The sequence below is a fragment of the Serratia sp. JSRIV004 genome (assembly GCF_019968705.1).
Taxonomy (GTDB): Bacteria; Pseudomonadota; Gammaproteobacteria; order Enterobacterales; family Enterobacteriaceae; genus Chania; species Chania fonticola_B.
In genome coordinates, this window is the sequence record NZ_CP074140.1 from 3,332,901 (window position 1) to 3,561,605 (window position 228,705).

At 51.7% G+C, this 228,705-nt stretch carries 231 protein-coding genes, 4 tRNA genes and 4 pseudogenes (1 of these 239 cut by a window edge); 83 read left to right on the plus strand and 156 right to left on the minus strand.

All coding sequences use genetic code 11. The features are described from left to right. Nucleotides 1-21: 21 nt before the first annotated feature. The 7 genes from KGP21_RS15880 to cspA all read right to left on the minus strand — a co-directional run bounded on the left by KGP21_RS15880 (nt 22) and on the right by cspA (nt 4,339). Nucleotides 22-330 (minus strand): hypothetical protein, encoded by a 309-nt coding sequence (locus tag KGP21_RS15880; protein ID WP_223535630.1) that lies wholly within the window; start codon nt 328-330, stop codon nt 22-24. A gap of 518 nt (nt 331-848) precedes the next feature. After that, complete coding sequence (locus KGP21_RS15885) at nt 849-1,283, minus strand: DUF2570 family protein (RefSeq protein ID WP_223535631.1); 435 nt, start codon at nt 1,281-1,283, stop codon at nt 849-851. A 247-nt stretch (nt 1,284-1,530) separates the two neighbouring features. Then, nucleotides 1,531-1,782, minus strand: a complete 252-nt coding sequence (locus KGP21_RS15890; RefSeq protein ID WP_223535633.1) for a hypothetical protein — start codon at nt 1,780-1,782, stop codon at nt 1,531-1,533. 97 nt (nt 1,783-1,879) lie between these two features. After that, on the minus strand, nt 1,880-2,542 hold the full coding sequence (locus tag KGP21_RS15895; protein ID WP_223535635.1) for an anti-sigma factor domain-containing protein: 663 nt from the start codon (nt 2,540-2,542) through the stop codon (nt 1,880-1,882). Next, entirely contained in the window at nt 2,539-3,093 is a 555-nt protein-coding gene (locus KGP21_RS15900) for a sigma-70 family RNA polymerase sigma factor (RefSeq protein WP_021181195.1), read from the minus strand. Before KGP21_RS15900 ends, KGP21_RS15895 begins: the two co-directional genes overlap by 4 nt. A gap of 60 nt (nt 3,094-3,153) precedes the next feature. After that, on the minus strand, nt 3,154-3,714 hold the full coding sequence (locus KGP21_RS15905) for a fasciclin domain-containing protein (RefSeq protein WP_021181194.1): 561 nt from the start codon (nt 3,712-3,714) through the stop codon (nt 3,154-3,156). Nucleotides 3,715-4,126: 412 nt separating this feature from the next. Continuing rightward, the gene (gene cspA / locus KGP21_RS15910; protein ID WP_024485401.1) at nt 4,127-4,339 is read right to left on the minus strand and encodes an RNA chaperone/antiterminator CspA; all 213 of its coding nucleotides are present in this window, start codon (nt 4,337-4,339) and stop codon (nt 4,127-4,129) included. A 358-nt stretch (nt 4,340-4,697) separates the two neighbouring features. Between cspA and KGP21_RS15915 the strand changes: the two genes are divergently transcribed. Next, the gene (locus tag KGP21_RS15915) at nt 4,698-4,874 is read left to right on the plus strand and encodes a GhoT/OrtT family toxin (RefSeq protein WP_021181193.1); all 177 of its coding nucleotides are present in this window, start codon (nt 4,698-4,700) and stop codon (nt 4,872-4,874) included. A gap of 45 nt (nt 4,875-4,919) precedes the next feature. Here the strand turns inward: KGP21_RS15915 and KGP21_RS15920 are convergent, their stop codons facing one another. Next, nucleotides 4,920-7,037 (minus strand): TonB-dependent siderophore receptor, encoded by a 2,118-nt coding sequence (locus tag KGP21_RS15920; protein WP_223535637.1) that lies wholly within the window; start codon nt 7,035-7,037, stop codon nt 4,920-4,922. A 325-nt stretch (nt 7,038-7,362) separates the two neighbouring features. Here KGP21_RS15920 and KGP21_RS15925 point away from each other — a divergent pair, with 325 nt between their 5' ends. The 3 genes from KGP21_RS15925 to KGP21_RS15935 all read left to right on the plus strand — a co-directional run bounded on the left by KGP21_RS15925 (nt 7,363) and on the right by KGP21_RS15935 (nt 10,017). Beyond that, the gene (locus tag KGP21_RS15925) at nt 7,363-7,845 is read left to right on the plus strand and encodes a hypothetical protein (RefSeq protein ID WP_037375999.1); all 483 of its coding nucleotides are present in this window, start codon (nt 7,363-7,365) and stop codon (nt 7,843-7,845) included. Between the two features lie 295 nt (nt 7,846-8,140). Next, nucleotides 8,141-8,701, plus strand: coding sequence for a 3'-5' exonuclease (locus tag KGP21_RS15930; protein ID WP_021181189.1), 561 nt, complete (start codon nt 8,141-8,143; stop codon nt 8,699-8,701). Between the two features lie 122 nt (nt 8,702-8,823). Beyond that, on the plus strand, nt 8,824-10,017 hold the full coding sequence (locus KGP21_RS15935; protein ID WP_021806629.1) for a multidrug effflux MFS transporter: 1,194 nt from the start codon (nt 8,824-8,826) through the stop codon (nt 10,015-10,017). A gap of 2 nt (nt 10,018-10,019) precedes the next feature. Here the strand turns inward: KGP21_RS15935 and dadX are convergent, their stop codons facing one another. Together dadX and KGP21_RS15945 are read right to left on the minus strand one after the other, a co-directional pair. Next, nucleotides 10,020-11,096, minus strand: a complete 1,077-nt coding sequence (gene dadX / locus KGP21_RS15940) for a catabolic alanine racemase DadX (protein WP_223535638.1) — start codon at nt 11,094-11,096, stop codon at nt 10,020-10,022. 23 nt (nt 11,097-11,119) lie between these two features. After that, the gene (locus KGP21_RS15945; RefSeq protein WP_223535640.1) at nt 11,120-12,424 is read right to left on the minus strand and encodes a D-amino acid dehydrogenase; all 1,305 of its coding nucleotides are present in this window, start codon (nt 12,422-12,424) and stop codon (nt 11,120-11,122) included. Between the two features lie 526 nt (nt 12,425-12,950). On the opposite strand from KGP21_RS15945, the gene KGP21_RS15950 reads away from it, so the two are divergent. Further along, nucleotides 12,951-14,486 (plus strand): SpoVR family protein, encoded by a 1,536-nt coding sequence (locus KGP21_RS15950; RefSeq protein WP_021806633.1) that lies wholly within the window; start codon nt 12,951-12,953, stop codon nt 14,484-14,486. Nucleotides 14,487-14,553: 67 nt separating this feature from the next. Here KGP21_RS15950 and fadR read toward each other — a convergent pair whose 3' ends face one another. Continuing rightward, nucleotides 14,554-15,273 (minus strand): fatty acid metabolism transcriptional regulator FadR, encoded by a 720-nt coding sequence (gene fadR, locus KGP21_RS15955; protein ID WP_021181184.1) that lies wholly within the window; start codon nt 15,271-15,273, stop codon nt 14,554-14,556. Between the two features lie 243 nt (nt 15,274-15,516). On the opposite strand from fadR, the gene nhaB reads away from it, so the two are divergent. The 4 genes from nhaB to KGP21_RS15975 all read left to right on the plus strand — a co-directional run bounded on the left by nhaB (nt 15,517) and on the right by KGP21_RS15975 (nt 19,891). Further along, nucleotides 15,517-17,091 (plus strand): sodium/proton antiporter NhaB, encoded by a 1,575-nt coding sequence (gene nhaB / locus KGP21_RS15960; RefSeq protein ID WP_021806634.1) that lies wholly within the window; start codon nt 15,517-15,519, stop codon nt 17,089-17,091. Between the two features lie 122 nt (nt 17,092-17,213). Further along, nucleotides 17,214-17,744, plus strand: coding sequence for a disulfide bond formation protein DsbB (dsbB, locus tag KGP21_RS15965; protein ID WP_021181182.1), 531 nt, complete (start codon nt 17,214-17,216; stop codon nt 17,742-17,744). A gap of 669 nt (nt 17,745-18,413) precedes the next feature. Next, the gene (locus tag KGP21_RS15970; protein ID WP_021806635.1) at nt 18,414-19,313 is read left to right on the plus strand and encodes a Kdo hydroxylase family protein; all 900 of its coding nucleotides are present in this window, start codon (nt 18,414-18,416) and stop codon (nt 19,311-19,313) included. A gap of 140 nt (nt 19,314-19,453) precedes the next feature. Continuing rightward, nucleotides 19,454-19,891 carry a universal stress protein gene (locus KGP21_RS15975; RefSeq protein ID WP_094981347.1) on the plus strand — a complete coding sequence of 146 codons (438 nt, stop codon included), beginning with the start codon at nt 19,454-19,456 and terminating at the stop codon, nt 19,889-19,891. A 232-nt stretch (nt 19,892-20,123) separates the two neighbouring features. Here the strand turns inward: KGP21_RS15975 and KGP21_RS15980 are convergent, their stop codons facing one another. The 4 genes from KGP21_RS15980 to KGP21_RS15995 all read right to left on the minus strand — a co-directional run bounded on the left by KGP21_RS15980 (nt 20,124) and on the right by KGP21_RS15995 (nt 22,923). Continuing rightward, on the minus strand, nt 20,124-20,570 hold the full coding sequence (locus tag KGP21_RS15980; RefSeq protein WP_021181179.1) for a YcgN family cysteine cluster protein: 447 nt from the start codon (nt 20,568-20,570) through the stop codon (nt 20,124-20,126). 212 nt (nt 20,571-20,782) lie between these two features. Continuing rightward, a complete protein-coding gene (locus KGP21_RS15985; RefSeq protein ID WP_223497790.1) occupies nt 20,783-21,439 on the minus strand; it encodes a fumarylacetoacetate hydrolase family protein in 657 nt (218 codons plus the stop codon). Nucleotides 21,440-21,528: 89 nt separating this feature from the next. Continuing rightward, entirely contained in the window at nt 21,529-22,563 is a 1,035-nt protein-coding gene (locus KGP21_RS15990) for a lytic transglycosylase domain-containing protein (protein ID WP_371822023.1), read from the minus strand. A gap of 87 nt (nt 22,564-22,650) precedes the next feature. Further along, complete coding sequence (locus tag KGP21_RS15995; protein WP_021806638.1) at nt 22,651-22,923, minus strand: YcgL domain-containing protein; 273 nt, start codon at nt 22,921-22,923, stop codon at nt 22,651-22,653. 135 nt (nt 22,924-23,058) lie between these two features. On the opposite strand from KGP21_RS15995, the gene minC reads away from it, so the two are divergent. From minC to minE, 3 genes are read left to right on the plus strand one after another with little or no spacing between them, the layout of a single operon-like run. Next, nucleotides 23,059-23,751 carry a septum site-determining protein MinC gene (minC, locus tag KGP21_RS16000; protein ID WP_021806639.1) on the plus strand — a complete coding sequence of 231 codons (693 nt, stop codon included), beginning with the start codon at nt 23,059-23,061 and terminating at the stop codon, nt 23,749-23,751. Nucleotides 23,752-23,776: 25 nt separating this feature from the next. Next, complete coding sequence (gene minD / locus KGP21_RS16005; RefSeq protein ID WP_021806640.1) at nt 23,777-24,589, plus strand: septum site-determining protein MinD; 813 nt, start codon at nt 23,777-23,779, stop codon at nt 24,587-24,589. A gap of 3 nt (nt 24,590-24,592) precedes the next feature. Beyond that, nucleotides 24,593-24,862: a cell division topological specificity factor MinE gene (gene minE, locus KGP21_RS16010; RefSeq protein ID WP_021181173.1), complete on the plus strand. Its 270-nt coding sequence runs from the start codon at nt 24,593-24,595 to the stop codon at nt 24,860-24,862. A 234-nt stretch (nt 24,863-25,096) separates the two neighbouring features. Here minE and rnd read toward each other — a convergent pair whose 3' ends face one another. The 5 genes from rnd to KGP21_RS16035 form a co-directional block, all read right to left on the minus strand. Further along, nucleotides 25,097-26,218: a ribonuclease D gene (gene rnd, locus KGP21_RS16015; protein ID WP_039996064.1), complete on the minus strand. Its 1,122-nt coding sequence runs from the start codon at nt 26,216-26,218 to the stop codon at nt 25,097-25,099. Between the two features lie 89 nt (nt 26,219-26,307). Beyond that, nucleotides 26,308-27,996, minus strand: a complete 1,689-nt coding sequence (gene fadD, locus KGP21_RS16020) for a long-chain-fatty-acid--CoA ligase FadD (RefSeq protein WP_021806642.1) — start codon at nt 27,994-27,996, stop codon at nt 26,308-26,310. 230 nt (nt 27,997-28,226) lie between these two features. Beyond that, a complete protein-coding gene (locus KGP21_RS16025) occupies nt 28,227-28,817 on the minus strand; it encodes a Slp family lipoprotein (RefSeq protein WP_046808505.1) in 591 nt (196 codons plus the stop codon). A 105-nt stretch (nt 28,818-28,922) separates the two neighbouring features. Next, nucleotides 28,923-29,624, minus strand: a complete 702-nt coding sequence (tsaB, locus tag KGP21_RS16030; protein ID WP_059202039.1) for a tRNA (adenosine(37)-N6)-threonylcarbamoyltransferase complex dimerization subunit type 1 TsaB — start codon at nt 29,622-29,624, stop codon at nt 28,923-28,925. Nucleotides 29,625-29,696: 72 nt separating this feature from the next. Beyond that, nucleotides 29,697-31,598 carry an ATP-dependent DNA helicase gene (locus KGP21_RS16035; protein ID WP_223535641.1) on the minus strand — a complete coding sequence of 634 codons (1,902 nt, stop codon included), beginning with the start codon at nt 31,596-31,598 and terminating at the stop codon, nt 29,697-29,699. 133 nt (nt 31,599-31,731) lie between these two features. Here KGP21_RS16035 and KGP21_RS16040 point away from each other — a divergent pair, with 133 nt between their 5' ends. Continuing rightward, complete coding sequence (locus tag KGP21_RS16040; RefSeq protein WP_021806645.1) at nt 31,732-32,076, plus strand: RidA family protein; 345 nt, start codon at nt 31,732-31,734, stop codon at nt 32,074-32,076. A 63-nt stretch (nt 32,077-32,139) separates the two neighbouring features. On the opposite strand, the gene mdtI is transcribed toward KGP21_RS16040, so the two are convergent. The 9 genes from mdtI to KGP21_RS16085 all read right to left on the minus strand — a co-directional run bounded on the left by mdtI (nt 32,140) and on the right by KGP21_RS16085 (nt 40,740). Beyond that, a complete protein-coding gene (mdtI, locus tag KGP21_RS16045) occupies nt 32,140-32,469 on the minus strand; it encodes a multidrug/spermidine efflux SMR transporter subunit MdtI (protein ID WP_021181166.1) in 330 nt (109 codons plus the stop codon). Continuing rightward, the gene (gene mdtJ, locus KGP21_RS16050) at nt 32,456-32,824 is read right to left on the minus strand and encodes a multidrug/spermidine efflux SMR transporter subunit MdtJ (protein ID WP_021181165.1); all 369 of its coding nucleotides are present in this window, start codon (nt 32,822-32,824) and stop codon (nt 32,456-32,458) included. Before mdtJ ends, mdtI begins: the two co-directional genes overlap by 14 nt. Before the next feature lie 553 nt (nt 32,825-33,377). Continuing rightward, nucleotides 33,378-34,124 (minus strand): KDGP aldolase, encoded by a 747-nt coding sequence (locus KGP21_RS16055; protein ID WP_223535643.1) that lies wholly within the window; start codon nt 34,122-34,124, stop codon nt 33,378-33,380. Beyond that, nucleotides 34,111-35,235, minus strand: a complete 1,125-nt coding sequence (locus tag KGP21_RS16060) for a DgaE family pyridoxal phosphate-dependent ammonia lyase (RefSeq protein WP_223535645.1) — start codon at nt 35,233-35,235, stop codon at nt 34,111-34,113. Before KGP21_RS16060 ends, KGP21_RS16055 begins: the two co-directional genes overlap by 14 nt. Nucleotides 35,236-35,245: 10 nt before the next feature. Beyond that, nucleotides 35,246-36,106, minus strand: a complete 861-nt coding sequence (locus KGP21_RS16065) for a PTS system mannose/fructose/sorbose family transporter subunit IID (protein ID WP_161629439.1) — start codon at nt 36,104-36,106, stop codon at nt 35,246-35,248. After that, nucleotides 36,106-36,852: a PTS sugar transporter subunit IIC gene (locus KGP21_RS16070; protein WP_223535647.1), complete on the minus strand. Its 747-nt coding sequence runs from the start codon at nt 36,850-36,852 to the stop codon at nt 36,106-36,108. The genes KGP21_RS16065 and KGP21_RS16070 overlap by 1 nt, the downstream gene beginning before the upstream one ends. A gap of 32 nt (nt 36,853-36,884) precedes the next feature. Beyond that, a complete protein-coding gene (locus tag KGP21_RS16075; RefSeq protein WP_021806650.1) occupies nt 36,885-37,370 on the minus strand; it encodes a PTS sugar transporter subunit IIB in 486 nt (161 codons plus the stop codon). A gap of 5 nt (nt 37,371-37,375) precedes the next feature. Continuing rightward, a complete protein-coding gene (locus KGP21_RS16080; protein WP_371822638.1) occupies nt 37,376-37,792 on the minus strand; it encodes a PTS sugar transporter subunit IIA in 417 nt (138 codons plus the stop codon). A 137-nt stretch (nt 37,793-37,929) separates the two neighbouring features. Beyond that, nucleotides 37,930-40,740: a sigma 54-interacting transcriptional regulator gene (locus KGP21_RS16085; protein ID WP_223499898.1), complete on the minus strand. Its 2,811-nt coding sequence runs from the start codon at nt 40,738-40,740 to the stop codon at nt 37,930-37,932. Nucleotides 40,741-41,560: 820 nt separating this feature from the next. On the opposite strand from KGP21_RS16085, the gene KGP21_RS16090 reads away from it, so the two are divergent. The 6 genes from KGP21_RS16090 (at nt 41,561) to KGP21_RS16115 (ending at nt 53,626) form a co-directional block, all read left to right on the plus strand. After that, entirely contained in the window at nt 41,561-43,090 is a 1,530-nt protein-coding gene (locus tag KGP21_RS16090; RefSeq protein ID WP_179247580.1) for a hypothetical protein, read from the plus strand. Nucleotides 43,091-43,110: 20 nt separating this feature from the next. Further along, nucleotides 43,111-43,581 (plus strand): toxin-activating lysine-acyltransferase, encoded by a 471-nt coding sequence (locus KGP21_RS16095; protein ID WP_209523624.1) that lies wholly within the window; start codon nt 43,111-43,113, stop codon nt 43,579-43,581. Further along, nucleotides 43,578-47,393, plus strand: coding sequence for an AMP-binding protein (locus KGP21_RS16100; RefSeq protein ID WP_223535649.1), 3,816 nt, complete (start codon nt 43,578-43,580; stop codon nt 47,391-47,393). Before KGP21_RS16095 ends, KGP21_RS16100 begins: the two co-directional genes overlap by 4 nt. Before the next feature lie 4 nt (nt 47,394-47,397). Then, a complete protein-coding gene (locus tag KGP21_RS16105; RefSeq protein ID WP_223535652.1) occupies nt 47,398-51,540 on the plus strand; it encodes a non-ribosomal peptide synthetase in 4,143 nt (1,380 codons plus the stop codon). A 286-nt stretch (nt 51,541-51,826) separates the two neighbouring features. Beyond that, nucleotides 51,827-52,003 (plus strand): hypothetical protein, encoded by a 177-nt coding sequence (locus KGP21_RS16110; protein WP_173409193.1) that lies wholly within the window; start codon nt 51,827-51,829, stop codon nt 52,001-52,003. Nucleotides 52,004-52,051: 48 nt separating this feature from the next. Then, nucleotides 52,052-53,626: a TcdA/TcdB catalytic glycosyltransferase domain-containing protein gene (locus tag KGP21_RS16115; RefSeq protein WP_223535655.1), complete on the plus strand. Its 1,575-nt coding sequence runs from the start codon at nt 52,052-52,054 to the stop codon at nt 53,624-53,626. 445 nt (nt 53,627-54,071) lie between these two features. Here KGP21_RS16115 and KGP21_RS16120 read toward each other — a convergent pair whose 3' ends face one another. The 4 genes from KGP21_RS16120 to zwf all read right to left on the minus strand — a co-directional run bounded on the left by KGP21_RS16120 (nt 54,072) and on the right by zwf (nt 60,233). Beyond that, on the minus strand, nt 54,072-56,171 hold the full coding sequence (locus tag KGP21_RS16120) for a peptidase domain-containing ABC transporter (protein WP_223499904.1): 2,100 nt from the start codon (nt 56,169-56,171) through the stop codon (nt 54,072-54,074). Continuing rightward, complete coding sequence (locus KGP21_RS16125) at nt 56,164-57,450, minus strand: HlyD family secretion protein (protein WP_223499905.1); 1,287 nt, start codon at nt 57,448-57,450, stop codon at nt 56,164-56,166. The genes KGP21_RS16120 and KGP21_RS16125 overlap by 8 nt, the downstream gene beginning before the upstream one ends. Before the next feature lie 322 nt (nt 57,451-57,772). Next, nucleotides 57,773-58,414: a bifunctional 4-hydroxy-2-oxoglutarate aldolase/2-dehydro-3-deoxy-phosphogluconate aldolase gene (locus tag KGP21_RS16130; protein WP_021181159.1), complete on the minus strand. Its 642-nt coding sequence runs from the start codon at nt 58,412-58,414 to the stop codon at nt 57,773-57,775. Between the two features lie 343 nt (nt 58,415-58,757). After that, nucleotides 58,758-60,233 (minus strand): glucose-6-phosphate dehydrogenase, encoded by a 1,476-nt coding sequence (gene zwf, locus KGP21_RS16135; protein WP_021181158.1) that lies wholly within the window; start codon nt 60,231-60,233, stop codon nt 58,758-58,760. A gap of 392 nt (nt 60,234-60,625) precedes the next feature. On the opposite strand from zwf, the gene KGP21_RS16140 reads away from it, so the two are divergent. The 4 genes from KGP21_RS16140 to KGP21_RS16155 all read left to right on the plus strand — a co-directional run bounded on the left by KGP21_RS16140 (nt 60,626) and on the right by KGP21_RS16155 (nt 64,527). Then, nucleotides 60,626-61,492 (plus strand): MurR/RpiR family transcriptional regulator, encoded by an 867-nt coding sequence (locus KGP21_RS16140; RefSeq protein ID WP_037376120.1) that lies wholly within the window; start codon nt 60,626-60,628, stop codon nt 61,490-61,492. A 190-nt stretch (nt 61,493-61,682) separates the two neighbouring features. Further along, nucleotides 61,683-63,125: a pyruvate kinase gene (gene pyk / locus KGP21_RS16145; RefSeq protein ID WP_021181157.1), complete on the plus strand. Its 1,443-nt coding sequence runs from the start codon at nt 61,683-61,685 to the stop codon at nt 63,123-63,125. A gap of 75 nt (nt 63,126-63,200) precedes the next feature. Next, nucleotides 63,201-64,082, plus strand: a complete 882-nt coding sequence (locus KGP21_RS16150; RefSeq protein WP_094981358.1) for a leucine-rich repeat domain-containing protein — start codon at nt 63,201-63,203, stop codon at nt 64,080-64,082. A gap of 292 nt (nt 64,083-64,374) precedes the next feature. Continuing rightward, complete coding sequence (locus KGP21_RS16155; protein ID WP_059200994.1) at nt 64,375-64,527, plus strand: Hok/Gef family protein; 153 nt, start codon at nt 64,375-64,377, stop codon at nt 64,525-64,527. Between the two features lie 221 nt (nt 64,528-64,748). Here KGP21_RS16155 and lpxM read toward each other — a convergent pair whose 3' ends face one another. The 3 genes from lpxM to znuA form a co-directional block, all read right to left on the minus strand. Beyond that, a complete protein-coding gene (gene lpxM, locus KGP21_RS16160) occupies nt 64,749-65,717 on the minus strand; it encodes a lauroyl-Kdo(2)-lipid IV(A) myristoyltransferase (RefSeq protein WP_037376004.1) in 969 nt (322 codons plus the stop codon). A gap of 192 nt (nt 65,718-65,909) precedes the next feature. Further along, nucleotides 65,910-67,232, minus strand: coding sequence for a murein DD-endopeptidase MepM (gene mepM / locus KGP21_RS16165; RefSeq protein WP_037376005.1), 1,323 nt, complete (start codon nt 67,230-67,232; stop codon nt 65,910-65,912). A 21-nt stretch (nt 67,233-67,253) separates the two neighbouring features. After that, entirely contained in the window at nt 67,254-68,195 is a 942-nt protein-coding gene (gene znuA, locus KGP21_RS16170; protein WP_059202041.1) for a zinc ABC transporter substrate-binding protein ZnuA, read from the minus strand. 78 nt (nt 68,196-68,273) lie between these two features. Here znuA and znuC point away from each other — a divergent pair, with 78 nt between their 5' ends. Beyond that, nucleotides 68,274-69,032, plus strand: coding sequence for a zinc ABC transporter ATP-binding protein ZnuC (gene znuC / locus KGP21_RS16175; RefSeq protein WP_021181151.1), 759 nt, complete (start codon nt 68,274-68,276; stop codon nt 69,030-69,032). Further along, nucleotides 69,029-69,814, plus strand: coding sequence for a zinc ABC transporter permease subunit ZnuB (gene znuB, locus KGP21_RS16180; RefSeq protein WP_021181150.1), 786 nt, complete (start codon nt 69,029-69,031; stop codon nt 69,812-69,814). Before znuC ends, znuB begins: the two co-directional genes overlap by 4 nt. A gap of 42 nt (nt 69,815-69,856) precedes the next feature. On the opposite strand, the gene ruvB is transcribed toward znuB, so the two are convergent. From ruvB to KGP21_RS16215, 7 genes are all read right to left on the minus strand, one after another. Next, nucleotides 69,857-70,864, minus strand: coding sequence for a Holliday junction branch migration DNA helicase RuvB (ruvB, locus tag KGP21_RS16185; RefSeq protein WP_021806657.1), 1,008 nt, complete (start codon nt 70,862-70,864; stop codon nt 69,857-69,859). 18 nt (nt 70,865-70,882) lie between these two features. Beyond that, entirely contained in the window at nt 70,883-71,497 is a 615-nt protein-coding gene (gene ruvA / locus KGP21_RS16190) for a Holliday junction branch migration protein RuvA (RefSeq protein WP_094981360.1), read from the minus strand. A gap of 156 nt (nt 71,498-71,653) precedes the next feature. Continuing rightward, nucleotides 71,654-72,175, minus strand: a complete 522-nt coding sequence (gene ruvC, locus KGP21_RS16195) for a crossover junction endodeoxyribonuclease RuvC (protein WP_021181146.1) — start codon at nt 72,173-72,175, stop codon at nt 71,654-71,656. A gap of 67 nt (nt 72,176-72,242) precedes the next feature. Further along, nucleotides 72,243-72,986 carry a YebC/PmpR family DNA-binding transcriptional regulator gene (locus KGP21_RS16200; protein ID WP_021181145.1) on the minus strand — a complete coding sequence of 248 codons (744 nt, stop codon included), beginning with the start codon at nt 72,984-72,986 and terminating at the stop codon, nt 72,243-72,245. Between the two features lie 21 nt (nt 72,987-73,007). Continuing rightward, nucleotides 73,008-73,454: a dihydroneopterin triphosphate diphosphatase gene (gene nudB / locus KGP21_RS16205; protein WP_021181144.1), complete on the minus strand. Its 447-nt coding sequence runs from the start codon at nt 73,452-73,454 to the stop codon at nt 73,008-73,010. After that, entirely contained in the window at nt 73,454-75,238 is a 1,785-nt protein-coding gene (gene aspS, locus KGP21_RS16210) for an aspartate--tRNA ligase (RefSeq protein ID WP_021181143.1), read from the minus strand. Before aspS ends, nudB begins: the two co-directional genes overlap by 1 nt. An 82-nt stretch (nt 75,239-75,320) precedes the next feature. Further along, on the minus strand, nt 75,321-75,551 hold the full coding sequence (locus KGP21_RS16215) for an FmdB family zinc ribbon protein (protein ID WP_021181142.1): 231 nt from the start codon (nt 75,549-75,551) through the stop codon (nt 75,321-75,323). A 201-nt stretch (nt 75,552-75,752) separates the two neighbouring features. On the opposite strand from KGP21_RS16215, the gene KGP21_RS16220 reads away from it, so the two are divergent. The 5 genes from KGP21_RS16220 to cmoB all read left to right on the plus strand — a co-directional run bounded on the left by KGP21_RS16220 (nt 75,753) and on the right by cmoB (nt 79,691). Then, a complete protein-coding gene (locus KGP21_RS16220; RefSeq protein ID WP_094981361.1) occupies nt 75,753-76,325 on the plus strand; it encodes a hydrolase in 573 nt (190 codons plus the stop codon). A 246-nt stretch (nt 76,326-76,571) separates the two neighbouring features. Further along, the gene (locus KGP21_RS16225; RefSeq protein WP_021806662.1) at nt 76,572-77,387 is read left to right on the plus strand and encodes a DUF72 domain-containing protein; all 816 of its coding nucleotides are present in this window, start codon (nt 76,572-76,574) and stop codon (nt 77,385-77,387) included. 101 nt (nt 77,388-77,488) lie between these two features. Beyond that, complete coding sequence (locus KGP21_RS16230) at nt 77,489-77,884, plus strand: MAPEG family protein (protein WP_021806663.1); 396 nt, start codon at nt 77,489-77,491, stop codon at nt 77,882-77,884. A 95-nt stretch (nt 77,885-77,979) separates the two neighbouring features. Further along, nucleotides 77,980-78,723 carry a carboxy-S-adenosyl-L-methionine synthase CmoA gene (gene cmoA / locus KGP21_RS16235; protein ID WP_021806664.1) on the plus strand — a complete coding sequence of 248 codons (744 nt, stop codon included), beginning with the start codon at nt 77,980-77,982 and terminating at the stop codon, nt 78,721-78,723. Continuing rightward, nucleotides 78,720-79,691: a tRNA 5-methoxyuridine(34)/uridine 5-oxyacetic acid(34) synthase CmoB gene (cmoB, locus tag KGP21_RS16240; RefSeq protein WP_209523614.1), complete on the plus strand. Its 972-nt coding sequence runs from the start codon at nt 78,720-78,722 to the stop codon at nt 79,689-79,691. The genes cmoA and cmoB overlap by 4 nt, the downstream gene beginning before the upstream one ends. 59 nt (nt 79,692-79,750) lie before the next feature. Here cmoB and KGP21_RS16245 read toward each other — a convergent pair whose 3' ends face one another. The 3 genes from KGP21_RS16245 to KGP21_RS16255 form a co-directional block, all read right to left on the minus strand. Beyond that, on the minus strand, nt 79,751-80,248 hold the full coding sequence (locus KGP21_RS16245; RefSeq protein ID WP_223535658.1) for a hypothetical protein: 498 nt from the start codon (nt 80,246-80,248) through the stop codon (nt 79,751-79,753). Between the two features lie 745 nt (nt 80,249-80,993). Continuing rightward, nucleotides 80,994-81,743, minus strand: coding sequence for a copper homeostasis protein CutC (gene cutC / locus KGP21_RS16250; RefSeq protein WP_037376006.1), 750 nt, complete (start codon nt 81,741-81,743; stop codon nt 80,994-80,996). A gap of 233 nt (nt 81,744-81,976) precedes the next feature. Next, the gene (locus KGP21_RS16255) at nt 81,977-82,546 is read right to left on the minus strand and encodes a VOC family protein (RefSeq protein WP_021806670.1); all 570 of its coding nucleotides are present in this window, start codon (nt 82,544-82,546) and stop codon (nt 81,977-81,979) included. An 847-nt stretch (nt 82,547-83,393) separates the two neighbouring features. Between KGP21_RS16255 and argS the strand changes: the two genes are divergently transcribed. After that, entirely contained in the window at nt 83,394-85,124 is a 1,731-nt protein-coding gene (gene argS, locus KGP21_RS16260; RefSeq protein ID WP_059200999.1) for an arginine--tRNA ligase, read from the plus strand. Nucleotides 85,125-85,191: 67 nt separating this feature from the next. Here argS and murJ read toward each other — a convergent pair whose 3' ends face one another. The 4 genes from murJ to rimJ all read right to left on the minus strand — a co-directional run bounded on the left by murJ (nt 85,192) and on the right by rimJ (nt 88,996). Beyond that, entirely contained in the window at nt 85,192-86,727 is a 1,536-nt protein-coding gene (murJ, locus tag KGP21_RS16265; RefSeq protein ID WP_037376007.1) for a murein biosynthesis integral membrane protein MurJ, read from the minus strand. Between the two features lie 119 nt (nt 86,728-86,846). Further along, a complete protein-coding gene (locus KGP21_RS16270; protein ID WP_059201002.1) occupies nt 86,847-87,764 on the minus strand; it encodes a Gfo/Idh/MocA family protein in 918 nt (305 codons plus the stop codon). Further along, nucleotides 87,757-88,401 (minus strand): YceH family protein, encoded by a 645-nt coding sequence (locus tag KGP21_RS16275; protein WP_024486701.1) that lies wholly within the window; start codon nt 88,399-88,401, stop codon nt 87,757-87,759. The genes KGP21_RS16270 and KGP21_RS16275 overlap by 8 nt, the downstream gene beginning before the upstream one ends. 10 nt (nt 88,402-88,411) lie before the next feature. Continuing rightward, nucleotides 88,412-88,996, minus strand: a complete 585-nt coding sequence (gene rimJ / locus KGP21_RS16280; RefSeq protein WP_021181129.1) for a ribosomal protein S5-alanine N-acetyltransferase — start codon at nt 88,994-88,996, stop codon at nt 88,412-88,414. A gap of 334 nt (nt 88,997-89,330) precedes the next feature. On the opposite strand from rimJ, the gene mdtH reads away from it, so the two are divergent. From mdtH to KGP21_RS16300, 4 genes are all read left to right on the plus strand, one after another. Then, entirely contained in the window at nt 89,331-90,536 is a 1,206-nt protein-coding gene (mdtH, locus tag KGP21_RS16285) for a multidrug efflux MFS transporter MdtH (RefSeq protein WP_223535661.1), read from the plus strand. A 169-nt stretch (nt 90,537-90,705) separates the two neighbouring features. Continuing rightward, nucleotides 90,706-91,353 carry a glutaredoxin 2 gene (gene grxB, locus KGP21_RS16290; RefSeq protein WP_223535664.1) on the plus strand — a complete coding sequence of 216 codons (648 nt, stop codon included), beginning with the start codon at nt 90,706-90,708 and terminating at the stop codon, nt 91,351-91,353. A gap of 31 nt (nt 91,354-91,384) precedes the next feature. After that, entirely contained in the window at nt 91,385-93,025 is a 1,641-nt protein-coding gene (locus tag KGP21_RS16295) for an AarF/ABC1/UbiB kinase family protein (protein ID WP_059201004.1), read from the plus strand. Nucleotides 93,026-93,169: 144 nt separating this feature from the next. Then, the gene (locus KGP21_RS16300) at nt 93,170-93,733 is read left to right on the plus strand and encodes a lipoprotein (protein ID WP_024486936.1); all 564 of its coding nucleotides are present in this window, start codon (nt 93,170-93,172) and stop codon (nt 93,731-93,733) included. Nucleotides 93,734-93,773: 40 nt separating this feature from the next. On the opposite strand, the gene KGP21_RS16305 is transcribed toward KGP21_RS16300, so the two are convergent. The 3 genes from KGP21_RS16305 to ghrA all read right to left on the minus strand — a co-directional run bounded on the left by KGP21_RS16305 (nt 93,774) and on the right by ghrA (nt 96,176). Beyond that, entirely contained in the window at nt 93,774-94,352 is a 579-nt protein-coding gene (locus KGP21_RS16305; RefSeq protein WP_021806676.1) for a molecular chaperone, read from the minus strand. A 38-nt stretch (nt 94,353-94,390) separates the two neighbouring features. Next, the gene (locus KGP21_RS16310) at nt 94,391-95,128 is read right to left on the minus strand and encodes a phosphatase (RefSeq protein ID WP_021806677.1); all 738 of its coding nucleotides are present in this window, start codon (nt 95,126-95,128) and stop codon (nt 94,391-94,393) included. 106 nt (nt 95,129-95,234) lie between these two features. Further along, nucleotides 95,235-96,176, minus strand: coding sequence for a glyoxylate/hydroxypyruvate reductase GhrA (gene ghrA / locus KGP21_RS16315; protein ID WP_021806678.1), 942 nt, complete (start codon nt 96,174-96,176; stop codon nt 95,235-95,237). Between the two features lie 223 nt (nt 96,177-96,399). Here ghrA and KGP21_RS16320 point away from each other — a divergent pair. Beyond that, nucleotides 96,400-96,489 (plus strand) — tRNA-Ser (locus tag KGP21_RS16320). A 273-nt stretch (nt 96,490-96,762) separates the two neighbouring features. On the opposite strand, the gene KGP21_RS16325 is transcribed toward KGP21_RS16320, so the two are convergent. The 4 genes from KGP21_RS16325 to lsrR all read right to left on the minus strand — a co-directional run bounded on the left by KGP21_RS16325 (nt 96,763) and on the right by lsrR (nt 100,876). Continuing rightward, nucleotides 96,763-97,773, minus strand: coding sequence for an AI-2E family transporter (locus tag KGP21_RS16325; protein ID WP_094981369.1), 1,011 nt, complete (start codon nt 97,771-97,773; stop codon nt 96,763-96,765). Between the two features lie 131 nt (nt 97,774-97,904). Beyond that, nucleotides 97,905-98,255: a cupin domain-containing protein gene (locus KGP21_RS16330; RefSeq protein ID WP_115158819.1), complete on the minus strand. Its 351-nt coding sequence runs from the start codon at nt 98,253-98,255 to the stop codon at nt 97,905-97,907. Nucleotides 98,256-98,265: 10 nt separating this feature from the next. After that, entirely contained in the window at nt 98,266-99,858 is a 1,593-nt protein-coding gene (gene lsrK / locus KGP21_RS16335) for an autoinducer-2 kinase (protein ID WP_223535667.1), read from the minus strand. 52 nt (nt 99,859-99,910) lie between these two features. Next, nucleotides 99,911-100,876 carry a transcriptional regulator LsrR gene (gene lsrR / locus KGP21_RS16340; protein WP_223535671.1) on the minus strand — a complete coding sequence of 322 codons (966 nt, stop codon included), beginning with the start codon at nt 100,874-100,876 and terminating at the stop codon, nt 99,911-99,913. Between the two features lie 249 nt (nt 100,877-101,125). Between lsrR and lsrA the strand changes: the two genes are divergently transcribed. From lsrA to lsrG, 6 genes are read left to right on the plus strand one after another with little or no spacing between them, the layout of a single operon-like run. Then, nucleotides 101,126-102,694 carry an autoinducer 2 ABC transporter ATP-binding protein LsrA gene (gene lsrA, locus KGP21_RS16345; RefSeq protein WP_223535674.1) on the plus strand — a complete coding sequence of 523 codons (1,569 nt, stop codon included), beginning with the start codon at nt 101,126-101,128 and terminating at the stop codon, nt 102,692-102,694. Beyond that, nucleotides 102,688-103,737: an autoinducer 2 ABC transporter permease LsrC gene (gene lsrC, locus KGP21_RS16350; RefSeq protein ID WP_223535677.1), complete on the plus strand. Its 1,050-nt coding sequence runs from the start codon at nt 102,688-102,690 to the stop codon at nt 103,735-103,737. The genes lsrA and lsrC overlap by 7 nt, the downstream gene beginning before the upstream one ends. Then, complete coding sequence (gene lsrD, locus KGP21_RS16355; RefSeq protein WP_021806687.1) at nt 103,734-104,735, plus strand: autoinducer 2 ABC transporter permease LsrD; 1,002 nt, start codon at nt 103,734-103,736, stop codon at nt 104,733-104,735. The genes lsrC and lsrD overlap by 4 nt, the downstream gene beginning before the upstream one ends. A 44-nt stretch (nt 104,736-104,779) precedes the next feature. Further along, complete coding sequence (gene lsrB, locus KGP21_RS16360; RefSeq protein WP_223535680.1) at nt 104,780-105,802, plus strand: autoinducer 2 ABC transporter substrate-binding protein LsrB; 1,023 nt, start codon at nt 104,780-104,782, stop codon at nt 105,800-105,802. A gap of 34 nt (nt 105,803-105,836) precedes the next feature. Further along, the gene (lsrF, locus tag KGP21_RS16365; RefSeq protein ID WP_179253899.1) at nt 105,837-106,712 is read left to right on the plus strand and encodes a 3-hydroxy-5-phosphonooxypentane-2,4-dione thiolase; all 876 of its coding nucleotides are present in this window, start codon (nt 105,837-105,839) and stop codon (nt 106,710-106,712) included. Between the two features lie 53 nt (nt 106,713-106,765). Then, the gene (lsrG, locus tag KGP21_RS16370) at nt 106,766-107,077 is read left to right on the plus strand and encodes a (4S)-4-hydroxy-5-phosphonooxypentane-2,3-dione isomerase (protein ID WP_021806690.1); all 312 of its coding nucleotides are present in this window, start codon (nt 106,766-106,768) and stop codon (nt 107,075-107,077) included. Between the two features lie 49 nt (nt 107,078-107,126). On the opposite strand, the pseudogene KGP21_RS16375 reads toward lsrG, so the two are convergent. After that, nucleotides 107,127-107,359 (minus strand): annotated as a pseudogene (locus tag KGP21_RS16375) (glycoside hydrolase family 88 protein); the annotation flags it as partial. A 166-nt stretch (nt 107,360-107,525) separates the two neighbouring features. Here KGP21_RS16375 and KGP21_RS16380 point away from each other — a divergent pair. The 3 genes from KGP21_RS16380 (at nt 107,526) to KGP21_RS16390 (ending at nt 108,889) form a co-directional block, all read left to right on the plus strand. Further along, a tRNA-Ser gene (locus KGP21_RS16380) sits at nt 107,526-107,615 on the plus strand. A gap of 582 nt (nt 107,616-108,197) precedes the next feature. Beyond that, nucleotides 108,198-108,407, plus strand: a complete 210-nt coding sequence (locus tag KGP21_RS16385; protein ID WP_021806691.1) for a hypothetical protein — start codon at nt 108,198-108,200, stop codon at nt 108,405-108,407. A gap of 101 nt (nt 108,408-108,508) precedes the next feature. Next, nucleotides 108,509-108,889, plus strand: coding sequence for a DUF1622 domain-containing protein (locus KGP21_RS16390; RefSeq protein WP_037376011.1), 381 nt, complete (start codon nt 108,509-108,511; stop codon nt 108,887-108,889). A 37-nt stretch (nt 108,890-108,926) separates the two neighbouring features. On the opposite strand, the gene KGP21_RS16395 is transcribed toward KGP21_RS16390, so the two are convergent. Next, nucleotides 108,927-110,042: a GGDEF domain-containing protein gene (locus KGP21_RS16395; protein ID WP_021806693.1), complete on the minus strand. Its 1,116-nt coding sequence runs from the start codon at nt 110,040-110,042 to the stop codon at nt 108,927-108,929. A 201-nt stretch (nt 110,043-110,243) separates the two neighbouring features. Here KGP21_RS16395 and KGP21_RS16400 point away from each other — a divergent pair, with 201 nt between their 5' ends. Both KGP21_RS16400 and dauA read left to right on the plus strand, forming a co-directional pair. Then, the gene (locus KGP21_RS16400) at nt 110,244-110,729 is read left to right on the plus strand and encodes a heme-degrading domain-containing protein (protein WP_179247600.1); all 486 of its coding nucleotides are present in this window, start codon (nt 110,244-110,246) and stop codon (nt 110,727-110,729) included. Nucleotides 110,730-110,957: 228 nt separating this feature from the next. Further along, nucleotides 110,958-112,649, plus strand: coding sequence for a C4-dicarboxylic acid transporter DauA (gene dauA / locus KGP21_RS16405; protein ID WP_223535682.1), 1,692 nt, complete (start codon nt 110,958-110,960; stop codon nt 112,647-112,649). An 86-nt stretch (nt 112,650-112,735) separates the two neighbouring features. Here the strand turns inward: dauA and kdsA are convergent, their stop codons facing one another. From kdsA to hemA, 6 genes are read right to left on the minus strand one after another with little or no spacing between them, the layout of a single operon-like run. Beyond that, entirely contained in the window at nt 112,736-113,590 is an 855-nt protein-coding gene (gene kdsA, locus KGP21_RS16410) for a 3-deoxy-8-phosphooctulonate synthase (protein ID WP_021181107.1), read from the minus strand. Between the two features lie 38 nt (nt 113,591-113,628). Beyond that, nucleotides 113,629-114,438, minus strand: a complete 810-nt coding sequence (gene sirB1, locus KGP21_RS16415) for an invasion regulator SirB1 (protein WP_021806696.1) — start codon at nt 114,436-114,438, stop codon at nt 113,629-113,631. After that, complete coding sequence (locus KGP21_RS16420; RefSeq protein WP_021181105.1) at nt 114,435-114,833, minus strand: SirB2 family protein; 399 nt, start codon at nt 114,831-114,833, stop codon at nt 114,435-114,437. Before KGP21_RS16420 ends, sirB1 begins: the two co-directional genes overlap by 4 nt. Nucleotides 114,834-114,851: 18 nt before the next feature. Then, nucleotides 114,852-115,685, minus strand: coding sequence for a peptide chain release factor N(5)-glutamine methyltransferase (gene prmC, locus KGP21_RS16425; protein WP_021806697.1), 834 nt, complete (start codon nt 115,683-115,685; stop codon nt 114,852-114,854). Beyond that, nucleotides 115,685-116,770, minus strand: a complete 1,086-nt coding sequence (gene prfA / locus KGP21_RS16430; RefSeq protein ID WP_021181103.1) for a peptide chain release factor 1 — start codon at nt 116,768-116,770, stop codon at nt 115,685-115,687. The genes prmC and prfA overlap by 1 nt, the downstream gene beginning before the upstream one ends. A gap of 32 nt (nt 116,771-116,802) precedes the next feature. Next, a complete protein-coding gene (gene hemA, locus KGP21_RS16435) occupies nt 116,803-118,065 on the minus strand; it encodes a glutamyl-tRNA reductase (protein WP_021806698.1) in 1,263 nt (420 codons plus the stop codon). A 491-nt stretch (nt 118,066-118,556) separates the two neighbouring features. Between hemA and KGP21_RS16440 the strand changes: the two genes are divergently transcribed. The 4 genes from KGP21_RS16440 (at nt 118,557) to prs (ending at nt 122,561) form a co-directional block, all read left to right on the plus strand. After that, complete coding sequence (locus KGP21_RS16440; RefSeq protein WP_115158810.1) at nt 118,557-119,702, plus strand: porin; 1,146 nt, start codon at nt 118,557-118,559, stop codon at nt 119,700-119,702. A 253-nt stretch (nt 119,703-119,955) separates the two neighbouring features. Further along, complete coding sequence (lolB, locus tag KGP21_RS16445) at nt 119,956-120,576, plus strand: lipoprotein insertase outer membrane protein LolB (RefSeq protein ID WP_021181100.1); 621 nt, start codon at nt 119,956-119,958, stop codon at nt 120,574-120,576. Beyond that, a complete protein-coding gene (gene ispE / locus KGP21_RS16450; protein WP_223535685.1) occupies nt 120,576-121,442 on the plus strand; it encodes a 4-(cytidine 5'-diphospho)-2-C-methyl-D-erythritol kinase in 867 nt (288 codons plus the stop codon). Before lolB ends, ispE begins: the two co-directional genes overlap by 1 nt. Before the next feature lie 171 nt (nt 121,443-121,613). Continuing rightward, nucleotides 121,614-122,561: a ribose-phosphate diphosphokinase gene (prs, locus tag KGP21_RS16455; protein WP_002211240.1), complete on the plus strand. Its 948-nt coding sequence runs from the start codon at nt 121,614-121,616 to the stop codon at nt 122,559-122,561. A 181-nt stretch (nt 122,562-122,742) separates the two neighbouring features. Here the strand turns inward: prs and ychH are convergent, their stop codons facing one another. After that, nucleotides 122,743-123,021 carry a stress-induced protein YchH gene (ychH, locus tag KGP21_RS16460; RefSeq protein WP_021806701.1) on the minus strand — a complete coding sequence of 93 codons (279 nt, stop codon included), beginning with the start codon at nt 123,019-123,021 and terminating at the stop codon, nt 122,743-122,745. A 365-nt stretch (nt 123,022-123,386) separates the two neighbouring features. Here ychH and pth point away from each other — a divergent pair, with 365 nt between their 5' ends. Then, nucleotides 123,387-123,977: an aminoacyl-tRNA hydrolase gene (gene pth, locus KGP21_RS16465; RefSeq protein WP_021181097.1), complete on the plus strand. Its 591-nt coding sequence runs from the start codon at nt 123,387-123,389 to the stop codon at nt 123,975-123,977. Between the two features lie 25 nt (nt 123,978-124,002). On the opposite strand, the gene KGP21_RS16470 is transcribed toward pth, so the two are convergent. After that, nucleotides 124,003-124,248, minus strand: coding sequence for a hypothetical protein (locus tag KGP21_RS16470; RefSeq protein WP_021806703.1), 246 nt, complete (start codon nt 124,246-124,248; stop codon nt 124,003-124,005). A 914-nt stretch (nt 124,249-125,162) separates the two neighbouring features. Here KGP21_RS16470 and ychF point away from each other — a divergent pair. The 3 genes from ychF (at nt 125,163) to KGP21_RS16485 (ending at nt 129,333) form a co-directional block, all read left to right on the plus strand. After that, entirely contained in the window at nt 125,163-126,254 is a 1,092-nt protein-coding gene (gene ychF / locus KGP21_RS16475) for a redox-regulated ATPase YchF (protein WP_021181096.1), read from the plus strand. Nucleotides 126,255-126,572: 318 nt separating this feature from the next. Beyond that, nucleotides 126,573-127,028, plus strand: coding sequence for a Globin (locus KGP21_RS16480; protein WP_209526919.1), 456 nt, complete (start codon nt 126,573-126,575; stop codon nt 127,026-127,028). After that, the gene (locus tag KGP21_RS16485; protein WP_223535688.1) at nt 127,015-129,333 is read left to right on the plus strand and encodes a PAS domain-containing hybrid sensor histidine kinase/response regulator; all 2,319 of its coding nucleotides are present in this window, start codon (nt 127,015-127,017) and stop codon (nt 129,331-129,333) included. The genes KGP21_RS16480 and KGP21_RS16485 overlap by 14 nt, the downstream gene beginning before the upstream one ends. A gap of 10 nt (nt 129,334-129,343) precedes the next feature. Here the strand turns inward: KGP21_RS16485 and KGP21_RS16490 are convergent, their stop codons facing one another. The 8 genes from KGP21_RS16490 to KGP21_RS16525 all read right to left on the minus strand — a co-directional run bounded on the left by KGP21_RS16490 (nt 129,344) and on the right by KGP21_RS16525 (nt 138,242). Beyond that, nucleotides 129,344-129,784 (minus strand): ATP-binding protein, encoded by a 441-nt coding sequence (locus KGP21_RS16490; RefSeq protein WP_059201022.1) that lies wholly within the window; start codon nt 129,782-129,784, stop codon nt 129,344-129,346. Between the two features lie 28 nt (nt 129,785-129,812). Further along, the gene (locus tag KGP21_RS16495; protein ID WP_021806707.1) at nt 129,813-130,151 is read right to left on the minus strand and encodes an STAS domain-containing protein; all 339 of its coding nucleotides are present in this window, start codon (nt 130,149-130,151) and stop codon (nt 129,813-129,815) included. A 21-nt stretch (nt 130,152-130,172) separates the two neighbouring features. Beyond that, nucleotides 130,173-131,468, minus strand: coding sequence for a PP2C family protein-serine/threonine phosphatase (locus tag KGP21_RS16500; protein ID WP_059201023.1), 1,296 nt, complete (start codon nt 131,466-131,468; stop codon nt 130,173-130,175). Nucleotides 131,469-131,536: 68 nt separating this feature from the next. After that, nucleotides 131,537-133,978 carry a glycogen/starch/alpha-glucan phosphorylase gene (locus KGP21_RS16505; protein WP_223535690.1) on the minus strand — a complete coding sequence of 814 codons (2,442 nt, stop codon included), beginning with the start codon at nt 133,976-133,978 and terminating at the stop codon, nt 131,537-131,539. Between the two features lie 357 nt (nt 133,979-134,335). Beyond that, nucleotides 134,336-134,626, minus strand: coding sequence for a heavy-metal-associated domain-containing protein (locus tag KGP21_RS16510; protein WP_021181095.1), 291 nt, complete (start codon nt 134,624-134,626; stop codon nt 134,336-134,338). After that, a complete protein-coding gene (locus KGP21_RS16515) occupies nt 134,623-134,985 on the minus strand; it encodes a mercuric transporter MerT family protein (RefSeq protein WP_223497808.1) in 363 nt (120 codons plus the stop codon). Before KGP21_RS16515 ends, KGP21_RS16510 begins: the two co-directional genes overlap by 4 nt. Next, on the minus strand, nt 134,957-136,102 hold the full coding sequence (locus tag KGP21_RS16520; protein ID WP_371824829.1) for a transglutaminase-like domain-containing protein: 1,146 nt from the start codon (nt 136,100-136,102) through the stop codon (nt 134,957-134,959). Before KGP21_RS16520 ends, KGP21_RS16515 begins: the two co-directional genes overlap by 29 nt. Nucleotides 136,103-136,337: 235 nt before the next feature. Next, nucleotides 136,338-138,242 carry a methyl-accepting chemotaxis protein gene (locus KGP21_RS16525; RefSeq protein WP_223535692.1) on the minus strand — a complete coding sequence of 635 codons (1,905 nt, stop codon included), beginning with the start codon at nt 138,240-138,242 and terminating at the stop codon, nt 136,338-136,340. Between the two features lie 278 nt (nt 138,243-138,520). Between KGP21_RS16525 and KGP21_RS16530 the strand changes: the two genes are divergently transcribed. Further along, entirely contained in the window at nt 138,521-139,099 is a 579-nt protein-coding gene (locus tag KGP21_RS16530; RefSeq protein WP_371824868.1) for a YiiX family permuted papain-like enzyme, read from the plus strand. 81 nt (nt 139,100-139,180) lie between these two features. Here KGP21_RS16530 and KGP21_RS16535 read toward each other — a convergent pair whose 3' ends face one another. The 4 genes and pseudogenes from KGP21_RS16535 to KGP21_RS16550 form a co-directional block, all read right to left on the minus strand. Next, a complete protein-coding gene (locus KGP21_RS16535; RefSeq protein ID WP_223535696.1) occupies nt 139,181-140,296 on the minus strand; it encodes an AAA family ATPase in 1,116 nt (371 codons plus the stop codon). Beyond that, nucleotides 140,284-140,997, minus strand: coding sequence for an RNA ligase family protein (locus tag KGP21_RS16540; RefSeq protein ID WP_037376015.1), 714 nt, complete (start codon nt 140,995-140,997; stop codon nt 140,284-140,286). Before KGP21_RS16540 ends, KGP21_RS16535 begins: the two co-directional genes overlap by 13 nt. A 50-nt stretch (nt 140,998-141,047) precedes the next feature. Then, complete coding sequence (gene prfH / locus KGP21_RS16545; protein ID WP_115157997.1) at nt 141,048-141,665, minus strand: peptide chain release factor H; 618 nt, start codon at nt 141,663-141,665, stop codon at nt 141,048-141,050. Next, nucleotides 141,665-142,777: pseudogene (locus tag KGP21_RS16550) on the minus strand (RNA ligase RtcB family protein). The gene prfH and the pseudogene KGP21_RS16550 overlap by 1 nt, the downstream one beginning before the upstream one ends. Nucleotides 142,778-143,203: 426 nt before the next feature. Here KGP21_RS16550 and hutW point away from each other — a divergent pair. Beyond that, nucleotides 143,204-144,541, plus strand: coding sequence for a heme anaerobic degradation radical SAM methyltransferase ChuW/HutW (gene hutW, locus KGP21_RS16555; protein WP_223535698.1), 1,338 nt, complete (start codon nt 143,204-143,206; stop codon nt 144,539-144,541). A gap of 12 nt (nt 144,542-144,553) precedes the next feature. Continuing rightward, a complete protein-coding gene (gene chuY / locus KGP21_RS16560; RefSeq protein WP_223535700.1) occupies nt 144,554-145,177 on the plus strand; it encodes an anaerobilin reductase in 624 nt (207 codons plus the stop codon). Nucleotides 145,178-145,548: 371 nt separating this feature from the next. On the opposite strand, the gene KGP21_RS16565 is transcribed toward chuY, so the two are convergent. The 3 genes from KGP21_RS16565 to aegA all read right to left on the minus strand — a co-directional run bounded on the left by KGP21_RS16565 (nt 145,549) and on the right by aegA (nt 149,945). Next, the gene (locus tag KGP21_RS16565) at nt 145,549-147,180 is read right to left on the minus strand and encodes a DUF4139 domain-containing protein (protein WP_223535703.1); all 1,632 of its coding nucleotides are present in this window, start codon (nt 147,178-147,180) and stop codon (nt 145,549-145,551) included. 206 nt (nt 147,181-147,386) lie between these two features. Continuing rightward, the gene (locus KGP21_RS16570; RefSeq protein ID WP_059201033.1) at nt 147,387-147,914 is read right to left on the minus strand and encodes a 4Fe-4S dicluster domain-containing protein; all 528 of its coding nucleotides are present in this window, start codon (nt 147,912-147,914) and stop codon (nt 147,387-147,389) included. A gap of 21 nt (nt 147,915-147,935) precedes the next feature. Beyond that, the gene (gene aegA, locus KGP21_RS16575; RefSeq protein ID WP_223535706.1) at nt 147,936-149,945 is read right to left on the minus strand and encodes a formate-dependent uric acid utilization protein AegA; all 2,010 of its coding nucleotides are present in this window, start codon (nt 149,943-149,945) and stop codon (nt 147,936-147,938) included. Between the two features lie 356 nt (nt 149,946-150,301). Here aegA and KGP21_RS16580 point away from each other — a divergent pair, with 356 nt between their 5' ends. The 5 genes from KGP21_RS16580 (at nt 150,302) to KGP21_RS16600 (ending at nt 157,885) form a co-directional block, all read left to right on the plus strand. After that, entirely contained in the window at nt 150,302-152,326 is a 2,025-nt protein-coding gene (locus KGP21_RS16580) for a type VI secretion system Vgr family protein (protein WP_223535708.1), read from the plus strand. A gap of 30 nt (nt 152,327-152,356) precedes the next feature. Continuing rightward, on the plus strand, nt 152,357-153,622 hold the full coding sequence (locus KGP21_RS16585) for a DUF4123 domain-containing protein (RefSeq protein ID WP_223535710.1): 1,266 nt from the start codon (nt 152,357-152,359) through the stop codon (nt 153,620-153,622). Continuing rightward, complete coding sequence (locus KGP21_RS16590) at nt 153,622-154,308, plus strand: hypothetical protein (RefSeq protein ID WP_179253756.1); 687 nt, start codon at nt 153,622-153,624, stop codon at nt 154,306-154,308. The genes KGP21_RS16585 and KGP21_RS16590 overlap by 1 nt, the downstream gene beginning before the upstream one ends. Next, nucleotides 154,295-154,747: a hypothetical protein gene (locus KGP21_RS16595; RefSeq protein WP_179253757.1), complete on the plus strand. Its 453-nt coding sequence runs from the start codon at nt 154,295-154,297 to the stop codon at nt 154,745-154,747. The genes KGP21_RS16590 and KGP21_RS16595 overlap by 14 nt, the downstream gene beginning before the upstream one ends. Before the next feature lie 225 nt (nt 154,748-154,972). Beyond that, complete coding sequence (locus KGP21_RS16600; RefSeq protein ID WP_223535711.1) at nt 154,973-157,885, plus strand: HD domain-containing phosphohydrolase; 2,913 nt, start codon at nt 154,973-154,975, stop codon at nt 157,883-157,885. 57 nt (nt 157,886-157,942) lie between these two features. On the opposite strand, the gene KGP21_RS16605 is transcribed toward KGP21_RS16600, so the two are convergent. From KGP21_RS16605 to KGP21_RS16615, 3 genes and pseudogenes are all read right to left on the minus strand, one after another. Next, nucleotides 157,943-158,464: a hypothetical protein gene (locus KGP21_RS16605; RefSeq protein WP_209523821.1), complete on the minus strand. Its 522-nt coding sequence runs from the start codon at nt 158,462-158,464 to the stop codon at nt 157,943-157,945. Between the two features lie 93 nt (nt 158,465-158,557). Continuing rightward, entirely contained in the window at nt 158,558-159,385 is an 828-nt protein-coding gene (locus tag KGP21_RS16610; RefSeq protein WP_223535713.1) for a carbon-nitrogen hydrolase family protein, read from the minus strand. Nucleotides 159,386-159,493: 108 nt separating this feature from the next. Continuing rightward, nucleotides 159,494-160,834 (minus strand): annotated as a pseudogene (locus KGP21_RS16615) (nucleobase:cation symporter-2 family protein); the annotation flags it as partial. 657 nt (nt 160,835-161,491) lie between these two features. On the opposite strand from KGP21_RS16615, the gene KGP21_RS16620 reads away from it, so the two are divergent. Then, complete coding sequence (locus KGP21_RS16620; protein ID WP_021806740.1) at nt 161,492-161,911, plus strand: NlpC/P60 family protein; 420 nt, start codon at nt 161,492-161,494, stop codon at nt 161,909-161,911. A 53-nt stretch (nt 161,912-161,964) separates the two neighbouring features. On the opposite strand, the gene KGP21_RS16625 is transcribed toward KGP21_RS16620, so the two are convergent. The 4 genes from KGP21_RS16625 to KGP21_RS16640 form a co-directional block, all read right to left on the minus strand. Beyond that, nucleotides 161,965-162,990, minus strand: a complete 1,026-nt coding sequence (locus tag KGP21_RS16625) for an ABC transporter permease (RefSeq protein ID WP_071683305.1) — start codon at nt 162,988-162,990, stop codon at nt 161,965-161,967. Nucleotides 162,991-163,007: 17 nt separating this feature from the next. Then, on the minus strand, nt 163,008-164,492 hold the full coding sequence (locus KGP21_RS16630; protein WP_021806742.1) for a sugar ABC transporter ATP-binding protein: 1,485 nt from the start codon (nt 164,490-164,492) through the stop codon (nt 163,008-163,010). 77 nt (nt 164,493-164,569) lie between these two features. Continuing rightward, nucleotides 164,570-165,499 (minus strand): sugar ABC transporter substrate-binding protein, encoded by a 930-nt coding sequence (locus KGP21_RS16635; RefSeq protein ID WP_021181075.1) that lies wholly within the window; start codon nt 165,497-165,499, stop codon nt 164,570-164,572. A gap of 486 nt (nt 165,500-165,985) precedes the next feature. After that, nucleotides 165,986-166,534, minus strand: a complete 549-nt coding sequence (locus KGP21_RS16640) for a helix-turn-helix domain-containing protein (protein WP_021181074.1) — start codon at nt 166,532-166,534, stop codon at nt 165,986-165,988. Between the two features lie 113 nt (nt 166,535-166,647). Between KGP21_RS16640 and KGP21_RS16645 the strand changes: the two genes are divergently transcribed. From KGP21_RS16645 to KGP21_RS16655, 3 genes are all read left to right on the plus strand, one after another. Then, on the plus strand, nt 166,648-167,316 hold the full coding sequence (locus tag KGP21_RS16645) for an AzlC family ABC transporter permease (RefSeq protein WP_021806743.1): 669 nt from the start codon (nt 166,648-166,650) through the stop codon (nt 167,314-167,316). Beyond that, complete coding sequence (locus tag KGP21_RS16650; RefSeq protein ID WP_021806744.1) at nt 167,316-167,636, plus strand: AzlD domain-containing protein; 321 nt, start codon at nt 167,316-167,318, stop codon at nt 167,634-167,636. The genes KGP21_RS16645 and KGP21_RS16650 overlap by 1 nt, the downstream gene beginning before the upstream one ends. A 64-nt stretch (nt 167,637-167,700) precedes the next feature. Next, nucleotides 167,701-168,684: a hypothetical protein gene (locus KGP21_RS16655; RefSeq protein ID WP_223497824.1), complete on the plus strand. Its 984-nt coding sequence runs from the start codon at nt 167,701-167,703 to the stop codon at nt 168,682-168,684. Between the two features lie 106 nt (nt 168,685-168,790). Here KGP21_RS16655 and KGP21_RS16660 read toward each other — a convergent pair whose 3' ends face one another. The 6 genes from KGP21_RS16660 to KGP21_RS16685 form a co-directional block, all read right to left on the minus strand. After that, complete coding sequence (locus tag KGP21_RS16660; protein WP_223535715.1) at nt 168,791-169,333, minus strand: fimbrial protein; 543 nt, start codon at nt 169,331-169,333, stop codon at nt 168,791-168,793. A 427-nt stretch (nt 169,334-169,760) separates the two neighbouring features. Further along, nucleotides 169,761-171,032, minus strand: coding sequence for a translesion error-prone DNA polymerase V subunit UmuC (gene umuC / locus KGP21_RS16665; protein WP_223535716.1), 1,272 nt, complete (start codon nt 171,030-171,032; stop codon nt 169,761-169,763). Next, on the minus strand, nt 171,032-171,454 hold the full coding sequence (gene umuD / locus KGP21_RS16670; RefSeq protein ID WP_021806749.1) for a translesion error-prone DNA polymerase V autoproteolytic subunit: 423 nt from the start codon (nt 171,452-171,454) through the stop codon (nt 171,032-171,034). The genes umuC and umuD overlap by 1 nt, the downstream gene beginning before the upstream one ends. 220 nt (nt 171,455-171,674) lie before the next feature. Then, the gene (locus tag KGP21_RS16675; protein ID WP_218519232.1) at nt 171,675-172,148 is read right to left on the minus strand and encodes an anti-virulence regulator CigR family protein; all 474 of its coding nucleotides are present in this window, start codon (nt 172,146-172,148) and stop codon (nt 171,675-171,677) included. Nucleotides 172,149-172,459: 311 nt separating this feature from the next. Continuing rightward, the gene (gene cho, locus KGP21_RS16680; RefSeq protein ID WP_223535717.1) at nt 172,460-173,332 is read right to left on the minus strand and encodes an excinuclease Cho; all 873 of its coding nucleotides are present in this window, start codon (nt 173,330-173,332) and stop codon (nt 172,460-172,462) included. A gap of 560 nt (nt 173,333-173,892) precedes the next feature. Further along, entirely contained in the window at nt 173,893-174,090 is a 198-nt protein-coding gene (locus KGP21_RS16685; protein WP_223535719.1) for a hypothetical protein, read from the minus strand. Nucleotides 174,091-174,334: 244 nt separating this feature from the next. Here KGP21_RS16685 and KGP21_RS16690 point away from each other — a divergent pair, with 244 nt between their 5' ends. Further along, entirely contained in the window at nt 174,335-174,571 is a 237-nt protein-coding gene (locus KGP21_RS16690) for a DinI-like family protein (RefSeq protein ID WP_223538503.1), read from the plus strand. 301 nt (nt 174,572-174,872) lie between these two features. Here the strand turns inward: KGP21_RS16690 and KGP21_RS16695 are convergent, their stop codons facing one another. The 12 genes from KGP21_RS16695 to KGP21_RS16750 all read right to left on the minus strand — a co-directional run bounded on the left by KGP21_RS16695 (nt 174,873) and on the right by KGP21_RS16750 (nt 188,663). Further along, complete coding sequence (locus KGP21_RS16695) at nt 174,873-175,136, minus strand: hypothetical protein (protein ID WP_223535721.1); 264 nt, start codon at nt 175,134-175,136, stop codon at nt 174,873-174,875. Nucleotides 175,137-175,366: 230 nt separating this feature from the next. After that, nucleotides 175,367-176,689 carry a DUF3430 domain-containing protein gene (locus KGP21_RS16700; RefSeq protein ID WP_223535723.1) on the minus strand — a complete coding sequence of 441 codons (1,323 nt, stop codon included), beginning with the start codon at nt 176,687-176,689 and terminating at the stop codon, nt 175,367-175,369. A gap of 14 nt (nt 176,690-176,703) precedes the next feature. Then, nucleotides 176,704-177,729: a DUF6453 family protein gene (locus KGP21_RS16705; protein WP_223535725.1), complete on the minus strand. Its 1,026-nt coding sequence runs from the start codon at nt 177,727-177,729 to the stop codon at nt 176,704-176,706. Further along, nucleotides 177,726-180,941 carry a host specificity protein J gene (locus KGP21_RS16710; protein WP_223535730.1) on the minus strand — a complete coding sequence of 1,072 codons (3,216 nt, stop codon included), beginning with the start codon at nt 180,939-180,941 and terminating at the stop codon, nt 177,726-177,728. The genes KGP21_RS16705 and KGP21_RS16710 overlap by 4 nt, the downstream gene beginning before the upstream one ends. Before the next feature lie 44 nt (nt 180,942-180,985). Further along, nucleotides 180,986-181,570: a tail assembly protein gene (locus KGP21_RS16715; RefSeq protein ID WP_223497851.1), complete on the minus strand. Its 585-nt coding sequence runs from the start codon at nt 181,568-181,570 to the stop codon at nt 180,986-180,988. Further along, nucleotides 181,567-182,280 (minus strand): C40 family peptidase, encoded by a 714-nt coding sequence (locus KGP21_RS16720; RefSeq protein WP_223535732.1) that lies wholly within the window; start codon nt 182,278-182,280, stop codon nt 181,567-181,569. The genes KGP21_RS16715 and KGP21_RS16720 overlap by 4 nt, the downstream gene beginning before the upstream one ends. A gap of 1 nt (nt 182,281) precedes the next feature. Continuing rightward, nucleotides 182,282-183,037, minus strand: coding sequence for a phage minor tail protein L (locus KGP21_RS16725; protein WP_223535734.1), 756 nt, complete (start codon nt 183,035-183,037; stop codon nt 182,282-182,284). A 9-nt stretch (nt 183,038-183,046) separates the two neighbouring features. Then, a complete protein-coding gene (locus KGP21_RS16730) occupies nt 183,047-183,388 on the minus strand; it encodes a phage tail protein (RefSeq protein WP_223535736.1) in 342 nt (113 codons plus the stop codon). Nucleotides 183,389-183,466: 78 nt separating this feature from the next. Next, entirely contained in the window at nt 183,467-184,030 is a 564-nt protein-coding gene (locus KGP21_RS16735) for a zinc ribbon domain-containing protein (RefSeq protein WP_223535738.1), read from the minus strand. A 261-nt stretch (nt 184,031-184,291) separates the two neighbouring features. Then, on the minus strand, nt 184,292-184,672 hold the full coding sequence (locus KGP21_RS16740) for a hypothetical protein (protein ID WP_371824869.1): 381 nt from the start codon (nt 184,670-184,672) through the stop codon (nt 184,292-184,294). A 244-nt stretch (nt 184,673-184,916) separates the two neighbouring features. Continuing rightward, nucleotides 184,917-185,150 (minus strand): hypothetical protein, encoded by a 234-nt coding sequence (locus KGP21_RS16745; protein WP_223535742.1) that lies wholly within the window; start codon nt 185,148-185,150, stop codon nt 184,917-184,919. Nucleotides 185,151-185,156: 6 nt separating this feature from the next. Continuing rightward, on the minus strand, nt 185,157-188,663 hold the full coding sequence (locus KGP21_RS16750; protein ID WP_223535745.1) for a phage tail tape measure protein: 3,507 nt from the start codon (nt 188,661-188,663) through the stop codon (nt 185,157-185,159). Nucleotides 188,664-188,827: 164 nt separating this feature from the next. On the opposite strand from KGP21_RS16750, the gene KGP21_RS16755 reads away from it, so the two are divergent. Then, nucleotides 188,828-189,103 carry a hypothetical protein gene (locus tag KGP21_RS16755; protein ID WP_223535748.1) on the plus strand — a complete coding sequence of 92 codons (276 nt, stop codon included), beginning with the start codon at nt 188,828-188,830 and terminating at the stop codon, nt 189,101-189,103. 24 nt (nt 189,104-189,127) lie between these two features. Here KGP21_RS16755 and KGP21_RS16760 read toward each other — a convergent pair whose 3' ends face one another. From KGP21_RS16760 to KGP21_RS16975, 44 genes and pseudogenes are all read right to left on the minus strand, one after another. Next, nucleotides 189,128-189,346 carry a DUF1327 domain-containing protein gene (locus tag KGP21_RS16760; RefSeq protein WP_223535750.1) on the minus strand — a complete coding sequence of 73 codons (219 nt, stop codon included), beginning with the start codon at nt 189,344-189,346 and terminating at the stop codon, nt 189,128-189,130. A 20-nt stretch (nt 189,347-189,366) separates the two neighbouring features. Continuing rightward, on the minus strand, nt 189,367-189,591 hold the full coding sequence (locus KGP21_RS16765; RefSeq protein WP_245398476.1) for a DUF1799 domain-containing protein: 225 nt from the start codon (nt 189,589-189,591) through the stop codon (nt 189,367-189,369). 77 nt (nt 189,592-189,668) lie between these two features. Beyond that, complete coding sequence (locus KGP21_RS16770) at nt 189,669-190,022, minus strand: phage tail assembly chaperone (RefSeq protein WP_223538533.1); 354 nt, start codon at nt 190,020-190,022, stop codon at nt 189,669-189,671. Nucleotides 190,023-190,060: 38 nt separating this feature from the next. Beyond that, entirely contained in the window at nt 190,061-190,717 is a 657-nt protein-coding gene (locus KGP21_RS16775) for a phage tail protein (protein ID WP_223497858.1), read from the minus strand. A 41-nt stretch (nt 190,718-190,758) separates the two neighbouring features. Further along, nucleotides 190,759-191,172, minus strand: a complete 414-nt coding sequence (locus KGP21_RS16780; protein WP_223535754.1) for a DUF4128 domain-containing protein — start codon at nt 191,170-191,172, stop codon at nt 190,759-190,761. Further along, entirely contained in the window at nt 191,169-191,753 is a 585-nt protein-coding gene (locus KGP21_RS16785; protein WP_223535756.1) for a hypothetical protein, read from the minus strand. Before KGP21_RS16785 ends, KGP21_RS16780 begins: the two co-directional genes overlap by 4 nt. 1 nt (nt 191,754) lies before the next feature. Beyond that, complete coding sequence (locus KGP21_RS16790; protein WP_223535757.1) at nt 191,755-192,105, minus strand: hypothetical protein; 351 nt, start codon at nt 192,103-192,105, stop codon at nt 191,755-191,757. A gap of 2 nt (nt 192,106-192,107) precedes the next feature. Continuing rightward, nucleotides 192,108-192,362 carry a hypothetical protein gene (locus tag KGP21_RS16795; protein ID WP_223497862.1) on the minus strand — a complete coding sequence of 85 codons (255 nt, stop codon included), beginning with the start codon at nt 192,360-192,362 and terminating at the stop codon, nt 192,108-192,110. Between the two features lies 1 nt (nt 192,363). Beyond that, entirely contained in the window at nt 192,364-192,846 is a 483-nt protein-coding gene (locus KGP21_RS16800) for a DnaT-like ssDNA-binding protein (RefSeq protein WP_223535758.1), read from the minus strand. Between the two features lie 11 nt (nt 192,847-192,857). Further along, nucleotides 192,858-193,064: a hypothetical protein gene (locus KGP21_RS16805; RefSeq protein ID WP_223535759.1), complete on the minus strand. Its 207-nt coding sequence runs from the start codon at nt 193,062-193,064 to the stop codon at nt 192,858-192,860. A gap of 43 nt (nt 193,065-193,107) precedes the next feature. Continuing rightward, nucleotides 193,108-194,250 carry a P22 phage major capsid protein family protein gene (locus KGP21_RS16810; protein ID WP_223535761.1) on the minus strand — a complete coding sequence of 381 codons (1,143 nt, stop codon included), beginning with the start codon at nt 194,248-194,250 and terminating at the stop codon, nt 193,108-193,110. A 95-nt stretch (nt 194,251-194,345) separates the two neighbouring features. Continuing rightward, entirely contained in the window at nt 194,346-195,107 is a 762-nt protein-coding gene (locus tag KGP21_RS16815) for a DUF6651 domain-containing protein (protein WP_223535763.1), read from the minus strand. A gap of 101 nt (nt 195,108-195,208) precedes the next feature. After that, nucleotides 195,209-196,321 carry a phage head morphogenesis protein gene (locus KGP21_RS16820; protein WP_223535765.1) on the minus strand — a complete coding sequence of 371 codons (1,113 nt, stop codon included), beginning with the start codon at nt 196,319-196,321 and terminating at the stop codon, nt 195,209-195,211. 2 nt (nt 196,322-196,323) lie between these two features. After that, complete coding sequence (locus KGP21_RS16825; protein ID WP_223535767.1) at nt 196,324-197,700, minus strand: DUF4055 domain-containing protein; 1,377 nt, start codon at nt 197,698-197,700, stop codon at nt 196,324-196,326. 3 nt (nt 197,701-197,703) lie between these two features. Next, nucleotides 197,704-199,011, minus strand: coding sequence for a terminase large subunit domain-containing protein (locus tag KGP21_RS16830; protein ID WP_223538534.1), 1,308 nt, complete (start codon nt 199,009-199,011; stop codon nt 197,704-197,706). Next, the gene (locus KGP21_RS16835; protein ID WP_223535770.1) at nt 198,989-200,077 is read right to left on the minus strand and encodes a terminase small subunit; all 1,089 of its coding nucleotides are present in this window, start codon (nt 200,075-200,077) and stop codon (nt 198,989-198,991) included. The genes KGP21_RS16830 and KGP21_RS16835 overlap by 23 nt, the downstream gene beginning before the upstream one ends. A 5-nt stretch (nt 200,078-200,082) precedes the next feature. Further along, nucleotides 200,083-200,340 (minus strand): hypothetical protein, encoded by a 258-nt coding sequence (locus KGP21_RS16840; protein ID WP_223535773.1) that lies wholly within the window; start codon nt 200,338-200,340, stop codon nt 200,083-200,085. After that, nucleotides 200,276-201,206 (minus strand): annotated as a pseudogene (locus KGP21_RS16845) (hypothetical protein). Before KGP21_RS16845 ends, KGP21_RS16840 begins: the two are co-directional and overlap by 65 nt. Next, nucleotides 201,199-202,002 carry a ParB/Srx family N-terminal domain-containing protein gene (locus KGP21_RS16850; protein WP_223535776.1) on the minus strand — a complete coding sequence of 268 codons (804 nt, stop codon included), beginning with the start codon at nt 202,000-202,002 and terminating at the stop codon, nt 201,199-201,201. Before KGP21_RS16850 ends, KGP21_RS16845 begins: the two are co-directional and overlap by 8 nt. A 351-nt stretch (nt 202,003-202,353) precedes the next feature. Next, a complete protein-coding gene (locus KGP21_RS16855; RefSeq protein WP_223538558.1) occupies nt 202,354-202,644 on the minus strand; it encodes a hypothetical protein in 291 nt (96 codons plus the stop codon). Further along, complete coding sequence (locus tag KGP21_RS16860; RefSeq protein WP_223535779.1) at nt 202,553-202,873, minus strand: DUF2570 family protein; 321 nt, start codon at nt 202,871-202,873, stop codon at nt 202,553-202,555. The genes KGP21_RS16855 and KGP21_RS16860 overlap by 92 nt, the downstream gene beginning before the upstream one ends. Then, entirely contained in the window at nt 202,873-203,238 is a 366-nt protein-coding gene (locus KGP21_RS16865; protein ID WP_223535782.1) for a D-Ala-D-Ala carboxypeptidase family metallohydrolase, read from the minus strand. Before KGP21_RS16865 ends, KGP21_RS16860 begins: the two co-directional genes overlap by 1 nt. Next, on the minus strand, nt 203,228-203,581 hold the full coding sequence (locus KGP21_RS16870) for a phage holin family protein (RefSeq protein WP_223535785.1): 354 nt from the start codon (nt 203,579-203,581) through the stop codon (nt 203,228-203,230). The genes KGP21_RS16865 and KGP21_RS16870 overlap by 11 nt, the downstream gene beginning before the upstream one ends. Before the next feature lie 439 nt (nt 203,582-204,020). Next, nucleotides 204,021-204,095, minus strand: a tRNA-Gly gene (locus KGP21_RS16875). 2 nt (nt 204,096-204,097) lie between these two features. Continuing rightward, nucleotides 204,098-204,174 (minus strand) — tRNA-Ile (locus tag KGP21_RS16880). 55 nt (nt 204,175-204,229) lie between these two features. After that, nucleotides 204,230-204,508: a hypothetical protein gene (locus KGP21_RS16885; protein ID WP_223535788.1), complete on the minus strand. Its 279-nt coding sequence runs from the start codon at nt 204,506-204,508 to the stop codon at nt 204,230-204,232. Between the two features lie 113 nt (nt 204,509-204,621). Further along, nucleotides 204,622-205,182: a DUF1133 family protein gene (locus KGP21_RS16890; protein WP_223535791.1), complete on the minus strand. Its 561-nt coding sequence runs from the start codon at nt 205,180-205,182 to the stop codon at nt 204,622-204,624. Beyond that, the gene (locus KGP21_RS16895) at nt 205,179-205,475 is read right to left on the minus strand and encodes a DUF1364 domain-containing protein (RefSeq protein WP_223535793.1); all 297 of its coding nucleotides are present in this window, start codon (nt 205,473-205,475) and stop codon (nt 205,179-205,181) included. The genes KGP21_RS16890 and KGP21_RS16895 overlap by 4 nt, the downstream gene beginning before the upstream one ends. Beyond that, on the minus strand, nt 205,460-205,852 hold the full coding sequence (locus tag KGP21_RS16900) for a hypothetical protein (protein ID WP_223535794.1): 393 nt from the start codon (nt 205,850-205,852) through the stop codon (nt 205,460-205,462). Before KGP21_RS16900 ends, KGP21_RS16895 begins: the two co-directional genes overlap by 16 nt. Then, a complete protein-coding gene (locus tag KGP21_RS16905) occupies nt 205,849-206,502 on the minus strand; it encodes a phage N-6-adenine-methyltransferase (RefSeq protein WP_223535796.1) in 654 nt (217 codons plus the stop codon). The genes KGP21_RS16900 and KGP21_RS16905 overlap by 4 nt, the downstream gene beginning before the upstream one ends. After that, nucleotides 206,499-207,101, minus strand: a complete 603-nt coding sequence (locus KGP21_RS16910; protein ID WP_223535798.1) for a DUF1367 family protein — start codon at nt 207,099-207,101, stop codon at nt 206,499-206,501. The genes KGP21_RS16905 and KGP21_RS16910 overlap by 4 nt, the downstream gene beginning before the upstream one ends. A gap of 57 nt (nt 207,102-207,158) precedes the next feature. Then, nucleotides 207,159-207,356: a hypothetical protein gene (locus KGP21_RS16915; RefSeq protein ID WP_223499660.1), complete on the minus strand. Its 198-nt coding sequence runs from the start codon at nt 207,354-207,356 to the stop codon at nt 207,159-207,161. Between the two features lie 338 nt (nt 207,357-207,694). Then, nucleotides 207,695-207,874 carry a Hok/Gef family protein gene (locus tag KGP21_RS16920; RefSeq protein ID WP_223497880.1) on the minus strand — a complete coding sequence of 60 codons (180 nt, stop codon included), beginning with the start codon at nt 207,872-207,874 and terminating at the stop codon, nt 207,695-207,697. A 305-nt stretch (nt 207,875-208,179) separates the two neighbouring features. Then, a complete protein-coding gene (locus KGP21_RS16925) occupies nt 208,180-208,458 on the minus strand; it encodes a hypothetical protein (protein WP_223535800.1) in 279 nt (92 codons plus the stop codon). Nucleotides 208,459-208,493: 35 nt separating this feature from the next. Continuing rightward, complete coding sequence (locus KGP21_RS16930) at nt 208,494-208,883, minus strand: hypothetical protein (protein ID WP_223535803.1); 390 nt, start codon at nt 208,881-208,883, stop codon at nt 208,494-208,496. After that, on the minus strand, nt 208,880-209,506 hold the full coding sequence (locus KGP21_RS16935; protein WP_223535805.1) for an HNH endonuclease: 627 nt from the start codon (nt 209,504-209,506) through the stop codon (nt 208,880-208,882). Before KGP21_RS16935 ends, KGP21_RS16930 begins: the two co-directional genes overlap by 4 nt. Further along, nucleotides 209,503-209,733: a hypothetical protein gene (locus KGP21_RS16940; protein ID WP_179252718.1), complete on the minus strand. Its 231-nt coding sequence runs from the start codon at nt 209,731-209,733 to the stop codon at nt 209,503-209,505. Before KGP21_RS16940 ends, KGP21_RS16935 begins: the two co-directional genes overlap by 4 nt. 52 nt (nt 209,734-209,785) lie before the next feature. Beyond that, a complete protein-coding gene (locus KGP21_RS16945) occupies nt 209,786-210,337 on the minus strand; it encodes a hypothetical protein (protein WP_223535806.1) in 552 nt (183 codons plus the stop codon). 9 nt (nt 210,338-210,346) lie between these two features. After that, nucleotides 210,347-211,072: a DUF1627 domain-containing protein gene (locus KGP21_RS16950; RefSeq protein WP_223535807.1), complete on the minus strand. Its 726-nt coding sequence runs from the start codon at nt 211,070-211,072 to the stop codon at nt 210,347-210,349. Next, nucleotides 211,072-211,503 (minus strand): hypothetical protein, encoded by a 432-nt coding sequence (locus tag KGP21_RS16955; protein WP_223535808.1) that lies wholly within the window; start codon nt 211,501-211,503, stop codon nt 211,072-211,074. The genes KGP21_RS16950 and KGP21_RS16955 overlap by 1 nt, the downstream gene beginning before the upstream one ends. A 4-nt stretch (nt 211,504-211,507) precedes the next feature. Beyond that, entirely contained in the window at nt 211,508-211,963 is a 456-nt protein-coding gene (locus KGP21_RS16960) for a replication protein P (RefSeq protein ID WP_223535809.1), read from the minus strand. Then, on the minus strand, nt 211,953-213,017 hold the full coding sequence (locus tag KGP21_RS16965; protein WP_223535810.1) for a DNA-binding protein: 1,065 nt from the start codon (nt 213,015-213,017) through the stop codon (nt 211,953-211,955). The genes KGP21_RS16960 and KGP21_RS16965 overlap by 11 nt, the downstream gene beginning before the upstream one ends. Next, a complete protein-coding gene (locus tag KGP21_RS16970; RefSeq protein WP_223535811.1) occupies nt 213,010-213,498 on the minus strand; it encodes a toxin YdaT family protein in 489 nt (162 codons plus the stop codon). The genes KGP21_RS16965 and KGP21_RS16970 overlap by 8 nt, the downstream gene beginning before the upstream one ends. Further along, a complete protein-coding gene (locus KGP21_RS16975; RefSeq protein WP_223497891.1) occupies nt 213,476-213,712 on the minus strand; it encodes a Cro/CI family transcriptional regulator in 237 nt (78 codons plus the stop codon). Before KGP21_RS16975 ends, KGP21_RS16970 begins: the two co-directional genes overlap by 23 nt. A gap of 82 nt (nt 213,713-213,794) precedes the next feature. Between KGP21_RS16975 and KGP21_RS16980 the strand changes: the two genes are divergently transcribed. From KGP21_RS16980 to KGP21_RS17040, 13 genes are all read left to right on the plus strand, one after another. Continuing rightward, nucleotides 213,795-214,247, plus strand: a complete 453-nt coding sequence (locus KGP21_RS16980) for a helix-turn-helix domain-containing protein (RefSeq protein ID WP_305801187.1) — start codon at nt 213,795-213,797, stop codon at nt 214,245-214,247. Nucleotides 214,248-214,497: 250 nt separating this feature from the next. Beyond that, nucleotides 214,498-215,157, plus strand: a complete 660-nt coding sequence (locus KGP21_RS16985; RefSeq protein ID WP_223535813.1) for a hypothetical protein — start codon at nt 214,498-214,500, stop codon at nt 215,155-215,157. Nucleotides 215,158-215,312: 155 nt separating this feature from the next. After that, nucleotides 215,313-215,462: a hypothetical protein gene (locus KGP21_RS16990; protein WP_223535816.1), complete on the plus strand. Its 150-nt coding sequence runs from the start codon at nt 215,313-215,315 to the stop codon at nt 215,460-215,462. A gap of 417 nt (nt 215,463-215,879) precedes the next feature. Beyond that, entirely contained in the window at nt 215,880-216,212 is a 333-nt protein-coding gene (locus tag KGP21_RS16995; protein WP_223535819.1) for a hypothetical protein, read from the plus strand. 80 nt (nt 216,213-216,292) lie between these two features. Next, entirely contained in the window at nt 216,293-216,556 is a 264-nt protein-coding gene (locus tag KGP21_RS17000; protein WP_223535822.1) for a hypothetical protein, read from the plus strand. Next, nucleotides 216,549-218,936, plus strand: a complete 2,388-nt coding sequence (locus KGP21_RS17005) for an exodeoxyribonuclease VIII (RefSeq protein WP_223535825.1) — start codon at nt 216,549-216,551, stop codon at nt 218,934-218,936. The genes KGP21_RS17000 and KGP21_RS17005 overlap by 8 nt, the downstream gene beginning before the upstream one ends. Beyond that, entirely contained in the window at nt 218,933-219,496 is a 564-nt protein-coding gene (locus KGP21_RS17010) for a siphovirus Gp157 family protein (RefSeq protein WP_223535828.1), read from the plus strand. The genes KGP21_RS17005 and KGP21_RS17010 overlap by 4 nt, the downstream gene beginning before the upstream one ends. Before the next feature lie 221 nt (nt 219,497-219,717). Then, nucleotides 219,718-220,176 carry a hypothetical protein gene (locus KGP21_RS17015; protein WP_223535831.1) on the plus strand — a complete coding sequence of 153 codons (459 nt, stop codon included), beginning with the start codon at nt 219,718-219,720 and terminating at the stop codon, nt 220,174-220,176. Continuing rightward, nucleotides 220,169-220,501 carry a hypothetical protein gene (locus tag KGP21_RS17020; RefSeq protein ID WP_223535834.1) on the plus strand — a complete coding sequence of 111 codons (333 nt, stop codon included), beginning with the start codon at nt 220,169-220,171 and terminating at the stop codon, nt 220,499-220,501. The genes KGP21_RS17015 and KGP21_RS17020 overlap by 8 nt, the downstream gene beginning before the upstream one ends. Further along, nucleotides 220,501-221,331, plus strand: a complete 831-nt coding sequence (locus tag KGP21_RS17025; RefSeq protein WP_223497901.1) for a chromosome partitioning protein ParB — start codon at nt 220,501-220,503, stop codon at nt 221,329-221,331. Before KGP21_RS17020 ends, KGP21_RS17025 begins: the two co-directional genes overlap by 1 nt. Next, nucleotides 221,324-222,964, plus strand: a complete 1,641-nt coding sequence (locus KGP21_RS17030) for a class I SAM-dependent methyltransferase (protein ID WP_223497902.1) — start codon at nt 221,324-221,326, stop codon at nt 222,962-222,964. The genes KGP21_RS17025 and KGP21_RS17030 overlap by 8 nt, the downstream gene beginning before the upstream one ends. 62 nt (nt 222,965-223,026) lie before the next feature. Beyond that, nucleotides 223,027-223,299, plus strand: a complete 273-nt coding sequence (locus KGP21_RS17035) for an excisionase (protein ID WP_223497903.1) — start codon at nt 223,027-223,029, stop codon at nt 223,297-223,299. After that, entirely contained in the window at nt 223,271-224,353 is a 1,083-nt protein-coding gene (locus tag KGP21_RS17040; protein ID WP_223535836.1) for a tyrosine-type recombinase/integrase, read from the plus strand. The genes KGP21_RS17035 and KGP21_RS17040 overlap by 29 nt, the downstream gene beginning before the upstream one ends. Nucleotides 224,354-224,676: 323 nt before the next feature. Here the strand turns inward: KGP21_RS17040 and KGP21_RS17045 are convergent, their stop codons facing one another. The 4 genes from KGP21_RS17045 to ftnA form a co-directional block, all read right to left on the minus strand. Continuing rightward, entirely contained in the window at nt 224,677-225,018 is a 342-nt protein-coding gene (locus KGP21_RS17045) for a YebY family protein (RefSeq protein WP_223535838.1), read from the minus strand. A gap of 69 nt (nt 225,019-225,087) precedes the next feature. Then, nucleotides 225,088-225,969: a copper homeostasis membrane protein CopD gene (copD, locus tag KGP21_RS17050; protein WP_223535841.1), complete on the minus strand. Its 882-nt coding sequence runs from the start codon at nt 225,967-225,969 to the stop codon at nt 225,088-225,090. 3 nt (nt 225,970-225,972) lie between these two features. Next, on the minus strand, nt 225,973-226,356 hold the full coding sequence (yobA, locus tag KGP21_RS17055; RefSeq protein ID WP_024485865.1) for a CopC domain-containing protein YobA: 384 nt from the start codon (nt 226,354-226,356) through the stop codon (nt 225,973-225,975). A gap of 322 nt (nt 226,357-226,678) precedes the next feature. After that, entirely contained in the window at nt 226,679-227,197 is a 519-nt protein-coding gene (gene ftnA / locus KGP21_RS17060) for a non-heme ferritin (protein ID WP_021806759.1), read from the minus strand. Nucleotides 227,198-227,584: 387 nt separating this feature from the next. Between ftnA and KGP21_RS17065 the strand changes: the two genes are divergently transcribed. After that, complete coding sequence (locus KGP21_RS17065) at nt 227,585-227,815, plus strand: DNA polymerase III subunit theta (protein WP_021181054.1); 231 nt, start codon at nt 227,585-227,587, stop codon at nt 227,813-227,815. Between the two features lie 325 nt (nt 227,816-228,140). Here KGP21_RS17065 and pip read toward each other — a convergent pair whose 3' ends face one another. Beyond that, nucleotides 228,141-228,705, minus strand: the 3' portion of a protein-coding gene (gene pip / locus KGP21_RS17070; RefSeq protein ID WP_051363733.1) for a prolyl aminopeptidase. 425 nt of this gene lie beyond the right edge of the window; only the last 565 of its 990 coding nucleotides appear in the window; the start codon falls outside the window, past its right edge; the stop codon is at nt 228,141-228,143.

Genomic DNA, 228,705 nt, shown 5'->3' on the forward strand with positions numbered 1-228,705 from the left:
ATGCATAAAGCGTATTTCTATTTAGCTCCCTGCTCCTACAGCGCTTGATGCACTACCGTGACCACCGGAACCTGGGCCGTTAAATGCCCCACCTCCCAGCATCCCTCCAAGAGCTGCACCACCAATGGTTCCCATTGGTCCAAGCAAGGAGCCAGCCCCTGCTATAAGAGCCCCACCAATAGTATTGGACAGAGGGTCTTTCCCCAAGCCCATCCCATTATCACCTGCTGATATATTAGGTTGGAATCCATTGGCTTGTGCCCCATATCCTGGCTCTGGATTTAATCCACCTGAAACCACATTAAGTTGTTCTATTGTTAATGCTCTCATAACCGTTCCTTTTTAATAGTAATAGAGATCACCAATCCAGTTTGAAAAATTTCCTTATGACAAACCTGACAACCACACAGAGACCAATAATAAAAAATAGCAAGACAATAAAACTAGGGACGTCTGTAACTGCAAAGCGGCCCTTATACTTGCTGGAAAGGAAATAAGACAAGGCATAGATCAAGATGCCAACACATATTGATATAGTGAATTTTTTATTCTTAATCATAACCACTCCCTATGGTTAAGACCCGACGGGTTGTTAAATCATCCTACGCTATATCAAGAATCATCAATAGGTAATGATAGGCATTATCATTAACGTCAAGTTAATTTAAGTCAAGCTTTTTCTCTGAGGCAGGAATACCAAACCAGCACATTATCCGCCGACCGATAACCGCTCGGCCTGCCATGTGATCAACGCTTCGATCCGTGAGGCGCAGATATCAAGCTCACTCTGGCTCACTTGTAAGGCCATGACGGCATCCCCGAAAGTCTCCCCGGTAAACGGTGTCTTCTCACACTGCTGTAGCAATACCGCTGGCGGATATACGTAGATCAGTTGCGGAGCCGGTGGCACCGGTTTTGGTCGCTTCGCGCAGGATATCGAGAGCATCAGCAGGCAACCGCTGATGACCGCAGTCGTTATCCTCCAGCGCTTTGCGTAACGTTCTATTTTCAGCATCGGCCTTTACTCTCTTTTGCTGTTCAATCTTGAGCTGTTGTTCGGTAGCACGACGATCGGCATCCGCCGCACCTTTCAGCGCCTGAATGGTTTCATCCCTGCCGATTAATGCGAAGCCCAACGCCTCGTTATCTTTTTGAGACTGGTCGATGTCCCTATTCAAATCTTCGATGCGTTGACGCATGCTGAACAACAGGGCTGCAAGCAAGCAGACCAACAATAGTTGCCAATGACCTTTGGAAAACTGAATTAACCCCGCCAGGCTCATGACAGCAACACCTCGCGATCGGTAACACCTTGTCTATTTGTCTGCATTTGAATTCCTCCGTTGAAGCCAAAACACGGCTTTAGATAAGCAGTATCTCAAAGCAGAAGGATGAGGTGTATTCGCGAGGGTTGTACTAGCCATGCCACAACTAATCGTTAGGACTCAAATGGCAAAAATCTCACCGAGGCGAGATTTTTGGTGATTCACAAAATGGTTCAGGCAGCCATAAGGTGACTATGTTTCGAAGTCACAACAAATACCTAAAATCGTGGATATCAGGAAACAGGCCCACCGTCCTAAGATGGCGGTTGCAGATAAACCAGATCTCATCGCGATCGTTCGAGAGGATGAAATAAGCATCGGCGGTTTCCGAAGGATTATACATCCCCAATGCACGATAGGCCGTATACAGGCTGAATCCGCTATCCAACGGATAAGGCTTGGGTGCATTGTCCATCTGCACCACTCTCAAGTACAACCCTTGCTCGATCCATATCATAAAGTCACCTGTAACGATGGTTGATAACTTTAGTATGGTCGTAAATGAGATTATCGTCGCCTTCAGCGAAAAACCATCGGCAAGAATATCAATCAGATCATAGTGATGTGAACTGGCCGCTGTACAGTACCGGACCGGTCGGAAGCCCTGTAGGTGACCCACCCGCTGGCTCCAGGCTGATGGCAATGGTCATGCCCTGCGCCAGCGCCATCGAGTTCACTGCCAGCTCGGTCGGCTTCTCTGCAGCAACCAACCCTAAGGAACGTGGTTTTTCACCGGGCGAGATCGCCCACAGTTGCAGGCTATTGGCTACGGCTAACGTTTGCGGGTTAAGCGGGGTTAGTCTCAGATGGCGTTTGCCACTGTCCATGCTGACAATCCATTGCCCACTGCCCTGCTGACCTGCATTGAGCACCACCGCCGGAGCAAAATCCTGCGGCTGGGTGATAAAACGCGGCACCAGCAACAACGCGGCCAAACCGGCAGCCAGTGCCCAGCCAAGGTAGTCCCAGCGTTTACGTCGTTGCGCGACCTCAATGGGCAAACCAAGTTTGATCTTTTTCCACACGCGTTCCGGTGGCAATACTGGGCTCAGTGCCAGATCCAACGGAGCCAGCAGCGTTTGCCAACGTGCAACCAAGGCGGCCAGCGTCGGCTCCCGCTGGATACGCTGTTCAAAGTTCAACCGCGCAGGCCCGCGCAACGTGCCCAAGGCATATTCTGCGGCTAACGCCGAGTCATACTCACCTTTGCTTTTCATAGGCCCACACAGTTTTTCAAATGATCCAGTGCCCGGCGGATCCAGCTTTTGATCGTGCCAAGCGGTTGTTGCAGATGTGCCGAAACCTCGCCATGAGACATGCCTTGGTAGTAAGCCAACACAATGCTCTGACGTTGTTCAACGTTCAGATGATTCAGGCATTCGGCCAGCTTTCCAGCCTCCTCACCCAGCAGCAACTGACTAGCGGGTTCTTCCGTGCTCGCCCCCAGGTCATCCAGCCACTCCTCTTCCGTTTGCCCCGCCCGGCCTCCAGCACTGCGCAACCAATCAATAGCCTTGTTGCGCACAATGTGCGTCAGCCAGGTCAAGGGGGAACTGAGATTGGGGTCATAGCTGGCAGCGCGATTCCACACGCTGATAAAGCTTTCGTGCAGCACCTCTTCGGCCCAGGATTGACGGCGCAGTAAACGCAGAGCAACGGCAAACAAGCGCGGCGAGGTCTGCCGATAAAGTTGTTCAAATGCGTTGCGGTCGCCAAGCGCAACGGCCTGCATCAATTCGACATGCTGTTCGGGAAGTGCTTTGGTCATGTCCTGTCCTATCAAGGTGCGGGCAGCCTTTTGGCAGCCTGCACCTAGTATAGACGGGATTTATTTTGGCAACAGAACGCTATCGATAACGTTGATCACGCCATTTTTCTGATAGACATCATAGGTGCTGATGTTGGCAATATGACCTTGGCCATCTTTGAGCTGAATATTGTGGGGGCCATTATTCATAATCCACAGCGGTTGGCCATTGACCGTTTTCAGCTCGGCCGTGCCGTGCCCTTCCTTGATTTTCTTCTCCAACTGTTTCATATCATAGCGGCCGGCAACCACATGGTAGGTCAACACGCCGGTCAGCGCCGCCTTATTCTCAGGTTTGAGCAAGGTATCGACCGTCCCGGCAGGCAGTTTGGCAAAGGCTTCATTAGTCGGAGCAAACACCGTAAACGGACCTGCGCCTTGCAGAGTGTCAACCAGGCCAGCCGCCTTCACCGCAGCAACCAGCGTGGTGTGATCTTTGGAATTAAGGGCATTCTCGACAATATTTTTGCTGGGGTACATGGCGGCACCACCTACCATTACCGTATCGGACATCATGGCAGCCATTGAGACGCTACTGAACAACAGTGATGAACACAGGGCAGTACAGAGAAGCTTTTTCATGGTTATATCCTCGAAGGGTGATGTGGGAAGATGTCCTCACATAGCCATATACGTAGTGAACGAGAATATTGGATGCAGTAATCTGAAAATATTTTTCGAGCGGGGAAACTGGATGTAAAAAACCCCGGCGTAAACGCCAGGGTTAAAAGTAGTGCCGGTCGCTTTCCCGGCTGTCATGATGCGGCGCAAGCGTCCATCGAACACTCCAGCATTGCACAGCCTAAGCACGGCTTTTTCACAACAGAAAAGCAAACTTTGGTGAAATTGGCTTTTCTGTCTACCCTCATGGCTAGGAGGATATATTCAATCCCGGCACCAGGCCGGGATTGATGTGGTAGTGTCGATATCGCTTGTCTGCTCCGGTCTACACCATCATCGCTATTGCAAGTTTCAACCACACTACCGAGTCACATTACATTGCTGTAACGTTGACTGCTGATGGGCCTTTGGCGCCATTTTCGATGCTGAATTCAACCTGCTGGCCTTCATCAAGCGTCTTGTAATCATTACCCTGGATTGCAGAGAAGTGTACGAACACGTCTTTGCTGCCATCAGCAGGAGAAATGAAACCAAAACCTTTACCAGCGTCAAACCATTTTACTAAACCAGTCATTTTATTAGACATAGATACTTCCTTCATTATTTTTTAGGCCGCCATAATGGCGAATGAGGTCTGCAATTCAGTGGAAACTTATGGGGGCACTAGAAGGAAATTCGCGGAAGAAGAGGTATCTGTCGGATATCGCTAATACTGAGAACTACTTTACTAAAACTGCTTTCATAAGGTCTGTACTTCAAACCGATGACGCTATTTACTCATAACCCAGAGTTATTAGCAAGGGCTATTTATAATTAATTTCGATAAGGCGCTCTTTCACCTGTGCGACAAGACACCCCCTCCACCCTTTTACACCGCATTAACACATTGATTACTTGCGGGGAGCCGCCTAAAATGAGCGGTAAAAATTACCGGGATGGTTTTCATGTTATCGCTGTGGGAAGTCACGCAATACGTTTATTTTATTGGCCTGTTGGTTTCGATGATTGTCACTTTTCTGGTCAGCCGCGATACCCTCCCCATCCGCCTGCTTAGCGCGCTGATCATCGGCCTGACCTGGCCACTCAGCCTGCCCGTGGTGCTGTTGTTTTCGCTGTTTTAGCACCTCATCCCGCTAACGTTCAGCGGGATGAGTACGGTTTAGCCGTTAAAAGTCATACCCCACGGTAGCGATAACTGAACGCCCCGCTCCCCAATAGCAGTAGCCAGTGCCATAGCAACCAGCAACATATTCCCGGTCCGTAAGGTTATTGGCGTTCAGCTGCACGTAAGCCCCTTTCAACGACGGTTTTACGCTGTCCAGATCCATGCGCACCGAAGCATCCAGCAGCGTGACCGAAGGAATACGCAGAGTATTCTCATTATCCGCCCACTGTTTGCCAATATAACGCACGCCAGCCCCCAGATTGATACCCAGCCCAGCCTTGTACTGCCCCCATAAAGAAGCCATCTGATTAGGCGCCAGGTATGGCGTATTGCCATCGTTACCGTCAACGGCGTCTTTGAATTTCACTTTGTTGTAGCTGTAACCGGCAATGATATTCAGGCGCTCGCTCACCTGACTACGGGCCTCCAGTTCAATCCCTTGTGAATGTACCTTACCGGCAGGCACATAGTAGCTGTCCTTCACCACGCGGTTGGCTACGTCATTCTGCGTCAGATCGTAGAGGGCAATGCTGTAGATCGAGCTGCTACCAGGAGGCTGATACTTCAGCCCGGCCTCATATTGCTCGCTGGTGGTCGGTTTGAGCAGATGCCCCTCTTTATCGGCCAGGACCGCAGGTGTCACCGCGGAGCTGTAACTCATATACGGCGAGAAACCGCTGTCAAAGTGGTACAGCAAAGAGGCTCGGCCCGTAAAGTGGTCGTCAGTACGGGCATCGGTAGAATCGGTATTCAGCACGGTATTCTTGGTTTCCAAACGGTCAACGCGCCCGGAAAGATTGAGATACCAGTTATAGAGGCTGACTTCGTCCTGCAGATAGACGCCGGTCTGCTCATAACGCCGTTTAGAATCGGTATGGCTGAGAATAGTGATATCTGGCCCGCCGGAAACGCCGGTGAACGGGTTCAACGGCGTGGCCGAACCAGACTCTTCCCACAGGTTATTGGTAAAACGTTGATAATCCAGCCCCAGCATCACCTTATGTTCCAACGCACCCGTCGCGAACTCCGCCGCCAGTTGGTTATCCACGGCATAAGCATCCAACGACGTATTGGAGCCGCTGTACCAACGGTTCAACTCGCTGCGGTCGGCGTTCCAGCCAATCTGGTAAACCTGCTCCAGCTCAACGTTGGAGTGGGTGTAGCTGGCGTTTTGACGGAATGACCAGACGTCGTTAAAACTATGCGAGAAGTCATAACTGTAGATTTGCTGCCAACGTTTAAACACATTGCGGCTGCTTTCCCCGTCAAAAAATCCCCGGCCCAGCTTGTCCCCACTGGTGGTATATATGCTGCCGTCCGACGGCACCGCGCTGTGGTAGCCACCGGAAGGATCTTTTTGCAGATTGGCCTGCAACAATAATGAGGTATTTTCATCCGGTTGCCACAGCAACGAAGGCGAAATCGCATAGCGCTCTTCACGCTGATGGTCATACATGGTGTCACTGGTGCGGGTAATGCCGGTCAAACGGTATGCCCACCGATCGTTCAGTGCCCCCGTCGAATCAAATGCACCGCCTTTGGTATTGTTGTTACCCGCCATCACATTGACGTGGTTTTCACTGGCAAACTGCGGCCGTTTGCTGGTCATCGCCACCAACCCACCAGGGATGCTTTGCCCATACATCACGGAGGACGGGCCCTTAATCACGTCAATGCGTTCCAGGAACCAAGGGTCGACCTGCAAAGCGTTATAACTGCCGCCGTCGCTAAGCAGTCGTAGGCCGTTCAGGAAGGTGTTATTGACGTCGCCACCGTGGAAACCGCGCAGAGCGATAGTTTCGTAACGCGTCGCGCCACCAGAGAAGTTAGTGAATACGCCTGGGGTATATTTCAGCGCATCGTTAACCGTCAAAGCCCCTTGGTCGCTCATCTGTTGGCGTGTTACTACGGAGACGGATTGCGCAGTGAGTATCAGGGGCCGATCCGTTTTAGTGGCCCCCTGGCTGGTGCTGGCCTCATAGCCATGCGTTGCCGTTTCCGCCGTATCGGCGGGTTTTGCCGTTACCACGAGGGTATCTTCAGCAAATGAGGTCAGTGGCAGGAAAATCGCTAACGAGCAGTAAAGATAAGAACGACTGGCAGGAAAAAACGCAGGCATACCTGTATTCCCCATGGGATCTATTGAAATTGCACCGAAAACGAACCGCGCTGGCAACGCTGGCCAGTTTGGCGAACAGAAGTCACGGTGCTCAGATGTTGTTAGATAACAAATACTAATAACAATGATAATTATTATCTTTACCATCAATGAATTCAAGTAGCAAAATACACTCTGGTGCTGGGCGTTTCAGGCGGGTTTATTGCCTTATGATTGGTACGTCATCTTGAAAAAAAACCTTTTTCTCAGCAGGTTATGCTGCTGAGCCGTTTAGTTTTCATTTAGCTTTTAAATGCTATAAATCTGGATAACTCAAGGAGAGTGCATGACTCAAACAGCAAATCCCATCTCAGCCCCCTCCAGAAGACTGAAAGTGGTCTATGGCTGGTATGTTTATACGGTGTATGCGTTACTGGTCTTTAATCTCTATCTGGCGGTATACAACACTTGCGTTCGCCACCCCTTTGAATCACCGTTAATCTCCATGGCTCATAGCCTGTTTATCGCTTTTCTGCTCAGCCAGATCCTGAAGAAACGAAGAGGGTTCAGTTGGGTATTGCTGATCTACTTTATGTCCATGCGCCTGTATTACGCCAATATCTTGCACACTGAGTTCTCCGCCGCCAGCCTGAGCCTGGTTTGGGTCGTCATGACAATGTTACTGGCTGGTACCCTAACCGTTAGGCAATTCAACGCTAACCAGGTGCAACAGGAATGGTTGGCGCGCTTTGGATGGCGCCAATGGGCCGTGTTAATCGGGATAACGGCGATATTGACGCTATTAGTCACCCGCGACTATCTGGGGTGACGGATGACGGTGGGATGTGAGGTTCAGAGATATCCACCACACGGCAAAGTTTACTTAAGTTTTGCGCGTTTTCGCAGATTTTATCGGTAACGTAAACGCCAAAATAGCCTAATACCAGCAGATAGCCGATCATACATAGAATAAAAATAAGTGTTCTCAACGCTAGCTACCAACTCTGCAACATGACTAAAGTCATCATACCGTGATCAGACCGTTTTCGCCTATTTCAAAGTCACTGGATATTCTGCCAGACTGTATGCAGTACCATCACTAGCTTGTTCAGCCTGGAGACCCCATGAACCATTTGATGCTAGATATTGAAACGCTGGATATTACCCCGAGCGCGGTGATCCTGGTGGTTGCCGGGGTGTTTTTTAACCCCAAGACCGGTGAGTTAGGAGCAGAATTTGAAGCGGCAGTGAACAGCCAGCAGGAACAACCGGGTCGGACAATCAGCCTGGATACCGTTGCCTGGTGGGCAAAACAGTCAGACGAAGCTCGTAAACTGGCCTTCGGGGGCAGCGAAAGTCTCAAGCGGGTCTTGACCAACCTGAGCCGTTTTATTCATATGCACAGCACCGATACGGTGAAAGTCTGGGGCAATGGCAAAGAGTTTGACTGCTCGATCCTGGAACATGCCTACCACCAGTTGGCAATGCCCTGCCCCTGGAAGTTCTGGGATACCCAAGACGCCCGCACTATCATTACGCTGGCAGAGTTGCATGGTTTCAACCCCAAGAAACAGCGTCCGTTTGAAGGCACACCACACCGGGCGCTGGATGATGCCAAACACCAGGCGCGCTACGTTGCAGATACCATTTCAGCGCTTTATTACCGCCAGCCCGCGGCAAAATGATCGCGCCAGGTAAAATCAAGCGCAAACGGTTTCCTGTCTTTCATCAATACGTTATCGCTTCCCATTTGCGGTTGGGATCTCTACTCTAGTTCTCTTTGTCATTCGGATGTGCCATTTTTGTTATGCAAAAATTTCTCTTTCTCCTGCTTAGCCTGGTGTTGCTCGGCCCTCTGGGAATCGATCTCTATCTGCCCACCATTCCTGCCATTGCCCTGGGCCTTAACAGCAGCGAAGCCTTGATCCAATCCACCATTTCGCTGTTTATTCTGGTGTTGGGTCTTGGCCAAGTGATCGCCGGTCCGCTGGTGGATAATTACGGTCGTAAGCCTGTGGCTATCGCCGGGATCCTGATTTATATGGTGGGCGCAGCCATGGCTGCGCTGGCGACAACGGCAGATATCTTTGTCGCTTCACGCCTGATGCAAGGCGTGGCCGTTTGCTGTACCGCCGTTGTAGCATTCAGTGGCGTGCGCGATCGGATGAATGGCGATGACGCCGCACGCGCTTTCGGTTTTCTCAACGGCACGCTGAATATCATTCCTGCACTGGCCCCGCTGCTCGGTGGTTTGTTGGCAGAAGCCTTCGGCTGGCGCGCCCCATTCTGGTTCCTGGTCGGTTATGCCGCGGTGGTATTATTGCTGGTCATCTTCTTCCTGCCGGAAACCCGCCCCGCTACTACCGTTGCCGTCAAAGGGCTGCCGGTACGCCAGTATCTGCGCATTCTTGGCGATCGCCGTTTTATCTCCTTTGCAGTGGTCAACGCCGGGGCGATGGGGATGGCGCTAACTTATGTTTCATTGGCACCTAACGTGCTGATGGGCACCGCCGGGCTATCACCGCTGCAGTTCTCTTTGGTATTTGGTGCCAACGGTTTCTGGATCATGCTGGTCAGCTTTGTCGCCAACCGCATCATTCACAAGATTGGCCGCCCTTTCTGCCTGGCGACCGGCGGCATACTGATGGGGTTAGGCTGTCTCGCTTTAGTGTTGGGGGTGGCACTACTGGGTGAAGCTGCACAAAGCCATTGGTTGGCTTATATCCTGCCCGTGGCCTGCGCCTGTGCCGGATTGGCTTTTGTCATGGGGCCGTCAACCAGCTATGCGTTGGAGCCTTACTCTAACGAAGCGGGCGTGGCTTCAGCACTGGTAGGTTTTATTCAGATGGCCGGAGGGGCCGCGCTGGGCCTGATCGCGATGGCGTTGCCGCTGCAGCCGAAACTGTCGCTGGCGTTGGTGATGTTGGTAGGTTGCCTGCTGGCGCTACACGCACGGCAGCGCAGCAAGCAAATCAAAGGGCAGTTGAAAAAAATCGGCTGAACTTATTTCTCAATAACAATAGGCACCCGTGCCGCCAAGGCTGTCAGCAGCTCGTAACCCAAGGTTCCGGCTGCGGCAGCCACATCATCGACGTGCAGATGCCTCCCCCACAGTTCGACGTCAGTACCAATAGTTGCCTGCGGGCACGGTGTCAGATCCACCGTCATCATATCCATGGAAACCGAACCTACGGTATGTGTCAGAACACCGTCCACCCAGACCGGAGTGCCGGTGGGCGCATGGCGAGGGTAGCCGTCCGCATAACCACAGGCCACGACGCCGATACGCTGCGCCCCACCAGCGGCATAACGCCAGCCATACCCCACCCGATCTCCCGCTTGCAACTGTTGGATGCCAATGATTTTGCTGCTCAGCGTCATCGCCGGTTGCAAACCGGTATCGGCGATGTCCTGCCAGTGGCCGCTGGGTGATGCGCCATAAAGTATAACCCCCGGCCTCACCCATTCCGCCTGCGTCTGCGGGTGCCACAAGGTGGCCGCCGAGTTGGCCAGACAACGCGGCAGATCAATCGCAGCAGTGGCGCGGTCAATCACGGCCATCTGTTCCGTTACGCCTTCAGGACCGTCGGCGGTGGCAAAGTGGCTCATTAGCGTTATCGAACCAATATTGTGCAACTCCTTTGCAGTTAACCAAGCACTGTGCAACCGCTCCGGGGCAAACCCTAGGCGGTTCATCCCACTGTTCAACTTGAGATAAACATCCAAAGGGGCCTGTAAACGCGCTTCGGCAATCGCCTGTAGTTGCCAGTCGCTGTTCACCGCCGCGGTTAACCGGTAACGATCGATCAGCATAAGGTCTGAGGGCTGGAAAAAGCCCTCCAGCAACAGAATCGGCCCCTGCCAACCAGATTCGCGTAGTAACACTGCCTCGTTCAGATCGAGCAAGGCAAAACCATCGCTATTCTCGGCCAGGCTGCGCCAGACGTGCTGCAAACCATGGCCATAAGCGTTGGCCTTAACCACGGCCCAGATTTTAGCCGAGGGTGCAAAACGACGAACTACCTGCAGGTTATTGGTCAACGCGGCCAAATGCAGCGTAGCGGTAATCGGGCGAGGCATGGGCTCTCCTATCAGATTGGGTTTCAGCGTGCCGGGTGCACGTCATTCAATGGAACAACAGGCCCCTGCCGAAAGTCTGCGCGGTAACGCGCCACCGCCAGATCGTCTGAAGCAATGGCCGGGGTAACCCCAGAGATCAAGTCGGCAAGCAACTGGCCGGAGCCGCAGGCCATCGTCCAACCCAAGGTGCCATGGCCGGTATTCAAATAGAGATTTTTCAGCGGGGTGCGCCCCACAATCGGCGTGCCATCTGGCGTCATCGGGCGCAGCCCCGTCCAGAATGTGGCCTCTTCAACTCGCCCACCGTTCGGGTATAGATCGCGTACCACCATTTCCAGCGTTTCACGCCGCTTCTGCTCCAACTGGGTATTGAAGCCAACAATCTCCGCCATACCGCCCACGCGGATGCGCTTATCGAAGCGAGTAATGGCAATTTTATAGGTTTCGTCCAGCACGGTAGAGAACGGCGCTGACGCTTCATCGGTTATCGGGATGGTTAATGAGTAACCTTTCAACGGATAAACCGGAATGGACACCAGATCGCGCAGTAGTGCGGTAGAATAGGCACCGAACGCCACAACATAGCTATCGGCAGTCATGATTTCACCATCACACTGCACGCCGGTAATTTTATCTCCTTCCACCAGCAAACGTTCAACGTTGCGGTTAAACAGGAAGTTGACTCCGGCCTGCTGCGCCAGCTTGGCCAACTGCTGGGTGAACAGTTGGCAGTCCCCGGTTTCATCATTCGGCAGCTGTAATCCGCCGGTAAGCTTGTGAGCAACCTGCGACAACGCCGGTTCGACCGTCGCCAACTGGCTGGCCTCCAGCAGTTTGTAAGGCACCCCGGCATCCTCCAGCACGGCAATGTCCTTGGCAGCGCTGTCAAACTGCTGCTGGGTGCGGAACAGTTGCAGCGTGCCGCCTTGACGGCCTTCGTACTGGATGCCGGTTTCCTGGCGCAGGGCTTTAATGCAGTCACGGCTGTATTCCGCCAGACGCACCATACGGCCTTTGTTAGTCATATAGTGGGCAGTATCGCAGTTTTTCAGCATCTGCCACATCCAGCGCAGTTGGAAACTGCTGCCGTCGAGGCGGACTGCCAACGGCGCGTGACGCTGGAACATCCATTTAATCGCCTTCAACGGTACCCCAGGAGCTGCCCAAGGTGCGGCGTAACCCGGAGATATTTGCCCAGCATTGGCCGCACTGGTTTCCAAGGCTGGCCCGGGTTGACGATCGATCACCGTCACCTCATGACCCGCTTTTGCCAAGTACCAGGCACTGGCAACCCCTACCACTCCGCTACCTAAAATAACCACTCTCATCGCTGACTCCAGCCCAAGGATCGATAAAGCACAATCTACCAATAACAGGAAATTAACTCAGTGGAAAAAACTACTCAACAAATCGTTTATTAATCGTGACAGTATTCACAATTATTTTATCGTTGATGCGCCCGGCTTTGGCAATAGCGGACATAAAATAACGATAAGATACTGTTAAAGCGCATTTTGCCGATAAAACAGGCTATTCGGCCCCCAAACACATCAGCGAAAATCGCCAGTGGCACCGGGATTGACAACCCACCCAATTTGGAACATAAATCTGTTTAATTAAATATTGCAGGTTAATAATTCCAACCATCCCCATTGGGCATCAGTTTCCTCTGCCTCGCGGTTCGAATGCCTGGTTGAGTGCCACCACAGGCCGCAAAGCTGGTTTACGCGTAGCAACCGCAAGTGGTTATCAGTACTCAGCACGGATGATTTCAAACGATTTATTACGACTTGGACTATCATTGTTAAAGGGTCTGCCAAAAGAGCCGACGCCGTTCATAACGAGGGTGCGCTGATGACTACTTCGACACAGAAAAAGGTTAAGGAAGATAAACGTCTGAGCGATGGACCGGACTGGACATTCGACCTGTTGCAGGTGTATCTGGAACAGATCGACCGGGTTGCCAAACATTACCGGCTCGACACCTATCCGCATCAGATCGAGGTCATTACCTCCGAGCAGATGATGGATGCCTATTCCAGCGTCGGGATGCCGATCAACTATACCCACTGGTCATTCGGTAAAAAGTTCATCGAAACCGAGCAGCGCTATAAGCATGGCCAGCAGGGGTTGGCCTATGAGATCGTGATCAACTCCAACCCGTGTATTGCCTATCTGATGGAAGAAAACACCATCACCATGCAGGCACTGGTTATGGCTCATGCCTGCTATGGGCACAACTCGTTTTTCAAAAATAACTATCTATTCCGCAGTTGGACCGACGCCAGTTCGATTGTCGATTATCTGCTGTTTGCCCGCCATTACATCAGCGAGTGTGAGGAACGCTATGGCGTGGAAGAGGTAGAAAAGCTGTTGGACTCCTGCCATGCGCTGATGAATTACGGGGTCGATCGCTACAAACGGCCACAAAAAATCTCGCTGGTGGAAGAAAAAGCCCGCCAAAAGAGTCGTGAGGAGTATCTGCAAAGCCAGGTCAACTCGCTGTGGAAAACCTTGCCGCGAGTCGATCGCGAAGCCCTGCCGGAACAGGCCGTGCGTTTTCCGCGGGAGCCGCAGGAAAACATTCTCTACTTTATGGAGAAAAACGCCCCGTTGCTGGAATCCTGGCAGCGTGAAGTACTGCGCATCGTGCGTAAAGTAAGCCAGTATTTCTACCCGCAAAAACAGACGCAGGTGATGAACGAGGGCTGGGCCACCTTCTGGCACTACAGCATCCTTAACCACCTGTACGACGAAGGGCGCGTGACGGATCGCTTTATGCTCGAGTTCTTGCACAGCCATACCAATGTGGTCTACCAGCCACCTTACAACAGCCAATACTACAGCGGCATCAACCCGTACGCGCTTGGCTTTGCCATGTTCCAGGACATCAAACGGATCTGCCAGTCGCCGACCGAGGAAGATCGCTACTGGTTCCCGGATTTCGCCGGCAAAGACTGGTTGGATACCCTGCACTTCGCCATGCGTGACTTCAAGGATGAGAGCTTTATCAGCCAGTTCCTGTCACCGAAGGTGATGCGTGATTTCCGCTTGTTTACCGTGCTGGATGACGATCGCAACAATTACCTGGAGATTTCAGCTATCCATAACGAAGCGGGCTACCGGGCGATACGTCAGGAGCTGTCGGCTCAGTACAACCTGAGTAACCACGAGCCCAATATTCAGGTCTGGAATGTGGACCTGCGTGGCGACCGTTCATTAACGCTGCGCTATATTCCGCAGGACCGTGCGCCATTGGATAAAAGCCGCCGTGAGGTGATGAAGCATCTGCATCGTCTGTGGGGGTTCGACATTATTCTGGAGCAGCAAAACGAAGATGGCAGCGTTGAGTTGCTGGACCGCTGCCCACCAAGGCCCAACGCGTTATAAGGCTGCAATATGACAAAGGGGCGCATACAGCGCCCCTTCAACTAACTGATTACGGGAATGACGCGAATTAACGACGCGCTTCTGTCAGATCGCTTGGCATAGTGCCCTGCATACTCTGCCAAATAGCCCCGCTCTCTTTACCGTAGTTACGCACGCAATCCATCACCTGATCGTACATCTTCTCATGACACAGGCTAGACAGTTTGTTGTAGAAGGTCAGTGCGAGTTTGCGCGCTTCCGGGTTGGAGAAGTAATAACGGCCAACGCGGGTATACAGCCCTTTCAAACCATTGAGGATCAGGCCGTAAATCGGGTTGCCTGAGGCAAAGGCCAAGCCACGGAAAATTTCATAGTCGAGCTGGTTGAAAGCATCCGCCTGATCGTCAACCAGCGCCGCTTTCGCCAACACTTCCTGCGCCTGCTCCGGGTGGTTACGCACCGCCGCACGGATAAAGATCGAGGCAATATTGGTCCGCACCGACAGCAGATTGTCGATCAGCTGCGGTACGCTGTTGTGATCGAGCCGGGCCAGGGTTTCCAGAATATTAAGGCCGGAAGTTTCCCAAAAATTGTTCACTTTGGTCGGTTTGCCGTGCTGAATAGTCAGCCAGCCATCACGGGCCAGTCGCTGCAGAACCTCACGTAATGTGGTGCGCGTGACGCCAATCAGTTCTGAAAGCTCACGTTCCGCGGGCAAAATAGAGCCGGGAGGGAAGCGGTTATTCCAAATACTTTCAATAATATACTCTTCCGCGAAACCGGCAGGACTCTGCGCCTTTATAACCATGTGTTTGATGTTCCGTAACGACGATAATCAGTAATTGTAATCGGCAGATCATACCAGATCGCCGGGGTATCACATAGCGCGAGCCAAAAACATTAAACGAAAGTGTGCATAAGCTGGCAAAAAGATGAAAAAAACCACTTCGCCGAAATTTCAGTCTATTAGGACTTCCTTATTTGCATCAGGCCCACTGCCGTTGTTAGGGTATGACGAGCCAACTCACTTTGAGGTTTCGCAAAAACAAGCATGGATATGACAATACGCTCGGCATTGGTAAAGAACTTTCTCGGGGCGTCCCCCGATTGGTACAAACTGGCTATCATCAGTTTTCTGGTGATCAATCCCTTGGTGTTTTTCCTGGTCAGCCCTTTCGTGGCGGGCTGGTTACTGGTTATCGAGTTCATCTTTACGCTGGCTATGGCGCTGAAATGCTACCCGTTACAGCCCGGTGGACTACTGGCCATTGAGGCAGTGTTGATCGGCATGACCAGCCCCGCACACGTCAGCGCGGAAATTGCCAGTAATCTTGAGGTGTTATTGCTGCTGGTGTTTATGGTGGCAGGCATCTACTTTATGAAGCAGTTGCTGCTGTTTGTATTTACCAAACTGCTCCTGAACATCCGCTCAAAGATGCTGCTATCGCTGTCCTTCTGCGTTGCCGCGGCACTGCTTTCTGCCTTCCTGGATGCCCTGACCGTGGTAGCGGTGGTGATTAGCGTCGGCACAGGTTTTTATTCTATCTACCATAACGTCGCCTCCAATCAGAAGACCGATATTAGTGACGATAGCCGCCTGGAAGATGCCGACCATAAACAGACGCTGGAACAGTTCCGTGGCTTTCTGCGCAGCCTGCTGATGCATGCCGGCGTGGGCACCGCTCTCGGGGGCGTGATGACCATGGTGGGCGAGCCGCAGAACCTGATCATCGCCAAAAGCGCCGGGTGGGGCTTTGGCGAATTTTTCCTGCGTATGACCCCCGTCACGCTGCCGGTGTTTATTTGCGGTCTGTTGGTTTGCCTGCTGGTTGAACGTTTTGCAGTTTTTGGCTACGGCACCAAACTGCCGGATCAGGTGCGTAGCGTACTGAAAGAGTTCGATCGCCAGGCAACGGCCAAGCGTAGCCGCCAGGAAAAAATGAAGTTGGTGGTACAGGCGTTAATCGGCCTCTGGTTGGTGATTGCCTTGGCCTTCCACCTGGCGGAAGTGGGGCTGATTGGCCTCTCGGTGATCATTTTGGCGACCTCACTGTGCGGCGTAACCGATGAGCATGCGATCGGCAAGGCTTTCCAGGAAGCCCTGCCCTTTACCGCGCTGCTGACGGTGTTCTTCACCGTTGTGGCAGTGATCATTGAACAGCAGCTGTTTACTCCAGTGATCCACTATGTGCTACAGGCACCGCCGAGCTCACAGCTTTCCCTGTTTTATCTGTTCAACGGTCTGCTCTCTTCCGTTTCTGATAACGTTTTTGTCGGTACGGTTTACATTAACGAAGCTCGGGCAGCATTGGCGGAAGGAGCAATTTCTCTGCAACAGTTCGAACTGTTGGCGGTAGCGATTAATACCGGCACCAATCTGCCTTCGGTAGCTACACCCAACGGGCAGGCTGCTTTCCTGTTCCTGCTGACCTCTGCTCTGGCACCGTTGGTACGTCTGTCTTATGGCCGCATGGTCTGGATGGCATTGCCTTACACGGTGGTGCTGACTCTGGTTGGCCTGCTGTGTGTGCAGCATACTCTGGCACCGGTAACGGACCTGTTTACCCAATGGCAGTGGCTAATGCCGCTACCGCTTGACGCAACGGCCCCAATCGCTGCACATTAGCCGCCATAACCGTCCCCGCAAACGACGATATTTTTCACTGAATCGTCGTTAGATAGCTGGCAGCGGGGATGAATTGGTTTACACTGCCGGTTCAATTGCTTACTGCATGGAAGAATATAGATATGTTGCAATTCTTTAACCGCTGCTCGCAGGGGCGCGGTGCTTGGCTGTTGTTGGCTCTGACTGCATTGGTACTGGAGTTGGCCGCCCTCTATTTTCAGCACGTGATGCTGTTACAGCCTTGCGTAATGTGTATCTACGAACGCGTCGCGCTATTCGGGATTTTGGGAGCGTCGCTGCTTGGTGCATTGGCACCGAAGTCGCCGCTACGCTATGTGGCGATCCTGTTGTGGATATACAGCGCCTGGGAAGGCCTGCAGTTAGCCTGGAAACACACTATGATCCAGCTGCATCCATCGCCGTTTAATACCTGTGATTTCTTTGTCAGCTTCCCTTCCTGGCTGCCACTAGACAAATGGGCGCCAGCGGTGTTCCACGCGTCCGGTGACTGCTCGGTGCGTCAGTGGCAGTTCCTGTCGTTGGAAATGCCACAATGGCTGGTGGGGATTTTTGCTGCCTATTTGCTGATCGGGATTGTGGTTCTGCTCAGCCAATTTGTCCGCCAACGTAAACGCGATCTGTTTGGCCGCTAACGCTAGAACATCGCAAAAACGGCGCCTAAGGGCGCCGTTTTTTGTTGCTACTGACACCCTATCACCAGGCTTACCGAGTAGGACCGCTGCATGCTGCGGCCGTTTGGATAATCAATGGCATCGTGTGTGGTGGGTAAGCAACATCAAGTATGGGTAAAGTAATACACGAGCACGATCAGTACTCCGGCCACGGCAAACAGGCGTACCATCTTCATCATCACATTCTCATCATAGGCGGAGGTGCCGACAAGCTACCTAAGATTTTGTTTAAAAAGAAGCGTACACCAGGCGATTACCTCGTAATTTACATAACATTAAGTTTTGTTGCGATTCCCCGCTGATATACCGTCCAACCTTTGGTAATTCATCCCTTTCAAACACAGATATATTGGCTACACTTAATCACTGATTGGCCGTTTTTCATTCACCGTATTAATACTTTAGGGCGGGTACTAATAAAATGATGACATATATAAGCCACTCCCCTCATCCACCCTGATTTATTTCCTCTCTCGTTTAACTTTTGTTTAACCTGACCGCCCGGTTAGCACACGATTTCGGCTATGCTCTACATGATAAAACGCCTACGTCTACCAGGGCAGCAGGCGCTCAAACACTGAACAGTCGCAGCCAAAAAGATAGACAGAGTATTTTGAGCAAGGGATCACTATGTTAGAAAATAAAATCAATCCGCAATCGGCCATCACGACGCTGCCCTATTTAGACTGGAATGCCACCTATTCTGCTACTTTGGATGCCGTAGCCGAGTTGGAAAGCGGCAAGGTACTCTATTTCCCTCATCTGGCCTTTAATCTGACCGACGCGGAAAAAACCTTACTCACTCCAGAGTTGGTCGATCCCAAACGCAAGAATATTAGCTATCAGCCTGAACAGCAAAAGCTGACAGGGGTTGCCCTTGAGGCCAAACGCGAAGCGGTACATAAATTAATGGCTCGGCACTATCAAGCCTGCCAGCATTTGATCAATTCCGTCCTGCCCGAATATCGGCACGCAGTGCAAATGCCCACCAATAGCCTGCGTCTGCACCCGATCTCTGCATGGACAGCCTCGACTTCATGGCGCAAGGACGACCGCCGCCTGCATGTCGATGCGTTCCCTTCGCGCCCCAATTATGGCAACCGTATTTTACGCATCTTCACCAATATCAACCCTCATGGTGAAAGCCGCCAGTGGCGCGTCGGGGAGCCGTTCCCTGAGCTGGCGCAACGTTTTCTGCCACGCCTGAAGCGTTATTCGCCCTTTGCCAGTTGGTTGCAGGATAAAGTGGGTATTACCAAAACGCGCCGTAGTCACTACGATCATCTGATGCTGCAAATGCATGATGCGATGAAGGCAGATAAAGACTATCAGGAAAGCGGCCCCCAGCAGGCGGTTGAATTCCCCCCAGGAAGCAGCTGGATCTGTTTTTCCGATCAAACTCCCCATGCCGCCATGGCCGGGCAGTATATGCTGGAACAGACCTTTATTTTACCGGTGAGCGCCATGAAAACCCCGCAGCATGCGCCGCTGAACGTCTTGCAAGCGTTGTTACACAAGCCATTGATATAGAAAGCCTGTCTTTTCAGCCGATCCGCGGGTTATTCGCTGGATCGGCCATAACTTCGATCTGTGTCACCCCATTTGGGCAGCAAATTTGGTATATTAATCACGCAGTAGTATGCACATCACCTACTCATTATGGAGGTTGTATGTACAAGACTATATTAGCGCCCATTGATTTGGCTGAAATCGAGTTAACACAGAAAGTCATTCCCACGATTAATTCACTGGCAAACATCGACTACCCGCATATCCATTTTTTCGCCGTCCTCTCCCCTATGCTCTCTTATTATGAATATGGGCTATCGCACCCCGAGCGGTTGCTGCCCAGCGATGATGAGCGGATACAGATTGCACTGGCGGAGTTAAAGAAAGCCGTTACTGCTTTTGATATTCCGGAAGGCCGAGTGCACTGTTCGGTAGAGATCGGCGCGCCACGGGATCGGATTTTGAATTTTGCCGATGAGATCAACGCCGATTTGATCGTTGTCGGTTCGCGAAGGCCTAGTATCACTACCTTCTTGCTTGGCACAACGGCATCATCAGTCGTCAGATATGCCAAAACCTCGGTCCTGGTGGTGCGATAAGGCCGCAGACTACGTTCTAAAAAGCGCTAGTAATACGTAGCTGTACGTAATAGTGCTACAGGAGGGAGCCATGCAGAACGCCGACACGCCGTGAATCCATCCCTGGAGGCTCGTATCGCGCGTCCATGCGCTCAACGGTCGGCTAACCTGCATGGCTCCCTCCTGACTTAGCTTACGGTGTTGCGGTGACAAGCGTAATTATTTGGCCACAGTTTCTGGTTATAGCAGCCACTTACCTGGCCCAGCTAGGTTTGTTGAGGATATGGTCCTGCCAATCCACGACTTCGCTTTCACGCACCGCGATATGACGTACGGTAATACGCTCACCGTGCATTGCCGCTTTTGATCCGCTGACCAACGGGTGCCAGTCGAACAAGGGTTTGCCCTCGCCGATCAGGCGATAGGCGCAGGTTGGCGGTAGCCAGTCGAACGTGGTGAGGTTTTCGCGCGTCAGCTTGATGCAGTCTTCTTCCAGCTCAAAGCGGCGCTCGTAGTTGCGGCACTGGCAGGATTTGATATTGAGCTGATCGCAGGCCACGTTGGTGAAGTAAATCTCATCGGTATCTTCATCGATCAGCTTGTTCAAACAGCATTGCCCACATCCGTCGCACAGCGATTCCCACTCTGCCTCAGACATTTCGTCCAGCGTCTTCTGTTGCCAAAAAGGGAGTTGTGACATATCGACTTCCGAAAATAGGTAAATGAACAAACCACCTGCAAGCAGGTTCAAGGGGGCACACTATATAGACACTCAGCGCAAAAGGAAACGTTTCCCCGGCTGCCCCTGCCTGCCGCAACGACATCCAACGTGGATAATAACAGTGTAAGTGACCAAAGAGGTTTCTGCCTGCAACACCCGGAAGGCCCGGCAGGCAGAAAAATAAAGCGGGATTAAATCACTCGGGTGCTGAGGGTCTTACCGTTAAGCGAGATTTTCAGCATATCGCCAGAAACCATTGGCCCGACTCCTTGAGGAGTCCCGGTCAGAATGATGTCGCCCGCACGCAGCGTGAAGAAACGGCTCATATAGGCGATCAGCGGCAAAATGGGATTGATCATATCACGGGTATTGCCCTGCTGACGCAGTTCGTCATTGATCGACAAAGACAGCTCGGCATTTTGCGGATCGCCAAATTCAGCCACCGGAATAAAACCGGAGATCGGGCAGGAGCCATCAAATGCCTTGGCTTTTTCCCAAGGTTGACCCGCCTTCTTGAACCCGGCCTGCAGATCGCGCAAGGTCAAGTCCAGCGCCACGCCATACCCCGCAATGGCACGGGCCACGCGATCTTCATTGGCCTGCTTTAACGGGGTGCCAATCAGCACCGCCAACTCGACTTCATGATGGATCGACCCCAGCCCCTTGGGGATCGCTACCGGTTGACGAATATCACACAATGCCGTTTCAGGTTTGATAAACAACACCGGCTCAGACGGGGTTGCACTCCCCATCTCCTTGATGTGATCGCTGTAGTTGCTGCCTACGCAAACCACTTTGCTTACCGGGAAATCAAGCAACGCTCCTTGCCAGTCTCTATGTTGATACATACCGCCTCTCCAACCACAGTGTAGGGGCCAGATAACCTCAGCCCATGATACATACGGGGTGCCATTCCAGGCACCGGGTAGTTACCGACCTATTGACCGATACCGTCGGCCATCATTCCCACGCTGATCGCGAAATAATACGAACGATTCCAATGCATGAGAGTACGGAAGTTATCATAAACCAAGAATGCGCGTCCTTGCATATCATCTGGAGCGATCACCCAACTACGCAGGCCAGAGACTGGCAAGGGTGAACCCTCTGCTAACACCACCCCTTTGGCCGCCCACTTCTCTTCGCTATGCCCCTGGGAGTCTTTCAACCCTAGTTGTTCAGCGTTGAATTGCGCGGGCAGTTTGACTTCACGACCCCAACCAACCCCAGGTTGCCAGCCTTCGGTAGCCAGGTAGTTGGCGGTAGAGGCAAACACATCGTCGAGATTATTCCAGATATCGATTTTACCGTCGTCATCCCCATCTGCGGCATAGGTCAAAAACGAGGTTGGCATAAACTGGCTCTGCCCCATCGCTCCCGCCCAGGATCCCTTCAGGTTGCCCGCATCAACGTGGCCCTGGTCAATAATCTTTAAGGCCGCCATCAGCTGTTTGGTAAAGAACGCTTCGCGCCGGCCTTCAAACGCCAGCGTCGCCAGGGCAGAAACAACGTCTTCCTTACCCTGTATCTTGCCAAAGGCGCTTTCCATACCCCATAGCGCGACAATATATTGCTCCGGGACGCCATAGCGCGCAGTCACTCGCGCCAACCGTGGCTGATATTGCTGGCGCATCTCGCGGCCCCGCTGGATTTTCCAAGCAGGCAGCACCCGGCTGAGGTAATCATCCAGCGTGATTTTCTTTTCCAACTGATTGCGATCGGCATTAATCACCCTATCGACAAAATGCGCGTTGGCAAAGGCAGCCTCAACGGTAGCCGCAGGGATACCCTGCTTGATGGCCCGCCGCTTCAGTTGTTCCACATAGGCCGGGAACTCCGCGGGATCACGCCCGGTTTCGGCCAGCGTACTCCCGGCAGGCGGTGCAACAGGTGCAGACGCAGGAGCCGCCCCCACCTGTTTAACGCAGCCAGCCAAAAGGAGCAGCGTTAGCATCATCGACATCTTCTTCATGATTTTCCCTACCCGTGACGACCTGCCGCCAGATGCAGATGGTGCTTAAAAGCTGGCGTTAACACAGGGTTGAAAATCGACGCCCGGTTATTTGTTGGCGTCAGACAAATGAAGGTTTAATAGGTTTTCCACCGGCGGTGGGAACTGCAGATAAAACCCTTCCTGCTTTAGGGCTTCTTTCACCTTCTCGATATCCGCTGAAGCCAATTTCTTACGCCCGTCAAGCGACAGCATCATGGCATACTGCGGCGTGCCAAAACTTTTCATCAGATCTTCCGGCACCCGAGAGAAATCGTCTTTTTTTTCGACATAAAGATAAGTCTGATCGCGCTTGGCGCTTCTATAGATGACACAAAACATTTTTAAAACTCTATTTAATTGAGGCAGCGTCTTGCCTGGATATAACTCTGACTATAACATGCTTATAGTACTTCGGAATATCGCACCCCGAGTGGTATTCCGGGGATTTAAGTTGCTGAGACTGAGTCAGGATAGATGTCACAATCGCCAATTGAGCTAAAAGGCAGCAGTTTTACCCTATCGGTGGTTCATTTACATAATTGCGAACCCGAGGTAATACGCCAGGCACTGCAAGAAAAGGTGGAACAAGCGCCCGCTTTTCTCAAAAATGCCCCTGTTGTTATTAATGTTGCTACGCTTAACGGCGACGCAGACTGGAAAGAAATTCAACGGGCGGTCACTGCGGCTGGGCTGCGCGTGGTCGGCATCAGCGGTTGCAAAGATGAGCGGCAGAAGCGGTCCATCGCCCGCGCCGGTTTGCCACTGCTCAATGAAGGCAAAGGCCAGAAGGCGGCCCCGCAGGCTCCGGTGATTGCGCCGGTCCCTGATAATGCCCCAGCCAAAACGCGCATCATCAGTACTCCAGTCCGTTCAGGCCAACAGATTTACGCCCGTAACAGCGATTTGATCGTCACCAGCAGCGTCAGCGCCGGTGCAGAACTGATTGCCGACGGCAATATTCATATTTACGGTAGCATGCGTGGCCGCGCACTGGCTGGCGCCTCTGGCGATACCCAGTGTCAGATTTTTTGCACGCACCTGGGTGCTGAGCTAGTCTCTATCGCAGGGCAGTACTGGTTGAGCGATCAGATCCCGTCCGAGTACCTCGGGCAGGCAGCAAGGCTCAGCCTGTTGGATAATGCTTTAACCATACAACCTTTAAATTAAGCCCTTTTGACAAGGAATCCATTTCATGGCACGCATTATTGTTGTTACATCGGGTAAAGGGGGCGTTGGCAAGACCACATCAAGTGCGGCCATTGCGACCGGCTTGGCCCAGAAAGGCAAGAAAACCGTGGTGATCGACTTTGATATCGGTCTGCGTAATCTTGACCTCATCATGGGGTGTGAACGCCGGGTCGTTTACGATTTCGTGAACGTTATCCAAGGTGACGCCACGCTGAACCAGGCGTTAATCAAAGACAAGCGCACCGACAACCTCTACATTCTGCCCGCTTCGCAAACCCGTGACAAAGACGCCCTGACCCGTGAAGGCGTGGAAAAAATACTCAGCGATCTCGACGAGATGGCCTTCGAATTTGTGGTTTGCGACTCACCTGCAGGGATCGAATCCGGTGCCTTGATGGCGCTGTACTTTGCCGATGAAGCCATCATCACCACCAACCCGGAAGTGTCTTCAGTACGTGACTCCGACCGTATCCTGGGCATTCTGGCTTCCAAATCGCGCCGTGCCGAGAGAGGGGAATCCCCGATCAAGGAACATCTGCTGCTAACCCGTTACAACCCGGGCCGCGTCAGCCGTGGCGACATGTTGAGCATGGAAGACGTGCTGGAAATCCTGCGTATCCCGCTGCTTGGCGTGATCCCGGAAGATCAGTCGGTATTACGTGCCTCTAACCAGGGTGAACCTGTTATTCTTGATAGTGAGTCCGATGCCGGTAAGGCCTATGACGATACCGTTCACCGCCTGTTAGGGGAAGAACGCCCGTTCCGCTTCATCGAAGAAGAGAAAAAGGGCTTCCTGAAACGCCTTTTTGGGGGATAAACCATGGCTCTGTTAGACTTCTTTCTGTCCCGCAAAAAATCGACAGCCAGTGTAGCCAAGGAACGGCTACAGATTATCGTCGCAGAACGTCGTCGTGGGGACAGCGAACCCCACTATCTGCCTGATTTAAAGCGCGATATTCTAGCGGTAATTTGTAAATACATTCAGATCGACCCCGAAATGCTGCACGTGCAATTCGAGCAGAAAGGGGACGATATTTCGGTACTTGAACTTAACGTGACGCTACCGGAATCGGAAGAAACACCTAAATGATTGCGATGCAATGAGTGCCCCCTGTATATTTTTATACAGGGGGTAACTGTATATTCGTCCAGTTATAAACGCGCGTGCAAAAATAAAAACTCCGCACTATTGAGACGACTCTCAGTTCTTTTTGACACCACTTTCTTTATGGTGAAGGCTGGCGATTAATATTTTCTTCGCCTTATTTTTAGCGAGATAAAACGGAACAGTTTGATTTAAACTGCCCCGCCCGATCTTTAACGATTAATAATCCTGTAGGATCGCCTGCAACGGCGCGGCCAATAGCTCACCACGCCAACCACTGATTAACTCAGGCTGTGACTCGCTCTCTTTCAATTTCCAGTGCCAATTCAGCAACTGGTTAATCTGCCGCCGCGAAGCTAGCAGTTCGACGCTAAGGCCACTCTGCTCACTTACCAACGTAATGGCAGCCTTAATCTCCTTGAACACTTTCTTATAGCCAGGATGATCGACCAGGTTACTCAACGGTGCCGGCAAGGCTGATTCTTCGAGAGCGTTAGCCTCCGCCACCAGCGCCACCAGGGTTTTACCATGATAGCGGATCTCCGGACCACTCAGCCCCAGCGCCTCCAGTTCACCCAGCGAACCCGGCATATAGCGCGCCACGGCCCATAGGTTCTCTTCACGCACGACAAAGTTCACCGCCAGATCGCGTTCACGCGCCTGACGTAAACGCCACTCGGCCAGTTTTTGCAGGCAAGCCAACTGACGCGGACGTAACTGCCAGGCATTGGTGATTTCGCGATAGGCCAATTCCGGCGCCAGCGCTTCACTGCGCCGTTGGCAGAGCAAACGGCACTCGTTATCGGCTGCAGCGGTCCAACCCGCCTCCTCGGTCTCCTGCACCAGTTGCTTGGCCATCGGCAACAGGTAGAACACATCAGCTGCGGCATAAACGCATTGGCGCTCGGTCAATGGCCGCGCCAACCAGTCGGTACGCGATTCACTCTTATCGAGATCGACCTTCATGTACTCCGTCACCAGCTTGGCAAAGCCACAGGACAGCGTATGGCCGCTGAAGGCCGCCAGGATTTGGGTATCGACCATCGGTGTCGGCAGCGTCTTGAAGGCGTTCAGAAACACCTCAAGATCTTCACTACCAGCGTGCAGGAATTTCACGACGGCGGTATCGGCCAGCAGGTCGATAAAGGGTTGCCACTGCTTGATGGGGAGAGGATCGATCAGGGAAAGTTGTTCACCATCATATAACTGGATCAGGCCTAACTGCGGATAATAGGTACGCGTGCGGACGAACTCGGTATCCAGCGCCACCTGGGCGTAGTTTCTTGCCTGCTCGCAGACCTGCTGCAATCCGGCGTCGGTAGTGATCAACTGATAATTCAAAACATCATTCTCTTGGTCATTTTTAGGATTCAAACACAACAACGCCGGCTTATTCACCGGCGCTGTTGAAAAGGGGAGCAACGATTGGCCTAGGCGGCATCGTCAGCCTTGGGCTTTTTCTGTTCGTCACGCAGTTCCCGTCGTAAGATTTTGCCGACGTTCGACTTCGGCAACTCGTCACGGAACTCAACAATTTTTGGCACTTTATACCCTGTCAGGTGCCGACGGCAATGGGTTAGCAACTCTTCTTTGGTGAGTGTCTGATCTTTCTTCACCACACAAATCTTCACCGCTTCACCCGAAGCATCGCTGGGTACCCCAATGGCCGCACATTCCAGCACTTTAGGGTGCTGGCTAACGATCTCTTCGATCTCGTTCGGGTAGACGTTAAAACCAGAAACCAGGATCATATCTTTCTTACGGTCAACGATGCGGATAAAGCCCTCATCATCCACGGTAACCACATCCCCAGTCGCCAGCCAGCCATCGCGCAACACTTCGTCCGTCGCGTCAGGGCGTTGCCAATAGCCTAACATAACTTGCGGCCCTTTAACCCAAAGTTCACCGGGTTGACCGACCGGCACATCTTTGCCTTCATCATCCACCAAACGGATATCGGTAGATGGCACCGGCAGGCCGATGCTGCCGCTGTAGTGTTTCAAATCATGCGGGTTGCCAGAGACTAGCGGAGAGCACTCCGTCAGCCCATAGCCTTCCAGCAAATGATGGCCGGTCAGCTTTTCCCACTTTTCCGCCACCGATTTCTGCACCGACATCCCTCCGCCAACGGAAAGCCGCAGCGTGGAGAAGTCCAGCTTCTGGAAATCTTCATTGTTCAATAACGCATTAAACAGGGTATTTACCCCGGTCATGGCGCTAAACGGGTATTTTGCCAGCTCCTTCACCAGCCCCGGAATATCACGTGGGTTGGTGATCAGCAGGCTACGGCCGCCCAACTCGATAAACAGTAGGCAGTTCACCGTCAACGCAAAGATGTGATACAGCGGCAAGGCGGTAACCACCAACTCCTGCCCTTCACGCAGTAACGGCACATAAGCCGCTTTGGCCTGTACCAGATTGGCCTGCATGTTGCGGTGGGTCAGCATAGCCCCTTTCGCCACGCCGGTAGTGCCGCCGGTATACTGCAGGAAGGCCAGATCGGTATTGATAATATCTGGCTTCACGTATTGCAGGCGGCGGCCACGCTGCAACGCGCTGCGAAACGAGATGGCATCCGGCAGGTCGTATTTGGGCACCAGCCGCTTGATGTACTTCACCACAAAGTTGACCAACGTGCCTTTGGCTGCAGAAAGCTGGTCGCCCATGCGGGTCAGAATGACGTGTTTAACCTGGGTTTTGAACACCACCTTTTCCAAGGTGTGGGCGAAATTGGAAACGATGACAATCGCGCTGGCACCGCTGTCGTTCAGTTGATGTTCCAACTCACGAGGGGTATACAGCGGGTTGACGTTAACCACCACCATCCCCGCCCGCAAAATACCGAACAGAGCGATCGGGTATTGCAACAGGTTGGGCATCATCAGCGCCACACGGTCGCCCTTCTTCAGCCCCAACTCGTTTTGCAGGTAGGCGGCAAATGCTCGGCTGCGCTCTTCCAGCTTGCGGAAGGTCATCACCTCACCCATGTTGATAAAGGCGGGTTGATCCGCGTAACGGGCAACCGCATTCTCAAACATTTCGATCAGGGATGAGTATTGATCGGCATCGATTTCTGCCGGAACATCCGCCGGGTAACGTTTTAACCAGACCTTTTCCAAGCTATTACTCCTGAAATCATTACTAATTATCATCGTAGCCCCCAAAATTGCAGCCAAACTTTAACAATATTTTAACTCAGCGTACCAGTTTGGGTTTTAAACAATATTCAGGTTGCGATGTGCGTCACTAATTGCCGACGCAACCGCACAACAAAAAAAGTTAAGGCGGCCATTAAGCCGCCCTAAAGTATAAAAACTATCCTACTTGCCGAAGCCTCAGATCTGCGTCCTTACTCCGTAACGAAAGTTTGCACCTGCGCCGGACCTGGATTATACCAGCCATAACCCCCGCCCCAACCTGGGCCCCATGGGCCATTATGCCAGCCCCACGGCCCCATTGGCTGTGGCGGCATCACAATCTGCTGAGCGATGCGCCAACGCTTGAAACCGGTCGCATCCATGGTGACAAAGCGGTAAGGCGTCATGCCAATCTTACCGTCCCGTAGGCCGGTGATCGGCCCAACCACGGTGACCAGTTGCCCTCTGAAGTCGACCGGGTCGAGGAAGCCGTTAACCGAAGCCAGCAAACGGCCTTGCGAAGGTTCCCCCAATATCGGGCGAGCGCCAGAATCCAGCGGCACCGCCGCAATCTCCAGGATGGTACGCCCACGTTCATTAGCCACCGCAACCACGGTACCGCCGAAGCGTGCCTCCGCGCCGGTAAACTGTTTCGGTGCGTTTTGCACCACTGACAGTCGATCGACCGGCGTAGGGCTGGTGCCTTGGATGGCATCCGGAATGGTCACACAGCCAGAGAGCGCCAACACGCTGCTTGCGATTGCCAGCGTTAACAGCTTTTTACTCACAGTACGGGTTAAGATCATCGCAATCTCCTGAATTAGCTGTAACTTCGACAACGTTCATCAGTGCAAGTTGCAAGCGGAGCTGTTTTCTATCGGCGGCAACTTTAGATTAACTATAGGAAACTATTCGCGTCCCGGTAGCTTCTTCCAGGTGACTTCGTTACGCAAATAGGTCGGTTCGGCATTCTCCACGCTAACCGCCAGGCCTTGTTGCCAAGCCTGTAGCGCCAGAGGCAGCATATCTTCGGCCTGCGGCAACAGCATTTGCCCGTCGGTAACGTGCAGCGAGGAACCTGCAACCAAATCTGGGTAGGTTTGCCAACCGGTCCCCACATGGGCCCAATCGCCTTGCAAATGTTGCGCTCGCTCCAGAGCCTGCTGTGGAGACAGCACCGCTTCCCCCGCGCTTTCCAGCCACTGGCCATCAGGCTGGCGTTCAAACTGGCCCCAATAGACTTCGCCCATGCGGGCATCGATCGCCGCCAACACTCGTTGCGCGCCAGTCATGCGCCAGGCACCTTGCGCCATGGTTTGCAACGTGGAAATCCCGAGCATCGGCAGTTCGGCGCCGAGCGCCAACCCTTGGGCAATACCAATGCCGATACGCACGCCGGTAAAGCTCCCAGGGCCACGACCAAAGGCCAAGGCATCGAGTTGTGAAAGGGATAATCCGGTGTCGGCCAGCACCTGCTGCACCAGCGGCAAAATGCGCTGGGTATGCTCGCGTGGGCACAGTTCAAACAGGGCGTGAACTTCGCCTTGATTCCAGATAGCGACAGAACATGCTTCCGTCGCCGTATCGATCGCTAAAATTCGCGTGGACATGCCAAACCTCAGGCGGGAAATATCAGTGGTTTCATACAGGGCGCGCATTGTAGCACACCCCAGAAGTCGCGCCTATTCACCCTTGAGGAAGGCAATAGCCTGTGCCAGATCGCGGGTACGTGGCGTTGGTGGCAGGCTGTTGAGAAACACTTCACCATAAGGACGCATCACCAGGCGGTTATCACAAATCACCAGCACGCCCCGATCGTCGGTATCGCGGATCAGACGGCCAACTCCCTGCTTGAGCGTAATCACAGCATCGGGCAGTTGCACATCATTGAACGGGTCACCGCCGCGTAAACGGCAATCTTCAATGCGCGCCTTCAGCAACGGATCGTCCGGCGAGGTAAACGGCAGCTTATCGATAATCACGCAAGAGAGCGCATCACCGCGCACGTCGACCCCTTCCCAGAAGCTGCTGGTTGCCACCAGTAACGCATTGCCCGCTTCGACAAACTGCGCCAACAGTTGACCCTTGCTGGTTTCCCCTTGCAACAGCACCGGCAGCGTCAAGGTGGCGCGGAACTCTTCGGCCAGCTCACGCATCACCTGATGCGAAGTGCACAGGAAGAAACAGCGGCCCTGGTTAGCCTCAATCATTGGCCGCAGCATTCGGGCCAACTGACGTGCGCCACCGGGTTGATTCGGCGAAGGCAGGAAACGCGGGACGCATAGCAGCGCCTGATTGGCATAGTCAAACGGGCTGGGTAGCAGCAGGGTTTTGGCCTTATTCAGCCCCAAGCGATCGGTAAAGTGACCCATTTGCTCATTCACCGACAGCGTTGCCGAGGTGAAAATCCAACTGCCCGGTTTTTCATCCAGCATTTCGCGGAAGCGGTCTGATACCGTCAATGGCGTGAGCGCCAATACAAAACTGCGTGAGTTGCATTCATACCAATAGCTGAAGCCGGGTTCGTTGACCTCTTTGAGCCGCTTAAGGCGGGCGCGGAACTGCGTCGCACGCTCGAAGGCGGCATCCAGCAACGCCGAACGGCCAAGGGAAAGCTTGACCACGTCGTAACACAGTTCCAAAGCATCATCGAGCAACAGCAAGGCGCGCTGGACGTTAGGCTGAGTTAGCACCTCACGAAGGTTACCGCGAAAACCCGGTTCCCCCAGCGCTAAACGGAAATCCTGCGTGCTCTGGCTGAGGCGATCGGCGCTCTTTTGCAACTGTGCGCTATCGCGCACCTCGGTACGGTAGGCAATAGTGATATCTTTGGCCAGATCCATCAGTTGGCGGCTGGTGAGCTGCTTGCCGAAATATTGGCTGGCGATATCAGGGATCTGATGCGCTTCGTCGAAGATCATCACGTCCGCTTCCGGGATCAGTTCGGCAAAACCGCCCTCCTTGACCACCATATCCGCCAGAAACAGATGATGGTTAACCACCACCACGTCGGCATCCATTGCCCGGCGTCGAGCCTTGACGACGAAGCACTCTTTATACAGCGGGCAATCACTGCCCAGACAGTTATCGTTGGTGCTGGTCACCAATGGCCAGACAAAGCTGTCTTCCGCCACATCGCTGCAGGAGCTGATATCCCCTTCTTCCGTCAGGGTTGACCAGCTGCGCAGCCGCACCAGATCGATCAGCGTCTGGCCAGCCAAATCGCCACCGGCCATGGATTGCTGCTCCAGACGTTCCAGGCACAGATAGTTGGAACGCCCCTTCAGCAGCGCCAGCTTGCCTTTATATTTTAATGCCTTGGCCACGGTGGGCAGATCTCGGGCGTAAAGCTGATCCTGCAAGGCTTTGGAGCCGGTGGAAATAATCACCTTGCGCTTTGAACGCAGCGCCGGTGCCAGATAGGCGTAGGTTTTACCGGTGCCGGTTCCTGCCTCGACGACCAGTTCCTGTTTGAAATTGATGGCTTCCGTTACCGCTTCTGCCATCAATCTTTGCGGTTCACGGGGTTTGAACCCTTTAATTGCCTGCGCCAATGCGCCTTCTGGTGCGAAATCGTCTGCCACGCTATCTCTCTGCCGGTTTCATTCAGCGGTGATTATGCCAAGCCTGCTACGCCGCTACCACCGACTTTATCCACACACACATCCATTGCTGGCTGTGATACGCTTATGACGTTGATGATAAGGAGATAATTGCATGAATATCGAACGAATTGATCCGGCACAGCGCTGGTCAGAAGCGGTGATCCACAATGACACCGTTTATTACACCAGCGTCCCGGAAAATCTGGACGATGACGCTACGGCGCAAACCGCCAACGCCTTGGCCGCTATCGATGTGCTGTTGGAGCGAGTGGGTTCGGACAAGAGCCGGATTTTAGACGCCACCATTTTCCTGGCCAACGGCGATGATTTTGCCGCCATGAATGCCGCCTGGGATGCCTGGGTAGTTGCAGGCAGCGCGCCGGTACGTTGTACCGTAGAAGCGCGTCTAATGAATCCTAAATACAAAGTTGAAATCAAGATCATCGCGGCGCTGTAAAACAAAAAACCGCAGGTCATTCCCTTAATCCAAGAGTAGCTACCTGCGGTTTTTATTTGGCCGTTAAGCCAGTTTGATGATGACCATACCCGTCAATAACAGGGCCAGCCCCATCCAGCCTTTGGCATTGAGCCGTTGACCGAACAGGATCCAACCGGCAGCGATGGTGGCGGCAATACCGAAACCGCCCCACAGCGCATAAGCGACCGAAAGATCGATCCCCTTCACCGCCTGCGCCAGCGCGCTGAACGCCCCTAATACCGATACCAGGGACAGCAGCCCCAGCCAAACCCTGCTAAAACCATTAGACATCTTCAGAAAGATGTTGGCCACGATCTCCAGTACGATGGCCAAGGCCAGAAACCCAATGTGGTACAACTCAAGCTGTTGCATGGTTGTTACCTCGCGGGCTGACCTGTTTTCGTGGCTTGCGGGTGCCGGATTTCACCAGCAGGATCCCGGCAATCAACGCCACCAGACCCAGCACTTTCAGCGCCGAGATTGGCTCATCAAACAGCATCACGCTAAACAGGGTAATAAACAGGATGCCGATCCCTTCCCATAAGGCGTAAGCAACGCCCAAGGCCACGCGTTTTACCGCTAATGACAGCATGATGTAAGACAGGGTGATCATCACATACATGACGATATGTCCGGTCATACCGCCGCTGACGCTAGCGTATTTCATGGACAGAGTGCCGATTATTTCGGCGGTAATGGCAAAGCCTAAAAAGATCCAATAAATCATAATTTTTCTCCCAAACGGCGAATCACGCACGCTAAGGCGTATTTATCCCAATCTATCTCATCAAACAGGCGCACGGCGGCGCTTGAGATATAGAAATCTCTGGGGATAAACCTACCCAAACGTATTAAAGAAGTTTGCCCGGCAACGCCAAAAGACGGGAAGTGAACCCAGTCATCAGCACCGGTAAAGGGAGAAAGACGCTATAGCTCGCTGCACCAGTGATGCTCACTGGCAAGAATGGCAGAAAGGAAAAGTTGGCAACAAGATGTTCTGAGAGGCATTCCATTAAGTTTCATCATAATTATTCTCTATCTTCAGCCGCACACCGTGCGATTTGCCCAATATCCTCATGAATGTAAAATTTTCAACTGCATTAGTTTTACCATAGCGAAAATCAGAAAGCAAACCGCCGTTTTCACATTTAGCGAAAAAAAATGAGTTATAAATAAGAGCCTTAATGTTTTTAAAAATTAAAAAAAGGCTCGAATTTATTCCTGAGCCTTGTGAGAATTTCGCTAGCCGGTAAGTGCGGCAAATTCAGGCGCCACGCGCCTTAGCGCAGGATATGTTTGATGCCTTCCAGCAGCAACGCGACCTCTTCGGCTCGGGTCTCTCCGCTGTGTGGATCGATGATGGAACTGTAAACGTGTGGCATCACCTTTGCGACTCCTGCGTCAAGGCAGGTTTCCAGTATTGGCAGGAAGTTTCGCGTATCGATCCCGCCGGTGGGTTCGATCATGGTCATGCCATTGCGCACGCAACTTTCCGCCAATGCGCGCAGTTCTGCCAGCGACGATACCCCCCCCATCGGGAAGAATTTGGCCGCATGACCACCCAGATCGAGGATCATACGCACAGCGCTGTCACAGCTCACCACGGCAGGCTCGCCCTGGCTGCTGTGAACTCCGGTGGAAATGATCACCTTCCCTGGCGTGCCGGTTGGCGAGATCAAGGCATTGATGCAGGTATTGCTGATGCCACGGGCCGCCAATGCACCCGCGGCAAAACCACAGCCTGTGAAGGTTTGGTTGACGTGTGCAGGCGCGGTGGCCGCCGCAATCATTGCCGCCTTATAAAACTGTGCCGCCGACCCTGCCCCCAAGCCAACGGAAATAGCCGGGATGTGCTCCATCCAGCGCTTCACCTCGGCCACACCCTGTTCGACGTTGGTGAACTGCGCCGAGATCACGCCAATAGCGGCATGTCCTTCAGCGGCATGGTGTACCTGTAATGCGTTAGGGATATCTTTGGCCAGCACGTTGATAGCCACTCGCCCCTGGTAAAAATCAAGCTGTTGCATGTTGCCCCCTGGCCTGTTGCACAATTTCCGTCAACCTCTCCACAATCAACGCAAAGTCGTCGTCGCGCAGCGCCCGTGGATCGAAGCTGAAGACGCCCTGATTCAGCCAGTAATGGCGGGTGTAAATCGCCACCTCGCCAGTGCGCAGTTGCTCTTCCACCTGATAGGCGGTTAATCCTAGCCTGGAGGTGTCTACGCTTACCCGCACCCGATAAATCGCTCGCCCGGCTTCATCCTGTTCGATCTCCGCCTGTAGGCCCGGCAGCGCGGAAATCTGCTGTGCCAATTCGCGCAATGCCGGTAATTGGCGGCTCCAGTCCGGTTGATGTTGCTGATAATGATCCAGCGCCATCACCAGCCCCACCATGTTCTCCTTGCCGATCTTCATCGCACGCGCAATGCCGTTATGCTGGGCCTTGCAACAGGCGACCCATTGCCGATCGCCAGTGACAAAACCGGAGGTCGGTGCGTCCAGCGCTTTGGCCCCGCTATACACCACCATGTTGGCCCCGGCTGCAACATAGGCCCGCAAATCTTCCTCTGCGGCCGCATCCACAATCAGCGGCAGCCCGGCATCACGGGCCACGGAGACAAAATCGCTCAGCGCAACCATGCCCTTTTGCACACAGTGATGCGACTTGACGTAAAACAGCGCCGCCGTCTGCGCCGTGATGGCCTTTGCCAGTTGCCAGCGGGCCGCCAGATTGCTTTGCCCCACCTCAACCACCTTACCGCCGCCCAGCCGGATAGCGGTGGTGATCGGCGCACCGTAGTCAATATTGTGGCCACGTAGCATGACGATTTCATTCGCCAAACCTTTACTACATGGCATCAGTGCCACCCGCTCCGGCTCCCCCCGGGTAATGGCTGCCGCGACCGCAATAGCCACCCCGGCGGAGGCGCAGGAGGTCACATAGCTGTCTTGCGCACCGGTATGCTGAGAGATCAGTTCGCCAACGCGATCCACCAGCGCATCAATTTCCACAAAGGCCGACGCCGCCTCGGCCGTGGCCGCCATCACTTCTTTCGGCACCGAAGAAACACCAAGGAGGGTCATCTTGCCGCTGGCGTTGATCACCCGTTTCAGCCCGAGCCGTTGATAAATATTCATCGCTGCTCCATTACAAAATGCCTAACAGGGAACACACCACGCTCAGTACCACTACCGAAAGCAGAATGGTGGTATAGCGCGGCCCTTTTTTGACCAGATAGAAGTAGATCGAGAACACCGCAGCCAGCGGCAACAGGCCGGGGGCGATGGAGTCCAGGATCTGTTGCACTACCACCTCGGAACCTTCCAACGCGCTGATTTTCAGCGGCGAGGTGATCTTGACGTAGCTGGCAGACAGCGCTCCCATCATGATCAGCCCGAGCACGTTGGCCCCGTAGATCAGCTCTTTTATCTTGCCCCCTTGCAGCAGCCCGATGATCGATTCCCGCCCTAGCGTGTAGCCTTTGTGGGCCAAGCCGTAGCTGATCGCCATGGTGATAACGGTATACAACACCACCGGCATGATGCCACCCATGGCGCTGCCGTTGGCCGCGAAGGGTATGAAGATGGCGATCAACAGCGGCATGATCGCCGCCCAGACCACCGAGTCACCAATTCCGGCCAGCGGCCCCATCAGGCCGGTTTTAATCCCGGTGATGGACGAATCGGAAATCGGCTCGCCACGGGTCTTCTGTTCTTCCATGGCGATGGCAACGCCCTGGATCACCGCACCAAAGGTCTGTTCACTGTTGAAGAAGTTCAGGTGGCGTTTCAGCGCCTCAACCTGCTCTTCTTTCTGCGGATAGAGCTTTTTAATAATCGGCGTCATTGAGGCGCAGAAAATCAGGCTCTGTAAACGTTCATAAGAGTTGGAGACTTCGGCTCCCAACCAGTAAATAAACCAGGCTTTGGTAATGTCCCGCTTGGTCAGCACGTTGGTTTGGCGTGCTCTTTCCACCAGCTCGTGTTGCATGATGTCGCTGCTCATGATCAGGCTCCCTCACCTTTGGCCATGTTTTTAACCAGGAATGCCGCGCAGGTACCGAAGATGGCCATCGCCATGATGTCGACCTTGAGATACAACACCGCGAAGAACCCGGCAATGAAGTAAGGCAGCAGGCTTTTCTTGCCGATAACCATGATGGTGATCGCAAAGCCCAGCGCAGGCAGGATGCCGCCCATGATTTCGAACGAGTGGGTCAGCCAATGTGGCATCAACGCCAGGAACTTCTCGACCACGCCCTGGCCGAAATAGTTGGCGGCAAACACCACCGGGAAGCGGATCACCAGCCCAAGCAGTGCCGGATACAGGAAGGCACAGCGCATGATCCCGCTGATATTGGCCTCTTCCGCGTGCTTATCGGCCATATGTACCCAAACGGCGTTCACGGTACGGCGTAACTGGTCAACGAACACGCCAATCACCCCAAACGGGATTGCCAACGCGATCGCCAGGTTAGGATCCATCCCCGCTTTCACGGCGATCGGCAGCGCGATACAGGCCGCCAGCGCCGGATCTGAAGGGACGTTCCCACCCGGCGTAGAGGTGACGCCCAGATACACCAACTGCATCCCGGCGCCGATAATCATCGCCGTTTTCATATCCCCCAGCAGGAAGCCGACGAATACCGCGATGGCGATGGGTTGCACCAACATCCCCGAGAGGGTGTAGCCCAAGCGCAGGCGGGCAAACCAGTAATACAGCCCCATACAAATGGCAATGGTCAAGTTATCCATGGTATTGCTCCTAATCGATCAGATGCCGAATATCAGAACTTCTTCAAAATATCTGCCAGTGCCTGCGGCTTGTCTTCCGGGATGGTCTGGAAGAACACCGTCACACCGCGTTGCTGTAAGTCACGCAGGATCGCCACATCTGCCTCATCCAGCGTAATGTTCTGGAATACCGCTTTACGGTTCGGCCCACCACCCAGGCCACCCACCTGGATATTTTTGACGTCAAACCCGTCGACCACCGCCTGTTGCACCGTAACCAGGTTCGGGAACAAGACCAATACGTTGCCCTCCCCCAGTTGATTCTCCCGCCAAGCCGCCGCAAAACTCTGGTTGCCATAGCAATCCACTTTCACATTCGGCGGAGCGGCCATCAGATAGATGCTTTTCATAAACGGATCGGCTTCCAGCTCATCACTCACTACCGCGATACGGTTGGCCTGCGACTGCCCAACCCACTTGGTAACGACCTGACCGTGGATCAAACGGCTGTCAATGCGGCATAAAACGATGTTGGCCATAATGATTATTCCCCTGATGTTATTGATTTAATTTGTTTAACTACGTCGAGGCAGCTGTTGCGCCCCAGTTCAACCAACTCGTCGAGATGGTTGAGAAAATTGCCCTGCTCACGTAAATCGATGGCAGCCAGCAGCAAGGTGGCATTCAGGCCGGAAATCACACCGATGGCGTAGTCACGGCTCAAGCGAGCCGCCACGTTGGAGGTAGTGCCGCCGATAAAGTCGGTGAGGATCAATGAACCCTCCGGCATGGTTTTCACCTGTTGTTCAACGCGTTTATGGAACTCCGCCAGCGTGTCGACCGGCATCAGCGCGATATCGAATATCCCGCTGGTTTCGCCAATCACCATGCGGACGCTTTCACGCAGTTGTTGGCCCCAGCCGCCGTGGGTCAGTAGTAAAATCTGTGGTAATGCAGCCAAAATGGCCTCCTGGCAATCTATTGAAAGTCATTGAAAATTTCCGTTCCCTAGAGATATAGCAATGCCTGTGCCAATTTTGTGGCACACCGGAGGGAGGTCAGTGGTGAGCGGGCCGTGAAGGCCCGCTATGGCAGGGTCTAGCGGTAGAGAAGCTCGTAGATATAAAAATATTCCGCATCGGACAGGCGGATAGAATAGGCACGTTCAATCGGCGAAAACGCGTCTTTGATGACAGAAAACGCCTGTTGGTCGATATCCTGCTGGGCATCCAGGGCAATCTGTAACGGTTTGTGGCTTAAAACGATACGCTCCACCATGCAACAGCAGTGGATCAGGAAGCGAAGTGTCACTTGCCTTGATGGCTGTAAATCCAGCGTGCGACAAATCTGATGCAACACCGCTTCGATCTCTTGCAGGATACGTTGAGGATTGAGCACGGAAATATGGTTGATGATGCTCTCCAGCGTCAGCGCGCTGATAAAACGCATTGAACAGCGCTCGACCTGCAACTGGCGTTCGGCGCTGCCAAGGTCCGGGTTCAACAGGCTGAGCACCAGTTCCGGCCCCTGTTCGGAGAACAGCTCTTCCAACGCGATAAACGGGATATCCGGCAAGCCGGGCTGGAAGGTCCCCACGATACCCACCAGACGTTCGTTACCGCCTATCGCATGACGCAATCGCTCCAGGCTGCGCACTTCGTTGTAATCCACCAATACCATGCGGGTGTCTTCCGCCATCAGCTCACCGAAGCTTTCCTCCAGCACTTTCTTGATCTTCACCGCCGTGCCCATCCCGGTAATACAGGAGATTGCCAACACCTTGCCGATCTCATCTTCACGCTGGTCGTAAAGCTGATGGGCAATCCCTTTGCTGGCCATCAGTTCCATCAAGGGGGCGAAATCACTGGTTTCATAGGTCAGATCCAGCCCAATCTCCAGCAACGCCCCCATGGTGATGTTCTGGATCAGCAGCACATCAATGTGGAACAGTTTGCTGACGGTGCTGGCAAAGTGCACCAACGAGCCGATATCCACAATCAGGATCAAGCGCTGATAGCGCTTTTCCCGCAGTGTGGCGATCAGTAATTCCAATGTGTCATGCACCGACTGCTCGAACGGCATATCGATGGCGGTAAACAGCTCACATTCCAGTACCCGATTGACATAGTGCGCCATGCTGCTGGCCGTGGTGGTGCCGTGGCCGATCAACATGGCACCGCAGTCAGGGCTAACCTCCTTGCGCTGGCGGAAACTGCGGCACTCCTTCAAAAACAGACACAGGTAGACGATTTCCGTCGATGGGCATTGGATATGGAAGATTTCATTGATTTTGCGGCATAGCTGGTTGGCGTTATCGTACTCATCCTTGCAGTAATCCAGGATCAGGCTAGAGGAGTACAGGTTGGGGATCAGGCCTTTCTGCACATAGGAAAGCAGCGCCAGCAGGTGTTTACGCAGATGACCGGCCATATTCTGTGGCAGTGGGAAACCCAACACCTGTTCAATGCAGCCAATCAACAACGTAATGCGTTGCTCGACCTGACCGCCATAATAGCGCTCCTCACTTTCCCCACCGTTGCGGCTGTACAGCCCATATTCAAAAATGGTGCGTAGCTTGTTCTTCAGGATCGACAGGGTTTCCTGCGGCGGCACGTTGCTATTGCGCAGGTTGACGTATTCGCGCGTCAGATAGGTGTAAAACAGATCGCTGTCCTGCTCGCTGCTCAAGGCGCTCAGATGCTGCTTAAGCTGCTCAAGAGGCTGTGAACTGATATCCAGATACTCCTGCTGACCAAATAGCGCATCAACCAGCAGGCGACTGCTTGCGCTAGCAGAGTGCGGGACATCCATCAGCCGCTTATCCAGCAACAGCCTCGGGCTACTGTGCCCCATACCGCTGGCCCAGGCCTGGGCACAGAGAAACTGGATATCGCTTTTAAGTTGGCCGATATTGCCGCTCAGCGGCTTCTCCAGCAGATAGAGCAGCAACCCCTTATCCAAACGGATAATGCGGCCAATCTTGCGGCTCTCGAGCTGTAAGAAACCGGTAATGATTTCTACCTGTTCCTCCAATGAGCGCTCCCGCAACGCCGGTATGGCAATCGATACCTGAATACGCCGCAGGAAAGTGCGTAGCAGTGTTGAGTCTGGGCTTTCGGTGGTAGCGCAGATCAGCCGTACGCTGATGGGTCGGGCTTTCTCGCTTGAACCCAGTGGCCGATATTCACCTTTATCCAGGATCGAAAACAGTTTCTCCTGCCCTTCGTAGGGCAAGCGGTGGACTTCATCGAGTAACAGAAAGCCACCGTCCGCCTGTTCGATCAGGCCACGTTTGCTTTCAATCGCGCCGGTAAACGCGCCCTGTTTGTGACCAAACAGATGGGATGAAAGCAGCTCCGGGTTATGGGCGTACTCGGCACAGTTGAAATACACCAACGGGATTTGGCGCTGGGGCTGTTGCACCATGGCGAATTGGTGCATCACCTCGGCAAAGAAGGTTTTCCCCACCCCGGAAGGCCCAGTAAGCAACACATGCAATCCACCGGGATAAAGCACCGCCGCCTTACCCTTCTCTACCGACAACCGCAGGCTGCGGTCATAGCCAATCACCGTATGAAAAGGATCATCACTGGCTGGCTGCGGCAAGGCTTTGGCGGGTAATAGCGCCAGTAAATCTTTGGCTTCCAGCCTGTCATCTGGCAAAGATTGCTCAATCAACTGCTCACAGACTGCCCGGTGCAAAAACAGCACCGGACGGGATTTAATCTTGATGACCAATCGCTCAGCGTGTAGCTCGTTAAGTTCTTTACTGACAGAGTTACGTGCCAATCCCAGGTTAAAAGCGATGGTTTCCGCGGCAAAACCGCCAGCGCTTTGTTCAAGCGTTTCCCGGTTAAGCGTAAGGGTAAGACGTTCCAGCTCCTGGCGAACCGCATCTTTACGTTTCATTTTAACCTGTTGTTATTATTAGTTATAAAGAAGAAATAGACGGTAATTGGCAAGCTGACGAGCCATCTCGCCACAGGTCATCCTAATACAGGGTTGTGGAAGACGGCCACCGCGAAATGGTGGTGTTGTGGCATTTACAGGCAATAAAGTTCAGATTTTTGTCCGAGCCTTCGGACAACTTCAGCAGCCTTAAAATGCGAAAAATTCAGGTCACACGCGCTTCCCTTGAGGGAACGTTATCACCATTACTCCTTTCATCAAGACCCCAATCGCTAGTAATTATAGATACCAGTTATAGTTATAAGTATTACCCCTCCCTTCAGCAATATATATCCCAGTATTGATTTTATGAGGAAGCCCAGGTTGCTGGATATTCCGTTTTCCAAACGGACCTTGGAAACAATAATGAGAATACCCTATTGACTTTTCAGATTAAGCGCTGTAACTTTTATACGTAAATGAGCATGATTATCATTCCCATACTCATTATCGAAAGATCTTTGTTTTACTATTGCAGAAACAGAAAACGCTTAAATACGTGATTGCAGTTATGACATCGAAAATTTATGGCTTTTCAATATGGCATTTTCTTTTGTATGTCACCTCTCACAAGAAAGGAGTCTACATGTGAACATTAACCAGGGATTGAACTGTCGTTTCCCCATGGTTCTGATGGCGATAAATCATATCTTTGATTGACGGCACGTAAGCACAATAACAAAGTGAACTTCGTCAATTTCATTAGCTGCCGAGTTGCAACAGTAACAGGTTACTAAGCGAAGTCCTCAGATGCTGGAAAAATGATAATAAGGAAATTAAAATGATCAGCCTCTCTGCACTTAATGAGTGTCTAGTTCCCTTTACGGCAAAAAAGATAGATACCCAACTCCTTTGGAGCAATGTTTTAGACGATGATGAATTGGCAGAACTGAAAACGGCAGCCAGTTATCTTATCAAAGATAATAAACAGCATTCTCTTTTCGATCCCTGCACCCCGCTTTTAGCAGATGAAAAATTATTTTATGCCGAACGCTATGGCGGAGGAGCTATCTCACGCAACGGCGGCGGTGCTCGCTGCGGTTTCGATGGCCGCTGGCAGGTTAAAGGCATCGGTGCCAATGCATTGGTCGGTAGAGGGTCCAAACAGGTCAATGGTGAACTAACGTTGACGGGGGCAGTGCTAGAAGCGCTATGGGGAAACTTAATGGCCAAGTTGCTTCCATATGGTGCTGTACCCAATAAAGCGATATTACTGGCTGACAATATCAGTGTTAAAAATGCGCCATCGGTGTCGTCAACGGTGCATGAACGTCGGGCTTTATTGGTGCGCGAACCCGTGATTCGCCCCGCCCATTTTTGCCGCGCTCCGTACTACCAACCCCATGCAGCAATGCTCTCGCAGCCAGCGGATGCTATCCGAGTGGAGAAATTGATCACGGTCGTTCCCTCTCTATTACCGCGCCCTTTGACGCTAGATGAAGAACAATGGCTTACGTTGCCGCAAGAAGAACGGGCCTTATATGGCCTTTGTGAACTGGCCCAACGTCTTGCTACCCAGATCGCCTATTGTCGCAGTCGTCATCTGGTGATGATGACATCGCCATCCAATTGCGATATGCAAGGTCGACTGCTCGATTTTCATGGCATGCGCAGCGTGTTTCCCGGTGAACGACAAGAGGCTGGCCGCAGCTATATTCAGCACAAAAAGCTGAACGAGGATGCGCCGTTACTGCTGCAAGGCGTACTGGATCTTGGCTTTTATCTGGCCAAGTACCGGTTCGGCCCAGAATTTCTTGCTGCAACACAACAGGGTATTAATGCTTCTTTCAACTTCACCTATGGGCAGACTTGTTTGCTAGAGAATCTCGCAATAGCGGGTTTTGATAAAACGTTTTTACAAACTTTGATACTTACCGATGACTTGATAGCGTTCGGCGTGCGCCTGCAAAACATATTTGACTTGTCCGCTGGCATCTTCACCCAGCGGCAAGGTCTGGGCCAGGGAAATACGCATCCGGCTATCACCCTGCTACACCAGTTGGTCGACGCTTCCGCAAACGGCGTTTCTACACAAAATTCTGCGACAGCGGAGGAGCGATTCTCGCAAACTTTCCATCTACTATGTGAGAAATATCTCCACGAATCGCGGTCAAAGGGCAAAAGCAGAACTGAACTGCATAAAGAGATGAAAGATACCGTCAGCAGGAGGCTGGGTTCTCGTGCCTTCATGAACCGTGAAACCATCTATCAGGAAATAGCAGGTTGGCACGGTGAAATAGATAAGATCACCGAACAATTGCAGACATACCAAATGCGCTTCGAGCGCCAGGCGATAAATGTGTTGCAATAATAAGTCTAAGGAGAGATTTAGTGAGCTTTGTCAAAGAAAACTGCCACGGTAGAAGTGAATTCAACCAATATGAAAACTTGGGTTTTGCCCTTAGTTGCATGCTAATGAATAGCAATTACAGTTTGTATCATGTCAAAACACTGCAACTATGGACTCAACAAGCCATCAATCAGAACCAGTTCAAGATCCTGTTCGATCATCTGGACAACCCTTTAGGATATATTACCTGGGCCTATTTTAGAGAAGACACATTGGCACGTTTCATCAGCGAACCCTCATTCATCCCCCATAGCTCCGAATGGAACGAAGGAGGTGCGCTATGCATTTTGGACTTTTGTTGCCAACCTGGTAGTGCCCGACTGTGCATGGACTATCTTGCAGGCATAGCACCGATAATAGATAACGACACCGTTTTTTGGCGTGCAAAAAGATCCGGAAAGCTGATGGTTGTGAAAAAAATAACAACGACAAAGTCGGGGGATGAGACATGATCAAAAATAAATTACTGGATCCGCAGGTTGGGTTTTATTACGGCAACAAGATCAGCAACGACAAGTCTATTTATAACATCGCTGAATATGTTGAAATAAGTCACCCGCTAGATATCGCGCGAATGAAGGACGCCATTGATTGGGTGTTCAGCCAAACGCCAACGCTTTATACAATGTTTGCAGAAGATAATGGGGTTCCTTATCAATGCACCACAGTGTGTAAAGCTGCGGTGGAGTTAGTGGACCTATCGCATCATGACGATAGCATGGCCGTTGCTCTTGCGCTAATGGAGGAAGATGCCGGGCAGTCATTTTTGTTGAATACACCACCACTATTCAGACAAAAAATCCTGTCGCTGGGTGAAAACCATTTTCTATGGTATTTCTGCAGTCATCATCTGCTGCTTGATGGCTATAGCGCCTATCTGCTGATTCATCAAGTCGCTGAAACCTACAGAAATTTGCCCTTGCAGCCACAGAGGTTATCCGAAACTCCAACACTCAATGAACTGCTCAAAGCAGAGTCCGAATACAAATTTTCAGCGGGCTATCAGGCGGACAAACAATTTTGGCATAAGACCTGTTCCCAGCTACCAGTCCCAACGACACTAGCACGTACCAACATGCCGTCGGGGCGGGTTATCCGTCACACAGAGTCTTTTCTGTGCTCGGCTAGTCTCTTCTCACTGCAAACCAACCAGCCTTCCTGGATGGCGAAGATCCTGGCTGCTGTGATGGTCCATCTGTATTTTTGCACTGGCGAAAGCGCACCGGTGATCGGCATCCCCATGATGGCGCGCAAGGGGCATCTTGCACGCCAAGCATTAACCTGCCAAACCAACGTACTCCCGCTGGCCATAGACATTAAAGAAACCGCTACCGGGCTACAGTTGGCGCATGAAGTAGAGCGCAAACTTAAACAGATCAAAAAACATCAGGCATTTCGCTATGAAGAGATAAAAAGCATGCGGGGCAACGCCAGCCACTTGCCGTTGTTCAATATAGTGGTCAATATCATTCCCTTCGAGGCATCGGCTTCGTTTTCTCCCACGCAGCGCAGCGTAGTACGCAACATACGCTCGGGAGGCGCTCAGGATCTGGTATTCAATTTACGTCCCGATATCAATAGCCAGACACTTCGCTTGGAAATCGACGCCGACTCGGGTCTTTATGATCGAGCTAGCCTGGCACGACACAGCCTGGCGGTACAAAAGCTGTGCTCATTGCTGCACAGCGAACAAGAAAACGCCTCTGTTCGACAACTAAGGCAGCATTTCCCACTTTCTTTGTACGGTAAAGAACACGATAGCGATGTCGTTGATGTCATGCAACGCATTGAACGCACGGCTACTCATGCACCACAGAACCTCGCTATTTGTACGCCGGAACATCCTTCAAAGTCTCTTAGGGAACTGTCTTACGCGCTTTTGCAGCAGCAAGTGAGCATCTGGTCCAATTTGCTGGCCCCTGTCCGCGCAACAAATACGGCTCTGTTGATCGACCTGCCCAAAGGGCCAGAGGCAGTGATCTTTATGCTGGCCTCACTGCAATTGAATATGCCGTTCGTTAATCTGAACTCGAACGCCGATGACGCAGAATATCGTCGTTTGCTAGAGCAATTTGACGATGCCATTTTGGTAACCGAGCGCACGTTGAATCGCCATTCACTGCTCCGCGCCTCGTGCCACTGGCAAAGTTTGGCGCTGGCTGTACCAAAGGATTTCACGCATTGCGCCTTTTTCCATCGTCGGATGCCTGCCAACAATACCGAGTTTCCCGCCGGGATCGGCTATATCATGTTTACATCCGGCACCACCGGGGTACCCAAAGGTGTTATCTGCGGCAGATGGGCGCTTAACGTTTTCACCGCCGCTGCAATCGAACGCTACAACATTGAAGCGCACGATCGCGTCTTGCAATTTGCTCCTCTGCATTTTGACGCCAGCATAGAAGAAATTTTTATGACGTTAGCAGTTGGCGCCAGTCTGTATATAGCTCCCGACGCCTCGGCGCACAGTTTTCCTGACTTGTTAGAATTCTGCGCAACGCATCGCCTTAGCCTGTTGGATCTCCCCACCGCCTATTTTAACGAGTTACTGTTTGCACTCGGAGGAGAACTGCAATTGCCGGCATCGGTCAAAACAGTGATCGTCGGAGGGGAAAGCCTTTCGGCACGCGCCAAGGAGCTCTGGTTCTTACAGCCTCCCTGCGGTAGGCGGTTAATCAATACCTATGGCCCGACCGAGGCAACAGTGGTGGCTACAGCCGCAGAGGTCAAAAACGATGATGCCGCCATTACAATCGGCTCCCCGCTCAGCGGCGTATTCGTAGCGATCGTCGGCGAGAATCTCGCAACGGTTCCACTGGGGTGCAGCGGCGAACTGTTAATCGCCGGGGCTACTGTCTGCTTGGGGTACCTAAATCAGCCAGCACTGAGCGCGGAAAAATTCGTGACGATTGAGATGGGCGATCGACAAATACTCGCCTATCGCACCGGTGATATCGCCTGCTTGGATCAGGACCGGCAGTTATTATTCCTTGGGCGCAAAGTTCACGAAACAAAAATCGCAGGCAAGCGAGTCAACATGCGCGAAATAGAAGCTTGCATCGGCAGACTCCCAGGCGTTGTCGAAGTCGCCGTGTTGGCAAAAAGTGGGGACACTGGCGCGGTGCTTTACGCGCATTATCACAGCCCGCAACCGCTGGATGAGCTTGGCCGACGCACGCTGTTCGGGATGCTGCCCAACTCGCACATTCCCAAAAGCTTCATACACCATCAAACGCCACTGGTAAAACTACCTAACGGCAAGATCGATTATCGCACGCTTGAACGGCACTCCGTGGAATCAACGCTGAAAGATGAGTTGCACTCAACGACGTTCAACACATTAGTCCAGGAAATTTGGCTGAGGACGTTGGGCAGTGAAGATGGCGATTTTTTCACTCTCGGCGGTGAGTCCTTGCAAGCGATAAAAATCATTAATGCACTTAACGCTTACTGTCAGTTCGATTTGAACCTGCGGGATATCTTTGAACACCCGAGCCTCGCAGAATTTTGCCAACATATTACACAGCTGGCACTCTCACGTTATGGGCTAAGTCAACACCATCTGGATATTCGCTGCGCCATCAGCCGCTGTCTATCCGTCAATGCGAACTCGTCGACAAGCCCCGTGCTGTTTTTCCAACAGCCCGAAGGCTTAGACGAACGCCGTTTGCTGGAGACCCTCCCCTCCGAACATAACGCGCGCATTCTCACGTCGCAGGAAGATGCTCATTGCTACACAGGTCAACTGCTGGCCGCCGCAGTATTTAACGTGCCGGAAGCACCTTTGCAATATGCAAGCTGGCTCAACACCCTACCTCTATTGTTGCACGCACTGGCGGGGAAAGTGCAAAAAATGATCTTTCTGTGCAACGCTTCAAGCAGTACCAAGATCACGCAAGATCTATTGAACGGATACCGGCACGAAAAGCTGCTGTTGCTGCGCAAAGCCGATCACAGTCTTAGGTTCATCGATGATGGCTTAATCGAACTGATCGCCCTTTCAGCACAGTTGGGATACTTTCCCCATATTCGATTTGATACCACCAATGAGAGGCTGCGAGGTTGCGTACTTAAGAGTCTCGGCATCGACGATAGAGAGAGTACCGATCACCAAACCGCTTTCGCTGCGGTACAACAAAGGAACCCTGGGGTACAACTTTGCGACTTGTCTTACTGGCTCAATTTAATTGCCGCGAACAGCAAGCAGCAGCCATGTCATGGACGCAGTGACAAGCAAGACGTACCCCCCTTAGGGAAGGAGTGAGTTTATGAGCGTAGCAGGCCTGATACATCTGATGGAAATGGCAAAAAAAGGTGCCAACTTCGGCAAGCTATCGCCACAGCATCTGGAAATCAGCAATATCACCGATACCGAAATCAATGCCGCGCAACCAGACATAGCAGCATTTCTTTCTACATGCACAGCGGCTAAATCCGCGCAGGACGAAGGGAAAAAACCGAAATATCTCGTCAACCGTTATGCGGGACAATACCTCTGGCTATACGAAAACTTCACGAAAAATAGCCCCATGTATAATATCCCGATAGCCAAGGAGATCATCGGAACCTTTGAGCCCGCACGCTTGATTTCCGCGTTGAAAAAAATGCTTAAACGTCATGCTGCGCTATGCGGTCGCTATCAGCTTGACGGTGAAAACATCGCCGTCGATATCGTTTCCCCCGATACGACCATTTTTGAACGTTGCCTGGAAGATATCAACACGCTTGATGAAGAGGCGCAGCAAAACAGCGTGATGTCCGCTCTGGAAGCACAATGCAGCGTTCCGTTCAATCTTGGCGCAGAACTCCCACTGCGTTGCCGTATCCTGAGAAAAAACGCGCAGCACCACTATCTGTTTTTGACCTTCCACCATTGCATAGTGGATGGCTGGACTGCCAACTTACTGGTTGACGAACTCAGCCGTGACTACTGTTCTGATGAAGAACATCGTCCTCAGTATGACGACAGCCATGCTTTTTTCCGCTTCCTTGAAGATCCTTTTCTAACCGTCGCAAACGTCAATGATAGCCTTGAGTTTTGGCTTGATGAGCTGCGCTATGCTCCTGAAAAACACACATTGGACTATGACATTGCCATTACTGCAACGGATAAAGCGCAAAACATCGTCAGAGAAACGCTGGCTGGCGATTTGCAGCAAGCCTTGACGCAACAGGCTAAACGCGCCGGTACGTCACTATTTGCATTGCTGCACACAGCCTTCGCTCTGCTCATCGCCAGGGAGTCGGCTTCGGAACGAGTGGTCATCGGCAGCCCGGTCGCCAACAGAAACGAACCGGCATTAAACTCTGCCGTTGGAAGTTTCGTTAACACTGTAGCTCACCAATTTCATATCAACACAGACGACAAATTCAGTACTTTATTGCAAAAAAGCGCCGATAAATTTGCCCGCGCGTTTAAGCATCAGGGACTGCCTTTCTCCTATTTGGTTGAACAATTGAAACCTGCACGCGGCAAATTTCATCCCATTTTCCAGATCATGTTCGTTTGCCAACATCGCAAAAGCAACGAACTGATTTTTGGTTCAGCGCAGGTTGATACGCTGCCGAGAAATTATGCCCCGCCTAAATTTGATCTGGTGCTGGAAGTCATCTCCACCATGGACGGCATTCAATTTGAATGGCAATACAACGCCAAGCTGTTCGCACCTCAACGCATCAAAGCATTGTCGCAAGCTTATGCGCTTCTGCTGGAGCAAATTTCACACGATCCCATGCAAACCGTCGGCCGTTACTCCCTAACGCCAACTAACGATATCGCGCAATTGCGCAAGCTTTCTATGGGCGCGGAGATGCCGGAGTTTCTTCACCAAAACCTTTCGCAGCAGCTGTGGCGCGCCGGTAACGAACATGCAGCCCTGCCAGCATTGATCGAAGGTGAGCGCGTGTGGACCTACGATGAACTGCTTCATCATGCTAGTACAGTCGCATATTGGCTGGAAACTCATACTGTTCAGGAAGCACTGATCGCTATCGATCTCCCTCGCGGTGCGCTGCAAGCCATCGTGGCGCTCGGTATCCTTCTGTCAGGCCGCGCTTATTTGCCTCTCGCAGAGGGACTGCCGGACGCACGCGTCGCTGACGTTATCCGATTGTCGGGCTGCAATTGGGTTATCAATAACGCATCACATGGGCACTCTCGCTATCCGTTGGATACCCATTGTCAGGATCTGGATACGATATTTTCCACATTCCGCTTGCATGATGAATTTCATTTCACTCCAGGGAAAGCGCATGATCTCGCTTATGTCATTTACACCTCGGGGACAACAGGAACTCCGAAAGGCGTGGCAATCGAGCATGGTGCCGTCACCAACACCCTGTTAACTATGAACTGGCTGTTCCATGTTTCTCCTCGGGACAACATATTAGCCATCGCGGATTTGGCTTTCGACCTGTCGGTTTATGACCTATTCGGCAGTTGGTTAGCGGGTGCCACGGTCATCAGTTTGTCGGCGCAAGACGCCAAAGAACCAGCCTCATGGCTGTTTGCAATACGGCAAAACCAGATTAGCATCTGGAACTCTGTCCCCGCCATATTGCAAATGCTGATGCAATATTGTGAGCAGGAAAACATCGCTTCCTTGCCTGAATTGCGACAAATCTGGTTGAGCGGAGATCGCATTTCGCCACGGTTGATCGCACAAGCGCACAGACTATGCCCTAACGCGTGCATCACCAGCTTGGGCGGTGCGACTGAAGGGGCGATCTGGTCGATTTATCATCCTCTTACGCGAGATACACAATACAGAAAAGCAATACCTTATGGTGTAGCTCTGCCCAACCAGAACATGTGGGTATTGGATGAAAATCATAAGCCGTGCGGCTATGGCGCAACGGGTGATATCTATATCGGTGGCACTGGGGTAGCACGCGAATATTGGCGCGATCGGCAAACCACCTCCGACAGTTTTATTGCGTGCTCAGAGCTCGGTGGCCGTCTGTACCGCACAGGCGATCGCGGTCGTTGGAATCGCTGCGGCTATATCGAATTTCTTGGCCGCGAAGACCAACAGGTTAAATTACAAGGATTCCGTGTCGAACTGGGCGATATCGAGTTCGTTATTAAAAACAACGCACTGGTTTCGGAAGCATGCGTAGTATGCTGCAACGATCCAGACAGTGGCATACGTCACCTAGAAGCTTATATAGTATTGACGCCAGAGGGAAAATCGAGTGCGCAAGCGGAAGTGCAACTGCGAGAACATGTGGCCTCCGCGCTACCTGCCTATATGGCGCCAACGCGATACCACGTCATCGAACACTTCCCACTCTCGCACAATGGAAAATTGGATCGTTCATTATTATCCTCGAACGACGTTCTCTTACAGGCCCAACCAGGCCCAATCTCTCCAACAATCGCGGCTGAGTTGCAGCATCTACAGATGCTACTGGCAGAAACGCTGGGTTGCGAGCCCAATCAGATAGATCCCCACGCTAGTTTCTTCCGCAATGGCGGCAGTTCGCTGTCCGGCATTACCTTCTTGGGGAAAATTAAACGAGCCTTGAACGTCGAGTTGACGCTTGCCGAAATTCTTAGCTACCAACAGCTAACGTCTCTTGCCGAACGCATTCATCAGAATAGCCCGTTAGCGCTGTCGGTACTGTCCGAGACAGTAAACCGTCCTTCACTACCTACGCTGTATTTGGTACATGGTGCTGGCGGACAAATTCACCAATACAGCAGATTGATACGGAAGTTGTCTCCTTATGCCAACGTCAGAACGATCGCCAGTCCGGGATTGGCGGGGCCAGGAGACAGCGTCTCCGTGACCATGCAGCAGTTGGCTGCCGAACATTTAGCTAGCATTCCACAAAGCGAACGTGCATCGGCAGTGATCGCAGGTTGGTCGTTGGGCGGTCAATTAGCCATCCATATGGCGGCCTTAGCCACACAGCAAGGCGAGTCATTTGCGCATGCTGTCGTCATCGACAGCAGTTTACCGTCGTCATCCCCGTCGAAGAAACGTCACTTTAGCGTCGCACAGTGTTATCTAAACCTTTTCGACTCTCTCGGTATAGCTCGTCGTTTATACCAGCCTGGAAAAACGCCACCTCAGAGCAATACTATCGACGAAGTCAGGGGGCACTTCGTTTTGAATCAGTCTGTCCTTGCTGAAAAAATTACGCTTGAGCATGCTGAAGCCTTTTGTTTGGCGATAAAAAAAGCGTTCGAACTGACTGATAGCGCAGGTGAACTACCGAAACTCAACATTCCGTTGACGTTATGGCTTAACCAAGAACGATTACGTAAACAACCCGACCTTTCACAGAGGTGGAGAGCACAATCATCTCATAATGTTAGTATCACCTGTTGCGCAGAAACGCATTACAGCATTCTTGACAGCACATTGCTTCATAATACGTTGAAATCTCTATTGCTCAATTTGTAATGTCTGATAGGAGAAATGCGATAGAGAACATACTAAATATTTTGCAGCTATTTTTATTTGACACATTTGGTTTTTAATATTATCAAATACTATCTTATAACAGGAGGTGTACCAAAAAATCAATCCTATCCGTGTCTGATTTCGCTTGGTTTTTACTTAATTAGAGAAGATCGAACATTCGATAAATCTAATCCTTATGTAAAAAACCAATTCAGTCAGAGCATTGCAACATGCGGGTTATGCACACCAACCCACGAAATAACACACTAAATAGAGAGAGATTAACATGAAAGAATTAGATAAGGAATTTCTTGAAAACGTTTCTGGTGGTTACAGCGGTATTCTTGCTGGAGCATCTGGTTTAGGCAATAACAGCCCGAGCACAAATGCTGGAACCATTATAGGTTCAAGAGTACCTAGTAATAATGGCTCTTCAAATAACAGCCATTTTAACCAGAACTGAACATTTAACCATTGAGAATGCCCTCCTTAAAGGAGGGCATTATGACAAATGAAAAAGCTAAGCGATAAAATAGCCACACTGCGAGAAAAATTTTTTTATAGCTATAAAATTAAACCTAATGAAATAAAAGGGAAACACAGTAATGAACTATTAATCCTATTAGACATACTTGAAACTGTTTACGTTGAAATTATATCTAAGTCATCGTACAACAGTAAAGAAGCCAACATAAACTCCATCGCCGAAACATTTAGCCATGCAGCTATCGCTTATGAGTCAGAGATCACCAGCAATATTTTGAAAAGTCTTATTTTTATCGATGAGTTACTTATTTCTATAGAAAATAATTTTCATGACATTCCTATGTACATCCTGAAAAAAAAGCTATTAGTCTTATACCAACTCGCTTTTAACTCAAATACACACAAAGAATTAAACAACAAATTAATTCACTTTATTTGGATTGGTGAAATATCAAAAATTCAACTCAAGCATGTTGAGTTATGGGCAAAGTGTAATAATGACTATCGTGTTATGTTATGGATGGATCCCAAAACACTCTTAGCAGGTGAGCTATTGAAAGCAAAAAAAGCAACATTGCGTCCCGATGAAACTTCAAAGGACGAAGCATTGCGAGCACAACGCCAATGTTGGTACTTTTCACAGGAGAGAAATATATTTAATGACGAAATAATAGCAGAATATCTTACTGATGTATCAGGTAAAAAATTCTCGAGTCGTTATATAAATAAAGCACGTAAGGAATTTATTAACATCAAGTCAAGCTATCGCAACATAAAAATAATGGATATTAACACCCTAATTAGTAAATATGAAAACAGAGGGAGACTTAAAATTTACAATTTTGAAATATTCTATAGAACTAATCTCGCCGCAGCATCGGATGTGATAAGACTACTGGTTCTATCAGAGTTCGGTGGAATTTACATTGATATCGATACGCTACCTAAAATAAACATTGATTTCCCACATACTGACAGATATTTAACTGATAATAACCTGCATGATCAACACAATGAAAAAATAGAGGCAATGAAAAACACAATGACATTTGAAAAATTTTGGGAGATAGAACATAAAGAAAGAAAAATGTTTGAGAGCAATGACTGCTTCGATAGCTCAGCATTGTTCAATGCCATGAAAAAGGATTTACGCAACACTGAAAATAACAGTATATTCTGCAGTTTGAAAGAAATAAGAATCCCTTTCGACATACCTCTACTCAGCAGACATAAAAAAAAGAACAATGTGTTTTTTAGTAACGTTATAGTCGCCAACAGTAATTCAGCAGCAATAGACCTCTCGCTAAAGATTATAAATGAAAATTATAGAAAAATATTTTTGTTGGTAGAAAGCAACATCCAGAATGACTTTATTTTCAATTATGCTCTTGATGGATACAAAAACAATTCGAGGCTAACGTTGAATATCTCAGGCCCTGGGGTTCTACTAAGAGCAATTTTCTTAACAATAATTGACACCTTAGAATTACCACAAGATATACCGGAGTCTGCATTATTAGGTTTTTTAAATACTCACTTATCCTTCACCGAACAGACGATGGAAACAGAGTCAGGCCTAGCTTCATCGTGGATGAAATAGAAAGCAGAGTCGAAAAATGACGACCCTGCTTGTTTAGGTTATTTACTATTTAATTTATCTAATCTTTTTTCACAATAATCATATGCGAAAAAAGCGACAACGAACTGTAAGACCATTAGAACTAAAAACATAAAACCTCCATTTCCTATTAATGGAATAGAAAAGATAACATTTTAAAGATGATAGTTCAATAAATAAACCACCGAAAACATGTTATTTAGATCACTTACATACGTTTAAATGCATTATAAATAATAGCCAAGTTCAGCCGTTATTGGCCAAGAAGCTCAATGCCTCACCCGCACCACTGTTTAGCATAAATGATACCGCTTGTATTATCAGGATTATGTGAAATTATTAATACATAGGGTTTCATAGCTTTACGCCACCTTAAATTAATATTTACACATAGAGATAAAAGTATTTGATCACACCATCTCTATTTTCACACTAACGTAATGACTCTATCCGCTGAGGCAATCGTCGAAGGGCGATGCGCGATGATAACGCGGGTAATATTCATTTTCGCAATAGCATCATTGATATGCAGCTCGTTTTTCAGATCCAAATGGCTAGTTGCCTCGTCCATAAACAATATACTTGGCCTGCGATAAAGTGCACGCGCGATCAACAATCGCTGCTTCTGTCCACCAGATAAACTGCCCCCCAACTCCCCAATTAACGTTTCGTATCCCATTGGCATATTTTGAATATCGTCATGCATATTGCATCGGCGGGCACAAGCCTCAATTCGCTGAAAATCCCACTCAGCATCAAATCCCGAAATATTTTCAGCAATCGAACCTGCCAGCAACTTGTCATCCTGCAACACGCAGGCAATACACTGGCGATAATTATTCACACCGATATTACTGATATCCAGACCGTCAACCAGAATCGCGCCTTCATCCGGCGTCAGCAATCCGCACATCAATTTCATCAACGTGGTCTTACCCACACCGGATGGACCGACGATCGCCACACTTTCACCCGCTGCTATGCTGAGGTTTAAGTCGGCAATAATAGGCTTGGTTTGACGATCGTATTGATAACGCAGATTTCGAATCTGAAGTTCCACCGCCTGGCCTTTGGCAAATAGCTGGCGAATTGGCATTTGCTGTTCCGGCGGCGATAATACGATATCCGCTATCCTTTCATTATGCAAACTTAGCATACGCAACTGGAGCATCATGTCGATCAGGCTGCTGGCACGGTCAGAAAATTGGCCTCGATAAGCGTTGAAAGCAACAAACATCCCGAGCGTCATTTGATTGTCGATCACTAACGCAGCCCCTAACCACAGAATGATCACCTGATCGCAGGTCGCAATAAACGCGCCAAGCCCGCCAAACATCATATTCAGCTTGGTTAACTTGATGCCAGCGTTAATCGTTTCCACATTCAGGTTTAACCAAAACTGTGCCCGAGTCTCGGATAATCCCAATGCTTTTAAGGTACCAATGCTATACAACGTCTCCATAAAGTGAGAACTTGCCCGCGCGCCCTTTACCAGTTGCTCTTCCGACAGTTGCCGATGATATTGGTATGTCGATAGCCGTAAGATGATGTATACCGCCGTGAAGCCGAGCACTACCCACACTAGCCAACCGCCATAAAGCAACATCATAATAAACACGCCTACTGACATGATGCCATCGATAATGCTGCTAACGATGCTGGTGGTAAAGGTGGTTCTGATTGTATCCAGCGAACCGAAGCGGGATTGAATATCACCCAGCTTGCGCTTTTCGAAAAAAGAAAGAGGCAGTTTCAGCAGATGATCGAAAACCCCCGCTTTCCACTGTACGTCTATCAGCGCCCCCATAACAATGGAAATCCACGTTCTCAGCATGGATACGCCAGTACGGAATAAAATGAAGCACAACAATCCTATGCATATCAAAGCCAAAAGGTCATGGTCACCAGCCAGGATGACATGATCCATAACCAACTGCGTGCCAACTGGCAGCAACAGGTTGATGGCTTCAATAACTATCGAAAGACAGAAGATCTTAAACAATGCCCCCTTGAGGCCGCGCACGTTGGCCATGAGCTTGCGAAAACGTAACCTGCTCTGCTGCTTGATTGGTTGAAATTCGCTGTCAGGCCACAGTTCGAGTGCTACCCCGGTGAAGTGCCGCGAGAGCTCATGCAATTCCATCACCTTACGCCCGAAAGCCGGATCGTGGATCACCGCTCGTCCGCGGCTGATACTGACCAGCACAACGAAGTGCTTCATATCCCAATGGAGGATACAGGGCATTTTCAACACCTTAAGTTCGTCGATGTTCAGTGACAGTGCGCGCGATTGTAACCTCAGTGCATTTGCTATATCGATCAATGAGGCCATCGTTGCCCCACGTGAAGAAAAGCCGTAGCGGTTGCGCAGATTGAACAGGTCGATTTGCAACCCGTGGTAATGACACACCATCGCCAAGCTAGCCAAACCGCATTCAGATGCCTCCGCTTGCAGGATCTGCGGCACCTTTCTACCAAGTGCCAAGTTCAATCTTCCAGTCAGCGTCGCGAAATAAGAATCAGTCATTTATCGGTCCCATCAGACTTTTTTTCATATCGTAAAAAGGCGAAAACATCCATTGATATAAGGGCCTTTTCTCCAGGAAAAGCGTCGACTGGGCATACATACCGTTAGTCAACTGCAGCACTTTGCCCTGATAACTGATGTGCATTTTTTCCAGCGCGATGATGGCTTTGTAATAAGATGCGGTCTGCGCGGCCGTTTGATGCACGGGGGAACTGCTGTAAGTGGACATTTCTTGAACGGAGGCAGGAACATAAGCAATGCTTTCGATCTTGCCGGGAAATTGTCCAAATTTTTCGTAGGGAAAGGCGTCATAGCGAATGTTGATGGCATCATTCGCAGAGACATAGGGTACGCTACTGTTCGGCAACCACAGCACTAACTGATAAATCGCATCGCTACGAGGGATAATCTGCACCAAACTATCGCCACTATTGACCATTTGTCCTGGCGTAACGCTTAGAGACTCGATACGACCATCGGTTGGTGCGTTAACTATCAACGCTCCGCTGGCATCTGCTTCAGCCAATTGACGCTGTAAATCATTACGCTGAAACTGGTACTGAGAAATCTGGTTATCAAAATCCGCTGCGCGCGTAACAATATCACTCTCCAGATTAGTGATTTGCAGTGATTCCTGGATATGCTGACTATACAAATTTTGGAACAGACTTTGTTGCTGATAAAATGAATAAGTCTGCCCGTTAAGCTGATCTTTGGTTATCAGGCCGCGTCGTTGATATTCCTTATATGAGCGCATGTTATCTTGAGCAAAGCCGACCCCTTCACGTGCGTTATTCAGCAACTGTTTGGATTGCGAATGGGCCGCTTGATACTGCTGCTTTTGCTGGTGTAGATTCTCCAACGTCATACGTTTATTGTCTTGTAGCTTCAAAATAATGCTATCGACATGCTGTACCTGGTTTTCCAGCGCCAAACGCGTATTGGCGCTGACTTTACCGGTATCCGTCACACGGCTGACATCTAGTTGATATAGGCGCTGACCCTTTTTGACCACATCGCCAATGCCGACAAATCGCTCTGCGATGAATCCCTGTTGTGGCGCAAACACGTTTACCGAGCGAGGAAAGGTAGTTATTTCTCCATACACATTGATGCGGCGGGTGTAGCTACCCAATATAAGGAAGGCAAGAAAAACAAGAAGAAAGAATAGTGATAAAACGCCGAAGCACCAAGCAGGCATACCCGTTATCAATAACGCTTTGCCAGCCCATTTGGCCCGTTGATGTTCTGTGACTTCCTGTCTGAACAAATCCCGCATAAAATCTATTTACCGGAAAAATATTTCAAGCCAATCCTGACCCGAAAAGATATACGTTAAGATACTGCCAGAAATGTACCCAGCGGGTTAGATATGCTGACTCATTTTGCAAACAGCATCGTAAGGATAACCATTCTCATTATCATATATAGCGATCTGCCATAATTCAATCTTTTTCACGCCCCATAGCTTTAGGCCCGCTTCATCAGGGAATCCATTCAGTAAGTTGATAGCAACCACCGCAATATGTGAAGTTGTGGTATTTACAGGCAAAAAAAATGCCAATCACAGAGGATTGGCATCAGCAGGAGCGAACGCGGGTTTAGGCGGTAGCACCCTTGACGGCTTCACGCGCCAATTCGGTGATACGTGCATAGTCGCCGCTTTCCAGCGCATCCGCAGGCACTAACCAGGAACCACCGATGCACAGCACGCTTTTCAGTGCCAGATAGTCACGGTAATTGTTCGGCGTGATGCCTCCGGTTGGGCAGAAGCGCACCTGTGAGAACGGCCCAGCAATGGCTTGCAGCGCCTTGACGCCGCCATTGGCTTCCGCTGGGAAGAATTTAAACTCGCGCAGGCCATAATCCATCCCCAACATCAGCTCGGAAACGGTGCTGATACCCGGGATCAACGGAATGCTGCCTGCGGTAGCAGCTTTCAGCAGATCGGCGGTCAGGCCAGGGCTGATGGCAAACTGAGCGCCAGCCTCGGTCACTTCTTGCAGCTGCTGCGGATTGATCACCGTGCCCGCACCAATGATGGCATCAGGAACTTCTTTGGCGATCGCACGAATCGCGTCCATCGCACAGGCGGTACGCAGCGTCACTTCCAGCACGCGCACGCCACCTGCAACCAGTGCTTTAGCCAACGGCACAGCGTGTTCCAGTTTGTTAATCACAATCACCGGAACTACGGGGCCTGCCGTCAGGATCTGTTCTGCACTGGTTTTCCAGTTTTTCATCGTCATTCTCTCCATTACTTTCGGTTGGTGTATGGCACGCCCCTGCCACAGGGCTCCGCATCGCTGCAGATTCCGATCGCACCGCTAAAAGCCAGCAGACAGGCTGACGCCGGTCACCTAGGCTAATTCTGTTGACGTGTTACCAGCCCCTCACCCCAGCCCTCTCCCCAAGGAGAGGGAGCTGAACGGTGCTCTCAATAAGCCCCCTACCGCTCCAATAATAAATCGGTCTCAATCTACCTCTGGCCTCAGAAAGAATACCTAGGCAGCGGCGAGCTCGATCGGTTCCCTCTCCTTTTGGGAGAGGGTTAGGGTGAGGGAGAGGGAACAGGTTAATTGCTGCTTATTCGAATTCGTTCCACGAACGGCCATCACGCGTGATCATCGCGACGGAAGCCACCGGCCCCCAAGTCCCAGACTGGTAGGGCTTAGGCGCTTCGTTGTCCGCTTTCCAGGCATCCATGATTGAGTCAACCCACTTCCAGGCCTCTTCCACTTCGTCACGGCGCACAAACAGCGCCTGGATACCACGCATGGTTTCCAGCAGCAGACGCTCATAGGCATCGGCCACGTGTTCCTGGTTAAAGGTTTCCGAGAAGCTCAGATCCAACTTGGTGGTTTGCAAACGATGTTTGTGATCCAGCCCCGGCACCTTGTTCAGTACCTGGATTTCGATCCCTTCGTCCGGCTGCAGGCGAATGGTCAGCTTGTTCTGTGGCAGTTGTTGATAGGAGTCACGGAACAGGTTCAGCGGTGGGTTTTTAAAGTACACCACCACTTCTGAACATTTGGTCGGCAAACGCTTACCGGTACGCAGATAGAACGGCACCCCGGCCCATTGCCAGTTGTCGATATCGACGCGGATGGACACAAAAGTCTCGGTGTTGCTGCTCTTGTTTGCCCCTTCCTCTTCCAGGTAGCCCGGCACTTTTTTACCCTGCACAAAGCCTGCGGTGTACTGGCCGCGCACGGTGGTTTCCCGGACATTGGTCTGATCGATACGGCGTAGCGAGCGCAGCACTTTCACTTTCTCATCACGGATACGGTCAGTGGTCAGGTCTGCCGGTGGCGACATGGCGATCATGGTCAGGATCTGCAACAGGTGATTCTGGATCATGTCGCGCATCTGCCCGGCCTGATCGAAGTAACCCCAGCGCCCTTCAATACCCACCTCTTCCGCCACGGTGATCTGCACGTGATCGATAGTGCGGTTATCCCAGTTGGAAGCAAACAGGGAGTTGGCAAAGCGCAGCGCCAGCAGGTTCAGTACCGTTTCTTTGCCCAGATAGTGGTCGATACGGTAAACCTGGGATTCGTTAAAGTACTCAGCAACCTGATCGTTGATCACCCGTGAGGATGCCAGGTCAGTACCAAGTGGCTTTTCCATCACCACGCGCGCCGGCTCTTTGTTCAGCTTGGCCTCGCCCAGGCCCTTGCAGATGGCGCCAAAGGTGCTTGGCGGCATGGCGAAATAGTTGATGGTGGTACGATGTTTCTGGTCCAGCATCTTGCCCAATTCAGCGAAGTGCTTGCTGTCGTTGACGTCCAGATTGCAGAAGTCCAGGCGTGCGCTCAGCGTGGCCCAAAGCTCATCGTCCAGCTTTTCTTTCATAAAGGTGCCCAGGGCTTCCTTGACCACCTTGGTATAAGCTTCTTTATCCCACTCGGCACGGCCTACCCCGATGATACGGGTATCCGGGTGGATGTGACCGGCTTTCTCTAACTGGTACAGGGAAGGCAGCAGTTTACGACGCGCCAGATCGCCTTTCGCGCCGAAAATAACCAGGTCACAGGCCTGGGCTGTAGAGGTTACCGCCATGTTCATCTCCTCGATGCAGGATATTTGTAATTTTCTTACATTACTAATGTACTCTCTTTCGCTACGGCCAGTAAACCCGGATCAAAAGCAGAAAAAAAGGCCCAGAAACTACGGCGTTATCCCTGGTGCAGCGCGAACGCTGTTGGCAACAGGGAAAACTGTAATTTTCTGTCTTTTTTGACACTCTTTTACCATTATGAAAGTTAGACACAGGTCATGTTCTGGTGAAAAAAGCCAGCTTATCCCTTGTCGACACTGCCAACGCTTACCAGCACGTAGTATATTTTCATTAAACCGGATTGATTTCTCCTTTGATTGAAATCGACATACCCGATGGATCACCCGTGAAAGCCGGTGTCCGGCAGGTATAAACCATGAGTGACTCCCGTTATATGAATACGCTGGAAAAAATCCAGAGCCATCTGGAGCTCCTGAGCAAATCGGAAAGGAAAGTCGCCGAGGTGATCCTGGCCTCCCCACAAACCGCTATTCACTCCAGCATCGCCCGGCTGGCCAAACTGGCCGATGTCAGTGAGCCGACCGTTAATCGCTTTTGCCGCCGCCTGGAAACCAAAGGGTTCCCCGACTTCAAACTGCATCTGGCACAAAGCCTGGCTAACGGTACGCCCTATGTAAACCGCAATGTCGAAGAAAACGACACCGTTGCCGCTTACACCAGTAAGATCTTTGAGTCGGTGATGGCCAGCCTGGATACAGTAAAGGCAAATCTCGACATTACCGCAATCAATCGTGCGGTTGATCTGCTTACCCAGGCCAAAAAAATCTCGTTCTTCGGGCTCGGGGCCTCTGCCGCCGTGGCGCACGATGCCATGAACAAATTTTTCCGCTTCAATATTCCGGTGGTCTATTTTGACGATATCGTCATGCAGCGCATGAGCTGCATGAACTCCGTCGAGGGGGATGTCGTGGTACTGATCTCCCATACCGGGCGCACCAAGAATCTGGTCGAGATGGCGCATCTGGCACGAGAGAATGACGCCACGGTCATCGCCATCACCTCGAAAGATACTCCACTGGCCCAGGCTGCGACCCTCCCCCTACTGCTGGACGTGCCGGAAGATACCGATGTTTATATGCCAATGGTGTCCCGAATTGCACAGTTAACCCTGATTGACGTGCTGGCCACCGGATTTACCTTGCGTCGAGGGGCTAAATTCAGAGATAACTTGAAGCGGGTCAAGGAAGCGTTGAAAGAATCGCGCTTTGATAAAGGGATCGTCCCCAACAGTTTCGACTGAAAACGGTTTTAAAAACCGCCGGTCAGATCACAAGTTGACCCGCGGGATTATAGTTGTACCCTGATAGCTCGTTCATACAGATAACCCAGATGAAAATTGGGTAGGCGAAAAGCGTCTGCCCCCTCATCCGGTTTCGTTATCTGACGTTCAGCAACACCAATACTTGCGTCACAAGTCAACGGAGTAATACATGACCAGACGGCTCAGAAGAACCAAAATCGTTACCACACTGGGTCCGGCTACCGACCGCGACAATAATCTGGAAAAGATTATTGCTGCTGGTGCGAACGTAGTTCGGCTTAACTTTTCCCACGGCAATGCAGAAGACCATCAGGCACGGGCAGATAAAGTGCGTGAGATTGCGGCCAAGCTGGGGCGTCATGTCGCTATCCTGGGCGATCTTCAGGGGCCAAAAATCCGCGTTTCCACCTTTAAGGAAGGCAAGATTTTCCTTAACATCGGCGATAAATTCCTGCTGGATGCCAACCTGACCAAGGGTGAAGGCGATAAAGAAAAAGTCGGTATCGACTATAAAGGCCTGCCTGCGGACGTGGTGCCTGGCGATGTCCTGTTGCTGGACGATGGCCGTGTACAGCTGAAAGTGCTGGAAGTTCAGGGCATGAAAGTGTTCACCGAAGTCACCGTAGGTGGCCCGCTGTCGAACAATAAAGGCATCAACAAACTGGGCGGTGGTCTCTCTGCCGAAGCCCTGACCGAAAAAGACAAGGCCGATATCCTGATCGCCGCCAAAATTGGCGTCGACTACCTGGCCGTCTCCTTCCCGCGCACCGGCGAAGACCTGAACTATGCTCGCCGCTTGGCACGTGACGCAGGCTGCAACGCCAAAATCGTGTCGAAAGTTGAACGTGCCGAAGCTGTATGCAGCGACGAAGCGATGGATGACATCATCCTGGCCTCCGACGTGGTCATGGTTGCCCGTGGCGATCTGGGCGTCGAAATCGGCGACCCGGAGCTGGTGGGCATCCAGAAGAAACTGATCCGTCGCGCCCGTACGCTGAACCGTGCGGTGATCACCGCCACGCAGATGATGGAATCGATGATCACCAACCCGATGCCGACTCGTGCCGAAGTGATGGACGTGGCGAACGCCGTGCTGGATGGTACCGATGCGGTCATGCTGTCTGCCGAAACCGCTGCGGGCCAGTATCCAGCCGAAACGGTAGCCGCCATGGCGCGTGTTTGCCTGGGTGCAGAAAAAATCCCAAGCATCAACGTATCCAAGCACCGTCTGGACGTGCAGTTCGACAATATCGAAGAAGCCATCGCCATGTCGACCATGTATGCCGCTAACCACCTTAAAGGGGTTACCGCCATCATCGCCATGACCGAATCTGGCCGCACCGCGCTGATGATGTCACGTATCAGCTCCGGCTTGCCGATCTTCGCCATGTCTCGCCATGAGCACACGCTGAACCTGACGGCGCTGTATCGCGGTGTCACCCCGGTCTACTTTGGCAGCCACAGCGATGGCGTTGCCGCCGCTAATGACGCTATCGCCCGTCTGCGTGATAAAGGTTACCTGGTGTCTGGCGATCTGGTGCTGGTTACCCAAGGTGACGTCATGAGCACCGTGGGCACCACCAATACCAGCCGTATCCTGCGCGTAGACTGATTACCGCGCATTTAATGTTAAGGCCGGTCGGTTTACGCTGACTGGCTTTTTTATTGCTATTTGGGGAACCTCTTCATGCTGCATCAACATCATCAGCAATATACTCGTGGCTCGCTGGATCTTGATGGGCGGCAATTGGCCAATCTGGAGAGTGAAGATCTCAGCGGCACCTCCCTGCAAAAAATCAGCCTGTACAATAATTGCCTGACCCGCTTCCCCGAGCAGATTTTTCACCATCGTGACCTGAAAGTGCTCAACATTTCCTGCAACCAGATTGCCGAACTGCCGACGGAAATCGGTTTGCTCCGCCAGTTGCAAATGTTCGATTTTGGTCACAACCAGGCAACATCAATTCCCGCCGAAATCGGGGAATTGCGTGAATTAAAGTATCTGTATTTGAGTGATAACGGTTTCAGCCAGCTACCCGATTCGCTGCGCCAGCTGCAAGCGTTGTGTTATCTGAATCTGACGGATAATCAGCTAGTGGAATTCCCTACGGCACTGTGCGGCCTGACGGCGCTACAAGAGCTGCGTCTCTACAATAATGCCATCACCGCATTACCCTCGGAGATCGGTTTATTGGGCCAGTTGCGTGAATTACACCTGATGAAAAACCGTCTCACTACCCTGCCCAGCGAGATCGCTCAACTGTCAGAGTTACAGGTGATGGATTTGGAAAACAACGCCATTGCGTACTTACCCGATCAATTCTGCCAATTGCCCAAGTTAGCTACGCTCAATCTGCGTTTCAACCAATTATCCCAGTTGCCTGAAGACTTGGGTGCATTGAGTTCACTGGTTTCATTAGACTTGCGTGCCAACCGATTAAGTCAATTACCGACCAGCATGGCGCAAATGAAAAACCTACGGCGACTGGACCTGCGTTGGAATGACTTCGACCATTATCCAGCGGTGCTTGAACCGCTAATCCAGCAGGGCTGTATGGTTCATTGCTAATTGCCTGACTAAAATCTGCAACGGTGAACAGTGGGTTTTTCAGGCCGTTGCAGAGCATTGCGTAACGCTGCGCAGAGTTGGTATTTGGGAATAAAACAGACACGAGCCAGACGGGTGTGATGAATATACTACGCGTGGGTGCTCTGGATCTTTGTATCTGGAGCCAAAAGCGAAGGTGATGGATACAAAGAGAAAAGCCCCGAGTCGATAACATCAACCCGAGGCCAACTCTAACGCCAGACAACGTTAGGTTAGCTTCTTACCTGCCGAGAGGCAAGGAGAAGGAAACACAATGTTGAATCAAGGAAACATCGTTAAACTGGTCGTTATCTGTACCACCGTTATTTTGCTGGTATGGCTAACGCGCAGCAAACTTTGTGAGTTGCGTATTCGATCGGGCAACACGGAGGTTGCGGCCATTTTGGCCTACGAATCCGAACGGTAAGGCAACCCAACGGCGGGGGCCTGCTCCCGCCCGTTGGTTGTTGGCGTGTAGATCTAGGAGCACCCTTCTCCTACAAACCAAAAGGACAGGTTATAGCCCGTCGTTACAGTTTGCCAAAAGCTGCTGAAAATGTAGGAAACGAACAGGTTAGAGCGTAGGGGCGCCGCATACTGCGCTTATTTAGCAGAGTGTAACGCCCGGTAGAGAGTTGATAAGCGACATTAACGATATAAATCGTCCCGCGAGTAAGGTTCAATCTCACCTTCCTTGCGCGTTTTCAGCAGCTTCAAAATCCAGGTATATTGCTCTGGATTAGGGCCCACCAGGTTTTCCACTTCTTCGTTCATGCGGCGCGCAATGCGAACATCGTCGGCTTCGGCCAGATCATCCATCGGCTCACGGATATAAATGTCCAGCATGCTGGTTTTACCGTCATAAACCGGGAATAGCGGCACGATCGCCGCTTTGCAGACTTTCATCAAGCGGCCGACTGCAGGCAATGTGGCTTTATAGGTCGCAAAGAAATCCACGAATTCACTGTGCTCGGCACCGTGATCCTGGTCAGGCAGATAATAGCCCCAATAACCATGGCGCACCGAACTGATAAAAGGCTTGATGCCATCGTTGCGGGCATGCATACGGCCACCAAACTTGCGGCGCACGCTATTCCACAGATAGTCGACCAATGGGTTGCTCTGGTTATGGAACATCGCTGCCATGGGTTGCCCGCGCGCAGCCATCAGCATCGCTGGCACATCAACGGCCCAGCCGTGCGGCACCAGGAAAATCACGTTGCGGCCTTCCTCACGGATTTTATCCAGCACTTCTTCACCGTGCCAACGCACGCGCTTGAGTACTTTCTCCGGTTTGGTACAGGCCAGTTCCGCCATCAGGATCATCGATTGCGGCGCGGTAGCAAACATCTCATCGATAATATGCTCGCGTTGCTGTTCTGGCAGTTCCGGCATGCAATAAAGCAGATTGATACGGGCGCGGCGTCGAGCCCCTTTAGCAACCTTGCCAGCCAGTTTACCAATCGCACCCAGTAATGGGTCTCGCATTCGAGCAGGGACCAGAGAAATACCGGCCATCAGCCCGGTTCCCAACCAAACGCCCCAGTAGCGCGGATGATAGAAGGCTTTATCAAATTGTGGGATGAACTCTACGTTCGATTTCTTCTCGTTTTGCATGACCTGCTCTTTATTCAACGCACCTGCTCGGAAGATATAAACTATATACCTAGTTGCAGTCAGGCGGGTGAGTCAGGTTAAAACCAGCACCGTTCACTGACAAAATGCAGCTATCGTTATCTCGAGCAGGCATTAATAAAAAAACATCGGCCCGAAATCAGGCCGATGGGAAATCATAAGGGATAGCGATGGTTAATCCAGCTGCAACTGTGGCACCACTTCCTTCACCTGTGCCAGGTAATCGCTGCGATCTTTCCCCATCAGCCCTTCCGAGCGAGGCAACTTAGCCGTCAATGGGTTAACCGCTTGCTGGTTAGTCCACATTTCATAATGCAAATGTGGGCCGGTAGAGCGACCGGTATTACCGGAAAGCGCAATGCGATCGCCACGTTTCACCTTCTGTCCTGGCTTGACCAACAGCTTTTTCAAGTGCATATAGCGCGTGGTATATTGGCGGCCATGACGGATCGCCACATAGTTACCTGCCGCGCCACTGCGCTTGGCGATCACCACTTCACCGTCACCCACCGCCAACACTGGCGTGCCGACCGGCATGGCGAAGTCGACGCCTTTATGCGGTGCAATGCGCCCGGTCACGGGATTTACGCGGCGTGGGTTAAAGTTGGAAGAAATACGGAACTGCTTCATGGTCGGGAAACGCATAAAGCCACGCGCCAACCCGGAACCCTGACGATCGTAGAACTTGCCGTCATCGGCGCGGATGGCGAAGTAGTCTTTGCCGCTGCTGCGCATACGCACGCCCAACAGTTGGCTTTGCTCGCTCTTGCCGTCAAACTCTTCGCGCGACATCAACACCGCGAACTGATCGCCTTTGCGCAGCTTGCGAAAATCAAGCTGCCACTGCAGGGCTTTGATTACCGCATTGATCTCGGCACGGCTCAGGCCAGCCGCCGAGGCGCTGCTGACAAAGCTGCCGTTCAGCTTGCCGGTCAGCACGCTGTTGCGCCATTCACCCTTTTGGGTTTCCTTGGTTTCTTTAAAGGAATTGCCCACACGATCATAGGTGCGGGTTTCACGGCGTGAAACTTCCCAGGTCAGGCGCTTGAGATCGCCATCTTCGGTCAGCGTCCAGGAGAGTTGCTGGCCGATTTTCAGGTTACGCAAATCGCGGTTCTGCGAAGCCAGCAGCGAAACATCCGACATTTCGATGCCGTACTGGGTCAGAATACTACCGAGCGTATCACCGGTAGAAACCACATATTCATGCACACCTTCCTCTCCGGCGACCTTCTGGTCCAGCTCATCCTCAGGGATGTCATCATCGGGGGTGGGTTGGTCGGCATCAATAGGTTCACTGGCTTCGGGCTGCAATGCCCTTAACTGGTTGGCTTCCAACTCGACGCTTTTAACGATAGGGTTATGTTCTGGGTGATAAACGGAAGGCCGCCAAACAGCGACGGCCAACGTAACGACTGTCAACGACCCTAGCATTACGCGATGGGGCCGAGGCAGGTTGTTATACGCCAGAGTGATAGTTCGGACTATCTTCTGCACTCAATAATATCCTCATAATCTTTACTTCAGGCAGCTCACGTACTGGTTGGACAGCGCTGTCAGGAAGTTCCCGTAGCTGTCTTTCCCCAGTGCGATGCCGGTGCCCAGCGGGTCCAGCGTTCCAGAACGCACATTGGTCCCCTTGGCAACGGCATTAATTACGGCCGGTCTGAATTGTGGCTCAGCAAAAACGCAGACTGCTTTCTGCTCAACCAACTGTGTTCGAATTTGGTGTAAACGCTGTGCGCCAGGTTGAATTTCGGGGTTAACGGTAAAATGGCCCAGTGGGCTCAAGCCGAAGTGTTTTTCAAAGTAGCCATAAGCGTCATGAAAAACAAAATATCCCTTACCTTGCACAGGCGTTAGCATCTTAACAAGATTTTTATCAGTTTGCGCTAGCTGATCCTCGAACTGGCGCAGGTTTGCGTCTAATTTGTCCTTCTTTTGCGGCATAAGTTCCAATAATCTGTCGTGAATCGCGATCGCGGTCACTTTTGCCACCTCTGGCGACAGCCAAACGTGCATATTATAGTCACCGTGATGATGGTCATGCCCATCGTCGCCATCCGCATGACTATGCGCTTCGTCTGCATGATCATGGTCATGATCGTCATCGCCTTTCATCAGCAACGGCTGTACCGCAGGCAGTTCACCGATCGCCAATTGCTTATTGGCGGGCAGCTGCGTCAAAGATTTGGTCAGAAAAGCCTCCATATCTGGTCCTACCCACAGCACCAGGTCGGCGCTACGCAGCCGCTGAATGTCCGACGGGCGCAAGGCGAAGTCATGAGGCGAGGCACCGTCCGGTAATAAAATCTCGGTAGGCGTGACCCCATCTGCGATAGCGGATGCGATAAAGCCCAGCGGGCGGATAGAGGTCACTACGGCGGCCGTCGCATTGCCAGCCATTACCAAAGCCGTTGCCAGCAGAGTGCGTTGCAGCCATTTATTTTTCTGTACCATCATCAGTAATCCCGTCGTTTTCAGTAAAGAAGCGTGATATTATAACATTCGGTTAGTTCTGCAAAATGTAATCACGATATGTCTACACTGGCAACGCTAAAAAATATCTCTGTTTCTTTTGGTACCCGGCGGGTACTGACAAATATCTCTCTTAACCTGCAACCGGGTCGTATTCTGACGCTCCTCGGGCCTAACGGAGCCGGCAAGTCAACGCTGGTTCGCGTAGTGCTGGGCTTAATTGCCCCAACGGAAGGCACGCTGGAACGTCTGCCTGGGCTGCGCATTGGCTATGTGCCGCAAAAGCTGCATCTCGATGCCACCCTGCCCCTGACCGTCAACCGCTTTATGCGGCTCAAACCCGGGGTGAAAAAGGCCGATATCTTGCCCGCGCTCAAACGCGTGCATGCCGCGCACCTGTTGGATCAGCCCATGCAAAAGCTGTCCGGCGGCGAAAACCAGCGGGTGTTGCTGGCACGAGCGCTGTTGAATCAACCGCAGTTGCTGGTGCTGGATGAGCCCACGCAAGGGGTGGACGTTAACGGCCAGTTGGCGTTATATGACCTGATCGACCAATTGCGCAAAGAGCTGGGCTGCGCGGTGCTAATGGTTTCCCATGACCTGCACCTGGTGATGGCCAAAACCGACGACGTCCTGTGCCTGAACCAACATATCTGCTGCTCTGGCACACCGGAAGTGGTGTCAATGCACCCGGAGTTTATCGCCATGTTCGGTAATCGGGGTGCAGAGCAGTTGGCGATCTACCGCCATCACCATAATCACCGTCACGACCTGCAAGGCAGAATTGTGCTGAAAAAAACCGGGGGCCGTGAGGCATGATTGAACTGTTATTGCCCGGCTGGCTGGCCGGTGTGCTGCTGGCGGCGGCGGCGGGCCCGTTGGGTTCCTTTGTGGTCTGGCGCCGGATGTCATACTTTGGCGATACGCTGGCACATGCATCGCTGCTTGGCGTTGCCTTCGGCTTATTGCTGGACGTCAATCCGTTTTACGCCGTGATTGCCGTCACGCTGCTGTTAGCCTTAGTACTGGTTTGGCTGGAGCGCCGCCCGCAGTTGTCGATAGATACGCTGCTCGGCATTATGGCGCATAGTGCGCTATCGCTGGGTCTGGTGGTGGTCGCGCTGATGTCCAACGTGCGCGTAGATCTGATGGCTTATCTGTTTGGAGATTTGCTGTCGGTGACGATCGGCGATATCTGGATGATCGGTACTGGCGTGGTGATTGTGCTGCTGGTGCTCTGGTGGCAATGGCGCGATCTGCTGTCGATGACCATCAGCCCGGAGATGGCTCATGTCGACGGCGTTAACCTGCCCCGTGCACGCACCATTTTAATGCTGGTCACCGCCTTGACCATCGGGCTGGCCATGAAATTTGTCGGTGCGCTGATTATTACGTCGCTACTGATTATCCCAGCCGCAACCGCACGGCGTTTTGCCCGCACTCCTGAACAAATGGCCGGTTATGCGGTATTGATAGGGATAATTGCGGTCACCGGCGGGCTAACCTTCTCGGCATTCTACGATACGCCAGCTGGACCCTCGGTAGTGTTAAGCGCTGCGGTGCTGTTTGTACTGAGCCTGTCGAAAAAGCAGCAGGCTTGATCTCATTACGCCAGGGTCTCCCCTGGCGTAACTCCTGGATTGCTACTTCTCTTCTCGCTCGATACCAAAGTGCTTATAGGCATGATTGGTCGCCATTCGGCCACGCGGAGTACGCTGAATAAACCCTTGTTGGATCAGGAAGGGTTCGATCACGTCTTCTATCGTTTCACGCTCTTCACCGATTGCCGCCGCCAGGTTATCCAACCCCACCGGGCCACCGGTAAACTTGTCGATGATCGCCAGCAACAGCTTGCGGTCCATATAGTCGAAACCTTCCGCATCGACGTTCAGCATATCCAATGCCTGCATGGCCACTTCACCATTGATCACTCCGTTGGCACGGACTTCGGCAAAGTCGCGCACGCGGCGCAGCAGGCGGTTGGCAATACGCGGCGTACCGCGGGCGCGACGTGCCACTTCATGCGCCCCATCGGGAGACAGATCCAGCCCCAGGCAGTTGGCACTGCGGGAAACGATATGCTCCAGATCGGCCACCTGATAAAACTCCAGACGCTGCACGATGCCGAAGCGATCGCGTAATGGAGAGGTCAAGGAACCGGCCCGCGTGGTGGCTCCAACCAGGGTGAACGGTGGCAGGTCGAGCTTGATTGAGCGCGCCGCCGGACCTTCACCGATCATGATATCCAACTGATAGTCTTCCATCGCTGGATACAGGATCTCTTCCACTACCGGCGAAAGACGGTGGATTTCGTCGATAAACAGCACGTCATGGGGTTCCAGGTTGGTGAGCATAGCCGCCAGATCCCCCGCCTTTTCCAGCACCGGACCAGAAGTGGTACGCAGGTTAACGCCCATCTCATTAGCCACGATGTTGGCCAAGGTGGTTTTACCCAACCCAGGCGGCCCGAAGATCAACAGGTGGTCCAGTGCATCGCCGCGCTGTTTGGCAGCCTGAATAAAGATTTCCATCTGCTCACGCACGTGCGGCTGGCCAACGTACTCCGTCAGCAGCTTAGGGCGGATCGCACGATCCAGCACCTCTTCTTCATTGAACGGCTCGGCAGAGATCAGGCGGTCGGCTTCAATCATGGTCTACCCCTTTCCGGCCTACAGTGCGGCACGTAATGCTTCGCGGATTAATGCCTCGCAATCCGCACCCGGCTTGGCAACCTTGCTGACCATGCGGCTGGCTTCCTGCGGCTTATAGCCCAAGGCCACCAGTGCAGAGGCCGCTTCGGCTTCAATATCCATCTCCGCCGCTTTGGCCGCACTGGTCGGTAGAGGGATTTCGCTGCTGTTGTTGAACAGATCGCCGTTCAGGCCTTTGAAGCGGTCTTTCATTTCGACGACCAGACGCTCGGCGGTTTTCTTACCCACGCCTGGCAATTTGATCAACGTAGTGATCTCTTCACGTTCCACCGCGCTGACAAACTGCTGGGCAGACATGCCTGAAAGGATCGCTAGTGCCAGTTTTGGCCCCACGCCGTTCACTTTAATCAGCTCACGGAACAGCGCACGCTCTTGTTTATCATTGAACCCATACAGCAGCTGTGCATCTTCACGCACCACGAATTGGGTAAACACGATAGCCTCTTGCCCCAGTTCCGGCAGCTCGTAAAAGCAGGTCATCGGCATATGCACTTCATACCCGACGCCATTGGTTTCAAGTAACACCAGCGGTGGCTGCTTTTCCAGAATAATTCCTCTGAGACGACCTATCATTACCCCTCCTGAATGGATCCCTGTACGTGGCGCACTGCCACGCAGTATTAATACAGCTTATACCATAAAAAAGGCTGGATGAATATCCAGCCTCCGAACGATAACAAAATGGCCATGCCTCGGCGGGCCAGCATGCAGCCTCTACGTTACAGACCCCTAACGTAAACGCCCACGCGCCAGATTCAACCGCCCTTCACTCATACGCAGCACGTTCTGGCTGAGATGGCAGTGGGTAATGGCGATAGCCAACGCATCCGCGGCATCCGCCTGAGGATTGGCAGACAGCTTCAGCAGTGAGCGAACCATATGCTGCACCTGAGACTTTTCCGCCGCACCGGTACCGACCACCGTCTGTTTCACCTGGCGCGCCGCATACTCAAACACTTCCAGGTTTTGATTGACGGCGGCAACGATCGCCACGCCCCTCGCTTGCCCCAACTTCAGCGCCGAGTCCGGGTTCTTGGCCATAAAAACCTGTTCGATGGCGAAGAAGTCCGGTTGAAACTGGGTGATGATTTCGCTCACGCCAGCATAAATCAGCTTCAGGCGCGTTGGCATATCATCCACCACGGTACGAATACAACCGCTGGCAACATAGGTCAGTTGGCGGCCCTGCTGGCGGATCAGGCCATAGCCGGTGACGCGCGAGCCGGGATCGATACCCAGTATGATCGCCATTGCTACCACCACCCTGCATTGATTGTTGCCTGGCGTTGCCGGTTGGCAACGCCATCATTCACCTGCATTACAGCGTTGCAGCGATCTCGTCGGAGATCTCACCGTTATGGTAAACCTCCTGCACGTCGTCACAGTCTTCCAGCATGTCGATCAAGCGCAGTAACTTAGGCGCCGTTTCAGCATCCATGTCCGCTTTGGTGGACGGGATCATGGAAACCTCGGCCGAGTCTGCCTCAAAGCCTGCCGCGGTCAACGCGTCTTTCACTTCACCCAGATTTTCCCAGGCGGTGAAGACGTCAATGGCACCGTCGTCATAGGTCTGGATATCTTCAGCACCCGCTTCCAATGCGGCTTCCATCACCGTGTCTTCATCCAGACCCGGTGCATAGGTGATCACGCCTTTTTTGGTGAACAGATAGGCCACGGAACCGTCGGTACCCAGGTTGCCACCACACTTGGTGAAAGCATGGCGCACTTCTGCCACGGTACGGTTACGGTTGTCACTCAGGCATTCGATCATTACCGCAGTGCCGCCAGGGCCGTAACCTTCATAGATGATGGTTTCCATATTGGTATCATCATCGCCGCCTACGCCACGGGCGATAGCACGGTTCAGGGTATCGCGCGTCATGTTGTTGGACAGCGCTTTATCAATAGCCGCACGCAGACGCGGGTTCGAACCCGGATCGCCGCCGCCCAATTTGGCGGCAGTCACCAGCTCACGGATAATTTTAGTGAAAATCTTACCGCGTTTGGAATCTTGTGCAGCTTTGCGGTGTTTGGTGTTGGCCCATTTACTATGACCTGCCATAAAAAATATCTCCAAAAAGAACTACTGGACAGAATGGATCACAAACTCTTCAATCGCCTGCTGATTACTCCAAGACTTGGTCAGTTTGACCGCCTCGGACGCCTCAAGCCATTGGTAAGCATGATGTTCGGTCAAGACCGGATCGCGCTCATCAGGTAACGCCAGACAGAACCAGTGCTCTTTATTACGCGTGGTTCCCGGCGCATAGCGGTGTCGCAAATGGACAAAGAGTTCAAATTCCACACAGCGCTGGCAATCGAACAACGGCAGACCCTCTGCTGCGATATCGATGCCAATCTCTTCCATGACTTCGCGCTGTGCGGCATGCGGCGGCGATTCGGCGTCTTCAAGGCTGCCGGTGACCGACTGCCAGAACTCCGTATCGTCACGCCGCTGTAACATCAGCACCCGGCCACTGGATTTTGCATAAATCACCACCAGAATAGACTCGGGCCGCTTGTAATTCATCACTCGCTCTCTTGTTCGGCTGAGGCTTTCTTCACTACGCTGATCGCCAGTTCCTGCAACGAAGCCGGGTTGGCGAAGCTTGGTGCATCGGTCATCAGACAGGCTGCCGCGGTAGTTTTCGGGAAAGCGATAACATCACGGATGTTCTCGGTACCGGTTACCAACATCACCAGACGATCCAGACCGAAGGCCAAACCGGCGTGCGGAGGAGTACCGTACTTCAGCGCATCCAGCAGGAAGCCAAACTTCTCACGTTGTTCTTGTTCGTTGATGCCAAGAATACCGAAGACGGTTTGCTGCATTTCACTGCGGTGAATACGCACGGAACCACCACCCACTTCATAGCCGTTCAGCACCATATCGTAGGCATTGGCGATAGCTGAGGTAGGATCTTTTTGCAGCTCTTCCGGGCTCATATCGCGCGGGGCGGTAAACGGATGGTGCATCGCCGCCAGGCCGCCTTCGCCGTCCTCTTCGAACATTGGGAAATCGACCACCCACAGCGGTGCCCAGCTGTCGAGCTTGGTCAGGCCCAGATCGCGGCCGATTTTCAAGCGCAGCGCGCCCATGGCGTCGGTAACGATTTTAAAGCTGTCGGCACCGAAGAACAGAATGTCGCCGGTTTGCGCATTGGTGCGCGCCAGGATCGCTTCCAGCACTTCGGCACTGAGGAATTTGGCAATCGGGCTTTGCACGCCTTCCATACCCGCAGCACGATCGTTAACCTTCAGCCATGCCAAACCTTTGGCACCGTAGATATTCACGAAAGCGCCGTATTCGTCGATCTGCTTACGGGTCAGCTGCGCGCCACCCGGAACACAAATCGCGGCCACGCGGCCTTTGGCATCGTTCGCCGGGCCAGAAAACACTTTAAACTCAACGTCTTTAACCAGGTCGGCAACGTCCACCAGTTCCAGCGGGTTACGCAGGTCTGGCTTATCGGAACCGTAACGGCGCATCGCTTCGGCAAAGGTCATGATTGGGAATTTACCCAGATCGACGCCCTTCACGTCCAGCCACAGTTCATGCACCAGTTGCTCCATCACTTCACGCACCTGCTCAGCGCTCATGAAAGAGGTTTCCACGTCGATCTGGGTGAATTCCGGCTGGCGATCGGCGCGCAGGTCTTCGTCACGGAAACACTTGACGATCTGGTAGTAACGGTCGAAGCCAGACATCATCAGCAGCTGTTTGAACAACTGTGGGGACTGTGGCAACGCGTAGAATTTACCTTTATGTACGCGGCTTGGTACCAGATAGTCACGGGCACCTTCCGGCGTGGCTTTGGTCAGCATTGGGGTTTCGATATCCAGGAAACCGTGGCTGTCCATAAAGCGGCGCACAAAGCTGGTGATCTTGGCACGGGTTTTCAGGCGGTCGGCCATTTCCGGGCGACGCAGATCCAGGTAGCGATATTTCAGACGCGCTTCTTCGCTGTTGGTCTGATTCGAGTCTAACGGCAGCGGTTCAGAGCGGTTGATGATCTCAAGCTGATGAGCGAACACCTCAACTTCGCCAGTCGCCATATCCTTGTTGACCTGGCTTTCCGGGCGCGCACGCACGGTACCGACGATCTGGATGCAGAACTCGTTACGCAGTTCGAAGGCTTTGTCGAAGGCCACTTTCTGATCCGGATCGAAGAACACCTGCACGATGCCTTCGCGGTCACGCATATCAATAAAGATCAGGCCACCCAGATCGCGGCGGCGGTTGACCCAACCACACAAAGTGACTTCCTGGCCGACGTGGGCCAGATTCAACTGCCCGCAATATTCAGTACGCATACGCTATCCTTTTGACTTAAGCCGATTCGGCCGGAGGTTGGCAGCAGTTGCTGTTTCCGCACGGCTATTATCTGACGAATTGTTATTTATCACCCGGTTTGAAGTCTGTTGCATACCAGCCGGTGCCCTTTAACTGGAAACCGCTGGCAGAGATCAACTTGGTCAGTGCGGGCTGCCCACACGCCGGACATTGAGTCAACGGCGCGTCGGAAAATTTTTGTAGTTTCTCTAATCGATGTTGGCATGAGCCACATGCATATTCATAAATCGGCATAGATCGCTGGATTAAAGATTGGTGAAAAAAGGCGGTCATTATAAAGGAAATTCATGCGCCAGATAAGAGCGAACACGGCATTGTTGCAATGCTAAATCGCACCTAGCGGTAGCAAACAACACATCGGTTAACAAATTTCCCATTAACTGGCAGCAGTTTTATCACGTAGCCTATGTCTCCGTCGTCTTTCAAAAGCCGGTAGCACAACCTTAAATCCACTTTAACCCAGAGACGCTCCCAATGTTGAAACTTGATGCCCAAACCACCGCCCTGGTCCTGATCGATCTGCAAAACGGCATTCTACCTTACGCCGCTGGTCCGCACAGTGCCAGCCAAGTCGTCACCCATGCGGCCCATCTGGCAGGGCGTTTCCGCGCGCTGAATGCCCCCGTGTTTCTGGTGCGCGTCGGCTGGTCTGATTCCTTTGCCGAAGCGCTCAAGCAACCGGTAGATAAGCCTTCACCGTCTCCGGTCGGCGGGCTGCCAGCCTCCTGGTGGGAATTCCCCGAAGCGCTGGCGGTACAAGACAGCGATGTGCTGATCACCAAGCGTCAATGGGGAGCATTCTATGGCACCGACCTGGACCTGCAACTGCGCCGTCGGGGTATCAAATCGGTGGTATTGGGCGGTATCGCCACCAATATTGGCGTGGAGTCTACCGCGCGCGCGGCCTGGGAACATGGCTACGAGTTGGTGATCGCCGAAGACATGTGCAGCACCTACAGCGCCGAGATGCACCAATTCGCCTTCGATAATATCTTCCCGCGTATTGCCCGTGTGCGTAGCACCAGTGAGATCCTTGCTGCGCTGTAAAAGCTCATCTAGCTGTTGATAAAGAGTAACAGGTGGAAGTCATGCAGGACGCCGACACGCCGTAAATCCGTCCATGGAGGCTCGTATCGCGCATCCCTGCGCTCAACGGTCGGCTAACCTGCATTGACCTCCACCCGCCTCAAGCTCAGGTGTTGCGGTGGTGAACGCAGTTTTAGGCACTTGAAAGCAAGGCAGGATGACGCTACCGTTGTTGCCAAAATGTAAAACAGGGAAGATGAGCGTTTGATGTATATCGGACTACCGCAATGGCAACATCCAGCCTGGAACCGTATCGGCCTGCGCGATCTGGCAGACTACAGCCGCTACTTCAACTGCGTGGAAGGTAACACCACCTTCTATGCCCTGCCAAAGGCGGAAATTGTGCATCGCTGGCGCGATATGACCGGCGATGATTTCCGTTTTTGCTTTAAATTCCCGTCAGCGATCAGCCATAAAGCAGCACTGCGTGGCTGTGAGGCCGATATCAAGGCATTTTATGACTGCCTGCGCCCCCTCGAAGGGCGTATCGGACAACTGTGGCTGCAGTTGCCCGCCGCCTTTGCACCCGAGCATCTGGGTGTTCTGTGGGCATTTCTTGATGCCTTACCGCCGGAGTTCACCTACGGAGTCGAGGTCCGTCATCTGGAATTTTTCGCCAAGGGTGACGCAGAGCGCCAACTGAATCAGGGTTTGCACCAACGCGGCATTAACCGGACCATCCTCGATAGCCGCCCGCTGCACCATGCCAAACCGCACAGCCCAGCGATCCGCGATGCGCAGCAGAAAAAGCCCAAGCTGCCGGTACATGCAGTGATAACGGCTGACAACCCGTTGATCCGCTTTATCGGCGGTGACGTGCTGGCGGACAATCAGCGCTGGTTTGATTCATGGCAACAGAGGCTGCCTGACTGGGCGCAACAACATCAGCCTTATCTGTTTATTCACACGCCAGATAACAGCGATTCTCCTCAGCAGGCACAGAAAATCTGGCAAGGGCTACACGGCATAATTCCGAATTTAGCGATGCCTCCGGACTGGCCTGAGCAAGAAGCCTTGTTTTAACCTATTAATCTGATGGGTCCTATCGGATATTTCCTCGCGACAGCCGCGAGGATGGCAGTTATGATGCTCGTTGCCAGATTTGGTTACGAATGGAGTTAAGAATGGTAAGCGCGCTCTATGTGGTGCTTGGCGCATTGTTGTTGATCAAACTCTCTTTTGACGTGGTCAGGTTGAGAATGCAGTACCGGGTTGCCTACGGTGACGGTGGGTTCTACGAGCTGCAAACCGCGATCCGCGTACACGGTAACGCCGTGGAGTACATCCCGATCGCCGCCATCCTGTTGGTGATCATGGAGATGAACGGTGCTGAAGTCTGGATGGTGCATCTGTGTGGTTTGCTGCTGATGGCAGGCCGGCTGGTTCACTACTACGGTTTACGTAACCGTGAAGTCCGCTGGCGCCGTTCGGGTATGGCGGCTACCTATCTTTCATTGATACTGATGGTGATAGCCAATATCGTTTATCTGCCGTGGGACATTATCTTTAGTTTACACTGATATCCCCTCTGTTCAGGCGGCCACGCCGCCTGCTTCTGCCTGCGCCGCTTTTCTGTTAGTATACGCCCCTTCGAATTCTGACCTGATTTGCCGCTATGCCAAACCGCGATACTCTTTTTTCCGCCCCGATCGCCAAACTGGGCGACTGGACCTTCGACGAGCGCGTTGCTGAAGTCTTCCCAGACATGATCCAGCGTTCCGTTCCGGGCTACTCCAATATCATTTCGATGATTGGCATGCTGGCCGAACGTTTTGTCCAGCCGCACAGCCGGGTGTATGACCTGGGGTGCTCGCTCGGCGCGGCCACGCTATCGATGCGCAGGAACATCAGCGTCGAAGGTTGTCAGATTATTGCGGTCGATAATTCCCCCGCGATGGTAGAGCGCTGCCGCCGCCATCTTGATGCTTTTCGCGCCGATACGCCCGTCGACGTCATTGAGGCGGACATTTTAGACATTACCATCGAAAATGCCTCGATGGTGGTGCTGAACTTCACCCTACAGTTTCTTGAACCGGCTGACCGGCTGCGCCTGCTCGAACAGGTTTATCGCGGGCTACGTCCGGGCGGTGCCTTGGTGCTGTCAGAGAAATTCAGCTTTGAGGATGCAGACGTCGGTGAACTGTTGTTCAACATGCACCATGATTTCAAACGCGCCAACGGCTACAGCGAATTGGAAATCAGCCAAAAGCGTAGCATGCTGGAAAACGTGATGCTGACCGACTCGGTCGAAGCGCATAAAGCGCGCCTTCGGCAAGCCGGTTTTGAACATGCAGAAGTCTGGTTCCAATGCTTCAACTTCGGCTCATTGATCGCCCTGAAATCAGGAGAAACCGCATGATCGAGTTTGGAGACTTCTACCAGCGCATCGCCAAAAGCCCGCTGAGCCACTGGCTGGATACGCTGCCGGCCCAAATCACCGCCTGGCAGCGCGAATCGCTGCATGGCAAGTTCAAGCAGTGGTTCAATTCGGTAGAGCACCTGCCTTCCCTGACGCCGACCCAGTTGGATTTATTGCATGGCGTACGTGCCGAGATGGAACAACCGCTGTCACCTGGCCAGCTCGAAGGCATTGAGAAAATGCTGCGTACGCTGATGCCGTGGCGTAAAGGGCCGTTCTCGCTTTACGGCATTGATATCGATACCGAATGGCATTCCGACTGGAAGTGGGATCGCGTGCTGCCGCATATTTCCCCGCTGGCTGGCCGTACCATCCTGGATGTGGGTTGCGGCAGCGGTTACCATCTGTGGCGCATGGTCGGTGCTGGAGCACATCTGGCGGTCGGTATCGATCCAATGCAGCTGTTCCTGTGCCAGTTCGAAGCGGTGCGAAAACTGCTGGGTGGCGATCAACGCGCCCATGTGTTGCCGCTGGGTATCGAACAACTGCCCGAGCTGGCCGCTTTCGACACCGTTTTCTCGATGGGCGTGCTCTATCACCGCCGTTCCCCGCTGGATCACCTGTATCAGTTGAAGAACCAGCTGGTTTCCGAGGGCGAGCTAGTGTTGGAAACGCTGGTCGTGCCAGGCGATCGCCATCAGGTATTGGTGCCGGGCGACCGCTACGCGCAGATGCGTAACGTCTACTTTATTCCGTCTGCCGAAGCGCTGAAGTGCTGGCTGGAAAAATGCGGATTTGTCGAGGTCAGCATTGCCGATATCTGCCCAACCAGCACCGAAGAGCAGCGCCGCACCGACTGGATGACCAGCGAGTCACTGGCCGAGTTCCTCGATCCCCAGGATCCAACCAAAACGATTGAAGGTTACCCGGCACCGATCCGCGCCGTGCTGATCGCCAAAAAACCGTAAGCCTTAACCAACTCACTATGTAAGGGCGTAGCAATGTTACGCCCTTTTAGTTGCCACCGTTATTTTCTCAAAGCCTGTAGCAGATCCTTTTCAAACACCCCGCTGGATGAACATTCGAAGGGCTTGACCTTATCGTTACCATCCGCAGCCACCAGCCCCGCAACGCCATTGACTTGCACCATCACGTTAGTCCCTTCTCCGGCGCTAAAAATCTGCACCAGGATCCGGTAGGTAACATTCAGATTAGATGGCCCTGGCTGGTCTGAACAAGTCAGATACAGGCTGGCCAGTTCAGCGTCATTGCCCGTCGTGCCAACGATCCCCAGATGCGGGTCGACAACCTTGGCCTCTAGCCCTTTCTGCGCAAAAATTTCCTCAGTACGGGTTAACAGCTCATCCGGATTACGGTTGCCTATCAAGGTGGGCTTCGCACCAGCAGTCGACTCACCAGCGGCAGTTTCAGCCGCACTGCCGGGCTGGTTACCGGTTTTAGTTGGCCCATACACCGAGACACAACCACTCAATGCCAATGCCAGCAAAATAATAAAATGTCTCATCACTCACCTGTAATACAGCGTTGCGCAGGCCGTTAACGACATAACAAGGCCGACAATCAGTAAATAACGCATCTCCCCCTCCTCCGTTAACGATAATAGGCCGCAACACAGCCCGATAATGAACAACAAACCAGCATTAACCACACAACATAAACTCTCATGTATCCTCCTGACCAAAAGCGGTTGAACTTGTTTAGTAACAGCACCATCAAACGGTATCGTCTACACATCAACGTGTCGCCTCCTGTCATGTGTGTCAGCGCTGGCAATACAATCGTGGGGAAATCCTATCGAGGCTCAGCGTTGAAGACTGAACGCTTTTAGTAGACTGGAAAAACTCAACAAATTCATAAGGGTGATTAATGCGAGGTGTTGACAGACTGTTGATGGCATTGCTGACCATAATGACCGGCATAGGGATTGCCGCCATATTCAATATCGGCGGCACCGTGCAAATACTTTCGGCCATTTGTCACTGGGTGGAGAGTCTGCGATAAGCGACAACAGCCGGTTACATTTTATCAACATTTAAACTTAAGGCAGTGGCTCATCGTTAACTAGAGTTAAAGTGTTGGTATCGCGCCAACACCAGAGAAGTATGAACCTGTTTGCCCTGAGCACCTCTACCCTGTTCAGGGCTTTTTTTGCGCACAAATGCAAAAAGCCCCGAATATTCGGGGCTTCAAACCAGGCTCACAACGTTGGACCATTGCTAAACGCTCTCAGCATACGGCTCCCTACGATCTCATTCGACAGGAGTCAGCATGGCCAACGCGTTCTTCATCGCCTCTACCGTTTCCCCGTCCACGCAGTAGTGGCTGAATTCGTCAAACTCATTGTCGGCACACATGGTGACACCCGCCTTGCGGTAACGCATGGTGGAAGGCACCGTATGCCCAGCCGAGCTATGCAACTCCTGAATACCGATATCCACAAACTTATGCATATTGCTCAAACGGACACCTGCACCGGCCATGATCACCGGGCCGTTGCTGGCATGCACCAAGTCGCGTAACAGCGGTAAGCCCAACTCGGCATTCTGCTGCTGCCCAGAGGTCAGAATGCGCGCCACGCCGAGCTGCGTCAGTTGTTCCAGCGCCACCATCGGGTTTTGACACATATCGAACGCGCGATGGAAGGTCACCGCCATATTACCGCTTAATTTCATCACCTCGCGCATCCGCGCAAGATCGATATGCCCTTCATCGTCCAACATGCCGATGACCACACCGGCAAAACCCATCTCGCGGATTTGCGCCACGTCGTTCTTCATAATCTCGAAATCGACGGCGCTGTAGCAGAAATCGCCCCCGCGCGGCCGCACTATTGGATGAACGGGTATCGTTACCCGCTCCCGAGCCAGCCGCAACGATCCAAAGCTCGGCGTCAACCCGCCCTCACTCTGACTGGCACACAATTCTATGCGGTCAGCGCCCGCATGCTCTGCTGTCATGGCACAGTCGACGCTATAGCAACAAACTTCCAGCTTCATTATTGTTACCCCCAGATAACGGTCAAAAATGCTACAGCAAACGTTTACCCGCCGCCCTACAGGCCACAGGATGACAATCTGATAAAAGTCTTAATGGCACAAAGTGCTAACTATGGCACTCAATTTTGATTAATGGATCGATCGCAGTCACAGTGGCGGCGTTAAGTCGGATAAATAACGCGAACGCATCATTTTTCTCCCTGACACCCCATTCGAAATCGGCAACAAACGACACGCTACGGTTTCACCCGTTCACTGGCCACGATGTCACGAATATGATGCGGATGGAATTTGATGGTGACATTGCCATCGCTGATCGCCAAGGTCGGATTGGCCAGGCGTTCGCCCTCACCTTTAGGTGAGCTCTGCTTGAGTTTGATGCCAGGTAGCAGCAAGGCTTCGTCAGGCAGATGTTCCAGGGCGCGGGCATACAGGGTAGCGGGATCGCCGCTTAGCACCAGCTCTACATGTTCCCATCCTTCATGCGGATAGCGCTTCTCACCGGGGTATGGCAGCTCGATACAGTCAATCTGCCAAGGGCCAACCTTCAACGGCTCATGGAGATCAAACAGGCAAATCGGCCTGCCGTTAATCATCGTTTCCGAAAGTAGCGATCCGCATTGCAGTAACCCTTGCCGCCAACGATCGGCGGTGCTGTTCTGATGGCAACGCAGCGAGATATGGTCTGCGCTGAATGTTGCCAGCTCAAGATGGAGCCGTTGTGCAAACTGCTCCAGAGCCAGTTCAAAGCGAGGTAAATCCAGCGTCAGGTCGTTAAGTTCGGCGATCGATGACAAGGTAGTCATAAGTTTCTCAGGTTCTCCAGGATCTTTGGCAGGCCAATAATCTACACGTCGAATCGCCTGGAGGCTATGGATCAGAGAATAAAAACCTAGAGGATAAAGATAATGTTGCATTTGGTGCGCAACGACCTATTTAAGACCGAACTATCCTTCATGAGGAAAGAAACAATCAAGAATCTTCTTATATCGCACTCCATTAATTCGCATCAAAACCATTAAGAATGACTAATGTTTAATCGTTTTAGTTTCCACAAGGCCAATCGCTGACAATGAAACTGACACCTCAGCCAGAGTAAAATTTAACACTATGTTTTTATTCAAAAAAAATAATAATGATGCGAGAAATCCTAAACAGAGGCATTACAATTGATTAGGTGGCGTTAATAAGTTAGGTTAGGAGAGCATTTGATTTTGGATAAATAAACATGACCCTGTTAGGTATATCCCTTGTTTTAATAGCCATTGCTGGCTACGCGATTTATCGCCATTTCAAAACTCGCCAGAATAGTGTGTTACGTTCTGGCCGAAGCAATAAAAAGCGTTAAAGCGTCCATTAATCCGCTCCCATCAAACCAATGACAGCGGACGATTTGATTCACCTACTTACCTTTTTGGTCTTCACTTTTCCCTATCTTTCACCATGCCAGCCCGCGTCAACTACTGACGCGGTGCCGTCAATCGGGTACAATTGCAGGCTGTTTTGTGGTTGAGCGTCGCCTGCGATACGTGGCGTCGTCCCTGCTGGATTGCAAGTTGTGCGTCAAGGCGTTTTGCAAACCAATAGAGTAAAACCACCTTTTGATCCGGAGGGCGTACTGCACGGCCCTCGTTTGTCATTTAAGGTAACCCGGTGAATATTCAGGCTCTTCTATCAGATAAAGTCAGCCAGGCGCTGATTGCCGCAGGTGCGCCTGCCGATTGCGAAGCTCAGGTTCGTCAGTCCGCGAAAGCACAGTTTGGTGACTACCAAGCCAACGGCGTGATGTCCGTTGCCAAAACTCTTGGTATGCCGCCACGACAACTGGCAGAGAAAGTAGTCCAACTGCTTGACCTGGGTGACATCAGCAGCAAAGTGGAAATCGCCGGCCCAGGCTTTATCAATATCTTCCTGAACAGCGAATGGGTTGCCCGCCAGGCCGATGCCACCCTGGGCGCAGAGAAGCTGGGCATTGCCCCCGTTAAGCCGCAAACCATCGTGATCGACTATTCTGCGCCCAACGTGGCGAAAGAAATGCATGTGGGTCACCTGCGCTCCACCATTATTGGCGATGCCGCTGCCCGTACTCAGGAATTCCTGGGCCATAAAGTGATACGCGCCAACCATGTGGGCGACTGGGGTACCCAGTTCGGCATGCTGATCGCCTACCTGGAAAAGATGCAAAACGAGCATGCCAGCGATATGGGGCTGTCGGATCTGGAGCAATTTTACCGCGAAGCCAAGAAAAACTACGACGAAGACGAAGATTTCGCTCTGCGCGCCCGTGGTTACGTGGTCAAACTGCAAGGCGGCGACCAATACTGTCTGAAGATGTGGCGCAAGCTGGTGGATATCACCATGGCGCAGAACCAACTGACCTATAACCGTCTGAATGTCACCCTGACCGAAGATGACGTGATGGGCGAAAGCCTGTACAACGCCATGCTGCCGGGCATCGTTGCCGATCTCAAGGCGAAGGGGTTGGCGGTAGAAAGCGAAGGCGCTACCGTGGTGTTCCTGGACGAGTATAAAAATAAAGACGGCGATCCGATGGGTGTCATCATCCAGAAGAAAGATGGCGGTTACCTGTATACCACTACCGATATCGCCTGCGCCAAATACCGTTTCGAGACCCTGGGTGCCGATCGTGTTCTCTATTACATCGACTCGCGCCAGCATCAGCATCTGATGCAAGCCTGGACTATCGTGCGCAAAGCAGGTTACGTGCCAGACTCCGTCTCGCTGGAACACCACATGTTCGGCATGATGCTGGGTAAAGACGGCAAACCGTTCAAAACCCGTTCAGGCGGCACCATCAAACTTTCCGATTTGCTGGATGAAGCCGTTGAACGCGCCAGCAAACTGATTGCCGAGAAGAACCCGGACATGCCTGCCGATGAAATGCAGAACGTGGCTAATGCGGTCGGCATCGGTGCGGTGAAATATGCCGATCTGTCGAAAAGCCGCACCACGGACTACATCTTCGATTGGGATAACATGCTGACCTTCGAGGGCAACACTGCGCCGTATATGCAGTATGCCTATACCCGCGTTGCCTCGGTGTTCAAGCGTGCTGGCGTGGATGAAAGCAACCTGACGCTACCGTTGGTGATGACCGAAGAGCGTGAAGTCGCGCTGGCAACTCGCCTGCTACAGTTCGAAGAAACCCTTACCGTGGTCGCCCGTGAAGGTACACCGCACGTGATGTGTACCTATCTGTACGATCTGGCGGGGCTGTTCTCTGGCTTCTACGAGCATTGCCAGATCCTCAACGCCGAAAGCGAAGAGGCACGTCAGAGCCGCCTGAAGCTGGCCCTGCTGACCGCCAAGACGTTGAAAACCGGCCTGGATACGCTCGGGATCGAAACCGTCGAACGTATGTAATCCATTCGATAGCCGTAAAAAAGGTCGCGTTAGCGACCTTTTTTATCTGATGATTAGCGGTGGGGTATCAGTCTACCCGCCGAGCGAAGTCTCGAGGACGGAACCCGAGGATCCCCAACACCGCGAAGTAGGCAACAATCCCCGCAGCCACCACGACCGACAGACGCAGTAAGCGAGCCAGCATATTGCCCTGATCCCATTCCGGCATCAGCCACATCACGCCAAGCAGTACCGCAGCCATCACCAGCACGGCGACCACCAGCTTGAACAGGAACATCGCCCAGCCGGGCTGCGGTTGGAAAATATCCTGCTTGCGCAGTTGCCAATACAGCAGCGAAGCATTCAGACAGGCCCCCAGACCAATCGACAGCGAAAGCCCAGCATGCTTCAGTGGGCCAATAAATATCAGGTTCATCACCTGGGTCAGGATCAGCGTAATGATGGCAATCTTCACCGGGGTTTTGATGTCCTGGCGCGAGTAGAAACCCGGTGCCAGCACTTTCACCACGATCAGGCCCATCAAGCCAACCGAGTAGGCCACCAGCGCACGCTGGGTCATCGCCGCATCAAAGGCGGAGAACTTGCCGTACTGGAACAACGAGACGGTAAGCGGCTTGGCCAGGATGCCCAACGCGATGGCACTCGGTAAAGCCAGCACAAAGCACAGACGCAGGCCCCAGTCCATCAGGCGGTTATATTGTTCATGATTACCGCTGGAAAAACTCTTCGCCAAGGACGGCAGCAGGATGGTGCCCAATGCTACGCCCAGCACCCCGGACGGGAACTCCATCAGGCGGTCGGCATAATACATCCACGACACCGAGCCGGAGACCAGGAAAGAGGCAAAGATAGTGTTGATGATCAGCGAAATCTGGCTGACCGAAACCCCCAGGATTGCGGGCCCCATCTGACGCATCACGCGCCATACGCCCGCGTCATTTAGCTTCAGGCGTGGCAATACCAGCATGCCAATTTTCTTGAGGTGCGGTAATTGATACCCCAGTTGCAGCACGCCCCCCACTACCACCGCCCAGGCCAAAGCCAGCACCGGTGGATTGAAGTACGGCGCGGCAAACAACGCAAAGCCGATCATACTGACGTTCAACAACGTTGGCGCAAAGGCCGGAATGGAGAAACGGTTCCAGGTATTGAGGATCGCCCCCACCAGCGAGGCCAGCGAAATCAACAGGATATAAGGGAAGGTGATACGCAACAGCGACGAGGTCAGGGCAAACTTATCCGGCGTATCGGTAAACCCCGGAGCCGTAATAAAGATCACCCAGGGCGCGGCCAGCATGCCAAGCACGGTCACTACCGCCAGCACCAGCGTCAACAGGCCGGAAACGTAGGCAACAAAGGTGCGCGTTGCCTCTTCACCCTGCTGGCTTTTGTATTCCGCCAGGATCGGCACAAACGCCTGGGAGAAAGCCCCTTCCGCAAAGATGCGGCGTAAAAGGTTTGGCAGCTTGAACGCCACAAAGAAAGCATCCGTAGCCATCCCTGCCCCAAAAACGCGTGCCACGATGGCATCACGCGCAAAGCCCAGCACCCGTGAAAACATGGTCATCGAGCTAACGGCTGCCAGTGATTTAAGTAGATTCATGTGGTTTTTCTGATGAGTACGACGGGTAAATATCAACGCCTGCGTCGGCAGGCGTCAGTTGAGTGGCGTTAGTCTACGGCTCCACGCCATTAATAGCTACCGCCATATGTTACATGGGGTTAACTGGCATCACGCAGCATTTTCTCGATCAATCGCTGGGCGTAAATGGCCTGTTCTCCGGCAGTTTCCGGAGCGGTCTGGTTGCTGATGGACTGAATAAAATGGTGAACTGCACCGGCAAAACCTCGTTGTTCCAGCGTGGTTTGCCAGCCTGGGGCTGGTTTCTCGAGCACGCCTTGCGGGTCTTCCCGCAGCCATTGTCGCATATCGTTCAGTTGATAGACCGCACCGTTGGTGACTGCCTGCACGCTCTCCCGTTGGCTGCCAGCACGCCGGTGCATACTGGTCGTAACGATGGTGTCACCGCAGGCAAAGTGGTGTTCCGCGTAAAGCATCTCGCCCGCTTCGTTTGCGCGCAACTGGCCACTCTGCAAGCTGGCGCTACCGCCGCCTAACCACAGCGCGGTATCCACCACGTGCAGATAATCATCCAGCAGGGTGAATCGCAGGTCATTTGGCCCGACGCTATCGGCGCGGTGTTTGTCCATGCGGATCGAGGCCGGTAGCTGCATTTGCTGTTTCAACTGGCGATACAGCGGCGCAAAACGGCGGTTGAAACCCACCATCAACGCTACGCCCTGCTTTGCGGCCAGTTCGATCAGCTGTTCGCCCTGCTCCAACGTTTCCGCCAGTGGTTTATCCACATAGACGTGTACGCCCTGCGCTAACAGTTCACCCACTACCTGAAAATGGCTGGCAGTGCTGCTGTGTACGAACACCGCATCACACTGTTGCGCCAGGCTATCAAGGCGAGAGAAATAGGGCATACGATAGCTGTCGCATACCGGCTGGGCTTTTTGCTGATTCGGTGAAAAGCCGCCAACAAGCTGCCAGTCCACCGCTTGAGAAAGAATGGGCAAGTAAGCCTTTTGCGCGATACCGCCTAAACCCACTACTCCGATACGTAGTTTACTCATGTGAACCCCGCGCCAGTAGCTGCTGCACCTGCTGTTTCAATTCGGCAACTTCGGCCTCCAAACGCACCACCCGTTCAGTCAATTCACCAGCATTAGCCTCCTCAGCTTCAGCCGGAGCCGCATCGATCTGGCCGCTGAACAGGTGCATAAACCGGCTCTCACGCTTGCCTGGCTCACGCGGCAAACGCACCACGAACGGCCCATCCTCACGGGTCGTCAACTGTTGCAACACTTCTTCCACTTCGCTGACGTCGTTGAATTCATGCATCCGGTTGGTGCGGGTGCGCAGTTCACCCGGCGTCTGCGCGCCGCGTAATAACAGGGTCGCAATCACCGCCACTTCGGCCGGTGACAGTTTCAGTTGGCCGAACTCGGAGTTGCAAAAACGCTGCTCATACTTCACTACCCGATTACCAAAACCACTTAAGGTACGCAGGAAGTGCCTTCTTAACAGTAAATCAAGCTGCTGCTGGACTTCGCTTTCCGACAGGTCCATCACCGGCTCGCGGTTGGTTTTTTGATTGCAGGCCAGCGTTATGGCATTGAGGGAAAGCGGATATTGGTCAGGGGTGGTCACCTGCTTTTCCATCATGCAGCCAATCACTCGGGCTTCTTTGGCATTTAATTCATATTTCATTGGTACGGCCTCAGCGTGGTGGTTGCCACTCTTTATTGGTCAATGCGGTGAGTACATGATCCTGCCACTGTCCGTCGATCAGCAGGTAATCCTTGGCATAGCCTTCGCGTTCAAAACCGAGCCGGGTCAGCAACGCTCCGCTGCGTTGGTTATGCGGCATATAGTTGGCCATGATGCGATGCATCCGCTGTTGGCGCTGCATATAACGGATGGCCGTTTGCAACGCTTCGTACATCAGCCCCTGCCCCTGCCACTTCTCACCCAGGGAGTACCCCAGGAAGCAGGCATGGAACGATCCACGCAGCACATTGCTGAAGTTGGCGACGCCGCACACATGGAGTTCTTCCGGATCGAGCAGGATAAAATAATAGGCACTGCCCTGCTTTTGCATTTCCGTGATCATACCCAGGCGAGCTTGCCAGCCGGAAGGGTAACAGTGGCTATCATCGCGCACCGGCTCCCAGGGCTTCAGGAACGCCCGGTTTTCGGCATAGTATTCGGCCAGGCGATAGGCATCACGTTCGTGAACTAAACGGACAACCAGCCGGTCGGTGGTAAGGCGTATTTTCGGTGATGCAGAGCGATAGCCAAACATCATTTCCCCCGCGGTCTGAACGGTTCGATAAGAAGTATTGATTGGGTCAACGTCTACGGGCCCAGGCGTTATCTCGCATGACTCATGGCAGACTATCGGCGTAAAACCGCGTATTCCCCCGGTAATATAACCGTAGCCCGCCCGGCAGGTAAGCCCCTGAGCGCTCAGTAAATCGCCAGTTAGCTGTTTTGCCCAGTTTTAAGTGTAGTTTTGCCACTCAGGTAACGTATTGACGATTAAAAAATATTATCTATCTCCCCCCTATCAGCCATCATGTATTGGGTAGAGAATAACCGGGTAGTCTTTCTCTCCTTTTAACTGCTCGTGGTGAAGCATGTCTCTGGTATCGCAAGCTCGGAGCTTGGGTAAGTATTTTTTATTGTTCGATAACCTGTTGGTGGTTTTAGGCTTTTTCGTCGTCTTCCCACTTATTTCTATTCGCTTTGTCGATCAACTTGGCTGGGTGGCCGTGGTCGTGGGGCTGGCTCTGGGATTACGCCAGCTCATTCAGCAGGGATTGGGGATCTTTGGCGGGGCAATTGCCGATCGTTTTGGCGCCAAACCGATGATCGTCACCGGTATGCTGCTGCGCGCTGCGGGCTTTGCCACCATGGCGATGGCCGATCAACCCTGGATACTGTGGTTTTCCTGCGCGCTGTCCGCTATTGGCGGCACCCTGTTCGATCCGCCCCGTACCGCGCTGGTGATCAAGCTGACCCGCCCACATGAGCGCAGCCGTTTCTATTCGCTGCTGATGATGCAAGACAGCGCCGGTGCCGTGATCGGTGCGTTAATCGGCAGTTGGCTGCTGCAGTACGATTTTCATTTCGTCTGCTGGGTGGGCGCGGGTATTTTCGTACTGGCCGCCGGTTGGAATGCCTGGCTGTTACCCAACTACCGGATCTCTACCATACGCGCACCGATGAAAGATGGCATGATGCGCGTGCTGCGCGATCGCCGCTTCCTGACCTATGTGTTGACGTTGACCGGCTATTACATGTTATCGGTACAGGTAATGTTGATGCTGCCAATCGTGGTCAACGAAATCGCCGGTTCGCCGGCGGCGGTCAAATGGATGTACGCCATAGAAGCTGCGCTATCGCTTTCATTGCTATACCCGCTGGCACGTTGGAGCGAAAAACACTTCCGGTTGGAACAACGCCTGATGGCCGGCTTGCTGCTGATGACCCTCAGCCTATTGCCTGTCGGCTTTGCCACCAGCCTGCAAGCGGTGTTTACTCTGATCTGCTGCTTCTATCTGGGATCGATCATCGCTGAACCGGCGCGTGAGACCTTGAGCGCCTCGCTGGCCGACTCACGGGCACGCGGCAGCTACATGGGCTTTAGCCGCCTGGGGTTGGCACTCGGCGGCGCATTGGGTTATACCGGCGGTGGCTGGATGTATGACACCGGCAATGCGATGGGCATGCCGGAGTTGCCCTGGTTCCTGCTGGGGCTGGTGGGCTTTATCACGCTGTTTGCCTTGTACTGGCAATTTAATCCGCGTACTGCGGCCCCCGCAATCCTCCGTGGTGGCTGATTTTTGCCCGGGCGCATCCCTTGCGCCCAGTCTCTGGCGACCTAATCTGCCAAAGTTGCTATCCTGATAGTACAAAAAACGGCGCAGAAAGGCTTATGATGGAGCATCATCCCACAACAACCTGCGCAGCGGCCCAGACTGGCTGCTAAACCCGACAACAGGAGCAAGCATGAAACTGTTTATTTACGATCACTGCCCGTTCTGCGTAAAGGCCCGCATGATATTCGGCCTCAAGGATTTGCCGGTGCGTTTGGTGACCCTGCTAAGCGATGACGAAATCACCCCCACCAGCATGATCGGCAAGAAAATGGCGCCTATCCTGCAAAAAGACGACGGTAGCTATCTACCCGAAAGCATGGATATCGTGCATTACGTCGATAACCTGGACGGAAAACCGCTACTGACGGGGAAAACCAATCCGGCCATCGCCGCGTGGTTGCAACACACTGCCACCTACGTCAACAAACTGCTGTTACCGCGCTTTGCCAATGCCGATTTCGAAGAGTTCGCCACTGACAACGCACGCCGCTATTTCAGCGACAAAAAACAGGCTGCCAGCGGTGATTTTGCCGTGTTACTGGCCGACAGTGCCGACCTGATCGCCCAATTGGAAGAGGATCTGGCCACGCTCTCCCCGCTGATCCAGTCTTCGGAAGCGGTCAACGGCACTCTCAGTGAAGATGATATCCATCTGTTCCCGCTGTTACGCTCACTGTCGATCGTGGCCGGTGTCGCCCTGCCGGACAACGTGGAGGCTTACCGCAACCACATGGCGCAGCGCGTTGATATTCAGTTGCTGTTCGATATGGAGCAATGATCCGCAACGGCGATAAGGGAGCCACGCGCAGATGCTAAAAATGTTTTTTGTCACCGCTCGTGACCGCGCCAGGCTGCAAGAAATCTCATCCGTACTGATCCGTTACGGTTTGCAGGACGTGATCAGGCTGCTCGGGTTAGGCAAGATGCTTGGCGGCCTGAGCAGCGGCGGCGTGGAGGTTGATAATCAGACATTGCCAGAACGTCTGCGCGCGGCCCTGGAAGCTCTGGGGCCAACCTTCGTTAAATTCGGCCAGATCCTGGCCACCCGTACCGACCTGCTGGAACAGCGCTGGACCGACGAGCTGGAGCGCCTGCATAGCCAGGCGACAACCCTACCCTGGGAAAAGCTGGCTGCGCAGATCACCGCCGACCTGGGCAGCGACCCTCAGCAGGTCTTTGCCCAATTTGATCCGATCCCGCTAGCCGCCGCCTCCATGGCGCAAATCTACCGCGCCCGCCTGCACAGTGGCGAGTCGGTGGTGGTAAAAGTGTTGCGCCCCGGATTAGCCAAAACCATTCATGCCGATCTGCGCCTGTTGGCCTATCTGGCAGAAACCGTGGAGCAACAAAGCCCGGCGCTGGCGCGTTATCGCCCGCACCAGATGGTGCAAACGCTGGCTACCGCGCTTAATCACGAGCTGGACTTGACGCATGAAGGTAATAATTGCGATCGGGTTGCGGAACACTTTGCCAAACAGCCCGACGTGGTGATCCCGAAAATTTATTGGCAGCACTCGTCAAAACGCCTGCTGGTACAACAATATCTACCCGGCATCGCGCCCGAAAATCCCCAACAATTAGCCGCCGCCGGGTTCGATGGCCCGTTGCTGGCACAGCGTGGCGCGCAGGCTTTTATGGCCATGGTGCTGGAACATCGGCTTTATCACGCCGATCCTCATCCCGGTAACGTAATGGCCCTGGGTGACAACCACGTAGGGTTTATCGATTTTGGCATGGTTGGCCAACTGTCGGAACGGCGGCGCAATCAGCTGCTGCTGTTGCTGCAGGCCATTGCGGAGCGCCAGAGCGACGGCATCGTCAATACGCTGATCGCCTGGTCTGACAGCCAGGAGCTGGATCTGATCGATCTGGAACAAGCTGCGCAAAACTTTCTCGATAAGCAGGCTTCGAGCACCCTGACGCTAGGCAAGGCACTCACCGACCTGTTGGTGATGGCCCGCGAGCACCAACTACCGTTGCCTCCCGATCTGGTGTTGTTATTCAAGGCGCTGATCACCGCGGATGGCGTTTTGCACCGCTTGGATCCCGCCTTTGATATCGTTGCCACCCTGAAACCGATGCTGCGCCAGGTGATGCTCCAGCGCTATACACCCGAAGCGCTGCGCCGTCGTGCTCTATTACTGGGTGGTGAGGCGCTGGATGCCGGAGAGGAACTTCCGCAGGCCATTCGTTTGCTGATGCGCCGTTTAAAGCAGGGCAAGATCGATGCCGAAATCAACGTCAAGAACCTCAACCAGCTCAGCAAGGCTCTGGAACGTGCGGCTGTCACGCTGGCCATTGCGATCGTCACGGCGGCATTCGCACTGGGGCTGGCTCCCTATCTAATGCGTTCCACCAGCCAGCTGTGGGGAATTCCTCTGTTCCCGGCGCTTGGCGGGTTAACCTGTCTGGGAGGCGTGGTGCTGTTGGTATGGCGGCTGCGGCGATAGGTAATTTCAGCCTTATCCGACCAGGTAAAAAACCCTTTGCGCCGCGTCATCTGTTATCCTGCAAGCTGAAATTTTTCTTTGCTGGCAGTCACCTTTGGTTTGCAACAGTCAAAGTCTGCCGCATTTTCGTTTTACGAGGTTTGAATGAAGAAGATCCTGATGGGCATGGCCGCCCTGGTCGTTGCCGGTACGCTTGTCGGCTGTAACCAGCTTACCCAATACAGCGTCAGCGAGCAGGAAGTGAATAATTACCTGCAAAAACACAACGACTACCAAAAGCAGATCGGCGTGCCGGGGTTGGTTGATGCCAATATCGTGTTAACCCAGTTGCAGAGCCAGATTGGCCGCACTGAACCTAACAAGGTGACACTGTCTGGTAATGCCAAGGTCAATATCACTTCGATCCTCGGGCCACAGGCCGCCGATTTGCAGCTAACGTTGAAGGCGCAACCGGTCTACGACCGCGAAAAGGGAGCGATCTTCCTCAAAGACATGGAGTTGGTCGATTACCAGGTACAGCCGGAGAAGATGGATACGGTGATGAAGGCTTTATCGCCTTACCTGAACCAGTCGTTGAAATCGTATTTCGATCAGAAACCGGTATATGTTCTCAATGCGGATAAGAGCAAAACGGAAGCCATGGCACTCAAACTGGCTAAAGGGTTGGAAGTGAAGCCCGGTCAGTTGGTGATCCCGTTTACCGACTAATCGTTGTTAGGGGCGCAGTGCTTGCTGCGCCCTCGCTCATTTACTCTTGTTCGTCCTTCCCTTCTTCATCCTGCTCATACTCTGCTAGCTCATCACACATAGCTGCGATGGCGTGGCGAGCGATCTCTGACAAAGTACGGTAAAAACCGCTGGTGGCATGTGCTTCAACCTTACCCAGGAAGCGGCCACACCAAGGCAGCAAGAACTCGTTAAACAGCGTGATTTGCGCCTGGACCTCATCTTCCTGCGACTGATCTTCCAGCCAGGAGGCGGCCAGCAGCAGCAAACCGAAATGATCGGCTGGCGCTTCGCCTAATGGCATCCCACGCTGCTGGAGAAATACCCGCACGTCCGCTTCGCTGGCACCTTCAACGTAGGACGAACGCAGTGGTGACACACTACATTCGCTGCCGACAAACAGAGCGTTAAAATCGGCGGCCAACTGCGGATCGGTACAATGCTGTTGCAAACGAGTCAGCAGTTCGTCCTGCTCGAGCGGCCAGTGCTGTTGCAGTTTGCCCTCCTTGATCAAGGTAAACAGCGGCTCCAACAACGGATCCTGCGGCTGGCGGTAAAACAGCGTGCCCAACACCCGGCAGACAACGGAAAACTCATTCATGATAACACCCTATAAAACCAAAATTTGCCGTGACGATGTCACAGATCGGCTAATTCCGCAATTGCCGGTCTGCCACGCTGCTCAAGAAAGCTCAGGATCCGGCGCGGTGACACATTTAAAATGCGCTCCTGCGGGAAATTCACTTCTTCAATGATACGTTCGCAGTGTTCAAAACCACCGAGAGCAAAAGCCACGTGCGAGTCTGAGCCTAATGCCAGCCAGCCGCCCGCGTCACGCACGGCGGCCGCTATCGCACGGCAGTTTGATTCACTGCCCTTGCGTGAATGAATAAACGAAGAGTTATTCAGTTCCAGGGCTACCTGATATTTGGCTGCCGCGGCGGCTATCGCCGGGATATCGACCGGATATTTGGGGTTGCCCGGATGGCTGATGATATGGACATCGCCCTGCGCCATGGCGGCAATCATCGCCTCAGTGTTGGCGGCCCGATCCTGCGGTGCAAATACCGGCTCATGGAATCCGGCAATAATCAGATCGATTTCGTTGAGCATGGGTCCGGTGCAGTCGATATCACCGGCCAGGTTTTTGATATTGGCTTCAATGCCGCGCAGAATGCCAATGCCATCCACCAGACGTGGCCACACACGCATGTTCATAAAGTGCCAGTAGTGTGGTGCATCGGCCATATCCGGCCCGTGGTCAGTGATGGCGAACAGTTTGATGCCTTTTTGTTTCGCTTCGGCGATATAGTCGTGCAGGGTGCTATAGGCATGGGTACTGGCTACGGTATGCATATGTAAATCAACGGGGTACATTCTTTCTCCTTCTTAGGCCCTCGCCAGGGTCAGCGGATGGCGGGCCGATCCTTGTTCATGATAGCAGTTAACGCAGCTATCGACATGTTAGCGGGTTGTGAAAGCATCAATAGCCACGCTGAATATCAACCAGGCCTGAAGGCTGTTCACCCGCCTCAAGCCGCAGAAGGTTGGCGCTAACCTGATCCATCGCCTGTTCCGGTAGGGTAACAGCAGCAATATGCGGTGTAATCGTGACACGAGGATGACGCCAGAAGGCATGAGCGGACGGCAAAGGTTCGTTGACGAAGACGTCAAGCATGGCGGCCGTCAGTTGTCCTTGTGCCAACATCGCCAGCAGATCGTCTTCCACCAGATGGGCACCGCGCGCAATGTTGATCAGGTAAGCGCCCGGCACCAAACGGCTAAACAACTGGCGGTTGAGGATACCCGCCGTTTCAGGCGTATTAGGCAACAGGTTGATCAGCAAGCGCGTGCCATCAAGAAACGCTGCTAGCTGAGGTTGCCCGGCAAAACTCTGTACGTGCTCAATCTGCTTGGGGCTGCGGCTCCAGCAGCGGACGTTAAAACCGAACGCCACCAGCTTTTGCGCCACGCTTTTCCCCAACACCCCAGCGCCCAGAATGCCGATAGTGAAATCGCTCTGCTGATGAGGCTCAAGCGGCAACCAGTTCTGCTGCTGTTGCTGCAACTGATACTCATCAAAACGGCGAAAATAACGCAACACGCCGGCCAACGCGTATTCATCCATCTGCTGTGCCATGCCGGTATCCTCCAGCCGGATCACCGGCACTCCCGCCGGTAGGCTGCCGGGATGCTGGCGCTCCTGTTCAAGGATGGCGTCGACGCCAGCCCCCAGGGCAAAGATCCCTTTCAGATCGCGGCGGTTGGCCAGCATCTCATAAGGTGGCCGCCATACCAGCGCGTAGTCCGCCGGACGATCATCGCCCGGTTGCCATGCCCGGATATTCGCCTGTGGTAAGCGCTTCGCCATGCCTGCCAGCCACTCTTGCGCATCAAAAAACGGGTGATAGAAAATGATATTCACTGCCGGTTCCCTTGTTGGGTGGATTTTAGTTATCCTTTCGCGCTTTGCCGCACGATGCAAGAATAAACTGACACTGGGAGGGAGGAATTATCGTGCGACAAATCAGCAGATTGCTGGAAGTTTGGCTAAACGCGCGCGGTAATGTCACAAGACTATTGACGCTGGGATCAGATTCTCCTACATTAGCGCCCGTCGACAGCGTAAACGTTGCCGATGACAAAACGGTGAGGTGTCTGAGTGGCTGAAGGAGCACGCCTGGAAAGTGTGTATACGCGTAAGTGTATCGAGGGTTCGAACCCCTCCCTCACCGCCATCTTATAAGAAAGAGTCTGAACTTACGTTCAGACTCTTTTTTTTGCATATTCCCCAGTCTGGGAGGGGTGAGAAGCCTCGACAGGGTTCGACAAAATGGCCCGCACCGCAGGGACATTTTGGACGGCCGACCGGCCGCCCGTAGGGTGAGCTTGCGAATCAAGCCCTCCCTCACCGCCATTTTAAATGAGAAAGCCTGAATTCATATTCAGGCTTTTTTATTGCATGTACCACTCTCTGGGAGGGGGGAGAAGCCTCTACAGGGATCCCCCCCTCAAATCAGCTTGGCTTCCCTGAGTTCACTTTTCAGATAGGCGTAATAGATAGGAGCGGCAATCACGCCAGCCAGGCCGAATGCAGCCTCAAAGACCAACATCGCCAGCAAGATCTCCCAGGAGTTAGCCCTGATCTTAGTGCCGACAATGCGGGCATTGAGGAAATACTCAAACTTGTGGATCACGATCAGGTAGAGCAGCGCAATCAGTGCCACTCCGAGTGAAACCGACAGGCCAGAGATGAAAACAATGGTATTGGAGATCAGATTGCCGATCACCGGCAGCAGGCCAAAGATAAAGGTAAACACCACCAGCGTTTTCGCCAACGGGATATGGATCCCACACAGCGGTAGCACACCAAGGATAAAGATAGCCGAGAAGAAGGTATTGATTGCCGATATTTTAACCTGAGCAAACACAATATTGCGGAACGCCTGTGATAGCAGGGAAATCCTTTTCATCAGCTCACTTTTCAGTAATGGCCGCTCCTCGCTGCTATCAATGTTATACAGTGAGACGATGGCACCGAGCACCATCCCGATCAGCATGGTCACCAGGCCATGCAGTACGCTTTTACCCATAGTCTGCAGCAGCGCTATGTGCTGTTGTAGACGGCTCAGGATCTCGTTCTTCAGTTCTGCCACACTCAACGGCAGATAGCCCGGCATATATTTTGCCACCTCTTGCTGGACATCCTGCAGGATGAACGCAATACGGGTGTTGATGCCAGAGATATTCTTCATATCCTGCATCAGATAGCCGACGATACTCCCCACAATGGCGATCAACAGGCTGACCACCAAAGTGCTGATCACTGCCACCACCAGCCATCTGGCCCGATGGCCGCCAATCACCTTCTGAAAATGTGGCGTAAGGATATTCACGATCTCGTAAACCAGAAAACCCGCCATAAAGCAGGTAAGAAGATGCAACGGCAACAGCAGCAGGATCCCCCCCATCACAAAGATGAAACTGATTATCCTGGCCTGTTTGACATTCATTATCTGCATTGTTACTCGCTTGTCCTTGAGAGGATAGGATTTTTAAGTACCTGTTTTAGTATTATGTTTTATTTAACATGCCAAACAGAACAGGACAACTTAAATCACCTGGCTTCAAGGCGGGAACTCAGGCTTTCGCCTTAATAACTCTCAGGCTCTGCGGGATGACTATCCCCTAAAATATGCGGCGATTTCACAAATACCCCTTTCCACGGTATCGAGCCAGTATTGACCAGGAAATGCGCCTCGCCAGGATCACACTGCAACACATCCCCTTCACGCAGCATGTGCATCTCCCCCTCCAGATACAGGCACACTTCCCCACTGATAGTATAAAAGACTTCGCAAACCTCCTTGTGACGGTGATTTCTAAATGACTGCCCTGGCTGTAACACCACGACGCCCATATCGCACATCGGCCCACGGATCAGGTATTTGGGGCCATTGTCGCCGAAGCGATAGTCGTGATCCATTTCATTGGTCTTGATCATGATGCCTCCTTTAAAGGCCGGGAGCCTTCCACATTGAGGTCGTCAACCCGTGATCAACCAAACCAAGTTGATCCAGATACACCTCCAGCCATTTTTGACGTGCCTGTTGATAAACCTCACTGTTATCTGGGTTCGGGATATGTTCCCTATCCCAACGCACCAGGCTCTCCCCCGCATCTGCCAACGACGAATAGACCCCTACCCCCACACCAGCCGCAATAGCACATCCCAGCGCGGTAGCTTCCTTAACCACCGGGACTCGTACGGTCAGCCCGGTGACATCGGCCAGGATCTGGCTCCAGAGCGTGCCTTTTGAACCACCGCCCGCAAACACCAGCGAATCGGCTTTGACACCTGAAAACTCGGCGATTTGTTGTAGATTACAGGCCGACACGATGGCCGCGTTCTCTTCAAGGGCGCGGAACAACGTAGCTTTGTTGCACTTTTCCGGATCGATCGACAGGTTGATAAATGAGGGGGCGGCGTGATACCAGTTCTTAAAGCGCATGACATCGGAGAAGATAGGCATAATGCCATGAGCACCTGATGGTACCCGCCTGGCCATATCTTCCAGCAAGGCATAGGTATCCACGCCCAGACGTTCACCAATCAGCTTCTCCTCGGCGCAGAAGGCATCACGGAACCAGCGCATGGTCAGGCCGGTAAAAAAGCTGATGGATTCAGCCTGAGCCATTCCCGGGATCACATGCGGGTTAATGCGCACATTCATATTGGGATCGGTAACCGGCGTAGGAAGGTTCACCACCTGCTGCCAGAACGTTCCGCCCAATACGGCGGTCTGTGCTGGTCTGACAATGCCAAGACCCACGCATCCCAGTTGGACATCACCTCCCCCGACAATCACCGGTGTGCCCGCCCTCAGGCCTGACAATGACGCGGCATTGGCCGTCACCGACCCCAACGGCGTTCCCGTCTCTTTTACCGGTGAAAGGATGTCAGAGCGCAGGCCCGCCATTTCCAACAGGCCTTTTCTCCAGTCTCGTGTGACCAGATCAAGCAACCCGGTAGTCCCGGCATTTGATGGGTCGACCGCAAGTTCACCGCTAAGCATGTAAGCCAGCCAGTCACTGATCATGGTGACCGCGGCTGCCTGGCGATAGATATCAGGGCGGTAATGCGCCAACCACAGCAGCCGGGGCATGGCACTGAGTGCCAGTGTCTGCCCTGAACAACGGTAAACCTCATCTTCAAAAGTATGGTTGTGGATCTCTTTTAACTCGCTGACCTCACGCGTTGCCCGTGCATCTACGTTGGCACATGCCCAGATCGGCTGACCTTCTGCATCATAGATCACAATCCCTTCACGCATTGAACACGCAGCTACGGACGCAATCGCCTCCGGCGCAATGGCCGCCATCTTTAACGCCTGATGGATGCATTGGCAGGTGAGGTGCCAGTTTTTGGCAAGATCGAATTCCATGGAGCCCGGTACATCAGGGACCGCCAAATGTTGCCATTCGGCTTGCCCTACTGAGACTTGATTGCCTTCCAAATCAAAAATTACCGCTCTGATGCTGCCGGTACCGGCATCCAGAGCCATCAGGTATTGGCCTGATGTGGCAGGAGTACAGAGTCGAGCCATGAGTTTGTCCTCGGCTGGTGTTTGAGACAGTCTGTTACATCGTTATTAACCTTTACTTTCCAATAAGTTTGAGCATTTCTGCCGCCGTGTCCTGATCGGTGACCAACGCGTTGATATAGCCGCCCTTCAATGCCGCCACGATCGCTTCGGCTTTTGCTACTCCCCCCGCAACCCCGACAACGGTAGGTATGGTGGCAAGCGCGCTCAAGCTCAGCCCTATCAATTCTTGATGAATTTGCATGTCGGGAATAATGTCGCCGCTGGCATCGAAAAAGTAGCCAAGAATATCGCCAACAGCGCCTTTGCGGCCAATCATCAGTTGCTCGCCTTCGGTGATATAGCCAGCGCGTAAAATGGTAGCGGCATCTTTTTGACTCACCGCACCGATCCCAACGACGGCGACATCGGCAGCCTGGGCCGCAAGCAGCACGTCCCTGACGCTATTTTCATCCCGCAGGGTACGGGCAATATCGGCAGAGGAAGCGCGCAATGGCGCTGGGATCATGCTGACGCTGCAGGCCGCATCCAACTGACCAATCCCGGTCATATAAGGCCCTACACCACCGGAAAGCGTAACCAGGCGAATTTGCTGCGAAGAAATGAAGCCGCTGAGCCTTTTCAAGGTGCTCATGGCGGCCTCACCAAATCCCGCCGCCAACATCTGTTGCGGCTGCAGCGATTCCATCAACATGTGTGCCGCACCGATCCCCAACCTCGCGCTGTCATCAGCATCGGCCAAGGAGGGCAATACGCGAATGTTTTTCAGGTCAAAATGTTTTTTCAACGCATCTTCATACTGTAGGCAACCTTCAAAGCGGGAGTTAATCTGCACCCGAATGATCCCAGACTGATGCCCTTTCTCCAGCAAACGCGAAACTTTAAGCCGCGTTAGCCCAAGCCGGGTACTGATCTCACTTTGCGTCAGCTCATCGTGATAATAGAACCAGGCGATGCGGGCAACCTGCTCCTCCTCGCACATGCCATGTTCGGTAATCAATGCACTGTCATTTATCGTCATAAATCCGCTTCTCTTTGAACATTTTTAAATCTTGAACACAATTGTTCCGCTATCGCTCAACAATAGCTGTGAGTCATGCCACAAATATACACCAAATTTGAACATCGGTTTCTACAGAACACAATTATTCAAAAAACGTGATCGCAGTGATGGTTTTATCGCCAAACCATGACTAAGGTTATGAACAATTAGTTTTCTAAAAAATATTTGTTCAACTCAGTCGCTCATCTTTGAGTGAACGGAGGCAAGATGCAAACCGGTGAATACCCAGACCCACCTCTGCTCTGTGTACAAAATATCAATAAGCACTATTCCGGTGTTGCGGTGCTGAAAGGCATCGACTTTACCTTGCACGCCGGGGAGGTACATGCCCTGCTCGGTGGCAATGGCGCAGGGAAGTCCACGCTGATGAAGATCATTGCTGGCGTAGTACCACCGGACGGCGGCGCTATCGAGATCAATGGCCAGCGTTGTGCCAGCCTGACCCCGGTAAAAGCGCATCAACTGGGGATCTATCTGGTGCCGCAGGAACCGCTGTTGTTCCCCAGCCTGTCGGTTAAAGAGAATATTCTGTTTGGTCTGCCTGCCAAGCGGGCTGCTGTTGAAAAAATGCAGCAATTACTCGAACTGTTGGGATGCAAGCTTGAGCCCAACAGTATGGCAGGGTCGCTGGATGTGGCTGACCGCCAGATTGTAGAGATCATGCGGGGATTAATGCGTGATTCCCAGATCCTGATCCTGGATGAACCCACGGCGTCGCTGACGCCTGCCGAAACGGACAGACTATTTGCCCGCCTGCATGAACTGCTTGGCAAAGGTGTCGGTATCGTCTTTATTTCCCATAAGCTGCCGGAAATCCGCCAGATTGCCGACCGTGTTAGCGTAATGCGTGACGGCAAAATCGCCCTGACGGGGAAAACCGCCTCGCTGACCACGGATGAGATTATTCAGGCAATCACCCCAGCCGCCCGTAATGTGGATCTCTCCGCTAGCCAGAAACTGTGGCTCGAACTGCCTGGCAATCGGCCAGCCAACCCTCAGGGCAAAGCCGTATTGCAGTTGAGGGAACTCACTGGCGAAGGCTTCCGGCAGGTGACACTCAACGTCCACGCTGGGGAAATCCTGGGTCTGGCTGGCCTGGTCGGTTCCGGGCGCACCGAGTTGGCTGAAACGCTGTATGGTTTACGCCCAGCCAGTGCGGGCAGCATCATGCTCAATGGTGAAGAGATCGCGGAACTGAGCACCCGCCAGCGGTTGCAGCGCGGGCTGATCTATTTACCGGAAGACCGGCAGTCTTCCGGGCTGTATCTGGATTCATCGTTATCCTGGAACGTCTGTGCCCTGACCCATAATAACGGCGGGTTCTGGGCCCATCCACAGCGTGATAACGCTACGCTTGAACGTTATCGCCGGGCACTGAATATCAAATTCAACCACCCGGAACAACCGGCCCGCACCCTGTCTGGCGGTAATCAACAAAAAATACTGATCGCCAAATGCCTGGAGGCATCACCACAGTTGCTGATCGTTGATGAACCGACCCGTGGCGTCGACGTCGGTGCACGCAACGATATCTATCAGCTCATTCGGAGCATTGCCCAACAGCATGTCGCTATCCTGTTTATTTCATCCGATCTCGAAGAAATAGCCATGATGTCCGATCGCGTCTGCATCATGCACCAGGGCGAGGTGGCAAGCAGCGCTCTGTGTGGCGACGAGATTACTGTGGATACCATCATGCATATGGCCTTTGGCGAACAACACGTCATATCTCCCTCCTCCTATCAACCTCATACCAACGGGGAGACCTCATGCTAAAGATGATACAAAACAACCGTGAACTGACGGCGCTGCTGGCCATCATCGCTCTGTTTGCGCTACTGGGGAGCATTGATAGCAGCTATTTCAGTTTTCAGACGCTGACCATGATCTTCAGCAGTTCGCAAATCCTGATGTTGCTGGCCATCGGCGCGGCGCTGGTCATGCTGACCCGTAACATTGATGTCTCCGTCGGTTCCATCACCGGGATGTGCGCGGTGCTGCTTGGGATAACGCTCAATGCCGGATACAGCTTGCCCGTCGCCTTTGGCGTCACGCTGCTACTCGGTTTGCTGGCGGGCTTTTTTAATGGCGTGCTGGTCGCCTGGTTTAAAATTCCTGCCATAGTCGCCACCCTGGGCACCCTTGGTCTTTATCGTGGCATCATGCTGCTATGGACCGGAGGTAAATGGATCGAAGGGTTGCCAAGCTCGCTCAAGCAGCTTTCTTCACCGGTGCTGCTGGGCATCTCACCGATTGGCTGGCTAACCTTACTGCTGGTGGCGTTAATGGCCTGGCTACTGTTGAAAACCTCATTCGGCCGCAGCTTCTATGCCACCGGTGACAACCTGCAGGGGGCTCGTCAACTCGGTATCCGCACCGAGGCCATCCGCATCATCGCTTTCTCACTGAATGGGCTAATGGCAGCGCTCGCCGGGATCGTGTTTGCCGCACAGATTGGCTTTATTCCTAATCAAACCGGCACCGGCCTGGAAATGAAGGCTATTGCCGCCTGCGTGCTGGGAGGTATCAGCCTGCTTGGTGGCTCTGGCACGGTGGTGGGGGCCATTTTGGGAGCCTATTTCCTGACGCAGATCGACAGCGTGCTGGTACTGTTGCGCATTCCCGCCTGGTGGAACGACTTTATCGCTGGCCTGGTTTTGTTGGGGGTTCTGGTGTTTGATGGCCGCCTGCGCTGTGCCCTGCAAAAGAATATCCGCCGCCAGAAGTATGCCAGGTTTATCGATCCTCCACCCTCGGCCCCCACATCCCCTCACACCACCCAACTCCCTGCCCAGGGAAAAAAACGGGAGATCGCATGATGGCACAATGGCGACGTTTCGGCTGGGAACTGGCGCTGGCCGCCCTGCTGCTGATTGAGATCCTGGCGTTCGGGGTCGTAAATCCACGCATGCTGGACATTAATGTCCTGCTGTTCAGCACCAGCGATTTTATCTGTATTGGCATTGTGGCACTGCCGTTAACCATGGTGATCGTCAGTGGCGGCATTGATATTTCATTTGGTTCCACCATTGGCCTGTGCGCCATTGCGCTAGGAGTGATGTTCCAGGCGGGCCTGCCCTTGCCGTTGGCAATAGCGATAACGCTGGCCCTGGGCGCCCTGTGCGGTTTGATCAACGCCGGCTTGATCATCTACACCGGTATCAATCCTCTAGTGATCACCCTCGGCACCATGTACCTGTTTGGCGGTAGCGCCCTGCTGCTTTCGGGCATCTCTGGTGCCACCGGCTATGAAGGCATCGGCGGATTCCCGATGGTCTTTACCGATTTCGCCAACCTGACCGTGTTCGGCCTACCAGTACCGCTGACCTTCTTTATGGTCTGTGTGCTGCTGTGCTGGCTGCTGATGCACCGGACACATGCAGGGCGCAACATCTTCCTGATTGGCCAAAGCCAGCGCGTGGCGCAATACAGTGCGATCCCGGTTAACCGAACGCTGTACGCACTCTATGCAATGACCGGCTTTGCTTCAGCCATCGCTGCGGTGCTGCTGGTTTCCTACTTTGGTTCGGCTCGTTCCGACCTCGGCGCCTCTTTCCTGATGCCAGCCATCACGGCGGTAGTACTTGGCGGGGCAAATATTTACGGCGGCTCAGGTTCCATTCTCGGTACCGCCGTAGCCGTCTTGCTGGTCGGTTATCTGCAACAAGGATTACAAATGGCTGGCGTGCCCAATCAGATCTCCAGCGCACTTTCCGGAGCGCTGCTGATTATTGTCGTCGTTGGCCGCTCCATCAGCCTGCATCGGCATCAAATCAGAGAGTGGATCCAACGGCGCAGCAGCATCCATCAGGTTTGAACGATGACATACATCTTCTGACAACGCGATATACGGAGAACAACATGAGCCTACAACGTATCAAAAAAATCGCGCTTTTAAGCGTACTCGGCATGGCTTCGCTAAGCATTGGCGTACAGGCAGCAGAGCGCATTGCCTTTATCCCCAAACTGGTGGGCGTCGGCTTTTTCACCAGCGGCGGTAATGGAGCATTAGAGGCGGGGAAAGAGCTGGGCGTTGACGTAACCTACGATGGCCCAACCGAGCCCAGTGTTTCCGGCCAGGTTCAGTTGATCAATAACTTCGTTAACCAGGGCTATAACGCCATTATCGTCTCTGCCGTCTCCCCGGAAGGACTATGCCCGGCATTAAAACGAGCCATGCAGCGTGGCGTGAAGGTATTGACCTGGGACTCAGACACCAAGCCCGAATGCCGCTCTTATTACATCAATCAGGGTACGCCAGCCCAACTCGGAGGCATGTTGGTCGATATGGCAGCCAATCAGGTGAAGAAAGAAAAGGCCAAAGTCGCCTTCTTCTATTCCAGCCCGACGGTCACCGACCAAAACCAGTGGGTGAATGAAGCCAAACGTAAAATCGAGAAAGACCATCCGGGCTGGGATGTGGTCACCACGCAGTTTGGTTACAACGATGCCACCAAGTCACTGCAAACCGCCGAAGGGATCCTGAAAGCCTACGGCGATCTGGACGCCATCATCGCCCCGGATGCCAATGCCCTGCCCGCAGCGGCCCAGGCGGCAGAAAACCTCAAGCGTGACAACGTGGCGATCGTCGGTTTCAGCACCCCAAACGTCATGCGCCCTTATATTCAGCGCGGCACGGTTAAAGAGTTCGGCCTGTGGGACGTGGTCGAACAAGGGAAAATTTCGGTTTACGTGGCCAACGCCCTGCTGAAAAACGGTGAATTGAAGGTTGGCGACAAGCTCGACATTCCTGGTGTGGGCCAGGTAGAGGTTTCACCAAACAGCGTACAAGGCTACGACTACCAGGCAAAAGGCAATGGCATCGTGCTGCTACCTGAGCGCGTGGTGTTCAATAAAGACAATATCGACAAATACAACTTCTAACCTATCGCCCCGATTATTTGGAGGGAGTAAGACAATGGCTGATTTAGATGACATCAAAGACGGTAAAGACTTCCATATTGACCAGCCGCAGCAAAATGCCCTGTTTAGTTTAAAAGGATGCGGTGCGCTGGATTGGGGCATGCAGTCCCGCCTGGCACGCATTTTCAATCCCCGCACTAACCGAACCGTGATGCTGGCCTTTGACCACGGCTATTTCCAAGGCCCGACGACCGGGCTGGAGCGGATTGATATCAATATTGCGCCGCTGTTTCAGCATGCAGACGTGTTGATGTGTACCCGGGGTATTCTGCGTAGCGTGATCCCGCCTGCCACTAACAAACCCATCGTCCTGCGCGCTTCAGGAGCAAACTCCATTCTGACTGAATTGAGCAATGAGGCGGTGGCTGTCGCCATGGACGACGCGGTCCGTCTTAATAGCTGTGCCGTCGCCGCGCAGGTTTACATCGGTACGGAACATGAACACCAGTCGATTAAAAACATCATCCAGCTGGTCGATGCAGGTCTTAAAGTCGGCATGCCCACCATGGCGGTGACCGGCGTAGGGAAAGATATGGCGCGCGATCAGCGCTATTTCTCACTGGCCACGCGTATTGCCGCCGAGATGGGGGCGCAAATCATCAAGACTTACTACGTGGATAAAGGGTTCGAACGCATTGTGGCTGGCTGTCCAGTCCCTATCGTCATCGCCGGTGGGAAAAAACTGCCAGAGCGCGAGGCGCTGGAGATGTGCTTCCAGGCCATCGATCAAGGGGCGTCCGGGGTCGATATGGGGCGGAATATTTTCCAGTCAGCAAGCCCGGTTGCCATGATCAAGGCGGTGCACGCCATCGTTCATCAGAACGAAACGGTAGAACACGCCTACGAACTCTTCCTCAGCGAAAAAGGCTGATACGGCTGAAATGCGGGCCGGTTTCCAGGCCCGCCCATTCAAGGAGGCTGATTATGCACGTTACCCTGGTCGAAATTAACGTTCATGACGACAAGGTTGAACGGTTTATCGAGGTGTTTCGGCAAAACCATCTGGGCGCGATCCAGGAAAAGGGCAACCTACGCTTCGATGTGTTACAGGACCCTGACATCCCTACGCGCTTTTATATTTACGAGGCTTACGCCGATGAGCAGGCCGTGGCTTTCCATAAAACGACCCCGCACTACCTGGCCTGTGTCAAAGAGCTGGAGTCTTTGATGACCGGCCCACGCAAAAAGACGGTCTTTATTGGTTTGATGCCCTCACCCACAGGGAAAGGGAGATGATAGCCCCTGCGCTGTTGGGGGAAGAGAGGTTATCTCAGCAACCTCTCTCTTACGGGCCGCGGCAGCAGCCCGTTGCCTGACCACCAGGTATCGAAGTCAGTGGGACCTGGCGATAATAGTCAAGGTTTTTGCCCATCGCGGTTCCGAACGAGGCCTGCATCAGTTCGCCATCGGTGTTGATTTGTTTCCTTGCAGTGCTTTTTCGGCAACCTGCAGATACTTGGCATCGATATACCGTTTGCACACCGACTTGAGGATCCCGAACGCAAAACCGGCGGCTGCGATGGGTGTGGATGTCGATGGGCTAGTAAAACCGGTTTTCCGGCCTTGATTTACGGCAAAGCGACCACGGCTTAACCACCTGAGCTAAAACCGTAAAAATATTCTTGACCGGTTAGCCGACTCTCCCTATAGTAGCGCCCCGTTGCACTGAGCAAGCGCAACGTACGGTGAGGTGTCTGAGTGGCTGAAGGAGCACGCCTGGAAAGTGTGTATACGCGAAAGTGTATCGAGGGTTCGAACCCCTCTCTCACCGCCATATTCCAAGAGAAAGTCTGAACTCACGTTCAGACTTTTTTTTGCATGTACCCCAGTCAGAGAGGGGTGAGAAGCCTCGACAGGGTTCGACAAAATGGCTCACAGCGCAGAGACATTTTGGACGGCCGACAGGCCGCCCGCAGGGTGAGCTTGCGAATCAAGCCCTCTCTCACCGCCATATTAAATGAGAAAGCCTGGACTAACGTTCAGGCTTTTTTATTGCATGTACCCCAATCAGAGAGGGGTGAGAAACCTCGACAGGGTTCGACAAAATGGCTCGCAGCGCAGAGACATTTTGGACGGCCGACAGGCCGCCCGCAGGGTGAGCTTGCGAATCAAGTCCGATCTCACCGCCATATTCTAAAGAAAAAGTCTGAATTCACGCTCAGACTTTTTTGCATGTCCCCTTTCTTTTGGTAAAAGGCCAGTCTGAGTGGCGCGGCTTCAAGGTAGTGGTAAACGTCACAACGATAAAAACGGACAATTTATCGCCACACTCCGTTTAAACAAAAGTTAGAAAGTATTTGCTACAATACCCATAGCGTTATAATTTAGTTACTTTACTCAGGATACAGGTATCATCATGACTAATCAGCACACTGGCGGCGAATTGACTGAAGAACAAAAACAAGAAATTGACTTAATAGCGTTACAACGAGTCGAGGCAATGAATAGCGACGAATTCCTTTGCCAGCGCATTGACGAAAAAGTTCACGCGATGGAAGAACACCTCAAGGCTTATTTCAACAGGTGTTTTTCACTCCACTTAAACAACAAGCATAGCGAAAAGTAAAATCCTTTACGGGCCTGAGCTAAAACGCCCTATTCCAAGCCATTCACTAAACACGGTTTGTTGGTGAGAGGCTGATAAACATGGAAAATGGAGCTATCTAATTGGAAAGTATCAAAGAAATAATTATCTATTTCTCTCTAATGCTACAGGTTTTTTTAGAGTTTCTATCCGTTATTTGCGTTTTTGTCGGGTTGGTAAAGGCACTTTATACCACAATAACCAAAGTTAAAAGTCAGTCTATACTCTATTTAATCAGGGCGCGCTTTGGAACCTGGCTTGCTTTGGCGTTAGAGTTTCAATTAGCGGCTGATATCTTGGCAACGACAATCAACCCTAGCATGGAGGAGTTGATTAAACTGGTCATCATTGCCGTGATACGTACATTCCTTAATTACTTTTTATCTAAAGAGTTAGATTATGCCGAAAACAATGTTGCTGTCGAAGCTAAAACCGACGCAACAACGCTGGAAGGAAAAAAGTAAAGACGTAAAAAAAAGCACGGTTAACTCCTGGGCCAGGCTAAGACTTCTTAGCCGCCATAGGGCTAAACTTCCTCCCCAACTGGGATAACAACATCAACCGGCTGCTGACCACGCGGTTTTTACCCTCGCGTTTAGCGTCATACAGCGCTTCATCCGTCATTTCTATCGCTTTCTCCACCGACATACCGGCCAGATAGAGCGAGGTCCCGATGGAGATGGTCATGCGGATCGGATACCCGTTATCGGTAATAAAATCAAATCCTTCCACCCTGCTGCGAATACGTTCCGCCACGGCAGCAATCTGCTGCGGTTCATAGCTGGAAGTGATGACCATAAACTCCTCGCCACCGTAGCGCCCGACAAAGTCTTCATCGCGAACGCACTCTTGCAAAATGGCCCCTACGCTGGCTAACACACCGTCACCGGCCAAATGGCCATAGGTGTCATTGACCTGTTTGAAATTATCCAAATCCAGCAACATCAGGCCACAAGACTCTCGTTGAGCATGCTGCAGCATCATTTTGTAGTCCACACTGGCACGGTTGTTGATGTGGGTCAGACTGTCGGTCGTCGCCTTGTTGCGCATGGAGAAAAAGGCGTTGATATGGCGCTCTTTAAAGCTCAGGGCGTGGTAGCAAATCGCCAGGCAAAGCGCCGATGCAGCCTGATACAACAGAATATCCAGCCACAGTTCACGGAAGTTGACGAACAAGCCGACCACGGCAATACGGTAAAGCGCAATGATACCGATGGTAAGGTAAAACACCCGGTTCGATTTTTTCCGCCAGACCCCCGATAGCAACAGCGGCAAGATGATCGAACCGATAAACAGATTATCCAGCGTGAAGCCGCCGTTAAAGCCAAAGTTTACCAGATAGCACACTATCCCACTGACTGCACCTCCGAAAAACAGCACCAAAATCATCGGGATCATGGCAAAGCTGTAATAAATATTACCGGTGAGCAACAGCCGAGACTGATTCAGATACAACACCGCCAGCCCTGCCAGCACACCAAATAACACCCGTTTCCACACGGCGGACTGGAAGGAAAAAGGGGCATTTTTGCTAAGCGCAAAGTAGGCGACCGACAGCGTGGCATAGGTGATGCACGCGTCACTGTAAAAAGACGAGATCGACGCAATATATGTCATAACTATTCGGCATACTCCAGGATGCGGCAATGAAGTTTTTCGGGTTATTTTTGACAACGGCCCCCTGTAATACCGCTTCCGACAGCGCTCATCATACTAAAAATCACAATGACTAGGCGGGTATATGTTATTGCCAGGCAATCTATGTCCTATCCTCAATTCAGGATAGTCTGTTATCCATCACACCACGGGGAAAATCTGATGAATATCGATGATGAATTGCAAGCGCTGGTGACCCAAGAAACGGACCTTACCTTCCACCATTTCGACCATGCCACCGCGTGGGAGCTGGGTGTAGCGCTAAAAAATGCCGCAGAACATCGCCAATTACCCATCGCTATCGAAATTCAGCTGAACGGACAAACGCTGTTTTATTACGCCATGCCAGGGGCAACGCCAGACATTGCCGACTGGGTGCGGCGCAAGCGCAACGTGGTCAACCATTTTCATAAAAGCTCTTATGCCGTGGGCTTACGCCTGCAACAGCGGCAGGTTACGCTGGAGGAAAGATATGGCCTTAGCGTACGTGACTATGCCGCCCACGGCGGCGCATTCCCTATCAACCTGCTCAATGTGGGTTGCGTCGGTTCCATCTCGCTTTCTGGCTCTCCGCAGCTCGAAGACCATCATCTGTTGGTCAGCACTCTTGCTCTGTTTCTCGGCTTATCCTTACCCGCAGTACACTAAGCGATAAAAGCTGCGCTTTTCCCCCCATCCGCAGCGAACGATCTGCACAGGCTGGCGCTTGGCGCACATAGTCCGCTGAAAAAATATAAATTAATCACAATCCAGATGCTTTGATACAAATCTAGGTATCGGCGGGCAGAAAGGGGTATGGTATCTACCAGCTATTCCGAGACGGACCTCCATGGCCCGCCATTCCGTTCTCTTTTATAGACTTGGTTTGCAACTTTGATGAAAACGCACGAAATCAACGGTATCCGCCCTTTCAGCGCCCTGATAGATGCCTGCTGGCGCGAGCCCTATTCCCTTCAACGTCTACTGAAAGATGCCATTGCCGGGGTTACCGTCGGCATCATTGCCATACCGCTGGCGATGGCGCTAGCCATTGCCAGCGGCGTTCCCCCACAGTATGGGCTGTATACCGCCGCCATTGCTGGCATCGTGATCGCCGTCAGCGGCGGTTCGCGCTACAGCGTTTCCGGCCCCACCGCGGCGTTTGTGGTGATCCTGTTCCCCGTTTCACAGCAGTTTGGGCTCTCTGGCTTATTGATTGCCACCATGCTGTCCGGCGTATTCCTGCTGATTATGGGGTTAGCGCGGCTTGGCCGCCTGATCGAGTACATTCCACTTTCGGTCACGCTTGGGTTTACCTCCGGGATTGCCATTACCATCGCCACCATGCAGGTGAAGGATTTCTTTGGCTTACAGCTGGCGGAAGTACCGGAAAACTACATCGGTAAGGTGAATGCGCTGTTGCATGCTTTACCCACCTTGGACTATGGCGATACGTTGATTGGCGTGGTCACTCTGGTAGTCCTGCTGCTCTGGCCAAAGCTGGGGCTGCGTATTCCCGGCCACCTGCCCGCCTTGTTGGCTGGCACCGCAGTGATGACTATCCTGGCTCAGTTCGATCATCAGGTTGCGACCATTGGCTCTCGTTTCAGTTTCGAACTGGCCGACGGCAGCCAAGGCCAAGGTATCCCGCCGATCCTGCCGCAGTGGTTATTGCCCTGGCATCTGCCTGCTGGCGATGGTAAACCGACGGAACTAAGCTGGCAGCTGCTTTCCGCTCTATTACCGGCAGCCTTTTCCATGGCAATGCTTGGGGCGATCGAATCGCTGCTGTGCGCGGTAGTGTTGGATGGCATGACGGGCAAAAAGCACCACTCCAACGCCGAACTGATTGGCCAGGGCGCGGGTAACATCATCGCCCCGTTCTTCGGGGGGATCACCGCAACCGCCGCCATTGCCCGCTCGGCAGCCAACGTGCGTGCAGGGGCAACCTCACCGGTTTCGGCAATCATCCACTCGTTAATGGTGCTGTTGTCCTTGCTGATGCTGGCACCGTGGCTGTCCTACTTACCGCTGGCGGCGATGGCTTCGCTGTTGCTATTGGTTGCCTGGAACATGAGCGAGGCGCATAAAGTGGTTTATCTGCTGCGCCGGGCGCCGAAAGACGACATTTTGGTGATGCTGCTGTGTATGTCGCTAACGGTACTGTTTGATATGGTGATTGCCATTACCGTTGGCATCGTACTGGCCTCACTGCTGTTTATGCGCCGAATCGCACGCATGACCCGCCTAAGCGAGTTGAGCGCCGAAGATGGCCGGCTGGTGCTGCGCGTCAACGGTCCGCTGTTCTTCGCCGCTGCCGAACGCGTGTTCAACGATCTGCTGGTACGCGGTGAAAACTATCACACCATCGTACTGCAATGGGATGCCGTGCCGGTGCTGGATGCCGGGGGGCTCAACGCGTTGCAACGTTATATCGACGCCCTGCCCGCCGAAAAACAGCTGGTGATCACCGATATTCCATTCCAGCCGCTAAAAACCCTGGCTCGTGCTCGCATGAAGCCAATCGATGGCAAGCTGCATTTCTACCCCACCCTGCCAGAAGCGCTCACCGCGCTGAACGCCCACTAAAGCAAAAGGCCCGACAGCTTAATGTCGGGCCTTCAGATTGGCGGGCGCAGCATGCGCGCCCCCACTGAGCGATTTGTCAGCAGTCGTTAGTTGCTGGTATCCAGCTCAGCAAAGCTTTTCACCAGATCGTCGATGGCTTTCATCTGTACCAGGAACGGTTCCAGCTTATCCAACGGCAACGCAGAAGGACCATCGCATTTGGCATTGCTTGGATCTGGGTGCGCCTCGATAAACAGGCCAGCCAAACCTACCGCCATACCGGCACGAGCCAGCTCGGCAACCTGCGCACGGCGGCCGCCTGAGGCCGCACCAAACGGATCGCGGGTTTGCAGGGCGTGGGTCACGTCGAAGATCACCGGATGGCCACCGGTCACGTTCTTCATCACGTTGATACCCAACATGTCGACCACCAGGTTGTCATAACCAAAGTTGCTGCCGCGATCGCACAGGATAACCTGATCGTTGCCGCCTTCTTTGAATTTATCGACGATATTGCCCATCTGGCCCGGGCTGACGAACTGCGGTTTCTTGACGTTGATCACCGCGCCGGTTTTCGCCATGGCTTCAACCAGGTCGGTCTGGCGTGCCAGGAAGGCGGGCAGCTGGATCACATCAACCACTTCGGAAACTGGCTGCGCCTGTGCGGCTTCGTGCACATCGGTGATAATTTTCACGCCGAAGGTGCTTTTGATTTCCTGGAAAATCTTCATCCCTTCTTCCAGGCCTGGGCCACGGTAAGAATGGATAGATGAACGGTTGGCTTTATCAAAAGAGGCTTTGAAAACGTAAGGGATGCCCAGTTTTTGCGTCACGGTGACGTAGTGTTCGCAGATGCGCATCGCCAAATCGCGTGATTCCAGTACGTTCATACCGCCGAACAGTACAAACGGCAGATCGTTCGCTACCTTGATGTCGCCAATGCTGACTACTTTCTGTTCCATGCTTGCACCTTATTGATTAATAAATCGGAATCAGTGAATTAATGCAGCGTGACCTGCTTGAGCTCGATGGAGTGGATTTGAATTTTTATCACTTCACTCACCGGGTCTTCAGGACACTGCTCGACAAAATAGTTGAGATCGGAAATGGCGATATGGTTGCATTCCAGCTGGGCATAAATCAAACCACGGTCGCGGATCTCGTAAGGGTCGTCCGGGTCAAAACTCAGCACCGCCTCGCTGGCTCGCAATGCAATTTCCATCTGCTTTTCATCCATCAGCGCGGCTTTCAGCGTATCGAGCATCTTACGCACCACCAGAATGTTTTCCGATTCGTCCAGATCGTCATCTTCCAGTTCAGCCCCCAGCCCCAGATTACCCTTGAGCCAAACCTGCAACTGATGTTCGTTAAGCGTTTCCCCGTTCAGCGGGTTGACCAGCCACATCTCCTCATCCAGCCAGTCAGCACGCATGATCAACTGAGTGGGGAAAATCACCGGCATCAGCGGCAGATCCAACTGGTGGGCAATATGCAGGAAAATGGTTCCCAGAGAGACTGGCGTACCTTGGCGGGCTTCCAACACCTTATCCAGCCAGATAGCGTCAGAGAGCCGATAAACACCGCTGGCACCGCCGAATCCCCAGGTTTTAAAGAATAACTCGATAAGCGCTTCCAACTGCTGATCCTGGTTGAGATCGTCCGGGATGATTGCGCGCGCTTCTTCACTCAACTGTTGTAACTTGCGCTCAACTTCCGCCACCGGAAAGTCCCGCCGAATGATCTTTGATACCAGGATCACCCCCTCACTCAGTGAGGAAGTGTTAAATTCAAAATCGGCAATGCTGCTCATAGGTATCCCATCAAGAACGGTATTTTGGTCGTGGCAAGTTTAACGATCAGATACAGACAGCCCAGTGCCAGAACGAATGCCAAGGTGCGGATATTCCAGCTTTGCGTCTTCTTGCCCAAGGCGACATAGCCCAACAGGATATAGATAATAACGCCAAACAACTTCTCGGTCAGCCACGAGTCCATGCCAAGCAGTGGGTAAAGTTTGAACATCACCACCAGGGCAATACCGGTGGCAAACAGCACCGTATCATTGATATGCGGCGTGATCTTTACCCAGCGCTTGTTGCTCATCGGCGATGCACGCCACTTCCAGAAGAAACGCAGTACAAACAACGTAATGCTGATGGCTACCGTTAATAAATGCAGATGTTTTAGCGCCATGTAAGCGGCCATAGTGGTTTCCTTGGTTTCTTATAGTGGTTTTTGGCCCAGAGTCACGCGATCGTTGCCGCCATAGTCGCGATGCGTTGCCACCGCGATAAATCCCGCAGCATTCAACAGCGTACGTACATTTTCACCCTGTTGCCAACCGTGCTCAAGCAACAGCCAACCCTGCGGCTCTAAATAATCTGCGGCCTGCTGCACGATCGCCGCCAGATCGGCCAGACCCTGCTCGGCGGCCACTAGCGCACTGCCAGGTTCAAAGCGGACATCGCCCTGCGCAAGGTGAGGATCGGCTTCATCAATATAGGGGGGGTTACTGGCGATCAGCGCAAACTGTTGCCCGGCCACCGGCGTAAACCAGCTCCCTTGCAAAAAGCGCGCATTGTTAATCGCCAGTTTTTGCGCGTTATGCTGCGCCAGCGCCACGGCTTCCGGTTGCAGATCGATGCCGGTAAGCTGGCAGTCTGGCCGTTCGCTGGCTAACGCCAGGGCAATCGCGCCAGTACCGGTACCAAGATCCAGAATGGCACACGGCGTTGCGGGCAGGCGCTCCAGAGCCAACTCCACCAAACATTCGGTATCCGGGCGCGGGATTAGCGTAGCGGGCGAAACCGAGAGCGGAAGCGACCAGAACTCACGCTCGCCAACCAGATACGCCACCGGTTCCCCGCGTTCACGGCGAGCCAGCAGCACCGTTAGCTTCTCAGCCTGCTCTGCCGTCAGCAGAGTTTCGCCAAATGCCAACAGGTAGGTTCTGGCCCGACCGGTTACGAAACCCAACAGGATCTCCGCATCACGTTTGGCGCTATCACTATGCGTCAGGCGTAAGGTCGCGGTTTTCAGCCAGGTTTGATAATCCATTACTCAGGCTCGGCAGAGAGTGCAGCCAACTGATCGGCCTGGTATTCCTGCACGATCGGCTGGATTAGCATATCAAGCTTGCCTTCCATCACCTCATCCAGACGATACAGCGTCAGGTTGATGCGGTGGTCGGTCACACGCCCCTGCGGGAAGTTATAGGTACGGTTACGATCGGAACGATCGCCGGTGCCCAGCAGGTTGCGGCGGGTAGAAGCCTCTGCCAACTGGCGTTTCGCCATCTCTGCCGCGCGGATACGTGCCCCAAGCACCGACATCGCCTTGGCTTTGTTCTTGTGCTGTGAACGTTCGTCCTGGCATTCAACCACAATGCCGGTTGGCAAGTGGGTAATACGGATCGCCGAATCGGTGGTGTTAACGTGCTGACCACCGGCCCCGGAAGAACGGAAGGTATCGATTTTCAGATCGCCCGCATTGATTTCTGGCAGCTCCGCCTCTGGCACCGCTGGCATCACCGCCACCGTGCAGGCAGAGGTATGAATACGACCCTGAGATTCGGTTTCCGGCACGCGTTGAACGCGGTGACCGCCAGATTCAAACTTCAGTTGACCGTAAACGCCGTCGCCAGACACTTTGGCGATGACCTCTTTGTAACCGCCGTGCTCGCCCACGTTTTCGCTCATGATCTCAACTCGCCAGCGGCGAGTTTCAGCGTAACGGCTATACATACGGAACAGATCGCCAGCAAAGATGGCCGCTTCGTCGCCACCGGTTCCGGCGCGCACTTCGAGGAAGCAGTCGCGCTCATCGTCCGGATCCTTGGGCAGCAGTAACACCTGCAGCTGTTGTTCCAGTTCTTCCGTCGCCGCTTTGGCCTGTTTCAGCTCTTCCTGCGCCATTTCACGCATTTCCGGATCGTCCAGCATCATTTCTGCCGTGGCGAGATCGTCCTGCACCTGACGCCATTCCAGAAAACAACGGCTGACGTCGGTCAACTGCGCATATTCGCGCGACAGGCCACGGAACCGATCCTGATCGGCAATGACACTGGCATCGCCGAGCAGCGCCTGAACTTCTTCATGGCGCTCTTGTAACGCTTCCAGTTTGGCAACAATAGAAGGCTTCATGCGTGGTTTTAAACCCTGTTAATAAAAGAGAACTAATGCTGATCCAGCCCGAGGCTGTCGCGTAAAATGTGCAACCGCTCCATGTCGCCGTCACCGGCGGCCTGCTGGAGGGATTTGGTAGGGGCATGAATAAGACGATTGGTTAATCTGTGGGCCAGCTCATGGATCACCTGCTCCACGTTAGCGCCTTGAGCAATCGCTGCCAGCGCTTTTGACTCCATTTCCGCACGGATTTGATCGGCCTGCGAACGGTAGTCTCTGATGGTATCTGTCGCGCCCTGTGAGCGCAGCCAGGTCATGAAATTGCTGCTTTCCTGCTGCACAATGGTCTCGGCCTGTACGGCCGCCGCCTGCCGTTGTGCCATATTGCTCTGAATAATGGCCTGCAGGTCATCCACGGTGTAGAGATAGGCGTTCGCCAGTTTGCCCACTTCCGGCTCGATATCACGCGGAACGGCAATATCCACCAGCAACATCGGCTGGTTGCGGCGTGCCTTCAGGGCCCGCTCGACCATGCCCTTGCCGATGATGGGCAACGGGCTGGCGGTGGAGCTGATAATGATATCGGCATCTGCCAGGCGTGCGTCAATCTCCGGCAATGAGATCACCTCTGCCCCCACCTCTTGCGCCAAGACCTGGGCGCGTTCACGGGTGCGGTTAGCGATGATCATATGCTGCACTTTATGCTCACGCAGATGGCGGGCAACCAGCTCGATCGTTTCCCCCGCGCCGACCAACAGCACATTCAGTTCGGCAAGAGATTCGAAGATTTGACGCGCCAACGCACAGGCGGCAAAGGCAACGGATACCGCGCTGGCACCTATTTCGGTTTCAGTGCGTACACGCTTGGCAACGGAGAAGGATTTCTGAAACAGGCGCTCCAGCTCACCGGAAAGTGACTGACCACGCTGGGATTCGGCAAAAGCTTTCTTTACCTGCCCGAGGATCTGGGGTTCACCCAGTACCAAAGAGTCTAACCCGCTGGCAACGCGCATCAGGTGGCTGACGGCCTCGTCGCCGTGATGCCAATACAGGCTTTTGCGCACGTCTTCCGCACGCAGATGGTGATAATCACATAACCAGGCTACCAGTTGTTCATGCAGATGATCCTGCTGCTCCACGCTGAGATACAGCTCGGTGCGGTTACAGGTAGACAGCACAACGCCGCCCTGCACCAATGGCTGTTGCAGCAAGCTATTCAGCGCCTTGTCGATCGACTCTGGGGAGAAGGTCACCCGTTCTCGCAGAGAAACCGGAGCGGTTTTGTGATTAATACCTAACGCCAGAAGGGTCATTGCTTCGAGTAATACTTCTCTTGGTACGGGTTCTCGTTGTCCGGCATTCTACTTGATGCGCGACATCAATTAAAGTGACAACCGCATCTTCCGGCCAATCGCTGGTATTGGCGGGACAAATCAGTCAGCACGACAAAACTCGGTATGTTTCAAACTCATCAGAAACCTCAAGGGAAAAACGCTGAAATGCAGCGCTACCCCTTGCAAACGCCCCTTTCAGCCTGCCTGGCGACATCCTTCGTATTCCCACTGCTTAACATTACACATTACTGATAATCGCAATAAGTTACGGTTTCCATTGTTTTAATTGCAATTTTTTCGGCATGTTCCCATAATCCCGCAAAATGGTTAGCTGGCAAACTATTTACATAGAAACCGTTTCGGAATTTCACTTTTTGTTTCCGGAAAGTGAGCAAACCAGAAAGCCCCAGGCTGTGTTGGCCGATGGATGGGTTTTCGTATCTTGAGCAGCACGTAAGAAGGGACGTTCAATGAAATTACGTAGATTAAGCCAGGCGGTTACCGCAGGGCTCATAGCGGGTTGTAGCGCATTCGCAGCACATGCTGAAATCACCCTATTAAAGCAGGACCCGCAAGCGGGCGATCCCCTTAGCCGCCTCACCTTTACCGTTGGCGGCAGTATTCGTCCTCAGTTCAATATGATGACTGGCGATGGCGATAACGGCTCTTATAAACGCAACGGTTTTGACGGCGGCACACGTTTTCGCTTCGCCACCGATTACTATCTGTTCGACGACATCAGTTGGATCAACTATTACGAGTTAGGCGTCAACATCCCGGCGCTATTCAGTTGGGACAATCACTACGCCGAGGGTGCCAACAACACCTCGCGGCGCATGCTGTATACCGGTTTAAAAAGCAAAACCTGGGGCCAATTGACCTACGGTAAGCAAAACAGCGTTTATTACGACGTGGTCGGGGCCAAAACCGACATCTGGGATTACGACATGCTTGCCCAAGCGCCGGGCAACGGCATTAACGGCGATTATGACGGTTCCTATCGTTCACGCAGCATGCTGAAATATAAAAATACCTTTGGCGACGCTGACCTTTATGCAGCTTACCTGTTCAACGACGATGAATACTTGCCAGGTAACGGCCTGCGCTACAAGCGCAAGGGCGGCGGTTCGCTGGGTGTGGATTATCACTTGACCAAAGACCTCACCTGGGGCACCGCCTGGAACTACACCAGCGCCGAGATGCGCAACCCCAATAATAACGACAACAAAGACTATAATCAGAACATCATCGGTACCGCATTGAGCTGGAAGCCGGATAACTGGACACTCAGCTTCGGCGGCGGCTGGTATGACAACTACCTGACTACCAAGAAGAAGGATGTTAACAACTACTTCGCAGGGGATGCCTGGGGGATTGAATACTTCGCCGGTTATAGCTTCCCGGTTGGCGAATACGCGGTGAAATCCATCATGCCTTACTTTATGGGCGACCGCCTGCAGTACACCACTGGCCGCGATTATCAGCGTATTGATAATGGCTTGGGGATCTCCTTCCAGTTTGACTACGGTTTCCGCGCCGACGTCGAACACGTGCTGACGTCCAGCACCGATAATCTGGGCGATATGACGGTTGTTCGTTTGCGTTACGATTTCTGATCCACAAAAGCGCGCCATTATACGGCGCGCTTTGAGGGCAGACTCGCTCTGAAGGGGCGTGGCATGCTACGCCCACAGATTTCCAACCCAAAAAGCTCCGCCATCGTTTACAATCCTCCCCACGCCAGACACCACCCTTGCCGCAAGGCTTTTGCGCCATTGTATTATTGACGTTACGCCACTCGCCCGTTAGCGTGGTGGCAGAAATGCTAACCCGCACTGCCCCGCAAGGACAAAAGGACAACAAAACGTTATGCCTATCCGCAAAGTTAGTTTGCTTCGCCTGATCCCATTAGCCAGCCTGGTGCTGACGGCCTGTACCCTCACCAAGCCTGGCCCGGCCACCAGCCCGACGTCTCCGCAGTGGCTCGCTCATGAGCAAGCGGTGCAACAGCTTGAGCAATATCAGACCCGGGGCGCTTTCGCTTACCTTACCGATCAGAAGAAAGTCTATGCTCGCTTCTTCTGGCAACAATACACGCCCGACCGCTACCGCCTGCTGCTGACCAATCCGCTTGGCAGCACCGAGCTTGAACTTAACGTGCAAAAAAGCGTAGTGCAGCTAACGGATAACCAGGGCAAACGCTATGTCAGCGACAACCCGGAAGAGATGATCCGCAAGCTGACCGGCATGCAGATCCCGCTGGATAACCTGCGCCAGTGGATGCTTGGCCTGCCAGGGCAAGCCACCGACTTCAGCCTGGACTCCCAGTACCGCCTGAACAAGCTGACCTACAAACAGGGCGATCTGACCTGGGTTGTCACCTATCAGGACTACAACACCGATCTCAAAATCCCGTTACCGAGCCGCCTTGAGCTGCAACAGGGCGATCAACGCATCAAGCTGAAAATGGATAACTGGACGCTCAAGTGATGATCCACCAATGGCCCTCCCCGGCAAAGCTGAACCTGTTTCTCTATATCACCGGCCGTCGAGCAGACGGCTACCATCAGTTGCAAACGCTGTTCCAGTTCCTGGATTACGGCGATACGCTCACCATCGTTCCCCGCCAGGATGACCAGATCCAGCTGCTAACGCCCGTAGAAGGGGTGCCAGATGAGCAGAACCTGATTGTTCGGGCCGCTCGTCTGTTACAGCAACATTGCACTACCCATTCCATTACCACCCTTCCCCGTGGGGCTGATATCAGCATCGACAAGCGCTTGCCGATGGGTGGCGGCCTTGGCGGCGGCTCTTCCAACGCGGCAACGGCACTGGTCGCGCTGAATGAACTTTGGCAATGTGGCCTGAGCGACGACCAGTTGGCCGATATGGGGCTAACCCTCGGTGCCGATGTCCCGGTTTTTGTGCGCGGCCATGCGGCATTTGCCGAAGGGATTGGTGAGCAGTTACAGCCAGCAAATCCGGTAGAAAAGTGGTATTTGGTCGCTCATCCCGGTGTCAGCATCCCCACACCGGTGATTTTTGCCGATGCCGAATTAAAAAGAGACACCCCGGTTCGCCCGCTGAACGCCCTATTACAGGCACCTTACGCAAATGATTGCGAACCGATCGCAAGAAAACGTTTTCGCGAGGTTGAACAGCTTCTTTCATGGCTGTTACAATACGCGCCGTCACGCCTGACTGGCACAGGTGCTTGTGTGTTTGCAGAATTCGACTCCGAGCCCGCCGCTCTTCAGGTGTTAAATCAAGCCCCGGCCTGGTTGCGTGGATTTGTAGCGCGTGGCGTTAACGTCTCACCACTACATCGCATCCGTTCCGGGCAGTTTGAGCCGTAGCTCAACGTGTCGTTGCGCAGGGTCTTCTACCTGGCCCTGTCATCTCTGCGCTGCTCTGCAGTTCAAGTTAGTTTTACACACCCGTATGTATATTGCGTCGGCATCGCCAACTGCCCCTTGGCGAAGACCGTATGACAATATCTTCTCTGGACGCATGCTGAGGTTCTTCTCGTGCCTGATATGAAGCTTTTTGCTGGTAACGCCACCCCGGAACTAGCACAACGTATTGCCAACCGTTTGTACACCAGCCTTGGTGACGCCGCTGTAGGTCGTTTTAGCGACGGCGAAGTGAGCGTGCAAATCAACGAAAATGTACGCGGCGGTGATATTTTCATCATCCAGTCCACCTGTGCCCCCACCAACGACAACCTGATGGAACTGGTTGTTATGGTTGATGCCCTGCGTCGCGCCTCCGCAGGTCGTATTACTGCTGTAATTCCTTACTTCGGCTATGCCCGCCAGGATCGCCGCGTGCGTTCTGCGCGTGTGCCAATCACTGCCAAAGTTGTTGCCGACTTCCTCTCCAGCGTAGGGGTTGACCGCGTATTGACAGTCGATCTGCATGCCGAGCAGATCCAAGGTTTCTTCGATGTCCCGGTAGATAACGTATTCGGAAGCCCGATCCTGCTGGAAGACATGTTGCAACAGAACCTGGAAAACCCGATCGTGGTTTCCCCAGATATCGGTGGTGTCGTGCGCGCCCGCGCGATCGCCAAACTGCTTAACGATACCGACATGGCCATCATTGATAAACGTCGCCCTCGCGCAAACGTTTCTCAGGTGATGCATATTATCGGGGACGTGGCAGGCCGTGACTGCGTACTGGTCGATGACATGATCGATACCGGTGGTACCTTGTGTAAAGCAGCCGAAGCGTTGAAAGAACGCGGTGCCAAGCGCGTATTTGCCTACGCCACGCACCCGATCTTCTCCGGTAACGCCGTGGATAACATCAGGAACTCGGTGATTGATGAAGTGATCGTCTGTGACACTATTCCGCTGTCAGCAGAAATCAAGGCGTTGAAAAACGTCCGTACTCTGACCTTGTCCGGTATGTTGGCTGAAGCTATCCGCCGTATCAGCAATGAAGAGTCAATTTCCGCGATGTTCGAACATTAATCCCTTCTCTGGCGCGGTTCACCTCCACTGCGCCAGGTTGTTCGGGTGAACATCTCAGAAAACGAAAAACCCGTTGAAGCGTGAGCAACAACGGGTTTTTTACGGGATGTGGGACATAACCTTAAACCTTATACGGCCAAACTCCCTTGCCTTTGTACGCCAGATCCCTGGTTGTGGTTAATCAATGCGAGGGGCGGCGCGGGTTGTCTTGGCAGCGTTTGTCAAAGTGTTTTACCCACCAATAACGATCTGCTACCCGCTCGCGCCCACCAATACGTGCACCGGCCAGCCATAACAAGGCGCCGATAAAGATACTCATGATGGCGCCGTGGGCAAAGAGCTGCGGCAAATTGAACTGTGATACTTCAGCCAGGATGGAGTATCCCACCCCGCCAACCATTACCACCATACCCATTCCCATTAAAACGTTGCCAATGACCTCAGCGTTTTTACGTTTCATATGCCACCTCCAGAGTGCCATGTGCCAATAGCGGGAAAATCCTAACTCGTTATCCCACTTTGATTAGTTAAGTATAGTCATTATTTCAGCATGGGTATTGCGTGACCGATCACAAATGGCAACTAAAGGCTGACAATTCTTTACTTTATGTTAAAAGTTAGCGAGATAACTGAATTATTTTACTAATGTATTATTCACTTTTCAGCTATTCACGGGGGCGACGCCAGATTTTTGTCATTCTGCACGCAGGCAGGTACACTAACGGCCTATGAATTTCGAGCTGTGCCGCTGTGAAACCTCAGGCGATTGCAACCTGGAAGGCAACGGGCACGCCCTTTCCATTTTTCTAGCATAGTGAATCTCTTGTGAGCAGTATCAAACTGATTGTTGGCCTGGCCAACCCGGGCGCTGAGTATGCCCAGACACGGCACAATGCCGGTGCATGGTATGTTGACCTACTGGCGCAACGCTACAACCAGCCGTTGAAGGAAGAGAGTAAGTTCTTCGGTTACACCGCACGCCTGAATTTGGCCGGTAACGACGTTCGGCTGCTGGTTCCTACCACCTTTATGAACCTGAGTGGCAAAGCCGTTGGTGCTTTGGCTACCTTCTACCGCATTCTGCCGGAAGAGATCCTGGTAGCCCACGATGAATTGGATCTGCCACCAGGGGTGGCGAAACTCAAATTAGGTGGCAGCAACGGTGGTCACAATGGCCTGAAGGATATCCAGAGCAAGCTGGGCAATAACCCGAACTTTTATCGCTTGCGTATTGGCATCGGCCACCCAGGTGATAAAAACAAGGTGGTAGGCTTTGTGCTGGGTAAGCCGCCAGCATCAGAGCAAACGCTGATTGATGATGCCATCGATGAGTCGCTACGTTGCACGGAGATCTTGCTGAAGGAAGGTATGACTAAAGCCATGAATCGTTTGCATGCATTTAAAGCGACTAGCTAAGCGGTTAGGCCAAGTAATGTGACTATCACTTGCTTGGCCTACTACTTATCGGGCAATAGCGGCACAGTTTGCGGGTACAGCATGGTTGCACGCTGTTTTGCACAACAACATCAACCACATCCGGCGTAGTTTTCTTTTTCAAATCCGCATTTCCACCAAAAAAAGGCCGCTCAATCAGGCTCTTCCTCCGCTCGTTCCTGAAATGAATAATAAAAGAAATAACTGAAAGTAATAATAAAATCGGTGCGGAAAGCACATCAATCCCATTCATGGAATAAATTCCTCCTTGAATTCAAATAACACAGCAAATAATACGCGGATAATATCTTAAAAAAATACGCCCAACAATACTTATAGTTAAATTTATCGTTAACCCTCTCGGCATACCTCAATATAATTAAGATATTACTTAGGTATTAGAGGCAATATCTTACTTGCTGCACAGGATAATTCTTTAAATTGAAGCAGATAAATCTTATACATTCAAAATCAGCATCAGTTATATATTAAATATATTAACCATTCAGGCTTAATACAAAGAAATATTCAAAAAATAAACAACAACAATAAAAACATGACAATAGGATAATTGCTTATTGAGAAAAACGGTTATAAATCGACAGTGCGAACAAATAATGATCATATTTCATACGAGATTCAGCTTAAAATTAATGGATTTCTCAGCCTATATAGATAGCCCACCATAAGACAAGTTACAACTTGAGGTTTAACGTTCTGTAACTCTTTACCCGCTGTAATCCGCCAGGTTTTATTATGATATGTTGCCAGGTCATACATTAGATGAGGAACATCAAGCCTCAGAATAACCCTATACAAAAAGTGCCTTTGCGGCTAAACATGCATTTAAAATAAAACATTAACTCACTTATATTACTAAATATCTGATAACAAATAGCCAGAATAATCTCCGCTATTAGCGTTCTATGGCCTATTGCCAGATGTGTTCACCTTGGATCTGTACCTTGCCTGCTGAACACCTCTACCGGCGTTTAATTGAGCCGACCCAGGCGTAAGCAGCGTAAGGAAGGCCTCGGGTAGTACCGCCAGCAACGGGCAGATCGAGATAACTGCCCATTACGTGTATAATGGCGGGATAATTTCGTCCTTTATGCAGCAGGCTAATGTTAACCTGTTGATAGTCAAGATATTTAAGGTGATATAAACATGGGATTCAAATGCGGTATCGTCGGTCTGCCTAACGTTGGCAAATCCACCCTGTTCAATGCGTTGACCAAAGCGGGTATCGAAGCGGCCAACTTCCCGTTCTGTACCATTGAACCCAATACCGGCGTGGTACCGATGCCCGATGCACGTCTGGATCAACTGGCTGAGATCGTCAAACCACAACGCATTCTGCCCACCACCATGGAATTCGTTGATATCGCAGGCCTGGTAAAAGGGGCTTCCAAAGGTGAAGGCCTGGGTAACCAGTTCCTGACCAACATCCGTGAAACCGAAGCCATCGGCCACGTGGTACGTTGCTTTGAGAACGACAACATCATTCACGTGAATAACAAAGTGGATCCGGCAGACGATATCGACGTCATCAACACCGAGTTGGCGCTGTCCGATCTTGATACCTGCGAACGCGCCATCCACCGTGTGCAAAAGAAAGCCAAAGGCGGCGATAAAGACGCAAAAGCCGAATTGGCCGCACTGGAAAAATGCCTGCCGCAGTTGGAAAACGCCGGTATGCTGCGTGCGCTGGATCTGACTGCTGAAGATAAAGCCGCGATCCGCTACCTGAGCTTCCTGACCCTGAAGCCAACCATGTACATTGCCAACGTTAACGAAGACGGTTTTGAGAACAACCCGTATCTGGATGTTGTACGCAAGATTGCTGCCGAAGAAGGTTCCGTGGTGGTAGCGGTTTGCGCCGCTGTCGAATCCGACATCGCAGAGCTGGAAGATGAAGACCGCGCTGAATTTATGGCTGAGTTGGGTCTGGAAGAACCAGGTCTGAACCGCGTGATCCGCGCAGGTTATGAATTGCTCAATCTGCAAACCTACTTCACCGCTGGCGTGAAGGAAGTGCGTGCCTGGACCATCCCAGTTGGCGCTACTGCCCCGCAAGCGGCCGGTAAAATCCATACCGACTTTGAAAAAGGCTTTATCCGTGCGCAGACCATCGCCTTTGAAGACTTTATCACCTACAAGGGTGAGCAAGGTGCCAAAGAGGCCGGCAAGATGCGTTCAGAAGGGAAAGACTACGTCGTTAAAGATGGCGATGTGATGAACTTCTTGTTTAACGTCTAAATGATGTCACTCATCTCAGTATGATCCATGAAGACTAAGTAAAACACTTAAAATCCACGCCTCGCGTGGATTTTTTTGTGATTTTCACTCTATCTACCATGTTGAGAGCAGGCATATCCACGCAGAACGCCCCCCGCTCATAGCCAAAAAACCATGCGCCATAACCACCTATCCTTGCGCTTCCCCAAGCGTTAACTAGACTGATTTAATGAAAACGACTTGCTCTCTACACGAGAAGTCATCACCTTCCCTGGCCCTCCCTTATAGGATAACGGTGCCATACCAACTATCGGGTAACTAGCGAAAAGAGAGCATGCCGTGAGTACCAACTATGAAGCGTTGTTCAATAGCAGTTACGATCGGATCACCGCCAAAGATCAGGGCGACCTGTTTTTCTCTCATTTCTACCAATTATTCGTTGAAAGCACGCAGGGGCTGAAAATTCAGCCCACACCCGAGCATCAGCAAGCGCAACAAAAAATTATCTACAAATCCTTTTTTTATATGCTTTCTGTTGCCACTAGCCATATCGTGGCCGACTATCTGGAGCACGTGGCGCGGGAACAGAGTTCCCAGGGGTTGAATCTGCCCGCGTCTGTTTTTGCCTATTGGCGGCGAGCCGTTTTGCAAACGGTACGCGATCTCGATCCGTTATGCGATGAAGAAGTCCTGACCGCATGGGCAATTTTTATGGCCCCAGGGTTGGAGTTTATGCGGCGGCAGGCAGAGTTGCACCATGATGCAGTGCAAGGCAATAAAAATGCACGCCGATAGCAGCTCTGTCCCAAATAGTAACTTTATTCTGGCGGCAGAAAACTCACGTATCGGCATCTGGGATTGGGAATGTACCCAGGATCTGTGGCAGGTTAACGATGCCTTGAAATTACTGCTAGGGGTTAATCGTGAGAATAGGGAGTTTTCCTCATCGCTTTGGCAACAGGTCATTCATCCTGATGACTTACCGCTGGTCCTACGTTGCCTTCATCAAGCCAACAAGGCGGTATTACCCGTTTTTGACTGTGAAGTGCGTGTCAAACACAGTAATGGTGACGAACACTGGGTACTGATCCAGGGGCAAATCATCAGCGTCAGTATCAAAGGGGAAGTGCAGCGAGTCATTGGGACTTTACAGGATATCACCGAGCGCAAGGAAGCAGAGGCCTCGTCCCAGCAGGCCGTTGCATTAGCCCACGCCGCGAACCAGGCCAAGAGTGAATTCCTGGCCAATATGAGCCATGAAATCCGCACGCCAATGAATGGGATCCTGGGCATGTCTCAATTGTGTCTCGAAACCAATCTGAATAAAGAACAACGTGATTACATCAATATGGTGTACTCCTCGGCTCGCGCCCTGTTGAAAATCATCGATGATATTCTCGACTTTTCGAAAATAGAGGCGGGGAAAGTCAGCCTGGAGTTTGAGGACTTTTCCCTGCGCCAGCTAATCCATGAAATTACCCGCCCTTTGATGCCCAAATTTTCCGAAAAGGGAATTGAGCTACTGGTAGACATTCATCCTGAGGTACCGACCATTCTGCATAGTGACGCCCTGCGTTTACGACAGATCGTGACCAATCTGATTGGTAATGCCCTCAAGTTTACCCATACCGGTGAAGTGGTTTTACAGATCGCCCCTTCACTCTCCACCCCGAAGATGCTGACATTCAGTATTATCGACACCGGGATCGGTATTGCCGAAGATAAACAGGCGGTTATTTTCGAATCTTTCAGTCAGGCAGACAGTTCAACCACCCGCAAATACGGCGGCACAGGGTTAGGATTAACCATTTCAGCCCGTCTGGTTGCCATGATGGGCGGCAAACTGCAGGTTTCCAGCCAGCCTGGCCACGGCAGCCACTTCTATTTTTCCTTGCCTGTTACTCCCTCGTCAGCCCGTACGACAATAACGTTGCCGGCCCGGTTGAATGGGATGAGCGTTTTAGTGGTGGATGATAACGAAACCAACCAAAGGTTGCTGTTTGACATGCTGCGCAACGTTGGTCTCAAGCCACAAACGGTCAACTCTGGCCAGGCCGCACTGGAGCTAATGGCCACTGGCCAGCGCTTTCCGCTGATCCTGCTGGATTCGCAAATGCCGGAGATGGATGGCATGGCACTAGCCCTGGAGATCAGGTCAACGCCGGAGCTTCGCCAAAGTAAATTGATCATGCTCAGTTCAATGGGGAATCGGATAGACACCGGCGTATTGCGTAAAGTGGGCGTTTCAAGCTTTTTAACCAAACCTATCGATGCCAACGAGTTACTAGAGGCCATCATAGCCAGCTTTATTCCGCAAGAAATGGCCAATCCTGAGCCCGTGCTGGAAGCACCAGTAAGGGTTACAGGGGTTGGGATACACATTCTGGTGGCGGAGGATAATCTTATTAATCAACAATTGGCGATCAACTTTATCCGTAAATTGGGTCATACCTGCGACGTAGTGGGCAACGGTAAATTGGCGTTGCAGAAGTTACAGCAGGATCAATACGACCTGGTTTTGATGGACCTGCAAATGCCCGAAATGGATGGGCTCGAAGCGGTACAACACCTTCGAGCTGGCGAACAACAGCAACCAGGCCAACACATACCAATCATTGCCATGACCGCACATGCGATGAAAGGCGATCGTGAAAGATGCCTGGCCCAAGGATTCGACGGCTATGTCAGCAAACCCATTTTGTTGGATAATCTTGCCAGTGAGCTCGAGCGGACCCTGAATGCGGCTCAACCACGCCCAGAAGACGAGATCTTCGATTATGCACAATCACTGACGCAGTTAGGCGACGATCAAGCCTTATTTAACGAGTTGGTGGCGATCTTCCTGGAGGAATTCCCCTCCTTGACTGGTGCGCTACATGACGCCATAAAGAGACAAGATTATGAAGCCATCCGGCGCAGCGCCCATCGGCTAAAAGGAGAGTGCCTGCACTTTGTTTGCCAGCCCCTGGAAAGCAGGTTAGGCAATATTGAGCAGGCTGCGGCAATAGCCGATTGGCCTGAAATCACGGCTCAATATCGCGGCGTGGATGAATTATGCCAGCGGTTGCGGACCTCCCTCGCAGCGGCAAAGGAAGCCTGATACCTCCGTCCTACGACAGGTTCTTAGTCAACGTCAACCTATTGCGGCCATTAGCCGTTTCATACTGCACCTGATCCATTATGGCTTGAATCAATATCAAGCCCATCCCGCCTTCCGGCCAACTGGTTTGATTGAGAGGGTCTGGAGCCAGGTCTGAAGGCTGTCGCCATTGCTGTAAAATGTTCTCTGGTATCGGCAAACCAGCATCCGAGAGAGTGAGCGTCAGGCGATGACCATCATTGACCAAGGTAATAACGATGCTCTGCGTATCATCATAATTCACCGCATGTCTGACAATATTGCTAAAGGCTTCACTTGAGGCCAAATCAAGCTGATAAACCAGCGCGGGATCCAGCGAAAACGGTGCAACAAAGTCATGCAGCTCGTTGCTCAGCTTCGCGAGGCTGTCCAATGATGCCGGTAAACACAACGTAGTGTTGGCACTTGTCATATGACATTCCCTCAGCGCAAGGCCAGATTCAACCCAGCATAAGCTTCAATGCCGCAGCGCGATCGCTGCCGATGATGAAAATCCGATCCATCCGCGTGAGCTTGAACATATTCTGAATGTTGCTGTTCAAGGCGCAGAGCGCCAGATCGCCGCGGCCACTTAATGTCTTGAGAATAGAAACCAGTGCGCCGAGGCAGCTACTGTCGATAAACTCGACATGGCTGAAGTCCAGCAGGATGCTGTTTTTACCCTGCTGAATAAAAGACAATACTTCCTGCTTGAACACCGCGGCCACTGACGCATCAAGGCGACGGACCAGAGGAGCAATGATTTCTACGCCACTCTCAGACTGGATCTCAAAGTTCATAACGATTCCTTTTTCACAATGTCATAGTTGTTCTGGCCTGGTAAACGTTGCTACACCGATACGTTCCACAGCCATCAGCGAGATATCATCAGCAAAGGACTGCATCAGCCTTGCGTGCGGTTTTTGCAAAGGTTCATGGCAGCGCCAGGCGTTCAAGGCATTTTCCACCCTGGCAAACAGTTGGTTCTTAGCCAAATGCCGGTTTTCGCTTAGTAATGTCTGTAAGCGTTGGTCGCCGTAGAGTTCCTGACTGTGACTCTCACATTCAATGATGCCATCGCTGTAAAGATAGAGCCGATCCCCGATGTCGAGGTTAAAATCACTGTCCTGATATTCGGCTTCCTCAAACAGCCCCACGGGCATACCTCCGTCCCCAACGCAAACCCTATCTCCGTCTGCGCGGATGATAAACGGCGTCGGATGCCCAGCCTGGCAGAGAGTCCCCTTGCCGTTACGGGTATCAATGACACCATAAATCAGCGTGTAATAACTGGTGACCTGCTCATTATCCAGGCAAAAACGCTGATTCAACTCCCCTACTACGCGGTGCGGTGCCACAGGAGTCCTTTCCCCCTCTGCCGAGAGTTCCAATAACAAATGACTACTGATTCGGCCCGCCATAAACTCACGTAGAACCGCCAGTGACAACATGGCGGCGCTCACGCCATGCCCGGCAACGTCTACGCTAAAGAAAGCGATGTGGTACTCCCCCAGCGGGAAATAGTTTAATAGATCCCCCGACACATATGCCGAAGGTAAAAACATCCAGTCAAACTCGAACCCAGCCAATAACAGGTTATGGGCAGGCAGGAAACTATGCTGCAGCTTGGCTGCCACCTGCAGGTCCGACTCTATTTGTTGATAAGCATAAGTGAGCTTTTCATTACGCGCTGCCAGCGTGCTTTCGAGCGTCAACACGCGTTCTGCCGCGTGTAGCCTGGCACGAAGTTGGCTTTGATTCACCGGTTTCGATAAAAAGTCATCGGCACCCGATTCCATTCCCGTCACCAGATCGTCCAAAGACTGGCGGGCCGTGACTAGAATGACATAAACGTAATGGCCGAAATCGCCACTGCGGATAGCCTGGCACAGGGCGACTCCGTCCATCACGGGCATTTCCCAGTCGCTGATGACGATATGGATTGACCGTTGGTTCAACTTTTGCAATGCCTGCCGACCATCTTCAGCCTCACAGACGTTAAATCCCCATTTCGTCAAGGCTGCCGCCATCAGATGCCGATAGCTTTTTGAATCGTCTACAATCAGCACGCTCACTGGCTGTGTCTCCGAAGGCTGACCGAGGGTAAGCGGTTCCATACGTCATGATCCCATGTTCAACTCAGGTTGAAGTCACCCTGACCGAGGCCAGATCTATTGCGATCCCCTTAACAAGGGATCCCCCAGATTTCGTTGGCATACCCCTTGATAGTGCGATCGCTTGAAAAGCCCCCCATGCCAGCAATGTTCAACAGCGTCCGCTGGTGCCACAACTGGGGTTGGGAAAAATCATGTAGTGCCTGATGCTGGGCCTGACGATAGCTGTCAAAATCCAGCAAATGGCAGTAGTGATCGCCCTCTGTCAGCATGCGGTAAATCGGCTCAAACAGCGACTTGTCCAGATTGAAGCGGCCTGATACCAAGGCATCGACAGCCTCTCTGATTGCCGGATCATCCTGGTAGACCTGATTATGGGACCCCGCCTGCCGATGGGTGTTGATTTCAGCCGCATCGGCACCAAACAGATAAAAATTATCGGCCCCCACCGCGTCACGGATTTCAATATTGGCGCCGTCCATGGTACCGATGGTCAACGCCCCGTTCATGGCAAACTTCATGTTACTGGTGCCTGACGCTTCGGTGCCAGCCGTTGAGATCTGTTCTGAAAGATCGGTGGCAGGAATAATATGTTCGGCCAACGAGACCTTATAATCCTCCAGGAACACCACGTTGAGCTGCCCTTTGGTTCGCGGATCGTGATTAACCGTCCTTGCCACTTCATTAATCAACTGAATAATCAGCTTGGCCATGGCATAGCCTGGCGCGGCCTTGCCAGAAAACAGGTGGACCTTCGGCTGAATCAGAACATGACCAGACTCAACAATCCCCAAATACAGGTGTATGACGTGCAGAATATTCAGCAATTGCCTTTTGTACTCATGGATACGCTTTACCTGGCTGTCAAACATGGCTGCCGGATCGAGCTTTATCCCCTGATGAGTGGCGATGAGCCGGCAAAGCGCCTGTTTATTATGCAGTTTAATGCTCTGGATTTCCTCCAGGGCTGCACTGTCCCTGGCCAGCTTTTTCAATCGTTGCAATTCATCAAGCTCGGTAACCCAACTGGCGCCTAACTGGCGGGACAAAAATTCGGCCAGGTTCGGGTTGGCTTGCTGGATCCAGCGCCTTGGCGTTACGCCGTTAGTTTGGTTGGTGAATTTTTCCGGGGTGATAAAATAAAAGTGCGGAACCAACTGCTGTTTAATCAGCTCGGAGTGCAATTTAGCCACCCCATTCACTTTATGACTGCCAACGATGGCCAGATTAGCCATACGGATTTTTTTCTCGGGCCCTTCTTCAAACAACGAAAGTGAGGCCAGCAACTCCGGTTTGTCTGGCCATTTCTGAGCTATATCGGCAAGGAACCGATGGTTGATTTCGTAGATAATCTGCAGGTGGCGTGGCAGCAACTTCTCAAACAGAGCAACAGGCCAGGTTTCTAACGCTTCCGGCATCAACGTGTGGTTGGTAAACGCGCAAGTTTTTTGCGTGATGCTCCAGGCCATTTCCCAATCCAGCCGGTATTCATCCACCAGCGTACGCATCATCTCGACGATGGTCAGAGCCGGATGGGTATCATTTAACTGGATGGCAACCGCATCGGGCAATGCTCTGATGTCCTCCGAGCGCTGAGCATATTCTTGCAGAATATCGCGTAAGGTGCAGGCAACCAGGAAATACTCTTGCGTCAGACGCAATTCCTTACCTGACGGGATCTCATCGGCTGGGTAAAGTATTTTCGAAATATTTTCTGACGCTATTTTCTGGCTTACCGCCCGCAGATAGTCACCGCGGTTAAATATATGAACGTCGAATGAATCAGAGGCGCTGGCACTGTATAATCGCAGTTTATTTACCGTATTACCCCCATAGCCGGTAACGAAGTAATCATGCGGTACACCCACTATGACCTTCCAGTCCATCCACATAGGATTGTAGTTGCCATCAATATCTTCACTCTCTTCGATATGACCACCGATAGGGATCAGCATCAGCTGTGAAGGGTGATCAATCAGCCAGGGAGAATGGGTGCTGTGCCAGTCATCCGGTTGTTCAACCTGCTTGCCATTCTGTATGGATTGTTTAAACAGACCATACTCATATTTGATACCATGGCCTGAAGCGGCAATATCCAACGTGGCCATTGAATCGATAAAACAGGCGGCCAGTCGACCTAATCCCCCATTACCCAGTGCGGCATCCGGCTCTTGATTAATAATCTCTTCAAAATCAAAGTCTAGCTCACTCACGGCCTGTCTAGCACTGGTTAGCAACCCCAGGTTCATCAAATTATTACGCAGCGACTGGCCGAGTAAAAACTCCATCGACAAATAGTAGAGTCGCTTAGGCCTTGCTTCCTCCTGACAACGTTTGGTATTGAAGAAGCTATCCAACTGGTAATCTCTCAGAGCCAGAGCCAGGGCATTAAAGATGTCTGTTGCGGTGGCATCTTTAAGCTCCAAACATAAATCGTATCTCAACTTACTAATCAAACTGTGCTTTATCTCTTCAACTCCAGGTATTTCAACACGTTTTTGCTTAGTCTTCATGTTAATCCCTATTAAAGCCTTCAACCCAATTGGTTAACTCGACGATGAGAAAGTGGATAGCGTTCAACATTGCTCTGCAAAGTGTAGACGGTTTTATGGCCGCTTGAGATAAAATCGCTAAGTATCAAATTTAAATAATTCAAGCGCCTATGCATTGATTATCCGGATATGAAAGTTACCCGAGTTGCGCCCTAAGGTTCTTTATATCTGCTTTGCTTGAAGAGACTGACGTTAACACCTGAAAGGATCATGGCGTCGTGGAATATAATACCGGCGCTGAAAACGTTGAAACCCACGCAATTGCGTGGGTTTTCATTTTCTAGTTACACATCACAATGGCTAAATGCTGAGTAAAAACTACGGGGCTGGCGCCACGCTCTGGATTTCGCCGCTATAGCCGGTGCGGGAAATTGCCGTCAGCAATAGCTGATTATCAAAACCTTCGGGCACAATCACCTCCGCCTGGTGCGTTTTCAGTGAGGCTTTGGCCTTAATCACCCCATCAGTAGAGCGCAACGCTTTATTGATAGAGATGACGCACAGTGAGCAGGTCATGGCTTTGATATCAATAGTGACTTTCTGATTCTCCGCCCATAGCCGCGGCGCAATGAGCACCAGGGCCAACAGCAGAAAAATGCGCTTTTTCATTCCATCATTTCCCAAATCCAAGGTAATACGTAGGGGTAGGTCATCAACGCCAACATCAACGGTACTGATAGCCAGTAAAGCCAAATCAGTACCCGACGGCTGACGACGTTCACGCAAACCGGGCGTGGCGACAGATAAAGCCGCCAAAATCCTCGCAGCATCAATCCGATAGCCACAATAATCATGGGCCACTGCAACCAGGATAGCGCCGGGATCCCCGTGAGCCCGGCAGCCGAGATACCAAACACCAGATACAACAACGGCCCGAGGCAACAGAGTGTCGATGCTGCGGCGGCAAGCAGAGCCGCCAGCAGCGTCACTATGCTGTCCTTAACGCTGTTCGACAGAGACATAGTCATAGCTAAATTCGGCCGGATCGTAGAAGTTTAACGGGTCGCCATCTACTTCAGCATAGGGGTAACCAAAGTTATTGAGATCCCCCTGCTCTGCCTCTGGCGAAAGCGCGAAATCACGGGCGTAGTTAAAACCAACCCAGTTCATTTCCCAGTTGCCGAACAGGTAATCGTTGACGGCTTCAACGGCGGCATCGCCGTTTTCTTTTTTCTCTGCCAGACGCATTTTAGTAACGTCGGCCGGATCGGCCGGCAACCAGCCGAAACCTGCCAGCCAGAACATCGCCCGGCAATGCTGCCCGCCGCTGACTTTTGCCACGCCTTGCTCATCAGCGCTGCCAAATGCCTTCTTAGAATAGCTCCCCAACTTGCGGGATGCGCCCAAGCGAATACCAAACATCTCACGCGCCGGGATCCCGCTGGCACGGCACAACGCGACGAACACGGAGTTGATATCGGTACATTTCCCGCCCAGCTTGCCAGCCTTAAGGATTTGCCCCACATCACCGGTCCCGCAGCCAATCACCGCATCGTCGCGATGCATATGGGTTCTTACCCATTCATGAATTAGCCTCGCCTGCTGTAAAGGAGATTTCTCACTGCCTATAATCTTCAACGCCGTTTCTTTCACTAGCCCATCCACCGGAATATGTGGGGTTGCGTTAAGATAGGGTTGTATCTCTGCAGGGAACACCAGATCGGTTTGCGGGAGGTGCCATTCGGCCAGTTGGTTGCTCTTCAGCGGTTCCCAGTCCAAGGTTTCAATCAGCATTTCCACTTTTAGTTCCATCGGGCCTTTGGAATCCGGCCAGGAAGCAAACAACGTTTTGGCTGCGTAGGTATTATTTGCCGTGAGGTAGGCCTGCTGATAGTTGCCAGAAAAAGAAATGTGCTTCAGTTGCTGGAAGGCGGTGTCCAGGGGGACAGGGATCCACAGATTGGCCTTACCTTCTGAGCCTGTTGGCGCTTTCAATTGATACGTTTGTGTCATCACAAAACGTCTTCTATTATCCACGCAGGTTGACGCAGGGATATCCGTTTTTCGCGACTCAGACCAGACCGGGCTTATCAGCCCAAAAGAAGATAATGCCGCCGCACCCTTGAGAAATTTACGCCTTTCCATCACCGTTCCTTTTTTTATTATCAGATAGCGCCAAAGCCTTGCCCACCGCCTTTGGGAGGGCAATAGTATGCACCCAGGCAGCACAAAACGACATACCGCTTACGCAAAAAGACATCTGGGAATATACGGTAAACGGCATGCGGGAAAGTGGAGACGTCTCAAGAAAAATAAAATATGCTACGGAGCAAACGATCAAGTAGGAGGCGGGATTACTCCCACCGTCCTTACAACAACATTATACGATAAACCGATTCACTAATTGGGTCATCGCTGCCGCTTGGTTGTCCAGTACCTGACTGGCACTGGCCGCTTGGGAAACCAAAGCCGCATTTTGCTGGGTGACTTGTTCAAGCTGATTCAAAGCCAGATGAACCTGCCCTACCCCCAATGATTGTTCGTTGGCGGCCTGAGCGATATCGCTAACATATTGCTTCATCAGCCCAGAGTTATCTGCTGCCGCTTTTAGCGCGATCCCGGAAGCCGAAACCCGAGCGACGCCTTCCGCAATTTTTTCCATATTTTGATTAATCAGCTCCCGGATCTGGCTCGCCTCTTTAGCACAACGTTGAGAGAGGTTACGCACCTCACTCGCTACCACCGCAAATCCCCTTCCGGACTCGCCAGCTCGAGCGGCTTCTACCGCAGCATTGAGCGCCAATAAATTGGTCTGAAAAGAAATGTCGTCAATAGAAGCCACGATACGTGAAATCTGCTCGCTAGAATTACGGATCTCCGACATGCTCTGGCTGGCTTCATTCGCCACGCGATTCGCCTGCATGACATCGCGCTCCATCGCCAGCGTGAGTTGTTCAGCTTCGCGGGCGTTATCTGCAGTCTGGGAGATCGCCGTGGACATTTGTTCCATGCTGGCCGCAGTTTCAACGATAGATGCCGCCTGTTCATCAGTACGTTGCGCCAAATCCTGATTGCCAGCAGCAATATCACTGCTAGCATGGTGAAGGATCTCCGAGCCGGATTTAATCTCTTTAACAATATGCTGAATATTTTCAATGGATTGATTATAGGCATGATTCAGTGCTGACAACTCATCACTACCCGGCACGCTAAGGCGTTGGGTCAAATCCCCCTCCATTTCACCAATCGTTTTCAACGTTCCTTGCAGTTGCAGATGGATACTCCGCGCAACGACGATGGCTATCGCCAAGGCAACTGCCAGGGAAAGAAGGCTGATGCACAGGAAAGTCATCCATTCGCTACGTGCCGTGCGTGACAACTCTGCAGCATACTTTTGTAACGCGTCAGCGGTTTGATTCTCTAGTTGACGCAGCACTTCAATGCGCAAAGTCTGAGCCTTGAACCAATCGGTAGGAATAACCTTGAATCCACCGGTTGCGACTTTATCGAGCGCAATCTCACGAAACTTTAGGGCATCAGTTGCCGATGTAGAACGTAATGCGCCATCAAGCGCCGCCGCCTGCTCCGCGGTGCTGAAACGACGAGTCGCAGAAAGCCAGGCCTCTTGTTTTCCCACCACATCGCTCAACTGGCGGAATTGCCCATCACCAAAACGATCGCTAGAGAAAACGCTGGAGAGTAATGCCCGCTCTATTCCCGACTGTTCTTTCAGGTTAAGCAGGCTGTAATACGCTGACAATTCTTGGCCGATTTTGCCCGATGTCGTCAAATGCCCAATACCACCGACAAAATCCAGCACTTGGGCGATGGTCTTAGTATAGAAACCAATGGCTTGTGGCGCCACGGTGTGTAAATTGCTGACATTATTACGCACCTCGCCAAGTAACTGGGTTTGGTCGTTAAATAACTGAATCGCGGATGTATCAATCCCTTCCAATGCGCTGCGATCGGTTTTAGATAACAGTTGGCTAAATTTCGCCATAGCCGCATCGGTCAGTTTACGTTGATCCGCTAGTTCAGCGCGAAACTGCCCACCGCCAGAGCCCAGGTAACCTGCGCTCATACCACGCTCTTTTTGCAGCTCATGCACGACATCCCCTGCACCACGCGCAATTGCCGTTAGCTGAACGATGACATCCATCTGACGTTCGATATTGATACGGGTTTTCATACCCGACCCGGCAAACCAGCATAAAGCCAGTAGCAGTGGAAACAGAGCAATGAAAAGCTTCATTCTCATCGATATACGGTAGATCCCTAACATCCGGTTTCGTCCTATTTAGGTGACAACATCAATAGAACAGCTATCGGCCTGCTTTAAGCACCCTTTAACCACAATGATAGAATTGTTATTATTCCATTGATAAATATCATTATTTTTATTAAAGCATGAGAACTGCCAATGCAACCTCCCTCCTTTGCTCTACCACTTCATCCTCACTTCACACAGCCCCGATAAAATGGCCAGATTCTAACTTCGAGGGATTGAACGTGATTTTTACCAAACGCCTGTGGGCTATCCTCTTTCTCACCATCAGCCTGATGACCGTGCTGGTCAGCCAAGCTCGCGAGCTACCTGCGGTGCAGGATGGTGACATCATTTTCCACACTTCCCGCTCGTCACAGAGCCTGGCGATACAGCAGGCAACCGGCTCACGTTACAGCCACATGGGCATCATTGTGCTGCGAGATGGCAAGCCTTACGTATTCGAAGCGGTATCAACGGTGAAATATACCCCGCTGGCCGCCTGGATCGATCGGGGAGAGCAAAAGCATTTTGTCGTTAAACGCCTGAAGAACGCCAAGCAAATGATGACGCCGTCCGCACAGTTAAAAATACGCCAGCAGGTTAAAAGCTTTGCCGGGAAGCCCTACGACATGCAGTTTTCCTGGTCGGATGAGAAGCTATATTGTTCGGAATTGGTGTGGAAGATTTACGATCGCGCACTAGGGATACAAATCGGCAAGCTGCAAAAAGTACGTGAATTTAACTTTGGTGCTCCTGCCGTGCAGCAGAAACTGAAAGAGCGCTACGGAAAGCAAATCCCGTGGGAGGGGTCGGTTATTTCGCCGAAGGCGATGTTTGAATCACCGCTGCTGGTCACGGTGATTGCGAATTAATCTACGGTGACGTCCCCCATCCACATGGATAGGGGACTGTATGTGCTACATAGTGGCTCGGCATCTGACAACAGCCCCGGGCTAGCTTGCGTCCTGCACCCGCAACTCCACCTCATGCGCCTCGTCCGCCTGCGGGATCTCCAATTTGCTCAGCATCCGCGCCATCGCCTCAGCAGGTACGCTGTATTCCCGCTCGGCATTCTGCCGCAGCCACTGGGCATACGGTACTTCCAGGTAAACAATCTTCACCCTTGCGCCATAGGCGATAAACAACTCAACCAGTTGGCTACGCAACTGCCGGGTAATATTGGTGGCATTCCAGACAAAAGGTTCGCCCCGCCGTAACAGCGTTTTAGCCTGCAACTTGGCCTGCTGCACGACCCAGCCAGTCGCGTTTTTGTCGGTTGGCGAAAGCCGATGCTGGCGGCGAATATTGTCCAGGCTGATAACCTCAAGCCCAGCGGCATGCTGCGCGATATAGCGATCTTTACCCATTCCCGGCAGCGCACAAAGTAACGTTACTTCGCTCTGAAATTGCTCGTAGGGAACAAAATCCACGCTAGCCTGCGGATGCGTCAAATAATGGTAACGCTGGTTATCGCTCGCAAAAGGACGCGCTTGCCCCCAGCATTGCTGTTCCTGACAGAACAGTTCGAACAGCTCGATATTATCCAGCAGGCCGTTTTGGTCTTCACACTCGCGGCCCAACACATCTGCCCGTGCCAACATCGCCAGCAACCGTGTATCTAACCGTAGGGCCGCTAATAACAGCGCCCGCTCCGGCGATGGTCGCCCCATGATCCACAACGGCAAACCATGAAAACGTACCAAGGCCGCAACCTGTTCACGCAGCTCAAACGGCGTAACGATATCCCGATAGAGGATCGAGCGCGTGGTCAGCTCACCGCGTTTAGCGTGGTTGGGTGAGGTCACCGAACCATCGTCTGCAACCCGCGTGGTGCTGCGCTTTTCTACATCGTGCAGCAATGCGGCAGCCCAAACCAGCTCCTGCTGTTGCTCTGGCAATGCCAAAAACTGCGCAGACTCGGTCAGTGCCGCCAGCACGAGCTGGGTATGGATTGCCACATCGCCTTCCGCATGATGGCGAGGATCTTGTGGCACCTGATGCATGTCGGCCACCCAGCGAAATTTATCCGCCAGCCTGCCCCACTGCTTGTCTTCACTTAAGCACCACATGGTTTATCCTCCTGCTGATACTCATACGCCATACGCGCTCGTTGCCAATTCACTCTCCAGTGACGATCGGTTTTCACATGGTTTTTACGCACGTACTTAAACACGTTATGGGAAAACTGAGCCACTGGGAATTCAGCCGCATTGCGAGTGACAATCCCTTCCATGGTGCATGGCAAGCCGGTATGCACGTCATGCGGCGCAAAACTCCCTACTCCCCCCACCAGCGCCAGTATTGCCGAGCGGTATTCTTGTTCCGTCTGGCGCGGCACGTCCTGCACCACTTCTGGCACACAGGCAAAATCAAATAATGCCGCGTAAAACTGCACTTCTTGCCAACTCAGCCACATGTCTTTACAACGTACGGCGAATAGATAGAAGTCCTGTTGCAGGCCACGATATTCGATCGAATGCGTGGCATACAGGTTCTCGCCAAACAGTTCGATATCGCCCAGGTCATTTTTAATCAATTGCCAACGCTGGCGGATCTGGCGCGTCCAGGCAGAAACCGTCGGTGCCGCATGGGAGCGTGCAAATACGCCATACCGATTCAGGCAGTTATTCTCACCATCGAGCTTTTCCGTATGGATCAGCGAGGGGATTAGCCGTATGTCTTGCCAATAATGCTTATTGATCCGATCGTCACTGGTGGTTCCCGGTGAGAACGGATAATGGTACGTCCGACCATATTTATGTGTTTCCATTTCTTTTCTTCTTATAGCGTTACCGGCCTGCCCCATCAGGCCGATATTGATTAAGCGAGCGGCGTAAAGCTTTCGCCTTTAAACACCCGAACCGGTGAACCACGCACTATTTGATGGTGAAACATCCGTCGCTCAGCACGCTGTTCGTCCAGTTGCTGTTGCTCAAGCTGTTCCAAACGGTGAGCGATCAGCAAATACGCCAAACGTTTATTGGCATGTTGGCTGCGCTCGGTCTGCACTTTGACGCTAATGCCGCTAGCGATATGGGTGGCGCGAATAGCCGATTCCGTTTTATTTACGTGCTGCCCACCTGGCCCGGAGGACTTCAACGTCTCAAAGCGGATCTCGCTCTCTTTTGGCACCGCTGCCGGAGAGAAACGCGCTGCACCAATAAACCAGTTCTTTCTGGAGCGCCCAGTGCGCCAGGGGCTTTCGCAAATCCACTGCAATGTCCCGCACCACTTGGCGGCCAATGGCTCCGCCGCTTCGCCATTAAGCGTCAATAACACCGAACGCAACGTGCCCGGCAGGCGGCCCTCTTCCCGCTCAACCTCATGCAGTTCCACCTGCATGGCCTGAGCCTCTTTGTGAAACTGGCGCAGTGCCAGGCTCACCGCCAGGCAACATTCATCCGGCCCCTGGGCGGCAGATATCTGTAATAAGATCATCACTGCCCCCCGCTGGTTTTGTAGGTCAACACCGGCTGCATACGCGCCACCAACGTGACCAATCCTGCCTGCTGCAAGGCTCCCACTACGCTATCAATCGGCTTGTAGGCTTCTGGCGCTTCCTGATAAATCAGCTGGCGGTCGCGGCAAATCACCCGGCTGCCGAAGCGGGTTCTGGCCAACTGCTCGGTGCTGAAACGCGCTGATAAGCGATCTTTACACTCGGAACGCATCCATTTGCGCCCCGCGCCGTGCGCCAGTGAATACAAACTGCTGGCGGCAGGTAGCGGTTGGACGATATAGCTGTAATCGCCGCGCGAGCCGGGGATCACCACCAGACCTTCATCCGACGGCGTAGCCCCTTTACGATGCAGCCAACCAGGCACGCCCTCGATAGTGGCCGCCGCCAGCAGGTTATGATGGATATCCAGCAGGCAATCGCCAGCAGCGCGTAACCGCTGCAATATCCGCTGGGCAATCAGCTGCCGGTTTAAGCCTGCAAAATCCAATGCCTATTGATGCTGTTGCAGATAATCGTTGGCCGCATCGGTATTTTCCAGCAGGCCATGATGCCCATGAGCGCGTACATGCTGTTCCAGTATTAGCTGGCCCAAGCCACGCGAACCGCTGTGCACCAACAACATCAGCCGTTTTTTATCAAGACCGGCCTGCGGCTGATATATTTCGTCGATGCGTAACAGTTCAGCAAAATGATTACCGCCGCCAATGGTGCCCAATGCCCGAGAATAATCGCCAAGCGCGGGAGGAATATCCCCCAACTCTTCTTGCTCTAACGGGCCGTCAATATTTCCCAGCTTTTTTTCCAATTTATCCAGCGACTGTTTCATCGCCAGCAAATCTGTTTGCCATAGCGACATACCGCAACCGATATCATTACCGATTAACGCCGGGTAGAAGCGATGTTGTGAAAAGAAAGCGGCACCGACCGGGTAACCACGTCCAGGATGCAAATCTGGCATCCCGACCACACGCACCATATCCGGCAGCTTGGCGGTAATTTCTAATTGTTGGATTGCATTTCCTTCAATCCAGGTGTGTTCCGACGCGATCAATGAAACTCGCGGCGTAACGGAGCCAATAGTATTGCTCATAACCAATCCTGATTACTATTTTATCTCATTTTTTGGATTTGGCGGGCGGTAGCCCTAGCAATACCTGGAGAACAGGAAATTATGCCTGAGGATACGACCCGCAAAGGGTAAACAGTGCTTGATAATTCATGATGTACCTCCTTTGCAAAGTGAATGAATGGGAAAACGCGGCGATAGTACATATAAACTCCAGCGTTAGCAATGGTTGTTCGCGTCGGCCACCAAAATTTAATTCGGGGTGCCGAAAAGTTTGACCCAAGTCAACGTTGCATTTAATTGGCCGCTGGCTGGATAGACTCTGCTGACGATTATCAGTATATAAATGCAAATGGTAATTATTTTCAGTTAAACTATGACAGGTCTGGATAGTTACGTTGCTAAGCATCCCTACCTCCATCAGTTCTGCCCCATTGAAGGAACTTGCTGTTGAAACATGACACTGAGCTGGATTTAACCCCGCATTTTGCACTGGCAGGCAATCAGCCGTTTAAAGATCGTCGAGCCATGATGCCGCTGCGCGGCGCGATCCCCGTAGAAAAACAGCTGCTGGCACCAACCTGGCAAAACGTCATCGGCCAGACCGCGCCCTGCCGCAAGCGTCTGGTGTATCTACACATTCCGTTTTGTGCCACCCACTGCACCTTCTGCGGCTTTTACCAAAACCGTTTCGAGGAGGACAGCTGCACCCGCTACACCAATGCGCTGCTACGCGAGATAGAAATGGAGGCAGACAGCCCTCTGCATCAGTCTGCGCCAATCCATGCCGTCTATTTTGGCGGTGGAACACCTTCGGCGCTTGCCGCACGGGATCTGGCACGTATTATCACCACACTACGCGAACGCCTGCCGTTGGCCCCAGACTGTGAAATCACCATCGAGGGCCGGGTGCTAAACTTTGACGATCAGCGGATAGACGCCTGTCTGGATGCCGGAGCCAATCGCTTTTCGATTGGTATTCAGTCGTTTAATAGCAAAATCCGTAAAAAAATGGCTCGTACCTCCGACGGCGCAAGCGCCATTGCGTTTATGGAAGGACTCGTTCGTCGCGACCGCGCTGCCGTGGTCTGCGATTTGCTATTCGGCTTACCTGGTCAGGATGCGAAACTTTGGGGCGAAGATCTGGCGATTGCTCGCGATATCGGGCTGGACGGTGTCGATCTCTACGCCCTCAATCTGCTGCCCAATACGCCCCTGGGTAAGGCAGTGGAAACTGGCCGCACCTCGGTTCCCTCACCTGCCGAGCGGCGCGATCTCTATTTGCAGGGCTGCGATTTCATGGATCAGGCAGGCTGGCGCTGTATCAGCAATAGCCACTGGGCGCGCACCACGCGAGAGCGCAATTTGTACAACCTGCTGATTAAGCAAGGCGCAGACTGCCTGGCCTTTGGCTCAGGCGCGGGAGGCTCGGTCAACGGTTATTCCTGGATGATTGAGCGCAACCTCACTCACTGGCATGACGCTATCGCCGCGGGTCGCAAACCGCTGATGATGATGATGCGTACCTCCGGTAACCGAAGCCAGTGGCGTCAGCCGCTACAGGCTGGCGTGGAAAACGCGCGCATCCCGCTGGATGAACTGACGCCTCATGCGGAAAAGCTGAAGCCGCTACTCGCACAGTGGCATCAGGCGGGGTTAACCCGCGACGCCTCAACCTGCCTGCGCCTGACCAACGAAGGGCGCTTCTGGGCAAGCAATATTCTGCAGTCTCTTGATGAGCTGCTCCAACAACTGGATCTGCCGCGTATTGCGGTAGCCACCCTCTAACAGGAGTGAACGATGAAACCATGGCTGATTTTTGGCGCTGGCGGTAAAGGGGTCGGCGCGCTGACTCTGGAACTTGCGCTGGCGGAACAGCGTCCGGTGGTTGCGGTGGTGCGTAATCCTGATGCCGCCTCTCGCCTGCGGGAGAAAGGCGTACAGGTTTATCTCGGTGACGCTTGTGATGCCATTGCGGTCACCCGCGCTTGCGAAGCTGCTGGTGCCAACGCAACAATCATCTCGTCAATGGGAGGAGCACAGGATTATCTGGCCCACAGGACAGTGATAGATACGGCAGAAAAGTGTGGAATATCGCGCATGATCCTCGTCACCTCGTTGGGCTGTGGCGACGGTTGGCCGTTTCTGTCACCACGCGCCAAAGCGGGGTTTGGCCAGGCGGTACGTGAAAAATCGCTGGCGGAAAGCTGGTTACAGACCAGCACGCTAGATCACGCCATCTTGCGCCCCGGCGGGCTGCTAAACGGCAATGCCACCGGCAAGGCGCAACGTTTTCAGGGGCAGGAAGTTCATGGCTTTGTGATGCGTGCAGACGTTGCTGCACATGTCCAGCAACTGGCAAGTGCCCCCGCACTCAATCAACAGGTCTATAGCCTGGTTGAACCCGGTCTTAAACCTGCTTAATCCCCACGCGGTGCTGCCCTATCAGCGCCGCAATCACTCCGCCAAAGCACGTATCACCTTGATCAGCTCCGATTTACCTTCAAAGCCAATCCCTGGCAGCTCCGGTATAACAATATACCGAGGAAGCTGAACTGGCCCCTCACCCCAACCCTCTCCCACAGGGAGAGGGAGCTGGTACAGCGCCATTTTCAGGTACAGAAGTCAGTCTTTAGGCAGATTGGTGATAAGGACGAATGTAGTAGCCAAGGGGAGCCATTTTCAGGTGCAAAGTTAGTCTTTAACCAAGCTGGTTTGAGGACGAATGTAGTAACCAATTTGTGGCACGTTCGGTCCCCTCTCCCTGTGGGAGAGGGCTAGGGTGAGGGGTAAAGTTATAAATTGCTAACGCGCTTATCCTTTGGATACTTCACCGTATAAGACAGGGTGAATTTCTCGGACTGATTCGCTGGTAAATCCAGTGCCCACTGTACGTTGCCGGTGTCTTTATCGTAGCTGGCACCGTCGTACTTCAGTCCGTCGATAGTAATCGCCGAGTCACGACTTAGCGGCATCTGTTCCATCACCACCAGCTTAATCGGCTCTTTACGGGTATTTTTCACGCTGGTGACAAAGGAGTACTGTTGGCTTACCGAATTGCCAAAAAACTCCGCCTTCGAAGTAAGCTGCTTGCCATTTTCGCGGTTAACGATAATCTTTTTGTCCCGGCCTAATGACAGATCCAGCGTTTCTTTGGCCTCGGCGATATTGATATACCCCTGGCCGACAAATGAACCCTCGAAGAAAATACTGGACTTGCCCGGCAACAAATTAAGCGGTTCCCAGTCTTTTAACTGTACCTGCAAGAAGGCATCAGGTTCGATTTTCGGCACCACCACGTAGCGATAGTCGCCCTGAACGTCCACATCCTTGATGGTGACTGAATGCCCTTTGCCATCGGAGGCAATGTTATAAGGCAAGGAAATGCTAAAGCGGGTATTCACTCCGCCAGCATCGGTGACCACATAATCTGAGAGAGAACGTTTAGCTCTGCTGGCCATTGCGCCATCAAGCTCTTGGGCATCCGCGCCAGCGGCCATCTCAGCAACGGGAGCCGGTGCCGGTCTGGGTATCGACATTGCCATCTTGGAACTTGAGTAGTCCTGATAAAAATCGAGATACCAAGGTTGCAACTTCGGCGCCTGCGCCCCTTCGCTTGGGTTGCCGCTGGAAAGCGTCAGGTTGACCTTATCCCAGTTGATGCCGCTGTTCTGAAACACATTGGCCTTGTAGCTCAGCTTGACCGGCTGGGTAATGCTGTTGACCCGCACATCGTAAGTCGGCACCCAGCCGGCATCCGGGATCACATAAGACAGCTTAACGTTGCTGGTCACGGCTTTCGCAGTGTAAAACTTCACCACCACCTGATTCACCGTTTGGCCAGTCTTCTGCTGGGCCTCGTCCAACTGGCTCTTCAGCTTTTCGATGCTTTTGTCAATCGCGGCGATCTTCTCTTTAAGCTCGATATCCGCCAGCAGCACTTCACTCATGCGGCGACTCACCAGTTCAAGCATCTGATTAACCTGCTCAACGGAAGCGCCCTCTTTCTCCGAACCCAGCGCCCGGTTACTTTCCAGCACCGCCAGCTGTGCCTGGATCACTTCCCGCTGCACGTTCAGTTTGCTTTGCTCACGCACCTCATCATCAATCTGCTTGGTCAATTGCTCCACTTCAGGCGACAAATGTTCGGTGAGAAAATCGCGTTTTATGCTGAAAGATTGTACGACCACGCCGTTATCAGCATCAAGCATCAGGCTCTGTTCGTTCAGCCCGCTGGCAATATTGGTAAAGACGACTTCGCTTTCCCCCGCCGGTAGCGTCACTTTGCTGCTGTTGAATAACTCGGCACCGCGAATAAAGACCGTCACGTCGTTGAGCGTGACGTTTTGCGCCTGAGCCAGGCCGGTATAGGCCAACAGCACCGAGGCCGCCAACAGCGTGGTTTTAAATCCTGGGAAGAGGGTCATCGTCATTTATCCTTAACAAAGAGGTTCCGTGCAGAATATCGACGAATTATAGCATGCAGCCTGGTGGTAAGATTTCTGAAAGATCATCGCGTTCAAAGGTAAAGCAGCGATATTCGTTTCATTTAGCCACGTCGCGCGGATCATGAAAGAAAACCCATTCCACGCGGTTATCACGCAGAATGGGTTGTAGTGAGGTAAGGGATAATTTACCGCAGGTTCGGTGCAGAGCCACGGGCCGCGCGCTGTTGCTTTTCCAACTGCATGGCTTGCAGGTCTACTGGCCGGATCAGGGTTAACGCCGCCGTTGGACACACCTCGACACAGGCTGGCCCCGCTTCACGCCCCTGACACAGATCGCATTTATTCGCCTGAGCCCGTTGGTACGCGACACCATTGCTGACATACCCCTGATTGACCACCACCTCCATCGCACCATAAGGGCAAGCCACCATGCAGCTCTTGCAGCCAATACAACGCGACTGGAGCACCTGTACGCTGCCATCCTGGTTATAGATGGCCTCGTTCGGGCAGGCATTCAGGCAAGGGGCATTTTCACACTGGCGGCACAGCATCGGTACGCTGACGCTAAGGGTTTTCATCACCCGTAAGCGAGGATTGAAGTTTTCCGCCGTCATCGGCAACGGATTATCCCCCAGATGCGCCATCACGCAGGCTATCTCGCAGGTGCGGCAGCCAATGCACTGTTTCATATCGGCAATGACAAACTGATTCATACCGTCTCTCCTTGAGCCGCGTTAGAGCACATTGAGGTAATAACCGATGCTTTCCGCCGCCTTGCGCCCTTCGGCAATGGCGGTCACGATCAGATCGGCACCGCGCACGATGTCACCACCGGCGAAAATCTTGCGGTTACTGGTTTGGTACGGATAACCCGCCACCGTTGGCGCCACCACGCGCCCTTGCCTATCCAGCATGACGTTATGTTCTGCCAACCAGCCCATACGATGCGGGCTAAAGCCAAAGGCCATGATCACCGCATCCGCCGGTACGATATGTTCCGAACCCTCAACAGGGACCGCCTGCCGCCTACCCTGGCTGTCCGGAGCCCCCATTTCGGTTCGCCGCATCTGAATGCCGCTGACCTTACCTTCTTCATCGATCACGATGCTTAGCGGTTGCAGGTTGAACATGAATTCTGCGCCCTCTTCCCGCGCATTTTTCACTTCCTTTTTCGAACCCGGCATGCTCTTTTCATCACGCCGATAGGCACAAATCACCTGCTCAGCACCGTGACGTAATGAGGTACGGACGCAGTCCATAGCGGTATCACCGCCCCCCAGTACGATCACCCGCTTGCCCGCCATATTGACGTAAGGGCTTTGCGGGTTTTCGGCATAGCCCATCAGTTGTTGGGTATTGGCGATCAAGAATGGCAAGGCGTCATACACTCCCGGCGCACCTTCATTTTCCAGGCCGGAACGCATCGATTTATAGGTCCCCACGCCAAGGAACAGCGCGTCGTAATCATTGAGCAGAGTTTCCATCGAGACGTCTTTGCCAATCTCGGTATTCAAACGGAACTCCACGCCCATATCGCTGAAGATCTCACGCCTTCTGGCCATCACGTCCTTATTCAGCTTGAACGCCGGAATGCCGAAGGTCAGCAGCCCGCCAATTTCCGGATAGCGATCGAACACCACCGGCTTGATGCCATGACGCACCAGGATATCGGCACAGCCCAGCCCCGCCGGACCCGCGCCGATAATGGCAACGCGCTTGCCGCTGTCTTTCACCGCCGACATATCTGGCCGCCAGCCCATATCAAAGGCCGTTTCGGTGATGTAGCGTTCAATGTTACCGATGGTGACGGCTCCCCCGTGCTCATTGAGCGTACAGGATTGCTCACACAGTCGGTCCTGTGGGCATACCCGGCCGCACACTTCCGGCAGGCTGCTGGTTTGGTGCGATAGCTCCGCCGCCTCCCAGATGCGCCCCTGGCTGGCCAGCTTGATCCACTGAGGGATCTGATTATGCAGCGGACAGGTCCAGGAGCAGATACTCTGCTTGCCGCAGCTCAGGCAGCGTTCGGCCTGTTGCTGGATCTGTTGCTCATTAAAGGGTTGGTAGATTTCGGCAAAGCTGGTTTTGCGCAACTCGAGCGGGATTTTGCTGGCTTCCAGGCGAGGTGCCCGAGGCTGTTGCAGCAGATTACGGATCGGCGTTGATTTTTTCTGGGCTTTCGCTTCCGGGCTCTGATTAGCCGCACTGCCAAACAGTTGGCTATGGTGATCGCGCGCCGCAGCACGTAGCCGCTTTTCTCGCTGCTGGTCCAGCAACGTTTGGTTGTTCACCAGGCTGAGTGCATGGGTTGGGCAGGCACGTACACAAGCAGGCTCATGGTTCAGCTCGCTACACAGGTCGCATTTCTGTGCCTCAACCTTCTGATAGCTGTCGGCCAGGCGATGATTGGCGGGCTGCACCGTTTCGGTCACCACCGTCATCATGCCAAACGGACAAGCGACCGCACAGGCTTTGCAGCCGATGCATTTCTCCTGGCTGACCTGGATGCTGGTATCACTTTGTTCAATGGCCCCGGTAGGACAAACATTGGCACAGGGCGCATCTTCGCAATGGTGGCAGAACACGGCCGTATTGCCATGGGTGCCCTGAATAACCTTGACTCTTGGGGTGAAATATTCGCGCTTGCTTGGGTATGCCCCGTGATGGTGTGCGGTCACGCAGGCGACCTCACAACTCCGGCAGCCAATGCAGGCTTCTGATTCCGCAACGATAAATTGATTCATAGGTATCCTTTCCGAACAGGCTGACTGAAAAAACACGCTTTCGTTGACGTTATCTCCTTATCTTGGCTGGCGTAGGCAGGTGTCAGTAAGGTTATAACCATGTAAATATAGTGGTTATATTTGATCGGTTTCCATGACATTTCGCATGAAAATGGCGTAATACGCCAATCCGCTCTAAACCAGGCAGGACAACAATTAGCGTAATCACACATTGTCGTATTGGATCACATTTATAAAACGCCACTGGTTGTTATTTCGCCACAAATACATTAATATTATTTATATATCTATGGATTTTTTGTTGTAATTTAGCGGAATATATTCATGTAATAAATGGGGGGAAGCGCATGCCAGGGATGAGCAAACAAGCCAGCGGGCTGAGGTTTACGTTAAGCGTTGGCAACCTGCCAGCAGACGCTTTTGTGGTGGTGGAATTTACTCTGCATGAACAATTCTCCAGCCCGTTCGCGCTAGAGCTTGAGGTGGCTAGCGCCAAGCCCAGCGTGGAGTTCCGTTCAATCCTGGATAATACCGCCACGCTGACGATTTGGCGTGAAACCGAGGTACAGCGAGTCGTTAATGGCATTGTCACCTCCCTCGAACAAGGGGATGCCGGACTTCATCAAACGCGTTATCGATTTAGCATTCATCCCTCGCTCTGGCGAGCCGGGTTGGGTCACCGTTCACGTATTTTCCAGCAACAAAACTTTCTGGAAATCCTGGAAACTCTGTTAAAAGAAAACAAGATCGGCGACTATGCCCACGCGTTGCGCTATCCCCATGCCGTACGTGAGTTTTGCGTCCAATATAATGAAAGCGATCTCGATTTTATTAACCGCCTGGCCGCAGAAGAAGGGATTTACTATTTCTTTGAGCACCAAAATGGCAAACATACGTTGGTGTTTTCCGATGATTGCGCCGCACTGCATGACGGGCCAACGCTCCCCTATCATCCCGACCAGTCATCTACCTCGTTGGATGAACCCTGCGTCACCACCTTTAAGCGCCGGGAAAGTTTACGCCTCGCCGAAGTGCTGTTGAAAGATTACACCTTTAAAGATCCCTTATGGTTGGCAGAGTTTGGCGATGACGCCCGCGATACTGAGCATCAGCCCGGCAAGTACTTTCATTACGATTTCCCAGGGCGTTTCAAAAGTACCGAGGTGGGTAAATCTTTTGCCCGCTGGCGCATCCAGGCGCTGCGTAACGATGCTCATCAGAGCGAAGGGGCAAGCAACTGCCCGGCGCTGCAACCCGGCGTACGCTTTACCTTGGAAAACCATCCTCTGGAGACGCTCAATACGCGTTGGCAAATCACCCAGGCTAACCATTCAGGGCAGCAACCCCAAGCGCTTGAAAGTAACACAGGCGGGACGGGAACTATCGTAACCAGCCAGTTTGCGTTTATTCCCCACGATCAGACCTGGCGCCCTGCTTTACTCCCCAAGCCACGGATTGATGGTGCACAAATCGCCATTGTCACGGGGCCTGCCACTGAAGAAATCTTTTGTGATGAGTTTGGTCGGGTGAAAGTCCGTTTTCTCTGGGATCGCTCGGGCAGAACCGACGACAGCAGTTCCTGCTGGATCCGGGTATCACAACCCTGGGCGGGGCCACGTTGGGGCATGTCGGCCGTGCCACGCGTTGGCCATGAGGTGATCGTCGAGTTTCTGAATGGCGATCCCGATCAACCCATAATTATCGGCCGCACCTATCACGCCAGCAACCTGCCCCCGGGCAAGCTGCCTGGCACCAAAACCCAGATGTCGATCCGTTCGCAAACCCATAAAGGCGAAGGGTTTAACGAACTGCGTTTTGAAGATGAAAAAGGCCAGGAAGAGCTCTATCTGCATGCGCAAAAGAACATGACAACCGAAGTGCTGCATGACAGTTGCGCACGTATCGATCACGATGAGAACCAGCGGATAGGCAACGATCGCAGACAACAGGTTGTCCACAATGATTTTCTGCAGGTTAATGGCGAAAAGCGTGACCGGATAGAAAGCGACTATTCCCTGACCGTGAATAGCAATTTCCACATTAACGCCAGCAACGCCTTATTGACGGAGGTTGGGCAGGAAATTCACCTGAAGTCCGGCACTAAAATAGTGATTGAAACCGGCACGGAAATCACCTTAAAGGCCGGTTCCAGCTTTATAAAAATCGATCCCAGCGGCGTTACGATCGGCCCCACGCTCAATGTGGGCACCGGCAGCCCAGGCTCAGGCCGAGGATGGGGCGGCAGAATGCCCGATGTTATCCCCATCCCTGCCAGCGTCCCTGCCTTTGCGCTGAATCCTGCACAGGTCAGTGCGTTGAAACAACCGCGAGCATTTTGCGAAGAGTGTGAACGATGTAAACAACAGGGTTGCGCGATTTAATCGGGACAGCTTGCCGGAGGAAACGAAGATATGGAGAGTCAACTACAGCAATGGCTGGCCAATTGCGCATCAGGACAATGGCTGTATGCGGTGTTGTCCACCGTTAGCGATGCGCAGCCATTGAAACACTACTATCAACTGGATGGCTCCCGCGTTGCAGAAGGGATTTATCACTATACGGCCTACAAAGATTGGCACCAAGTGATGCCCTATTTGGTGGAGCCGTCGGTTAATAGCCCATTTTTAGCGTGGGTGAGTGAAGCATCCTCAACGGACTGGGGATGGCTGGCAGTCAGTGAACAGCCGCGTCAGCGCATTCTCGACCATTTACGGGGCCTGACGCAGATTAATTTGCCAGATGGGAAGACGGTATTTTTCCGCTATTGGGACGCCCAGTTTCTACCGTTAATCCTGGCGGCCTCCACCGAGTCCCAGCAAAATCAGCTGATGGGGGTATTCAGCTCGCTTTGGGTCCGGCAACAGATGATTGAATTACCCGCCCAGGCAGCCCCAATTCTGACAGGGAAAGTGACGCTGGAAGAAGCGCAACTCGCCAAGTTAAAGCAGCAAAACCAGAACGAGCAGGTTAGCCAGCTACAGTGCTACTTTACCGATAAATATCCGAAGCGCACCCGCCTGTTGGGCGATGAACAGGTCCAGCGGTTCATTACCCTCATCACGGAAAAATGCAAAACTCACCGGCTGGAGCGTTTTAACGATCGTTGCCAATTTCTTGATTTAGCCTGCAGTTTAGGCAGCCATTTTGATACCGATCTCCAGCTTGAGCACATCGTCGCGCCCTATTTGACAACCGCAGCAGAGGAGCCAGGGCAGTTGGCCGTGTTAAATCAGCAGTTGGGGCTGGTTTTTGTACGAAGCATGGGCGAGCGGTTAGAGCTCTACCTGGCAGCGCTGGAAAGGCTAAAAATCCTGCAACTTACCCAGTTGCCCTATATGTATGAAGAACAGCACGTGGTGGATTATGTGCGATCACTTTACCCTGAGCGTGCGCAATACGTTCCCATACATCAGATGTTTGGCCTATTAGCTCAGAATCAAAATTGGTTCCAGGAGCATGGGATCACCACGTTCCACGGGCAGGCGGTTATCCTGGCATTTCAGTTCTTCCTGGGCCATAAAGTCTTTGACGACCCGCTCTATCCTTGGGTTAAGGTGCATTTTGCTGATAACCCCATTAATCAGGAAGACATACGGCTCGCTGAGTTGGTGGCCTACACTCAACGACGCATCAGAAAGGAACTATTGATGTTACGTAAGCATTTGGAGGCAAGATAATGTGCGCATCAGATGGAATTATTTTTCCGGGTTTTGAATATAAGCACAAAAATAACAACCCGGGCGACTATATTATCTTGCCCAGCGTAAAAGAGCAGCAAGGTAAGATTACCGCCAGCTGTTTAAAAACCTTGGTAGTATTTGTTGGCGGTGCGATGGATGCCAGCTACCAGCCGCTGCTAAGTGGTGTTTTTGCTCCTTATGAAGAAAGAAATGGCAGGGACACTAAGGATAACACTGGCAAGGTTATCACCCAGCGCAAACAGGATGTGGCCTACTCCGAACATGGCGGTGGCAAAGTTCCGCCGCTAATGAAAGAGTGGCATGCTGCCGGGCAGAAAATCGTGCTAGTCGGCCATAGTTGGGGTGGGGACCGAGTGATTTTATTGGCGAAGGAAAACCCCGATATTCCGATTGAATTATTAGTGACGCTTGATCCGGTATCCAGGAAAGGCAAAAGCCCCAAACCCACCAATGTCAAACACTGGGATAATATCTATATTGATTATTCGATTGCTGACAGGAGCTCCGCTAATATGATTGCTCGAACCGGTGGCCCTTGGGAGAATTGCCCAGGCGCAGATGAAAACAAAGCACTAAATACTTTAGCTAGTATGGCTAATCGCGGTCATGCCGATGCAGACTTGATGTTTCAACAGGAGAGCGTTAAAGTTGAAAAAATTTAAGATCATTACATTAAGTTCTATTTTATTGACTTCGGGGTGTAAAAACTACGTACCGTATTCATATGTAGATCATATAGTAAGCATGACTGGAATTTACTGCACACAAAGTGGGTTTCCAAAGTGTGAAGATTATCGCTCTTGTGTTTCTGAAAATTACGAACGGGTAAAGTCTAAAGCTCCGATGCAATTAGGAATGGCTAGAATTATAATTATACAAGGATCTCCAAATATCGTGGAGAAAAACGATTACACTGATTTAATAAAAAATTCCTACAACTTATTGGACCACAAACAAACTAACATTAAGGTTTCAAGCCTCAACATGGGCGTCAGTTATCTTATTTACGCCCATAACGCCTGCGCCAGCATCACCGGGGATAAAACTTATAACATCGATAGCTACATGCCACTATTGAGGGAGAAGCTTGGTGTTAAGTAGCAGCCTCAAGGGTTTCAGGAACAACGCCCGCGCGACAAAAGTGTTATCTTTGTCGCCGTTGATTCATAAAGCTTTATTTTTTAATAACGTATTGGTTTATTTAGCTACGAAACAAAAAATCCCACCTTAAATTCAACTCAATAGCCTTACTACGCCACCAATCAGATCCCCCCTGCTTCGTCTATAATTTAAAAAAGCTAAAAATTAGCATCCAAGGTGGGCACTATGGCAGGAAAGATCACAGGTTTAAGAAGCCGCTATCCGCTACATATCCAGATTGCCGCGCTGTTCACCTTGCTGATTGTCTCCATCGGCAGCGTGATCGTGCTTTTTAGCCACAGCCAACTCACCAAACTGACCGAGGCCAGCACCAACCGGCAGTATCAAAAAACCGGCGAAGCCATTGCTGCGGAGCTGGACTCCGTGACCCGCAGCATGAAAATGTCGGCGAAGATGTTGGCACGTATGCCAATAACAGAAGCCACCACCCTCGATCAACGCATGGCATTTATCGGCCCGCTGATCGAGATACTCAAGCAAAATGATTATGCCAATGCGGTATACAGCGCTTACCCCAACGGCGATTTCTTTATACTACGCCGCCTCACCCCAGCCAACCGAGCTTTATTTACTGCGCCGGAAGATGCCGAATGGCTGGCGCAAAGCTACCGCTTTTTAGAGACCTCGCCCCAGGCTCAGAATATCTTTTTGGACGGTAAACAGCAGGTTATGGCGGTAAAAACCGTGCCGTATAATAATTATGATCCCCGGGAGCGTACCTGGTATCAGTTGGCAGTAAAAACTCAGCAACTGATTACCTCCCCGCTCTATACCTTCAAAGGCACCGGTGAGACCGGCTTCACCTACAGCATCCAGGCTCCAGATGGCCATGCCGTGATCGGTTTGGACGTTTCACTGGCTTCACTTTCGCTGTTTCTTCAACAAAGCCTACCGCCGGATAGCCAAGCGGCGATCATTAACTCTGCCAATGAAGCTATCGCCAGCCTGCCTGCACAAAACACCAAAAGCCAGGATGGACTGAACAGCATTGCGCACATCCCGGTACTGCAAGCGTTGCTAGATCCCCATCACGGCGCAAGCGGCCTATTTACGGCACAAGGGCAGAGCTGGTTTGGAGCCGTTGTGGAGCTTAAGGGGCAAAGCCAAGGCTACCAGTTGGTGATTGCCACGCCCTCGGCCTATCTGACCGCTGATGCCAACGCCATCCGCAACCGCTCGACCCTGATCGCCTTTGCGTTGCTGCTGCTCGGCCTGCCGCTGGTCTGGTATTTCTCCCTACGTATTTCCCGGCCGCTGATCCGCCTGCGCCAGGATGCCGACGCCATCAGCAATCTGCATTTTGATGAGCGGGCGGAGGAACGCTCGGTGATTGAAGAAGTGGACGACCTGCACAAAGCCATGTCCAAAATGAAGCTGACGCTCAAGCAGTTTATCTCGATGGGCAGCCTGTTATCCACCAAGGATAATTTCCCGCAGCAGATGCAGGGCTTGCTCAATGAAACCAGCAAAATCGCGAACATGAGCGGCGGCATTATTTTCCTGTCAGACAAAACGCCCGGCTGCTTTTCACCCATAGCCTGCAACTGGGCTGGAAAAGAGGTGGCCAGTTCGGAGGTGGCATCGTTGCAGTTTGATCCACAACATTTCAGCGCGTTTTGGCAGATCCTGGAGGGTAAAACCGTTGCCGGAGTCTTTACCAACGAGAATATCCCCAGCCAACTGCACACCATCTTTGGTTCCCATTTGCCGCTGCACTATGTGGCTGTCCCGATGCAAACGCATGATCGGGAACTGATGGGGTTCTTACTGCTGCTTAATCCTGCCGAAGCTGGTCCGGAACATGGGCAAGCCAAAGTACAACTGATTAATGCTCTGGTGGGCAGCTTATCGGTAGCAATAGAGACGCAATATCTGCTGCAAGAGCAAAAGCATCTGATGGGAGCCTTTATACAGTTAATCGCCGGAGCGATCGACGCCAAGAGCGCCTATACCGGCGGCCATTGCCAGCGCGTACCGGTCATTACCAAGATGCTGGCCAAGGCAGCGGTTGAGGCTAAACAAGGGCCGTTCGCCGATTTTACCCTTTCTGCCAATGAGTGGGAGGAACTGCATACCGCCTGCTGGCTGCACGACTGCGGGAAAATCACTACGCCGGAGGCCATAGTGGATAAGGCCACCAAGCTGGAGATGATTTACGACCGTATTCACGAGGTGCGGATGCGCTTTGAGGTGCTGAAGCGGGATAAAGAGGTTAGCTTCCTGCGCAAGCACGCTACGATCGCCGCTACCGAGCAGGAAGAACAATGGCTACGCGATGAGCTGCAGCAGTTGGATGAAGATTTCTATTTTATTGCCCAGTGTAATATCGGTGGCGAATTCCTGTCTGACAGCGCGCTCGCACGCATTCAACAAATCGCACAATATCAATGGACCCGCACTCTGGATGATACCGCAGGCGTGGCACGGGAAGAATTGGCGCGCAAAAACCGCCGCCCTGCCGTCCCCTTACCTACTCAGGAACCACTGCTGGCGGATAAAGAAGAACATATCATCTACCGCGACGAGAAAAGCCATCTGCCCGAAAGCTATCACTTCAAACTCAAGGAGCCGACCTTACTCTATAACCACGGGGAGATTTACAACCTGGGTATCCGCAGAGGCACCCTGAGTGAGGAGGAGCGCTATAAAATCAACGAGCACATTATACAGACTATCATCATGTTGGAAAAACTGCCGTTCCCACGCACCATGGCCAACGTGGCGGTAATTGCCGGTGGCCATCATGAACGCATGGATGGTAAAGGCTACCCTTACCAGTTAACCCACCAACAGATGAGCATTCCGGTGCGCATGATGGCGATCGCCGACGTGTTTGAAGCCCTGACGGCCGCCGATCGGCCTTATAAACCGGGCAAGCTGTTATCTGAGGCACTCAATATCTTGGTCAGCATGGCGAATGAAAATCATCTGGACCGCGAATTGATGATCCTGTTCCTGGAGTCTGGTATTTGGTATGACTACGCGCAGAGCTATTTGCAAGCCGATAAAATAGACACCGTCGATATCCCCGCACTGTTACGCAAACTTGAAATACCCGATTGCCAACCGACGAACTGATACCCAGCAGCTTCACAACATAGGGGCGCAGCGGCGCCCCCGCCGTCAAACATCTCGCTATTTTTTCTGCCGTTGCGCCTCAAACCACACGCCGCATTGGGAGAAGAGCAACGTATTACGATCTTTCACCAACACGTTATCACCGGGAACGCCTTCAGTCCCCTGATCGGTGATCCCCGGTACGGTGACATCCTGATGCTGAATGATGACACGCTGCACCGAAGGCGTACTGATACCCAAAATTGGGAAATCGACGTACCAATTATCGCCCGAGTTATCTTCCACAAACTCTTGCGCCTCTACCGTGGTGGTGATCGCCCCCTGATTGATCAGGTGCTGTTCATGCCAGGTAAAACCGTCTGCTTTATAGTTGATACTATTACCGACCAACTGCTGTGCCTGCTTTTCATCCCAGCAGCCCACGGTCTGGGTGGGAATGATCTTGGTCACGCTCCAGTTGCCGATTAACGCCGATGGGATCGGGGCTGGGGCGTTTTGTGCTGCCCAGGCGGTGGGCAACGACAGCACCAGCAGCGCAGCCAATGGCAAGATTCTTTTACTCAGGGCGAGGTATTGCATGGTACGGCTCCTTAGAGTGCTGCAAGTCTATCAATTACAGTGACCAATCTGTCTATGACTTTACCTAAGCCATTGGCCTTTCAGCAAGCGGTGTTAACGTGGAATTAGCGGCCACCAACGTTGTTCATCATCCCGCTGCTGCCACTGCGTCTCCCCGCTGAGTGCCAAACGCCGGTCTTCCAGATAACGATATTCGCGGCGAGCCGCTTCCAGCAGGCTGAAATCCAGCTCTGCCTGCACTATTCCCGGCTCGCGCCCCAGTCTGGCCACCTCACGCCCCAAGGGATCAACAACCAGGCTTTCGCCAGCAAACTGCATCCCACATCCATGCCCGGCGCGGTTGGCCATCGCCACAAACATCTGATTATCCTGAGCGCGAGCCAGCAAAGCGTTACGATGCACGTGACCATAGGGATCCATATTGCCATCGGTAACCAGCAACAGATCGCACCCCATCAGAGCCAACGCTCGTGATGCCTCTGGGAATTCGATGTCGTAGCAGATCAGTAAACCAATACGCCGCCCCCGCCACAGCCCGCAGACCAGGCGATCGCCCGCTTGCGCTTCGGCGCGTTCATTGGTCCATAAATGGCTTTTGCGATAATGCAGATAGATGCCCTGCTCCGGTGTGATCAGCACCGAGCTGTTGAACAGTTGCGTGCCATCCTGCTCAAGAAAACCCACGGCGACGGCAATCCCCGTACGCTGGCTTGCCGCCACCACTTGCGCGAGTTCCGGGCCTTGCAGTTGCAGCGCGTAGTCCGTATTGCCATCAGGATGGGTAAAGCCGGTAAGCTGCGTTTCTGGCAACACCAACAGGTCGGTTTGGCCGCTGCAACGTTCAATCTGCGCCAGCACGGCGGCCAGGTTATGGGCAATGTCCCCTTCACGGCAGGTAAATTGGGCCAAGGTTATCCGCATTGATTACTCCTTTTAAGTCGAACAATGTTTTTACCTGTTATAACCACTGGCTGGCAAGTCACTGTTAACGGAGACAATCAATAAACGGCAGCGTTATTCCTCCGGATGATAGCCATTGAAGTAGAGATTCAGCAGCACCGCCGCCACCGAAGAAAGCAAAATGCCGCTGTGCAGCAAAGGTTGCAGGCTCGCTGGCATCTGGGTAAAGAAATCAGCCGCTACGATCGGGATCATGCCAAGCCCCAGGCTGATGGCGACAATATAGGCATTATAACGATTGGTATTGAAGTTGACCCTGGTCAGGATCTTGATGCCGGTAGACAGCACCATACCAAACATCACGATACCTGCGCCCCCCAAGACAAACTGCGGGATCGAGGCCACCAGAATAGACATTTTGGGGATCAGGCCAAACAGTACCAGAATCAAACCTGCCATCACGCATACCCAGCGGCTGGACACCTGAGTAACGCTGACCAAGCCAATATTCTGGGAGAATGAAGTATGCGGGAACGTATTGAAAATACCGCCGATAACGGTTCCCAGGCCGTCAACACGCAACCCGCGTACCACGTCCTGCTTGGTGGTTGGGCGGCCGACAATTTCGCCCAGCGCCATAAACATACCCATCGATTCAATAAATACGATCAGCATGACGATCGTCAGAGTGATAATCGACGCAGGATCAAAGGTGGGCCAACCGAAGGCAAAGGGGCGCACGATGGCAAACCAGGCGGCATCATCCAGGCCAGAAAAGCTGACTTCTCCCATCAACAGCGCCACCACAAAACCGAAGCCAATCCCCAACAGCACGGAAATATTAGAGATAAAGCCTTTGCTAAACCGGGTGATTAGCAAAATAAAAATCAGCACCAGCAACGAGACGCCAATATAGGCCGGGTTACCGTAGTTGGCATTGCCCCTGCCCCCTGCAGCCCAATCTATCCCGACCCGCACGATGCTCAGGCCGATGGAAGTGATCACAATCCCCGTCACCAGGGTTGGGAACAGCGGCATCAAACGGCCTACCAACGGCACCAGCAACGTGGTGATAATTCCAGCCGCAATGGTGGCACCAAAGATACCGGTCAGGCCGATTTCGGGGTTGGCACCGATGGCCAACATCGGCGTGACGGCTGCGAAGGTGACGGACATGATGACGGGCAACCGAATACCCGCAAAGCGCCCCATCCCGATGCATTGCAATAGCGTCACCACGCCACAGCAAAACAGATCGGAGCTGATCAGATAAGCAATCTGCAGCTTATCCAACCCCAGGCTGCCGCCGATCATCAATGGGACGGCAACCGCCCCCGCATACATCACCAGGACATGCTGAAGCCCCAGGGTAAAAAGATGGGCAATGGGTAATATCTCTTCAACTTTATCAATCGGTTTTTCAGTCGTCTGCGCCTTTTCGCCGGGCAAAATAGTATTCAAGTTGGTCATGGAACCTCACTCCTGTACGGCCTTGATCAGGTTGTCATTCCTGATGGCTACGATTCGAGGGCACAGCCTGATAACCCCCCTGATAATGGATGTACGGCACGAGTTTGGGGCATGCATTTTGTGTGCAGAGTGGGCTGTTCTCAGGTGGTATTGTGCAGGGGAGTGTTTTAAATGCGAAAACCATCACAGATGAGGCTTAATTTATTTCGATTTAATTAACATTATATTAGATAAAAAATAACATTCCCCCTCGGCGAAAATGGCGCAATTGATAAAATTACCAATATGATTCGTCTCAATTTGAGATCCCACCTCTGTACCCATCCGATAAACCGATAGCAGCGACATGTTGCAATTTTGGTTGGCAAAATCTGCCACCGGTTGCTAATTCCTTGATTGCCCGTCATTCCCGGGTTTCCACAGCCAACCAGAGGTGCGCTATCAAAAGTAACAAGCCGATAACCCGCATAGAAATGGTCAATAATTAGCCTATTTTGGGTTTATTTATGAGCAACAGCTGTGTATATTACCACCACTCAGAAGGAATGAGTCAGGCGATCCGGCCACTCCATTACAGGGATAGACGTTCAGTTGCTCTTTCAGAAATCTTTTATGCTTAAATTTTTTGCTGTATTTCTCACTTGCTCAGCGTTTTGCATGAGCTTTTCCGCTTCAGCCAGTTCCGGCCACAATAATACTCAGGAGCTAAAAAAAATCCTGTCGCATTATGACCGATGGGAAGGAGTACGTTACAAATTCGGGGGTAACTCGCGCAAAGGCATCGACTGTTCAGCCTATATGCAGCGCGTATTTCAAGATGAATTTGCCGTCAGCTTGCCACGCAGCACCGGTGAACAAATGAAACTGGGCTCGCGCGTAGCCAAAAGCGAGTTAAACACAGGCGATCTGGTGTTTTTTAAAACCTCATCCCGTCAGCGCCACGTCGGCGTTTATATCGGGGAGGGTGAGTTTGTTCACGCCTCTACCAGTATGGGCGTCACCGTTTCCAGCCTAGATAACCAATACTGGAGCGCGCGTTACGAACTGGCCCGGCGTATCAATGGCAGCGATGCATAAACCTGCCCACCAGGCCAAACCGCCGGTCACCACACCGGCGGCCAAGGCGAGGATCACAGCTTCTTGCGGTTACGGCGCATATCGATAGCCACAGCGGCCACGATGATCATGCCTTTGATAATGTCCTGAATGTAGGAATCCACGCCAATAAAGGTAAAGCCACTTTTGATCAGGCCGAGGATCACCGCGCCGATCAGCGTGCCGGTAATGCGCCCCACTCCGCCCATCAGGCTACTGCCACCGATGACCGCGGCGGCAATGGCGTCCAACTCATAAGACACCCCCATGCTCGACTGCCCGCTACTGACTCGTGCCGCCAGCACCACGCCCGCTAATCCTGCCAACCCACCCGCAATGGTGTAGACCGTCACCAGGTATTTATTAACGTTGATCCCAGAGACCCTGGCCGAGGTCATATTGCCGCCGATGGCATACACGTATTTGCCATAACGGGTGTGCTTCAGGGCGATATGGAAAATCACCGCCACCACCAGGAAAATAATCACCGGCATGGCACCCTGGCCAATCGAGGTAAAACCGTCCGACAGAAAACTGACCGGGTTACCTTTGGTGTAATACTGCGCCAAACCACGGGCAGAAACCATCATCCCCAAGGTGGCGATAAACGGCGGAATACCGGTGCGAGTGATCAAGAACCCGTTGATAAATCCGCAAATAATACCCACCCCAATCCCGGCCCCGATGGGGATCGCGGCGGGCAGGTCCAGCAGGCCCGGATACATTGGCGAAATGCTTTCGGAGGTTTGCGCCAGGCTGGCCGCCACCACCGCCGTCAGGGCAATCAACGAGCCAGATGAGAGATCGATACCGGTGGTAATAATGACCTGAGTTACACCAACAGCAATGATGCCGATAATCGCCACCTGCAAAACGATCAACAGCAGGCGGTTCGGGTTAAGCAGGAATGACTGATCGCGCACGTACCAGCCCAGCATTTCAAAAATCAGCGCGATACCGATCATGACGATAAAGATGCCGGTATCTTTCGGCAACTTGCCGCTGAAATCGGCAAACGGCGAGACTTTGACTGGCTGAGTTTCCACTTTGACGTTATTCATTGTGTTTTACCTTTGCGTTATTCCGAGGCCAACGCCATGATTTTTTCCTGGTCTGCTTCATCTTTATCCAGGATCCCCGTAATGCGTCCGGCGTGCATCACCATGACGCGATCGCTCATGCCGAGTATTTCCGGCAGTTCAGACGAAACCAAAATAATGGCGACGCCGCGGTGCGCCAATTCGCTGATCAGGCGATAAATTTCTGCCTTGGCCCCCACGTCGATACCGCGCGTGGGTTCATCCAGGATCAGGACCTTCGGCTGCGCCAATAGCCAGCGAGCAATCAAGACCTTCTGCTGATTGCCGCCGCTGAGGTTATTGATAATCTGGTCCATCGTCGGGGTTTTAATATTGAGTTTGCTGATTTGCTCCATGCAGTCTTTGGCCATTTGCGTCTGGCTGACAAACCCGTTTTTGCTGGTATAGGCGGAAAGGTTGACGATACTCATGTTCTCCACCACCGACAGCACCAGAAACAGACCAGACTTTTTACGGTCTTCGGTCAGGAATGCCAGCCCTTGCTCGATGGCTTTGGAGGGGGAACCTATTTTTACCGGCAAGCCTTCAATATAAATCTCGCCCCCCTCAGCCGGATGCATGCCAAACAGGCTCTCCATCACTTCGCTGCGCCCAGCTCCCACCAGCCCAGCAACCCCGAGAATTTCCCCACGCTTAACCGCAAAGGAGATATCGTGGAACCAACCGCTGCGCCGCAACCCGGCCACACGCAACACCTCTTCACCGATATTGTTATTGAACTTGGGGAACATCTGGGTCAGCTCGCGGCCCACCATCATGGTGATCAGCGACTGTTTGGTCAGGTTTTCGGTTTTATCACTGGCGATCGAGGTGCCATCACGGAAAATGCTGACTTCGTCGGTGATGGCAAAGATCTCATCCATTTTGTGGCTGATATAGATAATGCCTTTGCCCTGCTGCTTCAGTTCACGAATGATCGCAAACAGATGCACCACTTCCCCTTCCGTTAATGCCGAGGTCGGCTCATCCATGATCAATACGTCGGCGTTATAAGACACCGCCTTGGCAATCTCGACCATCTGTTGGTTGGCGATGCTCAGCGTGCCCAGTTGGGTTTCCGGGTCTAATTTAATCTTGAGATGCGCCAACAGTTCGCGGGTTTTACGGTTTAATTCCTCGTGGTTTACAAAACCCAGCTTGGCGGGCTCACGCCCCAGCCAGATATTTTCTGCCACCGTCATATGCGGCACCAGGTTCAGTTCCTGGTGGATCATGGAGATGCCCGAATGTAAGGCCGCCTGCGTATCGTTAAACGTCACCGGCTGCCCTTTGACCTTGATGGTGCCGGCATCGGGCCGATAAATACCGATTAAGCACTTCATCAACGTGGATTTACCGGCACCGTTTTCCCCCATTAACGCATGCACGCTGCCCGGTTTGATCTTGAGCGACACGTTATCCAACGCCTTAACGCCCGGGAACTGCTTGCTGATGCCTTCCGCCTCCAGCACATAAGGATACATACTGATAACCTCCGCCGTTATCCTGCCGATCGCTGTGAACGATGCCCCGTACCGTTGGGCAAGGGGCCGGTTGGTCATTACTTTTTATTCTTGTCGGCAAAGTCCTGGTAATTGGCTTTGGTGATCAGTTGGTAAGGGATCATGACGCTGCTTTCAACCTTCTCACCCTTAACCAGTTGAATGGCGGTTTGCACGGCGCCCTCCCCCTGACCTTTAGCATCCTGGAAGATGCTGAGGCTCAAATCTCCCTTCTTGATAAACTCCAGGGCATCTGGCGTACCGTCCACTCCCGCTACCAGCACACCGGTTTTCTTCGCCTGCTTCAGCGCCAGAATGGCACCGATCGCCATTTCATCGTTGTTGGAAGCGATGGCATCAATCTGCTGGCCGGAGAGGATCCAGTCGGTCGTCACATCAACCGCCTCTTTGCGGAAAAACTTGGCGGTTTGCTTATCGATGATATGAATATTCGGATATTGGGCCACCACTTCCTCAACGCCGCGAGTCCGATCACGGGTGGCTTCACTGGAAAGCTCGCCGAGCAGGATCATCACATTGCCCTTGCCGTTCATCAGCTTGGCCAGCTCTTCCATCTGCAGCTTGCCAGCCAGTTTGGAATCTGAACCTACGTAGGCCATACCGGCTGGCAACGTAGCTTCTGGCCGACGGTTGACGAACACCAGTGGAATATGGGCGTTCTCCGCCAGCTTGATCATTGGCTTGACGCCCTGGGTATCCACCGGGTTAAGGATGATGGCGTCGACCCCTTGGCTGACAAAGTTCTCTATCTGCTGGATCTGCTGCGCGATATCGCCTTTGGCATCTTCAAACTGGCCGCTGACGTTACCTTCCTGCTTCATTTTGTTTTGCATGGATTGGCGCAGGATGGTCAGGAAGTTGTCATCAAAGTAGGCCATCGACACGCCGATCTTGATATCTTTGGCTAACACCGAGGCTGGCAGCATGCACATCAGTAGCGAGGTGACGATCAATTTCTTCAGCTTCATGTTCTGTACCCTTTAATTGTTAGAATGAAGAGGCCTGTTGATTTGACGACTAATGAAAAATATTTTTTACATTCAAACAACAACCCGCTCGTTATTATCGTCTTAAAACCCTGTTCCGCGCGGTATCTCATCAGTTAATACTGGTTATGAGATGCTTAGGGATAATTAAAAATAATCATTAAAACAATGCATTGAAATTAACCCCTGATGTGACTGTTAAACACTTCACACAGACATCAAACGTTTATTTCAAAAATGAGACTAATGAAATTTTTTAACCCAAACAAGCGAAACGTGTGTTTTGGAATGAGCAAATAACAAAAACATGACAGGGATCTAACAAATGGACGTAAAGTGACCGCCGGTCCATCTGGTTTGGCAGCGTTTGTTCGAATGGGTTGCGGCTGAGGTAAGCGAGGCGGGCGCACATCTGGCGCCCTACATGAGGAATTAGCGAATCCGTTGCAGTTTTGTCAGTTGCCGGAACTAGTTTTGTTCTGAGACCAGCACGGCCAGCGTATCCGGTTCCAGGGCGCGGAAGATGTGCGGCCGGTCGGCTGGGTAGCAAATATAATCCCCGGCATTCAGCTCGGCAGGCTCTTCCACCAGCCCGACCAAGGCGCGCCCCTGGGTAATGACGATGTGTTCCACCGAGCCTAACGGGTGCGGATGAGAAAGACGGTCGGCTCCCGGCTGGGTCGTCAGCAGATAGATATCTCGCCGTGCGCCAGGCGGACAGGTTGCCAACAGCACCGCCGTATAGTTAGCCACTTCCGACACCACAGCCGCCCCTTCCCCACGCCGGATCACCTGCGTTTTACTCTGCTGCGGCTCCATCAAACGCGCAAAGGGGATATCCAGCGCAACGCAGAGTGCCCACAGCGTTTCGAGGCTCGGATTACCATTCCCCGCTTCCAGTTGAGACAGCGTTGATTTGGCAATTCCTGCCCGGCGGGCAATTTCTGCCAACGAGAGGCCTGTACGCTGGCGTTCGCGCACCAGAGCTTCCGCAATGATATTGATGGGTTGTTTCATAGGCCGCGTAACTCACTTTATAACGAACGATCGTTCGACTTGTAAATCGAGATTGAAGTGTTCATTATAATAGAACAACCGTTCGTTTTGAGAAAGACAGTGAGAAAAATAGTATGGCAAAAAACTTTTTCCCTTCGCTCGATAAGGGCGTGATCAAAGGGATCGCGCTGGTCTGCCTGGCGGACGGCATCGTGGGGATCTCCTATGGTTCGCTGGCGACCGGCCTGGGTTTCGAGCTCTGGGTCCCGCTGATGCTGTCGTTGCTGGTGTTGGCGGGTGCCTCTGAATTTCTGTTTATCGGCATCGTCGCCAGCGGTGGTAGCCCCTTCGCTGCGGCGGCAGCCGGGCTGCTGGTAAATGCACGCCACCTGCCGTTCGGTATGGCAGTGAAAGAGGTGATCGAGCGCAGCCGCTTTAAGTTATTGGGTTGCCATATCATGAATGATGAAAGCGTGGTGTTCGGCATTTCCCAACCGACGTTGGCCAAAAAACGGGCGGCCTACTGGCTCTGTGGGCTGGGGATTGCCGCCTGCTGGCCGTTGGGCGTGTTGATTGGCGGTACCATCGGCAGCTTTATTCCCGATATCAATGCCATCGGGCTGGACGCCGTGTTCCCCACCATTTTGCTGGCCTTGATTGTCGGTTCGCTGAAAAAACTGCGCACCTGTATTTCCGCCTGCTCCGGCACCCTGATTGCCCTGGCTAGCGTGCCCTTGGTACCGATTGGCATGCCAGTGCTGTTTTCACTGTTGGGTTTACTGATCAGAAAGCGAGAAAAATAATGGATAACCAAACACTCATCATCGGCATTCTGCTTCTGGCCAGCGGCACCTTTGCGTTTCGCTTTGCCGGTTTCCTGCTGGGCCGCAGCCTGAGCTTTTCTGATCGGGTTCAGGCCTTGCTCGCCGACTCTGCCACCACGTTGCTGCTCGCCGTAGCGGTGATCGCGACGCTGTTCGAAGGGCAACACTTTGCTGGTTATGCCCGTTTAGGCGGTGTGGCCGTGGGAGCATTATTAGCCTGGCGGAAAACGCCGTTAATCGTGGTGTTGCTGGCTGCGGCGGCAGTGACGGCACTGTTGCGGGTAGCCGGTGTGGCATAACTCACTGCTGGCCGGGTATGATAGCGGCCGGCAGGTATGCTGCCTCACCGTAGATAGGATAGAAATGGAGAAGCTCGCCACATTAGCCGTAGTTGGAATAGTGCTGCTTGCGCCCTGGACAGCGCTACAGGCCGTGACGCCAGTGGGCCCAGGTTTTACCCCTGACCGGCCTGCTTCGCTGTTTGACTGTCAGGCTCCGTTGATCAAGCTGTTAGCCAGCAGCAATCAGGCGCTGATCCGGGCGGAGAAAGTGCCAGCGAACAAGCTGGAAATCAATATTGAACCACGGGCCAACGGCATACAGGCCATTCAACTGTTCGACCGCCGCAAGTCAACCTCACCCGATTCGCCAGGGGCCGGACATCTTGGTTGGGTCATGTACGATCCGCAAACCGGCCAGCTACTGGATAACAGCGCCGACGAACAGCATCCGCTGCAACTCACCTTTAATCCACAGTACGGCAAACAATATCAGCAATGCCTACAGAAGGAGCAGCGCTGCGCGGCCATTTTGGACCAGATGAAATTAGGCCCAATCATTGCCGATTCCCCTAAATATGTGGTGCGTGGTAAAGGACGGGCTTATTTTCACGTTGCCCCCACCGAGCAGTGCGTCAATGAGTCTCAATTTGTGATCCCGGATGACAAAGTGCAAGTGGTGGGTTATGCCGCGCTTGAACCCGTCGAAGGCGAGAACAATGGCTATCTGTTAGTCGGTTATGGCAATGCCTCCGGCTGGATCAACGTTGACCGTCTGGCCCCGCTCGACGAGGTTTGCCATGATGCGCAGGCCAGCGCCGAATCCGCAATAAGCAAAACGGCCTCGCCTACGGCGAGGTTTCTGGTGAAGAACAAGAAACTCTATTTTTACGACTCGCCGGATAAGCTCTGCCAGGATGAGGGTGGGAAATTTGTCGTCAATGGCGATAGCGTGACCGCCATGCACGGGCAGGCTTATAAGGGATTTTTGTTTGTGAGTTATCTTCACCCCAAAACCGGCGATAAAACCACGGGCTGGGTGAAAGCTGATGGTTTGGCTGGGCAATAAATGCAGATCCGATATTGCCTTATCCGCTGATTTTCCAGACGGGCGCAGCATGTTGTCAGCAGACTAAAACCCACCGAGCGGTGGGTTAGAGATCGCTATTGATCAATCAGGCAGCCAGCTCAAATAAATAGAGCGTGTAGTCAACCTTGCTCGCCACATTACCCGGCGTTGCGCGGCCGGTACTGCAGAAGTTTGCGGCAAAGGAGGCATAAACCTCACCATCCATCACCGGGACAAACGCCGAACTGACCAGTTGAGAGTGACTCCCTGCCTGGACAATATCGCCTTGCTGGTTACGCAGTTGGATCTGCACGTTACCCGCTTCCGCCATATTAATCAGGCCGCCGGTGGCAGCATCAACCGTGGCACCCCCCTCAAAAAACACCAAGGCGTGAGTATATTGCTCCGGGATACCTGCAACGCTGATGTTAAATTGGTGTGGCATGGCCCTGTCGCCAGGATTTGCCAGCTGCACTTCGCTTACTGCACCAAGCTGCACGTAGCCATTTTGCGTTTCGCTGCCGTTAACGCTGACGGTGAGGCCTGCATTGCGTGGCCGCTGTACAATAATGCCACCCTCTTCAATCCCCATGGTTTGGGCAACGATTTGTCCAGCAAAGTTGATGGTTCCATTGACGGTATTATTCATGGTAAATATCCTTATTCTAATAAGAGAACAGAGTGGTTCTGATGTCCCACCTGATTTAATTCGCAGTGTTTGTTCTGCTTAATTAAAGATTACCCGCTTAATGATAAGGGTTCCTTCTGTTACCGTTGTGCTGTCAATGGCAGGACGCTGATGCCGACGGATAAATCGGTGGGATTTTTGGTAGATATGATCTTTAAGCGTGTGAAGGGCCGAACACAGCAACTATCCTTCAAACTGGTGCCCCGCAACGTTGAACACGAGCTGAAAGCCATCCTGAGTCGAGTTATGCAGCACCGGATCGATATAGTTGTAGAAAATGGCGGCTCCCGAGATAAAAGGCAAGACTCGCCCTTCGTCCGAGAAAGGATCAAACCTGTGAATACATTAACCACCACATTATGACGTAGTGGTCAGGGAAAAGCGCCGCTCAGTATACCCGAGCACGGGGCAAATCACTCAGCCTGGTGGTATAAGCCGGTGACAGCAGTTCACGCTTCATTGCCCACACCTGCTGCGTTCCCTGACCAGCAAACCACAGCTTGGCCCGGCCCGAGTTATTGATGGAGTCCATCACCTTCATTAACTCTTCACTGCCATGCCGAGGCTGATATTCATCGAACATGTCGAGCTGTGCCACACCCTGGCTGAAAAAATCCTGCAGCATCACGCCACCCTTATCGAAGCGATGACCGGGTTGCCAAATGGCATCCAGACAGCGCATCGCGGCGGCAATAATATCGCGGGTGTCTTGCGTTGGCGTATTCAATTTTACGCTGGCCGAATTGCCGTAATAGGCCTCGTGAGTGGCGAACGGGCTGGTTTTGATCCAGGCGCTGACGTGCCGACAATACTGCCGTTCTGCCCTCAGCTTTTCTGCCGCTCGTGTGGCATATAAACAAATTGCCTGATGCATATGTTCATACTCGGTGATGCGCTCACCAAAGCTGCGGCTGCTGATAATCTGCTGCTTGGTTGGCGCAAACTCTTCCAGCTCAAGGCAAGGCTCACCACACAGTTCCCGCACCGTACGTTCGACCACCACGCTGAAGCGTTTACGTATCATGGTGGTACTGGCATCAGCCAGTTGCAGCGCATTTTCTATGCCCATCGCGTTCAGCTTTTTTGCTATCCGCCGCCCAATGCCCCAGACTTCCTCTACCGGCACCTTATTCATCAGCTTACGCTGCCGCTCCAGGCTGGAAAGGTCGACCACGCCGTTGGTTTGTTTCACCCATCTTTTGGCGGCAAAATTTGCCAGCTTGGCCAGCGTTTTGGTTTGCGCAATCCCGACCCCGATCTTTAGCCTCGTCTCGCTCCACACTTTGTCCCGGATCTGCCGCCCAAACAGCTCCAGATTGCCGCAATTAGGCACCGAGGAGAGATCGAGAAAGCTTTCATCGATAGAATAGATCTCAACGCGGGGGACCAACGCTTCCAATGCCGTCATCACCCGAGCTGACATATCGGCATACAGCTCGTAGTTACTGCTAAAAGCGACGCCTCCCGCCCGTTCCAACTGCTGCTTGACCTTGAAATACGGCCCGGTCATCGCCATCCCCAATTTTTTGGCCTCTTGGTTACGGGCCACCACGCAGCCATCATTGTTTGATAACACCACCACCGGGCGGCCACGCAGATCGGGCCGCCACAGCATTTCACAGCTGGCATAAAAGTTGTTCACATCGGCCAGCGCGTACATTACTTCAGCCTCGTAATAGTCGACACCACGACGCCGACGATATCTAAATCTTCAGCGCCATCATGTAGCGGGATTGGCTGGTAGTTGGGGTTCATCGGTTCGAGCTGCACGATTGGCCGCAGACATAACCGCTTTACCGTGAACTCCCCGCCAATGCTGGCGATCACGATATCGCCATGTTCGGCCCCAATGCTGCAATCGACCACCAGCATCGAGCCATCAGTAATGCCCGCCTCCAACATGCTTTCACCGGAGGCGTAGAGAAAATAAGTGGCATTCGGGTGGCTGATGCAATATTCGTTGAGATCGATCCTGGCATGGACGTAGTCCTGCGCCGGGCTTGGGAAGCCAGCAGGCACCCGATCGGAAAACAGTGGCAGGTACAATTTCTCTGGGGTTGGTGTTGGAACAAAGTGTTTCATCGGACATGTCTCTATACTGTGTTTTTATACAGTATAGATATGCCGAATGGTGGGAGGAAGAGAGATTTTCACCATGAATGATATGGCTATGATCGGTAAGGAAAGAAAGTTGGCCTCTCTGCCAATACTCATCATCGGCTAAGATAGGGGCCGCCGACATGGAACCCATTGATTTATTGGGTAACTATCGTTGAAATAATTACCCAGAGCTGGCCTGTAGCTAGTCAAATACCCCATTGATGACAGAGGCAACAATAGCCGTGCTTAAGGCCACCAGGACTAAATCATTCCCGGCGATACGCCATTCATAGCCAGGATAAGATGGCAGTTGTCCCAGCATTGAAGCAGGCACCATTTTCTTGGCGATCCCTGGCGGCAATGGCTTGCCCCGTGCCAGGTTCTTGGCAATGCCGGGAGGTAAAGATTGATACCCGGTTAATCCATAGTTTACCGCCAGGGGCCGGACACGGTCATAATTGATATCCACGGTAACCAGATCATCATGACCGCCCTTGGCTTTTTTGCCTTTGTCTGAATGGTCTTTGCCTGAATTACCCTTCCCATGATTGTCGCCATGGTTAGCGGAATTACCATGCCCACCTCCATTACCATTCCCTGGATTGGCCATAACAGAGGCTGAGGAAGTGAACACGACCAACGCAAGTGCGAGGGCAGAACAGCGATGCTTGAGCATTTTAACTAACCTCAATGAGGGGGGATACCCGATCAATCTAGCCCTCCCCTGACTACCGAGCAATATGGATTCATCTTAGAGTTGGTTTTATGCTAAGTTGATTCATGTGTTGCAGGGCTAACCAGGCGGGCTTTATGAAAATTATTGCAGGTACCCTTTTAGTCATCCTGCTGGCAGGATGCACTTCAGTCAGTGTTTCTGGCTCTGGCGGTAGTTCGGGGCGTTCAACGGCCACTATTGGTATCGGTTCTGGCGTCCGCCTTTGATGCAGGCACTCGCGCAGTCCTTCTGGCTGGTGCGAAGACGTTAACTCAGGTTTTTTCGTAGAGATCGATAATCTCGTACTCTCCGCCGATCACGGGTTTGCATAAAATTTTATAGCCATCGCTATCAAAGCCCGGCGCAGCAATCATTAACTCCCTCGCTTCATCCAGGCTATCTACTGCACCCAGCCATAACCAGTGGTGAATAATATGGTACTGCGCCATATCAGCCCCCTGCTCTCGCAAGGCGATCGGGCCACGCCACGGCCAGCACACCACTCGACTTTGCTCTAGTGCTGAAATCAGACGCTGCTGATGATCGGCCAAACTTTCTTTGCCACAACAAGCACCGGCGCAACGCTTCAGTGCCGAGCGAAAACATGGGCGACCCCGGCTCAACGGTTCAAGTCCTAACAGCCCATAGCAGAGTTGATGTTGGTCGGCGATAGACTGCAACGCCTGTAATGCTGCTCGCCGGTTGGCGAACAGCCCAAACAATCCGGCGTGCCGGGCAAAATCAACCTCTTTGGCATAAACCACCGTGGGTTTATCATCACTGAGTTGCAGTGCACACAGCTGCTTGTTGCGGCGCAGGCGTTTATTGAACAGCGGCTGCTGCTGTTTGATCAGTTGCGCTTCCAATAACAAGGCCCCAACTTCACCCGCCGTTCTTATAAAAGTGATACGCCTCGCCTGGCGCAGCATGGCCGCTTCGTCCGGGGTGCGCAAATGTGAAAGCACCCGGCTGCGAAGGTTCACGCTCTTACCGATGTAGAGCGGCATGGTCTCGCTTTCACCGTGGAACAGGTACACCCCAGGTAAAGGGGGCAAGCCTTCCAGCCATTGGCGTAGGTGTTCCGGATATTGGTAGATAGCTTCTGCTTCAAACTCAAGCCTTGGTGCGGCAGAACGTCTGGTCAATCGTACTCTCCATACTGATTTTTTATACAGTATAGCGGTGTTGGGTGGGGGTTTGAAGGGGATTGTGGTCAATACAGCATCAATGATCGTCCCCCTCACCCTAGCCCTTTCCCTTTACAGATCAGGGACAGTACGTGCTACATGTTAATACAGTTCCAGCCCGCAACTGCGGACTAGCTCCCTCTCCCTGTGGGAACGTTAATGTTACCTAAGATGTGTTCGGGGAGAGGGTTGGGGTGAGGGTTGGGGTGAGGGTTGGGGTGAGGGTTGGGGTGAGGGGGTGGCGGTTTTCGCGATGCAGTTAAAAACCCTTATAAATCAGAAAAATAAAAAAAGACCGAGTACGATTCCTGTTCCCGCCATTTATTAATAAACAACTTAAATATCATAAGGTTAAAGCATACACGGATTACTACTCGCTCCATGAAACATGCTAAAACACGTCAAAATAATCAAACACATATCATTTTTTTCGGGACGGCTCGGAAAAATTTCGGGTGGTTTTTTAAAAAAAACAGCCCTATCATAAAAATCGTTCGACAATCACCGTCCGAGTATCGTTATTTCCTCTCTCGAACCAAAGCTGCAGCATCTCGACATACCCCTTTATGTAGTGTGTTCCCTACAGCTCTACGTTTCGATTCCAAAGCATTTACAATAGCCATTCTGTCGACAAGTTGACCAGCATGCACAAGTTCAACAACCACCGCCCCAATTTCTGCGGCTATCATGCCGCATCTATCCTCATCCAGTTCCATAGATACCTCCGGTTATTTTTCACCCAGATTAGCATGGTGATATCTGGCTGGATAGTTTGCCGGAATTTTTCCCGGCGTTGTAAATCACTCCTTGCTTTCTTCGATAGGTACAGGCGCGTCACCTGGAACCTATTCTTTAAAACCTTCCTTCTCGAAAAATTTGAAGCTTTGCTAAAATCCATATTGAACAAAGAATAATTTAACTGTACAAATAAACAGTTAAATCGTGGAGGGCTAAACCATGCTGCATATTGAAGTGACTATCGATAAGAAAAAAAAGCTGCCGGCAGGTGCTGCGTCTGCTCTGGCCATTGAACTGAACAAGCGCCTACAGCGTAAGTTTCCTGACGCGGTGGCTACTGTTCGGCTAGGTGGCATGGATGGGCTATCAGTTGGCAGGGCGACACCAGCAGATAGAGAGGCGATCGAGGAAATACTGCAGGAGACGTGGGAAAGTGCTGATGACTGGTTTCAGTCGTGAATATTGCAAATTCGTGGATAGTGACTATATTTCATAACTTGATGCCACCACGGAAGGATTTTTGCTTGAAGCCAGACATTGACACCAATTTTTTAATCACAGTAGTTCTTCTGATATCGGCTGCTGCTTTCAACATAATCACTTGGTGGGCATGGCATTAATTCTTCCAGTTCTGCATGCATCCAGCATGACTGTTAGCGGAACTGACAGATAGCTATCCAGTGCAGAGTACTGCCCCAGTATCGTTATTGAAAATTCAGCACGCATTGCCAAAATGATACAGGGGCAGCACTATTAAAATTTACTTCTTGGCACTTTCTGCATCAGCAGCCATGGTTTTTTCATGAGCAACTTTAGAGTGTTCCATTGCCGAAGCTGATTCTTTCTTGGCTTCTTCGTGCTTTCCTTCTTTATGATGCTTAGCAGCCTTCTTGTGGTGCTTAGCGGCGGTTTCATGCTTAACCGCTGCCTCTTCATGTGCCATAGTTGTAGCATCGGCAGCAATGGAAGCGAAAGAAGGTAGACCCAGAGCAAACATGGAGATAATTAACGCTTTCTTAATCATAACAATTCCTTTGATTTAAATGATAACTATACTGCGCTAGTAAACGTAGTCGATAACTCAGAAATTGCAACCCGGGATTTCTCCCAGCCTGGTTGTCACTTCCTGGGCTCTTAGATAGGTACGGGCGTTTCACCCTGTGCAAGCTCCGAATACAGCTCATCCAGGGCGGCATCTCAACACGCAGATCAATCCAGCGGCCACCTGGGATATCCATTGACCAGCCTGACTTTTTAGTCAGCTAATGCCGACTCTGGTATGGGGATTGAATCATCCGGAACATATTCGGCGAATTGACTGTTTGGAACGTTTAGGCGAACCATTAAAAACTTACCTTCAGGGATATCGATGCTGTCACCATTGGCGTAACCGTCAATGTTATTCTGCAACGCAGAAATGGGACAATCATTTGTCCTGTGGTACGTCTTGAATATAATTGAGCCGTCCTTTTTAACTTCATAGTCCACCCACAATAATGCACTGCCGTTTTCGTCCTTGGGTACTTCGAATTTCCAACCATTATCGTTATAAAAACCCAAACACCCATCAACGTGATAAATGCCTACATCAAGCCGCTTGCAGGTAACTCCCTCCGACTCCATATTGTTTTTGCAGGTGCCATCCCGATAAATACTCGTTATTGGCGAGGCTTTCTTAATAAATCCATTACCATCAACAACTGTATTAAAACTATGCCAAATGACTTTGTGCATTACCCAGCCTTCGCGAAGGTTGCCACATGATACTGATAGATGGTTTGCTGTTGATGCCATGTTAAACGCAGCATAAACGTCTTCTGTTCGGCACCATATCGACGGTCCCCAAGCAGGAGTATACCATCCGTCACCGTTGTCATTTATTGGCGTATTGTTTCTAAAGGCTGTAAGGCCACGCTCGCCAAGTTCATTAAGTAGGTAATTAACATTATTGCTATTAATGGTTTTAAATCCTTTATAGCTCCCCCCCAGCCCCCATGCGCCATTTAACATGATTTGATTACTATTGGCACCTACGTTAGCCGTTGCTGCTGTTCCCAGGCCAAGGCTAGTACGAGCGGCGGCTTTATCGCTTAAGTCAGATAGATTTTTATCTTTTGCTAACTTACCTGCGGTTGTCTCCGCTACTGTATTAATATCATTTCTTAGAATAGATAATTGTCCTGCGTAACCTCGCCATGCTGGCCCGGTGAACGTGCTGCCATCGGGCAACTTGACCGTGACATTACCCGTGCCGCTGAATACCTGTTGCCAATTTTCTTTATCATAGTTCAACCCGCGCAGCGCTCTTGATGCTTCAGCGACGAGCTGGGCGGTGATTGAGTTCTGTGTTTCACGCGGCACGGCTGACCATGCTGCTCCGGCTTGCGTAGGTCCATCGTAGACGCGGACTAGCGTCACCTGCGTCGCGTTATCGACGGTTTTCACCGGCAGCGTATACGTAACACCACCGACAACCGCTACAACAAAATCGCCGGGCTTCAGTTCTGTGATGAACGCCGTACCCGCGCCTTTAACGGTAGCCGAGTTGGTCGTGAGCGTGATAGTTCCTGCTGGCATAAGCTGCCCCTTATTTAAAGACTAAAATAATCTGCGGCGTCCAGTACGGGCAGATTGATTGTTGTCAGCCGATACTGAATATTGATTTTGCTATGGTCGTAACTGTTGATATATTTCGTGCGCCAGGCTGTAACGCCACCGCCAGCCATTCGCATTCCAGCATGGCGATAATCAAGATAGTTATTCGATAAATTCATTCCATCATGAATACCAAGGCGGCAAATCGGCACCAGTGGCTTTGCTGTGGCCGCTACGGGGTATGCATAGTTACCCGGTATACGCTGTGTGTTTAATGAATTACCACGATAAAGCATCGGTGCATTATCAGAGGAGAATGTGCATTGCCCTGCGGCATTCCAGATTGCCAATCCATAGCGTGGAGGAACCGGATAAGAGCCGTTTGAAAAGATGCATATCCACATCTGGCAATCTGCACTGCCGTCGCTGATGACATCTCTACCTGCTTCTCTATAGACATTCACAGTCATGCTTTCACGGTCAAAATCCACAGCGCGATCATCACGATCCCAGTAAGCAAAAACAATCGCGTTGGCACGATCAGGAATGTCGGGGATTGCCCAGGCGCCGCGCACGGTAACAACACCACGCCAGACGCATTTCCCCGCAACGCCCAGATCGTTAATTTCGCTGTAATCTGTTGCATCGATAAGCTGGAGTCCATAACGAGGTACACCTCCAGCTCCTGATACCTGAAAGGCATCAAACTCGATGGGACGCCTGCCTTTGTCCTGCCTGGAATTAAATCCATCAAACCAGGCATGCACTGTACCTCCCGATATTTGCACACCACTGCATGATATTACTCTGGGAACCGCGCCTGTTTGAATAATGGCAACCGTTCTTCTTGGGACAATAAATAATGAGGCTCCAGGCGAGAGGTCCGGGTATGACCATGTTTCTCCGTTTTGGTCAAACTCTGGGTTAAAAAAGCCACGATAGGCGCAGGCTTTAGAACCGTTACTGATATCTACACCCGCGCCACCATCTTTGGGATAAACTACAAGTCCGTATCGGCTCAATATATCCTCCCGAGCTTTGTTCTTATTTGCCCTGCACTGTCGTAAACTGCCACACCATCGTTATTGACAACAGTTCGTCCAAGCCCAGGTACTGAACCATTGATTTCAACATAACCATTCCTAAAGCCCAGCTTCATTCCAACGCTTCCGGGGGAGTAATTATCTGACTGGAGATAATCCGTAATTTGAGCACCACCGATTGATGCATGCTTAATTTTTGCAGAAGTAATTGATGCATCCTGAATAAATGCATCGCTGATAAACACCTGCCCGTTAACCACAGCAAAAGGCGAATATTGATTACTGCCACTACCACTCATCAGTACGAACTGATTGGCATTAAATCCAACGCGAGTTACTACTGGCTGGCCAGCTTGCGCCAATACCGCAATAGACATCCCGGCGCTGTAATACACGCCATTTATCTTTACACCGGCTTTCAGCGTATGCACCGCAGTTGCGCCAGCAACATCAACCGTAGCCGTCAGTTTATCTTCCAGAGCCGCGGTAACGTCCCCGATCTGCGCCTGCACCTGCGTCGACATTTCAGCAAATGCCTTATCAACCTCAGCAATCGTTGTTTTGACAACCAGGATATCGGCACGCACTTCGCCGTACTGCGCCCACTGGTGATCCACAGTGGCGTTATTGGCCAGTGCGTTCTGCAGGATTGCGTCGATATTCGTGTCGATCTGGCTGGTTAAGCGATCTCCATCAGCTGACGACATAAAGCCATCACCAATATTTTCAAGATAATCCCCTCCATTGGCGTTGGATTGCCCCCGCATCCACTCAATCCAGTCGCCCTGGTTTCCTGTGCGATCAACCAATCGCGCGCGATACCAGAATTCTTGGCCCGCTTTCAGACCTGATTGTTCATAACTGCGCTGCGGATAGGGTACGTCTGAAAGCAACATGGCGTTATTGCCCGCGGCATTATTTGCGTACTGAATTTCGGTTTTCAGGGTATCCCCGGCCCCGGCAGGAAAGCCCCAGGAAAGGCCTATTCCCCACAATAAGGGGGTTGTAGCGAATCCCACAGGCTTGGGTGGTTTTCCTTCCTTGCCATTTAGCCGAGTTTCCTTTGATGTTCCCCAGATAGAGGAAACATCACTGGCATTTATGGCCCGGACCCGCACCAGATATCGCCCGGCAAAAATATTCTGCACTTCGAATCCCAGGGCCGATGTGCGCGCCGCAGTAATCCAGTTACTATCGTCGCGCCGCCATTCGGCTTCATACGCCACAGCATTCTCTACAGCATCCCAGTTGGCGCGCATCGTAGTGATTGCGAGCCCTTGGTTCACCTGTGTAAAGCTACTGATCTGAATATTGCGTGGAGGCGCCTGCACGCCTGGCGGGATAACTGATATCGGCCGCTCATCCAGCCGGGCGCCAGTATCGATCGCATCGTATTTTCCCGGACTATGCCAAACAGCAGAAATGGTAAACGTGCCGTCATCATTATCGGTAACGTTTGAAACCCGATACTGTTGGACTGCCAGATCGCCTGCATCGACAGACCATACGGCCTCCGGTTCTGGATTTAGGGTATAAGCAGTGCTGACAGTGACGCTGGTCCCACTGACGACGGAAACAGTGCGTGCCTGGGAACTGCCGTTCGGTAAATTGATAATCAGCCGATCACCCGGCGATACATCGGCAACCCGATCCAATTTAATCACCCGGCCATTAACTGCCGATATGCGGCCACCTAACACACGCCCAGCCAACATCTGATCTGCAACGCCAATGATGCGCCCGGGCAATGGAATGTAACCATCCAGCCCCGTTGAGAACGATATTGTGCGGTCGTTGCTATTCGTGAGCAGCGCCCAGCGCCCGCGCCGGTTTGCCTCCGTTTGCCGCGTGCAACCTATGGCGGAGATTTCCGTCTGATTGACACCGTAACGCTCAACCAGTGCATTTTCCATAACCGCTTCGACTTCATCTTGATAATGATTGTCAGGGTTTGACCAACTCACCATCGCGCTTGAATAGCGGTTTCGATAACTGCCGCCTTGGTAGTGAAATTTTCCATCAATGACGTTTGCACGAGTGTATGTAAAATCCATATCCCTCGGCATATCAGCCAACACACAAACTTGGTTATTGGCCCAATACGTCATGCCACGAAAAATCGAAGCCAGATCGCGCAAAACGGTAAAGGCTTCATTCTGAGCCTGAATATAAACGTCACACACAAATCGTGGCTCTGTACCGGAGCCGCCACGCCCATCGGGGACAAGTTGATCACAGTATTGTGCGATACGGTACAGTTCTACCTCATCAACTTGGGTTGCATCCAAGCGATCACCAAGGCCAAACCGCTTATTTAGCAAAATATCGTAGAATACCCATGCTGGATTGTTGGAGTAGGCCCATTTAAAACTGCCGTCCCATGTTCCACTATAGGTCCGCGTTTCCGGGTTGTAGGTTGTCGGAACGCGGATTACACGCCCTTTCGGCTTACAACTAATCTGCGGAATGTTTGGGAACTGTTTTGCATCGAACGAAACAAATAACAATGCCGTGTTGGGATAACGAAGCTTGGCATCGATCACTTCAGTAATCGCCATCACCCGCGTAAGATCCACAACATTGCTGGATGTTGAATCAGGGGTAATCCTGCGCAAGCGGATTTGCCAGCCTGTTGTTGCTGACGGCAGATTCACACGGTGACTACGCTCAAAAAGTGACGTGGTTTTATCGTTTATCACACCGTTTAAAATGGTCTGATATGCGCCGCCATCAGTAGAGAGATCGATCGCATAATCAACCCGAGTTCCCACGCGATCCCCGTTATCCTCTTGCTTTACCAACGTCTGCCAGCCAAGGCGAACTCTGACAGCAGATAGCTGAGTATTATTAATCGCCCTCACCCAAGGCTGCGTGGCTTTCAGATCGACACCAACACTAGCTTCGTATTCAGCCCCTGGCATTCCCTGAATATAATTCTGCATCTGGGTGCCCGGACGGAAATCCCACTCAAAGCCGGGATAGTTCAGGGTTCCATCTGGCGAATAAACCGGTGTGCCATCGAGGAAAATATTTTGCCCATCCAACCCGCCAGCAAATTCCCCCTCACCCAGCGCCAGCAAAATCTTCGCCCTCGCTATTGACTGTATGCTGTCAGGGGACTCTGTCGGGGTATGGCTACTGCCACCGCCACCTTTGCGACCTTGGATCACGTCTGTCATGGTTTCGCCCATAAAAAAAGCTCGTCTAAGCGAGCCTGATTGAACACTGATATTTTTTACTGCTGATCTTCCGCGTAGATCCCCGCTGATATCACAGCACCGCCGATTTCTCTACTGCCGTATAGGACACCAACTGGATTGCCCTGTGTCGTCGAGTTAACCGGTCCGCCGAAGGCGTAGGAGGGTTTATTCTCGGCATTCTGGCCTACCGACAAGCCGCCTGGCTGGGGTGACAACATTTGCACCACGCCACCTAACAACATCGATGCACCAGCCATACGAAGATAGGGTTGTATCGGCGCTAAATAAGGGATAAACGACGCCGCGATCAGGGCAGCACCAAGAATGGTTTGGAAAATGCCACCCCGCTTGCTGCCGATAATGAGAGGAATGATACGTATATCGTCATTACCCTTGGTCATGTCGATTTCTTCTTCGCTGACGTTTTTGCTTCCAACGAAAACGGCAAAGGTCAGTCCCCTCATTTGCGCCTCATTCATGAAGCGCTCAAAGCCAGGGAATAGCCCTTTCAATGCCCTGATCGCATGAGGTATATCCCGAGCACGGTACTTAAATTCTTTGACAAATTTCTTACCCAGAATACCGCCAAGCTTTATTGTTCTGATCGGTGTTTCGCTCATTTGAAAAAGTCCTTATAGCGCAGGATTTTTATCATTCTTTCCTGAAAATAACCGCCGTATGGGATCCGCTGGCTCAGTTGCCCATAAGGATGGTGCAGTAGCATGTTGCCTTCCAACAGGATCCCCGCGTGATTGGGTACCGAAGCCGAGATCTGCATAATGACCATATCGCCCGGTTGTGGTGACCCGTAGAACTCCCGAAAGCCGCATTCATACCAGTTGTCCATATACAGGTTTTCACCTTCATCCCACCAGTGGCGCTCCACGCTGTAATTAGGCAGAGTAATGCCGTGTTGTTGTCGGTAATAATCCATAATCAACGACCAGCAATCGGCATGCCCAAGCACGAACTGGCGACCTTCCAACGGGCGCTCACCGCGTGGGTTAATCGTCCTGATATCCCCCTCAGGCCACGAAGCGATCACCCACGGCAATTCCGTAACGTCACACTGCAACATGTCCAGTTCGCTGGGCTGCGTCGTGGCCCCATCGCCAGTATGGCTATGTACGATAGCTACTACGGTTCCCCACTCTTCGGCTTCCACATAGTCCAACGGGGACAACTCGAAATGTTCTTTAGGCTTGGGAGAAAGATTGGCACAAGGAAAATAACGCTCCACGCGCCCTTTCTGGGCAATGACACCGCAGCATTCAGCCGGGTGGCAACTCTCAGCATGAGCCAAGATTGCATCGATAGTTTTCTGTCTCATATCACCGCCTAATCAAACTTGAGCCTGGAAACCCGCCGAAATCCAGCTCGTTATTTTCCCCGTAGCGCTTTTTGCAATCGGTCAGCAACCCCCCACAGGCATCTTGCGAAGGATCTGCAGTAGGATTCCCTTTCTTGTCAAACCAGCCGTTTTGCCCCGCATAGGCGCATCCGTCACCGGTTTTATACAGCCCACGCATACACCAAGTGCAAAGCGCCGTAATTTGCCGCGTTGGGATCCGCCGCCCTTGCAATGACATTGGATCAGAAAGCGTAAATTCGACGGCCTCGTTGTTTTCTTGGCTTTTACTGTCGATGTAGAAAACCTGCTTAAATTCCTGGGCGGGATCTGCCTTTGGATTTCCACCAGCAAAGTTTTTTGCATCAAGATAATGCGTAAAGGTATCGTGGATGGTTACCTTGGCCTGGAGCATGTCGTCAAACCGCAAACACAGCGCGGTGATCAGGCTGTCGATATTTGATACCGCCAATTTCGGTGTTGCACTGGCCCCGTTGCTGGATGACTCTAGCCCCTTTAACTCATACGGAAATGCGCCGTATTCCTTCCCCTGCCACCAAATGCTTTTTGGCTTTAACTTTGCTTCATCGCCACCAGACGCTGCGATCTCCGTTGGGGTATGGGGGATAGTTTCATTGTGAAAGCGCAGAACATCGGCACCAAATTTTGTACCGTCGACTTCGATTAACCTGACCCGGTTACCGGGTTCCAGTTTTTGTACGTCATTTGTGATTGCCACATGGTCTCCTTATGCCGCGAACGCTTGTTCAAATGTCGCAGATACCGTCATAACCGAGCCGCCAACCGGTGTTGCCTTGATGGAGTCAGCAACCACGCGATATAGCCCCTTTACCCCGTAGGGTGGTGTCCAAAAGAATGATTTGGTGGTGTGGGAACGGGCGAACTCTAACAGCGGAAGCATCTGGGCTTTTTGGCCGGTGAATGACAACGGCCAGGTCTGGGTTTCAATGTTAAGGCCATTACCGGCTACCTGCTTATAGCCATCACCGAACTGCGCCGTTCTCACCCGGTGGGCATAGCTGCCCTCTGGCTGCCCCTGAATGCGCCAGGTGAAAGTGTCGATTGCCATGTTTCCTCCGTGCATAAAAAAACCCAGCCTGAGCTGGGTTATAAGATTCACCTGATGGGGTTAAAGGCAAATTGTGATTTACCCCCTACCGAGCCAATACTTAAGCCTTTTCACGAAATCCTCTTGCAGTGTGCTCGGTAGCAGATACTTAACGTAAGTTACATCACCCTGATACTCTGCAAAAATATGGCTTGGGTAGACTGATTTAGATTGCTTTTTCATCACTTCAGCCAGTGTTTTAACAACGCCATCATCTAGCGATACCGAGTTATCAGACCTGACAAGCAACGTTGTATAGTCAATATCCCTCAGTGAAAAACTTGGATTGTGTAAGTTTGCCATTTGGTCACTGATGTCGCTGCCACAATGTTTGCATTTGACTGCTTCAGACCTAATTAGCTCCGCACAAAGTGGACACCGCACCATCCCTTGGTCTAGTTGTATGTTTTCAATATCCTGCTTGCTGCCACTGAGGCAAAGTGAGTGGATTAAAGCGACAATGAACAATAAGAAACCATACAGCCACCATGCGCCAAATGACCTGCCTTTGCTTTGTGCAATAAACGCAGGTATCAGGCCAAGAAAAGCCGCAATTATCAGAATCTCCACACCAATTTCTCCGCAAATTACAAGTGGTAACATCTTATCACCACTTGCAGTTATGAGGCATATCAAAACATCACATTTTCTGATGCTTATCTTGGATTATTTGCATACCATATCTGACCGTCAGGGCTCAACTCCCTCACGATCCCTTCCCTAACAGATGTGTCGATCAGCTGCTGATAGGCTCTAGCTTGCCGCGTCCAAACTAGTGTAACTATGGATAACCAAAGCGCTTGCAGGTAAAACGCATGGATGTATCTTATGGATGAGGCCGCTAGAAATTGATGGCCTCAATGGTTACCTCTTGATGATTTTAAGTACCCCTTCAAGTTCCGTCCCAAAGGTTTCCCTGAGGCTTATTGGGAGACCAGACTTGATTTTACGGATCACAGGCTCATGCGTCACCATTATGGAAAGAGCTGAGTTTTTCGGCATTTCATTATGCAACTGGTTAGCCAAGGCTTTAATGCCATCATAATCAAGAGCAACATCACCATCCTGATCTTCGGTAAAAAAATCGCTAGCAACAAGCTTTTTCACCCCTTCGGCGGAACCTCTGGCCTTTAAAGAACCAACATCACTCCCACAATGCTTACACTTAATCGCCTCTGGGTTAATTAGTTCGGCGCAGAATGGACACTTTGCCGTGACTACTGAGCGCTTACTAAAAATCACCATCAGTAGCCCGCAAAAGGTGATAAAAGCGCCGATTAAAATATGATTTTGCTTTGAAGCCATTAGGCCAATATTATTAACGCGAGTACCGTAGCCAGTAGATACACTCGTGTCTAAATTAAACGCCACTAACAACCAAATAACCCCAACCACGAAAGCAACATAACCGAAAGTTTTCATTGGATAAATTCCTTTTTGAAGCAAGTGGCAATATCCTATCACCACTTAACTTCCAGTCAATTGGTTATCAACTCTTTGCCGCTACCTCTGCGGCCCTGAGCAACTTTTCCTTCACCTTACCCCTGATTTTATCCTCCATCTCAGAAAGTGACATTTCTGGCTGATATGGGATCTCAGCCCACATGCGAAAATCGGCTAGAACCGCATCATTAAGCATCACATCAACCACTCCTGACACTATCTTCCCGCTGGTGTCAGTCTCAGATATAATGAACTCTTTGATCTTGAATACAGTTTCCATTACATTTTACCTTCCTATTTTTTCTGTTACAAAATTACTAATTCTTCCAGATTGGCCTAAAGCTCTTTCAAGCTGTTCCGATACAATACCGATTACTTCATTCCTGATAGCCTTGCTCACCAACTCGCCATTCCCAGTATTTTGAGCCTGCTGCTGCCCGCCCTGTGTGACAATAGTCATGCCACTCATATCGACGGTAACACCACCACCTCGCAATCCATGCATTGGTGCAGCTCCGCTGACAGTGTTGGTATTGCCAACCAGCCCGCCAGTGGCATAGCCGCGCATCATTGCATACAGATTATCAACACCAATGCGATCCGTGGCTTCTTTGGTCATTACGAACTCACCACGATGTACAACACCGGCTGGCTCGTATTTCCCTCCATCGCCGGTATACCCCCCCGTATCAAAGCTGAAAATTTTACCCAGAGCAGAAGTAATCGAGCTACCACCCTCACCTTCTCCTAACATGCTCTTGACCGCGTATGCCACCAAGAGCTTGTTAATGATATCAATAATCATCTTGAGGATTGACGTCGTGAAGTCGCGGAATGATGCTTTGCCGGTGGTGACCAAGTCAGTCATCATATTGGAGATGCCACTCAACGCACTCATAGCCACGTTTGACACCGAGCTATAAACATCTGTGGCTTTCTCCAAATACTCATTCAACCCATTGAGCGCACCAGCTTTCCAGTCCTGCTCTAGCCTATCTCGCTCCGCATAAGTTTCCTCAAGGGATGACAGTGCCTGCTTTTGTGAAACAGGATTGTCAGCATATTCAGTAGTAAGTCGGTCCCTTTCGGATTGCCTCTGGGAATCCCTGGCTGTAGCCCCCGTGGCAAGAAAGGCGATCTCGGCACGCTTTGCCTGCTGCTGCCGATCAAACTTTTGAGCAGCATCCAGCAATTTGTTGAGTCGTTCCTGCTGTACGACTTCATCACCGAGAACTGCCAGTCTTTCCTTATGTGCCAGAATGCTGTCTTTACTAGTGAGAAGTGATTTTTCTTGAACCTTTAATTTGCGATCTTTTGCAGCCTGCTCCAAAACAGTAAAATCGGCTTGGGCCTTCCAAAGATCCTTTCGCTGCTGGCTAATTTTGTCGTTTACACTGACATGATTACGCATCACAGCCAATTGTGACTCAAGCGCTAAAAGATCAGCTTGCGCTGACTCATCGGCACGATCCCCTGCTGGGGGCTGATATTTAGGCCCTTTAGGAACCACAGGGCCTTTGTGCTTACTTATGATTTCTGCCCGATATTCTTTATACTGGGCATCCGTTAAAGCCCATCGATCTGCATCAAGTTTGGCTAATTCTTCTTTTCTTTGTGTAGCCTTACTAGCGTATTGCTGATTGTATTTTTCGCCAATTTTTATCCTGTTTTTGAGCCGCTCTTGCTCGTCTCGCTCCTGCTTTTCCCGCCCGGCAGCAAGACCCTCATCAGTCAGCGCTTTTTGAAGTTTCTCGTACTCTTTGGTCAGGTTGCTAACTAATGTTTTTTGTATTGCCAGTCCGTCATTCTGCCCAGAAATTCCAAACCCAGGAGTATATGCAGCTGGTTTATAACCAAGGCCAGGGGTGTAACTGGATTGATTGGATTCCATTTGGCGCAGGTTTTTTTCTGCATGTTCAAGTTGTTTCCTTACCCCCTCAACCTTGCTGCTAAGACTCTGTTCTCTCCCCACATCAAGCATGGCATCCCACGCCCCGGAGGCTGCATCCTTCACATACTCCCATGCGGTTTCCAGTGTGCCGAGATTATTTTTAACCCCGATAGACCGACTGCTCATTGAAGATGCATAAGATTCCATCGCGATTTTTGCTAAATCGGCGGTGCGTCCCTGTTTTTCGAGGGAGATAATTTGTTCTAGTTGGGTGGCAGTAAGAAAATGGAGGGTTCGATCCAACTCCATTACCGCCTTGACTGGTTCGTCCTGTAGGCGCTTGAAATGCTGGATCGTTGTATCAATTGATTGCCCGGTAGCGTCTTCAATTTCTGCGGCAACCCGCGAGACCATGCTGATCGCACCAGAAGAGAATTCACCGCTGCCGACCACTCTCGCAATCGAACTCGCGAATGCACGTTGTGTCAGTCCATTTTGTGATAGAGAGCGAGCTAAATTCTGCAATTGAGAGGCTGTTTTTCCTGCGTAACCGCCCGTAAGTATAAGCTGTTTGTTATACTCCACTGCCTCTTGAGAACCTTTGTGCCATGCGGTGACAAGTAGGCCAGCTACACCTACAAGTCCCATAATAGCCAAGCTTGTTGGCGCCAGTAACCCGGCGAACCCCTTCGCATGTTCAGCATTTTCGGCCAGCGCATTGGCATTTTCTGATAATGACCCTGAAGATTCATCAGAGGCATCTTTCATGCCCAGCAACTCCTCCTTGATATAACGTAAGATCCCACCCAACCCACCGAACGAGTCACTGATCTGCCCACCCTGTTGAAACAGAACTAGCCACAGCGGCATTCCCCCCGCAATAGACGTGAAGATATCGGTAAATTGTGCGGGCAGCATACGGATCGCCTGCCGATACTGCCCTGCTGAAATCGCCCCATTCTGCCAGGCAGCATCCTGCTCACGCAACCGGGCGATCAACGGTGCAGATTGGGTTGATAGCCCCAACTCAGCGGCTTTCAACTCCAGCAATTCAGCTCGTGTTTTACCAATCGCCGTTACTTGTGCCTGCAGCGAGTCAATGAAAGACTTACGAGTAGCCTCTGCACGCTTGGTCTCCATCGCAACAGCGCGTTCTGCAGCTTCTTGCTCTGCCAGTGCCTGCTTCAACCCTCGCGCTGCAATAGCAGCTGCCCGCTTCTGCTCGGCATCGCGAATAAGTGCCCGCTCTTGTGCCTGCATTTGGGCAATCAGCGGCGCTGCCTCCTGGGAGATACCAAGCTGCGCAGCTCGATATGCAGCAGCATCAGAGGCCGATGCCTTATAAAGTGCGCTCTGTGCTTGGAGTTTTGTTAAAAATGCTTCTTTGGCGGCTGTAGCAGCTCGCTCTTGTTGCGCAGCAGCTGCCGCAGCTTTCCCTTCCTCCGTTCTGGCTGTAGCTGCCCGCTCCAACTGAATGCGGGTCTGCTGGATAGTACGGGAAGCCTCAGCAAAGGATTCTGGATCAATAACCCCTTTTGCGTTGAATTTCGATAACTGGCTTTCCATGTTATCGAGTCGTTCGAACGCCGCTGTAACCGGGTTAATCTGCGTCAGTAAATCGCGCAATTCTTGCCGTTGCTGCGCTGTCGCCTGCGAATGGTTTTTTGCTTCCGTCTGCGACTTATTCAACGCTGCAGCATATTCAGCAACACGGCGATGGGTATCTTCAATCTCTTGCGCGATCTCCTTCGATACCTTCGCCGTATTCTTCCCGGAAGCATTGAAACCATCGGCGGCACCGGCCGCACCGGTGGCTTTCTGCTGGAATTTATCCAGCTCTTGGTTGCCCCTCTGCAAATCGCCTGTATCGACGCGCAGGGAAAGCGATGCAATGTCTGACATGCTGGACTCCATGCAAAAAAAGCCACACCCAGGCGGCACTATTCGAATATCAGGGTGTTGCTGGCGGAAACTAAAGGTTATCTTGAGTGTTCAGCTCGCCCATGTAGGAGCATGGGCGTTTACATCATAGGGATGGCTGATTAACTCTGGGTAAGGAAATAAAAATGAATCGTGAAATGGAGTTATATCAAAAAATAGCCGATCTTGAGCAAAAGCTCATCAGACAAGCAGCGGCTAATAACTTTGTAATAACGCACATTGTCAAGATATTGGATGATACTTCAGACGAAGTTAAATTTTCTAGTAAATTAAAGGAGATACTAACGGAGTCATTGTCAAAAATTAATGACCCTCGCTCCTTAATGAAAGCTTCCATCAATGACCTTATGCAGCCGTCGATTCAAATATTAGGAAGACCGCCGGAAAAGTTCATTAAGTAAACGTGGCGGCCAAAAGGCCGCCCTTCAAAACTCATTTACCACACCCTTAATAATTTCTTTCGCTTGACTCACAGCCTCTGCTTCATAGAAAGAGATAGGCTTCGTTTCTGCGAGATCAATCGTCACAACCAGTTGAAATAGCGTGCTCTTTGGAAATTGACGGTAAACCACATCAACGGTGACACTCACATATTCATTGTTTGGACTCATCCATTTAACCACTAACTCATATTTATTATTCATGCATAACCCCTCTTGTATCATCATTTGTTATGAATAACGGTAAGCGCCGTCGCTTCCATCATTCGGATATCAGTGAGGGCGACCGCCTCATCCTCTACGCCGTGCAGCTTCATCAGCCACGGCAGACAGTTGTAATCCAGCCCGGTGACACCGCTCATGCCCATGCGCCACTGCGTGGCCATTGCGCGGAACACTTCAAACGACTGCCACACATCGGGCAGGATTTCCACCGGATCAGATACCATATCTTCCAGCGTCAACCCAAACGCGGCCAATTCCTCCGCTGATGGCTCAGGCGTATAGAATGCCGAGGCGGCCGCTGTTAGTTTTTTTCGCGCAACGCCATCAGTTCGCGGGTATATGCCAACGCGATCGAGTCAAACGCCCGCGGGTAGTTTTCCAACAGCACCATAACGTTTTCTTTCGTGAATTTTTCCTGCAACGCCCAGCCAATGGCAATTTCGCAGACAAAATCTACCATCGGTGCATTGGTGTGCTTGCCCGTTTCGCCAAGCTTCTCGGACTCTTCACGCAAGTTTTTTTCCAACGCTTCCAGATCGGCACGAGTTTTATGCTTGAACGTGAATGTCAGAACGCCATCCTCGGCCCCGGCACGGGGAATGGTCACATCAATTTTAAAAGTAGGGTTAGGGATAAGCGTAAATTTCATATCGATACCTGTGATTAGTGGGGCGCAACTGCCGCCCCAGTGAATTATTTATCTTTGTAGAACGTCATGGTGCGGGATTGCACAGCGATAGATACCTGGACGGTTTCTACCTGGTTTACCGCTGTGGCCGGTTGCGGATCGAACGATGCCACACCAGACCAATAACGTTTCTCTTTGGCTTTAGGCACATACATGTAAAATGGCAACGTATCGCCGGAGCGATCACCAGCAAGTAGAACGTTATAAATCGCCAGCGATGAATCATGCGCAAAGGTAAATGTCTGGTTTTTTGCGGCACGGAACGTGGCAAGGTTACGCTGGCGATCATCCTCCAGAAATTGCACCTGAACATATTGCTGATCACCACCGGAGGCACCCACTTCAGTAATTTGCGGGATCTGCATCCAATCAGTGATTTTCATTAATGACCCTACGCCCGCACCGGCAGGGAAAAAGTTTGTATCTGACGTGTCGAGGGAACCAATCGTAATTGCCGTTGCGGTCGCAATGGTCACCTTAGCAACCAGATTATCAACCAACCCCCAGCCGGATTTGATTAAAACAATGTCGTCAACAGCCAGTGTGCTGCCAGTAACAGTAAACACAGCCCCCTTTGCGTTGCTGACTGCTGTTGCAGGCAACGCGGCGGCCATTTTGGACCCCACAAATACCGTGGCGCCGTTAGGCAATGCAAATCCCATAGGATTCTCCAATTCAGGACATAAAAAAACCGCCGAAGCGGTCAGTGAGTGGTGATGTCAGCTCGGTAATTCATGCTGACGGGGATTGTGTAGCGCGCATCCGTTGTTATGCCGCGGTAAACCGTGGGCGGCGTGCTGATGTAGCAGGTTAAGCCGCCTTCGGCCAGCATCATCCCCAAGGGGAACAATGCGGAGATCTGGTCGGCCAAGTCCCTTACGGGGCCGGTGCCATCACCAGCAGGCGCAACAACGTTGATTTGCCAAACACCCGGCAAAACATGCAACTTTTCCGCAAGGTCTATTGCTGTTGTGGTTGCGGGCATGGCGTAGACTTGCAGATACAGGCCATCGGGCGGATCCATTGGGGTGTTTTCCCACGCAACAGGAATATCATGCGCGTCGGCCCATTCGCCCAGACGGGCCTCAAGCAACGCAGCTATGCGGGTGTGGCTCACGGTTCAATCTCCGATACGGCGGCGCTGAAATGCCGCTGGAAGTCTGCGGCAGTGATACGTACCATGCCGCCTGGCGCTTGGGTGGAATGTCCAAATTCCAGCCGATAGGCATAAGGGACGTTATTCACGAAATAAATGGCCTGCATGCCAATGCGGAATTGCTCTATCACCAGGTTTCCCGCAGCCAGCGTCGCACCGCCTGATTTATCGATCCGACCTGTTTCGCCATCAGTTGGCGAATCAAAGGACACCTGCCAGTTCCCACGAAAACGGCCCCCGCTATAACCTGGTGGCGCCCGGATCCCCATACTGTCCGAAACCCGAGCGCGTTTTTTTAATTTCCCGGAGGGGGTGAGGTTGGCCGAGTCTTGTCGCTGGGCCTCGTTGTGATCAAAAACAGCCTGGTTGTAAGCTACCGCTGTGCTATTCACGTCCCAAAGTTCAGGATTGCCAACAGGCGACATCTGCACGAGTTGCGCCAGTATCCGGATGCTGGTCGCCCGTACCACCTGCGCTTGATTGGCCTTTGCCTTATCGACAAACGCCGTTATAGCCTGCACAAAAGCGTCATTTTCGGACATATCACGCCCTCAGTTGTGCACGGTAGCAAATCAGGATGGGGCCAGGCATTACCGGATGCGGATGCACCACTCGGTATTTTTTTCCGCCCACCTCGATCCGGTCATCGACACGGATTTCGGTTTCGTATGTGGCCACGAGTAACACATCACCACCGAGGATTAGCGAGCCATCAATCTCGCTCGGTTTGTATTCGGTTATTACACCGATCACAGTACCGTTTTGCTCTGCCTGTCGAACCTCCTTACCTGCCTCACGGCTTACTGTAGAGCCGCGAGTAAATGGGTGTTCTGCACCGTTCTCGGTCAGTAAGCGGGTCGCAGTCGCCCGCATACGGCGATAATCGATAGACATACTTACCGCCTTTCGATGCAGGCCTGGATATAATCACTTTTCAATGATTCCAGGGCACCGACCATTTGATATGGGAAAAGCCCGTTATGCCAACAATCCAACACCTCATGCTCTGAGTTGATCATAACGATCGCCATCGAGTGGTAATCTCCCTTTTTGGCATTCTCCAATGCTTCTTCAAGGAGGCGTATCACCTCCTGGTTATCATGTTGATCAGGTTCTCTTTTTTTGAATGGGACAATCTTCAAATCTGACATATCACCCCCTGACTACAGCTATTTGACCAGAGCCGATGCATAGTCCACGTAGTAACGCATTGACCGCGGCGAACGACGGTTGAGCCTTACGGGTTCCCTCCGCATAACTGACGCTGACTGCCCCGCTTACCGCCTCGGAAAGAACCTCGGAGCCGCTTTCAGTAGATGGCTGTAAATCCATTTCTTGCGCCTCGAAAGCCAACCGGCACTGTGCATGCCTTACCTGAATCGGAATGCTATTGCTGGGCAGCCGGTGGTAATCACGAACTACACCAGCCCGGGGCCATGCCAGATTTTGACCGAAAACAGCCGGTACACCTTTCCAGCTTTTCCCTTCCAGATAATCCATCGCCTGAAGCATCAGGACTGATAGCTCTACATCCTCTTTAGGCAAACTAAGCCCACGCCCAGCAGCGTAATCTCGGCATTCATCCAGCGAGGCGTAACTGTTGAATCCGTCGGAGTGAATTTCAGTATCCAGCATGGCCTACTCCGCTATTCCTCGGCCAATTGCCAGCCGTGAGAAGTCCAATCTTCGATTTCATCAGCGTGCACATCAGCAGCAACAGGGCCACCGGGAAACGCTGGTTCATCTCGAATCATTGCTACCAGTTCTGGCTGCTCAGGTGCAGCCGAGCTTCCATTGGCATTAGCAGCAAGCAATTCACGCTCAGCCCGCTGCGCTTTAGTTAATCCCGCCATAACGACCTCTCAATAAAAAAGGAGCCGAAGCCCCTTATTTTCATTACCCCATCAGAACAGCGATATGCTCTGACTTGATCGCGCGATAACCCCAGGCCAGTCGCACGTGATATACGACTTGCAGGAATTGGCGATAAACAGCGATTTCGAATGACAACCCGGTTTTAGGGTCAGTAACAATCATCCGATCGTCAGCTGAGTCGCCACCTTTTGGAAGTGCTGGCGCACGAGTAGCAAGCACGATCGCAGAACGTGCAAATGCCACGTTTGGCGTATATCCAGCACCCAGCGTAACCGCGACATTATCAGCCAGCGGCAAACGCATCCCCGGTCGCCCGATAGATACTGTGCCTCCGGCCAGCCCCTTGTTGACAACATACTTGTTAGTGTCACCGGCAAAATTCAGGATCCCGCCAGGAAGAATGGTTCCCGTACCGGTATCCAACGCAATGTTGGTGCTTAGCGGGTCAAATGCACCGTTGGTCAGGTAACCCGATCCAGTGCCTTTATTCACAAAGGTAATAGGGTCAGAATGACGCAATGCCATCCCCATCACGCGGTCTGTCATGCCATTGCGCAACATGTCGGAAGAACCGGCCTCATTGACTTTAAACAGGCCAGATTGCTTACCGCGCAGGTTGCCGATTGCACCATGACCTAGCACCAATTGCAGATCGGTTTTTGGTGCACCGTTTTCTTCCAGTACGCGCAAAACCCCCGCAAAATCGGTCATGTCGGCCGCATTCGCAAATGGAGTCGTGCCAGCAGTCCCATAGGCTCGCGAAGCATTCGTATAGGCTTCCACCCAAAGATCCGATTCCATTTCGTTAACCAGTGTTCTCATCGCCTGGTAAAAGCGGTCTGCCTGGATGGTGGAGAAGGTACCGGCATTTTGTAACCCACGCGTTTCCTCACCGTTCCAACGAACAGGAACGTGCTTCGACTTGGAAATCGTCACTTCAACGTGATCAACAACATCGTCGCCAGAGTCCGGGGCCGTTACTCCAGGGGTGTTGTCAGCTGATTTTGCTGGATTGGTGACCGGCACAAGTACCGGTTGGTGCAATGCAGCACGTTCAATGCTGGAGTCGCGGGATACTGCAGGAATGAAACCCGTCATCTCACGAGAAACAACGTCCAGTGCCTCGTAAAAATCAGGGATTAGGCCCGTAAGAGTATTAGCCATTTAAATGTTTCCTATAAAGATTGGTTAGGGATGGTTTAGATTTTGGCTATCCAGCCATGGCACCGATCCCTATCCAGGTATCGGCAAAAAATGGGTTAATCAACGATGGTGATCTTGTCTTTTGCAGCGGCCACACGATCTGCAGGGGAAAGTGCATCGAACGCCGCTCGTTTCATGGTCTTCTGGCCCTGCTGGAATTGTGATGGCGGTGTGCCATTTCCATTGTGACCAGTACCCTTGAGAATGTGGTCTTTCTGCGGGTATTGTTCGACAAGGTGCTCCAGCGCCTCATCAAACTCAGCCAGTTCACCAGGCTTAGCGCGTGAAAACACTTTATTGCCTGCCGCGTCATAAGCCACAACTTTCCCATCCTCAATTTTGAAGGACTGACCAAAACGGGCTTGAACGAAATCAGCCGGGATCGCCAATTTATCAGCGATAAATTTGGAGCCATTAAAGCGCCCGCCGATCATCTCGGTGTTGAGCATATTCGACAGTTTTTCGTTTTCCTGCTTTGACTCATCGAGTTTTGTCTGGAATTCCTTGGTGATCGCCGCTTTAACCTGATCTACTTCACCTGCATCAATGAGCTTTTTCTGGTCAATTTTCAAAACGGTTTGCATCGCTTCCAACGCCTTGACTGGATCGTCAATACCCGCAAACTTTTTCAACTGGGCTTCCACAGTCTCTTTCGCTTCACGATGCGTTTTAGCCTCAGCGTTGAGAGAAGCAATTTTCCCTGTGGCCTGTGCAGCATCAAAAGGGATTTCTTTGCCGTCCGGATGGGTATAAACCGGGTGGCCGTTTTCAATCACTGCATACGTCGCGCCATTAACTTCAACGGTTTTCAATTTCATTGTGGTTCTCCAGCCTTCCGGCCATCAGTTAGGCTTCCGCCCGTTCGCCATATCGCATCCGCTAAACGGCAGGTATAAAAAAACCACCCGAAGGTGGTTGGTTATAAACCGGCGTCCAAGAACGCCTGTTCGTCAATTTCTCGCAACTGCTGTAAGGTCAGCCTTTCCCCCTTATCGCTGAAAAAATCTGCGGGGTGCATACCGCCATCTCGCAACAACCTGGCGCGAGTCTCTCCAAATACCTCAACTTGCCGCTTAAAGGGTTGCCGCAATATCCAATCACGATAATCGGTACTTGCTGGCACCTGGCCGTCCATACTGGCGCGTGTTCCCTCCGGCATGTCATCAGCATCAATACCCAAATCCTGCCACGACTTCACCACCAGGGTTTCAGTAGAACGGCAGCAGAAATGGATCCGCCCTGGCCCTGCACCGTACGGCACCTTATGTCCCATTGGCTTGTTGTCGAGCGTATAGCGCAGGCGATCCCGAATGATGCACGTTGGTGTAGTGTGATTATCGAGAGTGCTGCACCACTGCTTACAGTCAATAACATCTGAATTGGCTGTGGCGAACTCAGTACGAGCCACGGCGGCCAGATGATTAACCGCCGTTTTTATCACACTGGTTGCATTGGCCCGCCCAAACTGCAACACGCCATCCTGATAGTTACGGGAACGGGTACCACGAACACGCCGATAAATCTGGTCGACTGTTTCCCCCTGCAGGTAACCCATGCTCACTGCATTGGTTATCTTCTGCATGCGGTCAGATTCGAGCTTGCTCCCCCACTCACTTAATAAACGCCCCTGGAACGGGCGCGCCATGGTGGCCGCGTATACCTGTTGAGGCGTTATCCCCATCAGTGGCCAGCGCTGCTTTACCACATCAGGCAACAATGAATCGAACAAACTCAGTTGAAAACCAGCCTCGTGGCTGCTGAAATCGTTGAGTTCATCAGCAAGCGAAGCGTAGAGGGTTCGATAAATCTGCTGGTTGATGTCCTTCACACCACCCAGTAACGCCTCCAGGCGGCGAATGGTGAAGCTATCTGGCGGAAGGTCATCAAGGGCCATGATTAGCCGAGAAGACAATTCAGCGTCGGCCTGGTTGAGTAATTTCACCATCCGAGCAGAAACGCCAGTTGCGTATCGAGAAACAAAAAGCGTGTGAGCTACCGTTTCATCGAACAATCGCTGATTGATCGTCTCCATGATTACTCCACAAGATCAGGTGCGTTGATCAATTCATCGATGACCACTTCGGCCTTAACATCAGGGTCAATAATTCCAATCTGCTGATAAGCCCTGACAGCGTCAATCCGGCGAATATCTCCACCCTGGCGCAGTGCTTGAATTGCCAAGGCTGATTGTGGGCTAAATGTATTCCCTGCGGTTTCCAACTCAGTACGCACATCGATATTGCCGCCATCGGGAAGGCCCAGCCATTCAGCCATATATTGCAGGATGTTATCCAGAGCATCCTCTAACGAAGATGACATAGTGAACAGTGGGCTATCTTCCTGCATGGTTTCATGCTGGGTCTGATCAACCGATTTTGTTGATGTGTTTTCTTTGCGCAGGAGTTTTGCCCCGGCCATGCGCATCTGTTCAACAAGATCATCGAGTGAATCCTGGCCTGTTTTTATACTCGCCCCAGTATGCTCGGTGTATTCGACACCATGCTTAGCGCGATCTTCAAACCTCATAGCAGAAGAAGCCCCCACAGTTAGCTCTTCACCTTCTGCAAGCCCGTACACTGACAAGATCGGCACTCGGGCAACGTGCAAGATAGTGTCCTGATCGCTTTGGCTCTGCCAGTGCTTGACGTTGAGGTGCGCCAAATCAAGCATTGGCGGCTCAGCGGTCATAAATCCGGTTCGGTTGGTGTAAAACGTTATCAACGGGATCCGTTTTGCTGTTGTCTCCCATTCTTCATGTACAAACCAAACGTTATCCCCTTTTTCATCTGCCTTTTTTCGGTATATACCGCAATACCCGGGACGTAATAATCGGATCTGAGTGACTTCCTTTTCTCCCCACTCGCCATCCTCTTCAGTGATGACCTCTTTAATGCGCAGTTCTGTAAGAACCTCTGCGCCGCCTTTTTTCTCGGACTTCCAACCGATCACCTGGCGCGGGCTAATAATTACGGCGTAAGGACGCGCACCGCTGGCTTTTTCCTCGGCCACAGTTTTTGCCCCTTGGGTCTTCGGGTAATCCACCAGCGCGTGGATCAATCCGTAACGTTCCCCCAAAGCGAAAAACTGTTGAGCCCAAACGTCAAGCTGGTTACCGGCCATGTCAAAATCGTGAGCATAGGCTTTGATTGGCTCTGGTGTTTCATCACTGAGCACTGAAGGTTCGCTGAACACCCGGCCTACATGGTTGATGATGGTTTCCTTGAGCACGGGTAACAACGTTGCCACCGCCAGGCGGCATTTATGATCCTCTGCCTCCTCATTAGGCCAGCGAGGCATGTACGTTTCGCCAGCGTTCCTCATGGCTTTGGTTCCGCCCATCAAGGCATCTACCAAATCCCAATCAGCTTCCATTGCGGTAACGGCTTTGAGCGGGGTTGAAATATCGGCCATGGTTTACATCCGTAGTTTGGTAACTTTGCCTTGCGGCTTGATAATTGGGAACTGCTTGATGATGTAATATCCGCCGCCATCGTTGGCGTGGTCTTTACCAGACTTTTTATCCGGTTCGCCTGTTTTTTCATCCCAAACTTGCTGCTCCAAGCATTCGGTATAAACCGGGCAGCGTTTCACGTTAACCAAATAGCGGCGTTCGCCCTTGGAATTGCAAAACATAGCGTTTACGGAGTTGATCCGGTCTTTAACTGGTGGATTGGCATCGTTGACCACCACGTTGAAACCGGCCTGCTTAAGCTGGGCAATATCGGTCGTGCTGGCGTTGCTGGATTTACGAGAATCACCGGAAGCATCCGGATAAATATAAATTTCCCGCACCTTGCGGTAGCTGTTGCCGTCATAGAGCCAAAAGCGCTCTTTGATGATGCGAATTATGTCGGGGGTGTCATAGGCGTTGATGATTTCCGTTACGGCTCGTGGCAGGCCATCACGCAGAACGTGGACGATACCGACCATCTTTCCAACGTTGAAATCCATCCCGATGTAGAGTGGTTCACCTGGCTGCTCCTCATCGCTACAGTCGTTTTTCTTGCGATCAAACTGATGGTAAATCGTGCCGCTCGTCAGGTTAGTAAACCGGCCACGAAGGTATGCTGTGATTAATGGCCCTGGGTATGAGGCAAGCAGCGACGGGATATAGTCAGCAGGCAGATTTTTTTCATTATCGTAGGTGCTGGCATGAATAAGGCCATAGAGCGTAGCCAGCTCGGGCTTATCCCGCACCTCTTTAACGAATTGCTGCCAAACAAACTTGAAACCCTCTGGCGTGGTGGTTACCGAAATCCCGTTGAGTAACCCGTCCACATTGTAACGCATACGCGCAATGATCTTCCGCCATGCCACCGTGGCCTTTTCAGACTTCATGACGTCCATTTCATCCACCAGCGCATTACCAATCTTGAAACCGACAATCGTTGAGGGCTTTTCCATAGAGCGGCATATGGTAGTGCCTCGATATTGGCGCCCCGAATAAAAATGCACCTCTTTGTTGCTCTCGTTGAGGCGTAATTTCAAACCCCAGTCAAAAGCCACCTCCTCAATCGTCGGGTAAAAAATATCCCGGATCTGAGGATATGTAGGGGCGAAATACCCCTGGTTAATTTTGGGGTGCTCCCAGAAGTGTTTGCATATCGCAGCACAACCGGCCCACGTCTTGCCGCTGCCAAAACCAGCCACATAAGCCTTGAATTTATGCGGCATAGTCAAAAAGCGAGCCTGAGGAATATTAAGCGTCGGGTTCATCAGTATCACCTCGCGCATCCACTACATTGATGTTTATCACCACTGGTAGCGGTTCGTCGTCACCATCACCAACTTCAGCGGCAAGCCTAGCGTTAACCAGGCGTTGATTTTCTATCTGCAATTCCTGTAGTTGACGATCTCTATCAGTAACCGCCAGTAGTTTTAATAAATCGCGCCTGGCCGCTGCTTTATCTTCCGTTAGTACCTGAATACCCGTCAGCGTCTGTTTGATGCCGGTGTAGAGGTAATGCACATCGGTGCCTATCAAGCCCCTTGTGTCGGCGATATGCACATGTCCTTTTCCTTCGCCTTCACATTTAGGGCAATCAGGATTGGGATCGTCGTTCTCAATAAAACCCACTCCGCCGTATTCAGGCTCTGGCTTACTATCCTTTGCTGCTTTTTCCGCTGCCTGATCGAATTCCCCAATATCCCGCCACTGATAGAGATGTTTTTCACCCCAGCAGTAACGACAGTTAACTCGGCGAAATTGTGATAGTTCATTCGGATCAGCTTTTGTGATGGCAACCAACTGGTGAACGATTTCATCAAGTTCGGCGGTGTAACGTTTCTGGCGACGCTCCAGACCATCCCGGATAGCCCTGTAAACCGATACATTCCGGTACAGACGACGTGCTGCTGCCTTACCTGTCTCACCTTCGCACTTGTAGCCTGCATTGCGATAAGCGATGTACTTATCACCGGTAGCAAGAAACACAGATACGAAATGAGCCTGTTGGTCGTTAATACCATAATCACTTGGATCGAAGATAAATTCTGAGGGATCGCTTTCTATCTCAATCCTCGGTTTTTTAATCGAAGGTGTGGTTTTTTTTTCGGCTGACTTTCCTTTGCCAGATTGCGCAGTTTTCTTCTGCGCAGTGCGCAATTCCTTTTGCGCAGTATTGTGCGCATCAGACTGCGCATCTTTAGAGGGATACTTGATATAGCGGCGAGCAGTCGCATAGTTCAGCCCTTTGGCTTTACACCATGCTGCCGGTGATATACCGGACCGGGCATAATCAGCCAGGTACTGTTTTTGCAGCGCCCCCCAGCCCGGTGGTTTGCTCATACGGATTACTCGTCTTTACTGCTGCCCTGAACATTGCGCAGTATTGCTATTGCGCTGCTGTCTCCATTACGTGCTTTCCGGTAAATGGCGTTGTGAAGGTCTGCGGCTCCTTTGGAGCTGCCCTTGCGGATTGCTTCACGAAACCTCGCTATCAACTTGCGGTCCTTTTTTAATTCCACCAAGTCAATATCCATCACATCAGCAATTTGCTGCTCCGTCAGTCGCCTGGCTGCCAGTGCCTCTACTTTGTCGTAAAGGATCATAGGGGCACCCCGACTTTATTGGTGGGTTTCCTGTATCGTTCGTGCAGGATTTTTACTGCGGCATTATTCCAAGAAACCTTGTGGTGAATGCGCTTGTGAGTGGCACCCATCAGTGAAATTTTCACGCATGACGGTGAGAACATCACAGAGTAAAAACTTTTTAAGTACGTTCCTGAATCCAGGTATAGCTCTGTCATGCCGCCTGAGTTGGTTTGCGTCTGCTTCTGCAACAGTTGGACCGCACCAACCGTCATGAACAGTTCGCCGCGGCGGCCAAGGTTCGTATACGTATTCACGTCTTCGTTCACTCGCCCCATAAAGGCAAATGGCCGATCCGTAGAGCAGATGAAACTGTTCATCGCTTTGCGTTTGAGCCAGGCCGCGTTTTTATCGCCACCACTACCAAGGAAGTCGCCGCCTTGGGCCATAGCTATCGACGCTGCGGGGATCGACTCGTAGTAAGCCAACATTTCGCACAGGATGGCGTCAAGATCCTGAATGAGCGTATAACCTGCCTCCAAGTTTTTACCTACGCGAAATTGAAAAGCGGTGTAATCATCGTCCAGTTGAATGAAATATTTGCACCCCACCTTTTTGGCGAGGTCAAAGCAAGCGTTGCGGGCGTAGAAGATAGAGCGGCGATCACCAAAATTGTCAGCCTCATCGAACCGACTGGCAATATCCGGTTTTGAGAAAATCAGCACATTGTTGCCGAATTGCTCGATATACTGCTGGCGGGTTTTATCTTCATCATCGATAACGATATAAATCTTTCCGGTATATCCTGATTTTCTCAGGTGCCGGTAAGTGTAAATTTTATCGGGTCGCCCATGAGTTAGGATGAAAGCGCAGAAATCATCACGCATCGCCGTTCTCCTCATCACCGTACACGATATCAACCATGTTTTTGGTCATGTGGACGAAACCGTTCTCGATGGCCTGCCCGTAATCGATGATCACCAAGGCGGATTCTTCAAACAGTGCCTGGATCTCCGCCGGTGCATTGGCGTAATAATCAGCAATTTTGTTGAAGTTGAAAACAGTGTGGCGTTCTGCAGCGCTCATCAAAAATGCGGCGACCTCTTTGGGAAGGTTCGCTGCCTTGATATTCTTCAGCAGGCTTCGCGCTTTTGTCTCATCGTACAGCTCGGAAATGGCCGGCGTAACTTCAGAGGGCTGATATACCGGCGTGTCGATTTTTGCTGTATACGGATCTTCATCCGTTACCTGTGGCAGCTCATCTGCAAACAATGCCTCCAGTTCCGCCTCGTCAAAACCAGTTAACGATACGGCGAAATCAGCATCCAGCAGATCAGCCAGCTCCAGGCGAAGCATACCCTCGTCCCAACCAGCACTAAGCGGCAATTTGTTATCAGCGATGCGGTAGGCTTTTTTCTGTTGCTCGCTCAATCCCACTAAAACTATGCACGGCACCTCATCGAAAACCAGCACTTCGGCTGCCATTACGCGACCGTGACCAGCGATTATTTCTCCTTTCTCATCGATCAGCACTGGGTTTGTCCAACCAAACTCCTCAATGCTGTCTGCTATTTTTCGCACCTGTTCATCAGTGTGCGTCCGGGCATTTCTTGCGTAAACAATCAACGAACTGAGCGATCGGTAAACAATCGTCAGCGCTGAACGATCTTTTCCTTTGGTCATGTGGGCTGATCCAATATGATGACCACGCTTGTACAAGCAAGTGGGCCTTGGTTCGTACTCATCATGACTGTCTGTGGGTATGAATGGTTGCCGGTAGCTCCAACTACCGGTGGCCGCCCACCTTCCTATAGAATTTCCTGCTGACATTTGGAATACAAGCTCGGGAAAACCGCTAACCGCCATCTGCGAATACAGATCGTTTATGCTGATTTTCTTTGTGGCCAACGCAAAAATTCAGAACAAAATAAAAACCACCCGCTGATAACGGTCAGGGTGACCAGGCAGGATCCGCCGGTGATTTTGCTTGCGCATTTTCGATGGCCCTCGCAAAGGCCACCTGTAATGCTACTTTTACGAGTTATCACGTTGCCAGTTAATTAGCCCCTCAATCCGAGAGGCGCACAAGTCCAGCTCGCTCTGCGCCACCTGCAGTGCAATGACGGCATCGCCAAACGTGGTACCGGTGAACGGGGTTTTCTCGCACAGCTGCGTATACACCGCTGGCGGATACACGTAGATAAACTGCGGGGACGGTGCGGGTTTAGGCTTTTCAGCGCAGGATGTCGATAGCAGGATCAGGCAAGCGCTGATTGCTACAGTCGCTATGCTCCAGCGCTTCGCGTAACGTTCTGTTTTCAGCATCGGCTTTTGCCCTCTTCTGCTGTTCGATCAGCAACTGTTGCTCAGTAGCGCGCTGGTCAGCGTCAGCGGCACCTTTTAGCGCACTGATCGTTTCATCGCGACCTTCCACCATGCCTATCAGCGCTTTATTGTCCTTTTCCGCTGCTTCCAAATCGTCTGATAGTGAGGATGCATACCAGCCCAGAAAGATAGCCAACAGCAACACACCTATCGTTCCGAACTTATCCATCATTGCTTCCAACGTGACGGGCCGGTGCGAACGTCAATATGGGTAAACGTGGCATAGCGCCCCACACCGTAGCGGCCCTGATACCTGCCTTCAAAATACGCGGCCACTGCGGCTGGCTGAACGCCTTTTACCTGAATGTCGGCGGCGGTACCCAGCAGATGCTGGCTGGACTTTGCCCCGCCAACTTTTGCATTATGTGCCGGGCAACGACGACCACTGACGATGGTGATGGGCACAGCAAAGTGTGTGCGGGCGTCTTCCAGAACCTTGATCAGTTCCGCCGATACCTGGTTAGCACCGCAGCCGCAACGGCATGCAAATTCGTTACTGCTGAAATGCTCTGATAATTTAGAGTTACTGGTCATTTTTCCTGTCCTTTTCATCCAGCGGTGTATTGGTCTTCATGCTGGCAAATATGCGGAGGATAGAGATGCATCTCTCTACCCCCATGCCACCAATGACCACACCGACGATCAGTGCGTTGTCCTGACTCATGCCAAACAGCTCGAGGGAATTGATAACGCCTAGCGTTATTAACAAACAGATAAGGCCCGCATACAGCGCGTCAAGCCACGATTTACCATCACGCAGCGTTAATAGCGTCGCCATGCCGAATGCGGCAAAAGAGCCGTATACCGCAGGGGCGTTAAATTTGATCCACATAAGAAACGCCTCGACAAAGCCGGGCGGCAGGTTGTTATTGTCCATTACCAGTGCTCCGGCGTAAGGAATAAAAAAGGCCACGCATGAGCGCAGCCTGTATGGTTTTAGGATATTTCTTTTTTACTTTTAGCTAGTTAATTACAATCAATCAGCTACGCTTATAATATCGGTAGCATGCCGATGTAGAATAATTACATGCTTTTTGAACGCCCTGCCCTGCCTCTCCTACCCGTGCAGGGCTTTTTTTTATCTCAAAAAGCAAGAAGCCCCAGCGGTTAGGCTAGGGCTTGAATGGGTGCAGGTCTTTCCCTGCCGTCACTTCACATCGAGGGGCACATTCACAAACCCGACAAAGGGATCGACTGTGCGTGTCAAAAAATAAATGCGCCCCTCTGTTGCGCCAGAATAAGCGGTTGAACACTCACCGCTAAGATGACCCGACATCATTCCTTTTACAAGCCAGCAAGTGCTCATTCGATTGTTCTGGAGCGGTCAGCGGGGATCGAACCCGCGTCATCAGCTTGGAAGGCTGAGGTAATAGCCATTATACGATGACCGCTTTGGTGGCCCTTGCTGGACTTGAACCAGCGACCAATCAGTTATGAGCCGACTGCTCTAACCAACTGAGCTAAAGGGCCGAAGCGCGAATACTAATGCAGTGAGGATAACCGCACAATACCCATTGATATCTCTTTACAATTCACGATATTTCTCTGCTTCGAATTTCTCGCTCAACTCCAAGCTGTTTGGCAGTAATGCCCAGGCGACATAGAAACTGTGCGGAGTCATTTCGGCCCCTGGCCAATCGTAAATGCCGATGTAACAATCATCACCATCGCGATCAACTCGGATTTCGCCGATGTGCCAACCGTCGCAGGGGTTAATAACGATTACCTCCCTCTCATCAAGATCCTCGGTTGGCTTTTCGCTGGCGGGTCTAAATGTGAGTTGTTCGATAATATGCTGTGACATTGGTTGTCTCCAGAAACGCAAAAACCCGCACTATTGGCGGGTTTCTTTTGGATTTGTCGCTGCGGATATAACTTCGCGAAGCATATACATATTTAATCGATTTCCGCGCAAAGTCAACGCTTATATCGGTCTGCATCGAAATTAAATGCATCGCTCATCGGCAGGTACATCATGAACTCTGCCGTTTTTAGCCAGACGTCGATCCGCGTCTCACACGTCCGCATGCACCAGTCTGAGCGTATATCGTGAAGGTCGGCGGCCATGGCCTTCTTGCTTTTCCCCTTGCCGGTATAGCGTTCGTGTATGACGTGCATCAGCCCTGGGTGCGCCAGCAGCGTCTTGCCGATAACACCGTCTATCGTGGCCGCCTCCTGGTCGGTGCAGAATGCCAGGCTGCTTTTCTGCTTCTCCTCCAGTAGGTCGAGCAGATACGCGTGCATCTCCCCTTCTTCCATCCCGGCCAGCTTGAGCTCCCGCAGCACCTTGGCTATTGCGGTTTTTGTCACCGCATTGCTGGCCAACAGCATGTTGAACATGTTCCCGGCGCTGCCGAACTTGGCCATGCCCGACCACCGGCCCCACATTTTCAGCTTACCCTGGATAAACACACGTTCCAGCGCACGCAAGTGCAGCTCTTTGCCGTCGCCCCGGCCTTTGTACTCGGGATAAATCATAATCTTCCTTCCTTTCTCAGAATTGCTTGCGTGCGAAATACGCCCTCAGCGTGGTACAGACGCAGGGTTTCACGGTCAAATTCGGTTTTAATGCGGCCATCGATCGCATCGTGGCAACTGCTACAGGACCACGCGCCTTGGGCATCATCGGGTTTTATGCCAGTGCCGCAGGTTCCGGCCATGCGGTAATGCGCAAGCACGGTGGTATAAGGATTGAAATTACAGACGCCAGGAATGCGGATCTGGCAGTCGCGTCCTTTGGCCTCCTTTTTAAGATTCACAGATCGAGACATTGTTGTCCCCCTCCGTGCTCTACTCGCAAGCGTTTTTGATACTCGTTTGAAAAACTCGTCCAATGGGCACTACGTACGGTTTTCGCTTGCGCTGGTGAAAAAATAAGACGGCGGTTATGCTGCGGATATGGGGGTAAAACTGTGATGCAGATAGGGCAATAATCTATCGTTTCCGTTATGCATCCATGCCTGCGACGGCAGATATGCATTTTTCCATGCGGTGCGGCACAACCGCTGCATATCGGCGCATCACACGTATACGGATGCAAGGGATCGATAAACTCCAGTCCATTTTCAACTTTAGGGGGATAGCCAAGGTGACCATCGCATAGCAGGGTTGCCGGTGCACCACAGAACATGCAGACTTCTTTTTTCATGGCGCTACCCCTACCAATTTTATTGCTGCTCGCCGGATCTGCGTAAGGAGCATTTGCCCTACCGCTTCCAACTCTTCACGGCTGATGTAGCTGATCGCAGGGCCTGTCCACGATTTGTCGAATACCGCGATCGCCATACCAAAACCGGCAGAAGACTCAGATGGCTCGCCTTCAGCAGGGGTATACCAATCCGGCAGGTCAAAGCTGATGCGACCACGGACGAAGGCAATATGATCGGCGTTCTCCGGCCACCAGCTTTCACTCGTTGCAGACTTGATGAAAAACACGTAACGCCCACCCAGTTCTCGCATCGCTGCGGTGTGCTGCATAATGGGGACCATTCCAGTTATATAGTGACCGTCGAATTCCCGGGCGCGGCTGTATGGGGGGTTCGCGAAAGCAGCGCCGCCTAAAGTTGCCAGGCGTGCAGACCAATCCTGCGCCAGTGCGTTATCTTCAGCGATATAGTAATTTTCACATTTCGCGTTATGGTCGTCGGCAAAGAGATCCAGAGTAAACGGCCCGAATTTTGCGTTAATACCCCACCAGAGTGGGTCCGGGGTACACCATTGGTCGCCAACCTCTTTCAATTTGTGAGAACGACGGCTTCGCAGTTCGGCCAATGCCTGGCAATAAGGGTTTTGGTTCACGCTGCATACTCCAAAAGCTGAGCCGCAACATTTTCGACTTCTTCCTGAGATTTGAACGACCTGAATAGAATGAAATTCCAGAGCACATTCATCGCGGACTTATAGAGTTGGTGGAATTCGATGTCGTCCATATTGGCAAACGAGATCGATTTTGCGCGGCGATTGCGACTGCCGTCAGGATAGAGGTGCTCAGTGTAATAGCCCGCCTGGATGGTAACCCACTCGCGGTATGCATCGAACGATTTCAGGAGGGCTAAGTCACCAGAGCGTGTGTATGCAGCTTCTTCTAGGTACTGATCCGCAGCATCTGCAAGTGCAACGCTATGCTGCTGTCCAACCTGCCGGCAGAGATAATCCACAAACCCGTTAACTAGATGGCGTTCCTCCGGAAGGATCGCACCACCAGTTGGATTCCAGTATTCAAAACCGAGCTGTAATAGCTTGAAGAATTTCTTATGAAACTTGTAGTTACGAACACGTTTAACCTCGGCGTTAATCCACTCACCGAGTCTAATACGCTGCAAAAAATCGCTGCCCTCGGGTGTCACCGTGGTCAGGAGTGTAGGGCTAACTTTTGCAAAAGGAATAATCTGTGCCATCGGTTCTCTCCGGTGACACAGTGGTTTCTCAGTAGGCTGTTCAGGCCTGTCTATAGATTATAGCGGATTATCGACATCATCAACAGTCGGTAATCCTGCCATTTTTCGCGCTTCAGTCATTTGCGCCAAACTGGTTACAAACTCATCAGGACGCAAGACAAATCCATAAACAAAATCGCCGTATTCGTTCCTGTAAAGCACAATTGGCCTTGTGCTGTTACTTAGGCCACGAATTAAGTGGTCGGGTATGATCATCACTTTCTCCAGCATCTTCGAGGGGATCCATTTCTTTCCTTCCCGCGTCCCGTTAGTAAAACTAATGCACAGCTAATCTCAAACAACAGAGAGTTAATTTGCATTAATGATGCACAAAAATACTGTACATAAATACAGTATAATTCTCCAGTATCGATTGTGTTTTTTTTAAGCAAAACGCTAAATTTATATAGTTTTTTTTACACTTTATGGAAATGGAAATACAAATAATGAGGTGATTCCTGCGAGGGGTAATGCTGAATTAGAGAGATGAATGGGTGCTTGAGAGCCTTTGCCCAACAACAAAGAGTGGCGGGGATCGCTCCCCGCCGTAGCTCTTACTTGGTTTCGTAAGCCATGTGAGCCACAATCTCCGTTCCGCCGCTTCGGAAGCTAACCTCGCAGAGATTGTTTTTGTTGAGCAGTAATACCCCTAGCAGGGTAATGCTGACAACGATCAGCGCCATAAGCGCTAGTTTTCGTGGCTCCATAGCCTTCTTCTCCTTGCCTTTCGGCATGTAAGAGGCTACCTTTATGTTGTTGACGCATAGAGGGCCTCAAGTTGATGTTAAAGTCACTTGGGGCTTTTCTCTTTCTGCCTCGTGTATGCCTAAGACAGAAAGTCTCAAGCACCCGGCAGCACTATAGCACAATCAATTATTTCTCCATACCGGATCGCAGCTCAACACAGCCTGCGGCCTGCGCTCCTTGAGTCTACCCAGCATCACCTCGCACTCTTGCTCAGTTTGATAAATGCGCTCAGATACCGGCGCTGAGTTACAGTAATCAGAAGTGCAGGAAACAACCAAAAGCACAAAGCCGATTAACATTTGGCACCTCTCACATCTTCACCATGCAGCATACCAACGCAATATTTCTCGCAGAGTCGCTGAGCACAATCCCGTGCATCTTCGCGCTCTGAGAAATCCCCCACGCAGACCTGCAAACCGTTTTCTATCCGGTATACGCTGAAAAATGCAGGGTCATTGTCATCCTGTTCGATGTGGCCCCAAACATCCTCAGTGACGCCGTACATGGTGATAGCAGTGACGGTGTGTTCGGGCTTAATCTCGATATCGTATTCGTCAAATAGCTTTTGCATGGCAATCCTCAATCACAACTTTGTATTTAGCCATATCACTCCCCGAGCCTGGCCTGATGATGGCAGTAGTGATCGCCATCTGGTCGACACGTTAAATCCAGCAGACTATTGCAACGCGGGCAGTTGTATCGAATTTGAACTCCTGCACCATTGAGAACCTCAATCACTTTATCGAGGTACGCTTGTTTAGCTTCCCCTTCCGCGAGCGGCAACTTGATAGGCTGCTGTAGTCGCTGCTCTGCTGCCTCTGCGCGTTGAATGAGTGCGTTTACGTACCCTTGTGAGTAGAGTGCGATATCTTGCCCACAGCCGTGGGGAATGGACCACAGAGCGGCATAGGTATCACCATCAGGGCCTTGCATAGACTCCAGTTCTTCGCGGTCTGTGTATGCGATAGGCTGGCTAAGTGCATCGTTGTTGCTCATTGTCTGGATCCCTTCTCAATTTTCCGGATAGCCCCCTGTAACATGACCTTGGCATATAGCGCCGGAGCAAGAGCCTTGGGAGCATCACCACCACCAGATAAAACGAACATCGCTTTTGTATGTGACGGAGCAGCCATCAGGTTGGCGATCTGGTTGTTGTTCTTGTCGTTATCCAAATGAATTACTGTATAACCCGGTTTGAGTGGTCCGTTCACACACTCCCAAACATAGATATCCAACCGTATAGGCTTACCTTTGATATAAACTTTTTGGTAATCCCCTCGACCAGAAAGTCGATATTTCCCCCACCCTTTCCCTCGCATGAAACATCTAACAGCGTCCACAGTCTTATTGGTTTTGAAACGATTATTAAACATCTCTGTAAGAACTGGGTAAGTATTATCTTTGTTCACAAATAGAAATGTTAACTGTTCATCCGTATAGGTAGGTTCTTTTATTATATGTTTATCCATTCCGCGACTGCGCAGAATCTCCCTAATCGAACCAAAACTTTTGTTTGTACCAAACCTATGATTAAAAATCTCTGTTATTTCTCTACATGTCATGCCGTGACAATGTGCTTCGAGAAATAATACTTGCTCTTTCGGATATGGTTTGCTCATTTCTCAATCCCCATTACTTTAGGAACATTGCCTGCGTAACCGTCATAAACAGCTTTCTGCGCATCAAGCGCTATCCGGTAGGTGTTCACCATCGTGCCGCAGATCTCCACTACCGCTTTTGCCCTAGCCAGCTCTTCCTGTAAAACCTCACCTTTGATATTCGGATCCGTAACAGTTTCCAACATGGCGAATTGATGGTTCATCAAATCTTGAATTGTATTTTTCATTGTTTATCTACCTTCCCACGTAGCTCATAGGCGTGTGAATATTAATTAAGGTTTACTTATTCTTGGCTAAAGGCACAGCAAGGTCTACAGTCCAAGAAATGATTGCCACCTCGTTGTTAGTCTTTGGCTCACCAAACACGTAGTATTTGCTTCCTGGGCGGCCCATAACTGGGTCGAGGAAAACTGGCTCTTCACCTTCAACCAAAACAGCAATAACCTGATGTAAACCACCGACAATATTCAAGGATGCAACAGATAGAAAATAAATAAATCCATTGCGCAGAGTTCCTTGTTTCGGATGTCCATAAAAGTATGGAATACCGTAGTGATCTAACGCATCGTCGAGCCACTTTCCCTTTGACTGGAATTTTTCATGCCAAAGGTCGACAACTTCATCCACCGGCCTAGACGCGACCATCGCAATGCAAGCTGACATGCATGTGTTGAAGGTTGGTTGTTGTTGATGTTCGATCATGCTGCCTGCTCCTCTAATGGCGTTTTTCAGGATTATTTCGTCCATAGCACCGCTACTATTGCGATCAGCAATATCCAAAACATGCCGCTGGCGATGCATATCATTTTCCAGGGATTTCGTAACATCCATTTTTTGATCTCATTCTTCATGATGGGAGCCATTGGAAACCTCCAGCAAGCGATGAACCCGGATCAGATGTTTGAGTAATTGCTCATCACGCCGGGCACTGGCTTTTTGTTGTTTAATGCGCTGGCGCAGGTGAGCGATTGTGGGAACATCCAGATTTTCGCGCTCAGGCTTCTCACAATGACTTTCAATGCCGATTCCGCGAGCGCCTACTGGGGTAGATTCAATTTTATTTTCATCCGAACCCACTTGCTGCACCTCGCCCACAGCGTCAAACATAACGCTTTCTGGCGCGGGTGACGGTGCTGCAATTTTTTCCGAATCAGCCTTAACGGGTATCGCTTCAGCGCTTGCCACCATGTAACGGAATTTGCCACCGACAGGCTGACGTAGCACTTTCCCACGGCTGGTAGCCATTGCCAACGAGGACGCCACGCGACGGGCTGTAACACCAGCCGCTACAGCCAGCTCCTCGGCCGTCATTGGCCCCTTTTCTGCGATGATATTGATCAGATCCTCAGCTTTGATGCTCACTGGCTTAGTTTCGGCTTCGCCCACATGTCCTAAGGCATTTCCGGTCGCCAACTCCCAATAATGGCCATCTTTCTTTACCACCTCGGCTTCTTTGAGTTCCCAGAGCTGATTGATAACTTCTTGGCGATCCATATCCAACCGCGCGGCGATTTCCATGGATGAGGCTTTACCCATCGCTTTCAATGCATCGATGATCGTTTCCATCAAATATTCCCCCGCACAGCGGCCAGCGCCCGATCGAACATTTTGTGCACATGGCAGAACCGCAATTCAATCGGATTAAAATGCCACCGTGTTTCATTGGCCGGGGTGGTTTGGGAGTAAGCGCGATAATTGATCTCCCCTCGCGCCAAAAATTTTTCGCTGGCGCTGATCAGTGTGTATCGCGCCTTGCTCCCCTGGCTTTTGACAACAATTTCAGCGTGGGGAGATCGAACCATATTCCTCAGTCGAGTGAGGATTGACATGCGAGTGAGGTCACCATCTGGATAAGCCTGGTGTGCCAACTCGTAAATTTCGCTGGTGCTCAGTTCCTTACCCAGGATCAGATCGACGAATTGCCGGGTTGTAATTCTGGTTTTTTGACTTGTTTTATTGGTCATTCGGTTGTCTCCGATTTTTACATGGTTGGCCATGGTATTACCCCAGATTTTTCTTCCGCTTGTACTGCTCGTAAGCCAGTTCTGCCGGCGTTGGTCCAAGTGGTGCTTTCGGTGCTGCCAATTGCCGACGGATCGGCGGGATGGGTAAACCACCCTCAACACGTTTTTCCCAGTGGGCTAACAGCTTTGCAGCCTGAGCACGCAATTCTCCCTCCGTGAGTTTTCGTTCAATGCCGATCCGCTTTAGCGCAATACAGATGTGGTACAGCACAGGGTGATGCCAGGGGAATGTCTCTGCGCAGCTGTAGCGGTAAAACTCGTTACGCCAGCGCTTGTTCTCAGCCATGACATCCTCAACCGTCAGACCAAACCGGCCACCGCTGCATTCGGCAGCTATCGCTACAAACTCGGCTAGGTCTGGAGGCCAGTGGCTACCAGCCCGCCATTTGTCTGCAAGGGCAGAACATACGCGGGTGATTTGCTCACTCGTCATCGAATTGATCTGAGCCTCCCAAAGTTCCGAGGGTCGACTGCCATTCTTCGCATTCCAGCGTTGGCCGAACACCTTGAACATCAGCCCCCATAGCGCCCAGACTGGCGGCTCCTGGCTGCCGCTGTTCCCATTCGGTGAACTGCTCGTAGTACGAGCGTTGGTCATTCTGATTAGGTCGGAATTCCGCATGATTCTCTCCTGATGTTATTGCCCATTCGTCCTCGAAGTGCTTGGACGGACCAAAAAATGTTTTTGCCTGCTTAATAAATTCCGTGCCGGATTTACCCGTTGCCTCAACGAACGCGGCATAGCGCCTAACGCCTTCCTGCATAGCTTCAGGTGTTACTCCATCTCGTAACCGAGCATTCCAAGATTTGAATGCACTGTGTTTGTCAGGGCTTCCAGGTCGTCGGGGATAATCCATCCACGCCGCCTCGAACTCAGGCGTATATTCATGTCGAGTTTTCTTCCCTTCGACTTTTGCCGATCCCTGTTCCGAGGGTGGAAAATTATCGTGTGGTCTCTTGGCGTTTTTTTCGCCATGAGACGATGTATTTTGATCTTGTTCCTGATCCTGATCCTGATCCTGACTTGCAAGCCCCTCCGAAGCCCCTTCAAACCCCCTATCCATTTCACGCTTTAAATTGAGGTGAAAATCTTTCTTATATCTTTCATAAAATAATGATAAAAAAGGATTTTCTGGAAGTGACGCATACCCGTTACGCACCCCTGCGCATTTGTTGTCGCCAGGCTTAAGCTCTTTACCGACCTGATAGGCTGCCATTTCATGCACCCATACCATCTCTGTAGCCTCGTCATAGCTACAAAACCCCGCTTCAATGGCTCTTTTAAGCCCCTTCAAAGCCCCTTCCAAGCCCAGACCGGTCTCATGAGCCATGTACAAAACAGGTAAGTAATAAAGCCCAAGCATATTGGCGTGAGGTGAACTCATCAGGTAGAAGGCAACAACCTGCGCCTCCGCTCCGGCCTTCCTCAATTCACGACCCGTTTTACCAAGCCAAAATTGAGGTGATACTGTTGCGTAGTCACGCATAACTTCCCCGATATACTTCCCGCGATTCGGCGTAACCAATCAGCTCAATAGCTGATTTGATCGCAGTGAACGCGGATATCGCTTCGTTGATTTCTTTCAACGCTGTAGCTGGTGCTGCCCCCAGATTTACGGCGTTGATCGCCTCTATCCCTTCTCTCGCCGCCACTGCTGCCAACAACACAGGATCGCTTGGTGATTCAATACGGGCGCGTCGTTCAGTAGGCAAAGCAGCCAGCGCAGCCGCTTTTAACATTGCAGCCTGAGGCGCATATCTGGGCCCGTAGTAACCGCGAAATATCCGCTTTACCCGTTGAGTGGCGTTAACCAGCCCCTTTCCGGTATCCGTGGGTGGCAAAATTTCCCCACCACCTGCAATGTGATATTGATCCGCGATAGCCAACCCAACAGTTTTCCAGCCATCCGCAAGCGCCCAGGACTCCAGTTCGGCAGCTATAGCATCAATCGGAGGACTGATTTTCATGGTTCAGTTCCCCTAACCGCTTTGCTTTACGATATGCGTCATAAACTGCTGAGTCGTAAACCAGTACACCGCCGGAAGCAGCGGCTAACCGCGAGGCTCTACCTTCTGGGACTAATTCGCCCCACTGGGATACTGCCTGGGGACTTACACCAGCTATCCGTGCCAGAGCGGCTTGGTTATTATCAAAAAAATGGATTGCATCATCTTTGAACACTACTAACCCCTCTTTGTTAAGTAATATTGTCAACAATAAACATCAAGAAACATTAAGTCAAGATAACTTAATATTGGCTGTTATGAACATGGACACGATCGGCAGTCGAATTCTCCAGCGGCGTAAGGTGCTGGGATACAATCAGCGGGAGCTGGGTAAAGCTTCCGGGGTTTCGTATGCAACAATATCTTTGTGGGAAGGTGATAAAACCGCCCCCACGGGGAAGAACCTTCATTCCTTAGCCGATGCACTGCAATGCTCTCCGACATGGATATTGTTCGGGGATGAAGATAAAAACCCACAGCCTCCTGAAAAACGCCCCTTGGCCCTTAGCCTTGACGAAGCCGAGAAAGAACTCATATATCTGTTCAGGGCTTTGCCTGAATCAGAGCAAGATGCTCAATTAAGTGAGCTACGTGCGCGTGTTGAAAACTTTAACCGCCTTTTTGATGAGCTGTTGGAAGCCAGAAAGAGGCAAAAGAACAATAAAAAACTAAGTGATAAGGCAGTTGGAAACAAAAAAATAGAAGAATAACCTCCAAGTATCTTAAAAATCCGCCGCCTCCATATGCTACCCCGTCCCCTCGACCCGCTTTTGCGGGTTTTTTAATCCCTATTTATCAATAGCATATGCATTTACACGCCCCTCATGACAAGTTTTATTGATTTTAGTGTTGATTTTAATGTCAAGTTAACTTAACTTTACCCCATCGAAACCACACAGTGATTTCTCAGTTAACAAGTTCCGCCAGCCTGGCGAGAAGGGCACAAAAAGGAAAACCCAAATGACTACTAAGCAAAATGCGATTGCCCTAGCCAACACTGCACGTAGTGAAGCAGCCAATACGACAAAACGTACCATTACAGCGATCATCACCAACTGGAATGAGTGTGTTAAACAGGCTGGCTTTACAGGTGTGTTTGATTTTCCGACCTCTGGTTACACCCGCAAAGCACAGCTCATTGCCGACCTGGAGCGTTGTGCTGCGCAACTGGATGATTACTGTGAGCCTAATCCTTACGCACCGCGTAACGTTGAACAGCAGACCCGCGAATTTAATGCCGCACTATCTCGCGTTCTGGATGCCGATGAGGCTCACACTGAAGCGCTTGAAATTAACGATTCTTTCAATTGTTGCTATAACCGCGCATGTTGGTTGCCCCAAGAAGCATTCACTACCCTGACAACAGCAGATCGGTATGCAGCGATTAGCATGGCGCACACTGAGGCGCTGGTAATTAACCATCGTCTGAATAAGGCGAAAAAGACTGTTTTAGGCAAGGTCGTTTCAGGCGCTACCAAATGTGCAGAGTCCTATGGCCGATTTTATGTTGGCCGCCCCGTTTCACATATCGATATTGATTGCGCCAAAAGTTATGGCGGAACGCTGTCAACCAATGACATGAAGCATGGGTGCTACTCAGTCGCCGCGTTTTGCCGATAACCCACAGCGCCTTACGGGGCGCACAACGGATAGAGCATTGGAGCCGCAAGCGGAAACGCAAACAGGCCGTCCAATACCAGGGAAAAGGCAACGATAAAGCGTTGCAGCGGTTCCAGTGCTCTCCCCGTCGTGATGCACCAACAAAGGAGATAACTATGGTTGAAGTTGATGAGTTTGATTTAGCCACAATTCGCGATTTCATCGGCCAAAGCTGGTTTGACTTTATCGCGTTCAATGAAGAGCGCTCAGAAGATGGAGAAGCTGAAGCTGAGCGTATTTATCAATCAATTGGCGGAGAAAACTAATGTACGGAACGCAAGAAGTTATCCGCCAATGTGTCATGCCGGGCATGTTAGTTAGGCATCAAGGAAAAACATGGCGAGCATCGGCAAATACTCGCGGTAAGTTATATTTATTCAATCTGACAGAATCGAAGCGGATTTCTGATTATCTGGTTGAAATATGCCTCGACTCAAGAGGGCAACCATTAATTCACTGATTGCGTGGATAAGTATGGACATAGAAACCCTGTTGTTAATATCTTTTTTTACTTTCGTTGTTTTTTCAGTAGTTGCTATGGGGTTAGTTATACCTTTTATGATTCAAATTGATGTTTGCGGATTTAATACCGACCGCGATTTATAGTTGTAATTAGATACATTTTTAAAATACCGATAACCCGGTAGGGATTATCACAATCTAAATTCATTCTGGAGTTAATCATGGGTTCATTAAATTTTGCAGTAGAGTTTAAATCTGATGTTGTTATCAAAATGGCTGACCGTGAAATCCGCCAAATCAGCATTGCTGGTAACACGATTGGGTATATCGCAATTAACGCCGATGTTATCACTCCATTTACTGCTGCTGGTGAATGCCCTGAGGTCGACTGTGTTAGCTGTGCGGCGAAAGTCCTCTTCTCTACACACACCGGATTACCGATCGAAAACGTAGAGCTAGCAAAGGCCGAAGGCAAGCGAGGCCAACTGTTTGAAGGCGCGGTTATGGCTGCACTGATGAATGCAGCAATGAATAACTCACGCTCAGTAAATTGATTTCTGTGCCCCGTTAGCGCGGGGCATTTATCAGCATGCGTACTCATCGAGTATTCAACCTGATAAATGAGGAGGAAAATTTGGATATTACACTCGCATTTAAAAAGTTATCACTAACAAACGGTGATGAAGTCACATTGAGCATTGCTCATAGTACAATGCAAAAAATGATTTTCAGGTTAATAGATAAAGGCTATCTCACAACTGAAGAGTTGGTAGATTACATCATTGCTCAATTAAAAAACTGTGACCAGCAGAGCCTTGACCATGTTTTACCCGAACCAGTAATGAGTAAATTAATGAAAGCGTATGAATCCGTTAAAAATGGAGAGAACCATGTCTGACAATCAAACCTATATAGCTTGCTGGTACCCCAGCGATAAGGCAATTGAAGAAAATGGCGCTAGAAAAGTTGCTTATTCTTTTTTAGCTGCACATGATAAGCAGGCTCGTGCAAAAGCCACGTTGTATTTTATGGAGCAGTTCCCCGAAGCGGATGATACCGAATTCACCTTAAACATTTACGCTTATGCTGACGGTATTCCCAGCCCCGATTTTGAAATCTGGGACGATGAATTTCTTTACGAACATGACTGGAATGACGAACTTGGTTATCCAGAACCTAAAACACAGGCCAAACTGGTTGAGTTCAATAAACTCGCCAAGCTACTTCGCATTGCAGTGCTGGTTAAATACCGCACCACTGATATCACCAATGACCAGATTCCTGGAGCTATTGAGTTACAGCAAGATGATTCGGGCTCTTTTGACAGCCACATATACGACGCAATAACAAAAACGTCAGCGGTTCTTGAAATGTATCCGGAGCACATTCTTGAGGCTATCGATCATATCCGTGATAAATGCCCACCAACCAAGAAATGGCCTGAGATCAAAGCGGTTCTCGCAACCTGGTTAAGCCTGCACAATAAAGAACGAAAAGAAACGTCCACATCGCTATCACTTGTCGATTCAGCACCACAGAGTGCTGTTGAGGAAAAGCTGCGTGTGCCATCTGGTGCAACAGCTGGAGGCGGCAATCTAACAGACCGGGGTGAAGGGTTTGAACACGATTTCGACTCCTTAGCGCTAGACGTTGCTCTTGGTATGGTTGCCCGCGCGATGGACTTCGATATTTACAATCTGCGCAGCTCATTCATTAACCGCGCGCGTGACATCATCAAGCTGAAAGAGCGTCCATTCCCTGCTCTGTACAGCGCATACCGCAATATGCCGGACGTTCTGAACTATTCACGCGCCATCATTATCTACTCGGTTAAAACCGCGCCAGACAACATCGAGGCCACTCCTGGGAAATTGACCGAGTACCTTAATAAAATGCTGACCGAAACAGATCACGTCAACCCGGACCCGCACATGATTGCTGTTGCTTGCGGCCTCACAAGTGAAGGTATTGATGATGAAACCGAACAGGACTCGACGAGCCATGCTGACGCACTGGCAGTTAACCCGGCAGAAAGCGGCACAGTGGGAACACAACAACCAGGTGAGAATGCTGCGGCGGAAAATCTGGAAGTTGGAGCACCGATAGAACGCTCCGGTCCGTTTTATTACCGCACAGCCGATGGGCAAGTTGGCCGCGCCAATAAGCTGGCAAAACTGGAAGCAGTGATCGCTCAGGGCTGCGAAGAAATCACAAAAGATGAATACCAGTCACTGAAAATGAACCCGCCTGTGCAGCAACACGACACAAGCAATCACGGTGGAGGTGTCTATTCACTCGAAGAGTTAACTGGTGATGAACAGCAAACCGAACTACCTGCGCCAAAGACTGAAAACGATGAAAGCAAAGCAAAACAGGTCGAACTAACCTCACGATCAGAAGCATTAACAAAAGAGCTTAACGAAAAAACTGGCGATGCGGCTACCAACCTGAGCATATGGAAACGGGTTCATAAAACTGATCCTGCCAGGACTAAAACTAAAATCACATATGGTAGTAAAAGAGATAGCAACGGTGATTTAGAGATATTACGGGTTACTACCAGTATAAACCCTACCTACCAAGAACAGAGGGCAACTGAATTATTTGGACCGTTCGGGATTGGCTGGGGTGTGAATATTGAAGAAGAACGATTCGATCCAGGCATCCCGTTTATGGAGCCGGTATATGATGCCGGTGGTAAATTCCTGGGTAAATCACCAATTCGGAATGCAGATGGTAGTATTATATCAAGCGTGAACCATACTATTAGAATTAACCTCTGGTATATCCACAATGGTATACAGGGCAACATTCCTGCATATGGCCACACGAAATATATTTATCAAACCAAATCAGGCGCGACTTGTGATGATGAATTCGCCAAGAAAAGCCTGACTGATGCAACCACTAAGGCATTATCAAAACTCGGGTTTAGTGCTGACGTTTATACCGGGCTGTTCGATGATGTCGAATATAAAGAAGAAAACGCAGCAAGATTTGACCTCATTAACGCCAGCGATAAAGCCGAGGACGTCGCACAGACTCGTAAAGAGCTGGACGAGAAATTCAAAGCCAATACCAACAGCATGCGGTCAGCAGTAACAACGAATGAAATCTCCGGCATAGCCTCATCGCTCACTCGTGTCATGGCGATTCATCTCAAAGCTGCTCGCGAAAAAGGTGACGCTGAATATACCAAATACCTTGAGGGCCGCTTACATCGTCTCGAAGAGGTTAAAGCCGAATGCCTAACTAAATTACAGGAGAACGCCTCATGAGCAACCGCACAATCGACCTGGCCCTAGAGATTAGTAAGCTGGAATCCCTTGCAGCAGATGGTGGGGATCTCACCCCGGAAATGATCGCTGATACCCTCGAAGGCATTGAAGGGATGATGGAGGATAAGTTTGATGCCACGATGAAGGTTATACGTGATTTCGATGCAAAGGCCGAGGCTTGCAAGAAGGAAGCTGCCCGTCTAGCTGAACGTAAAAAACATTGGGATCGCCAATCCTTCGCACTCAAAAAATACCTGCTGGAATGCTTGCAAGTAAGCGAACGTAAAACCTTTAAAACTACGTTTAACACATTTACGGCTCGTAAAGGCAGCGTAAGCCTGAATATCGACAACGTGGATTTATTACCTGATGAGTTTGTCGAGTCACATACCGAAGTAATAACAACCACAAAAAATGATGTGCTCAAAAAAGCATTACAGGATTTGGCTACGAGAGTAGAAGCGATTAGGGCTGCTGGCGAAGTACCTGCCCCGGAATTGCTCAACGCTATTCCTGGTGCTCACCTCGAAACCGGCCCTGTCACTTTGCTGGTGAGTTAAGCCAGATGCGGCCAGCAATGGCCGCTTACTGAGACGGTAAATATGAATGACGACAGCGACAGCCTTTTGTTCCCCCGAAGAACAAAGCCTGATGATTTTAAAGACCATACAAAAGAAATTATCTGGCAAATGCGAAATGGGTACCGGCGACACTTCGGAATTATTGAGTTGCCACCAGTAGCGGAAAATTCAACAGCTATCAAATTAAAGGTAAGTACAAAATGATTAATCAAAACTGGAAAGCAATTAGTGAACTACCGGGGATAAAACGGGGTAAAGAAGCTGATTTTTGGGTTGCCGTTCTCATGGAACGCCGCGATTACACAAAAGGCCCTGAGCATTACCAGCAGGCTACTGAATGCGTTATCAAATTGAGCTATTTAAACGCGGAGCTAACCGACGCGGAGTTAGATTATTGGGAAGAAAATGGCTGTATTCCTGACGAGTCCCCTTCTGATTTAGATGATTGGCAGAATGAGGATGGTGAACACTCGAACTACACCGGTTGGATTAGCCATGACGATGATGGTCGATATTACATTATCAAACCCGGAGAAAATGGTTACGTTCCTGAAGGTGCTTTCGGTGGCCGCTTCCGCATGTTGGCTTGGCTTGAAATCATCAGACCTGACTTCCCTATTCAATTTAACGCTGACGATCTGGACTCATCTCATGAATAAGAAATTCTTTGTGTGTGGCGTCATTGATAACGGCCAGGAGTGCGAGCGAGTCAGTGACGCAGAAGCGAAGTTCTGGACTGTTTACGAACTGCAAATTGAGGGCACCAGCCAAGCAATTTTCGATTGTGATAATCGCGATAATGCAGACCTGGCCGCAAAGCGACTAAACCAGTTATCCACCCGAGTATCAGTGCTTACTGATGCCATTTCATTCTCGATGAACCCGATGTTGTGGTGCCAGAGGGAGAGCGATATTTTCCAGTACCGCGGCAAGGTTTGGTACGCCGATGTATTGAAATCTGCGATTGAAAAGGATGTTAAATAATGGCTAACTCCTTCAATAAAATGATCGACGGCAAAGTAATTAAGCGCGGAAAAACATCATTGCTAATTCGCCTTGATGACATTCACATCAAAGAAGATTTTAATCGGCGCGTAGACAATGAGCGCTATCGTGAGGCTAATGAGCGCCTCTATCAATACATGCTTAAAGGAGGAAAAGTACCCAACCTTGAAGTTATTCCTCGTGATGAGGGCGGCGTGTGGGTTATCGAGGGCCACCGCAGAACCTTAGCCAATCGTCGCTTACGTGATGAAGCAGGTAAACCTGTTGAATGGATAAAGATAGAACCATTCGAAGGCAACGATGTTGACCGCATTGCGCGTATTAGAACCAGCAATGAACAATTACCGCTCACTGATTACGAGGAGGCTTTATTAGTAAAGGACTTACAGAACCTCAATTTATCAGCAGATAAAATAGCTGAGGTTTTGCATATTCCACGCTATAAGGTTGACAATGCCCGTGTGTTAATCAATGCCAATTATGATGTTCATCAATTAGTTGAAAGTGGAGAGGTTGATATTCCTCTTGCAGTACAACGTGTAAAAGAACATGGTGACAAAGCTGGTGATATTTTAAAAGGGGATGCAGGAAAGGCGAAGGAAAAAGGCAAAGCAAAAGCAACCAAATCAACAGCAATCCCTCAGTTCAGTGCTACTCGAGCACGTCGACTTTGTGAGTTGCTCTATGATGCCGAGCTAATATCACAAGCAGATGGTGACGTTCTCCGGCTCAGACAAGGCACACAAGAAGAAATTAATACAATTCTCCACGAATACCGAAAACTGGGGGGAAAGCCTGAGAATGAGTGATGTAATCGAAACCCTTCACGGTGAGGTATTAGATGGGGCGTTTTTCGCCCCTGCATCTTCCGACCTGGTTGATTCTCTGATCGGCCAGTACAAGCAATTACGTTCAGATGTGGAAATGATGGCAGAATTGATTAATTCGCACCATGCATCTGTCCATCACTTCCTGGAAGGTAATCAGGATAAGGACCGACGTCATTACATCAGGGGTGTCAGCGAGCTATTTAAAATCGAAGGAGCAATCGCCAGCTTGAACGCCACCTTTTGGCAAAAAGCATTAAATATGACCGACGTGTACGAGTATATGCCAAATAACCGCCGTACAGAATGGAACGAACAGATCCGGGAAATGAAAACCCCAGATTTTGAAGAGGAAACAGTACGCCCTACCATTATGGAGCTACTGAACTCGCGGCAGAAATTTTTCTCTGAGCGCGTAGACGGCATTTTCCGTGCTCTTTCCGGCGACCACGTTACCAACAGGCCGGAGGGCTTCGGCAAGCGTATGATCCTCGCCCGAGTTTTCAACGAGTATGGATGGAATAATCACGATATGGGCGGTTTCATCCAAGATCTTCGGCAAGTCATTGCCAAATTTATGGGCCGCGATGAACCCCGCAGGCGTGTAACCGACGATGCTCTACAGGAAGCCCGTTGTCGACACGGTGAGTGGTTGATGCTTGATGGTGGCGCATTGCGTGTACGGGCCTATCTTAAAGGAACAGCGCACCTTGAAGTTCATCCGGATATGGCCTGGCGACTCAACTGCATTCTGGCGCACCTGTACCCGATGGCGATACCGCCACAATTCCGCCAGAAACCAAAGAAGAAACTCAAGGATTTCACTTTAATGGACAAGCCGTTGCCGTTCGCCGTTCTGGAGGTACTTTCAGGAATGAAGGCTGAACGCCACACCCCGCTTCGACGTAACCAGTGGGAGGATTGGACACCGCCCCTCACCACCAACCCGTACAACCGGCGTTTTGACTGGCGGGATGAAGACAAAGCCATCCGTGGCCAGGCAGGAAAAATACTGGAAACAATCGGTGGTGTGCTGATCAAAGCAGGGCCTAACAAAAACATCAATATCTGGGAGTTCGACTACGACCCTTCCCGAGTGCTGGGAGAGATTATCGCGTCCGGGTGCATTCCCGATCAACAGTCACACCAGTTCTACCCTACTCCTGAATCCCTGGCAGATTGGGCGGTATCCGAGGCTGAAATACAACCGGGTGATAAATGCCTGGAGCCGAGCGCTGGCACCGGAAACCTTGCCGTGTTGATGCCGGCAGATCAAACCTATTGCGTAGAAATATCTGCTCTGCATTGCCACGTGCTGGAGGCTAAAGGCTTGACCGTTGAGCAGACCGACTTCATCAAGTGGGCCGAAACAACCAATATGCGCTTCGACAAGGTGGTAATGAATCCACCATTCAGCGAAGGACGTGCAAAGGCGCATTTGGTAGCCGCAGCGAATCTGGTTAAGCCTGGTGGCCGTGTTGTGGCAATTCTGCCAGCAAGTATGCGCAAAAAATCATTTCTGCCCGGTTGGACGTGTAGCTGGTCCGGGTTAATCAGTAACGAGTTTGACGGTACGAGCGTTTCTGTTGTCATGCTGAAAGCCGACCGCAAGTGAATTTCAAGATTCAGTTTTACTCCGGCCAAAATCGTACAGTACAGGCCGGTCATGAGGTAAGTATGCAAAAACTTTCCCTGACTAAATGGGCAAAAAAATACTACGACGAGCCGCCAAGCATAGGGACACTGCGGCGCTGGGCAAGGAACGGCAACATTTACCCAGCTCCCGATCTGGAAGGACGTTCGTACAAAGTACACCCCGATGCATTTTATATTAAACCGAAAAAATGCGGAATGAAGTTGGAGCAGCACCAACCAAACGGCCGCATTGGTAAAAAAAGTCCGTTGTTGGAGAGATTGATCAATGAGTCAGAGAAAAAGATACGATGCTAATTTACCCAAAAATCTGACTTATCGCAGAAACAGCAAATCATTCGCATGGCGAAACCCCGCCACAAAAGTGGAAATCCCACTTGGGCAAATTTCTCGCAGGGATGCCATTGCTCAGGCTATCGAAGCCAATAATTATATTGAACAAAAATATACGCCAGTGGCTTTGATGGAAAAATTAATGGGTAAACATGAGTTTACTTTTGCTGATTTTCTGGAACGTTACGAAACAATACTGCAACGGCGAAATCTAGCGGCAAATACCTATAAGGCTAGAACTGGGCATATAAAAACCATTGGTGATAAGTTGGGAAAAATGGTGCTGTCTCAAATTACGACAAGGCATATTGCGGAGTTTTTGGAGCCGTGGATTGTTGAGGGGAAAAAAACTATGGCAGGAACATTACGCTCGGTGCTTTCGGACATGTTCAGAGAGGCTATCGTGGAAGGTCACGTTTCAGTTAATCCTGTAGGGCCAACCAGAGCGCCAAAAATGGAGGTGTCTCGCGAGCGTATATCATCGTTTGAACAGTATACAGTTTTTCGCTTGGCCGCTGATAGGCAACCAGCCTGGTTTGGCCTGGCTATGGACCTGGCGCTAGTAACTGGGCAACGGCGTGAGGACATTGCCAGCATGAGATTCAGTGATATTTATGATGACCGGTTACATATAACCCAGATAAAAACCGGCGCAATGATCGCGATACCACTCTCACTAACTCTTAACAGTGCAGAACTTAAACTTGGCACCGTGATCGATAGATGCCGTTTGGTCAGTCGCAGTGACTACCTTGTGAGTGCAGGCATCCGCAAAAATAGTCCAGATGGTTCGGTCCACCCTGATAGCCTAACGAAAGGATTCGTGAAAGCACGTAAAAATTCTGGGCTAGCGTTGAGCGAAAATCCTCCTACGTTTCACGAGATCCGAAGCTTGGCCGGGCGGCTGTATGAGAAGGAAAAAGGGAAGGAATTTGCACAAAAATTACTCGCTCATAAATCAGAAAAAATGACGGAAAAGTACTTGGACACACGTGAAAAAGTGTTCACTTTCCTATGACACCAAAAAAGACCGAGTATGGAAATTCGGAGAAATTTCGGAGAATTTCGGAACAAACCACATAAGATATTGATTTTAAAGGAAAATAAAAAAAGACCGAGTACGATTCCTATACTCGGTCTAGGGAAAGGGCTCTTGGGAGAGAGCCGTGCGCTAAAAGTTGGCATTTATGCAAGGTTTGTTCAACCGTGCATTCTAAGAATAGTCCAAGGTGCCAGTTTTGCCAGCCCAGCGCACACAAGTGATAGTTACAAACAGAAATTAATTACGTGCATCTCGTCACCACCCGTAAACTTTTGCATAAGTATCGGGTGGTTAGCTGATTAGTCAGCACACAATTTTTCTGCTCTTTCGCGGAAAGGTTGCACGCTCATTTTCTGGCCGGGGTGGTTTGCGTCATCCAGCAGGATCACATCCAGCGATTGAGCACGCTGTTGCCCCGCTTTCACCTGTGCTTCTGCTGCTTCATTGAGCGGATACTGCATCAGGGTGCTGTTGTTGAGCACGAACAAGGCAGCCCCTTTGCGACATTGCAGCGTGACTTCCTCTTTGGTGAACGCCCACTGTTTGCCGTACTCCAGCTTAGTGACGTTAACCAGTTTATCTGCCGCCAGCGCGCTCGACGCCGTTGCCAGCAGCACAATACCAAGAATTACAGATTTCATGTTTTTGGCCTTAAGTTGCGATTTAAATCGATTTTCCCGCAGTTTGGGGGCATCCGGCAAGGCGCAATGTCATACCGGTGCATAGGTTGCAAATAAACTCACCAACAGCAGCACCGTTGCGCCCAACGCCACCTCAAGCCAACAGGCGACCACCAACCCGCGCTGTGCCAGATTGGGGGAGGTGCGCATTGCGGGGACGATAACGTAACGGTTGGCCAATGCCACCATCACCATCAATGCCACCAGCCCGGCTTTAACTAACAACAAGCGTTGATAGGCGGAATCGAGATCGACTGGCCAGCGGCCAAGGATGATCAGGCTGTTGATTATGCCCGTGACGATCACCAGCACCACGGCAACATGGCCCCAGCGGGAGAAACGGATCAGGGTGGCGATAGCATCACTACGCCACTGCGGTTGTGGCAAGTAGCGCAGGCAAAGCAACAACGGTAATAGGCTGCCGAACCAGTAGCCTGCCGCTAACAGGTGCAAGGCGTGGTTAACTCGGTGTGCAATTCCCAATATGCCTGCATGCATCGCCGCATGGCCGATAAACGCCATGTTGATCAGTAGCAGTGCCGAGCACAGCGCCAGCGCTTGCCCCCGCTTTGCCGCAGGCAACAGCAAGGCTAACAAGGCCAGCAGGGAAAACCCCAGATGCCAGCGCCAGGCCTCACCAAAGGTGGTGCCCAACACCGCCCACCATATGCTCAATTGCCAGGTATCCGCCCAGCCATCGCCCATCAATCCGGCCTGAATGGCCAGCATCAGCAAGGCGGTTAATGCGGAGATCCAGGTCGAGGCGAGCAGCAGCGGGCGCAAATCGCGGGTGATTATCGGGGAGAGGCGCTGTGGCGACAGGACGGCGGTGAACAGGCTGACGCCAAACATCAGCATCACCGCCGTAAAGTGCACAAAGCGACACAGCACAAACAGGGTCGCCAGAGTCATAGCTTAGTTAACGGTAAAGCTGTACTGACCTTTGGTTTTATGACCGTCAACGGAAACCACGTGCCAGCTGACCTGGTATTTCCCCGCAGCCAGTTCACTTTCAATCGGTACGTTAATCTGGGTGTTGTTGCTTGGATCCAGATCCAGCTTGCCGGTTTTAACCACGGCGTTATCTGGGCCGGTCACTTTCACACCGCTGAAGTTAGGCTCAATGCCTTCAGAGAAATTCAGCGTCAGCACTTTTGGCGCAGAGCTGACGGTGGCGTCTGCCGCCGGAGTCTGTACTTTCAGGTGGGCATGCGCCAACGCCTGCTGAGAAGACAAGCCGACAAACAGTACAAAAATGGTGGAAAGCAGGCGATAGGATGAACGGATTTTAGCGATCACGGAGGAGTCCTTTATCAATTATGTAGGTGATAAGGGCCAAGACCGGTTACGCGGAGCGATGTTTCCGCAGCCTCAACCCACCACTGTGATTGCGCCACGGGTAAACAGCAGAAGGAGTGGGTAACTCACTGTTATAACTCTCTACCTCCCGGTAGCGTATCGCGTTAAATCATAACGACGGTGAATCGGCAAGTCGAGCACATCACTGATATTTTGCGATCTGGCAGCACGTATCGCTATAGCAGTTCGATAAACGCAGGGCAAAAAAAACCGCGTACGGTGAAAAGTACGCGGTTTTCAGATTGATGACAAAAGCGGGTTATCAGGCCTGGCCGTTACCGCTTACTGCCTCAGCACCCATTCTCTTCAGATCTTTATCAATGAAGAACAGTGCCTTGCCGCTGTTGCCTACCAGCGCCAACTTGTCCAGAACGGATTTGAACAGCTTCTCTTCTTCGTGCTGTTCGGCAACGTACCATTGCAGGAAGTTGAAGGTTGAGTAGTCTTGTGTAGTCATAGCCACGTGCGCCAGCTCATTGATTTGACGAGTGATCAGTTGCTCATGCTCGTAAGTCTGCTGGAAAACGTCCGCCAGTGATTCAAACTCTACCGGGGGTGCAGAAATGCTGCCAATCAGTGGCAATGCCCCGGTATCACTGAGGTAATCGAACAGACGCTGCATATGCTGCATCTCTTCGCGTGAATGTTCTTTGAGGAATGCGGCAGCCCCTTCGAAGCCTTTATCACTGCACCAGGCGCTCATTTGCAAATACAAATTGGCGGAATAGAATTCCAGATTCAGTTGCTCATTCAGTTTCGTGGTCATTGCTTGCGTTAGCATGAGGATCCCTATTATTTTTGCAGGTCATAAACTTAATTGACCGCATTATGCCTTGATTAACACAAAATAAAAACACTTGATTTACATTCATTTATTTAAAAGTGAATTTACCCATAAATTCAATGCATTATAAAAAACTCAATTTAACATTAAATTATTATGATAATCATTTTCATCTTTATATTTGCAGGAAGACGAATCATTCTTATTTAACAAAATACACCAACGTCATTAGGCTTAAATATTATATAACCCTGCTTTTTGTAATGACTCTATACCCAGAGTCTGAAGATGATAGGGATAGGTTGGCTTGAGAAACTTGCCAAGCGCGGCACGGTAGATTACCTTCTGCGCTGAGTTGCCGTTACACACTAGAAGGAGGATCCCATGGGTTACAATCTGGCAGAACTTTCCAAAGACGAGATGGACAAGGTGAACGTTGATCTGGCCGCGTCTGGAGTGGCATTCAAGGAACGCTACAATATGCCGGTGATCCCTGAGATGGTGGAACGTGAGCAGCCAAAGCATCTGCAGGACTACTTCCGCGAGCGTGTGATGCACTATCGCGTCGAATCACACAAATTCTCTCGCCTGCCTTACGAGCCTAAAATGAAGTAATGACCCCTCACCCTAACCCTCTCCCACAGGGAGAGGGAACCGATCGAGTGTGTTTAAAATTTCTCGCGACTCACCTTGGATCAGGAGGCGATCGATTTTGCTAAAGTTACCGATTTACCTCCAAATGGGGGACCGATCGAGTGTGTTTACAATTTCTCGCGACTCACCTTGGGTCAGGAGGCGATCGATTTTGCTAAAGTTACCGATTTACCTCCAATAACGTCTCCCTCTCCCAGTGGGAAAGGGTTGTGCAAAACGGTCGGTAGCCAGCAGAGGAGGCGACCGATTTGCTAAAGTTACCGATTTACCTCCAAATGAGCAGGGACTAACAGCTCCCTCTCCCTATGGGAGAGGGTTGGGGTGAGGGGCCAGCAAAACGGTCGGTAGCCAGCATCAGCTGGTGCAAAATACCCGGTTCATCCGTGGAGTGCCCTGCCCCTTCGACAATATGCAGTTCAGCCTCAGGCCAAGCCTTGGCCAGATCCCAGGCGTTTTGCACCTGGCAGGCCATATCGTAACGGCCATGGACGATCACTGCAGGAATATGACGGATCAGCGGGACGTTGCTCAGCAGTTGGTCATCGCTGTCGAGAAAGCCCTGATGGCTAAAGTAGTGGTTCTCAATACGAGCAAAGGCCAGCGCGAAATCATCTTCGCCAAAGGAGGCGGAAGCACCGCTTGGCAATAGCGTTACCGTTTCCCCTTCCCACACGCTCCACAGTTTGGCAGCCTCAAGCTGCACTTGCAGATCCGGTGAAGTCAGGCGTTGACGGTAGGCAGTAATCACGTCCTTGCGTTCTTCCTCCGAAAGGATAGACAGCACCCGCTCCCATTTATCCGGGAAGAAGCGGGAAGCGCCGTCTTGATAATACCAACTCAGTTCCTGCTTA

What these genes read in the sequence shown, in the direction of transcription:
- ruvA (WP_094981360.1), bottom strand. Translation starts at nt 71,497, where the DNA reads ATGATAGGTCGTCTCAGAGGAATTATTCTGGAAAAGCAGCCACCGCTG.
- KGP21_RS16760 (WP_223535750.1), bottom strand. Translation starts at nt 189,346, where the DNA reads ATGAATAATAAATATGAGTTAGTGGTTAAATGGATGAGTCCAAACAAT.
- KGP21_RS16155 (WP_059200994.1), top strand. Translation starts at nt 64,375, where the DNA reads ATGTTGAATCAAGGAAACATCGTTAAACTGGTCGTTATCTGTACCACC.
- rimJ (WP_021181129.1), bottom strand. Translation starts at nt 88,996, where the DNA reads ATGTTTGGCTATCGCTCTGCATCACCGAAAATACGCCTTACCACCGAC.
- KGP21_RS16700 (WP_223535723.1), bottom strand. Translation starts at nt 176,689, where the DNA reads ATGCCAGCAGGAACTATCACGCTCACGACCAACTCGGCTACCGTTAAA.
- aegA (WP_223535706.1), bottom strand. Translation starts at nt 149,945, where the DNA reads ATGAATCAATTTATCGTTGCGGAATCAGAAGCCTGCATTGGCTGCCGG.
- KGP21_RS16140 (WP_037376120.1), top strand. Translation starts at nt 60,626, where the DNA reads ATGAATACGCTGGAAAAAATCCAGAGCCATCTGGAGCTCCTGAGCAAA.
- fadR (WP_021181184.1), bottom strand. Translation starts at nt 15,273, where the DNA reads ATGGTTATAAAGGCGCAGAGTCCTGCCGGTTTCGCGGAAGAGTATATT.
- prfH (WP_115157997.1), bottom strand. Translation starts at nt 141,665, where the DNA reads ATGATCTTATTACAGATATCTGCCGCCCAGGGGCCGGATGAATGTTGC.
- KGP21_RS16400 (WP_179247600.1), top strand. Translation starts at nt 110,244, where the DNA reads ATGAATATCGATGATGAATTGCAAGCGCTGGTGACCCAAGAAACGGAC.
- KGP21_RS15885 (WP_223535631.1), bottom strand. Translation starts at nt 1,283, where the DNA reads ATGAGCCTGGCGGGGTTAATTCAGTTTTCCAAAGGTCATTGGCAACTA.
- KGP21_RS16275 (WP_024486701.1), bottom strand. Translation starts at nt 88,401, where the DNA reads ATGAAATATGAATTAAATGCCAAAGAAGCCCGAGTGATTGGCTGCATG.
- KGP21_RS16835 (WP_223535770.1), bottom strand. Translation starts at nt 200,077, where the DNA reads ATGAGCAAACCACCGGGCTGGGGGGCGCTGCAAAAACAGTACCTGGCT.
- KGP21_RS16225 (WP_021806662.1), top strand. Translation starts at nt 76,572, where the DNA reads ATGTATATCGGACTACCGCAATGGCAACATCCAGCCTGGAACCGTATC.
- prmC (WP_021806697.1), bottom strand. Translation starts at nt 115,685, where the DNA reads ATGGATTATCAAACCTGGCTGAAAACCGCGACCTTACGCCTGACGCAT.
- KGP21_RS15900 (WP_021181195.1), bottom strand. Translation starts at nt 3,093, where the DNA reads ATGACCAAAGCACTTCCCGAACAGCATGTCGAATTGATGCAGGCCGTT.
- KGP21_RS16395 (WP_021806693.1), bottom strand. Translation starts at nt 110,042, where the DNA reads ATGACATATATTGCGTCGATCTCGTCTTTTTACAGTGACGCGTGCATC.
- KGP21_RS16600 (WP_223535711.1), top strand. Translation starts at nt 154,973, where the DNA reads ATGGCAGGAAAGATCACAGGTTTAAGAAGCCGCTATCCGCTACATATC.
- KGP21_RS16925 (WP_223535800.1), bottom strand. Translation starts at nt 208,458, where the DNA reads ATGCAAAAGCTATTTGACGAATACGATATCGAGATTAAGCCCGAACAC.
- lsrF (WP_179253899.1), top strand. Translation starts at nt 105,837, where the DNA reads ATGGCTGATTTAGATGACATCAAAGACGGTAAAGACTTCCATATTGAC.
- KGP21_RS16610 (WP_223535713.1), bottom strand. Translation starts at nt 159,385, where the DNA reads ATGCGGATAACCTTGGCCCAATTTACCTGCCGTGAAGGGGACATTGCC.
- ychF (WP_021181096.1), top strand. Translation starts at nt 125,163, where the DNA reads ATGGGATTCAAATGCGGTATCGTCGGTCTGCCTAACGTTGGCAAATCC.
- KGP21_RS16310 (WP_021806677.1), bottom strand. Translation starts at nt 95,128, where the DNA reads ATGTACCCCGTTGATTTACATATGCATACCGTAGCCAGTACCCATGCC.
- KGP21_RS17015 (WP_223535831.1), top strand. Translation starts at nt 219,718, where the DNA reads ATGATTAATCAAAACTGGAAAGCAATTAGTGAACTACCGGGGATAAAA.
- KGP21_RS16885 (WP_223535788.1), bottom strand. Translation starts at nt 204,508, where the DNA reads ATGTCACAGCATATTATCGAACAACTCACATTTAGACCCGCCAGCGAA.
- KGP21_RS16625 (WP_071683305.1), bottom strand. Translation starts at nt 162,990, where the DNA reads ATGAATAACGTCAAAGTGGAAACTCAGCCAGTCAAAGTCTCGCCGTTT.
- KGP21_RS16520 (WP_371824829.1), bottom strand. Translation starts at nt 136,102, where the DNA reads ATGGAAAGGCGTAAATTTCTCAAGGGTGCGGCGGCATTATCTTCTTTT.
- mdtI (WP_021181166.1), bottom strand. Translation starts at nt 32,469, where the DNA reads ATGCAACAGCTTGAGTTGTACCACATTGGGTTTCTGGCCTTGGCCATC.
- KGP21_RS16060 (WP_223535645.1), bottom strand. Translation starts at nt 35,235, where the DNA reads ATGAATATTTATCAACGGCTCGGGCTGAAACGGGTGATCAACGCCAGC.
- KGP21_RS15950 (WP_021806633.1), top strand. Translation starts at nt 12,951, where the DNA reads ATGACTACTTCGACACAGAAAAAGGTTAAGGAAGATAAACGTCTGAGC.
- KGP21_RS17065 (WP_021181054.1), top strand. Translation starts at nt 227,585, where the DNA reads ATGGGTTACAATCTGGCAGAACTTTCCAAAGACGAGATGGACAAGGTG.
- KGP21_RS16085 (WP_223499898.1), bottom strand. Translation starts at nt 40,740, where the DNA reads ATGAAACGTAAAGATGCGGTTCGCCAGGAGCTGGAACGTCTTACCCTT.
- KGP21_RS16900 (WP_223535794.1), bottom strand. Translation starts at nt 205,852, where the DNA reads ATGAAAAAAGAAGTCTGCATGTTCTGTGGTGCACCGGCAACCCTGCTA.
- KGP21_RS16965 (WP_223535810.1), bottom strand. Translation starts at nt 213,017, where the DNA reads ATGCGTGACTACGCAACAGTATCACCTCAATTTTGGCTTGGTAAAACG.
- KGP21_RS16920 (WP_223497880.1), bottom strand. Translation starts at nt 207,874, where the DNA reads ATGCCGAAAGGCAAGGAGAAGAAGGCTATGGAGCCACGAAAACTAGCG.
- KGP21_RS16515 (WP_223497808.1), bottom strand. Translation starts at nt 134,985, where the DNA reads ATGACTATGTCTCTGTCGAACAGCGTTAAGGACAGCATAGTGACGCTG.
- KGP21_RS15880 (WP_223535630.1), bottom strand. Translation starts at nt 330, where the DNA reads ATGAGAGCATTAACAATAGAACAACTTAATGTGGTTTCAGGTGGATTA.
- KGP21_RS16840 (WP_223535773.1), bottom strand. Translation starts at nt 200,340, where the DNA reads ATGATCCTTTACGACAAAGTAGAGGCACTGGCAGCCAGGCGACTGACG.
- lsrC (WP_223535677.1), top strand. Translation starts at nt 102,688, where the DNA reads ATGCTAAAGATGATACAAAACAACCGTGAACTGACGGCGCTGCTGGCC.
- KGP21_RS16070 (WP_223535647.1), bottom strand. Translation starts at nt 36,852, where the DNA reads ATGGATAACTTGACCATTGCCATTTGTATGGGGCTGTATTACTGGTTT.
- KGP21_RS16150 (WP_094981358.1), top strand. Translation starts at nt 63,201, where the DNA reads ATGCTGCATCAACATCATCAGCAATATACTCGTGGCTCGCTGGATCTT.
- KGP21_RS16915 (WP_223499660.1), bottom strand. Translation starts at nt 207,356, where the DNA reads ATGATCATACCCGACCACTTAATTCGTGGCCTAAGTAACAGCACAAGG.
- KGP21_RS16750 (WP_223535745.1), bottom strand. Translation starts at nt 188,663, where the DNA reads ATGTCAGACATTGCATCGCTTTCCCTGCGCGTCGATACAGGCGATTTG.
- KGP21_RS16945 (WP_223535806.1), bottom strand. Translation starts at nt 210,337, where the DNA reads ATGGATGTTACGAAATCCCTGGAAAATGATATGCATCGCCAGCGGCAT.
- KGP21_RS16980 (WP_305801187.1), top strand. Translation starts at nt 213,795, where the DNA reads ATGAACATGGACACGATCGGCAGTCGAATTCTCCAGCGGCGTAAGGTG.
- KGP21_RS15890 (WP_223535633.1), bottom strand. Translation starts at nt 1,782, where the DNA reads ATGATATGGATCGAGCAAGGGTTGTACTTGAGAGTGGTGCAGATGGAC.
- copD (WP_223535841.1), bottom strand. Translation starts at nt 225,969, where the DNA reads ATGACTCTGGCGACCCTGTTTGTGCTGTGTCGCTTTGTGCACTTTACG.
- KGP21_RS16115 (WP_223535655.1), top strand. Translation starts at nt 52,052, where the DNA reads ATGAAAAAGCTAAGCGATAAAATAGCCACACTGCGAGAAAAATTTTTT.
- KGP21_RS16620 (WP_021806740.1), top strand. Translation starts at nt 161,492, where the DNA reads ATGAGCTTTTCCGCTTCAGCCAGTTCCGGCCACAATAATACTCAGGAG.
- KGP21_RS16490 (WP_059201022.1), bottom strand. Translation starts at nt 129,784, where the DNA reads ATGACAAGTGCCAACACTACGTTGTGTTTACCGGCATCATTGGACAGC.
- KGP21_RS16535 (WP_223535696.1), bottom strand. Translation starts at nt 140,296, where the DNA reads ATGTGGTGCTTAAGTGAAGACAAGCAGTGGGGCAGGCTGGCGGATAAA.
- minC (WP_021806639.1), top strand. Translation starts at nt 23,059, where the DNA reads ATGTCACAATCGCCAATTGAGCTAAAAGGCAGCAGTTTTACCCTATCG.
- KGP21_RS16895 (WP_223535793.1), bottom strand. Translation starts at nt 205,475, where the DNA reads ATGTCTCGATCTGTGAATCTTAAAAAGGAGGCCAAAGGACGCGACTGC.
- KGP21_RS16940 (WP_179252718.1), bottom strand. Translation starts at nt 209,733, where the DNA reads ATGAAAAATACAATTCAAGATTTGATGAACCATCAATTCGCCATGTTG.
- znuA (WP_059202041.1), bottom strand. Translation starts at nt 68,195, where the DNA reads ATGGTACAGAAAAATAAATGGCTGCAACGCACTCTGCTGGCAACGGCT.
- KGP21_RS16820 (WP_223535765.1), bottom strand. Translation starts at nt 196,321, where the DNA reads ATGGAGACGATCAATCAGCGATTGTTCGATGAAACGGTAGCTCACACG.
- KGP21_RS16630 (WP_021806742.1), bottom strand. Translation starts at nt 164,492, where the DNA reads ATGTATCCTTATGTGCTGGAGGCGGAAGGCATCAGCAAGCAGTTCCCG.
- KGP21_RS16970 (WP_223535811.1), bottom strand. Translation starts at nt 213,498, where the DNA reads ATGAAAATCAGTCCTCCGATTGATGCTATAGCTGCCGAACTGGAGTCC.
- KGP21_RS16990 (WP_223535816.1), top strand. Translation starts at nt 215,313, where the DNA reads ATGGTTGAAGTTGATGAGTTTGATTTAGCCACAATTCGCGATTTCATC.
- KGP21_RS16860 (WP_223535779.1), bottom strand. Translation starts at nt 202,873, where the DNA reads ATGGATAAGTTCGGAACGATAGGTGTGTTGCTGTTGGCTATCTTTCTG.
- KGP21_RS16850 (WP_223535776.1), bottom strand. Translation starts at nt 202,002, where the DNA reads ATGACCAAAGGAAAAGATCGTTCAGCGCTGACGATTGTTTACCGATCG.
- KGP21_RS16470 (WP_021806703.1), bottom strand. Translation starts at nt 124,248, where the DNA reads ATGAATGGGATTGATGTGCTTTCCGCACCGATTTTATTATTACTTTCA.
- mdtH (WP_223535661.1), top strand. Translation starts at nt 89,331, where the DNA reads ATGTCTCTGGTATCGCAAGCTCGGAGCTTGGGTAAGTATTTTTTATTG.
- KGP21_RS16570 (WP_059201033.1), bottom strand. Translation starts at nt 147,914, where the DNA reads ATGAATCAGTTTGTCATTGCCGATATGAAACAGTGCATTGGCTGCCGC.
- KGP21_RS16955 (WP_223535808.1), bottom strand. Translation starts at nt 211,503, where the DNA reads ATGGCCAACCATGTAAAAATCGGAGACAACCGAATGACCAATAAAACA.
- nudB (WP_021181144.1), bottom strand. Translation starts at nt 73,454, where the DNA reads ATGAATTACAAGCGGCCCGAGTCTATTCTGGTGGTGATTTATGCAAAA.
- kdsA (WP_021181107.1), bottom strand. Translation starts at nt 113,590, where the DNA reads ATGGAACAGAAAGTAGTCAGCATTGGCGACATCAAGGTAGCGAACGAT.
- KGP21_RS16590 (WP_179253756.1), top strand. Translation starts at nt 153,622, where the DNA reads ATGTGCGCATCAGATGGAATTATTTTTCCGGGTTTTGAATATAAGCAC.
- KGP21_RS16385 (WP_021806691.1), top strand. Translation starts at nt 108,198, where the DNA reads ATGACTAATCAGCACACTGGCGGCGAATTGACTGAAGAACAAAAACAA.
- KGP21_RS16220 (WP_094981361.1), top strand. Translation starts at nt 75,753, where the DNA reads ATGTTGAAACTTGATGCCCAAACCACCGCCCTGGTCCTGATCGATCTG.
- chuY (WP_223535700.1), top strand. Translation starts at nt 144,554, where the DNA reads ATGAAACCATGGCTGATTTTTGGCGCTGGCGGTAAAGGGGTCGGCGCG.
- KGP21_RS16985 (WP_223535813.1), top strand. Translation starts at nt 214,498, where the DNA reads ATGACTACTAAGCAAAATGCGATTGCCCTAGCCAACACTGCACGTAGT.
- KGP21_RS17010 (WP_223535828.1), top strand. Translation starts at nt 218,933, where the DNA reads ATGAGCAACCGCACAATCGACCTGGCCCTAGAGATTAGTAAGCTGGAA.
- ftnA (WP_021806759.1), bottom strand. Translation starts at nt 227,197, where the DNA reads ATGCTAACGCAAGCAATGACCACGAAACTGAATGAGCAACTGAATCTG.
- minD (WP_021806640.1), top strand. Translation starts at nt 23,777, where the DNA reads ATGGCACGCATTATTGTTGTTACATCGGGTAAAGGGGGCGTTGGCAAG.
- KGP21_RS16930 (WP_223535803.1), bottom strand. Translation starts at nt 208,883, where the DNA reads ATGAGCAACAACGATGCACTTAGCCAGCCTATCGCATACACAGACCGC.
- tsaB (WP_059202039.1), bottom strand. Translation starts at nt 29,624, where the DNA reads ATGTCCACGCGAATTTTAGCGATCGATACGGCGACGGAAGCATGTTCT.
- KGP21_RS16305 (WP_021806676.1), bottom strand. Translation starts at nt 94,352, where the DNA reads ATGAATGAGTTTTCCGTTGTCTGCCGGGTGTTGGGCACGCTGTTTTAC.
- KGP21_RS15975 (WP_094981347.1), top strand. Translation starts at nt 19,454, where the DNA reads ATGTACAAGACTATATTAGCGCCCATTGATTTGGCTGAAATCGAGTTA.
- KGP21_RS16125 (WP_223499905.1), bottom strand. Translation starts at nt 57,450, where the DNA reads ATGCGGGATTTGTTCAGACAGGAAGTCACAGAACATCAACGGGCCAAA.
- KGP21_RS15905 (WP_021181194.1), bottom strand. Translation starts at nt 3,714, where the DNA reads ATGAAAAAGCTTCTCTGTACTGCCCTGTGTTCATCACTGTTGTTCAGT.
- umuD (WP_021806749.1), bottom strand. Translation starts at nt 171,454, where the DNA reads ATGAAACACTTTGTTCCAACACCAACCCCAGAGAAATTGTACCTGCCA.
- KGP21_RS16805 (WP_223535759.1), bottom strand. Translation starts at nt 193,064, where the DNA reads ATGGCGGGATTAACTAAAGCGCAGCGGGCTGAGCGTGAATTGCTTGCT.
- KGP21_RS16640 (WP_021181074.1), bottom strand. Translation starts at nt 166,534, where the DNA reads ATGAAACAACCCATCAATATCATTGCGGAAGCTCTGGTGCGCGAACGC.
- lpxM (WP_037376004.1), bottom strand. Translation starts at nt 65,717, where the DNA reads ATGCAAAACGAGAAGAAATCGAACGTAGAGTTCATCCCACAATTTGAT.
- KGP21_RS16040 (WP_021806645.1), top strand. Translation starts at nt 31,732, where the DNA reads ATGAATATCGAACGAATTGATCCGGCACAGCGCTGGTCAGAAGCGGTG.
- KGP21_RS15930 (WP_021181189.1), top strand. Translation starts at nt 8,141, where the DNA reads ATGAACCATTTGATGCTAGATATTGAAACGCTGGATATTACCCCGAGC.
- KGP21_RS15990 (WP_371822023.1), bottom strand. Translation starts at nt 22,563, where the DNA reads ATGAAGAAGATGTCGATGATGCTAACGCTGCTCCTTTTGGCTGGCTGC.
- KGP21_RS15935 (WP_021806629.1), top strand. Translation starts at nt 8,824, where the DNA reads ATGCAAAAATTTCTCTTTCTCCTGCTTAGCCTGGTGTTGCTCGGCCCT.
- KGP21_RS16870 (WP_223535785.1), bottom strand. Translation starts at nt 203,581, where the DNA reads ATGGACAATAACAACCTGCCGCCCGGCTTTGTCGAGGCGTTTCTTATG.
- KGP21_RS16330 (WP_115158819.1), bottom strand. Translation starts at nt 98,255, where the DNA reads ATGATCAAGACCAATGAAATGGATCACGACTATCGCTTCGGCGACAAT.
- minE (WP_021181173.1), top strand. Translation starts at nt 24,593, where the DNA reads ATGGCTCTGTTAGACTTCTTTCTGTCCCGCAAAAAATCGACAGCCAGT.
- KGP21_RS16485 (WP_223535688.1), top strand. Translation starts at nt 127,015, where the DNA reads ATGCACGCCGATAGCAGCTCTGTCCCAAATAGTAACTTTATTCTGGCG.
- KGP21_RS16635 (WP_021181075.1), bottom strand. Translation starts at nt 165,499, where the DNA reads ATGAAGCTGAAGAAATTGATCGTCACCTCGCTACTGATGTGCATGCTG.
- KGP21_RS16800 (WP_223535758.1), bottom strand. Translation starts at nt 192,846, where the DNA reads ATGCTGGATACTGAAATTCACTCCGACGGATTCAACAGTTACGCCTCG.
- KGP21_RS16495 (WP_021806707.1), bottom strand. Translation starts at nt 130,151, where the DNA reads ATGAACTTTGAGATCCAGTCTGAGAGTGGCGTAGAAATCATTGCTCCT.
- KGP21_RS16230 (WP_021806663.1), top strand. Translation starts at nt 77,489, where the DNA reads ATGGTAAGCGCGCTCTATGTGGTGCTTGGCGCATTGTTGTTGATCAAA.
- KGP21_RS16740 (WP_371824869.1), bottom strand. Translation starts at nt 184,672, where the DNA reads ATGGTGATTTTTAGTAAGCGCTCAGTAGTCACGGCAAAGTGTCCATTC.
- KGP21_RS16755 (WP_223535748.1), top strand. Translation starts at nt 188,828, where the DNA reads ATGAATCGTGAAATGGAGTTATATCAAAAAATAGCCGATCTTGAGCAA.
- KGP21_RS15980 (WP_021181179.1), bottom strand. Translation starts at nt 20,570, where the DNA reads ATGTCACAACTCCCTTTTTGGCAACAGAAGACGCTGGACGAAATGTCT.
- KGP21_RS16910 (WP_223535798.1), bottom strand. Translation starts at nt 207,101, where the DNA reads ATGGCACAGATTATTCCTTTTGCAAAAGTTAGCCCTACACTCCTGACC.
- KGP21_RS16815 (WP_223535763.1), bottom strand. Translation starts at nt 195,107, where the DNA reads ATGAAATTGAAAACCGTTGAAGTTAATGGCGCGACGTATGCAGTGATT.
- prfA (WP_021181103.1), bottom strand. Translation starts at nt 116,770, where the DNA reads ATGAAGCCTTCTATTGTTGCCAAACTGGAAGCGTTACAAGAGCGCCAT.
- KGP21_RS16105 (WP_223535652.1), top strand. Translation starts at nt 47,398, where the DNA reads ATGAGCGTAGCAGGCCTGATACATCTGATGGAAATGGCAAAAAAAGGT.
- KGP21_RS16790 (WP_223535757.1), bottom strand. Translation starts at nt 192,105, where the DNA reads ATGTCTATCGATTATCGCCGTATGCGGGCGACTGCGACCCGCTTACTG.
- ruvC (WP_021181146.1), bottom strand. Translation starts at nt 72,175, where the DNA reads ATGGCGATCATACTGGGTATCGATCCCGGCTCGCGCGTCACCGGCTAT.
- KGP21_RS16075 (WP_021806650.1), bottom strand. Translation starts at nt 37,370, where the DNA reads ATGGCCAACATCGTTTTATGCCGCATTGACAGCCGTTTGATCCACGGT.
- KGP21_RS16645 (WP_021806743.1), top strand. Translation starts at nt 166,648, where the DNA reads ATGGCAAAAAACTTTTTCCCTTCGCTCGATAAGGGCGTGATCAAAGGG.
- dadX (WP_223535638.1), bottom strand. Translation starts at nt 11,096, where the DNA reads ATGCCTCGCCCGATTACCGCTACGCTGCATTTGGCCGCGTTGACCAAT.
- KGP21_RS16585 (WP_223535710.1), top strand. Translation starts at nt 152,357, where the DNA reads ATGGAGAGTCAACTACAGCAATGGCTGGCCAATTGCGCATCAGGACAA.
- KGP21_RS16120 (WP_223499904.1), bottom strand. Translation starts at nt 56,171, where the DNA reads ATGACTGATTCTTATTTCGCGACGCTGACTGGAAGATTGAACTTGGCA.
- KGP21_RS16950 (WP_223535807.1), bottom strand. Translation starts at nt 211,072, where the DNA reads ATGGAAACGATCATCGATGCATTGAAAGCGATGGGTAAAGCCTCATCC.
- KGP21_RS16215 (WP_021181142.1), bottom strand. Translation starts at nt 75,551, where the DNA reads ATGACCGCCTTTTTTCACCAATCTTTAATCCAGCGATCTATGCCGATT.
- KGP21_RS15915 (WP_021181193.1), top strand. Translation starts at nt 4,698, where the DNA reads ATGTTATCGCTGTGGGAAGTCACGCAATACGTTTATTTTATTGGCCTG.
- KGP21_RS16995 (WP_223535819.1), top strand. Translation starts at nt 215,880, where the DNA reads ATGGGTTCATTAAATTTTGCAGTAGAGTTTAAATCTGATGTTGTTATC.
- KGP21_RS16440 (WP_115158810.1), top strand. Translation starts at nt 118,557, where the DNA reads ATGAAATTACGTAGATTAAGCCAGGCGGTTACCGCAGGGCTCATAGCG.
- KGP21_RS17005 (WP_223535825.1), top strand. Translation starts at nt 216,549, where the DNA reads ATGTCTGACAATCAAACCTATATAGCTTGCTGGTACCCCAGCGATAAG.
- KGP21_RS15920 (WP_223535637.1), bottom strand. Translation starts at nt 7,037, where the DNA reads ATGCCTGCGTTTTTTCCTGCCAGTCGTTCTTATCTTTACTGCTCGTTA.
- KGP21_RS17035 (WP_223497903.1), top strand. Translation starts at nt 223,027, where the DNA reads ATGCAAAAACTTTCCCTGACTAAATGGGCAAAAAAATACTACGACGAG.
- KGP21_RS16785 (WP_223535756.1), bottom strand. Translation starts at nt 191,753, where the DNA reads ATGTCCGAAAATGACGCTTTTGTGCAGGCTATAACGGCGTTTGTCGAT.
- KGP21_RS16530 (WP_371824868.1), top strand. Translation starts at nt 138,521, where the DNA reads ATGACCGTGCTGGTCAGCCAAGCTCGCGAGCTACCTGCGGTGCAGGAT.
- KGP21_RS16825 (WP_223535767.1), bottom strand. Translation starts at nt 197,700, where the DNA reads ATGGCCGATATTTCAACCCCGCTCAAAGCCGTTACCGCAATGGAAGCT.
- KGP21_RS16675 (WP_218519232.1), bottom strand. Translation starts at nt 172,148, where the DNA reads ATGCTCAAGCATCGCTGTTCTGCCCTCGCACTTGCGTTGGTCGTGTTC.
- sirB1 (WP_021806696.1), bottom strand. Translation starts at nt 114,438, where the DNA reads ATGAGCAGCATTGCCGATTTTGAATTTAACACTTCCTCACTGAGTGAG.
- mdtJ (WP_021181165.1), bottom strand. Translation starts at nt 32,824, where the DNA reads ATGATTTATTGGATCTTTTTAGGCTTTGCCATTACCGCCGAAATAATC.
- KGP21_RS16270 (WP_059201002.1), bottom strand. Translation starts at nt 87,764, where the DNA reads ATGAGTAAACTACGTATCGGAGTAGTGGGTTTAGGCGGTATCGCGCAA.
- KGP21_RS16935 (WP_223535805.1), bottom strand. Translation starts at nt 209,506, where the DNA reads ATGAGCAAACCATATCCGAAAGAGCAAGTATTATTTCTCGAAGCACAT.
- KGP21_RS16110 (WP_173409193.1), top strand. Translation starts at nt 51,827, where the DNA reads ATGAAAGAATTAGATAAGGAATTTCTTGAAAACGTTTCTGGTGGTTAC.
- KGP21_RS16500 (WP_059201023.1), bottom strand. Translation starts at nt 131,468, where the DNA reads ATGGAACCGCTTACCCTCGGTCAGCCTTCGGAGACACAGCCAGTGAGC.
- KGP21_RS16505 (WP_223535690.1), bottom strand. Translation starts at nt 133,978, where the DNA reads ATGAAGACTAAGCAAAAACGTGTTGAAATACCTGGAGTTGAAGAGATA.
- KGP21_RS15895 (WP_223535635.1), bottom strand. Translation starts at nt 2,542, where the DNA reads ATGAAAAGCAAAGGTGAGTATGACTCGGCGTTAGCCGCAGAATATGCC.
- KGP21_RS16660 (WP_223535715.1), bottom strand. Translation starts at nt 169,333, where the DNA reads ATGAATAATACCGTCAATGGAACCATCAACTTTGCTGGACAAATCGTT.
- murJ (WP_037376007.1), bottom strand. Translation starts at nt 86,727, where the DNA reads ATGAATCTACTTAAATCACTGGCAGCCGTTAGCTCGATGACCATGTTT.
- KGP21_RS15945 (WP_223535640.1), bottom strand. Translation starts at nt 12,424, where the DNA reads ATGAGAGTGGTTATTTTAGGTAGCGGAGTGGTAGGGGTTGCCAGTGCC.
- KGP21_RS15995 (WP_021806638.1), bottom strand. Translation starts at nt 22,923, where the DNA reads ATGTTTTGTGTCATCTATAGAAGCGCCAAGCGCGATCAGACTTATCTT.
- lsrK (WP_223535667.1), bottom strand. Translation starts at nt 99,858, where the DNA reads ATGGCTCGACTCTGTACTCCTGCCACATCAGGCCAATACCTGATGGCT.
- ispE (WP_223535685.1), top strand. Translation starts at nt 120,576, where the DNA reads ATGATCCACCAATGGCCCTCCCCGGCAAAGCTGAACCTGTTTCTCTAT.
- KGP21_RS16775 (WP_223497858.1), bottom strand. Translation starts at nt 190,717, where the DNA reads ATGGGATTTGCATTGCCTAACGGCGCCACGGTATTTGTGGGGTCCAAA.
- cspA (WP_024485401.1), bottom strand. Translation starts at nt 4,339, where the DNA reads ATGTCTAATAAAATGACTGGTTTAGTAAAATGGTTTGACGCTGGTAAA.
- nhaB (WP_021806634.1), top strand. Translation starts at nt 15,517, where the DNA reads ATGGATATGACAATACGCTCGGCATTGGTAAAGAACTTTCTCGGGGCG.
- KGP21_RS16055 (WP_223535643.1), bottom strand. Translation starts at nt 34,124, where the DNA reads ATGCAACAGCTTGATTTTTACCAGGGGCGAGTGGCTATCAACGTGCTG.
- hemA (WP_021806698.1), bottom strand. Translation starts at nt 118,065, where the DNA reads ATGACCCTTCTGGCGTTAGGTATTAATCACAAAACCGCTCCGGTTTCT.
- KGP21_RS17030 (WP_223497902.1), top strand. Translation starts at nt 221,324, where the DNA reads ATGAGTGATGTAATCGAAACCCTTCACGGTGAGGTATTAGATGGGGCG.
- lsrG (WP_021806690.1), top strand. Translation starts at nt 106,766, where the DNA reads ATGCACGTTACCCTGGTCGAAATTAACGTTCATGACGACAAGGTTGAA.
- KGP21_RS17045 (WP_223535838.1), bottom strand. Translation starts at nt 225,018, where the DNA reads ATGAAATCTGTAATTCTTGGTATTGTGCTGCTGGCAACGGCGTCGAGC.
- KGP21_RS16765 (WP_245398476.1), bottom strand. Translation starts at nt 189,591, where the DNA reads ATGGTATCTGATCCGGTGGAAATCCTGCCCGATGTGTGGCAGTCGTTT.
- znuB (WP_021181150.1), top strand. Translation starts at nt 69,029, where the DNA reads ATGATTGAACTGTTATTGCCCGGCTGGCTGGCCGGTGTGCTGCTGGCG.
- KGP21_RS16655 (WP_223497824.1), top strand. Translation starts at nt 167,701, where the DNA reads ATGGAGAAGCTCGCCACATTAGCCGTAGTTGGAATAGTGCTGCTTGCG.
- KGP21_RS16420 (WP_021181105.1), bottom strand. Translation starts at nt 114,833, where the DNA reads ATGGCCGCTTACATGGCGCTAAAACATCTGCATTTATTAACGGTAGCC.
- znuC (WP_021181151.1), top strand. Translation starts at nt 68,274, where the DNA reads ATGTCTACACTGGCAACGCTAAAAAATATCTCTGTTTCTTTTGGTACC.
- KGP21_RS16865 (WP_223535782.1), bottom strand. Translation starts at nt 203,238, where the DNA reads ATGACCAGTAACTCTAAATTATCAGAGCATTTCAGCAGTAACGAATTT.
- cmoA (WP_021806664.1), top strand. Translation starts at nt 77,980, where the DNA reads ATGCCAAACCGCGATACTCTTTTTTCCGCCCCGATCGCCAAACTGGGC.
- ychH (WP_021806701.1), bottom strand. Translation starts at nt 123,021, where the DNA reads ATGAAACGTAAAAACGCTGAGGTCATTGGCAACGTTTTAATGGGAATG.
- zwf (WP_021181158.1), bottom strand. Translation starts at nt 60,233, where the DNA reads ATGGCGGTAACCTCTACAGCCCAGGCCTGTGACCTGGTTATTTTCGGC.
- dsbB (WP_021181182.1), top strand. Translation starts at nt 17,214, where the DNA reads ATGTTGCAATTCTTTAACCGCTGCTCGCAGGGGCGCGGTGCTTGGCTG.
- KGP21_RS16090 (WP_179247580.1), top strand. Translation starts at nt 41,561, where the DNA reads ATGATCAGCCTCTCTGCACTTAATGAGTGTCTAGTTCCCTTTACGGCA.
- KGP21_RS16685 (WP_223535719.1), bottom strand. Translation starts at nt 174,090, where the DNA reads ATGGAACTGGATGAGGATAGATGCGGCATGATAGCCGCAGAAATTGGG.
- KGP21_RS17020 (WP_223535834.1), top strand. Translation starts at nt 220,169, where the DNA reads ATGAATAAGAAATTCTTTGTGTGTGGCGTCATTGATAACGGCCAGGAG.
- KGP21_RS16695 (WP_223535721.1), bottom strand. Translation starts at nt 175,136, where the DNA reads ATGATTAAGAAAGCGTTAATTATCTCCATGTTTGCTCTGGGTCTACCT.
- aspS (WP_021181143.1), bottom strand. Translation starts at nt 75,238, where the DNA reads ATGCGTACTGAATATTGCGGGCAGTTGAATCTGGCCCACGTCGGCCAG.
- KGP21_RS16200 (WP_021181145.1), bottom strand. Translation starts at nt 72,986, where the DNA reads ATGGCAGGTCATAGTAAATGGGCCAACACCAAACACCGCAAAGCTGCA.
- cmoB (WP_209523614.1), top strand. Translation starts at nt 78,720, where the DNA reads ATGATCGAGTTTGGAGACTTCTACCAGCGCATCGCCAAAAGCCCGCTG.
- pyk (WP_021181157.1), top strand. Translation starts at nt 61,683, where the DNA reads ATGACCAGACGGCTCAGAAGAACCAAAATCGTTACCACACTGGGTCCG.
- KGP21_RS17040 (WP_223535836.1), top strand. Translation starts at nt 223,271, where the DNA reads ATGAGTCAGAGAAAAAGATACGATGCTAATTTACCCAAAAATCTGACT.
- KGP21_RS16525 (WP_223535692.1), bottom strand. Translation starts at nt 138,242, where the DNA reads ATGTTAGGGATCTACCGTATATCGATGAGAATGAAGCTTTTCATTGCT.
- lolB (WP_021181100.1), top strand. Translation starts at nt 119,956, where the DNA reads ATGCCTATCCGCAAAGTTAGTTTGCTTCGCCTGATCCCATTAGCCAGC.
- KGP21_RS16890 (WP_223535791.1), bottom strand. Translation starts at nt 205,182, where the DNA reads ATGATTTATCCCGAGTACAAAGGCCGGGGCGACGGCAAAGAGCTGCAC.
- KGP21_RS16300 (WP_024486936.1), top strand. Translation starts at nt 93,170, where the DNA reads ATGAAGAAGATCCTGATGGGCATGGCCGCCCTGGTCGTTGCCGGTACG.
- umuC (WP_223535716.1), bottom strand. Translation starts at nt 171,032, where the DNA reads ATGTACGCGCTGGCCGATGTGAACAACTTTTATGCCAGCTGTGAAATG.
- KGP21_RS16130 (WP_021181159.1), bottom strand. Translation starts at nt 58,414, where the DNA reads ATGAAAAACTGGAAAACCAGTGCAGAACAGATCCTGACGGCAGGCCCC.
- KGP21_RS15970 (WP_021806635.1), top strand. Translation starts at nt 18,414, where the DNA reads ATGTTAGAAAATAAAATCAATCCGCAATCGGCCATCACGACGCTGCCC.
- KGP21_RS16540 (WP_037376015.1), bottom strand. Translation starts at nt 140,997, where the DNA reads ATGGAAACACATAAATATGGTCGGACGTACCATTATCCGTTCTCACCG.
- KGP21_RS16810 (WP_223535761.1), bottom strand. Translation starts at nt 194,250, where the DNA reads ATGGCTAATACTCTTACGGGCCTAATCCCTGATTTTTACGAGGCACTG.
- grxB (WP_223535664.1), top strand. Translation starts at nt 90,706, where the DNA reads ATGAAACTGTTTATTTACGATCACTGCCCGTTCTGCGTAAAGGCCCGC.
- KGP21_RS15925 (WP_037375999.1), top strand. Translation starts at nt 7,363, where the DNA reads ATGACTCAAACAGCAAATCCCATCTCAGCCCCCTCCAGAAGACTGAAA.
- lsrR (WP_223535671.1), bottom strand. Translation starts at nt 100,876, where the DNA reads ATGACGATAAATGACAGTGCATTGATTACCGAACATGGCATGTGCGAG.
- KGP21_RS16720 (WP_223535732.1), bottom strand. Translation starts at nt 182,280, where the DNA reads ATGAGACAGAAAACTATCGATGCAATCTTGGCTCATGCTGAGAGTTGC.
- KGP21_RS16795 (WP_223497862.1), bottom strand. Translation starts at nt 192,362, where the DNA reads ATGTCAGATTTGAAGATTGTCCCATTCAAAAAAAGAGAACCTGATCAA.
- KGP21_RS16745 (WP_223535742.1), bottom strand. Translation starts at nt 185,150, where the DNA reads ATGGAAACTGTATTCAAGATCAAAGAGTTCATTATATCTGAGACTGAC.
- KGP21_RS16510 (WP_021181095.1), bottom strand. Translation starts at nt 134,626, where the DNA reads ATGAAAAAGCGCATTTTTCTGCTGTTGGCCCTGGTGCTCATTGCGCCG.
- KGP21_RS16710 (WP_223535730.1), bottom strand. Translation starts at nt 180,941, where the DNA reads ATGGGCGAAACCATGACAGACGTGATCCAAGGTCGCAAAGGTGGCGGT.
- KGP21_RS16580 (WP_223535708.1), top strand. Translation starts at nt 150,302, where the DNA reads ATGAGCAAACAAGCCAGCGGGCTGAGGTTTACGTTAAGCGTTGGCAAC.
- KGP21_RS16730 (WP_223535736.1), bottom strand. Translation starts at nt 183,388, where the DNA reads ATGGCAATCGACACTTTCACCTGGCGCATTCAGGGGCAGCCAGAGGGC.
- KGP21_RS16255 (WP_021806670.1), bottom strand. Translation starts at nt 82,546, where the DNA reads ATGACTACCTTGTCATCGATCGCCGAACTTAACGACCTGACGCTGGAT.
- dauA (WP_223535682.1), top strand. Translation starts at nt 110,958, where the DNA reads ATGAAAACGCACGAAATCAACGGTATCCGCCCTTTCAGCGCCCTGATA.
- KGP21_RS16245 (WP_223535658.1), bottom strand. Translation starts at nt 80,248, where the DNA reads ATGAGACATTTTATTATTTTGCTGGCATTGGCATTGAGTGGTTGTGTC.
- KGP21_RS16715 (WP_223497851.1), bottom strand. Translation starts at nt 181,570, where the DNA reads ATGAGCGAAACACCGATCAGAACAATAAAGCTTGGCGGTATTCTGGGT.
- ruvB (WP_021806657.1), bottom strand. Translation starts at nt 70,864, where the DNA reads ATGATTGAAGCCGACCGCCTGATCTCTGCCGAGCCGTTCAATGAAGAA.
- lsrB (WP_223535680.1), top strand. Translation starts at nt 104,780, where the DNA reads ATGAGCCTACAACGTATCAAAAAAATCGCGCTTTTAAGCGTACTCGGC.
- KGP21_RS16325 (WP_094981369.1), bottom strand. Translation starts at nt 97,773, where the DNA reads ATGCAGATAATGAATGTCAAACAGGCCAGGATAATCAGTTTCATCTTT.
- KGP21_RS16605 (WP_209523821.1), bottom strand. Translation starts at nt 158,464, where the DNA reads ATGCAATACCTCGCCCTGAGTAAAAGAATCTTGCCATTGGCTGCGCTG.
- KGP21_RS16100 (WP_223535649.1), top strand. Translation starts at nt 43,578, where the DNA reads ATGATCAAAAATAAATTACTGGATCCGCAGGTTGGGTTTTATTACGGC.
- lsrA (WP_223535674.1), top strand. Translation starts at nt 101,126, where the DNA reads ATGCAAACCGGTGAATACCCAGACCCACCTCTGCTCTGTGTACAAAAT.
- KGP21_RS16295 (WP_059201004.1), top strand. Translation starts at nt 91,385, where the DNA reads ATGCTAAAAATGTTTTTTGTCACCGCTCGTGACCGCGCCAGGCTGCAA.
- KGP21_RS15985 (WP_223497790.1), bottom strand. Translation starts at nt 21,439, where the DNA reads ATGTATCAACATAGAGACTGGCAAGGAGCGTTGCTTGATTTCCCGGTA.
- KGP21_RS17025 (WP_223497901.1), top strand. Translation starts at nt 220,501, where the DNA reads ATGGCTAACTCCTTCAATAAAATGATCGACGGCAAAGTAATTAAGCGC.
- KGP21_RS16565 (WP_223535703.1), bottom strand. Translation starts at nt 147,180, where the DNA reads ATGACCCTCTTCCCAGGATTTAAAACCACGCTGTTGGCGGCCTCGGTG.
- KGP21_RS16960 (WP_223535809.1), bottom strand. Translation starts at nt 211,963, where the DNA reads ATGACGAGTGAGCAAATCACCCGCGTATGTTCTGCCCTTGCAGACAAA.
- lsrD (WP_021806687.1), top strand. Translation starts at nt 103,734, where the DNA reads ATGATGGCACAATGGCGACGTTTCGGCTGGGAACTGGCGCTGGCCGCC.
- KGP21_RS16650 (WP_021806744.1), top strand. Translation starts at nt 167,316, where the DNA reads ATGGATAACCAAACACTCATCATCGGCATTCTGCTTCTGGCCAGCGGC.
- KGP21_RS16735 (WP_223535738.1), bottom strand. Translation starts at nt 184,030, where the DNA reads ATGTTACCACTTGTAATTTGCGGAGAAATTGGTGTGGAGATTCTGATA.
- KGP21_RS16855 (WP_223538558.1), bottom strand. Translation starts at nt 202,644, where the DNA reads ATGCTGAAAACAGAACGTTACGCGAAGCGCTGGAGCATAGCGACTGTA.